The organism is Pseudomonas chlororaphis subsp. piscium, from assembly GCF_003850345.1.
In the GTDB taxonomy this organism is placed as follows: Bacteria; Pseudomonadota; Gammaproteobacteria; order Pseudomonadales; family Pseudomonadaceae; genus Aquipseudomonas; species Aquipseudomonas piscium.
In genome coordinates this window covers 228982-457784 of record NZ_CP027707.1, presented here as the reverse complement: position 1 = coordinate 457784, position 228803 = coordinate 228982, and the positions used below count along the sequence as shown (strand labels likewise).

At 61.9% G+C, this 228803-nt stretch carries 208 protein-coding genes, 2 tRNA genes and 2 pseudogenes (2 of these 212 only partly in view); 117 read left to right on the top strand and 95 right to left on the bottom strand.

The genetic code is table 11. The features are described from left to right. Window positions 1-196, bottom strand: the start of a protein-coding gene (gene hutC / locus C4K38_RS02080) for a histidine utilization transcriptional repressor HutC (RefSeq protein WP_231103210.1). It extends 473 nt beyond the left edge of the window; 196 of the gene's 669 nt are visible here — the first part of the coding sequence; its start codon is at window positions 194-196; its stop codon lies beyond the left edge, outside the window. A 188-nt stretch (window positions 197-384) separates the two neighbouring features. Here hutC and C4K38_RS02075 point away from each other — a divergent pair, with 188 nt between their 5' ends. Next, window positions 385-1749 (top strand): formimidoylglutamate deiminase, encoded by a 1365-nt coding sequence (locus C4K38_RS02075; RefSeq protein WP_053277081.1) that lies wholly within the window; start codon window positions 385-387, stop codon window positions 1747-1749. 43 nt (window positions 1750-1792) lie between these two features. Here the strand turns inward: C4K38_RS02075 and C4K38_RS02070 are convergent, their stop codons facing one another. Both C4K38_RS02070 and C4K38_RS02065 read right to left on the bottom strand, forming a co-directional pair. Beyond that, complete coding sequence (locus C4K38_RS02070; protein ID WP_053277080.1) at window positions 1793-2362, bottom strand: lipocalin family protein; 570 nt, start codon at window positions 2360-2362, stop codon at window positions 1793-1795. A 35-nt stretch (window positions 2363-2397) separates the two neighbouring features. Beyond that, entirely contained in the window at window positions 2398-2652 is a 255-nt protein-coding gene (locus C4K38_RS02065) for a hypothetical protein (protein ID WP_007925924.1), read from the bottom strand. On the opposite strand from C4K38_RS02065, the gene C4K38_RS02060 reads away from it, so the two are divergent. The 5 genes and pseudogenes from C4K38_RS02060 to C4K38_RS02045 all read left to right on the top strand — a co-directional run bounded on the left by C4K38_RS02060 (window position 2651) and on the right by C4K38_RS02045 (window position 5520). After that, on the top strand, window positions 2651-2896 hold the full coding sequence (locus tag C4K38_RS02060) for a hypothetical protein (RefSeq protein WP_124345255.1): 246 nt from the start codon (window positions 2651-2653) through the stop codon (window positions 2894-2896). The two genes, C4K38_RS02065 and C4K38_RS02060, sit on opposite strands and share 2 nt — an antisense overlap. Before the next feature lie 39 nt (window positions 2897-2935). After that, window positions 2936-3922: pseudogene (locus tag C4K38_RS32795) on the top strand (cache domain-containing protein); the annotation flags it as partial. Between the two features lie 141 nt (window positions 3923-4063). After that, window positions 4064-4828: a methyl-accepting chemotaxis protein gene (locus C4K38_RS32790; protein ID WP_371356867.1), complete on the top strand. Its 765-nt coding sequence runs from the start codon at window positions 4064-4066 to the stop codon at window positions 4826-4828. 90 nt (window positions 4829-4918) lie between these two features. Then, entirely contained in the window at window positions 4919-5191 is a 273-nt protein-coding gene (locus C4K38_RS02050) for a type II toxin-antitoxin system Phd/YefM family antitoxin (RefSeq protein WP_009046555.1), read from the top strand. After that, on the top strand, window positions 5188-5520 hold the full coding sequence (locus tag C4K38_RS02045) for a type II toxin-antitoxin system RelE/ParE family toxin (protein WP_053277078.1): 333 nt from the start codon (window positions 5188-5190) through the stop codon (window positions 5518-5520). The genes C4K38_RS02050 and C4K38_RS02045 overlap by 4 nt, the downstream gene beginning before the upstream one ends. Window positions 5521-5659: 139 nt before the next feature. Here the strand turns inward: C4K38_RS02045 and C4K38_RS02040 are convergent, their stop codons facing one another. The 3 genes from C4K38_RS02040 to C4K38_RS02030 all read right to left on the bottom strand — a co-directional run bounded on the left by C4K38_RS02040 (window position 5660) and on the right by C4K38_RS02030 (window position 9935). Continuing rightward, window positions 5660-6262: a DUF924 family protein gene (locus tag C4K38_RS02040; protein WP_053277077.1), complete on the bottom strand. Its 603-nt coding sequence runs from the start codon at window positions 6260-6262 to the stop codon at window positions 5660-5662. A 3-nt stretch (window positions 6263-6265) separates the two neighbouring features. Then, complete coding sequence (locus C4K38_RS02035) at window positions 6266-7276, bottom strand: class 1 fructose-bisphosphatase (RefSeq protein ID WP_053277076.1); 1011 nt, start codon at window positions 7274-7276, stop codon at window positions 6266-6268. 208 nt (window positions 7277-7484) lie between these two features. Continuing rightward, window positions 7485-9935: a glycogen/starch/alpha-glucan phosphorylase gene (locus C4K38_RS02030; RefSeq protein WP_053277075.1), complete on the bottom strand. Its 2451-nt coding sequence runs from the start codon at window positions 9933-9935 to the stop codon at window positions 7485-7487. Window positions 9936-10199: 264 nt separating this feature from the next. Between C4K38_RS02030 and C4K38_RS02025 the strand changes: the two genes are divergently transcribed. Then, the gene (locus C4K38_RS02025) at window positions 10200-10643 is read left to right on the top strand and encodes a YkgJ family cysteine cluster protein (protein ID WP_023970087.1); all 444 of its coding nucleotides are present in this window, start codon (window positions 10200-10202) and stop codon (window positions 10641-10643) included. A gap of 130 nt (window positions 10644-10773) precedes the next feature. Here the strand turns inward: C4K38_RS02025 and typA are convergent, their stop codons facing one another. Beyond that, window positions 10774-12594 (bottom strand): translational GTPase TypA, encoded by a 1821-nt coding sequence (gene typA, locus C4K38_RS02020; protein WP_025808250.1) that lies wholly within the window; start codon window positions 12592-12594, stop codon window positions 10774-10776. A gap of 139 nt (window positions 12595-12733) precedes the next feature. Continuing rightward, entirely contained in the window at window positions 12734-14188 is a 1455-nt protein-coding gene (gene thiI / locus C4K38_RS02015; RefSeq protein WP_053277074.1) for a tRNA uracil 4-sulfurtransferase ThiI, read from the bottom strand. A gap of 330 nt (window positions 14189-14518) precedes the next feature. Here thiI and glnA point away from each other — a divergent pair, with 330 nt between their 5' ends. The 4 genes from glnA (at window position 14519) to C4K38_RS01990 (ending at window position 19354) form a co-directional block, all read left to right on the top strand. Further along, on the top strand, window positions 14519-15925 hold the full coding sequence (glnA, locus tag C4K38_RS02005) for a type I glutamate--ammonia ligase (RefSeq protein WP_025808253.1): 1407 nt from the start codon (window positions 14519-14521) through the stop codon (window positions 15923-15925). Between the two features lie 162 nt (window positions 15926-16087). Next, window positions 16088-18121, top strand: coding sequence for a toxin-antitoxin system YwqK family antitoxin (locus tag C4K38_RS02000; protein ID WP_053277073.1), 2034 nt, complete (start codon window positions 16088-16090; stop codon window positions 18119-18121). 86 nt (window positions 18122-18207) lie between these two features. Continuing rightward, window positions 18208-18750: a chorismate mutase gene (locus C4K38_RS01995; protein WP_053277072.1), complete on the top strand. Its 543-nt coding sequence runs from the start codon at window positions 18208-18210 to the stop codon at window positions 18748-18750. Between the two features lie 88 nt (window positions 18751-18838). Further along, entirely contained in the window at window positions 18839-19354 is a 516-nt protein-coding gene (locus C4K38_RS01990; RefSeq protein ID WP_053277071.1) for a DUF4124 domain-containing protein, read from the top strand. Here C4K38_RS01990 and C4K38_RS01985 read toward each other — a convergent pair. The 6 genes from C4K38_RS01985 to C4K38_RS01960 all read right to left on the bottom strand — a co-directional run bounded on the left by C4K38_RS01985 (window position 19326) and on the right by C4K38_RS01960 (window position 27152). Next, window positions 19326-20441, bottom strand: a complete 1116-nt coding sequence (locus C4K38_RS01985; protein ID WP_053277070.1) for a bifunctional transcriptional activator/DNA repair enzyme AdaA — start codon at window positions 20439-20441, stop codon at window positions 19326-19328. The genes C4K38_RS01990 and C4K38_RS01985 overlap by 29 nt on opposite strands. Before the next feature lie 144 nt (window positions 20442-20585). Further along, window positions 20586-21788 (bottom strand): 3-oxoadipyl-CoA thiolase, encoded by a 1203-nt coding sequence (locus tag C4K38_RS01980; protein ID WP_053277069.1) that lies wholly within the window; start codon window positions 21786-21788, stop codon window positions 20586-20588. Between the two features lie 35 nt (window positions 21789-21823). Further along, the gene (locus C4K38_RS01975) at window positions 21824-23350 is read right to left on the bottom strand and encodes a 3-hydroxyacyl-CoA dehydrogenase (protein WP_053277068.1); all 1527 of its coding nucleotides are present in this window, start codon (window positions 23348-23350) and stop codon (window positions 21824-21826) included. Continuing rightward, entirely contained in the window at window positions 23347-24141 is a 795-nt protein-coding gene (locus C4K38_RS01970) for an enoyl-CoA hydratase (RefSeq protein WP_053277067.1), read from the bottom strand. Before C4K38_RS01970 ends, C4K38_RS01975 begins: the two co-directional genes overlap by 4 nt. 71 nt (window positions 24142-24212) lie before the next feature. Beyond that, a complete protein-coding gene (locus tag C4K38_RS01965; RefSeq protein WP_053277066.1) occupies window positions 24213-25400 on the bottom strand; it encodes a CaiB/BaiF CoA transferase family protein in 1188 nt (395 codons plus the stop codon). Between the two features lie 30 nt (window positions 25401-25430). Further along, complete coding sequence (locus C4K38_RS01960; protein WP_053277065.1) at window positions 25431-27152, bottom strand: acyl-CoA dehydrogenase family protein; 1722 nt, start codon at window positions 27150-27152, stop codon at window positions 25431-25433. A 112-nt stretch (window positions 27153-27264) separates the two neighbouring features. Between C4K38_RS01960 and C4K38_RS01955 the strand changes: the two genes are divergently transcribed. From C4K38_RS01955 to ntrC, 4 genes are all read left to right on the top strand, one after another. Further along, the gene (locus C4K38_RS01955) at window positions 27265-28164 is read left to right on the top strand and encodes a LysR family transcriptional regulator (RefSeq protein ID WP_053277064.1); all 900 of its coding nucleotides are present in this window, start codon (window positions 27265-27267) and stop codon (window positions 28162-28164) included. Window positions 28165-28358: 194 nt separating this feature from the next. Then, window positions 28359-29771, top strand: coding sequence for an MFS transporter (locus C4K38_RS01950; RefSeq protein ID WP_053277063.1), 1413 nt, complete (start codon window positions 28359-28361; stop codon window positions 29769-29771). Between the two features lie 320 nt (window positions 29772-30091). Beyond that, window positions 30092-31177, top strand: coding sequence for a nitrogen regulation protein NR(II) (gene glnL, locus C4K38_RS01945; protein WP_025808271.1), 1086 nt, complete (start codon window positions 30092-30094; stop codon window positions 31175-31177). Continuing rightward, the gene (gene ntrC / locus C4K38_RS01940; protein WP_007929941.1) at window positions 31174-32610 is read left to right on the top strand and encodes a nitrogen regulation protein NR(I); all 1437 of its coding nucleotides are present in this window, start codon (window positions 31174-31176) and stop codon (window positions 32608-32610) included. Before glnL ends, ntrC begins: the two co-directional genes overlap by 4 nt. Window positions 32611-33419: 809 nt before the next feature. Here the strand turns inward: ntrC and C4K38_RS01930 are convergent. Further along, on the bottom strand, window positions 33420-33860 hold the full coding sequence (locus C4K38_RS01930; protein WP_053277062.1) for a hypothetical protein: 441 nt from the start codon (window positions 33858-33860) through the stop codon (window positions 33420-33422). Between C4K38_RS01930 and trmL the strand changes: the two genes are divergently transcribed. Further along, complete coding sequence (gene trmL / locus C4K38_RS01925) at window positions 33859-34314, top strand: tRNA (uridine(34)/cytosine(34)/5-carboxymethylaminomethyluridine(34)-2'-O)-methyltransferase TrmL (protein WP_053277061.1); 456 nt, start codon at window positions 33859-33861, stop codon at window positions 34312-34314. The two genes, C4K38_RS01930 and trmL, sit on opposite strands and share 2 nt — an antisense overlap. Before the next feature lie 162 nt (window positions 34315-34476). Here the strand turns inward: trmL and secB are convergent, their stop codons facing one another. From secB to C4K38_RS01910, 3 genes are read right to left on the bottom strand one after another with little or no spacing between them, the layout of a single operon-like run. Then, window positions 34477-34959 (bottom strand): protein-export chaperone SecB, encoded by a 483-nt coding sequence (gene secB, locus C4K38_RS01920; RefSeq protein WP_023970073.1) that lies wholly within the window; start codon window positions 34957-34959, stop codon window positions 34477-34479. A 55-nt stretch (window positions 34960-35014) separates the two neighbouring features. Further along, complete coding sequence (gene grxC / locus C4K38_RS01915; protein WP_007930824.1) at window positions 35015-35269, bottom strand: glutaredoxin 3; 255 nt, start codon at window positions 35267-35269, stop codon at window positions 35015-35017. 1 nt (window position 35270) lies between these two features. Next, complete coding sequence (locus tag C4K38_RS01910; protein WP_009046532.1) at window positions 35271-35684, bottom strand: rhodanese-like domain-containing protein; 414 nt, start codon at window positions 35682-35684, stop codon at window positions 35271-35273. Window positions 35685-35834: 150 nt separating this feature from the next. Here C4K38_RS01910 and gpmI point away from each other — a divergent pair, with 150 nt between their 5' ends. The 4 genes from gpmI (at window position 35835) to C4K38_RS01890 (ending at window position 41054) form a co-directional block, all read left to right on the top strand. Further along, window positions 35835-37364 carry a 2,3-bisphosphoglycerate-independent phosphoglycerate mutase gene (gpmI, locus tag C4K38_RS01905; RefSeq protein ID WP_053277060.1) on the top strand — a complete coding sequence of 510 codons (1530 nt, stop codon included), beginning with the start codon at window positions 35835-35837 and terminating at the stop codon, window positions 37362-37364. A 136-nt stretch (window positions 37365-37500) separates the two neighbouring features. Beyond that, entirely contained in the window at window positions 37501-38787 is a 1287-nt protein-coding gene (locus C4K38_RS01900) for a murein hydrolase activator EnvC family protein (protein WP_053277059.1), read from the top strand. A 31-nt stretch (window positions 38788-38818) separates the two neighbouring features. Further along, on the top strand, window positions 38819-40129 hold the full coding sequence (locus C4K38_RS01895; protein ID WP_053277058.1) for a S41 family peptidase: 1311 nt from the start codon (window positions 38819-38821) through the stop codon (window positions 40127-40129). Between the two features lie 166 nt (window positions 40130-40295). Then, the gene (locus C4K38_RS01890; protein ID WP_053277057.1) at window positions 40296-41054 is read left to right on the top strand and encodes a divergent polysaccharide deacetylase family protein; all 759 of its coding nucleotides are present in this window, start codon (window positions 40296-40298) and stop codon (window positions 41052-41054) included. 131 nt (window positions 41055-41185) lie between these two features. Here the strand turns inward: C4K38_RS01890 and C4K38_RS01885 are convergent, their stop codons facing one another. The 7 genes from C4K38_RS01885 to C4K38_RS01855 all read right to left on the bottom strand — a co-directional run bounded on the left by C4K38_RS01885 (window position 41186) and on the right by C4K38_RS01855 (window position 46994). Then, window positions 41186-41941 (bottom strand): substrate-binding periplasmic protein, encoded by a 756-nt coding sequence (locus C4K38_RS01885; protein ID WP_053277056.1) that lies wholly within the window; start codon window positions 41939-41941, stop codon window positions 41186-41188. 63 nt (window positions 41942-42004) lie between these two features. Continuing rightward, window positions 42005-42775 carry an imidazole glycerol phosphate synthase subunit HisF gene (gene hisF / locus C4K38_RS01880; protein ID WP_007921812.1) on the bottom strand — a complete coding sequence of 257 codons (771 nt, stop codon included), beginning with the start codon at window positions 42773-42775 and terminating at the stop codon, window positions 42005-42007. A 9-nt stretch (window positions 42776-42784) separates the two neighbouring features. Beyond that, on the bottom strand, window positions 42785-43522 hold the full coding sequence (gene hisA / locus C4K38_RS01875; RefSeq protein WP_053277055.1) for a 1-(5-phosphoribosyl)-5-[(5-phosphoribosylamino)methylideneamino]imidazole-4-carboxamide isomerase: 738 nt from the start codon (window positions 43520-43522) through the stop codon (window positions 42785-42787). Window positions 43523-43564: 42 nt separating this feature from the next. Next, window positions 43565-43825, bottom strand: coding sequence for a DUF2164 domain-containing protein (locus C4K38_RS01870; RefSeq protein WP_053277054.1), 261 nt, complete (start codon window positions 43823-43825; stop codon window positions 43565-43567). Continuing rightward, complete coding sequence (gene hisH, locus C4K38_RS01865; protein ID WP_025808284.1) at window positions 43826-44464, bottom strand: imidazole glycerol phosphate synthase subunit HisH; 639 nt, start codon at window positions 44462-44464, stop codon at window positions 43826-43828. It abuts the gene before it with no gap. Beyond that, window positions 44464-45057: an imidazoleglycerol-phosphate dehydratase HisB gene (hisB, locus tag C4K38_RS01860; RefSeq protein WP_007921806.1), complete on the bottom strand. Its 594-nt coding sequence runs from the start codon at window positions 45055-45057 to the stop codon at window positions 44464-44466. Before hisB ends, hisH begins: the two co-directional genes overlap by 1 nt. 275 nt (window positions 45058-45332) lie before the next feature. Beyond that, window positions 45333-46994 (bottom strand): OFA family MFS transporter, encoded by a 1662-nt coding sequence (locus tag C4K38_RS01855; RefSeq protein ID WP_053277053.1) that lies wholly within the window; start codon window positions 46992-46994, stop codon window positions 45333-45335. A gap of 401 nt (window positions 46995-47395) precedes the next feature. Here C4K38_RS01855 and C4K38_RS01850 point away from each other — a divergent pair, with 401 nt between their 5' ends. The 10 genes from C4K38_RS01850 to C4K38_RS01800 all read left to right on the top strand — a co-directional run bounded on the left by C4K38_RS01850 (window position 47396) and on the right by C4K38_RS01800 (window position 58310). Further along, window positions 47396-47806, top strand: coding sequence for an acetyl-CoA sensor PanZ family protein (locus C4K38_RS01850; protein WP_053277052.1), 411 nt, complete (start codon window positions 47396-47398; stop codon window positions 47804-47806). 68 nt (window positions 47807-47874) lie between these two features. Next, window positions 47875-50103, top strand: coding sequence for an AsmA family protein (locus C4K38_RS01845; RefSeq protein WP_053277051.1), 2229 nt, complete (start codon window positions 47875-47877; stop codon window positions 50101-50103). Further along, window positions 50100-51167 carry an A/G-specific adenine glycosylase gene (gene mutY, locus C4K38_RS01840; protein WP_053277050.1) on the top strand — a complete coding sequence of 356 codons (1068 nt, stop codon included), beginning with the start codon at window positions 50100-50102 and terminating at the stop codon, window positions 51165-51167. The genes C4K38_RS01845 and mutY overlap by 4 nt, the downstream gene beginning before the upstream one ends. Beyond that, window positions 51164-51436, top strand: a complete 273-nt coding sequence (locus C4K38_RS01835) for an oxidative damage protection protein (protein ID WP_007921798.1) — start codon at window positions 51164-51166, stop codon at window positions 51434-51436. Before mutY ends, C4K38_RS01835 begins: the two co-directional genes overlap by 4 nt. 103 nt (window positions 51437-51539) lie before the next feature. Then, a tRNA-Phe gene (locus tag C4K38_RS01830) sits at window positions 51540-51615 on the top strand. 911 nt (window positions 51616-52526) lie between these two features. Further along, entirely contained in the window at window positions 52527-54611 is a 2085-nt protein-coding gene (locus tag C4K38_RS01820) for a type VI secretion system Vgr family protein (protein ID WP_053277049.1), read from the top strand. Then, a complete protein-coding gene (locus C4K38_RS01815; RefSeq protein WP_081001415.1) occupies window positions 54608-55447 on the top strand; it encodes a DUF4123 domain-containing protein in 840 nt (279 codons plus the stop codon). The genes C4K38_RS01820 and C4K38_RS01815 overlap by 4 nt, the downstream gene beginning before the upstream one ends. Beyond that, complete coding sequence (locus C4K38_RS01810; RefSeq protein ID WP_081001414.1) at window positions 55372-55986, top strand: DUF3304 domain-containing protein; 615 nt, start codon at window positions 55372-55374, stop codon at window positions 55984-55986. Before C4K38_RS01815 ends, C4K38_RS01810 begins: the two co-directional genes overlap by 76 nt. Before the next feature lie 66 nt (window positions 55987-56052). Then, the gene (locus C4K38_RS01805) at window positions 56053-56511 is read left to right on the top strand and encodes a DUF3304 domain-containing protein (RefSeq protein ID WP_081001413.1); all 459 of its coding nucleotides are present in this window, start codon (window positions 56053-56055) and stop codon (window positions 56509-56511) included. 11 nt (window positions 56512-56522) lie between these two features. Continuing rightward, complete coding sequence (locus C4K38_RS01800) at window positions 56523-58310, top strand: phospholipase effector Tle1 domain-containing protein (protein WP_081001412.1); 1788 nt, start codon at window positions 56523-56525, stop codon at window positions 58308-58310. Between the two features lie 189 nt (window positions 58311-58499). On the opposite strand, the gene C4K38_RS01795 is transcribed toward C4K38_RS01800, so the two are convergent. After that, window positions 58500-58958, bottom strand: coding sequence for a hypothetical protein (locus C4K38_RS01795; protein ID WP_053277046.1), 459 nt, complete (start codon window positions 58956-58958; stop codon window positions 58500-58502). A gap of 363 nt (window positions 58959-59321) precedes the next feature. Here C4K38_RS01795 and C4K38_RS01790 point away from each other — a divergent pair, with 363 nt between their 5' ends. After that, the gene (locus tag C4K38_RS01790; RefSeq protein WP_053277045.1) at window positions 59322-60290 is read left to right on the top strand and encodes an alpha/beta hydrolase family protein; all 969 of its coding nucleotides are present in this window, start codon (window positions 59322-59324) and stop codon (window positions 60288-60290) included. A gap of 104 nt (window positions 60291-60394) precedes the next feature. Beyond that, window positions 60395-60793 carry a hypothetical protein gene (locus tag C4K38_RS01785; protein ID WP_009046516.1) on the top strand — a complete coding sequence of 133 codons (399 nt, stop codon included), beginning with the start codon at window positions 60395-60397 and terminating at the stop codon, window positions 60791-60793. A gap of 295 nt (window positions 60794-61088) precedes the next feature. Here the strand turns inward: C4K38_RS01785 and gabP are convergent, their stop codons facing one another. Continuing rightward, window positions 61089-62486 (bottom strand): GABA permease, encoded by a 1398-nt coding sequence (gene gabP / locus C4K38_RS01780; protein ID WP_053277044.1) that lies wholly within the window; start codon window positions 62484-62486, stop codon window positions 61089-61091. A 565-nt stretch (window positions 62487-63051) separates the two neighbouring features. Between gabP and C4K38_RS01775 the strand changes: the two genes are divergently transcribed. The 13 genes from C4K38_RS01775 to wrbA all read left to right on the top strand — a co-directional run bounded on the left by C4K38_RS01775 (window position 63052) and on the right by wrbA (window position 75060). Next, window positions 63052-63825 carry an ABC transporter ATP-binding protein gene (locus C4K38_RS01775; protein WP_053277043.1) on the top strand — a complete coding sequence of 258 codons (774 nt, stop codon included), beginning with the start codon at window positions 63052-63054 and terminating at the stop codon, window positions 63823-63825. Between the two features lie 13 nt (window positions 63826-63838). Next, the gene (locus C4K38_RS01770) at window positions 63839-64594 is read left to right on the top strand and encodes an ABC transporter substrate-binding protein (RefSeq protein WP_053277042.1); all 756 of its coding nucleotides are present in this window, start codon (window positions 63839-63841) and stop codon (window positions 64592-64594) included. Window positions 64595-64671: 77 nt separating this feature from the next. Beyond that, window positions 64672-65367, top strand: coding sequence for an ABC transporter permease (locus C4K38_RS01765; RefSeq protein ID WP_025808295.1), 696 nt, complete (start codon window positions 64672-64674; stop codon window positions 65365-65367). After that, on the top strand, window positions 65364-66053 hold the full coding sequence (locus C4K38_RS01760) for an ABC transporter permease (protein ID WP_007922607.1): 690 nt from the start codon (window positions 65364-65366) through the stop codon (window positions 66051-66053). Before C4K38_RS01765 ends, C4K38_RS01760 begins: the two co-directional genes overlap by 4 nt. Before the next feature lie 125 nt (window positions 66054-66178). Continuing rightward, window positions 66179-67390, top strand: coding sequence for a methyltransferase (locus C4K38_RS01755; protein ID WP_053277041.1), 1212 nt, complete (start codon window positions 66179-66181; stop codon window positions 67388-67390). A gap of 354 nt (window positions 67391-67744) precedes the next feature. Further along, entirely contained in the window at window positions 67745-68566 is an 822-nt protein-coding gene (locus C4K38_RS01750) for an FkbM family methyltransferase (protein ID WP_053277040.1), read from the top strand. A gap of 79 nt (window positions 68567-68645) precedes the next feature. Further along, window positions 68646-68721 (top strand) — tRNA-Thr (locus C4K38_RS01745). Window positions 68722-69013: 292 nt separating this feature from the next. Next, entirely contained in the window at window positions 69014-69997 is a 984-nt protein-coding gene (locus tag C4K38_RS01740; protein ID WP_053277039.1) for an AraC family transcriptional regulator, read from the top strand. A gap of 338 nt (window positions 69998-70335) precedes the next feature. Next, window positions 70336-71370, top strand: a complete 1035-nt coding sequence (locus C4K38_RS01735; RefSeq protein WP_053277038.1) for a DUF1254 domain-containing protein — start codon at window positions 70336-70338, stop codon at window positions 71368-71370. A gap of 146 nt (window positions 71371-71516) precedes the next feature. After that, window positions 71517-72368: a MipA/OmpV family protein gene (locus tag C4K38_RS01730; RefSeq protein WP_053277037.1), complete on the top strand. Its 852-nt coding sequence runs from the start codon at window positions 71517-71519 to the stop codon at window positions 72366-72368. Between the two features lie 53 nt (window positions 72369-72421). Next, on the top strand, window positions 72422-73249 hold the full coding sequence (locus C4K38_RS01725; RefSeq protein ID WP_053277036.1) for an acid phosphatase: 828 nt from the start codon (window positions 72422-72424) through the stop codon (window positions 73247-73249). Between the two features lie 13 nt (window positions 73250-73262). After that, complete coding sequence (locus C4K38_RS01720) at window positions 73263-74057, top strand: hypothetical protein (protein ID WP_053277035.1); 795 nt, start codon at window positions 73263-73265, stop codon at window positions 74055-74057. A gap of 403 nt (window positions 74058-74460) precedes the next feature. Further along, window positions 74461-75060: an NAD(P)H:quinone oxidoreductase gene (wrbA, locus tag C4K38_RS01715; RefSeq protein ID WP_025808374.1), complete on the top strand. Its 600-nt coding sequence runs from the start codon at window positions 74461-74463 to the stop codon at window positions 75058-75060. Window positions 75061-75419: 359 nt separating this feature from the next. Here wrbA and C4K38_RS01710 read toward each other — a convergent pair whose 3' ends face one another. After that, a complete protein-coding gene (locus C4K38_RS01710) occupies window positions 75420-75848 on the bottom strand; it encodes a hypothetical protein (RefSeq protein WP_081364170.1) in 429 nt (142 codons plus the stop codon). Window positions 75849-76285: 437 nt separating this feature from the next. Here C4K38_RS01710 and C4K38_RS01705 point away from each other — a divergent pair, with 437 nt between their 5' ends. Further along, window positions 76286-76840, top strand: a complete 555-nt coding sequence (locus C4K38_RS01705) for a hypothetical protein (RefSeq protein ID WP_053277034.1) — start codon at window positions 76286-76288, stop codon at window positions 76838-76840. Window positions 76841-76890: 50 nt separating this feature from the next. Here C4K38_RS01705 and C4K38_RS01700 read toward each other — a convergent pair whose 3' ends face one another. The 9 genes from C4K38_RS01700 to C4K38_RS01660 form a co-directional block, all read right to left on the bottom strand. After that, window positions 76891-77208, bottom strand: coding sequence for a cytochrome C oxidase subunit IV family protein (locus C4K38_RS01700; RefSeq protein ID WP_053277033.1), 318 nt, complete (start codon window positions 77206-77208; stop codon window positions 76891-76893). A 21-nt stretch (window positions 77209-77229) separates the two neighbouring features. Continuing rightward, window positions 77230-77940 (bottom strand): heme-copper oxidase subunit III family protein, encoded by a 711-nt coding sequence (locus C4K38_RS01695; protein ID WP_053277032.1) that lies wholly within the window; start codon window positions 77938-77940, stop codon window positions 77230-77232. Window positions 77941-77944: 4 nt separating this feature from the next. Beyond that, window positions 77945-78622 carry a cytochrome c oxidase subunit 3 gene (locus tag C4K38_RS01690; protein WP_053277031.1) on the bottom strand — a complete coding sequence of 226 codons (678 nt, stop codon included), beginning with the start codon at window positions 78620-78622 and terminating at the stop codon, window positions 77945-77947. Beyond that, the gene (locus C4K38_RS01685; RefSeq protein WP_053277030.1) at window positions 78619-80394 is read right to left on the bottom strand and encodes a cytochrome c oxidase subunit I; all 1776 of its coding nucleotides are present in this window, start codon (window positions 80392-80394) and stop codon (window positions 78619-78621) included. The genes C4K38_RS01690 and C4K38_RS01685 overlap by 4 nt, the downstream gene beginning before the upstream one ends. Window positions 80395-80434: 40 nt before the next feature. Beyond that, window positions 80435-81901, bottom strand: coding sequence for a c-type cytochrome (locus C4K38_RS01680; protein WP_053277029.1), 1467 nt, complete (start codon window positions 81899-81901; stop codon window positions 80435-80437). A gap of 359 nt (window positions 81902-82260) precedes the next feature. Then, on the bottom strand, window positions 82261-82638 hold the full coding sequence (locus tag C4K38_RS01675; RefSeq protein ID WP_025808383.1) for a hypothetical protein: 378 nt from the start codon (window positions 82636-82638) through the stop codon (window positions 82261-82263). Between the two features lie 10 nt (window positions 82639-82648). Beyond that, window positions 82649-83035: a hypothetical protein gene (locus C4K38_RS01670; RefSeq protein ID WP_053277028.1), complete on the bottom strand. Its 387-nt coding sequence runs from the start codon at window positions 83033-83035 to the stop codon at window positions 82649-82651. Between the two features lie 2 nt (window positions 83036-83037). Continuing rightward, on the bottom strand, window positions 83038-83277 hold the full coding sequence (locus tag C4K38_RS01665; protein WP_053277206.1) for a pyocin S6 family toxin immunity protein: 240 nt from the start codon (window positions 83275-83277) through the stop codon (window positions 83038-83040). 8 nt (window positions 83278-83285) lie between these two features. Then, complete coding sequence (locus C4K38_RS01660; RefSeq protein WP_231998579.1) at window positions 83286-84440, bottom strand: colicin E3/pyocin S6 family cytotoxin; 1155 nt, start codon at window positions 84438-84440, stop codon at window positions 83286-83288. A gap of 180 nt (window positions 84441-84620) precedes the next feature. Here C4K38_RS01660 and C4K38_RS01655 point away from each other — a divergent pair, with 180 nt between their 5' ends. Then, on the top strand, window positions 84621-85016 hold the full coding sequence (locus C4K38_RS01655) for a c-type cytochrome (RefSeq protein WP_053277027.1): 396 nt from the start codon (window positions 84621-84623) through the stop codon (window positions 85014-85016). A 431-nt stretch (window positions 85017-85447) separates the two neighbouring features. Next, window positions 85448-85705, top strand: coding sequence for a DUF3077 domain-containing protein (locus C4K38_RS01650; protein ID WP_053277026.1), 258 nt, complete (start codon window positions 85448-85450; stop codon window positions 85703-85705). A 201-nt stretch (window positions 85706-85906) separates the two neighbouring features. On the opposite strand, the gene C4K38_RS01645 is transcribed toward C4K38_RS01650, so the two are convergent. The 3 genes from C4K38_RS01645 to C4K38_RS01635 all read right to left on the bottom strand — a co-directional run bounded on the left by C4K38_RS01645 (window position 85907) and on the right by C4K38_RS01635 (window position 88566). After that, the gene (locus C4K38_RS01645; protein WP_053277025.1) at window positions 85907-87211 is read right to left on the bottom strand and encodes an OprD family porin; all 1305 of its coding nucleotides are present in this window, start codon (window positions 87209-87211) and stop codon (window positions 85907-85909) included. A gap of 236 nt (window positions 87212-87447) precedes the next feature. Then, a complete protein-coding gene (locus C4K38_RS01640) occupies window positions 87448-87843 on the bottom strand; it encodes a nuclear transport factor 2 family protein (RefSeq protein ID WP_007922537.1) in 396 nt (131 codons plus the stop codon). Between the two features lie 27 nt (window positions 87844-87870). Continuing rightward, window positions 87871-88566: a DsbA family protein gene (locus C4K38_RS01635; protein WP_053277024.1), complete on the bottom strand. Its 696-nt coding sequence runs from the start codon at window positions 88564-88566 to the stop codon at window positions 87871-87873. A 254-nt stretch (window positions 88567-88820) separates the two neighbouring features. On the opposite strand from C4K38_RS01635, the gene C4K38_RS01630 reads away from it, so the two are divergent. Next, window positions 88821-90914, top strand: a complete 2094-nt coding sequence (locus C4K38_RS01630) for a TonB-dependent receptor (protein WP_053277023.1) — start codon at window positions 88821-88823, stop codon at window positions 90912-90914. A gap of 239 nt (window positions 90915-91153) precedes the next feature. Here C4K38_RS01630 and C4K38_RS01625 read toward each other — a convergent pair whose 3' ends face one another. The 4 genes from C4K38_RS01625 to C4K38_RS01610 form a co-directional block, all read right to left on the bottom strand. Further along, complete coding sequence (locus C4K38_RS01625) at window positions 91154-91354, bottom strand: hypothetical protein (protein WP_025808394.1); 201 nt, start codon at window positions 91352-91354, stop codon at window positions 91154-91156. Window positions 91355-91600: 246 nt separating this feature from the next. Next, window positions 91601-92707 (bottom strand): agmatine deiminase, encoded by a 1107-nt coding sequence (gene aguA / locus C4K38_RS01620; protein ID WP_053277022.1) that lies wholly within the window; start codon window positions 92705-92707, stop codon window positions 91601-91603. 5 nt (window positions 92708-92712) lie between these two features. Then, window positions 92713-93591, bottom strand: a complete 879-nt coding sequence (aguB, locus tag C4K38_RS01615; RefSeq protein WP_053277021.1) for an N-carbamoylputrescine amidase — start codon at window positions 93589-93591, stop codon at window positions 92713-92715. 287 nt (window positions 93592-93878) lie between these two features. Further along, window positions 93879-96791, bottom strand: a complete 2913-nt coding sequence (locus C4K38_RS01610) for an aminotransferase (RefSeq protein WP_053277020.1) — start codon at window positions 96789-96791, stop codon at window positions 93879-93881. 222 nt (window positions 96792-97013) lie between these two features. Here C4K38_RS01610 and rfbB point away from each other — a divergent pair, with 222 nt between their 5' ends. The 5 genes from rfbB to C4K38_RS01585 all read left to right on the top strand — a co-directional run bounded on the left by rfbB (window position 97014) and on the right by C4K38_RS01585 (window position 102552). Beyond that, the gene (gene rfbB / locus C4K38_RS01605) at window positions 97014-98096 is read left to right on the top strand and encodes a dTDP-glucose 4,6-dehydratase (protein ID WP_053277019.1); all 1083 of its coding nucleotides are present in this window, start codon (window positions 97014-97016) and stop codon (window positions 98094-98096) included. Between the two features lie 65 nt (window positions 98097-98161). Further along, window positions 98162-98707, top strand: a complete 546-nt coding sequence (gene rfbC / locus C4K38_RS01600) for a dTDP-4-dehydrorhamnose 3,5-epimerase (protein ID WP_053277018.1) — start codon at window positions 98162-98164, stop codon at window positions 98705-98707. A 129-nt stretch (window positions 98708-98836) separates the two neighbouring features. Further along, complete coding sequence (locus tag C4K38_RS01595) at window positions 98837-100645, top strand: sensor histidine kinase (RefSeq protein WP_023970035.1); 1809 nt, start codon at window positions 98837-98839, stop codon at window positions 100643-100645. Then, on the top strand, window positions 100642-102045 hold the full coding sequence (locus C4K38_RS01590) for a sigma-54-dependent transcriptional regulator (RefSeq protein ID WP_053277017.1): 1404 nt from the start codon (window positions 100642-100644) through the stop codon (window positions 102043-102045). The genes C4K38_RS01595 and C4K38_RS01590 overlap by 4 nt, the downstream gene beginning before the upstream one ends. A 51-nt stretch (window positions 102046-102096) precedes the next feature. Next, entirely contained in the window at window positions 102097-102552 is a 456-nt protein-coding gene (locus C4K38_RS01585) for a YiiD C-terminal domain-containing protein (protein ID WP_053277016.1), read from the top strand. Between the two features lie 139 nt (window positions 102553-102691). Here the strand turns inward: C4K38_RS01585 and cysQ are convergent, their stop codons facing one another. Together cysQ and nudE are read right to left on the bottom strand one after the other, a co-directional pair. Then, a complete protein-coding gene (gene cysQ / locus C4K38_RS01580) occupies window positions 102692-103519 on the bottom strand; it encodes a 3'(2'),5'-bisphosphate nucleotidase CysQ (RefSeq protein WP_053277015.1) in 828 nt (275 codons plus the stop codon). 11 nt (window positions 103520-103530) lie between these two features. Next, window positions 103531-104097, bottom strand: coding sequence for an ADP compounds hydrolase NudE (gene nudE / locus C4K38_RS01575; RefSeq protein WP_053277014.1), 567 nt, complete (start codon window positions 104095-104097; stop codon window positions 103531-103533). A 90-nt stretch (window positions 104098-104187) separates the two neighbouring features. Here nudE and yrfG point away from each other — a divergent pair, with 90 nt between their 5' ends. Further along, window positions 104188-104850 carry a GMP/IMP nucleotidase gene (yrfG, locus tag C4K38_RS01570; RefSeq protein WP_016702576.1) on the top strand — a complete coding sequence of 221 codons (663 nt, stop codon included), beginning with the start codon at window positions 104188-104190 and terminating at the stop codon, window positions 104848-104850. Between the two features lie 62 nt (window positions 104851-104912). Here yrfG and lysM read toward each other — a convergent pair whose 3' ends face one another. Beyond that, window positions 104913-105353, bottom strand: coding sequence for a peptidoglycan-binding protein LysM (gene lysM / locus C4K38_RS01565; RefSeq protein ID WP_009041716.1), 441 nt, complete (start codon window positions 105351-105353; stop codon window positions 104913-104915). A gap of 138 nt (window positions 105354-105491) precedes the next feature. Between lysM and C4K38_RS01560 the strand changes: the two genes are divergently transcribed. The 4 genes from C4K38_RS01560 (at window position 105492) to C4K38_RS01545 (ending at window position 110351) form a co-directional block, all read left to right on the top strand. Next, window positions 105492-106379 (top strand): LysR family transcriptional regulator, encoded by an 888-nt coding sequence (locus tag C4K38_RS01560; protein WP_053277013.1) that lies wholly within the window; start codon window positions 105492-105494, stop codon window positions 106377-106379. A gap of 94 nt (window positions 106380-106473) precedes the next feature. After that, entirely contained in the window at window positions 106474-107313 is an 840-nt protein-coding gene (fdhD, locus tag C4K38_RS01555) for a formate dehydrogenase accessory sulfurtransferase FdhD (RefSeq protein ID WP_053277012.1), read from the top strand. Then, a complete protein-coding gene (locus tag C4K38_RS01550) occupies window positions 107310-109658 on the top strand; it encodes an FdhF/YdeP family oxidoreductase (RefSeq protein WP_053277011.1) in 2349 nt (782 codons plus the stop codon). Before fdhD ends, C4K38_RS01550 begins: the two co-directional genes overlap by 4 nt. A 207-nt stretch (window positions 109659-109865) precedes the next feature. After that, a complete protein-coding gene (locus C4K38_RS01545; RefSeq protein WP_053277010.1) occupies window positions 109866-110351 on the top strand; it encodes a glycine zipper domain-containing protein in 486 nt (161 codons plus the stop codon). A gap of 128 nt (window positions 110352-110479) precedes the next feature. Here C4K38_RS01545 and C4K38_RS01540 read toward each other — a convergent pair whose 3' ends face one another. From C4K38_RS01540 to C4K38_RS01505, 8 genes are all read right to left on the bottom strand, one after another. After that, complete coding sequence (locus tag C4K38_RS01540) at window positions 110480-110911, bottom strand: acyl-CoA thioesterase (protein WP_053277009.1); 432 nt, start codon at window positions 110909-110911, stop codon at window positions 110480-110482. Between the two features lie 67 nt (window positions 110912-110978). Continuing rightward, the gene (locus tag C4K38_RS01535; protein WP_053277008.1) at window positions 110979-112211 is read right to left on the bottom strand and encodes a 3-hydroxyacyl-CoA dehydrogenase; all 1233 of its coding nucleotides are present in this window, start codon (window positions 112209-112211) and stop codon (window positions 110979-110981) included. A 116-nt stretch (window positions 112212-112327) separates the two neighbouring features. Then, window positions 112328-114262 carry a RecQ family ATP-dependent DNA helicase gene (locus C4K38_RS01530; RefSeq protein WP_053277007.1) on the bottom strand — a complete coding sequence of 645 codons (1935 nt, stop codon included), beginning with the start codon at window positions 114260-114262 and terminating at the stop codon, window positions 112328-112330. Between the two features lie 188 nt (window positions 114263-114450). Beyond that, a complete protein-coding gene (locus tag C4K38_RS01525; protein ID WP_053277006.1) occupies window positions 114451-115575 on the bottom strand; it encodes a polysaccharide deacetylase family protein in 1125 nt (374 codons plus the stop codon). A 69-nt stretch (window positions 115576-115644) separates the two neighbouring features. After that, complete coding sequence (locus tag C4K38_RS01520; protein WP_009046468.1) at window positions 115645-116820, bottom strand: tetratricopeptide repeat protein; 1176 nt, start codon at window positions 116818-116820, stop codon at window positions 115645-115647. 319 nt (window positions 116821-117139) lie between these two features. Further along, on the bottom strand, window positions 117140-117412 hold the full coding sequence (locus tag C4K38_RS01515) for a hypothetical protein (protein WP_231998580.1): 273 nt from the start codon (window positions 117410-117412) through the stop codon (window positions 117140-117142). Window positions 117413-117442: 30 nt separating this feature from the next. Beyond that, window positions 117443-117673 (bottom strand): DUF7683 domain-containing protein, encoded by a 231-nt coding sequence (locus tag C4K38_RS01510; RefSeq protein WP_053277005.1) that lies wholly within the window; start codon window positions 117671-117673, stop codon window positions 117443-117445. Next, on the bottom strand, window positions 117670-118875 hold the full coding sequence (locus C4K38_RS01505; protein ID WP_053277004.1) for an S-type pyocin domain-containing protein: 1206 nt from the start codon (window positions 118873-118875) through the stop codon (window positions 117670-117672). The genes C4K38_RS01510 and C4K38_RS01505 overlap by 4 nt, the downstream gene beginning before the upstream one ends. A 192-nt stretch (window positions 118876-119067) precedes the next feature. Between C4K38_RS01505 and C4K38_RS01500 the strand changes: the two genes are divergently transcribed. The 4 genes from C4K38_RS01500 to C4K38_RS01485 all read left to right on the top strand — a co-directional run bounded on the left by C4K38_RS01500 (window position 119068) and on the right by C4K38_RS01485 (window position 122823). Next, entirely contained in the window at window positions 119068-119421 is a 354-nt protein-coding gene (locus C4K38_RS01500) for a DUF1493 family protein (RefSeq protein WP_053277003.1), read from the top strand. A 404-nt stretch (window positions 119422-119825) separates the two neighbouring features. After that, a complete protein-coding gene (locus tag C4K38_RS01495) occupies window positions 119826-120080 on the top strand; it encodes a hypothetical protein (RefSeq protein WP_053277002.1) in 255 nt (84 codons plus the stop codon). Window positions 120081-120418: 338 nt separating this feature from the next. After that, window positions 120419-121549, top strand: coding sequence for a nucleoid-associated protein (locus C4K38_RS01490; RefSeq protein WP_081001410.1), 1131 nt, complete (start codon window positions 120419-120421; stop codon window positions 121547-121549). Beyond that, on the top strand, window positions 121546-122823 hold the full coding sequence (locus tag C4K38_RS01485; protein WP_124345254.1) for a hypothetical protein: 1278 nt from the start codon (window positions 121546-121548) through the stop codon (window positions 122821-122823). The genes C4K38_RS01490 and C4K38_RS01485 overlap by 4 nt, the downstream gene beginning before the upstream one ends. 50 nt (window positions 122824-122873) lie before the next feature. On the opposite strand, the gene C4K38_RS01480 is transcribed toward C4K38_RS01485, so the two are convergent. Next, on the bottom strand, window positions 122874-124415 hold the full coding sequence (locus tag C4K38_RS01480; protein WP_053276999.1) for a phosphoenolpyruvate carboxykinase: 1542 nt from the start codon (window positions 124413-124415) through the stop codon (window positions 122874-122876). A 179-nt stretch (window positions 124416-124594) separates the two neighbouring features. Further along, window positions 124595-125497 (bottom strand): Hsp33 family molecular chaperone HslO, encoded by a 903-nt coding sequence (gene hslO, locus C4K38_RS01475; RefSeq protein WP_053276998.1) that lies wholly within the window; start codon window positions 125495-125497, stop codon window positions 124595-124597. Between the two features lie 101 nt (window positions 125498-125598). Between hslO and C4K38_RS01470 the strand changes: the two genes are divergently transcribed. Further along, window positions 125599-126402, top strand: coding sequence for a phosphatase PAP2 family protein (locus C4K38_RS01470; RefSeq protein WP_053276997.1), 804 nt, complete (start codon window positions 125599-125601; stop codon window positions 126400-126402). Between the two features lie 116 nt (window positions 126403-126518). Here C4K38_RS01470 and C4K38_RS01465 read toward each other — a convergent pair whose 3' ends face one another. Further along, window positions 126519-126917, bottom strand: a complete 399-nt coding sequence (locus C4K38_RS01465; protein WP_053276996.1) for an RNA-binding S4 domain-containing protein — start codon at window positions 126915-126917, stop codon at window positions 126519-126521. Between the two features lie 219 nt (window positions 126918-127136). On the opposite strand from C4K38_RS01465, the gene rimB reads away from it, so the two are divergent. Beyond that, entirely contained in the window at window positions 127137-127619 is a 483-nt protein-coding gene (rimB, locus tag C4K38_RS01460; RefSeq protein WP_007931742.1) for a retropepsin-like aspartic endopeptidase RimB, read from the top strand. Continuing rightward, window positions 127616-128521: a 30S ribosomal protein S6--L-glutamate ligase gene (gene rimK / locus C4K38_RS01455; RefSeq protein ID WP_007931744.1), complete on the top strand. Its 906-nt coding sequence runs from the start codon at window positions 127616-127618 to the stop codon at window positions 128519-128521. Before rimB ends, rimK begins: the two co-directional genes overlap by 4 nt. A gap of 91 nt (window positions 128522-128612) precedes the next feature. Here rimK and C4K38_RS01450 read toward each other — a convergent pair whose 3' ends face one another. Together C4K38_RS01450 and ompR are read right to left on the bottom strand one after the other, a co-directional pair. Beyond that, complete coding sequence (locus tag C4K38_RS01450) at window positions 128613-129926, bottom strand: ATP-binding protein (protein WP_053276995.1); 1314 nt, start codon at window positions 129924-129926, stop codon at window positions 128613-128615. A gap of 107 nt (window positions 129927-130033) precedes the next feature. Beyond that, entirely contained in the window at window positions 130034-130774 is a 741-nt protein-coding gene (gene ompR, locus C4K38_RS01445; RefSeq protein WP_007925257.1) for an osmolarity response regulator transcription factor OmpR, read from the bottom strand. Between the two features lie 361 nt (window positions 130775-131135). On the opposite strand from ompR, the gene C4K38_RS01440 reads away from it, so the two are divergent. The 8 genes from C4K38_RS01440 (at window position 131136) to C4K38_RS01405 (ending at window position 139910) form a co-directional block, all read left to right on the top strand. Further along, complete coding sequence (locus C4K38_RS01440) at window positions 131136-133460, top strand: Tex family protein (protein WP_053276994.1); 2325 nt, start codon at window positions 131136-131138, stop codon at window positions 133458-133460. Further along, window positions 133460-133843, top strand: coding sequence for a PaaI family thioesterase (locus C4K38_RS01435; protein ID WP_025808433.1), 384 nt, complete (start codon window positions 133460-133462; stop codon window positions 133841-133843). The genes C4K38_RS01440 and C4K38_RS01435 overlap by 1 nt, the downstream gene beginning before the upstream one ends. A 293-nt stretch (window positions 133844-134136) precedes the next feature. Next, complete coding sequence (gshA, locus tag C4K38_RS01430) at window positions 134137-135720, top strand: glutamate--cysteine ligase (protein WP_053276993.1); 1584 nt, start codon at window positions 134137-134139, stop codon at window positions 135718-135720. Between the two features lie 224 nt (window positions 135721-135944). After that, a complete protein-coding gene (gene tauA, locus C4K38_RS01425; RefSeq protein ID WP_053276992.1) occupies window positions 135945-136922 on the top strand; it encodes a taurine ABC transporter substrate-binding protein in 978 nt (325 codons plus the stop codon). A gap of 109 nt (window positions 136923-137031) precedes the next feature. Further along, the gene (tauB, locus tag C4K38_RS01420; RefSeq protein ID WP_053276991.1) at window positions 137032-137826 is read left to right on the top strand and encodes a taurine ABC transporter ATP-binding subunit; all 795 of its coding nucleotides are present in this window, start codon (window positions 137032-137034) and stop codon (window positions 137824-137826) included. Further along, window positions 137823-138662 (top strand): taurine ABC transporter permease TauC, encoded by an 840-nt coding sequence (gene tauC, locus C4K38_RS01415; RefSeq protein ID WP_053276990.1) that lies wholly within the window; start codon window positions 137823-137825, stop codon window positions 138660-138662. Before tauB ends, tauC begins: the two co-directional genes overlap by 4 nt. Window positions 138663-138746: 84 nt before the next feature. After that, complete coding sequence (gene tauD, locus C4K38_RS01410; protein ID WP_053276989.1) at window positions 138747-139586, top strand: taurine dioxygenase; 840 nt, start codon at window positions 138747-138749, stop codon at window positions 139584-139586. Between the two features lie 96 nt (window positions 139587-139682). After that, the gene (locus C4K38_RS01405; protein WP_081001409.1) at window positions 139683-139910 is read left to right on the top strand and encodes a FitA-like ribbon-helix-helix domain-containing protein; all 228 of its coding nucleotides are present in this window, start codon (window positions 139683-139685) and stop codon (window positions 139908-139910) included. A gap of 179 nt (window positions 139911-140089) precedes the next feature. On the opposite strand, the gene mgrA is transcribed toward C4K38_RS01405, so the two are convergent. Next, a complete protein-coding gene (gene mgrA / locus C4K38_RS01400) occupies window positions 140090-141127 on the bottom strand; it encodes an L-glyceraldehyde 3-phosphate reductase (protein ID WP_053276987.1) in 1038 nt (345 codons plus the stop codon). A gap of 148 nt (window positions 141128-141275) precedes the next feature. Between mgrA and C4K38_RS01395 the strand changes: the two genes are divergently transcribed. Beyond that, window positions 141276-141692: a hypothetical protein gene (locus C4K38_RS01395; RefSeq protein ID WP_124345253.1), complete on the top strand. Its 417-nt coding sequence runs from the start codon at window positions 141276-141278 to the stop codon at window positions 141690-141692. A 22-nt stretch (window positions 141693-141714) separates the two neighbouring features. Here the strand turns inward: C4K38_RS01395 and C4K38_RS01390 are convergent, their stop codons facing one another. The 3 genes from C4K38_RS01390 to C4K38_RS01380 form a co-directional block, all read right to left on the bottom strand. Beyond that, on the bottom strand, window positions 141715-142116 hold the full coding sequence (locus C4K38_RS01390; protein ID WP_053277001.1) for a type II toxin-antitoxin system HicB family antitoxin: 402 nt from the start codon (window positions 142114-142116) through the stop codon (window positions 141715-141717). A gap of 29 nt (window positions 142117-142145) precedes the next feature. Further along, a complete protein-coding gene (locus C4K38_RS01385) occupies window positions 142146-142328 on the bottom strand; it encodes a type II toxin-antitoxin system HicA family toxin (protein ID WP_009041685.1) in 183 nt (60 codons plus the stop codon). A gap of 124 nt (window positions 142329-142452) precedes the next feature. Continuing rightward, entirely contained in the window at window positions 142453-143343 is an 891-nt protein-coding gene (locus tag C4K38_RS01380; protein WP_053276986.1) for a LysR family transcriptional regulator, read from the bottom strand. A 137-nt stretch (window positions 143344-143480) separates the two neighbouring features. Here C4K38_RS01380 and C4K38_RS01375 point away from each other — a divergent pair, with 137 nt between their 5' ends. Both C4K38_RS01375 and C4K38_RS01370 read left to right on the top strand, forming a co-directional pair. Beyond that, the gene (locus tag C4K38_RS01375) at window positions 143481-144221 is read left to right on the top strand and encodes an SDR family oxidoreductase (RefSeq protein ID WP_053276985.1); all 741 of its coding nucleotides are present in this window, start codon (window positions 143481-143483) and stop codon (window positions 144219-144221) included. A 179-nt stretch (window positions 144222-144400) separates the two neighbouring features. Next, window positions 144401-144658 (top strand): hypothetical protein, encoded by a 258-nt coding sequence (locus C4K38_RS01370; RefSeq protein WP_053276984.1) that lies wholly within the window; start codon window positions 144401-144403, stop codon window positions 144656-144658. A 108-nt stretch (window positions 144659-144766) separates the two neighbouring features. Here C4K38_RS01370 and betT read toward each other — a convergent pair whose 3' ends face one another. Further along, window positions 144767-146731, bottom strand: coding sequence for a choline transporter BetT (gene betT / locus C4K38_RS01365; protein ID WP_164487030.1), 1965 nt, complete (start codon window positions 146729-146731; stop codon window positions 144767-144769). Window positions 146732-147121: 390 nt separating this feature from the next. Then, entirely contained in the window at window positions 147122-148048 is a 927-nt protein-coding gene (gene epsC / locus C4K38_RS01360) for a serine O-acetyltransferase EpsC (RefSeq protein WP_053276982.1), read from the bottom strand. A 191-nt stretch (window positions 148049-148239) separates the two neighbouring features. Here epsC and C4K38_RS01355 point away from each other — a divergent pair, with 191 nt between their 5' ends. From C4K38_RS01355 to C4K38_RS01300, 11 genes are all read left to right on the top strand, one after another. Beyond that, the gene (locus C4K38_RS01355) at window positions 148240-149235 is read left to right on the top strand and encodes a D-cysteine desulfhydrase (RefSeq protein ID WP_053276981.1); all 996 of its coding nucleotides are present in this window, start codon (window positions 148240-148242) and stop codon (window positions 149233-149235) included. A gap of 363 nt (window positions 149236-149598) precedes the next feature. Then, window positions 149599-150396, top strand: coding sequence for a cystine ABC transporter substrate-binding protein (gene tcyJ, locus C4K38_RS01350; protein ID WP_053276980.1), 798 nt, complete (start codon window positions 149599-149601; stop codon window positions 150394-150396). Window positions 150397-150446: 50 nt separating this feature from the next. Further along, window positions 150447-151112: a cystine ABC transporter permease gene (gene tcyL / locus C4K38_RS01345; RefSeq protein WP_053277000.1), complete on the top strand. Its 666-nt coding sequence runs from the start codon at window positions 150447-150449 to the stop codon at window positions 151110-151112. A 4-nt stretch (window positions 151113-151116) separates the two neighbouring features. Next, window positions 151117-151878 carry an L-cystine ABC transporter ATP-binding protein TcyN gene (tcyN, locus tag C4K38_RS01340; protein WP_007925310.1) on the top strand — a complete coding sequence of 254 codons (762 nt, stop codon included), beginning with the start codon at window positions 151117-151119 and terminating at the stop codon, window positions 151876-151878. A gap of 503 nt (window positions 151879-152381) precedes the next feature. Continuing rightward, the gene (locus C4K38_RS01330) at window positions 152382-153623 is read left to right on the top strand and encodes an SfnB family sulfur acquisition oxidoreductase (RefSeq protein ID WP_053276979.1); all 1242 of its coding nucleotides are present in this window, start codon (window positions 152382-152384) and stop codon (window positions 153621-153623) included. A gap of 23 nt (window positions 153624-153646) precedes the next feature. After that, window positions 153647-154852, top strand: a complete 1206-nt coding sequence (locus tag C4K38_RS01325; RefSeq protein ID WP_053276978.1) for an SfnB family sulfur acquisition oxidoreductase — start codon at window positions 153647-153649, stop codon at window positions 154850-154852. Continuing rightward, window positions 154852-156219, top strand: a complete 1368-nt coding sequence (locus tag C4K38_RS01320) for an LLM class flavin-dependent oxidoreductase (protein ID WP_053276977.1) — start codon at window positions 154852-154854, stop codon at window positions 156217-156219. Before C4K38_RS01325 ends, C4K38_RS01320 begins: the two co-directional genes overlap by 1 nt. A 123-nt stretch (window positions 156220-156342) precedes the next feature. Beyond that, the gene (locus C4K38_RS01315) at window positions 156343-157152 is read left to right on the top strand and encodes a MetQ/NlpA family ABC transporter substrate-binding protein (protein WP_025808460.1); all 810 of its coding nucleotides are present in this window, start codon (window positions 156343-156345) and stop codon (window positions 157150-157152) included. 1 nt (window position 157153) lies between these two features. Beyond that, window positions 157154-158302, top strand: coding sequence for a methionine ABC transporter ATP-binding protein (locus C4K38_RS01310; protein ID WP_053276976.1), 1149 nt, complete (start codon window positions 157154-157156; stop codon window positions 158300-158302). Beyond that, entirely contained in the window at window positions 158292-158936 is a 645-nt protein-coding gene (locus C4K38_RS01305) for a methionine ABC transporter permease (protein ID WP_007925318.1), read from the top strand. The genes C4K38_RS01310 and C4K38_RS01305 overlap by 11 nt, the downstream gene beginning before the upstream one ends. A gap of 174 nt (window positions 158937-159110) precedes the next feature. Next, window positions 159111-159737, top strand: a complete 627-nt coding sequence (locus C4K38_RS01300; RefSeq protein ID WP_053276975.1) for a class I SAM-dependent methyltransferase — start codon at window positions 159111-159113, stop codon at window positions 159735-159737. A 24-nt stretch (window positions 159738-159761) separates the two neighbouring features. Here the strand turns inward: C4K38_RS01300 and C4K38_RS01295 are convergent, their stop codons facing one another. From C4K38_RS01295 to C4K38_RS01280, 4 genes are all read right to left on the bottom strand, one after another. Then, a complete protein-coding gene (locus tag C4K38_RS01295; protein ID WP_053276974.1) occupies window positions 159762-162017 on the bottom strand; it encodes a glycoside hydrolase in 2256 nt (751 codons plus the stop codon). A gap of 93 nt (window positions 162018-162110) precedes the next feature. Beyond that, window positions 162111-165176: an efflux RND transporter permease subunit gene (locus C4K38_RS01290; RefSeq protein ID WP_053276973.1), complete on the bottom strand. Its 3066-nt coding sequence runs from the start codon at window positions 165174-165176 to the stop codon at window positions 162111-162113. Beyond that, window positions 165173-166243 carry an efflux RND transporter periplasmic adaptor subunit gene (locus C4K38_RS01285; RefSeq protein WP_053276972.1) on the bottom strand — a complete coding sequence of 357 codons (1071 nt, stop codon included), beginning with the start codon at window positions 166241-166243 and terminating at the stop codon, window positions 165173-165175. Before C4K38_RS01285 ends, C4K38_RS01290 begins: the two co-directional genes overlap by 4 nt. Next, a complete protein-coding gene (locus tag C4K38_RS01280) occupies window positions 166240-167334 on the bottom strand; it encodes an efflux RND transporter periplasmic adaptor subunit (protein WP_053276971.1) in 1095 nt (364 codons plus the stop codon). Before C4K38_RS01280 ends, C4K38_RS01285 begins: the two co-directional genes overlap by 4 nt. Window positions 167335-167573: 239 nt before the next feature. On the opposite strand from C4K38_RS01280, the gene C4K38_RS01275 reads away from it, so the two are divergent. Then, window positions 167574-168770 carry an AAA family ATPase gene (locus C4K38_RS01275; RefSeq protein WP_053276970.1) on the top strand — a complete coding sequence of 399 codons (1197 nt, stop codon included), beginning with the start codon at window positions 167574-167576 and terminating at the stop codon, window positions 168768-168770. Between the two features lie 114 nt (window positions 168771-168884). Here the strand turns inward: C4K38_RS01275 and C4K38_RS01270 are convergent, their stop codons facing one another. The 11 genes from C4K38_RS01270 to C4K38_RS01220 form a co-directional block, all read right to left on the bottom strand. After that, on the bottom strand, window positions 168885-169766 hold the full coding sequence (locus C4K38_RS01270) for a transporter substrate-binding domain-containing protein (RefSeq protein WP_053276969.1): 882 nt from the start codon (window positions 169764-169766) through the stop codon (window positions 168885-168887). Continuing rightward, window positions 169763-170545 carry an amino acid ABC transporter ATP-binding protein gene (locus C4K38_RS01265; RefSeq protein ID WP_053276968.1) on the bottom strand — a complete coding sequence of 261 codons (783 nt, stop codon included), beginning with the start codon at window positions 170543-170545 and terminating at the stop codon, window positions 169763-169765. The genes C4K38_RS01270 and C4K38_RS01265 overlap by 4 nt, the downstream gene beginning before the upstream one ends. Continuing rightward, the gene (locus C4K38_RS01260; protein ID WP_053276967.1) at window positions 170542-171201 is read right to left on the bottom strand and encodes an amino acid ABC transporter permease; all 660 of its coding nucleotides are present in this window, start codon (window positions 171199-171201) and stop codon (window positions 170542-170544) included. The genes C4K38_RS01265 and C4K38_RS01260 overlap by 4 nt, the downstream gene beginning before the upstream one ends. Next, window positions 171182-171847, bottom strand: a complete 666-nt coding sequence (locus C4K38_RS01255) for an amino acid ABC transporter permease (RefSeq protein ID WP_007925334.1) — start codon at window positions 171845-171847, stop codon at window positions 171182-171184. The genes C4K38_RS01260 and C4K38_RS01255 overlap by 20 nt, the downstream gene beginning before the upstream one ends. A gap of 536 nt (window positions 171848-172383) precedes the next feature. Next, entirely contained in the window at window positions 172384-173166 is a 783-nt protein-coding gene (locus C4K38_RS01250; protein ID WP_053276966.1) for a MetQ/NlpA family ABC transporter substrate-binding protein, read from the bottom strand. A 364-nt stretch (window positions 173167-173530) separates the two neighbouring features. Continuing rightward, entirely contained in the window at window positions 173531-174463 is a 933-nt protein-coding gene (locus C4K38_RS01245; RefSeq protein ID WP_053276965.1) for a sigma 54-interacting transcriptional regulator, read from the bottom strand. 56 nt (window positions 174464-174519) lie between these two features. Then, window positions 174520-175101 carry an alpha/beta hydrolase gene (locus C4K38_RS01240; RefSeq protein WP_025808481.1) on the bottom strand — a complete coding sequence of 194 codons (582 nt, stop codon included), beginning with the start codon at window positions 175099-175101 and terminating at the stop codon, window positions 174520-174522. Window positions 175102-175468: 367 nt separating this feature from the next. Next, entirely contained in the window at window positions 175469-175870 is a 402-nt protein-coding gene (locus tag C4K38_RS01235; protein ID WP_009041659.1) for an ExbD/TolR family protein, read from the bottom strand. 1 nt (window position 175871) lies between these two features. Beyond that, entirely contained in the window at window positions 175872-176597 is a 726-nt protein-coding gene (locus tag C4K38_RS01230) for a MotA/TolQ/ExbB proton channel family protein (protein ID WP_053276964.1), read from the bottom strand. Window positions 176598-176660: 63 nt separating this feature from the next. Then, the gene (locus C4K38_RS01225; protein WP_053276963.1) at window positions 176661-177470 is read right to left on the bottom strand and encodes an energy transducer TonB; all 810 of its coding nucleotides are present in this window, start codon (window positions 177468-177470) and stop codon (window positions 176661-176663) included. A 375-nt stretch (window positions 177471-177845) separates the two neighbouring features. Continuing rightward, window positions 177846-178703, bottom strand: a complete 858-nt coding sequence (locus C4K38_RS01220) for a LysR family transcriptional regulator (RefSeq protein ID WP_053276962.1) — start codon at window positions 178701-178703, stop codon at window positions 177846-177848. Window positions 178704-178812: 109 nt separating this feature from the next. Between C4K38_RS01220 and C4K38_RS01215 the strand changes: the two genes are divergently transcribed. The 18 genes and pseudogenes from C4K38_RS01215 to C4K38_RS01125 all read left to right on the top strand — a co-directional run bounded on the left by C4K38_RS01215 (window position 178813) and on the right by C4K38_RS01125 (window position 198419). Further along, complete coding sequence (locus tag C4K38_RS01215) at window positions 178813-179472, top strand: ankyrin repeat domain-containing protein (RefSeq protein WP_053276961.1); 660 nt, start codon at window positions 178813-178815, stop codon at window positions 179470-179472. A 21-nt stretch (window positions 179473-179493) separates the two neighbouring features. Then, window positions 179494-179955 carry a nucleoside deaminase gene (locus C4K38_RS01210; protein ID WP_053276960.1) on the top strand — a complete coding sequence of 154 codons (462 nt, stop codon included), beginning with the start codon at window positions 179494-179496 and terminating at the stop codon, window positions 179953-179955. Beyond that, complete coding sequence (locus tag C4K38_RS01205) at window positions 179942-181171, top strand: CynX/NimT family MFS transporter (RefSeq protein WP_053276959.1); 1230 nt, start codon at window positions 179942-179944, stop codon at window positions 181169-181171. Before C4K38_RS01210 ends, C4K38_RS01205 begins: the two co-directional genes overlap by 14 nt. A gap of 312 nt (window positions 181172-181483) precedes the next feature. Then, window positions 181484-182002: an Hcp family type VI secretion system effector gene (locus C4K38_RS01200; protein WP_007925756.1), complete on the top strand. Its 519-nt coding sequence runs from the start codon at window positions 181484-181486 to the stop codon at window positions 182000-182002. Window positions 182003-182136: 134 nt separating this feature from the next. Next, a complete protein-coding gene (locus C4K38_RS01195; RefSeq protein WP_081364173.1) occupies window positions 182137-184179 on the top strand; it encodes a type VI secretion system Vgr family protein in 2043 nt (680 codons plus the stop codon). Then, window positions 184169-184909, top strand: coding sequence for a DUF4123 domain-containing protein (locus C4K38_RS01190; protein ID WP_053276958.1), 741 nt, complete (start codon window positions 184169-184171; stop codon window positions 184907-184909). The genes C4K38_RS01195 and C4K38_RS01190 overlap by 11 nt, the downstream gene beginning before the upstream one ends. Continuing rightward, the gene (locus C4K38_RS01185) at window positions 184906-189759 is read left to right on the top strand and encodes an RHS repeat-associated core domain-containing protein (protein ID WP_124345251.1); all 4854 of its coding nucleotides are present in this window, start codon (window positions 184906-184908) and stop codon (window positions 189757-189759) included. Before C4K38_RS01190 ends, C4K38_RS01185 begins: the two co-directional genes overlap by 4 nt. 2 nt (window positions 189760-189761) lie before the next feature. After that, the gene (locus tag C4K38_RS01180) at window positions 189762-190280 is read left to right on the top strand and encodes an SMI1/KNR4 family protein (RefSeq protein ID WP_081364176.1); all 519 of its coding nucleotides are present in this window, start codon (window positions 189762-189764) and stop codon (window positions 190278-190280) included. 471 nt (window positions 190281-190751) lie between these two features. Beyond that, complete coding sequence (locus C4K38_RS01175) at window positions 190752-191027, top strand: hypothetical protein (RefSeq protein WP_053276956.1); 276 nt, start codon at window positions 190752-190754, stop codon at window positions 191025-191027. A 96-nt stretch (window positions 191028-191123) separates the two neighbouring features. Beyond that, window positions 191124-192335, top strand: a pseudogene (locus C4K38_RS01170) (RHS repeat domain-containing protein); the annotation flags it as partial. A gap of 410 nt (window positions 192336-192745) precedes the next feature. Beyond that, the gene (locus C4K38_RS01165; protein WP_053276955.1) at window positions 192746-193375 is read left to right on the top strand and encodes a hypothetical protein; all 630 of its coding nucleotides are present in this window, start codon (window positions 192746-192748) and stop codon (window positions 193373-193375) included. A 517-nt stretch (window positions 193376-193892) separates the two neighbouring features. Continuing rightward, complete coding sequence (locus tag C4K38_RS01160) at window positions 193893-194168, top strand: hypothetical protein (RefSeq protein ID WP_053276954.1); 276 nt, start codon at window positions 193893-193895, stop codon at window positions 194166-194168. A 287-nt stretch (window positions 194169-194455) separates the two neighbouring features. Then, window positions 194456-194782 (top strand): hypothetical protein, encoded by a 327-nt coding sequence (locus tag C4K38_RS01150; RefSeq protein ID WP_124345250.1) that lies wholly within the window; start codon window positions 194456-194458, stop codon window positions 194780-194782. Between the two features lie 404 nt (window positions 194783-195186). Beyond that, on the top strand, window positions 195187-195531 hold the full coding sequence (locus C4K38_RS01145) for a hypothetical protein (RefSeq protein WP_124345249.1): 345 nt from the start codon (window positions 195187-195189) through the stop codon (window positions 195529-195531). Window positions 195532-195830: 299 nt separating this feature from the next. Beyond that, entirely contained in the window at window positions 195831-196181 is a 351-nt protein-coding gene (locus C4K38_RS01140; protein WP_124345248.1) for a hypothetical protein, read from the top strand. Between the two features lie 207 nt (window positions 196182-196388). Next, window positions 196389-196820 carry a hypothetical protein gene (locus C4K38_RS01135; RefSeq protein WP_081364178.1) on the top strand — a complete coding sequence of 144 codons (432 nt, stop codon included), beginning with the start codon at window positions 196389-196391 and terminating at the stop codon, window positions 196818-196820. A 295-nt stretch (window positions 196821-197115) separates the two neighbouring features. Continuing rightward, on the top strand, window positions 197116-197532 hold the full coding sequence (locus tag C4K38_RS01130) for a hypothetical protein (RefSeq protein ID WP_081001408.1): 417 nt from the start codon (window positions 197116-197118) through the stop codon (window positions 197530-197532). 218 nt (window positions 197533-197750) lie between these two features. Further along, on the top strand, window positions 197751-198419 hold the full coding sequence (locus tag C4K38_RS01125) for a hypothetical protein (protein ID WP_053276952.1): 669 nt from the start codon (window positions 197751-197753) through the stop codon (window positions 198417-198419). Window positions 198420-198525: 106 nt separating this feature from the next. On the opposite strand, the gene C4K38_RS01120 is transcribed toward C4K38_RS01125, so the two are convergent. Further along, entirely contained in the window at window positions 198526-200895 is a 2370-nt protein-coding gene (locus tag C4K38_RS01120; RefSeq protein WP_053276951.1) for a TonB-dependent receptor, read from the bottom strand. A 154-nt stretch (window positions 200896-201049) separates the two neighbouring features. Between C4K38_RS01120 and C4K38_RS01115 the strand changes: the two genes are divergently transcribed. Both C4K38_RS01115 and C4K38_RS01110 read left to right on the top strand, forming a co-directional pair. Continuing rightward, complete coding sequence (locus C4K38_RS01115; RefSeq protein WP_053276947.1) at window positions 201050-201994, top strand: LysR family transcriptional regulator; 945 nt, start codon at window positions 201050-201052, stop codon at window positions 201992-201994. Between the two features lie 191 nt (window positions 201995-202185). Further along, the gene (locus C4K38_RS01110; RefSeq protein ID WP_053276946.1) at window positions 202186-203802 is read left to right on the top strand and encodes an alkaline phosphatase family protein; all 1617 of its coding nucleotides are present in this window, start codon (window positions 202186-202188) and stop codon (window positions 203800-203802) included. A 145-nt stretch (window positions 203803-203947) separates the two neighbouring features. Here the strand turns inward: C4K38_RS01110 and C4K38_RS01105 are convergent, their stop codons facing one another. Then, the gene (locus C4K38_RS01105; RefSeq protein WP_053276945.1) at window positions 203948-204853 is read right to left on the bottom strand and encodes a TauD/TfdA dioxygenase family protein; all 906 of its coding nucleotides are present in this window, start codon (window positions 204851-204853) and stop codon (window positions 203948-203950) included. 183 nt (window positions 204854-205036) lie between these two features. Between C4K38_RS01105 and C4K38_RS01100 the strand changes: the two genes are divergently transcribed. Continuing rightward, window positions 205037-205957 carry a LysR family transcriptional regulator gene (locus C4K38_RS01100; RefSeq protein WP_053276944.1) on the top strand — a complete coding sequence of 307 codons (921 nt, stop codon included), beginning with the start codon at window positions 205037-205039 and terminating at the stop codon, window positions 205955-205957. A 119-nt stretch (window positions 205958-206076) separates the two neighbouring features. Here the strand turns inward: C4K38_RS01100 and C4K38_RS01095 are convergent, their stop codons facing one another. Further along, window positions 206077-207099 (bottom strand): ABC transporter substrate-binding protein, encoded by a 1023-nt coding sequence (locus C4K38_RS01095; protein WP_025808506.1) that lies wholly within the window; start codon window positions 207097-207099, stop codon window positions 206077-206079. A 411-nt stretch (window positions 207100-207510) separates the two neighbouring features. On the opposite strand from C4K38_RS01095, the gene C4K38_RS01090 reads away from it, so the two are divergent. Genes C4K38_RS01090 through C4K38_RS01080 form a run of 3 tightly spaced genes read left to right on the top strand, consistent with a single transcriptional unit; the run spans window position 207511 to window position 211555 of the window. Next, window positions 207511-209106 carry an ABC transporter permease gene (locus tag C4K38_RS01090; RefSeq protein WP_053276943.1) on the top strand — a complete coding sequence of 532 codons (1596 nt, stop codon included), beginning with the start codon at window positions 207511-207513 and terminating at the stop codon, window positions 209104-209106. Next, window positions 209103-209930, top strand: coding sequence for an ABC transporter ATP-binding protein (locus C4K38_RS01085; protein ID WP_053276942.1), 828 nt, complete (start codon window positions 209103-209105; stop codon window positions 209928-209930). The genes C4K38_RS01090 and C4K38_RS01085 overlap by 4 nt, the downstream gene beginning before the upstream one ends. A 14-nt stretch (window positions 209931-209944) precedes the next feature. After that, window positions 209945-211555 carry an arylsulfatase gene (locus tag C4K38_RS01080; protein WP_053276941.1) on the top strand — a complete coding sequence of 537 codons (1611 nt, stop codon included), beginning with the start codon at window positions 209945-209947 and terminating at the stop codon, window positions 211553-211555. A 235-nt stretch (window positions 211556-211790) separates the two neighbouring features. Here C4K38_RS01080 and C4K38_RS01075 read toward each other — a convergent pair whose 3' ends face one another. Further along, window positions 211791-212864: a fatty acid desaturase gene (locus tag C4K38_RS01075; RefSeq protein ID WP_053276940.1), complete on the bottom strand. Its 1074-nt coding sequence runs from the start codon at window positions 212862-212864 to the stop codon at window positions 211791-211793. A gap of 100 nt (window positions 212865-212964) precedes the next feature. Here C4K38_RS01075 and C4K38_RS01070 point away from each other — a divergent pair, with 100 nt between their 5' ends. Next, window positions 212965-213969, top strand: a complete 1005-nt coding sequence (locus C4K38_RS01070; protein WP_053276939.1) for an AraC family transcriptional regulator — start codon at window positions 212965-212967, stop codon at window positions 213967-213969. A 111-nt stretch (window positions 213970-214080) separates the two neighbouring features. Here C4K38_RS01070 and C4K38_RS01065 read toward each other — a convergent pair whose 3' ends face one another. Further along, window positions 214081-214767 carry a Crp/Fnr family transcriptional regulator gene (locus C4K38_RS01065; protein ID WP_053276938.1) on the bottom strand — a complete coding sequence of 229 codons (687 nt, stop codon included), beginning with the start codon at window positions 214765-214767 and terminating at the stop codon, window positions 214081-214083. Between the two features lie 102 nt (window positions 214768-214869). Between C4K38_RS01065 and C4K38_RS01060 the strand changes: the two genes are divergently transcribed. After that, window positions 214870-215394 (top strand): Mpo1 family 2-hydroxy fatty acid dioxygenase, encoded by a 525-nt coding sequence (locus C4K38_RS01060; protein WP_053276937.1) that lies wholly within the window; start codon window positions 214870-214872, stop codon window positions 215392-215394. A gap of 106 nt (window positions 215395-215500) precedes the next feature. On the opposite strand, the gene C4K38_RS01055 is transcribed toward C4K38_RS01060, so the two are convergent. The 6 genes from C4K38_RS01055 to dibA form a co-directional block, all read right to left on the bottom strand. After that, the gene (locus C4K38_RS01055) at window positions 215501-216490 is read right to left on the bottom strand and encodes a sulfate/molybdate ABC transporter ATP-binding protein (protein ID WP_053276936.1); all 990 of its coding nucleotides are present in this window, start codon (window positions 216488-216490) and stop codon (window positions 215501-215503) included. Between the two features lie 3 nt (window positions 216491-216493). Then, window positions 216494-217366, bottom strand: coding sequence for a sulfate ABC transporter permease subunit CysW (cysW, locus tag C4K38_RS01050; protein ID WP_025808515.1), 873 nt, complete (start codon window positions 217364-217366; stop codon window positions 216494-216496). A gap of 13 nt (window positions 217367-217379) precedes the next feature. Then, on the bottom strand, window positions 217380-218198 hold the full coding sequence (gene cysT / locus C4K38_RS01045) for a sulfate ABC transporter permease subunit CysT (RefSeq protein WP_007921521.1): 819 nt from the start codon (window positions 218196-218198) through the stop codon (window positions 217380-217382). Between the two features lie 106 nt (window positions 218199-218304). Beyond that, window positions 218305-219315, bottom strand: coding sequence for a sulfate ABC transporter substrate-binding protein (locus C4K38_RS01040; RefSeq protein ID WP_009046389.1), 1011 nt, complete (start codon window positions 219313-219315; stop codon window positions 218305-218307). A 155-nt stretch (window positions 219316-219470) separates the two neighbouring features. Then, window positions 219471-219653: a sulfur starvation response protein OscA gene (gene oscA / locus C4K38_RS01035; protein ID WP_009041629.1), complete on the bottom strand. Its 183-nt coding sequence runs from the start codon at window positions 219651-219653 to the stop codon at window positions 219471-219473. A 329-nt stretch (window positions 219654-219982) separates the two neighbouring features. Further along, on the bottom strand, window positions 219983-221902 hold the full coding sequence (gene dibA, locus C4K38_RS01030) for a phosphodiesterase DibA (protein WP_053276935.1): 1920 nt from the start codon (window positions 221900-221902) through the stop codon (window positions 219983-219985). A gap of 146 nt (window positions 221903-222048) precedes the next feature. On the opposite strand from dibA, the gene desA reads away from it, so the two are divergent. After that, entirely contained in the window at window positions 222049-223233 is a 1185-nt protein-coding gene (desA, locus tag C4K38_RS01025) for a delta-9 fatty acid desaturase DesA (protein WP_025808517.1), read from the top strand. A 248-nt stretch (window positions 223234-223481) separates the two neighbouring features. Beyond that, the gene (locus tag C4K38_RS01020; protein ID WP_053276934.1) at window positions 223482-224474 is read left to right on the top strand and encodes a GGDEF domain-containing protein; all 993 of its coding nucleotides are present in this window, start codon (window positions 223482-223484) and stop codon (window positions 224472-224474) included. Window positions 224475-224645: 171 nt separating this feature from the next. Here the strand turns inward: C4K38_RS01020 and C4K38_RS01015 are convergent, their stop codons facing one another. From C4K38_RS01015 to gabD, 3 genes are all read right to left on the bottom strand, one after another. Then, window positions 224646-225860, bottom strand: a complete 1215-nt coding sequence (locus tag C4K38_RS01015) for a response regulator (RefSeq protein WP_053276933.1) — start codon at window positions 225858-225860, stop codon at window positions 224646-224648. A 139-nt stretch (window positions 225861-225999) separates the two neighbouring features. After that, entirely contained in the window at window positions 226000-227277 is a 1278-nt protein-coding gene (gene gabT, locus C4K38_RS01010) for a 4-aminobutyrate--2-oxoglutarate transaminase (protein ID WP_009041624.1), read from the bottom strand. A 186-nt stretch (window positions 227278-227463) separates the two neighbouring features. Next, a protein-coding gene (gene gabD / locus C4K38_RS01005; protein ID WP_053276932.1) for an NADP-dependent succinate-semialdehyde dehydrogenase crosses the window boundary here: on the bottom strand, window positions 227464-228803 show its 3' portion. Its footprint extends 103 nt past the window's final position; 1340 of the gene's 1443 nt are visible here — the last part of the coding sequence; the start codon falls outside the window, past its right edge; its stop codon occupies window positions 227464-227466.

The window sequence follows — 228803 nt, the reverse complement described above, 5'->3', positions numbered from 1 at the left end:
AGGCCGACTGGCTCTTGGGTTCGGCGACGAAAGTCCCCACGCCCTGCATGCGCACCAGCATGCCTTCGGCGGTCATCTCGCGCAGGGCGCGGTTGATGGTCATGCGGCTGAAGCCCAGCTGGCTGACCAGCTCGCTTTCCGAGGGCACACGGTAGTGCGGCGGCCAGTTTCCGCTCTCGATCTGCTGAGTGATCATCTGCTTGACGCGGGCGTACAGGGGCGCCGGACTATCGCCCAGATGGGCGGCCAGCGGGGAGTTGGCGGGCGGAGTCGGCACGGGAAATCCTTGTTTGTCGAAGAAGGTGACTAGCTTGCCGGAGTTTACCGAGCAGGCAAACGTCTGTATATGTATATACAAATAACACACGACGGGGTGCTTGAACCATGTCCGCCTTCTTTGCCGAACGCGCACTGCTGCCTAATGGATGGGCCAACAACGTACGTCTCGAGGTCAGCGCCGACGGCCTGCTGACCCACATCCAGGCCGATGCCAGCGCAGAAGGCGCCGAACGGCTACAGGGCCCGCTGTTGCCGGGCATGCCCAACCTGCACTCCCACGCTTTCCAGCGGGCGATGGCCGGGCTGGCGGAAGTGGCCGGCAACCCCAACGACAGCTTCTGGACCTGGCGTGACCTGATGTATCGCCTGGTGGGCAAGATCAGCCCGGACCAGTTGGGCATCATCGCCCGTCAGCTGTACATCGAAATGCTCAAGGCCGGTTACACCTCGGTCGCCGAATTCCATTACGTGCATCACGACACCAGCGGCCAACCCTACGCCGACCCGGCCGAGCTGTCGCTGCGTATCAGCCAGGCCGCCAGCGCCGCCGGCATCGGCCTGACCCTGCTGCCGGTGCTGTACAGCCACTCAGGCTTCGGCGGCCAGGCGCCCAATGAAGGCCAGCGCCGCTTCATCAACAGCACGGAAAACTACCTCAAGCTGCAAAGCCGCCTGCAACCGCTGCTGGCTCGGCAACCGGCCCAGCAGCTGGGGCTGTGCTTTCACTCGCTGCGCGCGGTCACCCCGCAGCAGATCAGCGAGGTGCTGGCCGCCAGCGACAAGCAGTGCCCGGTGCATATCCACATCGCCGAGCAACAGAAGGAAGTCGACGACTGCCTGACCTGGAGCGGGCGTCGGCCGCTGCAATGGCTGTATGAAAACACCGAGGTCGATCAGCGCTGGTGCCTGGTCCACGCCACCCACGCCAATGCCGAAGAAGTCAGCCTCATGGCGCAAAGCCGGGCGATCGCCGGCCTGTGCCTGACCACCGAAGCCAACCTCGGCGACGGGATTTTCCCGGCGGTAGATTTCCTCGCCCAGGGCGGCCGCATAGGCATCGGTTCCGACAGCCATGTGTCGTTGAGCGTGGTGGAAGAATTGCGCTGGGCGGAATATGGCCAGCGTCTGCGCGATCAACGCCGCAACCGCCTGTATCGCAACGACCAGCCGATGGTTGGCCGGACCCTGTACGACGCCGCGCTGGACGGCGGTGCCCAGGCCCTGGGGCAGCCGATCGGCGCCCTGGAAGTGGGCAAGCGCGCCGACTGGCTGGTGCTCGACGGCAACGATCCTTACCTGGCCACCGCCGAGGGCGACGGCATCCTCAACCGCTGGCTGTTCGCTGGCGGCGATCGTCAGGTGCGCGATGTGCTGGTCAACGGACAGTGGGTCGTGCGCGACGGACGTCACGCAGGCGAGGAAGAAAGCAATCGGGCCTTTACCCAGGTGCTGCGCGACTTGCTCGGCTAAAGCCCGTCACTGTGGGAGCCAGCGTGCTGGCTCCCCCATGGATTCACTTCGAGGTCTTGGCCATCGCCTTGTCCGACACGCGCCAGATCAGACGGGTGGTGTCATATCCTTGCTGACGCGCCCTGCTCAGCAGGTCCTCGCGAACCGCCTCGCTGACATTCGGCCGACGCGACAACAGCCACAGGTATCGACGATCCGGGTTGCCGACAATGGCGGTCTTGTAGTCGTCGCTCACGTACAGCACCCAGTAGTCGCCCTTGGCCAGGCCCGGTATCAACCGGGAAAACCAGGTATCGAACTCGACCCACAGCTTGTCGGTTTTATCCGGCGCCTGCGGCGTTGCCGTGCCCCGCACTTCTTCCCATTGCCAGTTGGCGGTCAGGCAGCGGTTGAGTACCGCCATATTGCCTTCGGGCAGCAGGGTGTAGCGGGCTTCGGATTGCGCGCAATTGCGCTGGAAATACATCGGCAAACGCGCCAACTCGTACCAGGTCCCTTGGTAACGCTTGAGATCGACGTGATTAACGGTCTTGGGCGCCAGTGAATCGTCCCGGGAAGTGGCGCAGCCGGCCAACAACAGGCCGGCCAGAAGAGTGACTACCAAACGCATCATTATTTTTCTCCCGTGGGCACGTGGCCCCGGTTTTTTTACTTCAGGCCTTGCCCGGAAAACATCAGCACTTTGTCACCGGCGTACTGCACGCTGATAAAGCTGTTCTTGTCGCCCCAGGTGCAGCTGGACATGCCCAGCGCGCCGGAACAGTCGGTCGGTTTGCCCAGCAGTTTTTCAACTTCGGCCTTGGGCATGCCGGCCGACAGCTTGGAATAGTTTTCCTGATTGATCTTGCCGCACGCAGCCAACAGCACGCAGAACGACAACAGAGCGAGAGAACGCAGGGACATGGTGAAACTCCTGGGCGGACGGGAGGATGGCATGCTGCCAACCAGAAGCTTAGAAGAGAAAAGCCCCATCTGGTTCCCCATCCAGATGGCTATTTATTGTGACGCAGCGCCCAGCATTTCCTCCCGAATCAACCACTTTGCAGCGGCCAAGGACATTTCGTCGGACAGGCTTCAGCGCCCCTCATCTTTACTGATGGCCAGTCGACATAAAAGCAGCGCAAAAGCTGCCGTTATGGCAAATTGACGCCCCCTCGCTGACCACCCTCTCGCGGTAGTTCACTTAATGACCAGAAACATGAAATTCAGCCATAAGATCCTGCTTGCCGCCGCTCTTGTGGTCGCCGTTGCGTTCGCCTGTTTTATCCTGTTCAACGACTATCGACAGCGCGAGGCCCTGCGCAGCAGCAACGAATCCTCCATGCAGGAACTCGGCAGCCTGACCAGCAGCAACATCCAGACCTGGCTGGAAAGCCGCATCCAGTTGCTGCACACCCTGGCCCAGCAGATCGCCGTGGACGGCAACGGCGCCGACGGCCTGAAACGCAGCGTCGGCCTCCCCGCCTACGCCAGCAACTTCCAGCTCAGCTACTTCGGCGGCCAGGACGGCGCGATGTTCTCGGTTCCGGCGGGCAACCGCGCGCCCGACTACGACCCGCGCGCCCGCGGCTGGTACAAGGCGGCCAACTCGGCCCAGCAGACCATCGTCACCGAACCCTACATCGCCGCCTCTTCTGGCAAGCTGGTGATCACCGTCGCCACCCCGGTCCAGCATCAGGGCAGCTTCATCGGCGTCGCCGGGGCCGACATCGACCTGTCCAACGTCAGCGCCATCATCAACTCGCTGAACTTCGGCGGCCATGGCCAGGCGTTCATCGTCAGCGCCGCCGGCAAGATCCTGATCCACCCGGACAGCAAGCTGGTGCTCAAGAACCTCAGCGACGCCTACCCCAATGGCGCCCCGCAGGTCAGCCCGGGCCTGAAGGAAGTCGAGCTGGACGGCAAGACCCAGTTCATCTCCTTCACCCGCGTCAACGGCGTACCCTCGGCGGACTGGTACGTGGCGCTGGTGCTGGACAAGGACACCGCGTTCTCGATGCTCAGCGAATTCCGCACCTCGGCGTTCATCGCCATGCTGATCGCCGTGGTGATCATCATCAGCCTGCTGGGCATGCTGATCCGCGTGCTGATGCAACCGCTGCACCTGATGGGCCGCGCCATGCACGACATCGCCGAGGGCGAAGGCGACCTGACCAAGCGCCTGACCATCCATGGCCACGACGAATTCGGCACCCTGGGCGCGTCGTTCAACCGCTTCGTCGAACGGGTTCACGGTTCGATCCGCGAAGTCGCTTCGGCCACCGGCCAGGTCAACGAGGTTGCCCTGCGGGTGGTCAGTGCCTCGAACTCATCGATGTTCAACTCCGACCAGCAGGCCTCGCGCACCAGCAGCGTCGCCGCGGCGATCAACCAGCTCGGCGCCGCCGCCCAGGAAATCGCCCAGAACGCCGCCCTGGCGTCGCAGCACTCCAGCGATGCGCGCAACCTGGCCAGCGAAGGCCAGGCCGTGGTAGACCAGACCATCGCCGCCATGCAGCAGCTGTCGGCGAAGATCAGCGACTCCTGCGGCAATATCGAAACCCTGAACAGCAACACGGTGAATATCGGGCAGATCCTCGAAGTCATCACCAGCATCTCCCAACAGACCAACCTGCTGGCCCTCAACGCCGCCATCGAAGCCGCCCGCGCCGGTGAGGCCGGCCGTGGTTTCGCGGTGGTCGCCGATGAGGTGCGCAACCTCGCCCACCGCACCCAGGACTCGGCGCAGCAAGTGCAGAAGATGATCGAGGAACTGCAGGTCGGCGCCCGCCAGGCGGTGAACACCATGACCGAAAGCCAGCGCGAGAGCGAAAGCAGCGTCGGCATCGCCAACCAGGCCGGTCAGCGCCTGGGCAGCGTGACCCAGCGCATCGGCGAGATCGACGGCATGAACCAGTCCGTGGCCACCGCCACCGAGGAACAGACCGCCGTGGTCGAGTCGATCAACGTCGACATCACCGAGATCAACACCCTCAACCAGGAAGGCGTGGAAAACCTGCAGGCGACCCTGCGCGCCTGCGCCGACCTGGAGCAGCAAGCGGCGCGGTTGACGCATCTGGTGGGCAGTTTCCGGATTTAACGATCGGCAACACTCAACTCGTCTGGGACGACGCACACAGGACTGAATAAAGACTAAACTCAGTCCTGCTTCCCCAGACGAGATGCTCCCATGAAGCTTTCTTCTCAGATCAAACCGATCAGTTACCTGAAAAGCCACACCGCCGAGATCGTCAAGACCATCACCGAAAGCCGCGAGCCCATGGTCATTACCCAGAATGGCGAGGCGAAACTGGTGGTCATGGATGTGAAAAGCTTCGAGCAGCAGGAAGAAACCATGGCGCTGCTGAAGATCCTCGCCCTCGGTAATCGCGAGATCGATGAAGGCCAATTCCGCGATGCGGAGGATGTGTTCGCCGACCTGGACCAGGCCGACCAGCCGTGACGTTCAAGGTAGTGCTTCTGCATTCGGCGGAAACCGACCTCATCGAGTTGCGTACCTACCTCACCCAGCGGTTCTCCACCGCCACCTGGCAAAGCAGCTACAGCAGCCTGAAACAGGCCATTCGCCAACTGGCCACCCTGCCCTACGCCGGGGTGATTCCCGAAGAACTCGAACAACTGCATATCGGCCACTACCGCCAGATACTCTCGGGGATGAATCGAATCATCTATGAAGTGCGGGACGCTACCGTCTACATCCATGTCATCGCCGACACCCGCCGGGACCTGCAAAGCTTGCTGATGAAGCGGTTGCTGCGCGCCAGGCGCTGAGTATTCATGGGTCTTGAAGCCCTATCGCGGGCAATCGAGCGTCGACCGGCCGCTCCTACAGAAGAACCTAAGCGTCTGTAGGAGCGAGCGGGCGGCGATCCGACTTGCCCGCGATAGCTTTTGATGCCGCTCAGCAGATTTAGAAGCTGGAACCCGGCTCGCGCAGGAATGCCAGTTCCTCCGGCGTCGACTCACGCCCGAGAATCCGGTTGCGATGGGGGAAGCGCCCGAAGCGGGCGATGATTTTCTGATGCCGTTCGGCGTAATCCAGCTGGTCGGCGAACACCGGTCGATCTTCCGGCGGCTGTTCGTCCTGCAACGCGGCGAACCTGGAGATCGCTTCGTTCTGCACTGCCAGATTCTCGCAATGCTCGAACACCAGATAGATGAAGCTGCGCTGCATCGCGGGCAGTTGCCGGTCGAAATCCGCGGCGATGCCCTGGGCCACCAATGCTTGGGCACGCAAGTCGCCGGCAAAGCTCTTGGGGGTTTCGCGATACAACATGCGTGGCAGTTGGTCGAGCAGCAGCACCAGGGCCAGCCAACCCTGCGGGCGTTGCGCCCACTCGGTCAATCCGCCGGCCAAGGCCTGTTCCACCAGATCCCCGAAACGCTCGCGCGCTTCGAGGTCCTGGCTGTCGCGCTTGCCAAACCACAGCCCGCCCTTTTCAGCTTTGATGTCCGCAGGTTTCTCGGCAGAGCCGAACCACCAGTCGAGCAGGGGCTGCCAGGGCGCGGCCATGATTTATTCCTTGTGGTAGGAGGTGACGCGGGCGACTTCTTCCTTCGAGCCGAGGAACACCGCTACGCGCTGGTGCAGGCCTTCAGGCTGGATGTCGAGAATGCGCTGGTGACCGTTGGTGGCTGCGCCGCCCGCCTGCTCCACCAGGAACGACATCGGGTTGGCTTCGTACATCAGGCGCAGCTTGCCTGGTTTCTCCGGCTCGCGGCTGTCGCGCGGGTACATGAACAGACCGCCACGGGTCAGGATGCGGTGTACGTCGGCGACCATCGCGGCCACCCAGCGCATGTTGAAGTTCTTCTTCAGCGGGCCTTCCTCGCCTGCCATCAACTCGCTCACGTAGCGCTTGACCGGTTCTTCCCAGTGGCGCTGGTTGGACATGTTGATGGCGAATTCCTGGGTGGACGCAGGAATGGAAATGTCTTCATGGGTCAGCACGAAACTGCCCATTTCACGGTCCAGGGTAAAGCCCTTGACGCCGTCGCCCAGGGTCAGCACCAGCATGGTCTGCGGGCCGTAGATGGCATAACCGGCGGCTACCTGCTGGGTGCCTGGTTGCAGGAAGGCCTTTTCGTTCAGGGCTTCGTTCTGGCTCAGGTATTCGTTCGGGCAACGCAGCACGGAGAAGATGGTACCGACCGGCGCGTTGATATCGATGTTCGACGAACCGTCCAGTGGGTCGAACACCAGCAGGTAGGCGCCTTTCGGGTATTTGCCCGGGATCTGGTAGGCATTGTCCATTTCCTCGGACGCCATGCCGGCCAGGTGGCCGCCCCATTCGTTGGCTTCGAGCAGGATCTCGTTGGAGAGCACGTCGAGCTTCTTCTGCACTTCGCCTTGGACGTTTTCAGTGCCCATGCTACCCAGAACACCGCCCAGGGCGCCTTTGGACACGGCGTGGCTGATCTCCTTGCAGGCACGCGCCACCACTTCGATCAGGAAGCGCAGATCGGCAGGAGTGTTGTTGCTGCGGGTCTGCTCAATCAAATAGCGACTCAGGGTAACGCGGGACATGGAAGGCTCCGGAGGAATGGGGGGCTAAAAAACCCGCGCAGTTTAGCGCGAGTCGGGGTGCATTTCCTCCTATGAGACGAGATCCGCCATAGAGAGTTCATGCGTGGGGTTGAGCGTAGCCCGAAATCCGACCCGTAGCCGCTGGCGCAGGCTGCGCTAGCCTGCGCCCTTTCGACCGCCCTTTCGACACTAGGGGCCGGCGAACGGCCTATTCCAGAGCCTTCCAGATCTGCGTGGCGTACTCGCGAATGGTCCGATCCGAAGAGAACCAGCCCATGCGCGCGCTGTTGAGCACCGCCGAGCGCCACCATTGATTGCTGTCGCGCCAGCGCTCTTCGACATGCAGCTGGGCATTCCAGTAGGAGTCAAAGTCGGCGCACACGTGGAAGCGGTCATAGTCGATCAACGAATCGATCAGACCGGTGTAGCGGGCCGGATCGTCCGGCGAAAACACCCCGCCACGAATCGCCTGCAGCACATCGTTGAGGCGATGGGAGGCGGCAATGTCCGGCACCGCGCTGAACTCGCCATTGCGCTTGCGCGCCTCCACCTGCTGGGCGCTGAGGCCGAAGATGAACATGTGCTCGGAGCCGACCCGTTCGCACATCTCGACGTTGGCGCCGTCCAGGGTACCGATGGTCAGGGCGCCGTTGAGCCCGAACTTCATGTTGCTGGTGCCCGAGGCCTCGAAGCCGGCGGTGGAGATCTGCTCCGACAGGTCGGCCGCCGGGATGATGCTTTCGGCCAGGCTGACGTTGTAGTTGGGCAGGAACACCACCTTGAGCAGGCCACGCACGGTCGGGTCGTTATTCACGGTGCGGGCGATGTCGTTGCTCAGTTTGATGATCAGCTTGGCCTGGTGATAACTGGCCGCAGCCTTGCCGGCGAAGATCTTCACCCGTGGCACCCAGTCGATCTCCGGCTCGGCGCGGATCGCCTGGTACAGCGCCACGGTGTGCAACAGGTTGAGCAACTGGCGCTTGTACTCGTGGATCCGTTTGACCTGCACGTCGAACAGCGCCGCCGGATTGACCGCGATGCCCAGGCGCTCATGGATGATCGCCGCCAGCGCGCGCTTACTGTGCAGGCGTTGCTCGGCGAACTGCTTGCGAAAGGACGACTTCTCGGCGAAGGGTTCGAGCTTGAGCAACAGCTCCTCGGGGTTGTCTAGCAGCTCCGGGCCGACGGCCTCGACCAGCATCGCCGTCAGCTTGGGGTTGGCCTGGTACAGCCAGCGGCGGAAGGTGATGCCGTTGGTCTTGTTGTTGATCCGCTCCGGATACAGCTTGTGCAACTCGGAGAACACCGTGCTGCGCATCAGCTGGGTGTGCAGGCCCGACACGCCGTTGACGCTGTGGGAACCGAGAAACGCCAGGTTGCCCATGCGCACCCGGCGCCCGTTGTCTTCTTCGATCAGCGACACCGCGCGCAGCACGTCGAAGTCGTGGATGCCCTTGGCCCGCAGCGAATCGATGTGCTGGGCGTTGATCAGGTAAATGATCTGCATGTGCCGCGGCAACATGCGTTCCATCAGGCCCACCGGCCAGGTTTCCAGGGCTTCGGGCAGCAGCGTGTGGTTGGTGTAGGCCAGGGTCTCGACGGTGATCTGCCAGGCCGCTTCCCAGGCGATGCCGTGCAGGTCCACCAGCTGGCGCATCAGTTCGGCCACGGCGATCGACGGGTGGGTGTCGTTAAGCTGGATCGCCGCATGCTCGCCGAGGCTGAGCACCGAATCGTGCATGTTCTTGTGCCGGCGCAGCAGGTCCTGCAAGGACGCGGAGACGAAGAAGTATTCCTGGCGCAGGCGCAGTTCCTGCCCGGCTTCGGTGCTGTCCGCCGGGTAGAGCACCCGCGAGATGCTCTCGGCGCGGGCCACCTCGGCCACCGCGCCCAGGTGGTCGCCGGCGTTGAAGCGTTCCAGGTGCAGGTCTTCCATGGCCCGCGCCCGCCACAGGCGCAGGGTGTTGACGCTGGCGCCGCGCCAGCCGACCACCGGCGTGTCGTAGGCCACCGCACGCACGGTTTCCGCCGGCCACCAGACCTGCCGTGCATGGCCAGCCTCGTCGGTGACAGTCTCGACGCTGCCACCGAAGCCGATCGAATAGATCACTTCAGGGCGCTCGAACTCCCAGGGGTTGCCGAAGTCCAGCCAGTGCTCGGTCTGCTCCTGCTGCCAGCCATCGACTATGGCCTGGCGGAACAGGCCGTGTTCATAACGGATGCCATAGCCATGGCCGGCAATACCCAGGGTCGACATGCTTTCCATGAAGCACGCCGCCAGGCGGCCAAGACCACCGTTGCCCAGCGCCGCGTCCGGCTCCAGCAGGCGGATGCGCTCCAGGTCGACGCCCAGATCGTTCAGGGCATCGCGCGCCACGTCCAGCAGCCCGAGGTTGCTCAGGCTGTCGTAGAGCAAGCGGCCGATGAGGAACTCCAGGGAAAGGTAATAAACGCGCTTCTGGCCTTTGCGGTAGATCTGCCGCGTATGGTCCATCCAGTGCTCGACCATGTGATCGCGCGCCGCCAGGGCGATGGCTTCGAACCAGTCATGGTCGAAGGCGTGGTCCGGGTCTTTGCCCACCGCGTAGGTGAGTTTGGTCAGGACGGCATCGCGAAAAGCGGCCACCTCAGCGTCACGAACTTGCAGTTCCTGAGTCATGAATACGACCTCGAGCGAGATAGACAGTGAGCATGGAATTGTCTGAGCCTAGTCGGTCTGACAGGAGCCAAAGTCTCTGGTTCGGTGCGTCTTGCAATTGCCCGAACAGAAGCGGCGTCTCCCGCGGCAGCTGGTAAAAATGATGCAGATGCCGTGCCGACCCTGCAATCCCCTTGGACAGGCGTAAATTCCGTTAAATGGTTGTTCAAAAATCCACCAGTACCGGTATGATCGCGCGCCCTGATACACACGCTGGAAACAAGCCTGATGAAGTCCAACCTGATCGCCGCCGCGGAAATCGACCGACTCGATACCTGGGCCAAGTATTCCGCGCCCATGTGCGGTTCCTGCATGTCCAGCTGCTGCACCCTGCCGGTGGAGGTCAAGATCAAGGATCTGATCCGCATCGGTATCGTCGACGAATTCGAGCGCGGCGAGCCGGCGAAGAACATCGCCAAGCGCCTGCAGAAGGAAGGCATTGTCGAGCGCTACAACCAGAAGTCCGAGATCTTCACCCTGCAGCGCATGAGCAACAACGACTGCCTGTATCTGGATCGTAAGAGCCGCCTGTGCACCATTTATGACAAGCGCCCGGACACCTGCCGCAACCACCCGAAGATCGGCCCGCGTCCAGGTTATTGCGCGTACAAGCCCAAGCCGGTCGAGCGCCCGACCAACACCAGCAGCCGGACCCTGGAACGCTTCTGAGCCCCGGCCGGTAGCCCTGTAGCCGCTGCCGAGCCCCAGCGGCTACAGAACCCAAGCTTTTTCGCAGATCAAAAAAAAACGCCCCCGGCCTTTCGACCGGGGGCGTTTTTATTCAGTCTGAACTAAAAGATCAGTTCTTGGCTTTCTTGGCAGCACGGGTACGCTCGCCTTCGTCCAGGATCTTCTTACGAAGACGGATGGACTTAGGAGTCACTTCACACAGCTCGTCGTCCTGGATGAATTCCAGAGCCTGTTCCAGGGTGAAACGAACCGGCGGAACCAGGGCGATGGTTTCGTCCTTGCCCGAAGCACGCATGTTGTCGAGCTTCTTGCCTTTGGTTGGGTTCACGCCCAGGTCGTTGTCACGGCTGTTCAGACCAACGATCTGACCGTTGTAGATTTCCTGGCCGTGCTCGACGAACAGCTTGCCGCGCGCCTGCAGGGTTTCCAGGGAGTAGGTCAGTGCCTTGCCGGTTTCAACCGAAACCAGTACGCCGTTCTGACGACCGGACATGTGGCCGGACTTCATCGGAGCGTAGCGATCGAAGATCGAGGTCAGGATGCCTGCACCGTTGGTCAGGGTCAGGAACTGGTTACGGAAACCGATCAGACCACGGGCTGGAATGTTGTATTCCAGGCGTACACGGCCCTTGCCATCCGGAACCATGTTGCTCAGGTCGCCTTTACGCAGACCCATTTCTTCCATGACCTTGCCCTGGGATTCTTCAGGGATGTCGATGGTGACGTTTTCGAACGGTTCCTGCTTCACGCCGTCGACTTCACGGATGATCACTTCAGGACGGCCAACGCCCATTTCGAAACCTTCGCGACGCATGGTTTCGATCAGTACCGACAGGTGCAGCTCACCACGGCCGGAAACCTTGAACTTGTCGGCCGAGTCGCCTTCTTCAACGCGCAGTGCAACGTTGTACAGCAGCTCTTTGTCCAGACGTTCCTTGATGTTACGGCTGGTCACGAACTTGCCTTCTTTACCGCAGAATGGCGAGTCGTTGACCTGGAAGGTCATGGAAACGGTCGGCTCGTCGACGGTCAGCGGCTTCATCGCTTCGACAGCGGTCGGATCGCACAGGGTGTCGGAGATGAACAGCTCGTCGAAACCGCTGATGCAGACGATGTCGCCGGCAGCTGCTTCTTCAACGTCCACACGGTGCAGACCGTGGTGACCCATCAGCTTCAGGATACGGCCGTTGCGCTTCTTGCCATCGACGTCGATAGCCACAACCGGAGTGTTCGGCTTGACGCGACCGCGAGCGATACGGCCAACGCCGATCACACCCAGGAAGCTGTTGTAGTCCAGAGCGGAGATCTGCATCTGGAACGAACCGTCACGGTCAACGGCTGGAGCCGGAACGTTGTCGACGATCGACTGGTACAGCGGGGTCATGTCTTCAGCCATGTCGGTGTGGTCCAGACCGGCAATACCGTTCAGGGCCGAGGCGTAGACGACTTTGAAGTCCAGCTGTTCTTCGGTGGCACCCAGGTTGTCGAACAGATCGAAGATCTGGTCCAGAACCCAGTCAGGACGCGCGCCTGGACGGTCGACCTTGTTGATCACCACGATCGGACGCAGGCCGGCTTCGAAAGCCTTCTTGGTCACGAAACGGGTTTGCGGCATAGGGCCGTCTTGGGCGTCGACCAGCAGCAGAACGGAGTCGACCATCGACATTACACGTTCAACTTCGCCGCCGAAGTCGGCGTGGCCCGGGGTGTCCACGATGTTGATGTGGTAGCCGTTCCAGTTGATGGCGGTGTTTTTGGCCAGGATGGTAATACCGCGCTCTTTTTCCTGGTCGTTGGAGTCCATCACGCGCTCGTCGTTGAGCTCGTTGCGCTCCAGGGTGCCGGATTGACGCAGGAGTTTGTCTACCAGGGTGGTTTTACCGTGGTCAACGTGAGCAATGATGGCGATGTTGCGTAGATTTTCGATCACTTGTGTATCTCGATCAGAGGATTCGGTGTGCTGACAACTGCTGGCAGCGATTAACAATAGAGTCCGGCAAGGCCGTTACAGCTTGACGGTGGCGTCGGGGGGCCGGTGACGCAAGCCACAGGCAAACAGCCCCGGGCACTTAGCTCGGTCTATAAACGCGCACATTGGCATGTCCCTCACTGAGCAGATGGTGAGCATGCAGGCGACTCATGACGCCTTTGTCGCAATACAGCAGGTACTGGCGAGTAGGGTCCAGTTCCTTGAAGCGTGCGTTCAATGCATAGAACGGCAGCGCTTTTATCTCGATGCCAGCCAACTCCAGCGGGTCGTCTTCCTGAGCATCCGGATGCCGGATGTCGATCACGATCTGGCCCGCCAGCGCCTCGCTGACTTCTTCGATCTGCAAATCCTGGCCCAGTTCATCGATCACCCGATCGATCGGCACCAGTTTGGCCCGCTCGATCGCACGCTCGAGCACCGCCATGTCGAATTCTTTCTCTTCATGCTCCACGCGATGGCGCTTGGCGTGGGTCTTGGGGTTCACCGAGATGACCCCGCAGTACTCCGGCATGTGCTTGGCGAAGTCGGCGGTGCCGATTTCGTTGGCCAGGTCGATGATGTCCTGCTTGTGGCTGGCGATCAGCGGGCGCAGCACCAGCTTGTCGGTTACGCAGTCGATGACCGAGAGGTTCGGCAGGGTCTGGCTCGACACCTGGGAAATCGCCTCGCCGGTGACCAGCGCGTCGATGTGCAGGCGGTCGGCGATGCTCGACGCGGCACGCAACATCATACGCTTCAAAATGACGCCCATATGACTGTTGTCGACTTTACCGAGGATTTCGCCGAGCACTTCCTCGAACGGCACGCTGACGAACAGCACGCGCTGGGAGCTGCCATACTTCTTCCAGATATAGTGCGCGACTTCCATCACGCCCAATTCGTGGGCACGCCCGCCCAGGTTGAAGAAGCAGAAGTGGCTCATCAGGCCGCGACGCATGATCTGGTAGGCCGCCACCGTGGAATCGAAACCGCCGGACATCAAAACCAGGGTCTGTTCCAGGGCGCCCAGCGGATAACCGCCGATGCTGTTGTGCTGGCTGTGGATCACGAACAACCGTTGGTCGCGAATTTCCATCCGCACTTCGATTTCCGGCTCTTTGAGGGAAATTCCGGCGGCGCCGCACTGCCGACGCAGCTGGCTGCCGACGTATTTCTCCACGTCCATGGAGCTGAATTCATGCTTGCCGGCGCGCTTGCAACGCACGGCGAAAACTTTCCCCGCCAGGGCCTCGCCAAAGTGCTGCTTGCACTTGGCGACTATGTCGTCGAAGTCGCCCAGCGGGTATTCATCGACCTGCAGGAAATGCGCGATGCCCGGCATGCAGCTCAGGCGCTCGGTCATCTCCCTCAAGGCTTTCGGCTCGCTGACGGCGGTTTCCAGCTCGAGGTTGTCCCACACACCATTGACCACCACAGCCGGGTCCAGATCGCGGAGCACGGCACGGATGTTCTTGGCCAGCTGACGGATGAAACGCGTCCGTACCGGGCGGCTCTTGATGGTGATTTCCGGGAAAACTTTAACGATTAGTTTCATGAAAACAGCGCGCGCTGGGCCAGCCGAAAAAGGGGGGCGCGGATTATAGCGGAAATTGCTCAAGGTTTAACCAATTAATGTGCACTCGGTTTTTCGTGCACCAAAAAGGGTCACATCCAGATAAAAACGCAACATTGCGGTGCGCCGGTTTGCCAATCTGGCCCAAATACCTCCCGGAATGCGTGAGTTTGGGGCATAAAACCCAACTCAGGGCACTGGCATGCAATTTGCTCCCTTGTGAGGCAGGTTGCCATGGCCGAGTATCTGCGCCGGCATCACCCACATTCTAAGGGCACACCAACACCCGCCCGAAGCCACCCGGAGGACACTATGTCGAAGTCGGTTCAACTCATCAAAGATCATGACGTCAAATGGATTGATCTGCGCTTCACTGACACCAAAGGCACTCAGCACCACGTGACCATGCCGGCCCGTGATGCGCTGGATGACGACTTCTTCGAAGTCGGCAAGATGTTCGACGGTTCCTCCATCGCTGGCTGGAAAGGCATCGAAGCCTCCGACATGATCCTGATGCCAGACGACGAAACCGCCGTGCTGGATCCGTTCACCGAAGAGCCGACCCTGATCCTGGTGTGCGACATCATCGAGCCTTCGAGCATGCAAGGCTACGACCGCGACCCTCGCGCGATCGCCAAGCGCGCCGAAGAGCACCTGAAAGCCACCGGTATCGGCGACACCGTATTCGCCGGCCCAGAGCCTGAGTTCTTCATCTTCGACGAAGTGAAGTTCAAGTCCGATATCTCCGGCTCGATGTTCAAGATCTACTCCGAGCAAGGTTCATGGATGTCCGACCAGGACATCGAAGGCGGTAACAAGGGCCACCGTCCAGGCGTCAAAGGCGGCTACTTCCCGGTTCCACCGTTCGACCACGACCACGAAATCCGTACCTCCATGTGCAACGCACTGGAAGAAATGGGCCTGACCGTCGAAGTCCACCACCACGAAGTGGCGACTGCCGGCCAGAACGAAATCGGCGTCAAGTTCAACACCCTGGTGAAGAAGGCCGACGAAACCCAGACCCTGAAATACGTTGTACACAACGTTGCCGACGCCTACGGCCGTACCGCTACCTTCATGCCTAAGCCTCTGTACGGCGATAACGGCTCGGGCATGCACGTACACATGTCGATCTGGAAAGACGGCAAGAACACCTTCGCTGGCGAAGGTTATGCCGGCCTGTCCGATACCGCCCTGTACTTCATCGGCGGCATCATCAAGCACGGTAAGGCCCTGAACGGCTTCACCAACCCGGCCACCAACTCCTACAAGCGTCTGGTTCCAGGCTTCGAAGCTCCAGTGATGCTGGCCTACTCGGCTCGCAACCGTTCCGCTTCGATCCGTATCCCTTACGTGTCGAGCCCTAAAGCCCGCCGTATCGAAGCGCGCTTCCCGGATCCGGCTGCCAACCCATACCTGGCCTTCGCTGCCCTGCTGATGGCCGGCCTGGACGGTATCCAGAACAAGATCCACCCTGGCGACGCCGCTGACAAAAACCTGTACGACCTGCCGCCTGAAGAGGCGAAAGAGATCCCACAAGTTTGCGGCAGCCTGAAAGAAGCCCTGGAAGAGCTGGACAAAGGTCGTGCGTTCCTGACCAAAGGCGGCGTTTTCAGCGACGACTTCATCGACGCTTACATCGCCCTGAAAAGCGAAGAAGAAATCAAGGTTCGTACCTTCGTACACCCACTGGAATACGAGCTGTACTACAGCTGCTGATCCAGTAGCGCCGCCCCACGCGGCGTGACAAGAAAAAGGCCTCCCTCGGGAGGCCTTTTTTATTACCCGCCCATCGCCCCGGAGCATTCCCCCGGGCTATTCATCCATGGATAATCCGCGCCTCTCGCGCCCTCTGTCTGGCGCCTCGACGAAGGGATTCGTATGCAGTGGACTCGTTCTCTCGGCCTGATCGCCTGCCTGGCGTTCGGCAGCACCCAGGCGGCTCCTTTCTATGCAGGTAAATCCCTGGCCCACCCGCTGATCACCGGCCTGGCGGAAAGCTCGGCGACCCTGGCCTTTATCAAGCAGGGCGGCAGCGTCAAAGGTTATTACTCGGTCGACCCGGACGAGAGCCAGCCGCAACTGCTGGATGACTTCGGCAATGCCACCATCGAGTCGGTGTTCAACATTGCCCTGGACAGCGAGTCCCCGACCCGCCTGGTGCTGTTCAAGCAGAGCGGCCAGTATCGCGTGCATGCCTACCGTTATGACGAAAACGACCACCTCTACCGGCGCCTGGAGAAACTGCAGCCCGCCCTGGAGCGCATCGCCAAAGACCGCAAGAAACTCGATGCCCTGACGGTGAAACAGGCCCTGCGCCAGCTGACACCGCTGAACTACAGCTACTTCTACGAAGACTCGGGTATCGACGAATTCGACCAGCTCGACCATTCGGCCGGCACCCTGGTGGGTTATTTCGACGCTAACGGGCAGCCCATCACCGCCAATCCGCCCGGAGCCGACCAGTACCGCTACAAAAAGACCTTTGCCGAAAAGAACGGACGCTTTCTCACCGCCACCTACTGGCGCGGTGACGAGCCCGCACTGGAAGGCGAGCCCCTGCTGTACAACTACCGGGCCAGCCACATCACCTGGGAAACCGAGCCGCAGCGCTTCACTGGCAGCGAGGACGGGGCCTACGTGGAGTACTCGAGTTTCGGCGGAGCCGTCATCGCCCAGGGTGCCTATGCCCACGGCCAACGCACCGGCGAATGGAGTTTTTCCAACCCGGACGATGGCTGGACCCACGGCCGTTTTGTCGATGGCAAACGCCAAGGCCAGTGGACTGAGTCCAATGGCTGGCAAACCGCTACCGGCGAATACCGGGACGATCTGCGCGAGGGACGCTGGGTGCTGTCCTACGACGAAGGAGGCGAATCCGCTATCACCGGCTTCCAGACCTATGTCCAGGGTGTGCTCGACGGTCCGAGCGAAGAACAGGTGGACGGTTTCACAGAAAGCGGCAGCTATCGCAACGACAAACGCGAAGGGCCATGGGTGACCCAGGCAGGTCGCGGCAACTTCGAGAACGGCCTGAAAAGCGGCCCGTGGATACTCAAGACAGACAAGGGCCATAGCCAGAGCCTGAACTTCGTCGCCGATAAAAAAGAGGGCGAGTTGCGCGAAGCCGATGCCAACGGCGTGCTGGTCCTGATCGAGCATTACAAGGCAGATGTGCTGTCCGGTACCCGCGAAGGCTACAGCCCCAGCGGCAACCTGCAGTACTCGCAGCAATATGAGAATGGCAAACGGGAAGGCCGCTCACTGGGTTACAGCGAAGACGGCAAGCTGATCAGCGATATTTCCTGGCACAACGATAGGTACGAAGGCCCTCACCTGACCTTCCTGCGCGACGGTACGCCGGCCACGGTCGGACGCTTCGAGGGAGGGCGCTTTGTCGGCCTGATGAAACAATACGATCAGGACGAAGTGCTTTATGAGGAAGCCAACTGGTGCCGCTTCGACAAGCGCGGCTCAACCGTCGAGCGCTGTGGAAAACAACGGCGGTTCACCCACGGAAAGCTGTCCTGGGAAACGGACTTTCTCTTTGGCAGCCCCCAAGGCTCCGTCGAGTACAACTATGAGACAGGCCAAAAGATCCGCGAGAAGATCATCGGCGACAATGACCAGATCACTCAGCGCACCTACTACGACAATGGGCAGGTCGAGTGCCAGAAAAACTCGGTGGGTTTCACCTGGATGACCGTCAACCAACGACAGGTGAAAAGTCATGAATCCGACGGCCAACTGACTGGCGAACAGCTGTGCTATCACCGCAACGGCGCGATCAAGAGCCGCGAGCTGATCGACAACGGCTTGAGCGCCTGCCGGATCGTCTATGACGAAAGCGGCAAGCGACTGTCTTCCAGCCCGACCAATTGCGGGGCGCCCGCGACTGCCGCGGCCGGCCAATGACCTACCGAGTGCCCGGCGCTTGCCAGGCACTGCGGTTTTGCGTGCATCATGGCCGCCAAATTGTCCCCAAGAAGCCGAGACCCTCCATGACTTCGCGATTCTGCCTTGCCCTGTTGACCCTGTTGCTGGCCGGCAATGCCTGCGCCGCCCCCGCCACCCTCAGCCCTTTGTTGGCCAGCATCGAAGAACGCCTGGCCATCGCCGACCAGGTGGCCCTGAGCAAATGGGACAGCCACAAACCGGTGGAAGACCGCCCGCGCGAGCGTGAGGTGATTGCCGGCGCGGTGGCCCAGGCACCGGCCTACAAACTCGACGGCGCGGCGGTGGAACAGTTCTTCTCCGCACAGATCGAGGCCAACAAGCTGGTGCAGTACGCCCATCTGTCCGAATGGACCCTGCAAGGCCAGGCACCGGACGCACCGCGCCCGGACCTGGTGGGGCAGATCCGCCCACAACTCGACCTGTTACAAAAACGCCTGCTGCAGCAACTGGCGGATTTCAGCCCCTACCGCAACGACCCGCAGTGCCTACAGTGGCTGGCCCAGGCCACCCACGGCGGCGACCGCCCAGCGCTGCGCCAGCTGGCGCTGATCCGCGCCACCGCCGAGCTTTGTGTGTTCAAAGGTTGAAGCGGCGAACCTGGGCCCGGTCCGCGGCTCTATGCTGGAGGCAGTTTCGTCTTTGAAGCCGCCGACCCAAGCTCCCAGGAAAGCCGCCATGCGTGTGCACTGTCTCTACCTGCTGTTGCTGACCGCCCTGCCGGCCGCCGCGCAGATCTACCGCTACACCGACGCCCACGGCAACACCGCCTACAGCGACCAGCCGCCGGCCGGCGTGCCCGGCCAGGCCGTCGAGCTGGCGCCGCTGAACCGCATCGAGGCGCCCAGGCCGCTCACACCGCCCGGCATCGATCCAGTACAAACGCCACCCACCCGCGCACCGGTCTACACCATCCTGGAGCTGAGTGGCGTGCCGGATGGCGGTGTGATGCGGGCCAATAACGGCAGCTTCAAGGTCGAGGTCCGCCTGCAACCGCCCCTGCACAACGAGCATCGCCTGCGCCTGCTACTGGACGACCAAGCCTATGGCCAACCCGGCAACGTGCCGAGCCTGCAACTGGTGAACATCGATCGCGGCGAGCATCGCCTGGCGGTGCAGGTACTCGATGGCGAGCAAGTGGTGCAGCAAAGCCCGGCGTTGACCTTCACCCTGCAACGGGTTCATCGGCCCTGAGGTTGTGTCGCGCCTGAACCTGCGCGTACAGGCGCCGCTCATGCTCGAGCAACCAGCGTTTGCGCCAGAGCCCGCCGCCATAACCGGTGAGCGAACCGTCGGAACCTATCACCCGGTGGCAGGCAATCACGATGGCGATCTGGTTGGCGCCATTGGCCCGAGCCACGGCCCGCACGGCGGAGGCCGAACCTATGCTGCTCGCCACCTCGGCGTAACTGCGGGTAACGCCTGGAGGTATCGCCCTGAGGGCCTGCCACACCGTACGGGTAAAGGCCGAAGCATTCAGCGCCAGCGGCGTGGCAAAACTTGCCGACTCCCCGGCGAAAAATCGCCGTAACTCGCTCTCGATCTGGTCGATGGGGGCAAAACGTCCGAAGCCGATGGTCGAGCCGGTGTTCTCTTGCAGGCGCTTCAGCTCAGTGGCCAGGGCCGGACGGTCGAAGAACTCCAGCAGATGCAGGGCCTGCGCATCGGCCACCGCCAGCATCACGCCGATCGGGGTTTGCAGCCAATCGGCCTTGAGCAGCTCGCAACCACGCAGGTTCGACGGCGGCTGGCCGAGCAGCCGGGTGAAGGCACTGCGAAAGCCGCTGTCGGAATCGAAACTGGCGCTGATCTGCGCATCGATCACGCTGGCGCCGCCCGCCAGTTGCTGCATGCCCTCGCCGATCCGCCGCAGCCGGGCCATTTCCAGGAAGGTCACGCCGAAGTGGCGCTTGAAGGCCCGGCGCACCGTGGAAGGGTCGAAGCCGAGTTCGATCAGGTCGCCTTCATACCAGCGCTTGTCAGCATTGTTTTCCAGCAAGGCCAGCAGCTGTTTGACCAGGGGCTCCTGGGCACCTGTCTGCTCCAGCGGGCGGCAGCGCAGGCAGGCGCGAAAACCCGCCTCGACACAGGCCTTGATCGAACTGAAGAACACCGTGTTCTCGCGCTTGGGCTTGCGCGCCGCGCAGGTCAGCCGACAGAACACTCCCGTGCTCTTGACCCCGACGAAAGCGAACCCGTCATAGGCCGGGTCGCGTTCGAGCAAGGCGCGGTACAGGGTGTCGTCGTCGGGCAGTTGGAACAGCAAGGGGGCGTTGTCCATGGCCGTCTCCAGCACCAGAGGGGAATGTCTGTGCACTGTAGAGCAGCGCCGCAGCGGATGCCGCCGCAAATCAGGCGTTGATTCGCCAACGGTGCCCCACCAGCCAGCGCCCGGCGCGAAATAGCGCCGAGCGGTAGATCAGCCTCAGGCGCGCTCGATCACCATGGCCACGCCCTGGCCAACGCCCACGCACAGGCTGACCACGGCGTAACGCTGGTTGTTGCGTTGCAGGGTGCGGCAGGCGCTCAGCACCAGCCGGGCCCCGGACGCGCCCAGCGGGTGGCCGATGGCGATGGCACCGCCATTGGGGTTGACCCGCGGATCGTCGAAATCCAGGTTCAGGGCCTTGAGACAGGCCAGCACCTGCGGCGCGAACGCCTCGTTGATCTCGATCAGGTCGAGCTGCTCCAGGCCGATGCGGGCCCGCTGCAGCGCCAGCAGAATCGCCCTGTGCGGGCCGATGCCCATGAACTGCGGCTCCACGCCGACCGACGCCGACGAGAGGATCCGCGCCATGGGCGCGACCCCATGTTCCATGCCGATCTCACTGCTGCCGAGCAGCAGCACCGCCGCGCCATCGTTGATCCCCGAAGCATTGCCGGCGGTCACCACGCCCTCGGCAAACAGCGTCGGCAATCGCGACAGGGCCGCCAGGTCGGAGCGGGGCCGCGGATGCTCGTCATCACACACGGTCAAGGACTGGCCCTTGCGCCCGACCGGCACCTCGACGGCCATGATTTCGTCGTCCAGTACCCCGGCCAGCAAGGCTTCCTGATAACGCGCCTGAGACGCGGCGGCAAAGCGGTCGGCGTCCTCGCGGCTAATGGCAAACCGGCGGGCCAGGTTGTCGCCGGTCTCGGGCATGCTGTGGTTGCCGTAGCGCTCCACCAGCCGCGGGTTGGCGAAGCGCGCGCCAATGGTGCTGTCGGCCACCTCCAGGGTCCGGCTGTAGGCACTCTCGGCCTTGGCCATGATGAAGGGCGCGCGGGACATGCTTTCGACGCCGCCGGCCAGGTACAGCCGGCCCTCGCCGCAAGTGATCGCCCGGGCCGCATCGATCACCGCCGACAGGCCGCTGGCGCACAGGCGGTTGACTGTCTGCCCGGGCACGCGCCAAGGCAGCCCGGCGCTGAGCAAGGCATTGCGCGCCAGGTTGCGGCTGTCCTCGCCGGTCTGGTTGGTACAACCGAGGATCACCTCTTCCAGCGCCTCGGCTGGTAGCCCCGAGGTTTCCAGCAAACGCACCAGCAAAGGCCCCACCAGATCGTCCGGGCGCACGCTGGCGAGGCTGCCGCCATGGCGGCCGAAGGGGGTTCGCAAGCCGCTGTAGATATAGGCATCAAGCATGAAAAGACTCTCGCAGAGGTAGGGATCGGCAGGCCTCAGGCCGGCATCGGGTTTTCCGGCTGGCGCAGGGACAGGCCCAGCAGGGCCCGCCGGCGCAACCAGCCGCTGGGGCGATAACGCGGGTCGCCAGTAAGCACATGCAGGCGCTCGAGGATCTGCAGCAGGCGCTCGGGGCCCAATTGGTCGCCCCACTCCAGCGGCCCCAGCGGGTAGCCAAGACCGAGGCGTACCGCCGCGTCGATATCGGCCACCGAGGCGATGCCCTGCTGGGCGATATCGCAGGCCAGGTTGACGATCGACGCCAGGGTGCGCTGGACGATGAAGCCGCAACTGTCGCGGATCAGCGTCACCGTGCCGCCGTCGGCGCTGAACAGCGCGTGGGCGGCGTGCTGCATGTCTTCGCGGGTCGCCGGGTTGAGCATCAGGCAGCGCTGGCTGTCGAGCGTGGTCAGGGTATCGATCGCCACCGTGCGCGACGGGTCTGTGGCATGACGCAAGGCCGCTTCGCTGGCGTCATCGCCCAGCGGCGCCACCAGGCACAAGGCCGAGGAGGAAGGTCGCAGGCCGTTCTCGACCTTGGCCCCCAGGCGTTCGAGCAGATCCAGCAGGCGCAGCCGGCCGACCTCGTCGTCGGCGGCGATCCACACCGGCGGCAGCGCCGCGCAATGGGGCACGGCCTGTGGCGGGCGCCGCGTATCGCCTGGCTCGTCGTAGAGGTAGAAGCCCTGCCCACTCTTGCGCCCCAGGCGCCCACCCGCCTGCATCAGCCGCAGCACGGGGTGCGGCCGATAGCGCGGCTCCTCGTAGAACTGCCGGTAGACCGACTCCATCACCGGCACGCTGACATCCAGGCCGATCAGGTCGAGCAGCTCGAACGGCCCCATGGCGAAACCGGCGCTGTCGCGCAGCAGCGCATCGATCCGCCACGCCGGGGCCACGCCCTCGCTGAGGATACGCAGCGCCTCGGTGCCAAAGGCCCGCCCGGCATGGTTGACGATAAAACCGGGAGAATCCTTGGCCCGCGCCGGGTAGTAGCCGATCGCGCGGACCAACTCCTGCAAGCGGGCGCCGACGCTGGTGGCGAGGCCGTCGATCACCTCGACAATACGCATCCGCGGCACCGGATTGAAGAAATGCAGCCCGGCGACGCGCTCCGGATGGCGGCACACCGAGGCAATCGCGGTGATCGACAGCGACGAGGTATTGCTGGCCAGGATCGCGCTCGGCGCCAGCACCTCCTCCAGTTGCCGAAACAGCTGCTGCTTGGCCTCCAGGTCCTCGACTATCGCCTCGATCACCAGCTGGCAGTCATGCAGCGCTTGCAGGCTGTCGACCACTTCCAGGTTGAGCATGGCCGCCGCGGCGTCCTGCGGGGTGATGCGGGCCTTCTCGATCTGCTGGGCGAAGATCGTCGCCAGCTGTTCCCGGGCCGTGGCCGCGGCACCCGGGCGCGCATCGAACAAAAACACCTTGAGCCCGGCCATGGCCATGACCTGGGCGATGCCCCGACCCATGGCGCCGGTGCCGACCAGACCGATGCGTTGCAATGGTTGTGTGGTCATTTCCCCTGGTACTCCGGTTTGCGTTTCTCAAGAAAGGCCTGCATGCCCTCGCGCTGGTCATGGGAGCCGAACAGCAGCTGGAACGCCTTGCGCTCCAGCACCAGTGCTTGCTCCAGCGGCAGGTCCATGCCGGCCAGCACCACCTCCTTGATCTGCGCCACGGCCAGCGGCGGCATGCCGGCGATGCTGGCGGCCAGGGCCAGGGCCCGCGGCAGGGTCTCGCTGTCCGCCACCACCTCGCTGACCAGGCCCAGGCGCAAAGCCTCGTCGGCCGGCACCTGGCAACCGGTGAGCAACAGGCGCAGCGCCTGGAACTTGCCGACCGCGCGCAGCAGGCGCTGGGTGCCGCCCGCCCCCGGCATCACCCCGACCTTGATTTCCGGCTGGGCAAAACGCGCCGAGTGGCCGGCGACTATCAGGTCGCAATGCATCGCCAGCTCGCAGCCACCGCCCAGGGCGTAGCCGTTGACCGCGGCGATGACCGGCTTGCGGCACGCCGAGATGGCTTGCCAGTGGCGCTCGGCATGCCGGGCATAGAGTTGCAGCGCGCTGGCGCTCACCAGCTCACTGAGGTCGGCGCCGGCGGCAAACACCGTATCGCCACCAGTGAGCACCACCACCCGGGTCTGGGGGCAGGCATCCAGGCGGCGAAAGTGCTCGGCCAGCTCCTCGCGCAGCGCCATGTTCAGCGCGTTGAGGGCCTGCGGGCGGTTCAGCCGCAGCAACGCCACGCCCGGCGCGGGTTGTTTCAGCAGGACCAGGGGTTGAGGACTAACGGACTCGGGACTCATGGAATCTCCTGATGCAGATAGGGACCTGAGAGGTGCGCCAGAGCCCCATCCGAGGCTCTGGACGCAGCCCTTCACTCGCGGACGATGCCGTGCTCGAACAGGTTTTCGATCGTCTGGTCGTCGAGGCCCAGGCCCTCGAGGACCTCGCGGGTATTGGCCCCCAGTGCCGGCGGGGCACTGCGATAACTGGCCGGGGTCCGCGACAGCTTCACCGGCGAACCGACGCCGCGGTAGTCGCCGATCTCCACCAGCAGGCCGCGATGCCGGGTGTGCGGGTGTTCGACCACCTTGTCGATCGAGGCAATCGAGCCGCAGGGCACGCCCAGGCGGATCAGGCGCTGCGCCAGGAGCGTGCCGTCGTGCTCGGCGAGCCGCGCCTCCAGCGCCTGTTTCAGCGCCTCGCGGTTGACCGAGCGGCAGCCGTTGTCGGCAAAGCGCGGGTCGTCCAGCAAGGCTCCAGCGTCCAGCTGCTCGCACAATTTGGCGAACTGCCGGTCGTTGCCGACCGCCAGGAAGATCGGCTCGGTGCCGGTGCGGTAACTGTCATAGGGGGCGATATTCGGATGGGCGTTGCCGGTGCGCAGTGGAGTCTTGCCGGCGGCGAAATAGTTGGCCAGATGCGGGTGCAGCAGGGACACGCCGCAGTCGTACAGGGTGATGTCGAGGGACTGCCCGAGGCCGCTGCGATGGCGCTCGTTGAGCGCCAGGAGAATCCCCGCCAGGGCATTCAACCCGGTGACCATATCGACGATCGGCAGGCCGATGCGCAACGGGCCGCTGTCGGCTTCGCCGTTCACGCTCATCAGCCCGGCCATCGCCTGGATCACCGCGTCGTAACCCGGCAAGCCGCCCAACGGGCCGTCGCTGCCAAAACCGGAAACCGCGCAGTGGATCAGTGTCGGGAAACGCTGGCTCAGCACCTCGGCATAACCGATGCCCCAACGCTCCAGGGTGCCGGGCTTGAAGTTCTCGATCAGCACGTCGGCGTCTTCCAGCAGGCGCATCAGCAGCGTGATGCCCGCGGGCCGGGACAGGTCCACGGCGATCCCCTGCTTGTTGCGGTTCACGCCCCTGAAGTACGACGCGTCGGCGCCCTCGAAAGGCGGGCCCCAGCCGCGGGTCTCGTCGCCGCTCAAGGGTTCCAGCTTGATCACTTCGGCGCCGTGGTCGGCCAGGGCCTGGGAGCAGTAGGGCCCGCCCAGCACGCGGCTGAGGTCGATGACTTTCAGGCCGGCCAGGGCCCCTTTTGAATGATTCATGGCAGTTCTCTGAAAAATGGGCAGGGCCGTTCAGGCCGGCAACAGCTGCATCGCGTCGGCTTTCGACAACGGACCTTCATTGGCCAGGAGCGCCAGCAGCTCAGGTTCGAGCGCTGGCTCCGGACGCAGCGGGTCACGGGGCAGCAGCTTGTGCTGGAGCAGCAGATGGGCCAGGGCCAGGCGCCGGTAATCGGGGGCCTGGCGGCTCGCCTCCCAAGCCATGAAGATCGCAGTGGCGGTGTGATAGAGGGCGCTGCCGGCCAGCCGCACTTGGTCGTCACGACGCTCTTGCGCAACCTTTTCGATGGCCGCGACCGCCCGTTGCAGGACTGTCTCGAACAGGCGTTGGCTGGCCGCCGGCAGGTCGGCCTCGGCGAGCAGCCCGGCGAGGTAATGCCGCAGCGGTTCCAGGGCCTGCTCGCGGGTCACGGCGCGGGCGATATCCAGCGCGACGATGTTGCTGGTGCCCTCCCAGATCGAGCCCAGGTGGGCATCGCGCACCAGCCGCGCATCGCTCCATTCCTCGATGTAGCCAACCCCGCCGCGTACCTCCATGGCGTCCCCGGTGACCCGCCGCGCATCGCGGCAGGCGCGGAACTTGATCAATGGGGTGAGGATGCGCACGCACTTGCGCGCCGCCTCATCGCCGGCATCGGCCTTGGGCAGCAGCGTGGCGATCTGCATGAACATCGACCGGGCCTGCTCGGCGGGCAGCATCATTTTCAGCAGCTGGCGCTGCATCAACGGCATCTCGATCAGATGGCGGCCGAAGGCCCGGCGATGGCGGGCGACATAGAGCGCCTCGTTGACTCCGCGGCGCATCAGCCCGGCGGCCCGCACCCCGTTGGACAGGCGCGACATGTTGATCATGTCGGCCATCTGCTGGAAGCCGCGGCCGATCTCACCGATCAGGTAGGCGGTGGCGCCGTCCAGGCTGATTTCGCCGCTGGCCATGGAGCGGCTGCCCAGCTTGTCCTTCAGCCGCAGAATCCGATAGGCGTTGCGCGAGCCATCGGGGCGGAGCTTGGGCAGCAGGAACAGGCTGACCCCCTTCATACCCTCCGGGGCGTCTTCCGGACGGGCCAGGACCATGGCCAGGTCGGCGTCCGGGTTGGAGCAGAACCACTTGTCGCCGAACAGCCGCCACTCGCCGCTCTCCAGGCGCGCGCGGGTTTCGGTGCGCGACACGTCGGAGCCGGCCGCCTGTTCGGTCATGAACATCGCGCCCTGGAACAACCGGTCGAAATCCCGCGAAGCCAGGGACGGCAGGTAGCGCGCCACCAACTCCGGCGAACCGTACTTGCGCAGGGTGCGGGTCAGCGAGTCGGTCATGCTCACCGGGCAGCACAGGCCGAACTCGGCCTGCACGAAAAGGAAGGTCAGGGCGTACTTGACCAGCGGCAGCGCGGGCTCCGCGCAATGGCTCATGGAGGCCAGGCCCAGCTCGGCATACGCGGCGCGCTCCAGGGCGATGAAATCCGGGTGTTTGTGGATGCTTTGCAGGTCTTCGCCACGACGGGTGCGCGGCAGCAGCTGCGGCGGGTTCTTGTCCGCCGAGAGCGCCAGCACATCCAGCTCGCCACCGGCCCGCCCACCGAGCTGGCGCAAGGTCGGCAACCACTGGGCGTACAGCTGCGCTGGCAGGTAGACCTTGAGCAGGGCCGCCAGCCCGGCATCGCAGTCGAACAGGTTCAGGCCCCGGCTATCGGGGATATTCAGGGTGTCTTGGGCGGGTTCAGGCAAGGCAGTCATGGCGTCTCTCCAGGCTCTTTTGCCCCGAGACTAGAGTCGCCATCGATAAGTATCTAATACAAAATCAATCAACTACGATAAGAAAACCAGATCGTAAAGCGAGGACGCCAGCATGGATCTCAAACAGCTTCGTTACTTCGTCGCGGTCGCCGAAGAGCTGCATTTCGGCCGGGCTGCCGCTCGCCTGTTCATCTCCCAACCGGCCCTGAGCTTCGATATCAAGAAGCTCGAAAGCCAGCTGGACGTGCAGTTGCTGACCCGCAACAACAAGTCGGTAAGCCTGACCAACGCCGGCCAGGTGCTGCTCGACGAAGCCCGTTACCTGCTGCTGCGGGCCGAGCAGGCCCGACGCCTGACCCTGCGCTCGGCCCAGGGTTTCGTCGGCCGGCTGAGCATCGGTTTCGTCAACTCGATCCTGCATCGCGGCCTGCCGCAGGCGGTGCGGACCTTCGAGCAGGATCACCCGGACACCGAGATCGTGCTGATGGAGATGAACAGCGCCGAACAGGCCCAGGCACTGCAACGCGGGCAGATCGATATCGGCTTCGTGCACTGGAGCCACTTCCCCGAGAGCATCCGCGGCGAGCCGGTCCTCGCCGAGCCCTTCCTCTGCTGCCTGCCCCAGGGCCACCGGCTGGCGGGCGAGGCGCGCATCGACCTGGCGCAGCTGGCCAACGACGACTTCATCCTGTTCCCGCGCAATGTCTCGCCGCACTATCACGACCTGATCATCGCGCGCTGCGTGGCGGCCGGCTTCAGCCCGCGCATCCGCCACGAAACCCGGCTCTGGCAAACGGTGGTGGCGATGGTCGCGTATGAAATGGGCGTGGCCCTGGTGCCGCAGACCCTGGCCGGCACCTGGAAGGAGGGTGTGCACTACTGCGAAATCAGCGGCGACGGGGCGTTATCCGAGGTCCACGCCATCCGCCATGCCGACAAACCATCGGCCGCCGCGGAGAGTTTCCTGACCGTGCTCAAGGCCCTGCAAAAGCCCGTGGCGCCGGGACTTTGAGGGCCATCGACCATACGAAATCCCGTATCACACAATAAGATTTAATCATTATTTTTTTCATTCCTGCCTGTATAGGCTCCGTGCCGTCGGACCTTGCAAATGCGTGATGCGCCTGTTCGTGCAACGAGTATCCGGAGCGGTCGCCAGACGACCTCCCGCGGCGCAAATAACAATAACAACTGCAGGAATTGAATATGAATGCCGCCCAGCACGCTGCCGCGCACAAGAAAGCCCGCAAGGCGGGAATCGCCTCGTTCATCGGCACCACCATCGAATGGTATGACTTCTACGCCTACGGAATCGCCGCCGCGCTGGTCTTCGGCAAGGTGTTCTTCCCCGCCGACCTGCCCCCGGGCACCGCCACCCTGCTGTCGTTCCTGACCCTCTGGGCCGGCTTCATCGCCCGCCCCATCGGCGGCATCATCTTCGGCCACCTGGGCGACAAGATCGGGCGCAAGACCACCCTGGTGATCACCCTGATCATGATGGGCGTGGCCACCACCTGCATCGGCCTGCTGCCCAGCTACCTGCAGATCGGTATCTGGGCGCCGATTGCCCTGGTGGTGCTGCGCATCATCCAGGGCATCGCGGTGGGCGGCGAATGGGGCGGCGCCATTCTCATCGCCAGCGAAAGCGCGCCCAAGGGCAAAGGCATCCTCTACGCGGCGTTCGCCCAACAGGGCTCGCCGGCCGGCAACCTGCTGGCGACCCTGGTGTTCTTCGGCCTCAGCGCCCTGCCCGCGCCGGACTTCCTGCTGTGGGGCTGGCGCATTCCGTTCCTGCTCTCGGCGGCACTGGTCCTGGTGGGCATGGTGATTCGCCTCAAGCTCGAAGAGTCAGACGACATGAAACGCCTGATCCAGCAGAAAAAGACCGTCAAGCTGCCGATCCTGGAGGTCCTGCGCAACCACTGGCAGATCGTGCTGCTGGGGGCCGGCGTGCTGCCGATCATCCATGTCACCTACTTCAAGAGCACCTTTGCCCTGTCCTGGGCCACCAAGGAGCTGGGCTACAGCCAGAGCAGCTTTCTCAGCGTGATCGTCATCGCCCTGGTGGTGCAGTTCATCACCCAGCCCCTGGGCGCGCTGCTGGTTTCCCGGATGGATATGCGCAAGGCGGTGGTGCTGATGGTGCTGCCGGAATTTTTCCTGATGCCGGCGATGTTCTTCGCCGTGGAAACCGGCGTCTACTGGATCGCCGTGCTCGGCATGTGCCTGGCCACCGTGCCGCACTCGATGTTCTATGGCGCCGTCGGCGGCATCCTGGCCCGCGCCTTCCCGACCAAGGTGCGCTACAGCGGCCTGTCGATTTCCTACCAGCTCTGCTCCCTGCTGGTGGGCGGCGCCACGCCGGTCCTGGCCCAGGGCATTCTCAATAACACCGGAAGCATTGTCGGCGTGGCCATCGCCTCGGCCTGCTATGCCCTGGTGTCCCTGGTGTGCATGCTCCTGCTGCTCAAGCGCATCGGCCACAACGCCGCCGACCTGTCTACCGCCGAGCAGGCGGACGCCGACGAACTGGCCCGGGAACCCCGCGCCACGCTGCTGAACGATGAGCCGATCACCACGCAGCCGGCTATCGACAAGGACCCACATCCCGCCCACTGATACGCCATCCGTCGCATTCTTCCAGGCCCGCCAGCAAGCGGGCCTTTTTTGCGTTGGCTCTGCACCTTTGGCCCTGGCCATTCTTTAGCGCACCGCCAAAGAAATCGCACTATATTGGTGCATCAAGCTGCACCTTCATTCATCCGCAGCCCATTTTGGTTCGAAAGTACCCAGCCAAGCCGGCAAAACGCTGCGAAAGAGCACTTCAAACGGCTGTTTCAGGGCGCGGGCGCTTCTTTTCGGAGCCTTGGTTTGGTTTTTGCATTTTCCCGATGACAGCGCTCTGTCCACGCGCGCGCCATGCTCCAAAAGAGGTCCTAATGACCATCAGCGATCAATTGCACCGCTTGCTACTCGACAACCTGACCACCGCGACCATCCTGCTCAACGCCGACCTGCGCCTTGAGTACATGAACCCGGCGGCGGAGATGTTGCTGGCTATCAGTGGCCAGCGCAGCCATGGGCAATTCATCAGCGAACTGTTCACCGAATCGGCCGAAGCCCTGAGCTCCCTGCGCCAGGCGGTGCAACAGGCGCACCCGTTCACCAAGCGCGAGGCCATGCTCACCGCGCTGACCGGCCAGACCCTGACCGTGGACTACGCCGTGACGCCGATCCTGAGCAATGGCGACACCCTGCTGTTGCTGGAAGTCCACCCCCGCGACCGCCTGCTGCGGATCACCAAGGAAGAGGCCCAGCTGTCCAAGCAGGAAACCAGCAAGATGCTGGTGCGCGGCCTGGCCCACGAGATCAAGAACCCCCTCGGCGGGATTCGCGGCGCCGCCCAGCTGCTGGCCCGCGAACTGCCGGACGAGAACCTCAAGGACTACACCAACGTCATCATCGAAGAGGCCGACCGCCTGCGTAACCTGGTGGACCGCATGCTCGGCTCCAACAAGCTGCCGTCGCTGGCCCTGTGCAACGTGCACGAAGTGCTGGAGCGCGTGAGCAGCCTGGTGGAAGCCGAAAGCCAGGGCTGCATCACCCTGGTGCGCGACTACGACCCAAGCATTCCCGATGTATTGATCGACCGCGAACAGATGATCCAGGCGGTGCTCAACATCGTGCGCAACGCGATGCAGGCCATCAGCAGCCAGAACGAGCTGCGCCTGGGCCGTATCTGCCTGCGTACCCGCACCATGCGCCAGTTCACCATCGGCCATGTGCGCCACCGCCTGGTGACCAAGATCGAGATCATCGACAACGGCCCGGGGATCCCCGCGGAACTCCAGGAAACCATCTTCTTCCCCATGGTCAGCGGTCGTCCGGACGGTACCGGGCTGGGCCTGGCCATTACCCAGAACATCATCAGCCAGCACCAGGGCCTGATCGAGTGTGACAGCCATCCCGGCCACACCACGTTCTCGATCTTTCTGCCACTGGAACAAGGAGCCCCATCGACATGAGCCGTAGTGAAACCGTGTGGATCGTCGATGACGACCGTTCTATCCGTTGGGTTCTGGAGAAAGCCTTGCAACAGGAAGGCATGACCACCCAGAGCTTCGATAGCGCCGATGGTGTGATGAGTCGCCTGGCCCGCCAGCAGCCGGACGTGATCATCTCCGATATTCGTATGCCCGGCGCCAGTGGCCTGGACCTGCTGGCGCGGATCCGCGAGCAGCACCCGCGCCTGCCGGTGATCATCATGACCGCGCACTCCGACCTGGACAGCGCTGTCGCTTCCTACCAGGGCGGCGCCTTCGAGTACCTGCCCAAGCCGTTCGATGTCGACGAAGCGGTGTCCCTGGTCAAGCGCGCCAACCAGCACGCCCAGGAGCAGCAGGGCCTGGAGGTGATCCCCGCGCTGGCCCGCACCCCAGAAATCATCGGTGAAGCGCCGGCGATGCAGGAGGTGTTTCGCGCCATCGGTCGCCTCAGCCACTCCAACATTACCGTGCTGATCAACGGTGAGTCCGGTACCGGTAAAGAGCTGGTGGCCCACGCGCTGCACCGTCACAGCCCACGGGCGGCTTCGCCGTTCATCGCCCTGAACATGGCGGCGATCCCCAAGGACCTAATGGAATCCGAGCTGTTCGGCCATGAAAAAGGCGCCTTCACCGGCGCGGCCAACCTGCGGCGCGGGCGCTTCGAGCAGGCCGACGGCGGCACCCTGTTCCTCGACGAGATCGGCGACATGCCGGCCGACACCCAGACCCGCCTGCTGCGGGTGCTGGCCGACGGCGAGTTCTACCGGGTCGGCGGGCATACGCCGGTCAAGGTCGACGTGCGCATCATCGCCGCGACCCACCAGAACCTGGAAACCCTGGTGCACGCCGGCAAGTTCCGTGAGGACCTGTTCCACCGCCTGAACGTGATCCGCATCCATATCCCGCGCCTGTCGGACCGTCGCGAAGACATCCCGACCCTGGCCAAGCACTTCCTCAGCCGCGCCGCCCAGGAGCTGGCCGTCGAGCCCAAGCTGCTGAAAAGCGAGACCGAGGAATACCTGAAGAACCTGCCGTGGCCCGGCAACGTGCGCCAGCTGGAGAACACCTGCCGCTGGATCACCGTGATGGCTTCGGGTCGCGAGGTGCATATCAGCGACCTGCCGCCGGAGCTGCTGAGCCTGCCGCAGGATTCGGCGCCGGTGACCAACTGGGAACAGGCCCTGCGCCAGTGGGCCGACCAGGCCCTGGCACGCGGCCAGTCGAGCCTGCTGGACAGCGCGGTGCCGAGTTTCGAGCGGATCATGATCGAAACCGCCCTCAAGCACACCGCCGGCCGCCGTCGCGACGCCGCCGTGCTGCTGGGCTGGGGTCGCAACACCCTGACGCGCAAGATCAAGGAGTTGGGGATGAAGGTCGATGGCGGGGATGACGACGACAGCGACGAGGGCTGAGCCGCTGTAAGCCTGTAGCCGCTGCCGCAGGCTGCGATAAGGCCGAAGGCCTTCAGCGATCTTGAGATCCTGCGCGCCCTTCGGTCGCGATCGCAGCCTGCGGCAGTGGCTACAGTGCAAGGCATTCGTGCTGTGTCGAGTGACAGAGCCAATCGCGGGCAAGCCTCGCTCCTGCAGATGAAGGTGTTCTGTAGGAGCGAGGCTTGCCCGCGATGCTTTTTGTGCACCGCAATGGTGAGCCTGCACTGCCGAAATGCGTGGCCGGGCATGGGATTTCAGCTCAGACGCCGTCGACATTACCGGCAAGAACAAATCCATAGAACGACAAAAGCCCCGTAAACCGGGGCTTTCAGCATTTCTTGAAAATTCGCTTAACCGTTTAAGCCAGAATTGGCACGCCCCCTGCAAAGACAAGATCACGAGTGCAGTCACTCACCCGTTTTGGGGACCTTGGTACAGGCAGGCCGAGAATCCCCTTCTTTACACCCGGAACCCATACCGCTCGCAGCGACGGGTTCCACCCGGTTTGGGGAACCCTGGTACAGGCAGGCCAGGGATTCCCTCTTTAACACCCGGGCTCATCACGCTCACAGCGACGAGCCCCACCCGTTTCGGGAACCTTGGTACAGGCAGGCCGGGGATTCCCTCTTTACACCGGGCCCAGCGCAATCAGCGCTGCCCCCACGCTTTTGGGAACCTTGGTACAGGCAGGCCGGGGCTTCCCCTCTTTACACCGGGCCCGGCGCAATCAGCGCCCCGCCCTCACGCTTTTGGGGACCTTGGTACAGGCAGGCCGGGAATCCCCTCTTTTATTCCTCGCGCAGCTGGACTTCCAGGCGCCAGCGCCCGTCGACCTCGCTGCCCGACCACTCGGCGTGCAGCGCCCGCGCCGCGACCACGTTCAGCAGCAACCCTTCCTTAGCCGCCCGCACCCGCCAGTTGGCATCCTTGTCGTTGATCTTCAACTGGCCCTTCTGCGCTCGCCCCTCGGCTTCGAACAGCAGCGCCACGGCCCCGTCGACGTGCTCGCCATGGACTTTGGGCTCGTTGTTGAACCACACCACCAGGGCATTGGGCTGGACCTGCACGTCCTGCAGCTCGGTGGGGTCCGGGGTCGTCAGGCGACCGATCATCAGCCCGACCATCACGCCAAAGATCGCCAGCGAGCCGAACACCCGCAGCATTAGCTTCGGCCTGGAGTCCGCTTCAGGCGTAGAATGCGGCCTGTCTTTTTCTTCGGAGCCGTGCATGTTTCACGTCATCCTTTTTCAACCAGAAATTCCGCCGAATACCGGCAACGTAATCAGGCTGTGCGCCAATAGCGGCTGCCACCTGCATTTGATCGAGCCACTGGGTTTCGAAATGGACGACAAGCGCCTGCGCCGGGCCGGCCTCGACTACCACGAATATGCCACCCTGCAACGCCATGCCGACCTCGCCAGCTGTCTTGAAAGCCTAGGCCATCCGCGCCTGTTCGCCTTCACCACCAAGGGCTCGCGACCTTTCCACGACGCCAGCTTCGCCGAAGGCGATGCCTTCCTGTTCGGCCCGGAAAGCCGCGGCCTGCCCGCCGAAGTGCTGGAGGCCCTGCCCGCCGAACAACGCCTGCGCCTGCCCATGCGCGAAGGCTGCCGCAGCCTGAACCTGTCCAACACCGTGGCGGTGGCCGTCTACGAAGCCTGGCGCCAGCTGGGGTTCAAATAAGCCTCTGTAGAAGCGAAGCTTGCTCGCGATGAAGGATAACGCGGTGCTTCAGACGTTTCGCGCCGGCCCCATCGCGGGCAAGCCTCGCTCCTACCCGAATGTTTCGCCCGAGCATGAAAAAAGCGCCTTTAACGGCGCTTTTTTCATGCTCGGGCGAAGCTCTTATTGAACGGTGTTTTCACCGGCCGCCTGCAGGCGTTGCAGCTCTTGCGCGTACAGCGCGTCGAAGTTCACCGGAGCCAGCATCAGGGCCGGGAACGAACCGCGGGTCACCAGGCTGTCCAGCGCTTCGCGAGCGTACGGGAACAGGATGTTCGGGCAGAACGCGCCCAGGGTGTGGCTCATCGAAGCGTCGTCCAGGTTCTTGATCAGGAAGATACCGGCCTGTTGCACTTCGGCGATGAACGCCACTTCGTCACCGTTCTTCACGGTGACCGACAGGGTCAGCACGACTTCGTGGAAACCTTCTTCCAGCGCCTTCTGACGGGTGTTCAGGTCCAGGCCGACGCTCGGCTCCCACTGCTGGCGGAAGATCGCCGGGCTTTTCGGAGCTTCGAAAGACAGGTCACGCACATAGATGCGCTGCAGCGAGAATTGCGGTGCGGATTCGTCTTCGGTCGCAGCGGTGTTCTGTTGGTCAGTCATCTCAGATCCTTCTTGATCTCGGGTCATGTAGGGTTTGCTGATCTTGGGTGGTCAGTCAGGCCGCGAGCAGCGCGTCGAGCTTGCCGGCGCGCTCCAGGGCGAACAAATCGTCACAACCGCCCACATGCGTGCTGCCGATCCAGATCTGCGGCACGGACGTGCGCCCGGCCTTCTGGGCCATTTCGGCGCGAACCTGCGGCTTGCCGTCGACCTTGATCTCTTCGAAGGCTACGCCTTTGTTCTCGAGCAGGTACTTGGCCCGCGAGCAGTAGGGGCAGTAATCGCTGGAATAGACGACGACGGCAGCCATATCACTTCACCAGCGGCAGGTTGTCGGCTTTCCAGCTGCCAACGCCGCCGGACAGCTTGGCGGCGGTGAAGCCGGACTTCATCAGCTCGCGAGCATGGGTGCCGGCGTGCTGACCCAGGGCGTCGACCAGAATGATGGTCTTGGCCTTGTGCTTTTCCAGCTCGCCCACGCGGGCGGCCAGTTTGTCTTGAGGGATGTTCAACGCGCCGACGATATGGCCCGCGGCGAAGTCCTTGGACGGACGGATATCGATCACCACGCCCTGCTCGCTGTTGACCAGCGCGGTCAGTTCGCGGGTGCTGAGGCTGCGGCCACCGCGGCTCAACTCGTGAGCGATCAACAGAGCCAGCAAGATGACGAAGGCGCCGACGAGCAAGTAGTGTTCAGTGGCGAATTGAATCAGGTGAGCAACCATCAAGGAGGTTCCAGGGCGTTAAAATGTCGGCCAGTATACACAGCCCTCCGGGTCGGCCAAACCCCGCCCGGCGGTGACGCCGATGGAACTTGGCTTTAAACTGCCACTCCCTTTTTCCAACATCTCCCAATCCAGCCACGAGTGGAATCTATGACTACCACGCCTAAACCTTTGGTCCTGATGATTCTGGATGGCTTCGGTCACAGCGAGAGCCACGAATCCAACGCTATCTATGCGGCCAAGAAGCCGGTCCTCGACCGCCTGTGCGCCAGCGTACCGAACGGCCTGATCTCGGGTTCGGGCATGGATGTCGGCCTGCCGGACGGCCAGATGGGCAACTCCGAAGTCGGCCACATGAACCTCGGCGCCGGCCGCGTGGTGTACCAGGATTTCACCCGTGTCACCAAAGCCATCCGCGATGGCGAGTTCTTCGAGAATCCGACCATTTGCGCCGCCGTGGATAAAGCCGTGGCCGCCGGCAAGGCCGTGCACATCCTCGGCCTGCTGTCCGATGGCGGCGTGCACAGCCACCAGGACCACCTGGTGGCCATGGCCGAACTGGCCTTCAAGCGTGGCGCCGAGAAGATCTACCTGCACGCCTTCCTCGACGGCCGCGACACCCCGCCGAAAAGCGCCGCCTCGTCGATCGAACTGCTGGATGAAACCTTCAAGACCCTGGGCAAGGGCCGCATCGCCAGCCTGATCGGCCGTTACTTCGCCATGGACCGCGACAACCGCTGGGATCGCGTGGCCCAGGCCTACAACCTGATCGTCGACGGCAAAGGCGAATTCAACGCCGCCACCGCTCAGGAAGGCCTGCAGGCCGCCTACGAGCGTGGCGAGAGCGACGAATTCGTCAAGGCCACCACCCTTGGCGAGCCGGTGAAGGTCGAAGACGGCGACGCCGTGGTGTTCATGAACTTCCGCGCCGACCGCGCCCGCGAGCTGAGCCGGGTGTTCGTCGAGGACGGTTTCAAGGAATTCGAGCGCGCCAGCCAGCCAAAACTGGCCGGTTTCGTCATGCTGACCCAATACGCGGCGAGCATTCCGGCCCCTTCGGCCTTTGCCCCGGGCAGCCTGGAAAACGTGCTGGGCGATTACCTGGCGAAAAACGGCAAGACCCAGCTGCGCATCGCCGAAACCGAAAAATACGCCCACGTGACCTTTTTCTTCTCCGGCGGCCGCGAAGAGCCGTTCCCGGGCGAAGAACGCATCCTGATCCCGTCGCCAAAAGTCGCCACCTACGACCTGCAGCCGGAGATGAGCGCGCCGGAAGTCACCGACCGGATCGTCGAGGCCATCGAAAACCAGCGCTACGACGTAATCGTGGTCAACTACGCCAACGGCGACATGGTCGGCCACAGCGGCGTGTTCGACGCGGCGGTCAAGGCCGTTGAATGCCTGGACCTGTGCGTCGGCCGGATCGTCGAGGCCCTGGAAAAGGTCGGCGGCGAAGCCCTGATCACCGCCGACCACGGCAACGTCGAGCAGATGTCCGACGCCTCCACCGGTCAGGCCCACACCGCCCACACCAGCGAGCCGGTACCCTTCATCTATGTTGGCAAGCGCAACCTGAAGGTCCGCGAAGGCGGAGTCCTGGCTGACGTGGCGCCGACCATGCTCAAGTTGCTGGGCCTGCCGCAGCCTGCGGAAATGACTGGCACTTCGATACTGGTCTGATATCAAAAACGCCGAATAATGGGCCGGAAACGGCTTTTTATGACGAACGCCTCAAAGCAGTTGGCTTTGAGGCGTTTTTTTTGCAGCGAGGGGCGGGCATACTAGGCTGTCCCTTTCCCTGGTGTCGCCCGCCTCTATGCTTCGCGCCCTGATTACCCTTGCTCTGATCTGCCTGCTCCAACCGGCCTTCGCCGACGAGCGCGCGCAAACCCAACAGCAGTTGGACGCCACGCGTCAGGATATTGCCGAGCTGAAAAAGCTGCTGGGCAAGCTGCAGGAAGAAAAATCCGGCGTGCAGAAAGACCTGCGCGGCACCGAAACCGAGATGGGCAAGCTGGAAAAGCAGGTCGATGCCCTGCAGAAAGAGCTGAAGAAAAGCGAATCCGAGCTGCAGCGTCTCGATGAGGAGAAAAAAAAACTCCAGAGCGCGCGCATTGAACAGCAACGACTGATCGCCATCCAGGCCCGCGCGGCCTACCAGAACGGCCGTCAGGAGTACCTCAAGCTGCTGCTCAACCAGCAGAACCCGGAAAAATTCGCCCGCACCCTGACCTATTACGACTACCTGAGCCAGGCCCGCCTGGAGCAGCTGAAGAACTTCAACGAGACCCTGCGCCAGCTGGCCAATGTCGAAAAGGAAATCTCCCTGCAGCAAGCCCAGCTGCTGGTGCAGAAAAGCAGCCTCGACACCCAGCGTGAAGAACTCGACAAGGTCCGCAAGGAACGCCAGGTGGCCCTGGCCAAGCTCAATGACGACGTGAAGGCCCGTGGCGACAAGCTCAAGGTCCGCGAACAGGACCAGGCCGATCTGGGCAAGGTACTGAAAACCATCGAGGAAACCCTGGCCCGCCAGGCCCGAGAGGCAGAGGAAGCGCGACAGAAAGCGCTGATCGCCCAGCAGGAAGCCGAAAAAAAGCGTTTGCGTGAGGCCCAGGCCAGTGCCGACGACAGCCCGAGCAAGCCGCCCCGAGCGACGCCCGGCCCCTTGGTTTCCAGCGCAGGCGCCTCCTATGGAGGCCCTTTTGCTTCATCCCGGGGAAAACTTCCATGGCCGGTTGATGGTCGACTGCTGGCGCGCTTTGGCGAAAGCCGCGGCGACGATGCCCGGACCAAGTGGGACGGGGTGATGATCAGCGCCTCGGCCGGCAGCCAGGTGCATGCCGTCCACGGCGGCCGCGTCGTGTTCGCCGACTGGTTGCGCGGCGCCGGCCTGCTGGTGATCCTCGACCATGGCAACGGCTACTTGAGCCTCTACGGACACAACCAGACGCTGCTTAAAGAAGCGGGCGATGTGGTCAAGGCCGGCGAGTCCATCTCCACTGTGGGTAGCAGTGGCGGACAGGGCGCGCCTGCACTGTACTTCGCTATTCGCCAGCAGGGTCGCCCAAGCGACCCGGCACAATGGTGCCGCGCGCAAGGATAAGCGCGCCATCTCATTCAGGAGTTCGTTCGACATGCTGCATTTGTCCCGCCTCACCTCGCTGGCCCTGACGATCGCTCTGGTGATCGGTGCGCCCCTGGCGTTTGCCGCCGAAACCGCTCAGTCGGCAGCCGCCACGACCACCAAGGCGCCATTACCGCTCGAAGAGCTGCGTACCTTCGCCGAGGTCATGGACCGGATCAAGGCCGCCTATGTCGAACCCGTCGACGACAAGACCCTGCTGGAAAACGCCATCAAGGGCATGCTCAGCAACCTCGACCCGCATTCGGCCTACCTGGGCCCTGAAGACTTCGCCGAGCTGCAGGAAAGCACCAGCGGCGAGTTCGGCGGCCTGGGCATCGAAGTCGGCTCCGAAGACGGCATCATCAAGGTGGTGTCGCCGATCGACGACACCCCGGCGTCCAAGGCCGGCATCCAGGCCGGCGACCTGATCGTCAAGATCAACGGCCAGCCGACCCGCGGCCAGAGCATGACCGAAGCCGTGGACAAGATGCGCGGCAAGATCGGCCAGAAAATCACCCTGACCCTGGTCCGTGACGGCGGTGCGCCGTTCGACGTGACCCTGGCCCGCGCCACCATCCAGGTGAAGAGCGTGAAGAGCCAACTGCTGGAGTCGGGCTACGGCTACATCCGCATCACCCAGTTCCAGGTCAAGACCGGCGAGGAAGTGTCCAAGGCCCTGGCCAAGCTGCGCAAGGACAACGGCAAGAAGCTCAACGGCATCATCCTCGACCTGCGCAACAACCCGGGCGGCGTGCTGCAATCGGCGGTGGAAGTGGTCGACCACTTCATCACCAAGGGCCTGATCGTCTACACCAAGGGCCGCATCGCCAACTCCGAGCTGCGCTTCTCCGCCACCGGCAAGGACGAAAGCGAAGCGGTACCTATGGTGGTGCTGATCAACGGTGGCAGCGCTTCGGCTTCGGAGATCGTCGCCGGCGCCCTGCAGGACCAGAAACGCGCGGTGCTGATGGGCACCACCAGCTTCGGCAAGGGCTCGGTGCAAACCGTGCTGCCGCTGAACAACGAGCGTGCTCTGAAGATCACCACCGCGCTGTACTTCACGCCGAACGGCCGCTCGATCCAGGCCCAGGGCATCGTGCCGGACATCGAGGTGCGCCGCGCCAAGATCACCAACGAAGCGCAGGACACCGAGTACTTCAAGGAAGCCGACCTGCAAGGCCACCTGGGCAATGGCAACGGCGGCGCCGACAAGCCGACCGCTTCCGGCAGCAAGCCCAAGCCGATGCCGCAGGACGATGACTACCAGCTGGCCCAGGCCCTCAGCCTGCTCAAGGGCTTGAGCATCACCCGCAGCAAGTGATGGAACCCGTCGCGAGCAAGCCTGCCGCCTCCCCCGTAGGAGCGAAGCTTGCTCGCGATGGCGTCCTGATGACCGCCACACCCCGCCAAGGCTTTACCCGAACCTTATGCTGCAAATCCCCATGACCAACCAACGCCAACCCCACCCACGGTTGTCGTGGAGGCTCATGATCGGGCTTCTGTGCCTTTTCGCCTTCACCTCGCCCCAGGCCGCCGAGCCCGCTCCACGCAAGGCCTACCTGAGCCTGATCATCGACGACCTCGGGCAGAACCTGCCCCGCGATCGCCGCGTGCTCGCCCTGCCCGGCCCGGTGACCACGGCGATCATGCCCGACACGCCCCACGCCGCCGAGTTCGCCCGCGAAGCCCATCGCGCCGGCAAGATCGTCATCCTGCACATGCCCATGGACCCGGCCACCGGCCCTTTCGCCTGGCACCCCGAGCTGCCCATCGAAGAGCTGGAAAGACGCCTCAACGCCGCCTTCAAGGCCGTGCCCTACACCAGCGGCATCAACAACCACATGGGCAGCCGCATGACCTCCCAGCCCCAGGCCATGGCCTGGCTGATGGCCGAGCTGCAGCGCCGCCACAAGTTCTTTGTCGACAGCCGCACCAGCGCCAAGACCGTGGCCGCCGCCGAAGCGCAGAAGATCGGCCTGGCCAGCGTGTCCCGCGATGTGTTCCTCGACGACGAACGCACCGAAGACGCCATCAGCCACCAACTGCAGACCGCGATCAACCTGGCGCGCAAGCAGGGGTCGGCGGTGGTGATCGGCCATCCCTACCCGCAGACCCTGGCCGTACTCGAACGCGAACTGCCCAGGCTCAAGGCCCAGGGCATCGACTGGATCGATATCGAGTTGATGATTAGCGTGCGTAGCAACAAGGCTATGTCCGGGCACGGCAAGGATGGGGTTTACCGCTGAGGATTGGCGGCGGACGTTCGAATGCATCGCGGGCAAACCTCGCTCCTACAGAAGCGGTGTCTGGCTCGATTGCCGCAAACGATCTGAATCCGTAGGAGCGAGGCTTGCCCGCGATATTCAGTTGCGTCTGCCTACAGATAGCGCCCCATGATCTCTTCCACCACGCCTTCCTCGCGCAGTTGGTCCAGCGCCGCCTGCAGCCGGGCGACGGTCTCGTCCGGCACTTCCTTGTTCAGCGCCAGGTACAGCTGGGCGCTGTGGAAGCGCAGCACGGTCTTGAGCCCGGTCACGCCTTCCTGCCTGGCCAGGTAACGCCCCGCGGGGTCGCCGGTGGCCCATAGATCGATCTGGCCGCCGACCAGCTTCCTGGCGTTGTCCTGGTCCTTCAGCACTACTTGCGGCTTGAGCCCTTGCTTGGCCAGGGTCTCGGCGATGGCGTCGCCTTTGTAGGCGCCGATCCGGTACTTGCGCGCCTGCTCCAGGGATTGCAGGGTGATCTTGCTGTCGTCCCGGGCCAGCATGATCCAGTCATCCGGGCCGATGGGGCCGACCCATTTGAACAGCGGCTCCCGGTCCGGCAGCCGCGCCGTGACAAACACGCCATACCCCGGCTGCTCCAGGGCGAGCTTGTAGATGCGCTCCCAGGGAAAGCGCAGGGTCAGGCTGTAGTTGATTCCGGCACGCTTGAACATTTCGCGGACGATATCCACGGCGATGCCGTTGATATTCTCGCCCTGGGCGAAGTTCTTGCCGTTCTTGGCCATGTTGTAGGGGGGGAAGTTTTCCGTCAGCAACACCAGGGAGGTGTCCGGCGTTTGCGCTGCGCGAGCGCTTGCGGCGAAGAGAACCGAAGCGCTGGCAAGAACAAGAAGAAGACGTTTGAACATGACGGGCTACCGGAATCCATGGCGTGCTCAAGAGTGCCGCGAGCCCGCCATGCTGTCCAGTGGCTATCTGACGACGATACCGCGGTGCGCCATGTAGGCCTTGGCCTCGGGCACGGTGTACTCGCCGAAGTGGAAGATGCTCGCCGCCAGCACTGCGCTGGCGTGGCCTTCGAGGATGCCGTCGGCCAGGTGCTGCAGGTTGCCGACACCGCCCGAGGCGATCACCGGAATGCCCAGGGCGTCGCTGATGGCGCGGGTTACACCCAGGTCGAAGCCGTTCTTCATGCCGTCCTGGTCCATGCTGGTCAGCAGGATCTCGCCGGCGCCCAGGCCTTCCATCTTCTTCGCCCACTCCACCGCGTCCAGCCCGGTAGGCTTGCGCCCGCCATGGGTGAAGATCTCCCAGCGCGGGGTCTCGCCCGGCCCGGACACCTTCTTCGCATCGATGGCGACGACGATGCACTGCGAGCCGAAATGCTGCGCCGCTTCGCCGACGAACTCGGGGTTGAACACCGCCGCGGTGTTGATCGAGACCTTGTCCGCACCGGCGTTGAGCAGGTTGCGGATGTCCTGCACGGTACGCACGCCGCCGCCCACGGTCAGCGGGATGAACACTTGGCTGGCCATGCGCTCGACGGTATGCAGGGTGGTATCGCGGCCATCGACGCTGGCGGTGATGTCGAGAAAGGTAATCTCGTCCGCTCCCTGCTCGTCGTAGCGACGGGCGATTTCCACCGGGTCGCCGGCGTCACGGATGTTCTCGAACTTGACGCCCTTGACCACCCGGCCGTTGTCCACGTCCAGGCAAGGGATGATGCGTTTAGCCAGCGCCATGGTGAGTCCTCAGCCTTGGTACGAGTCGCAGAAGGCTTGCGCCTCGGCGACGTCGAGGGTGCCTTCGTAGATCGCACGGCCGGTGATGGCGCCGATGATCCCCGGAGCCTTGGCGTCCAGTAGGGCCTTGATGTCGCCCAGGTTGTGGATACCGCCGGAAGCGATCACCGGGATCCTGGTGGCAGCAGCCAGGGCAGCGGTGAAGAGCACGTTGCAGCCCTGCATCATGCCGTCTTTGGCGATGTCGGTATAAACGATGGCGGACACGCCGTCGGCTTCGAAGCGCTTGGCCAGGTCGATGACCTGCACGCTGCTGACCTCGGCCCAGCCGTCGGTGGCGACGAAGCCGTCCTTGGCGTCCAGGCCGACGATCACCTTGCCCGGGAAGGCGCGGCAAGCTTCGGCGACGAATTCCGGCTCTTTCACCGCCTTGGTGCCGATGATCACGTAGCTCACGCCGGCCTTGACGTAGTGCTCGATGGTTTCCAGCGAGCGGATGCCGCCACCGATCTGGATCGGCAGGTTCGGGTAGCGCTTGGCGATGGCGGTGACCACTTCACCGTTGACCGGCTGGCCTTCGAAAGCGCCGTTCAGGTCGACCAGATGCAGACGGCGGCAGCCGCCCTCCACCCACTTGGCAGCCATGCTCACCGGGTCATCGGAGAACACCGTGGAATCTTCCATACGGCCCTGGCGCAGACGTACACAGGCACCGTCTTTGAGATCGATAGCGGGGATAATCAGCATCTGGCAAACCTTCAAATTCGATTGTTCAGCTTCACTCGGAAATCAGTTTTTCTCGAGCGCCCACAGGTCGCTTTCAATGCTTTCAAACCGCTCTTTGAGCTGGGCCTGCACATCGAAAATCGCCCTGTTGTAATAGTGCGGAGCAATTTCGCGGGTAAAGAGTTCAAGAATCTCGGCCGCCTCGAACGAGCCCAGGTCGAGCTCGAAGCGATCTTCCATGAAGCGCTGGATCTTGCGATTGGCCTCACTCTCCTGCTCGGGCGTGAGGGTCAGGATCGGCGCCTTGGTCTTCTTGACCGCCATTTACCAGCGACCGTCCCACGCCGCGAAGTTCTGCAGCAATTGCAGGCCATGGGTATGGCTTTTCTCCGGGTGGAACTGCACGGCGAAACGCGAGCCTTCGGCCAGCGCCGCGGCGAAATCGACGCCGTAGTGACCGCTACCGACCACCTGCCGCGCGTTGCCGGCGGCGATGTAGTAGCTGTGCACGAAGTAGAAGCGCGCCAGGTCCGGGATGTTGTGCCACAGCGGGTGGCTCACCGCCTGTTTCACTTCGTTCCAGCCCATGTGCGGGACTTTCAGGTGCTCGCCGTCTTCATGCAGGCCCTTGCCGAAGAACTTCACCTGGCCGGGGAACAGGCCGATGCAGTCGACGCCGTCGTTCTCTTCGCTGTGGTCGAGCAAGGCTTGCATGCCCACGCAGATGCCGAGGAACGGACGGTCCTGGCTGACTTCACGCACCAGCGCGTCGAAGCCCAGGCGACGGATCTCCGCCATGCAGTCGCGAATCGCGCCGACGCCGGGGAATACCACCCGGTCAGCTTCGCGAATCACATTGGCATCGCTGGTGATCAGCACCTTGCCGGCGCCGACGTGCTCGAGGGCCTTGGCCACCGAGTGCAGGTTGCCCATGCCGTAATCGATAACCGCGACCGTCTGCATTACAGCACGCCCTTGGTCGAAGGCATCTGCCCGGCCATGCGGTCATCCAGCTCCACGGCCATGCGCAGCGCGCGGCCGAAAGCCTTGAACACGGTTTCGATCTGGTGGTGGGTGTTGTGCCCACGCAGGTTGTCGATGTGCAGGGTGACGTTGGCGTGGTTGACGAATCCCTGGAAGAACTCCTGGAACAGGTCGACATCGAAGCCGCCCACGGTGGCGCGGGTATAAGGCACGTGCATCTGCAGGCCAGGGCGGCCGGAGAAGTCGATCACCACGCGCGACAGCGCTTCATCGAGCGGCACGTAGGCGTGGCCGTAGCGACGGATGCCCTTCTTGTCGCCGATGGCTTTGGTGAAGGCCTGGCCCAGGGTGATACCGACGTCTTCCACAGTGTGGTGGTCGTCGATATGCAGGTCGCCTTTGCTTTCGATATCCAGGTCGATCAGCCCGTGACGGGCGATCTGGTCCAGCATGTGCTCAAGGAAGGGAACCCCGATATCGAATCGGGCCTTTCCGGTGCCATCCAGGTTGATCGAGGCTTTGATCTGGGTTTCCAGAGTGTCGCGCTCGACGGACGCCTTACGTTCGGCCATCACCAGCTCCGCAAAATCATTGGGCGAAAAAGGCGATCATTATAGGCCGGACGGCGGCTAAACAGGAACACGCAGGACAAGATCCTGACGGGCTGAACCCAATAAAGCCGGGGACATACCTGTCATGACATGTAGGAGCGGCCGGTCGACGCTCGATTGCCCGCGATGAACCTTGACCGGGCATGTCTGGCACACCGCGTGTGCCCTATCGCGGGCAAGCCTCGCTCCTACAGGAAAGACTGTGCGCCTGGCGGCAGTGCCAGGCGCAAAAGTGCTTAGTGGAACAACACCGCGGTCTTCTGCAGGGTGACCCACACGCCCCACGCCAGCGGAATGCCCACCACCAGCCAGGCAGCGACCGCCAGCGGCACGCTGCCGGACGAGGCTTTCCACTCCAGCACGGTGCTGCTGTCCGCGCCCTTGTCATGGCCCAGCGCCTGTTCGGCGGCCAGTTCGGCGTCGCTCATAAAGTACTTGTCGGCTACCGGACGTACCAGCAGGTTGCACAGGAAACCCAGCACCAGCAGGCCGGCGAGGATGTACAGGGTGATGTCGTAGGCCGCGGCGCGCTCGACGCCGATGCTCAACTGATACTCACGCAGGTAGTTCACCAGCACCGGGCCAAGCACACCCGCCGCCGCCCAGGCGGTCAGCAGGCGACCGTGGATCGCGCCCACCATCTGGGTGCCGAACAGGTCCGCCAGGTAGGCCGGAACCGTGGCGAAACCGCCGCCGTACATCGACAGGATGATGCAGAACGCCGCCACGAACAGCGCGACGTTGCCCAGGTGCCCGAGATTCGGGATCAGCGCGTACAGGGCAAAACCCAGGGCGAAGAACACGAAGTAGGTGTTCTTGCGGCCCAGGTAGTCGGAGAACGAGGCCCAGAAGAAGCGGCCACCGATGTTGAATAGGCTCAGCAGGCCAGTGAAGCCGGCGGCGATCGCGGCGATCGACGCCAGTTGCGAGGCATCCAGCTGACCGAAGGCCAGTTCGTTGCCCAGCAGCTTGCCGGCGAAGACTTCCTGCAACAGTGGCGAAGCCATGCCGAGGATGCCGATACCGGCGGAAACGTTCAGGCATAGCACCAGCCACACCAGACGGAACTGCGGGGTTTTCCAGGCCACGTTCACATGCACGTGACGGTGGGTGATCATCGCGTTCGCGACTTTTTTCGCCGGTGGGGTCCAGCCCTCAGGCTTCCAGCCAGTCGGCGGCACGCGGTACGACAGCGCGCCACCGATCATGAACACGAAATAGATCGCCGCCATCACCAGGAAGCTCTGCCAGACGCCAACGCCGGTTGGCGAAGCGAAGTGGCTCATCAGTGCCGCCGCCAGCGGCGCACCGACCATCGCGCCACCACCGAAGCCCATGATCGCCATGCCGGTGGCCATGCCGCGCTTGTCCGGGAACCACTTGATCAGGGTCGACACCGGCGAGATGTAGCCCAGGCCCAGGCCGATACCGCCGATCACGCCGGAGCCGAGCCACATCAGCCAGATCTGGTGGGTATAGATACCCAGCGCCGAAATCAGCAGGCCGCCGCACCAGCACAGCGCCGACACCACACCGGCCTTGCGCGGGCCAGCGTGTTCCAGCCAGCCGCCCCAGATCGCCGCGGAGCAGCCGAGGAAGATGAAGAACAGGGTGTAGATCCAGCCGAGCATCGAGATCGGCCAGTCGCACTGGGACGAAAAGACCTGAGCGATAAAGCTCATGTCCGGGGCACAGGCCACTGGAGCGGTCACGCCCAGGGCCTTGGACAGCGGCAACCAGAACACCGAGAAGCCGTAGGCCATGCCGATGCACAGGTGGATGGCCAGAGCGGCCGGTGGAACCAGCCAACGGTTGAAACCGGGCTTGGCGATGATGCGTTCTTTGGACAAGAACGCCGGCTGGGCGGCAATGGCGCCCGCCTCGGTGCTAGTGCTCATGAGTGTTTCCCCCAATTATTGGAATTATTCGCCGGCCACTCTTCACTCACGACCTTTGCACGCAGACGTGGCCGTTTTATTGAGTGAAGCTCTATAGAGTGCGACTTTTGGTCGCAGAAGGGCAGATGAACTGCGAGAGATTACCATTTGCTCGTGACAGAAAGAGCAAACTGCCATCACCTTTTCCGCGTCATCTGCTCCGCAAGACGGCAATAACGCCTCTGTAGAAGCCAGGCTTGCCGGCGATGGGCGTTATGCGGTGTGTCAGGCAGAACGCTTCGCGGGCAAGCCTCGCTCCTACAAAAGCCGGCGCGGCTCCATCGACGATGCCAGCCCCTCGCCAGCCCGCGCGCGGCTGCCGATAATGGCCAGCCATTCCTTCGCTCTGCACAGGATTCCCCATGCCCATCGTTGTCGAGTCGCTGAAACAAGCCAGCTATCAGGATCAGCAGGACCTGCAGAAGATCTACCGCGATGCCCCGCCCTGGCTGTTCGCGCCGCAGCGCGATGACCAGGAGCTGATCGAGATCGCCCTGGGCGACGGCAGCCTGATCGCCGGGCGCTTCAACGACCGCCTGCTGGGCGCCGCCCGCCTGCAACGGCACCAAGGCGTCTGGCACCTGTCCCAATTGTGTGTGCGCAAGATCACCCGGCGCCGTGGCGTGGCCGAGCGACTGGTGAGCGAAGCACAGAAAATGGCCGCCCGGCATGACGCCACCTTGCGCCTGCTGGCCCCCGCCGGGCACCTCGAAGCCCAGGCGCTGGCGGCCAAGCTGCAGATACCGCTGGATGTGCTCCAAAGCGATCAGTGACCAGTGGCCAGGCCCGGGGCGTTATACTCCCCGGCTAAATTCGAATTCGACACTACAAGGACTCGCCCATGAAAGCGTTCGGCAAAATCCTGGGTCTGGTACTTCTCGGGCTGTTGCTGATCATCGTGGCTCTCGGCTTCGCCCTGACTCACCTGTTTGATCCCAACGACTACAAAGAAGAAATTCGCCAGATAGCCCGCGACAAGGCCCACATCGAGCTGACGCTCAATGGCGATATCGGCTGGAGCCTGTTCCCCTGGCTCGGCCTCGAACTGCATGAAGCCGGCGTCGCCACCCTGGCCAACCCGACCCAGCCGTTCGCCGACCTGCAAATGCTCGGCCTGTCGGTCCGCGTGCTGCCGCTGCTGCGCCGCGAAGTGCAGATGAGCGATGTGCGTGTCGAAGGCCTGAACCTGCGCCTGACCCGCAACAAGGACGGGCACGGCAACTGGGAAGACATCGGCAAGGTCGCCCCTGCGGACAAACAGGCCGCGACCCCGGCCACCAGTACCGGCGAAACCACCGCCACCACCCCGGCCACCACGGAAAAACCGGCGCAGCCGATCCGCCTGGATATCGACAGCCTGACCGTGAACAACGCCCGGGTGGAATACAACGACGAACAGAGCGGCAAGCAGTTCACCGCCGAAAGCATCCAACTGAGCACCGGGCCGATCCACGAAGCGACCAATACCCCGGTCAAGCTCACCGCCTTCCTCGCCAGCACCCAGCCGGCCGTGCGCGTGCGCACCGAGTTGAAGGGCGAGCTGCGCTTCGACCGCGTGCTCAAGCGCTACCAGTTCGAAGACATGAAGCTGTCCGGCGAAGCCGCTGGCGATCCGCTGCAAGGCAAGACCCTGACCTTCGCCGCCCAGGGCCAGTTGCTGCTGGACAAAGCCGCCAACGTTGCCGAATGGACTGGTTTGAAGCTCTCGCTCAACCAACTGCGCGCCCTCGGCGAGCTCAAGGTCCACGACCTGGACAAGACCCCGCAGCTCAACGGCGGCATCTCTATCGCCCAGTTCGACCTGGCCAAGTTCGTCGACAGCATCGGCCAGACCCTGCCGGCCATGGCCGAAGGCAGCCTGAGCAAGGTCGAGCTGGTCAGTCGCCTGTCCGCCACGCCGAACAGCATCGCCCTTGAAAACATCAACCTGAAACTCGACGACAGCAGCTTCAGTGGCCGTCTGGCAGTCGAAGACCTGGCCAAGCAATCCCTGCGTGCCCAGCTCAAGGCCGACACCTTCAACGTCGACCGCTACCTGCCGCCGAAGTCCGCCGAAGCCAACAGCGCCGCGGTGGCGCGCAAGGCCGAAGTGCAGAGCAGCGAAGCCAGCGCCGTCGCCGGGCCCGCCAACTCGCCGCTGCCGGACGCGCCGACCAAGGGCGCCTGGAGCACCGAGCGCCTGCTGCCGGTGGAACGCCTGAGCAAGCTGGATGTGGACGCCGACCTGAGTTTCGGACAGCTGACCCTGGACAAACTGCCGATCCAGAACGCCACGCTCAAGGCCAACGGCCAGGGCGGCCTGCTGAAACTCGAAGGCCTGCGCGGCGAGCTGTACAACGGCAGCTTCGAAGCCAACGGCAACCTCGACGTGCGTCAGCCGACGCCACAGCTGAGCCTGCAGACCAAGATCAACCGGGTGCCGGTGGAGCGCATCCTGGAAAGCCAGGGGCAGAACCCGCCGGTCAAGGGCCTGGTGACCCTCGACAGTAACCTGACCAGCAGCGGCAACAGCCAGAAAGCGCTGATCGACAGCCTCAACGGCAACGCCAGCTTCGTCGTCAACAACGGCGTGCTGCTCAATGCCAACCTCGAACAGCAGGTGTGCCAGGGCATCGCCACGCTGAACCGCAAGACCCTGAGCAGCGAGCCACGGGGCAAGGACACTCCCTTCCAGGAACTCAAGGGCAACCTGACCCTGCGCAACGGCGTGGCCAGCAACCCGGACCTGAAAGTGCGCATCCCGGGCATGAGCGTCAAAGGCAATGGCGACATCGACCTGCGTGTGCTGGGCATGGATTACCGCGTCGGCATCGTCGTCGAAGGCGACAAGAGCGACATGCCGGACCCGGCCTGCCAGGTCGGCGAACGTTTTGTCGGCATCGAACTGCCGCTGCGCTGCCGCGGCCCGCTGGAACTGGGCGCCAAGGCTTGCCGCCTGGACCGCGACGGCCTGGGCCAGGTCGCGGCCAAGCTGGCCGGCGATCGCCTCAGTGAAAAGCTCGATGAAAAACTCGGCGACAAGGTCAGCCCGGAACTGAAAAACGCACTCAAAGGGCTGTTCAAACGATGAGGGCCGAGCAGTTCGCACCGGCGGTACTGGACTGGTACGACCGCCATGGCCGCCATGACCTGCCCTGGCAGCAAGAGATCAACCCGTACCGGGTATGGGTCTCGGAAATCATGTTGCAGCAGACCCAGGTCAGCACCGTGCTCAACTACTTCGACCGGTTCATGGCCTCGCTGCCGACGGTCCAGGCCCTGGCCGCCGCGCCGGAAGACGAAGTGCTGCACCTGTGGACCGGCCTGGGTTACTACACCCGCGCGCGCAACCTGCAAAAGACCGCGAAGATCGTGGTCGCCGAGTACGGCGGCGAGTTTCCCCACGACGTGGAAAAACTCACCGAGCTGCCGGGCATCGGCCTGTCCACCGCCGGCGCCATCGCCAGCATCAGCATGGGCCTGCGCGCGCCGATCCTCGACGGCAACGTCAAGCGGGTGTTGGCGCGCTTTACCGCGCAAGAGGGTTACCCGGGCGAGCCCAAAGTGGCCAAGCAGCTGTGGGCCGCGGCCGAGCGCTTCACTCCGCAGACCCGGGTGAACAACTACACCCAGGCGATGATGGACCTGGGCGCCACCCTCTGCACCCGGAGCAAGCCCAGCTGCCTGCTGTGCCCCCTGGAAAGAGGCTGCGAAGCGCACATGCTGGGCCTGGAAACCCGCTACCCGATCCCCAAGCCACGCAAGGCCGTCCCGCAGAAACGCACGCTGATGCCGATGCTGGCCAACCACGAAGGCGCCATCCTGCTGTACCGTCGGCCCTCCAGTGGCCTGTGGGGCGGTCTGTGGAGCCTGCCGGAGCTGGACGACCTGGCGGACCTGGAACACCTGGCTGCGCAGCACTCGCTGGAGCTGGGCAAGCAACAGGCAATGCCCGGCCTGGTGCACACCTTCAGTCACTTCCAGCTGGCCATCGAGCCCTGGCTAGTGCAGGTCCAGGCAGCCGCCCATCACGTGGCCGAGGCCGACTGGCTCTGGTATAACCTCGCCACCCCGCCGCGCCTGGGCCTTGCCGCCCCGGTGAAAAAACTGCTCAAACGCGCGGCCGACGTATTGAACGCAGGAGAGTTGCAATGACCCGCACCGTAATGTGCCGCAAGTACAAAGAACAATTGCCGGGCCTGGAGCGTCCTCCGTACCCGGGCGCCAAGGGCCAGGAGATTTTCGAGCATGTGTCCGCCAAGGCCTGGGCCGACTGGCAGAAACACCAGACCCTGCTGATCAACGAAAAACGCCTGAACATGATGAACGCCGAAGACCGCAAATACCTGCAGGGCGAGATGGATAAGTTCTTCTCCGGCGAGGAATACGCCAAGGCCGACGGCTACGTGCCGCCGTCCGAGTAATTGCCCGCAAATCGGGGTGGGAACGTAAGCGGCGGTAATAATTAAACTTTTTTTCAAAACTTGCTTGACGCCCCCCCGAAAAACCAGTTTAATGCGCCCCGTTGCCCAGATAGCTCAGTCGGTAGAGCAGGGGATTGAAAATCCCCGTGTCGGCGGTTCGATTCCGTCTCTGGGCACCACTAATACCGAAACCCCTGAATCGAAAGATTCAGGGGTTTTTTATTGCCTGCGATTTGGTGTCGCTTATTTTCAATCCTCAGAGATCGCCTTCATGCTGCCGCCCAGGCTGTTTGAGCGAGTCATCGGCCAACTCCAGGCGAAAGAGCTGCCAAGCAACGTTACAGCTCCCATGAGGCTCCTGGAGACGATTTAGCCGCCAACATCCCCTTGCATCGCCTTACCCTGCGCAACGTCCAACAACGCCACGCGATCGCTCAGCAGCAGCGAGGCGATATCCGCTATTTGGAATAAATCACTTTCGTTAGCCCGTACGAGCGGTCATGCGACCCGAACGCGCTAGTCAGCGCAGACCAATAAATCCACCAGTGAGACGCTGGAGTCGATAAGCAGGACGGGATGATCAGCGGGAGTGCTGTGAAGCGAGACGTATCCGTTCATTGATGTAGCTCCGTGCGTAAAATTGAGCTACCACCAGCCCCTCCTAAAAGGTGGGTGGCAGCTGTACGCAGGGTAGGAACCGGCTACACGATCCGGTCACGCCAAAGCGTGCCTACGTACAGCCGCCATAACAGACAGGCGGCGAAAAGCGGCCGATTCTACTCGGAAGCTGTACGTATCGTAAGGCGGGTTCCTACACCCGGCCGCTGATTTGGCAGCGACCGACACAGGGTAAGCAGGCCTCCCCATTCAGCACAATCCTCAGTCAGTGACCGGACGTAACAGCGATCAGGGCGCTGACAGTACTTATCCACAAGGCGTTATCGACCCCAGTAAGACGGACCGGAAAAGACCTGTAGGAACCATCTGATTTATTCGCCCATAGCGAATTCAAGCCCTCTGCTGACTTGAGCCTGCTAGTTGATTGCGACACCATCCGCCCCCTGCTTATTCAATGGATGGATTTCACGGCATGCTGGATGCTAACGCTACCCATATTTCCCTGACGATCGAAGGCGCCTCGGTCGACCTTCAAGTACTCAGTTTCGTCGGCCGCGAAGCCCTCAACCAACCCTTCTGCTTTGATATCGAACTGGTCAGCGCGCGTCCCGACCTCAAGCTCGAAGAGCTGCTGCACCGACCGGCCTGCCTGACCTTTGGCGGTTTAGGCAAGAGCTCGGGCAAAGGCCTGATCCATGGCCTGGTGTACCGCATCGCCCAGGGCGACTCCGGGCGCAAGCTGACCCGCTACAGCATCAGCCTGACCCCGCAGCTCAACTACCTGCGCCACAGCTTCAACCAGAAGATCTACCAGCACCTGAGCGTGCCGAAGATCATCGCCCAGGTCCTCGAGGCCCGCGGCATCCTGGCCGACGCCTACAGTTTCCAGCTCGGCGCCACCTACCCGGAGCGGGTCTACTGCACCCAGTACGACGAATCCGACCTGCACTTCATCCAGCGCCTGTGCGAAGAAGAAGGCATCCACTTCCACTTCCAGCACTCGGCCAGCGGCCACAAACTGGTATTCGGCGACGACCAGACGGTGTTCCGCAAACTGGCGGCGGTGAACTACCAGCAGGACTCCGGCATGGCCGCCGAACAGCCGGTGATCAAGCGCTTCAACCTGCGCCTGGAAACCCGCACCAGCCGCGTCAGCCGCCGCGACTACGACTTCGAGAAACCGCGCCTGCTGCCCGAGGGCGCGGCCAAGTCCGGGGTCATGCCGGACCTGGAAGACTACGACTACCCCGGCCTGTTCACCCAGCAGGCCCGCGGCAAGCAACTGGCAACCCGCGCCCTGGAACGCCACCGCAGCGACTACCGGCTGGCCGAAGGCAAAGGCGACGAGCCGAGCCTGGTCAGCGGCCACTTCCTGACCCTGGCCGCCCACCCGCGCAGCGAATGGAACGACCTGTGGCTGCTGCTGGAAGTGATCCACGAGGGCAAGCAGCCGCAAGTGCTGGGCGAGAACATCACCAGCGACGTCACCAGCAACAAGGACGATTTCCATCAGGGCTACCGCAACCGCTTCCTCGCCACGCCTTGGGACGCACACTATCGCCCGCCGCTGGAACACCCGAAACCCAAGTCCCTGGGCAGCCAGACCGCCGTGGTCACCGGGCCCAAGGGTGAAGAAATCCATTGCGACCAGTACGGCCGGATCAAGGTGCAGTTCCACTGGGACCGCGACGGCCAGGCCGATGACAACACCTCCTGCTGGGTTCGCGTCGCCAGCGGCTGGGCCGGCAAGGCCTACGGCGGCATCGCCATCCCGCGGATCGGCATGGAAGTGCTGGTGACCTTCCTCGAAGGCGACCCCGACCAGCCCCTGGTCACCGGCTGCCTGTACCACAAGGAAAACGTGGTCCCCTACGACCTGCCGGCGAACAAGACCCGCAGCACCTTCAAGACCCTCAGCTCGCCGGGCGGCAAGGGCTATAACGAACTGCGTATCGAAGACAAGAAAGGCGCCGAGCAGATCTACCTGCACGCCCAGCGCGACTGGGACGAAAACGTCGAACACGACCAGCGGATCCGCGTCGGCAATGAACGCCACGACACAGTCGAAGCCAACACCCTGACCGAGCTCAAGGCCGAAGAACACCGCATCACCCACCTCGACCGCAAGAGCGAAATCCGCGCCAACGACCACCTCACCGTGGCCGTCACCCAGCACGCCAACATCGGCACCGCGCAATTCGTCGAAGCCGGTCAGGAGATTCACTACAAGGCCGGGAGCAAAGCCGTGCTGGAAGCCGGCGCCGAACTGACGGCCAAGGCCGGTGGCAGCTTCGTCAAGCTCGATGCCGGTGGCGTGATCATCAGCGGGGCCGATGTGAAGATCAATTCCGGGGGCGCGCCGGGGGTGGGAACCGGCATTGCCGCACTGCTTCCGGGGTTGCTGAAGCTTGCCGACGCCGACAAGGCCGGCGGCCTGCTGCTGGGTCGCTTGAACGCGCCAATACCGCGCCTGGCGCCGCCCAAGGGTATTTGCGTGGAGTGCTGGAAAAAAGCATTACGCCAAAAGCTTGCATTACAAACAGGGGAGCCTGCATGACCTCTCTAACTGCCTCTCAAGCCTGGACCAGCGCGCAATCAAACGCACAACCGCGCTATGCCATTGTCGAAGCAGGTTTACTTCCTGATGAGGCTCGCACGCGTTTCCTGAAATCGGACTTTTCGCGGCGCTCCATCATGCGTCAGAACGAGTTCGCTGAATTACGCGAATACGGTCCCTGGCTGGTCGACGTCAGCCACCTTACGTTCGATGAGTTTTCTACCCACGAATTGTTTTCGGTTCGCCAGGCGCTCATGGGCTGGATCAGCTCCGATTGTCCAGGCGACCAGTTGAACGAGCATTTGAGTGATGCGCTGCTGGCAAAGAATGAAGTCGAAGAAGTCTTTTTGATTCGCAGCTATGCCCCCGAAGTATTGCCCCTGCTTCACAATCGCCCAGACCTGCCTTGGCATCCCTGGCTATTTGGCCCGTTGAAAGAGTGGTGGTTGCCAACCGATGACAACGACTGGCAATGCTTCGAGGGCGGCTGCAACAAACAGCTGTCGGAGTATCACCCCATCACGCTCGACGCCAAGCTTTGGCAGGCTTTGGAGCTGGACCCACTGGCCTACAACCTGGTGACCGAACTAGAACGTTCGGCGCCGGAAGTATTCACCAGTTCTTGTCATGGCGACCGTCTGACACAAGTAGAAAAAGCCATCGACACTGGCCGCAAGGAAGGTCTTGAAACGCCGGAAGACGTCAGCCTCTTCGCCACCTTGAACCTCTTTGATCGGGAGTTTCCGGGTAACTGGTCCAAATGGTCACAAGCAAAAACTTTGGTCCAAGAGAAGAAACTACCGCTTGGACACGCCATGAGACGGCTATCCGAGTGAAGACAACTCAGGGTTTACTGCCCCAACTACGTTGGCGCCGACGAACGCTGCCACTTGTGATAATGGCGTGGCTCGTACCAGCCATAGGGTTCTATGGGCACGCTAAATTAAACATGCCTGCAGCGATGCTGACCTCAGAAAATTATACGGACAGACCAATATATAGTTTCTGGATCAATGGTCTCTGGGGCGGTAACCTCTCAGCAATGGGTGGGGGTGGAATCATGTGCTGTAGCAATTTTGAGGGTTCTACCGAAAAGATTACATGGGTCTTGGATATGACCAGAAAACAACAACTACAAGGTGCAGTTGAAGAGCGTCATGAGTTGGAACTTGCGATACCCAAGCGTGCTAAGGGAGAACGCTACTTGCATGTTCGCTTTGATCCAGGAAACAAGGTTCGTCTAGGATGGAGCCCCGACCTATTTAGCCCTTTCGAATCCCGCCAACCGGCGACAGCCAAAACATCCTCACAAGCGACATCTACATCTAGCCACCGCATAACAAACAAGGAACAACACAGTGAACATAAGGAGTAAAAAAGAGCAGCGCAACGCTGAGTTCCACAATCAGTCGCCACATGTATTCCCGGGGACGAACATCAAATGAAAAACCATTTTAACAATCATGACCAGCGCTACCAAAGACGCAAAAAACTGGCCATTATTTTTTTAATGTTAGCGTTGCCTTTTCTAGGCTTTTATTTATATACGCTCCAGCGTATGCCCGCAGCTATGCTGACTTCCGAAAACTATATGGATCGCCCCCTCTTTAGCTATTGGGTCAACGACCACTGGGGGGGGAATGGTGGTATCACCTGTTGTTGGCGCTTTGAAGGTGATACTGCCAAGGTAGTGTGGGTGCTTGATATGACAAGAGAACAGCAACAGCAAGGAGCAAAAGATGAGCGCCATGAAGTTGTAATACCCATGCCAAAACAAAATAAAAACGACCGTTACCTGCATGTCCGCTTTGACCAAGGAAACAAAGTGCGTCTCGGCTGGAGCCCTGACCTATTTAGTCCATTTTCACCCCGCCCCGAGACACTAGAGCGTAGCGAATAAAGAGTTCAAGAATGAGCGCGCCAAGGAATTTTGAACAGGCACAGGCTATTAGTGTTCGTAGCGGCAGTAAAACCACGGAACAAAAAACTGCAATATTGCCCTGTGAAGCAGCGTTTAAAATAGGATTCTTCTTTGATGGATTTGGACGAAACCTAGAGGAAGATCTGGCAAGTGAGCAACTAAGCAATATAGCCAGGTTATTTCTAGCACACCCTTACGACAGAACAACCCCACCAGCCGATCCGTTAAATCAATTTGAGAAGTTTTATATTTCTGGAATAGGCGCACCTTTTTATGCTTCTTCAGGAGGAGGTGCAGGACCGATGGGAGCAGGGCTTATGGGAGCCCTGAATAAGGCCAAGGACAACGTGACCGACGTCCCCAAAGGCAGTGCCACAGATGCCGCAGTAGATGCCGGCAAGGACATTCTGACAGGTAAAAATTGGTGGAAAAACCTGCTTAACAATCTCAAGCCGGGAAATATCATATCAACCGTAATCAAAGCCGCAGCCCCTGCCGCCATCGAAATCTTCCCTGCCATCCGCGATAACGAAACAGTCGCTGACTTATTCAAGACTGGGGTAGCGACACGTCTTGAGGCTGCATCTAAAGCCTTTGAAGATGCAATCACCAAGGCGGAGGCACAAAGCAAGGCCCCTATCAAACGCGTTGCTGTTTCTGTATTCGGTTTTGATTTTGGAGCCACACTGGCCAGAGCTTTTGCCCACAAACTCTTTGAAGACTGCGATCCGGGGACAACTCGCTTCAAGGGTAAGAATCTTGAGATCGTCTTCGCAGGCTTGTTCGACGCTGTAGACCGAAGCAGTGAAAGCTCGATCATTGGGGATTTCATTTCCCCGTTGACCAGTAAGGTGGACGACGGTGAATGCCTTCCAGGCCCAGTCAAAGCAGCCCTGCATTTGGTCGCAGCTCACGAATGTCGTAGTACCCGCCGCTCTCGTCTCATCGGCACAGGCTCTCTCACTCCGCGATGGGAAGAGCGACTGGTGCCAGGCACGAGTTACGACGTCGGAGGAGGCCTAAAAAAAGCAGATGTTCCTTACAGCCTGGAGTTGCACAAAGCGACCCTGCAAGACATGTATCGAGCCGCGTATCGAGCAGGAGTGCCCTTCCCTGAGTTTGAGAAGTTGCCGGACATGGGGGTGAAAATCTCACAACTCTTTGAACTCAGTGATCATGTCAATGGCATCAGCGCAATCGAATCCTCCAAACGTTATATGGCCAAGGTAGGACACAATCAGGTTTCCGCCGAGTCCTTCCTGGCACACCGCTGCATGTATATCCGTCGTCTTCGCAGCTTGTGGCAACTCTATAGTGGACAATATCGCGCCTACAGTGACGAGGAAGATCGCTTGGAACGGCCGATCTTTGGCGAGAATGGTTCATTGAAAAAAATGCTGGGGCTGGGTAGCGAAAGTGAAGCTCAGGCGAAAAAACGTGACCATGCACTGAAACAGGTTCGCAGCCACAAGACTGCGCTTCGTAATGAGTTGGGATGGCTGGAGGCGGTCGATGCGGAAGCCAGAAGAATAAAAAACGGACTGTCCACGGAAGCTGAAAAAGCTCTGCTGAGCGAATGGTTCAATCCAAACCCACCAGCCTTGAATCCCGACGTCGAAGACTTGCTGGAGCTTTACCTCAACGATAGTTACATGATTGGCCAGATGCCCAAGGAGCCGATGTACCTCAAATACTTCCTTGTACGCGGCCTCGACAGGCCTGACCTGACGAAAACCAAAGGAATGGCACCTGATTATTTACAACAATACATGAGCTGATCGGCAACCTGCCTCAATAGCTAGAAGCAACATTAGTGTGGTAACGCGGGCTTCCCATTCCGTAAGTAACAACTAATTGTTCGATTCCGTCTCTGGGCACCACTAATACCGAAACCCCTGAATCGCAAGATTCAGGGGTTTTTTATTGCCTGCGATTAACTGGCACTTGTCTGCGCCCTTCCTCCTCGCTCAATAACCTTCATTCCAATGCAGGTTGAGGTCGCGAATGCCCGCTACCTTCATATCCACCGTGTTGCGCTCGGTACGCCCGCCACGGGTGGCGACAACCTGGTACTTGCCGGCCGGCAGTTGCACAAAGACAATCGGGCCCACCTGATTCAGGGTCAGGACCGATTGCCCTTGAGGGTTCTGGATCGCCACGTCGACATCCGAGGTGTACAGGTTTCCCGGGCCGACGGAAAAGGTCATGTGCAGGTTGTACCCCTTGGTCTGCATAAGGGCCCGCGATTCGTCCAGGCCAATACCGCCTGCGACGTAGGCGATGCCGTTTTGCTGTTGCGGCTGCAGTTGCACGCCCGCCGGATCGATGGGCTCGCTGCTGGGGGTGGCGGACTGCACGCTGAACGGCGCGAGCGACAGGAATGCCGCGAGAACGCCTGTTACGACACACGAAAAAAAGGACTTCATGATGAGCACTCCCGGGTTCGTCTCGAACCACTGAATGGGACGCCACCTTCAAGTCTCCAGCCCCAGCGCGGCAGCGTCCGGGCCTCCCCTTTCCTCTCGAATGACCAAGCCACGCCTCAGGCAAGCGATGCTCGAATGAACAGCCCGTGAGCGTCATGCATCCGTGATCGCTCCCAGGCCCTGATATTCAGTGTACGCCCCGATGCCAGGCCGTTTAGATCGATTCGGTGTGATGCTTTTAACCAAAAGTACCTAGCCACAGCGCCTATCCCGACGGTTGCCACGGCGCGGACAAGGCGGTTATTAATGCTTGCACCCAAAAAGAGCCGACACGCCTTTTCGCCCGCAAAGGAATACGCGCCGATGACCGTGCAATCCCCGCCCTCGCCCCTGCACCCGGCCAGCACCGCAACCAGCAGCCCCGGCACGGCTTTCCGCGAGCCCGCCGCCGACGGCTTCATGCTGGGCGGCTTCACCTGGCGTCATGCCGAACCGGACCCCGCGCGCCCAGTGGTGATCATCAATGCCGCCACTTCGGTGCGCTGCCGGCACTATTTGCGGTTCGCCGACTACCTGTTCGGCCATGGCTTCGACGTCATCACCTACGACTACCGTGGCATCGGCGAGTCGCGACCGGCCTCGATGCGCAAGCTGAAAGCGTCCTGGTCGGACTGGGGCACACTGGACTTCGAAGCCATGCTGCAACGCGCGCAGCGGGAATTCCCCGGCCAACCCATCGATGTGGTCGGGCACAGCTTCGGCGGCTGCGCAGCGGGGCTGGGCGCATCCGGGCAGTTGATCCGTCGCGTGGTGACCGTGGGCGCGCAGTTCGCCTACTGGCGCGACTACGCCCCGGCGAGCCGCTGGCGCATGCTGGGCAAATGGCATGTGGTGATGCCGCTGCTGACGGCGATTTACGGCTACTTCCCCGGCAAGCGCCTGGGCTGGCTGGAGGACACCCCCGCCGGCGTGGTGCGCGACTGGGCCACGCCCACCGCGCACTATCAACGGCGGCCCAGCGGGCGCCACCTGGCGCGCCGGGATCCGGCGCTGCCCTTCGCCCGGGTCAAGGCGCAGCTGCTGGCCATCAGCATCAGCGACGACCCTTACGGCACCGTGCCGGCCATCGAGCGCCTGCTGGGCTACTTCACCTCCAGCCAGCGCAGCCATTGGCGCATCGAGCCCGGGGACATCGGCGAGCAGCAAGTCGGGCACTTCGCGTTTTTCCGCAGCCATTACCAGGACCGCCTGTGGCCGATCGCCCTGGCCTGGCTGCAACACGCGACGCTGCCCACGGATGCGCCGGGGCGCCTGATCAGCGGTAGCCATTGAGCGTGCCAGACAGCGCATTTACTGGCATCCTCTGCCGCCTTAAAGCCAGGCCGGACGCGGTATCGATGCCTGGCCCTCCTATTTGCGCAAAAGGTACGACGCCCATGGCATCTGCGAACAAGCAACACAAAAGAGCCCAGCGGGCGAAAACCAAGGCCAAGCAGAACCGCACCCAGCGCAACGCCGCGCCGGTGGAACTGGACCCGAACGACGACCGCATCGACTTCGAATCGGTGGACCTGACCGAACTGTTCAAGAAAATGATCGACGCCGAGAAGACCAGCCAGCAGGCAATGTGCGCTGCATTCCTGGAAGACCCGCTGCTGGAGATCGTCTACGAGCAGGAAGGCGAGGAAGGCGCCATGGACTTCATCCTCGCCGCCCTGATCGAGTACCGCCAGTGGTCCACCGAAACCGACGAGGCCGGCGCCCTGGCCTGGATCGAAAGCCCCGAGTTCCAGGCCGCTTACCTGGCCGCTTCGGAAGCGCTGATGCAGAAATAAGGCTCAACACTATCTGTAGCCGCTGGCGCAGCCTGCGATCGGCTTGGGCACCGGCTGCAACCCCGGCAAACCGGTACTGCAGACGGCCGCTTCGCAGCCTTCGGCAGCAGCTACAGCACGTCATGCATGGCTCTCACTGCTGTGTTGAATATTCAATCGTCATCGCGGGCAAGCCTCGCTCCTACAGATGAAGGTGGTCCGTAGGAGCGAGGCTTGCCCGCGAAAGCGTCGGTACAGACCACAAAAAAGACCGCTGTCATCGCTGACAGCGGCCTTTTTGCTTAGCGGGAAAGATTCAGGCGCGGCTCAATACACCGGCCGCCTGCTTCTCCAGCTTGCGCCGACGGGCCACCAGCAGGCCCGCCGCGATCACAGTGATGCTCAGCAGGCCGGTGGCGATGATCTCCATGCGGTGCCCTTCCTGGAACAGCATGATGGTCAGCACCCCGACGATGAACACAATCACCGCGTAGGTCAGGCCCGGGAACAGCCACATGCGGAAGGCGATCTTCTCGCCGGCTGCGGTGCGCTTCTGGCGCATGCGCAACTGCGACACCGCGATCACCAGGTACACCAGCAAGGCGATGGCGCCGGAGCTGGCCAGCAGGAACTCGAACACCGCGGCTGGCGCCACGTAGTTGGCGAATACCGCGAGGAAGGCGGCTGCGGTGGACAGGATCACCGCCCAGTAAGGCGTGCCGCTGCTGTTGGTGCGCTTGGCCGCGGCCGGGGCGTCGCCACGCTTGCCCAGGGAGAACAGCATGCGCGAGGCAGTGTAGAGCGCCGAGTTCAGGCAGCTGGTCACCGCCACCAGCACCACCAGGTCGACGATCAGCTTGGCGTTGGGGATGCCCATGCGGTCGAGCACGGTCTGGTAGGAACCAACCTGGGCCAGGCTCGGGTCATTCCATGGCACCAGCGACACGACAATAAAAATCGACACCAGGTAGAACAGGCCGATCCGCCAGATCACCGAGTTGGTGGCCTTGCTGATCTGCTGGCCCGGGTTCTTCGATTCGGCGGCGGCGATGGTGACGATCTCGGTGCCCATGAACGAGAACATGGTGGTCAGCATGGCGGCGAGTACCGCGCCCATGCCGTTGGGCAAAAAGCCCTGGGTATCGAACAGGTGCGACACACCGCTGACATTGCTGGTCGGCAGCAGGCCGAAGATCGCCAGCAGGCCGAGCACCACGAAGCCGATGATCGCTACGACCTTGATCAGGGCGAACCAGAACTCGAACTCACCGTAGTTCTTCACGCTGAACAGGTTGGTCGCGGTCAGCAGCAAGGTGATCACCAGGGTGAACGCCCAGATCGCGATGTCGGGGAACCAGGCATGCAGGATGGTCGCGGCGGCGTTGGCCTCCAGCGGAATCACCAGCACCCAGAACCACCAGTACAGCCAGCCGATGGTGAAACCGGCCCAGTGGCCGATGGCGCGGTCGGCATAGGTCGAGAAAGAACCCGTGTCCGGCGAGGCGACGGCCATTTCGGCCAGCATGCGCATCACCAGCACCACCAGGGTGCCCGCGGCCGCATAAGCCAGCAGCACCGCAGGGCCGGCTTCGGCGATGGCGTGGCCGGAACCGACGAACAGCCCGGCGCCGATTACCCCGGCGATCGACAGCATGGTGACATGCCGCGGTTTGAGCCCCTGTTCGAGGTCATTGGAGGTCTGCGTACTGCTCATTGAAACTACCTTTGCGAAGAAAGCGAAAGCGTCCACCCGGTCTGGCTTTTCCTTTCACACGGGCAGTCGTAAAAAGAATCCAACAGGGCGTTCTTTATTTCTTACGCAAGATTTGCGCCAAAATGTTACAGGCTCCCAGCCGGCGCGGCCTGCGAAGGCGACCGACGGATGATCGCAAGTCCTTGAGATTAATGGCCTTGCGCCAGAACGTTACCGCACCACCCATTTGTAGAACGAACCAGCGCACCAGAAACACACACAAAAAGTGTGCGACGCACAAATAGAGGGCGGATACGCAACCTTTGGCCGTTTTACCCTTCCAACACCCGGCCAAAGCTGGCACCATCGCGCCTTTTTTTACGCGACACCCGCTGGGAACAGGGTTCAAACGGGCGTTCGGTTGTTGATGGGGCGACAGTCTGCTGTGTCGATGCGACAACCTGTCACACGCCGTCTGCTTACACCCTGAAGCGCTGTTGGCTGTCATTCGAACGCTATGCTAGGTTGGCGCCTCGCCAGGAAAGCCGCTACCAGCAGGAGCGTAATGAACTCATGAGGACCGCACATGGCTGAGGCCACGCCCGCGCTTGAAATCCGCAACTTGCACAAACGCTACGGCTCGCTGGAGGTACTCAAGGGTGTCTCGCTGACCGCACGCGACGGCGATGTGATCTCGATCCTGGGTTCCTCCGGTTCCGGCAAGTCCACCTTCCTGCGTTGCATCAACCTCCTGGAAAATCCGCACCAGGGCCAGATCCTGGTGGCCGGCGAAGAACTCAAGCTCAAGTCCGCCAAGAACGGTGAACTGGTCGCCGCCGACGGCAAGCAGATCAACCGCCTGCGCAGCGAAATCGGCTTCGTGTTCCAGAACTTCAACCTCTGGCCGCACATGAGCGTGCTCGACAACATCATCGAGGCCCCGCGCCGGGTGCTCGGCCAGAGCAAGGCCGAAGCCATCGAAGTGGCCGAAGCGCTGCTGGCCAAGGTCGGCATCGCCGACAAGCGCCACGCCTACCCGGCCCAGCTCTCCGGCGGCCAGCAGCAACGCGCCGCCATCGCCCGCACCCTGGCGATGCAGCCCAAAGTCATCCTGTTCGACGAGCCGACCTCGGCACTGGACCCGGAAATGGTCCAGGAAGTGCTCAACGTGATCCGCGCCCTGGCCGAAGAAGGCCGGACCATGCTGCTGGTCACCCACGAAATGAGCTTTGCCCGTCAGGTCTCCAGCGAAGTGGTGTTCCTGCACCAGGGCCTGGTGGAAGAGCAAGGATCGCCACAGCAGGTGTTCGAGAACCCGCTTTCGGCACGCTGCAAACAATTCATGTCCAGCAACCGCTAACGGAGCAACACGCATGCAGAGCTATAAGAAATTCCTCCTGGCCGCTGCCGCCACTCTGGTGTTCTCGGCCAATGCGATGGCCGCCGACAAACTGAAGATGGGCATCGAAGCGGCCTACCCGCCGTTCAACAACAAGGATGCCAGCGGCCAGGTCGTCGGCTTCGACAAAGACATCGGCGACGCCCTGTGCGCCAAGATGAAAGTCGAGTGCGACGTGGTCACTTCCGACTGGGACGGCATCATCCCGGCCCTGAACGCCAAGAAGTTCGACTTCCTGATCTCCTCGATGTCGATCACCGACGAGCGCAAGCAGGCGGTGGACTTCACCGACCCGTACTACTCCAACAAGCTGCAGTTCATCGCCCCTAAAGACAAGGCCGATTTCAAGACCGACAAGGCTTCCCTGAAGGGCAAGATCATCGGTGCGCAGCGCGCCACCCTGGCCGGTACCTGGCTGGAAGACAACCTGGGCGACGACATCACCATCAAGCTCTACGACACCCAGGAAAACGCCTTCCTCGACCTGACTTCCGGCCGCCTGGACGCGATCTTGGCCGACAAGTACGTCAACTACGAGTGGCTGAAAAGCGAAGCGGGCAAGCCTTACGAGTTCAAGGGCGACCCGGTTGAAGAAAGCGACAAGATCGGCATCGCTGTGCGCAAGAACGATCCGATCCGCGAGAAGCTCAACGCCGCCCTGAAAGAAATCGTGGCTGACGGCACCTACAAGAAGATCAACGACAAGTACTTCCCGTTCAGCATCTACTGATACTGACTGGCCTGCCCGGCGCCCTCCCCGAGGGCGCCGGTCCTTAGCAAAGCCTGCCGCGACTTGAATAACCATCCATGAATATCGATCTCTACGGATTCGGCCCGGCGCTCGCCGCTGGCGCGCTGATGACCGTCAAGCTGGCTCTTTCCGCGCTGAGCCTGGGGCTGGTGCTCGGCCTGCTCGGCGCCTTGGCCAAGACTTCCCCGTACAAGCCGCTGCAATGGCTTGGCGGCACCTATTCGACCCTGGTGCGCGGCGTTCCCGAGCTGCTCTGGGTGCTGCTGATCTACTTCGGCACCGTCAACCTGATGCGCGCCCTGGGTGAGTTCTTCGGCAACCCGGAGCTGGAACTCAACGCCTTCGCCGCCGGGGTCATCGCCCTCGGCCTGTGCTTCGGCGCCTACGCCACCGAAGTGTTCCGTGGCGCGATCCTCGCCATCCCCAAGGGCCATCGTGAGGCCGGCGTGGCCCTGGGCCTGTCGAAATGGCGGATCTTCACCAAGCTGATCATGCCGCAGATGTGGCGCATCGCCCTGCCGGGCCTGGGCAACCTGTTCATGATCCTGATGAAGGACACCGCGCTGGTATCGGTGATCGGCCTGGAAGAAATCATGCGGCACTCGCAGATCGCCGTGACCGTGTCCAAGCAACCCTTCACCTTCTATATGGTGGCGGCCTTCATGTACCTGGGCCTGACCGTGCTGGCCATGACCGGCATGCACTTCCTGGAAAAACGCGCCGCACGCGGCTTCGCGAGGAGCGCCCAATGAACTGGGAAGTGATCATCAAGTGGCTGCCCAAGCTGGCCCAGGGCGCCACGCTGACCCTGGAGCTGGTGGCCATCGCGGTCATCGCCGGCCTGCTGCTGGCCATTCCGCTGGGCATCGCCCGCTCGTCGCGCCTGTGGTACGTGCGCGCCCTGCCCTATGCCTACATTTTCTTCTTCCGCGGCACGCCGCTGCTGGTGCAGCTGTTCCTGGTCTACTACGGCCTGGCGCAGTTCGACGCGGTGCGCAACAGCGCGATGTGGCCGTACCTGCGCGATCCGTTCTGGTGCGCCACCGCCACCATGACCCTGCACACCGCGGCCTATATCGCCGAGATCCTGCGCGGGGCGATCCAGGCCATCCCGCCGGGCGAGATCGAAGCGGCGCGGGCGCTGGGCATGTCCAAGCCCAAGGCGCTGTTCTACATCATCCTGCCCCGGGCGGCGCGCATCGGCCTGCCGGCCTACAGCAACGAAGTGATCCTGATGCTCAAGGCCAGCGCCCTGGCCAGTACCGTGACCCTGCTGGAACTGACCGGCATGGCCCGCACCATCATCGCCCGCACCTACCTGCCGGTGGAGATCTTCTTCGCCGCCGGGGTGTTCTACCTGCTGATGTCCTATGTGCTGGTGCAAGGCTTCAAGCTGCTGGAGCGCTGGCTGCGCGTCGAGCAGTGCCAAGGCCGCTGAACGCACCGCTTCTGTAGGAGCGAGGCTTGCCCGCGATAAACGATAACGCGGTGTACCAGACAACCCGCGACGCTCTCATCGCGGGCAAGCCTCGCTCCTACCGACCACACTCTGAGCCGCCCGCCATGCCCTCCATCCTCCAAGGCCCCGAACTCCTCACCCGCTTCCAGGCCCTGGACCGCTTCCTGCTCGACCATCAACAGCTCTGGCGCCCACGCCCCTTCACCGAGCTGCAGCTGCCCTGGGAAGCCCAGCACCGCGAACTCGCCCAATGGCTGCGCCAGCGCAGCCTGGACGACGCCGAGACCAGCCATAACCACCCCGAGCTGCTCGATGCTCCCGCGCCCTTCCCCGATCTGGCGCGGACCGCCGCTGCGCTAGGCGCCGTGGCCGAGCTGCCGACGCACGAGGTGCCAGCCGCCCGCCAGCGCCTCAACGTCGATGTGCCCGGGCGTAAATGGCAGCAAATCGAAGCCTTCTCCGCCTGCCTGGAGTTCACCCAGAAACCCGGCCACTGGCTGGACTGGTGTTCGGGCAAGGGCCACCTCGGCCGCCGCCTGCTGCAACCCGGGCAACAGCTGACCTGCCTGGAATACGACCCGGCCCTGGTCGCCAGCGGCCGGCAACTGAGCGAACGCCATCGGCTACCGGTCAGCCACCTGCAGCAGGACGTACTCGCCGCCGACGCCGCTGACCGCCTGAACGCCGAACACACCCCGGTGGCCCTGCACGCCTGTGGCGACCTGCATGTACGCCTGATGCAACTGGCCAGCGCGCGCGGCTGTCGCCAACTGGCCATAGCGCCCTGCTGCTACAACCGCATCAGCCATGTCCAGTACCACCCGCTGTCTGGTCCTGCCAAGGGCTCGGCGCTGCAACTGTCCCTCGACGACCTCGGCCTGCCCCTGAGCGAGACCGTCACCGCCGGCGCCCGGGTGCGCCGCCAACGCGACAGCTCCATGGCCCGGCGCCTGGCCTTCGACCTGCTGCAACGCCAACTGCGCGGCGTCGATGACTACCTGCCCACCCCATCGCTGCCCGCCAGCTGGCTGGACAAATCCTTCGCCGACTACTGCCGCGACCTGGCCGCCCTCAAGCACTTATCCACAGTCGGTGCGCAGGACTGGCCAGCGCTGGAAGCCGCCGGCTGGCAGCGCCTGGCCCAGGTGCGCAACCTGGAGCTGCTGCGAGGCCTGTTCCGCCGCCCCTTGGAGCTGTGGCTGGTGCTCGATCGCGGGCTGTTTTTGCAGGAGCAGGGTTACCGCGTGCAACTGGGCCTGTTCTGCCCGGCACCGCTCACTCCACGCAACCTGATGCTGCTGGCGGAACGTGGATAACTTGGATCCACCACCCCACCCAGCCTGTGGATAACTCTGTTGATGAATTCCTGCCAAAGCCACTGAAAGTGCCTGTTACAGGCCTAATCCATAGCTGGTCATTTTTTGTTCATAAAAATAAATCAACGAAAAAACAGCCAGTTGCGGCGAATTGAGAACGGATCCACAAAATCGGCCGTAATCGCCGTGCAACCGCTATCGATTGTGCATAAGCGTTAATACCAAAGGACATAACCGCCGAAAACCGGCACCTGGCAGGCAGCAAATTGCGCCGGTTGGCGGCGCTTGTTATACAGACGCAGGCGCTCGCGGGCGCGTCCGAGCCAGAACCTTTGTGACTGACGGGAAAAGACAGTGACGTTCATTTCTTATGCACAGAATTTCGAAGACATCCGCCTGTGGCGCGCGCTCAAACATGTCGAAAAAGGCTTCTACATCGACGTCGGCGCCAACCACCCCACCGCCGACTCCGTGACCCGCGCCTTCTACGACCGTGGCTGGAGCGGGATCAACGTCGAACCGGTGCCGAGCTATTACGACGCCCTGTGCCAGGAGCGCCCCCGGGACAGCAACCTGCAATGCGCGGCCGGCGACAACGCCGACGCCCTGACCTTCTACGGCATCGCCGACACCGGCCTGTCCACCCTCGACCCCGCCATCGCCCAGCAGCACAAGGACGCCGGCATGCCGGTGCAGACCCAGATCGTCAGTTCGCGCACCCTGAGCGATATCTGCGAGGCCCATGTCGACGGCCCCATCCACTTCCTCAAGATCGACGTCGAAGGCCACGAAGAAACCGTGCTGCGCAGCATGGACTTCAACCGCTGGAGGCCGTGGATCCTGCTGATCGAGACTCCGTGGAACCGCGACCAGACCTGGGAAACCCTGGTCACCGGCGCCGGCTACCACCCGGTGGTGTTCGATGGCATCAACACTTTCTACCTGGCCGAAGAACACCTGAACCTCAAGGGCGCCTTCGACATCCCGCCATGCAACCTCGACGAATTCCAGTTCAACCCCGGCCACCGCTTCGTCGCCCCCGCCACCGACCTGGAACAGGCCCTGATCGCCGAACGCCAACGTGCCGACCGCGCCGAAGCCGAACTCCACGCCCTGCGCAACAGCCGCTCGTGGCGCGCCATCGAAAAACTCAAGAAAGTGCTGGTCCGCGGCTAGAGCCCGGCACAAAGCAAAAATAGTCAGATTTCAGGGGTTTACAGAACCTTGCCAATCGCTATAATCGTCGCCCTGACACGCCGGTATAGCTCAGTTGGTAGAGCAACTGACTTGTAATCAGTAGGTCCCGGGTTCGACTCCTGGTGCCGGCACCATACAAGGTTCCAGAGAAGGCTTTCAAAATCTCTGGAACCCCCGAAAAACCCGCCTTCTGGCGGGTTTTTTCGTTTTAGGGCTAAGGCAATTCGATACAAGGGGAGTCCCCTTATGTCGCGCCTCACTGCTCCACTCTCCAATTCGGCTTGCCGCTCAGCCAAGCCCACCAACTGCGCCTACAAGCTTTCGACGGCGACGACCTCTACCTTGGCAAAAGTTTTGCGCTAGTGTTTCCCTGCGGGCTAAGACGGTCTTCACGTGCATTGCCTTTAAAAACAGGTGCAAACGCTTATGACGAATGCTACGCCGTCCATCAAACTCAGCACTCTTCGGCACATTGCCCCCTATCTGAGCATGCGAGGGGTGTCGCCGCTGGAGTTCTTTCGGCGTTATGGCATTTCCCCTCATGTTTTTCAAAACCCTGATGCCTGGGTACCGCGAGCGGCCTGCTTTCATATAGCCAATGAAATGGCAGCTATCGCACAGGACCCCTTCGGCGGCGCATGTGTGGGACACCTGATCGAAGTCCGTTCACTCGGTGCCTGGGGCGAGTTGATATTGGACTCAACCAACCTCGCTCAGGCTTGTTCGGTGGCGTCGGTCTATACGGACTTACTGCATCAAGGAGGAGAAGTAAAAATCGTCACCGAAGGCCGTACGACGAAACTGATCCACCAATTTACCGGGCAGCACGGGGCTGATCCGAAGCAAGTCATTCTCGGCACTCTTGCGCTGCTTAGAAAAGTCCCTCTCATGTCCGGTGAGCCTGGCGCCATACGCGTGCATCTGCAAAACCCAAGGGAAAGAGGAGACGAGGCGCTTGAAGAATACCTGGGGCCGAATCTCGAAATGAACGCGCAGTACAACATGATCGAATTCGACCGTGAGCTGCTAGGCACGCCCCTGCAACCTGTTCGGGATGACGCCTGGAAAGTCACCGAAGCCTTGAGGTCGACAGCGGAAGCGGCAGGCGTGCTTATCGAGCAGATATCGGACCAGGATCAATCCAAACTTACTGCTATTTCCAGAAACATCGGACTGTCTTCTCGAACGCTACAGCGTCGTCTCAAATATTGCGGCATCGACTTCGAAGATTTACGCGACGAGACGCGTCGCAGCGAAGCCCTTCAGCTCATTGCCAGCGGTAAATACACCGCGACCGAAATTGCCTACATGGTGGGTTACAGCGATCAAGCGCACTTTACTCGAGCCTTCAAACGCTGGACTGGGAGTTTACCGTCGCGCTACCGCTCGGCCTTGAAACATGATTATTAAAATTCAAGACAGCGTCTTCGCCTAACCACTTCCCCCCTCCCTCCGGACCATCTGGCCCACTCCGGGCTATGCCTTCCAATAGAGACCCGCGAAGCCTGGAACTACCGGGATATGGCTTGTCGTCCTGATCTCGGCAGCCATTTCTGTGCGAGCTCCGCCAACGGCGCTACGCAATGGCTTCGCCTTTTGGCACCAAATGGCAAGTTTCCATCAAGACGTTCTTATAGAGTCTGAAAAGGTAATGCCAACACCAGCGAGCGGTGCAGCAAGCAATCCAGGCACAAGAAAAGCCTGAAGCTGGTGAATGGAATCACTTCTTATAAGATCAAGAGGTTTAAATGTCCTACTCATCCACGGCCTGTATCGTCGCCCTGACGCTGGCAACTTTTGCGAGCGCAAACGCTCAGCCATCCTCTGATACGGCGACGCGGGTGGGTGTCGATAATTTTGTCCGTGCCGAGTCCGACCTCTACATGGGCAAAAGGGTGAGCAGTGGAGGCTTTGGTCGGTTTGTCCATAGCCGCGAACCGGTTCCCATCGACGCTCAGGATGTCATCCGAATGAATCGGGACACGCTTTACTCGTCAGCGGTGTTCGATCTCGATGCCGGTCCAGTCACGATCACATTGCCTGAGGCCGGCGAGAGGTTCCTGTCGATGCAAGTGGTCAACGAAGATCACTACGTAACCGCCGTCGTTTACGGTGCCGGACGCCATACGCTGACGAAAGAGGATATCGGCACACGCTATATATTTGTCGCTGTCCGCATGTTCTTCGATCCCACAGATCGGGAAGACCTTGAGCAGGTACATGTGCTGCAGGACGCAATCAAGGTCAGCCAGGCCAAGCCAGGGGAATTTGCAGTACCGAAGTGGGATCAGGCGAGCCAGAAAAAGATGCGTGATGCCCTGGCGGTTCTTGGTTCGACGATTCCCAGCTACAACCAGTCCTTTGGCCCTAAAGGCAAGGTCGATCCGATCCACCACCTGATCGGAACGGCGACGGGGTGGGGCGGAAACCCGAGCAAGGACGCAATCTATCTCGGCGGTGTGATACCGCAGAACGATGGGAAAACCGTTTACCGTCTCAAAGTTGGACATGTCCCGGTCAACAGTTTCTGGTCTGTAAGTGTTTACAACGCCGACGGGTACTTTCAGAAAAACCCATATGACGCCTATTCGTTGAATAACCTCACGGCCAAAAAAAGTGATGATGGTTCGATTGTCATTCAATTCGGTGGTTGCGACGGAAAGATCGCCAATTGCCTGCCTATTACGCCCGACTGGAACTATACGGTCAGGCTTTATCAGCCAAGTAACGAAATACTGAATGGCCAATGGAGTTTTCCACAGCCGCAGCCCGTCGCTCTATAAGTTCAATCACTCGAATAGTCGCTGGTTCGTCAGATTAATAGGCTGGCACCTCAGTAGAGTTAAACGCAAAGGTCAGCAAGTTTGATATGGCTTATTAAGCCAGGGATGGCTCTGAACTACAGAGTTCACACCAAAGGAAATAAACAATGACAACCGAAGATAATCCACATTCTTTCAGACATCCGGTGATGTTCATCATAGGTGCAGCCCTCGCATTAACGCTGGCGTTGCCTGCACACGCAGCCATTGACGATTCAAACGGCACGCCATCCGTGATGGTAGGTGGCGGAGTTGCCGTTGGCCCTTTGTATGAAGGCTCTTCACATTACGCCGCGTTCCCTTCGCTGAAACTGAAAGCGATCTTGCCTACCGAAGACTGGGGCACCTTTACCGCGGCCTTCCCGGATGGGCTGCGTTGGGACTTGCCGGGGCTGGCGCCTTTCGGGGTGGCCCTGCTGATCGGTTATGACCAGGGGCGCAAGGAAAGAATTCATACCCTGGACGGTCGTGATGACTACTTGAAGGGAATGGGCAACCTGGACAGCACTGCCCTGGTCGGGGCGGAAGTGTACTGGATCCTGCCGGCCGGCCGCCTGTTCGTTCGCGGCCTGCAATCGAGCCAGAACCGTAACTACGGTGGCGAAAGCCTGGGGCGTACGGCGTACCTGGAAGCCGGGGTCGCCACTGCATACCCACTGTCTTCGACATTGACCCTGGACTCGACGCTGTACGGCACCTGGAGCAATGAGAACGACATGATGGCCCGCTTCGGCGTCACGGCCCAGCAAGCCGCGCGCACCCGGTTCGAGGAATACCACCCCGGTGGCGGGATGCGGGACGTGACCTTGAAGCTGGGCCTCACCTGGCAATGGCAGCCACAGCTGGCACTGGAAGGCGGCATCAAGACCTACGCCCTGGTCTCCGACGCCCGCAACAGCCCGCTGACAGGTGAGAAGGTCGGTGCAGGTGCCTATCTGAACGCCTTGTACCGGTTTTGATAAACCGCTGGTACCGGCGCCGTCCGATACATGGATAGACAAGGAAGCAATCGATGAAAACAGCATATGAACAGTTGGGGCTGACGCTATCCCTGGCCGGCGTGCTTTGGTCGGGGTTGGTGCTTGCCGACGATGCCGCCACGAAAGTCACGGACCCTCACTTCAAGCTGGCGCCAGGCTATCTTGACCCGGCCGACTTGCCAGTGCGCCTGGCGCTGCTCGGTGCCCCGCCAAAACCAGACTCCGCGGCGCTGGCGCGGGATGAAGAAGCACGGCGTGCGGCGCTGGCGCTGCGTGGCTCGAGCCGGGAGAAACTCGCGGCAGTGGATGCGGAGCTGTCATTCCCGGGCCCGGCGAAAACATTCTCCTGCGCGCTGGGCACGCAGATCACCGAGAAAAATACACCGCATCTTTATACCTTGATGCAGCGCACCCTGACGGATGCGGGCGGTTCCACCTACGCCGGGAAAAATGCCTACAACCGTACCCGCCCATTCGTGGCGCATAACGAAGGAACGTGCCGCAAGGACATGGAGCCACTGCTGCGCACGGATGGTTCCTGGCCGTCCGGCCACTCCGCCGCGGGCTGGGCCTGGGGCCTGGTCCTGGCTGAGATCAACCCTGCACGCGCCACCGAATTGATGACCCGTGGCCTGTCATACGGCCAGAGCCGGGTCATCTGCGATGCACACTGGCAGAGCGACGTGGATGCTGGCCGCATCATGGGGGCCGCCACTGTGGCGAGCCTGCATGGCAATCCGGCGTTCCTGGCGGACCTCGCGGCGGCGAAGGAAGAGGTCAAGGCTGCTCAAAAGGCAGGCCTGAAGCCTGCAGAAGACTGTGCGGCCGAGGGCGTGGCTCTCTCACTGACCCAGCACTGACCGGAGAAGCACCATGATGCACAGTGACAACCCTCGCTCGCCGTTGTGGCGTCAGCACGCCCGCCTGGCTCTGCTGTTCGGCGCCTTTACGACCGCCGGATCCAGCCTGCCGATGGTGGCCATGGCGGCAGACGATGATGGCTGGCAGTTCAACGGCGGCCCTTACCTGTGGGGCGCCGGGATTCGTGGGCACGTGGGCCACCGTAGCACCGGGACCCAGTTTATAAAGTCCGACTTCTCGGACATCGCGCGCACTGTCGATATGTCGGTGATGCTGATGGGCGAGGCGCGGCGTGGGCCATACAGCGTACTCACCGACCTGATGTACATCGACACCGACACCCGCAACCGCCTGCCAGAGGGCGCCCCGGCGTCCAAGCTTGAGGTGGAAAGCAAGACGGCTTCCGGATTCCTGGGGGGAGGCTACACCCTGCTGGGGGATGACAATCATCGGCTGGACGTCGCTGGCGGCGTGCGCGTCTGGTACAGCAGCACCACCATCACCCTGCATGGTGGACCTGCTGGCGGCCTGTCCGGGTCCGACCAGGCTACCTGGGCGGACGCCATGGTGGGGCTGCGTGGGCACTATGCCGTGAATGAGCGATTCTGGCTGTCATCCTGGGGAATGGTGGGCGCCGGGCAGTCCCGGGAAGACTGGGACCTGGCCGCGCTGGCGGGCTGGGAGTTCTTGCCCGGCTTTTCCGCGGTGGCCGGTTACCGGGCCATGGGGGTGAATTATCGCCATGACGGTTTTGTCTACGACATTGTCCAGAAGGGGCCACTGTTGGGTATCAGTGGGCGATTCTGAGGTTTTCATAGAGCCTTGTCCGACATCCCTCCTCGCTTTCAAATCCCCTTCAGCACTACGCCGCGCTCCAAGCCCCCATCAAGGGTGCTATCAATTATTTAATCCAAATATATTTCTTATACTTTTCAATTAATTAAAAACGTATTCCTGCCGCAAAAAGTAAAAGCATTCATGACCTGCCCCTAAAAGAACAGTCATCCTCATCAGTTATCGTTGTTTTACAACGATCAATTTTCTCGAACATCCCGTTCGATATTTTCTCATATTCACAGAAGCCAATTAGATCGATCATGCGCCACGACTCACGCAGATGCAGGGTGAAACGGTGGGATGGATAACTAATCTGATCGCCTATTTAACAGGCAGTCAGTCAGCTCAAAACACACCTCAAGAGGAAGTACGCATGGCTAAGGTATTGGTTCTTTATCATTCGATGTACGGTCATATCGAAACAATGGCCCAGAGCGTGTCGGAAGGTGCCCGGAGCGTTCCCGGGGTCGAGGTCACTATCAAACGCGTACCCGAAACCATGGACCCGGAAGCCTTCAAGGCTGCCCATGGGAAAGTGGATCAGAGCGCTCCGGTGGCCACACCAGGCGAGCTGGGCGACTACGACGCAATCATCCTGGGTACTCCGACCCGCTTCGGCAACATGTCGGGCCAGATGCGCAACTTCCTCGACCAGACCGGCGGGCTGTGGGCCAAGGGCGGGCTGGTTGGCAAGCTCGCCAGTGTATTCACCTCGACGGGTACGGGTGGTGGCCAGGAGATGACCATTACCTCCACGTGGACCACCTTGGCTCACCACGGCATGATCATTGTGCCCATCGGTTATAGCTCGCCAGCCTTGTTCGACACTTCCAGTGTCGGCGGTGGCACGCCTTATGGCGCATCCACCATTGCCGGTGGTGACGGCTCTCGCCAGCCTGATGCCCGTGAATTGGACATCGCTCGTCACCAGGGCCAGTACGTGGCACAACTGGCGGTCAAACTGAGCAAGTAACAAATCGCCAGGTGAGCGCTGAGGCAGACACTGCATAAGCAGTGTCTGGATTCGACTCCCGGTGCGGCACCTACAAAACAAAGCCCTCGCAACGATGCGAGGGCTTTGTTGTTTCTACCAGACGTACATTGTTCTAGCGGCTCTTGAGTTATCCACACCTGCCGCTCATACAAAACATAATCGTGGCTCCGTCGCACATCGGTCCGACTATCCGGGAGCGGGCAACTGATCTTGCAATACGAGTAAGCCGGCATCCATTTTGATCCACGTGCCCAAATGAGGCATCGCGCTCTACCGCCAAAGCTCAATTCAAAAGAGTTACAGGGGCCGCCAGTTTTAGCTACTCCCAAACTTGCTGATCATTGCTTTGGTGGCGGGCAGTCAGCCTGTAGGAAAACCATCGAATAAGTGAAATGCCTATCGAAAGACAGGGGCGGAGTACCGGGGGCGGTCCACTCCGCATAGTTGCCTGTCATGGCGGTAGGGCTGTCCAGCTTACCCATCGCCATGCTCGCAATAGTACCGATCTGGGAGATGGGAATACTTCCATACCAATGGACATCTTTTTCGTTCTTGAACCAGTTGCCGTTCCAATTGGGTTCGCTTGTGGAATACCAGGTGTTATCGGCTTTTAAGCAAACCGTCTGAACAGTCGCCGCAGCTCCGCCTGGAATGGTGAACGTCGACATCCGCCATAAGCCAACAGGCGAACTATCAGCATGAGCTGCGCCAACAGCCCCAGCAGCAAGGCCAAGCGAAAGCACAAGACGGATAAAGCTTCCCTTCATAAATTCTCTCCATGGAAAAATGTTGCATTGAGTTGAACTGGATAGAATTCCAGTCAAAATAACTGTACATACATACAGTATTTCGACGCAACCCCATGCCGATGAAATTTCTCCGGAAGGCCAATCATTTGCCCCCTGCAAGGCATGCACAAAAGCTCGGCAGGCTTTAAGCGCAAGGGCTGCCAGATCTCCTGCGGGCAACAAACCGCTAATACCCACTTCACCAGGCCAATTCGAACAGAAGGATTCCCCCCTCGGATTGCCCTATGTGCCCGCAGCCCCCGGCTGGCAAGGCGTTGCCAAGGTGGGTGCTATACTTTTTTAGCTAGCAACAAGCGTGCGGTGTTATCCAGAGCGACAGGAAAACGGTCTGGAATTTCATATAACAACTGCAGAAAAAATGGGGGCCTCTGCGACGATGAAGTAGGAGGTGACTCATGAACCGACACTTTTACATCAGCGATAATCTCGACGATCTGGAAACCGTTGAAAGCGAACTGGAAGCCAGCGGTATCAGTACCGAGCAGATTCACGTGCTCAGCGACCGGGATGCGGATGTGGAACAGCATCACCTGCATGATGTGAACTCACTCATGAAGCAGGATGTCGTCCACTCTGGCGAGATTGGCGCGGTCATTGGCATACCGCTCGCGGCATTGGTACTGATCGGTGCCTATCTGGCAGGTTGGACCGAGTCCGCGGCAGGCTGGGTGCCGTTCATCTTTCTGGCGATCGTGATCCTGGGATTCTGTATCTGGGAAGGCGGCTTCTTCGGTATCCAGGTACCCAATGCCCACTTCAGCAATTTGAAAAAGACGCTAAGGGACGGCGAGCACATCTTCTTCGTGGATGTAGAACCCGCTCAGGAAACAGTCCTGGATCGGGTCATCAGCCATCACCCACAGCTACAGGTCGCCGGAACCGGCGCAGCAGCCCCTCACTGGGTAGTGGCCTGGCTGCAGAAATGGCATCAGTTCAAGCGAACGATATAGAACGCCATTGAAGAAGGACGCAGCGCTTGAGCGCCGGAGGCGGAAGCCGGTCATGGCCCGAGGAAGATCCCCCGGGTGGAAAACACGTAGTCCGCCTCGGCTGCCATCAGGCCAACCAGCACCAGCAGGCACAATGGCGGGACGAGTATGGCGTAGACCATCGCCAGGCGTTCCCACGCCATGTGCATGAAGATGGAAACGATCAGGCCAGCCTTCAACAACATGAGGACCAGGATCAGCGACCACCTGAAGTAGCCCTGGAAGTGAAAGTAGTCGACCAGGTAGGACAGGGTACTGAGTACGAACAACAGCCCCCAGATCTTCAGGTACAAGCTCACTGGATGCTGTTGACCTTGTGCATGTGCCATCGCCGGTACTCCTCTGCAGGCTCACCATAAGTAGAAGAAAGCGAAGATAAATACCCACACCAGGTCCACGAAGTGCCAGTACAGCCCGGCTATCTCGACGATCTGATAGTTGCCGGAGCGCTCGTAGTCACCGCGCAATACCTTGAAGGCGACGATGCTCAGGTAAATGACTCCGACCGATACATGCAGCCCGTGGAAACCGGTAATCATGAAAAAGCTGGCACCGAATTGTGCGGCGCCCATGGGGTTCGACCAGGGGCGTACGCCTTCGGCGATGAGCTTGCTCCACTCGAACGCCTGCATGCTGACAAAGGTCGCCCCGAAGGCTGCGGTAGCCAGCATCAAGGCCGCGCATTTGCCGCGTACACGGCGATAGGCGAAGTTCACGGCCATGGCCATGGTGCCGCTGCTGCTGATCAGCACGAAGGTCATGATCGCGATCAGAATCAACGGAATTTTAACGCCACCGATGGTCAGGGCGAACACTTCGCTGGGGTTCGGCCAGGGGGCGGTGGCACTCATGCGCACCGACATGTAGCCGGTCAGGAAGCAGGTGAAGATGAAGGTGTCGCTGAGCAGGAAGATCCACATCATCGCCTTGCCCCAGGGCACTCGCTTGAACGCATCCTGATCCGAGGCCCAATCGGTGGCGATGCCCTTCCATCCCGCTACCAGCGTATCGGGTGGGGTCGGGACGGGCTCTTGCGGAGGGGTTGCTGAGGGCAATGCCATGGCGTCACCTCAGGCCGCAGAATGCGGCGATGGCTTGATAGGTTTCCGGCGTGCTGGTCAGCAGGGCGAAGAGGACGATCCAGAGTCCCAGCAGGTAGTGCCAGTAGATGGCGCAGAGCTCCACGCTGGGCTGCAGTTGCGATAGCGGAACCCGTCGCAGGAACCTGGCGCCGACTCGGCCCCAGGCCACCAGGCCTCCCAGCAGGTGCAGCCCGTGTACGCCGGTCAGCAGATAGAAAAAGCTGTTGGCCGGATTAGCGGAGACGAAGTAACCCCAGTCGACAAACTGCTTCCAGACCCAGAGTTGCCCCCCCAGAAAGGCAATCGCAAAGACGCCGCCCAGGGTGAAGCCGAGGGTGGCCCCGTTCAATGCGCCCCGCCGGGCGGCCAGCCGCGCCCACTGCAGGCTGATACTGCCCAGCACCAGTAGGAGCGTGTTCAACCAGAGTTGCCGAGTACTGGCCAGCGGCGCCAGGGGCTCGGTCAGCGGCTGCCAGTCGGCCATTTGCGAACGTGCGATGAAGGCCAGCAGGAACAGCAGGAACAGCGAGGTCACCACCCCCAGGAATACGCGCAGGCCCACTTTCGCGGCTTTCACCCTATCGAGACCTTCCGCTGGGGGCTGGCTCCAACTGCCTCCGGCGCCGGCGCTTTCGGTGTTTTTCAATAGCGGCCTGTTCATGGTCTTTCGCCCGCGATCCTGGCTTCTGCGTCGCGCTGCCTCATCTGCTCCAGCTCCTGGGCAGAAACCGTCTGTGGCACGAAGTCCTGCTCTATCCCGGGCACGCTGTAGTCATAGGCCCAACGATGCACCACCGGCAGCTCCGCGCCCCAGTTGCCATGCACTGGCGGGGTGTCCGGTGTCTGCCATTCCAGGCTGACGGCCCCCCATGGGTTCGGGCCCGCCGGCTTGCCTTTGAAGGCACTCCAGGCCAGGTTGAAGAGGAACAGCAGCTGGCATACCCCGACCGTCAGCGCGACAACGGTGATGAACGCATTCAGTTGCTGCGCCGATTGTGGGATGAAGTCGTAGTTCTGCCAGGCGTAATAGCGGCGTGGCATGCCCAGCAGCCCCAGGTAGTGCATGGGGAAGTAGATGCAGTAGGTACCCAGGAAGGTTATCCAGAAATGCAGCTTGCCCAGGGTGTCGTTCAGCAGGCGCCCGGTGACCTTCGGAAACCAGTGATAGATGGAGCCAAAGACCACCAGGATCGGCGCGACCCCCATGACCATATGGAAGTGGGCCACCACGAAGTAAGTGTCCGACAGCGGGATATCCACAATCACGTTGCCGAGAAACAACCCGGTGAGCCCACCGACCAGGAAGGTGACGATAAAGGCCAGGGCGAACAGCATCGGCACCGTCAGGTGAATGTCGCCATGCCACAGGGTCAGCACCCAGTTGTAGACTTTCAGCGCGGTCGGCACGGCGATGATCAGGGTGGTGGCGGCGAAAAAGAAACCGAAGTACGGGTTCATTCCGCTGACGTACATGTGGTGCGCCCAGACCACGAAGCTCAACACGCCGATGGCGATAATGGCCCAGACCATCATGCGATAACCGAAGATGTTCTTGCGCGCATGGGTGCTGATCAGATCGGAGACCAGGCCGAACGCCGGGAGGGCGACGATGTAGACCTCCGGATGGCCGAAGAACCAGAACAGGTGCTGGAACAGTATCGGGCTGCCGCCCTGATGCGCGAGCTGCTGCCCCATGGAGATCACCGCCGGCATGAAGAAGCTCGTGCCCAGCAGCTTGTCGAACAGCATCATCACGGCGCTGACGAACAAGGCCGGAAAGGCCAGCAGGGCCAGGATCGAGGCCATGAAGATGCCCCAGACGGACAGCGGCATGCGAAACAGCGTCATGCCGCGAGTGCGGGCCTGCAGCACCGTGGTCACGTAGTTCAGCCCGCCCATGGTGGCAGCGACGATGAAGATCGCCAGCGACACCAGCATCAACACGATGCCCCATTCGGTACCCGGGGTGCCCCGTGTGATGGATTGCGGCGGATAGAGTGTCCAGCCCGCCCCGGTGGGCCCGCCCGGGACGAAGAAGCTGGAAAGCAGCACCAGGACCGAGAGCAGGTAGAACCAGAAACTCAGCATGTTGACGTAGGGGAAGACCATGTCCCGGGCGCCGACCATCAGCGGAATCAGATAGTTGCCAAAGCCGCCCAGGAACAGCGCCGTCAGCAGGTAGATGACCATGATCATCCCGTGCATGGTCATCGCCTGGTAATAGGTGCTGGCATCCATGAACCCGAGGCTGCCGGGAAAGCCGATCTGCATGCGCATCAGGCCGGACAGCACCAGGGCGACGAGCCCCACGGATATAGCCGTCAAGGAATATTGGATGGCGATGACCTTGTGGTCCTGGCTCCAGATATAGCGCGTAAAGAAGCTCTTCGGTTCGTGCAAAACTTCTGTTTCTGCGTGCTCGACATAAGCCATCAGGTCATCCTCCGGTAAGTTTCGGAGCATTTCCGGCTATTTACGGCGACTTGCCCGATTCCACCTTGCCGGCATCAGCGTCGACAGCAGCTTTCGACTTGATGAAGGCGATCAGAGCGTCCAGTTCCTTGTCATTGGGGGTAAGGGTCGGCATCACTGCGGCATAACCCTTGACGATCGCAGCGCCAGGTTGGCGCACGGAATCCTTCAGGTAGCCCTCATCGACCTTGATCTGAGAACCATCGGCCAGGGTTTCCGTCTTGCCGTACAAACCCTGCCAGCTCGGGCCGATACCCTGGCTGCCATCGACGCTGTGGCAGGCCAGGCAACCCAGCGATTCGGCCAGCCGTTGTCCCTGCGCCGCCAGCTCATCCTGTGCGCCCGCAGGGCCTTGCTCGTTCTGCTCCGCGGCACTCAGCGACTTTATGAAGGCCACCACGGCGGCCAGGTCATCCTCGGTGAAAGTATAGGCCACCATGACTGGCGGATAGCCTTGGACCAGCCTGGCCTGCGGCTTGAGAATCGACTCCTTGAGGTAGGCCTCGTCGACCTGGACGCGGGTGCCATCGGCCAGCGGTTCCGAGCGGCCGTACAGGTCCTTCCAGCCCGGGCCCAGGCTGGCGCTGCCATCCAGGCTATGGCAGGCGCGGCAGCCATGGCTTTCCACCAGTTGGCGGCCTTTTTCCAGCAGGCTGTCCCAGCTCGGCGTGGCGACGCTGGTCAGCGTCTGGGCAAAGGTCGGCTGGCTGGCGAACCATTGGTCGAAAGCGCCCTGCTCCTCGACGACCAGATGGCCGCGCATGTTGAAATGCCCCACGCCACAGTACTCGGCGCACAGCACTTCAAACTTTCCGAGCCTGGTCGGGGTGAACCAGAAGTGGGACACCATGCCCGGCACCATATCCATCTTCGCGCGCATCTGCGGAATATAGAAATCGTGCAGTACGTCCTTTGCGCGCAGCAGGACTTTTACCGGCCGGTCGATGGGCAGGCGCACTTCATTGTTCATGATCAGCACATCGTCCTGCCCCGCAGGGTCGTTGCGGTCAAGACCGAAGGGGTTGCCGGGATCGATCCATTTGACATCCGCCTTGCCGAGTTTTCCGTCCTGTCCGGGAAAGCGAAAGGCCCACTGCCACTGCTGGGCAACCACTTCGAGCTGAGTAGCCTCTTGCGGCACCTGGACGAAATCGTTGTAGACCACCAGGCCGGGCGCCAGCATGCCGATGATGCCCAGCGAGGTGAGGATGACCAGCCACCCTTCCAGCTTCTTGCTTTCCGGCTGGTAGTGCGCCCGGGAACCTTCCCGGTGACGGAACCGAATCACGGCAATGGCCATGAATACCGTGATGGCGATGAAAAAGATGCCGGTGATGACCAGGGTGATCAGCAGCGTGGTGTCTATCGACCCCCAGTTGGAGGCAGCCGGCGTCATGTGCCAAGGAGCAAACAGGTGAAACAGCACTGAAGCGACAACGACTAGAACCAAGATGATTGCTATCGCCATTTTCTCGTCATCCTGTGCCGGTTGTTCTGTGGCCATGCAAACGCAACGTCGCCCAACCGCAGCGTCACACCGATGTCTAACCCTCCTCCCAAGCCTGCTGGAACATTGCCTCTATCCCCGGGGCAAATCTTCTGAAAAGTATAGTGCGCCCCAACGGACGTGCGGCGGCGCCCCATATACAGGACGGGCGGTCAGGGGCTGTTTTCGACTCACAAAAAAGCCCTCGGGGCGATGCGAGGGCTTCGTTGTTTCCGGGCCACACTCTGTCCTGCTTTGGACCCTTACCGCATGCGTTTCAGTACTTCTCCCGTACCCATGCCGAACTGATGCCTGATTGGATAGCAGCACATGTCGGCAAGTTACTTGAGCCATCCCATGTACTTTCCGACTCCCCAAAGCGCAAACATCGAAGTCCCGGCAAGCACCAAAAGCCCGTATTGAATAGCTATCACCCTCTTCAGGTGCTTCGGGAATTTGGCGATGTCGTCCGGATCAGCGCCCCCATCCTTCAGATATAACTTTGGAGTCAGCAGCACCCCGGCAATGGTCCCCATCATGAACAAACGTCCAAACGGATCTTTGCCCATCAGGGGCTTCCTGATCTGAATGGCACGACAATTCGAGAGATGCTTCAGCATCTCGTCCATTCTTGTATAGGAGGTGTAAAGCCACAGGGCTAACGAGAGCAGTATCAATACAAACACCGATATCCAGCTCAGGGCATAGCTATCAAGCATGGTTAGTTGCTCACTTTATCCAGCCCATGTACTTGCCAATCCCCCAGAGAACAAACAGCAGCACTCCCCCAAAAAGTGCAGCCACGTACGAGAGCTTTATCATTCGACGCAGCGGGCCTGGAAAGCTTTTGTAGTCCTCGGCATCCAGATCACCACCTTTCAGCGAACGCTTGTAGAAGGTCAGCATGCCGCCCACGCTGATCAGCATGAAGAAGCGAGTAAAGGGATCTTTCCCCATGACAGAGCGTCGCAACTGGATACCACGTGAGTTGCTCAAGCTGCTGAGTATTTCGTTCATCCGGAAATAGGCGAAGTACAGTTGCGTTCCAATGAATAAAAACGCCAATGCAAAACTCGCGATCACCAAGATGAAAAAAATATCTTCAGCTTCAAACACGCCTACTCCTCTACCCCAATCAGCATCTCCAAGTCGCTTGGCAGTGCTTGACCAATCAGTTCGGATATTTGCGCAACTTGCTCGTTGGTCAGAGGCCATAGCCCCTCAGCCATTGCCTCAAGGCTTTCATGACCAAGAAGCTGCACAATCTGATCGTTAAAAGCAGCGTTTACATCAAGCTCATATTTGAGCGAGTCGTCTTCTGCGTTATTGGGTAAAAATCCGGTAATACACAAGTACATGAACACCTCTATTTTTCGACTTTTCTTCCTGGATCAGCGGGCTTGGTTTGCTCGCCAGTGATGGGGTCAAACTCACCTAAGTGCTTACCCTGTTTGTCGTAAACTTCAACTGCCCCATGCTGGCTGTCCCACTCGTAAATTCGACCTTTCCGATCCTTCCAACGACTACGCAGGCTACCACCGCCCTGAACCCTGCTTTTTGAATTGACTTTGGTGGCGTCAGGAAAGGCCGCCAACCCTTTAGGTGCAAGATGGTAGCGATGGTTACCCGATACACTCAGTGAAATGTAGATAGGCTGAATATCGGTGTTAGGGAACCAGATAATTGCGTCTTGATAGTCTGGAGGATGTACGGGATTAATCAGGATACGGTCGGCTTGTTCGGTCGGCGGATAGATCCACGCTGCTGGTTGCATCGCAGCCCCCTCCAAGGCAGGAATGCCCAACACCGCGCTGGGATCGGCTGCTGGAGTCCAGATGACTTCAATCCCGTTCCCCATGTCCGCCACTAGCTGTTCACCTTGAACCCGAGCAGTGATTACCGGCACACGTTGCCACTCACTCTTCGTCCCTGTGTAAAACCCGTAAATACTGACCGATCCGTTTGGCAGGTGTTTAACATTCACCCGGACCCGTGTGTTGCCTTGGCTCAACTGTGCGTACTGCTCAGACGTGTAAAACGCACTGTCAGCTGACGTGATGTCTGGCATCAGCAACGCAACCGTCCCCACCAGAAGAGGTGCACCTACGCAGCCCTCGACGACGCCCAATGCCAAGGTTCCTCCCAGGCGGCTTGCTAGGGTTGCAGCGTTACTGGAACCACCAATCCATTGCAGAGCGGTACCGGTAATGGATATTGCACTACCAGTACCCAGCACTGCATAGGCGCCGTACTGTTTCAACGATTCGACCGGTACAAATCCGCCAGGATTGCTGTGATTTATAACCCCATCCGGCAATGTGCAGGACTTGGCAAAAACACAGCCCCTGAGCACGGGGGAGGGATTTTTTTCTGGAGGAGATGGGGGATCGGCAGGAAGCGGTGGCGCCTTGACGAGTTGCCTGCGTTCATCGCGCAAAAGTGCATCGAACCGCTTCTTTTCCTTCATTGCTTGTTCATAACAGACTTTGCAGTGGTGTCCTGCGAAAGGGTCGCCAGCCATAAGAGAATCATCCTGATGAGCTAGCGGAACACTCTATTAAGTAGCACCCAACCTTGGCTTTAAGGGCTTTCTGATTCAGCAACTCAAACAACAGGCCGAACAGCATCCCCAACGCCGTGCCCGCCATGCTCAAATAGCCCCCCACTTTTGTTACCAGCCACACCCGATCCGGAGCCGAACATGAAAAGAACCGCCGCCCTGACCTTGGCCCTGATGCTCAGCCTGCTATCGCTCCACGCCCAGGCAGAAGCAGTGGGCGATGCCGAGGCCGGTGGCAAGCTGTTCAAGCGCATTTGCGGCGGCTGCCACAATATCGGGCCTTCGGTGCGCAGTTCCTTTGGGCCGCAGCTCAATGGGGTTTTCGGGCGCACGGCAGGCAGCGTGGCGGACTATCAGTACTCCGAGGCGATGAAGTCGTCCGGCATTGTCTGGACCCGCGACAAGCTGGTGGCCTATCTGGAAGATCCGAAGGCGGTGGTGCCTGGCACGCGGATGATTTTCTGGGGGTTGAGCGATCAGGAGAAGATCGACAATCTGCTGGCTTATCTGCAGAGCTTTCAGGCGCAACAACCCTGAGTGACCTGATAAATCAAAGTCGCCAACAAACCTCCTAGACCCCGAATTGTCACTTTGCTTTGCCCGCTGTTGCAGCCCACCGAGCACCACGCTAACCTCTCGCCCGTCGTTGCAAATTCAACGACCGGGCTTGGTAACCCGATGAGTAAACGGCGCTACAGCGCCCCCCGTGACGAGTGCAGGCGCTTTTTTTGCGCCTGCCATTTTGTCATGGCGGCTGTGCGCGGGAGACCTTCGGGTCTGCCGGGCTCGTTTACCCCGGTTTACCAACCTGCGTACAGCTGCCACCCCTTCGCTTGGTAACGAACGTGGTAGCTCCCTCTCAGTAAACGGAGCGACATCATGGACGCCATCAATCCGCTTGAAACCTGCATCACCAATCTGTGCCCCAGTCCCACCCTTGACGTGCTTTCCAGCGTCGGAGGTGCACAGTGACTCATCTTCAAGACCTAAAAACCCCCGGCCTCACCCCCTGCCCTTTCCACGCAGGCGAACCCCTGTTCCACGTCAGCAGCGGCATTCCGATCCGTGAGGCCCTGTCCCACGCCTCGGACCTGCTGCATATCGCCAAGCGGCTGGCCGAAGACGCGGCCATGGAGCGCAGCACCGACCGGCATGCCTGGGCGTCGCATTACTTGCAGGCGATGAGTAAGGCGCTGATCGATGATGTGGTGAAGGTGCTGGAGTAACAGCGGCGTGTGGCGATATGGGCTGCGGGGGTTACGCAGCCCTTTGGAGCGCGGGCGCTTCGCGCCCGATCGCAGCCTGGCGGCAGCGGCTACAGGGAGCTACGGGGCTATTCAGGACGGGACAACGCCCACAAAAAAGCCCCGAACCAGTCGGGGCTTTTTCTATTGCCGGCCTTGCATCAGGCCGCGATCAGGCGTTCATCAGAACACGTTGATCGGGTAGTCGACGAACACACGCAGTTCGTTACCGCTGTCGTTGTAGCCGCTGGATTTCTGCGATACGCGCAGGATCGAGCTACGCACCTTGACGCTCAGGTCCTTGGCCGGGCCGCTCTGGACTACGTACTTGAACTGGTTGAAGATTTCACGCTCGGTGCCGCCAGTGGTGGTCTGGCCATCGCTGTTGGTGGAGGTGATGTTGTCGCCACGCACGTAAGCCAGGTTGTAGGTCAGGCCCGGTACGCCGAAGGCACCGAAGTCCAGACCGTAGCCCAGCTGCCAGCTGCGTTCGTCTTCAGCGTTGAAGTCGGACCAGTAGGAGTTGGCCAGGTAGATGGTGTTGCCACCGTCGCCCACGCGATTCTGACCACGCTGGTAACCGCCGTAGGCGTAGCCCAGGTTGCTGTCGCCGGTGCTGCGCTGGTGCGCCAGGGTGAACGAGTGCGGGCCGGTGGCGTAAGTGGCCGCCAGGCTCCAGATCTTGTTGTCCTGGCCGCCTGCGTTGACGTCTTCTGCGTAGGACTTGTCCAGCTTGGTGCGGTAGCCGTTGAAGTCGAAGGTCAGGGACTGATCGGTGGCCAGCGGGAACACGTAGTTCAGGTTCACGTACTGCTTCTTCAGCACGTCTTCGACGTCGGAAGCGTACAGCGAGCCCTTGAACTGTTCGGTGAACTGGTAGCTACCGCCCAATACGTTGATCGACTTCAGGCCACCGCTGTCACGGCCTTCGGCGCTTTTACGCGACTCGGCGGTGAAACGACCGGCGTTCAGCTCCAGGCCCTTGATCTCTTTGGAGGTGATCAGGGTACCGGTGTAGCTTTCCGGCAGCAGACGGCCATTGTCGTAGCTCAGCACCGGCAGGGCCGGCATCTGGTCGCCGTAGGTCAGGACGGTGTTGGACAGGCGGAACTTGACCGCGGCGCCGGCCTTGGCCAGGTCGCCTGCCGGGCTCTTGTTGCCGCCTTCGCTTGGCTTGAAGAAGTCGATGCCCTGGCCGCCGCTGTGGCTGCCTTTATCCAGGCGCAGGCCGTACAGGCCGAAGGCGTCGACGCCCACGCCCACGGTGCCTTGGGTGAAGCCCGACGAGAAGGTACCGATGGCCGCTTGACCCCACTCGCGCTGGTCGTCGTTACCGTTTTTCTTGTCGCGATTGATGTAGGCGTTGCGCAGCAGGATTTTCAGGCTGCTGTCTTCGACAAAACCCTTGGACTCAGCCTGGTCGTTAGCCATAACTTGAGTACTGCTCAGAATCCCCAGTGCGATCAGACCGATCCGCTTGTTCAACATTTTATTTTCCTTATTACGGGTTGATGACGCGCTGTGGTGCTCCTTGGAAACGGCGCTTAAGCGCTCTTTTTTCAGGCCAGAACAAAAAGACCCGCCCACGAAGAATCGCGGCGGGCCTTTTATTATTTGAATGTCATGGCCGTTGGCCACAGGCGTTGGCGCGAATCCTAGCCGCGCCCCGAACAGTGTGTCAATTTCAAGAATCGTCTGAAAATAGGCAAAAATCGTCTAAGAACTTAACGATCCTTGATGGCCAGTTGCACGGTATGGCTGTCGACGAACTGTTCGAAGTGCGTGACCTTGCCATCCTTGAGGGTCCATAAATGGGCCACGCGGGCATTCAGCGGTTTGCCCGTGGCTTTATAGACGCCGCTGTAATTGCCGTAGGCGAACACCTTGTCGCCCTGGGCCACATAGTTCTCGACGGTGAAGGCAAACCCTTCCCATTCGGTGGCCAGGCGCTTGAAGACATTCTCCACCACGGCATCGAAACCGACGTAGGTGCCGGCGTAGGGAAAGCCTGCCGCCTCGGTCCAGCGCGCATCGGCGGCCAGGGCGGCGGCGGTGTTTTTCGCGTTCTCCTGGGAGTTGGCCCCTTCGTAGGTGCTTTTGATCAGTGCCAGGTTATCCATGGGTGACTCCGTCAATAAGTGGATGGTTCAAAGGGCGCAACCGTCCAGGCCACAGGCCTGCAGGCTGGGTGAAAGCTCGACCTCGGACGTGCCGAAGGCCTCGCTCAGCCACTCGGCGAATGCCTGCGGCTTGCCCAACCAGGGGCTGATATCGATCAGCCTGAACTGACCGTCCTGCTCCAGTACCAGGGTAGGGAAACCCTGGCCACCTACCCGGGCCAACAAGGCGCGGCTGGCCTTGATGTGCTCGTTCAGGCTGTTCGCCGCGGCGTACTCGAAAGCTTCCTCGAACTCGCCACGCTCAAAGCCCAGGCCTTCGGCGAGTTCCAACAGTACGCCGACATCGGCGATGCGTCGCCCTTCGACGTAATGCGCCGTCTGCAAGCGTCCGAGCAATTCCAGGCCGCGCCCGGCGAGCGCCTGCGCCGCCAGTACCGCGGCAATCGGCGGGGCCGAATCGAAGAGAGCCGAATAGTCGCGCAGCAAGCCTTCGAAGTAGGCCTCGCCGAACGGCTGCCCGGTGTATTCGGCAATGCGCCGGTCATGGGGCATGACGTAGTCGCGCAGTTGCGGCGAAACCTGCTGGCAGTTGCGCCCGGTCATCATGCCGCCGCCATGGGTCACCACCGGCAGCACCGCCTGGGCCGCCTGCACCAGCGGCTTGGCGCCGTAGCACCAGCCGCACAAAGGATCGTAGATGTAATGAAGGGTCGCTGCTGACATGCAAGGCTCCGGGACAAGGCCGATAAATTCGATGGCGGCAGACTATGCCTGTGGCCCTGGATGAAAAACGCCGGAATGGCTTTTAGTTTGTTTCGCGAATCGGTCGAATCAATGATGTATCCACCACATTTCAATCCAGACACAAATTGAAACAATCCGTCCAGGGAACTTTTCAAGAATAATTAACGAAAGTAAATAGCAAGCATTACCATTCGCGCCCACTGTTTCCTTCACCCTTCTGGATGCGTTTTTCCATGCCTGCCCCCTTCCGCCTGACTCCCCTCACCCTTGGCTTTTGCGCCTCGCTGACGGCCGGTTTCACCTGCGCCGCCCCGACCACCCTGCCGGCTACCGCCATCAGCGCAGAAGTCGATGCCGACGACCCACGAGTCAAGGAAGTCAGCACCGCGACCCGCACCGCCACGCCGGTGCGCTACGTGCCGCAAGCCATCGACTCGGTGAAGACCAGCAACGTGCTGGACTACGGCATCAACGATCTGGGCACGGCCCTGAGCGGTATTCCCAACGTCAGCAGTGGTGCCGACACCCGCTTCGACAGCCTGCGCATTCGCGGTTTCGACGCCAGCAACGACTTCTACCTCGACGGCGTCCGTGACGACAGCCAGTACGTGCGCGACCTGCACAACATCGAGCGCATCGAGGTGCTCAAGGGCCCGGCGGCGGTGCTCTACGGCCGTGGCAGCCAGGGCGGGATCGTCAACCGGGTGAGCAAGTTGCCGCAGTTCGGCCGCCACTCCAGCGTCGAAGTCAAAGGCGGCAGCGAAGACCTGCGCAGCCTGTATGCCGACCTCAGCGCCGACCCCAGCGAGAACATCAGCCTGCGCCTGAACATGGGCAACCAGGACAACAACAGCTTCCGCGACGGCGTCAGTGGCAGTCGCCAGCTGTTCGCGCCATCCATGAGCTGGCAGCTGACGCCAGACCTGAACTGGCTGGTGCAGTACGAATACAGCCGCTACAACCGCACGCCGGACCGCGGCATCCCGGGGATCGACGGGCGCCCGGCGGACGTGAGTCGCGACACCACTTACGGCGACAAGCGCGACTACATCGACGACAAGTCCCAGTCCCTGCGCTCCAAGCTCAGCTACGAGTTGAACGACAACTGGCAACTGCGCCATACCCTGAGCCTGTTCAAGCTCAACAGCGATTTCGACAACACCTACCAGACCGGCTACGACAGCCGCACCAAGCGGGTGAACCGCCAGCGCTGGCAGCAGGACCTGAACACCCGCAACCTCTACAACAACCTCGAAGTGGAAGGCACCTTCGATACCTTCGGCCTCGAGCACCGGGTGCTGACAGGTGTCGAGCTGGGCAGCCAGCGACGCGATCCGAAGCTCTACACCGCAGCGGCGGTCAGCGCCGGTGGCCAGGCCGTGCCGTCCCTGGACCCGTTCAACCCGGATAAAAACCTGCGCCACACCGGGAAAATGGTGGCGTCCAGTTACAACCACAGCGAGGTGGAAAGCCGCGCCGTCTATATCCAGGACCAGCTACGCCTGAACGATCAGTGGCAAGTGCTCGCCGGCCTGCGCTACGACAACTTCAACGTCGAGACCCACAACAAGCTCCTGGATCGCAAGGACGACCGCGACAGTCACAGCACCAGCCCCCGCCTGGGCGTGGTCTGGACTCCGCTGGAGAACCACTCCTTCTACGCCTCCTGGAGCAAGAGCTTCTCCCCCGTCGGCGGCGGCCTGATCGGCATCACCCCGAACGCCAACGGCAACACCAACGACCTGAGCCCCGAGCGTACCCGGCAGAAGGAAATCGGGGTCAAGAGCGACTGGCTCGACGACCGCTTCAGCACCACCCTGGCGGTCTATGAGCTGGAGCTCTACAACCGTCGCAGCCGCAGCGTGGAAGACCCGAACGTGATCCTGCTGACCGGCCTGCAGCGCTCACGCGGCGTGGAACTGACCGCGGCCGGCAAGATCGTCGGCAACTGGTCGATACGCGGTGGCATCGGCCTGCAGGACGCTACCGTGGTCAAGAGCAATAACGGTGACGAAGGTAACCGGGTGAACAACGTGGCCAAGCGCAACGGCAGCCTGTTCGTGACCTGGAAACCGGAAATGGGCTGGTACGCCGAGACCGGCCTGACCCTGGTGGGTGATCGTTATGCCGACAACGCCAATACCGTGATGCTTCCGGGCTATGGCCGCTGGGACGCCCTGGCCGGCTTCCGGCAGAAGGACTGGGACCTGCGGGCCGCGCTGAACAACATCAGCGACCGCACTTACTACTCCTCGGCCACCAGCGCCGGGCAGATCCAGTTCGGCGATCCACGCAGCCTGGTGGTCACTGGTACCTACAGCTTTTAAGCGGATACGCGGTGTATCGGCCAGACCGCGTTGTGCTTATCGCGGGCAAGCCTCGCTCCTACAAAAGCCCCGATCCTGTAGGAGCGAAGCTTGCTCGCGATGAACGATAACGCGGTGCATCAGACAAACCGCGATGTTCCCATCACCGGCAAGCGAGGATCGGCCGATCGCCTCCGCCAAAACCCGCGCAAAAAAAAGCGCTGCCATCCGGGCAGCGCCTTTACCAATCCGTTGTTTGCTTATCCTTCCAGCACATCCCACAACGCTTCGAGTTCCGCCTCGCTGAACAAACCAGCTGGGTAACGATCGAGGATCATCCGGCGCGGGTCGGTTTCCCGGACCTGTCGCGTTCCATTGGACTTCAACCATCGCGCCAGAACCTGAAGCGATTCGCTATTCATTGCCAAGGGATGTGAAGTCCGCTCGCTGACCATATTCATCTCCAGCGCTCTCTCCCGGTTTGTGAGCGGCTAACTTATCCAAGGTTTATGACAGAACATCGCAGTTCCACCGGCCTCAGAGTGACCTCGCGAGAGATACAAGAGCTATGCCAAAGTCCCGCGATTACTAACTTTCGGATATAAAAAAACCCGCAGTCCATCAGGGCTGCGGGCTTGCCGGACGACGCCGGATTGGATCCATGTAACAGTCCGTCAATCAGGCGTCACAGGCTGTTACAACAACACTCAAACCTTGTGTGGCGCCGGTTGCTGTTGGGTAAGGCAATGGATATTTCCGCCCCCCAGTAACAACTCGCGGCCGGGCACCATCACCACTTCATGTTGCGGGAACAGGTTCTGCAGAATTTCCTTGGCCTGGGCATCCAGGGGGTCGTCGAAACTCGGGGCGATGATGCCGCCGTTGACGATCAGGAAGTTCACATAGGAACCGGCCAGGCGCACCGACGGATTACGCTCCTGAGTGCCATCCACCGGGTCGACGCCCGCGCACTCTTCTTCAGTCGCGTACAACGGCCCCGGAATCGGCATCTTGTGCACGGTGAACGGGCGACCCTTGGCATCGGTGCTGTCTTGCAGCACTTTCAGCGCCGCCTGGCAGCGCGGGTAGTTAGGGTCCTGCGGGTCGTCGGTCCAGGCCAGCAGCACTTCGCCCGGACGCACGTAGCAGCAGAAGTTATCCACATGGCCGTCGGTTTCGTCGTTGTACAAGCCATCCGGCAGCCAGATGACCTTATCCACAGCCAGGTTGGCGCTGAGCACCGCTTCGATCTCGGCACGGTTCATGTGCGGGTTGCGATTGCGGTTGAGCAGGCACTCTTCGGTGGTGATCACCGTGCCTTCGCCGTCGACGTGAATCGAGCCGCCTTCGAGCACGAAGCCCTCGGTGCGGTAACGCGGGCTGCGCTCGATCTCGAGGATCTTGCCACCCACCTGCGAGTCACGGTTCCACGGCGAATACAGGCCGCCGTCGAAACCGCCCCAGGCGTTGAAGTCCCAGTTCACGCCACGGACTTCGCCCTTGTCGTTGATGACGAAGGTCGGGCCGGTATCCCGGACCCAGGCGTCGTCGCTGGACATCTCCACCAGGCGGATATTCGGCACGTCCAGGCGGGCCCGGGCGTTTTCATACTGGCCCGCGGACACTGCCACGGTCACCGGTTCGAAGCGGGCGATGGCCTTGGCCACCGCTACGTGCGCGGCTTGCGCCGGCTTGCCGCCCAGGCGCCAGTTGTCCGGGCGCTCGGGCCAGATCATCCAGGTCTGGGTCTGCGTCGCCCACTCGGCTGGCATGTAGAAGCCGTCGGCGCGAGGGGTGCTTTTCAATGTGGTCATGTCGATCAGGACTCCAGGGAACCGTCGAGGGTTTTCAACGCGCCGTACAGGTTCGGACGACGGTCACGGAACGAGCCCCACGCGCTGCGGATGTGCTCCAGCTCGTCGAGGTCGAAAGAATGCACAAGAATACCTTCTTCGGTTTTGTTCAGCTCCTGCACTTTTTCGCCGAACTGGTTGGCGATGAATGACGACCCGTAGAAGGTGATGTCATAGCCGTCCTGCTCCTCGTTGCCGATGCGGTTGCTGGCGATCAGCGGCATCAGGTTGGCGCCGGCATGGCCTTGCTGCACGCGCTGCCAGTGATCGCGGGACGAGATGCTCTTGTCGTGGGGCTCGCTGCCGATGGCGGTCGGGTAGAACAGTATCTCCGCGCCTTGCAGCGCCATGCTGCGGGCGCACTCGGGGAACCACTGGTCCCAGCAGATGCCCACGCCGATTTTCGCGTAGCGGGTGTTCCACACCTTGAAGCCGGTGTCGCCCGGGTTGAAGTAGTACTTTTCGTGATAACCAGGGCCGTCCGGGATGTGGCTTTTACGATAAATCCCGAGGTTGCTGCCGTCGGCGTCGATGATCGCGATGCTGTTGAAACGCGCACGCCCGGCCAGCTCGAAGAAGCTGATCGGCAACACCACTTGCAGCTCCCGGGCGACCTTCTGGAAGTGGGCGATGGCCGCGTTGCCTTCCACCGGGGTGGCCAGCTGCAGGTAGTCCGGGTTCGGCTTCTGGCAGAAGTACGGGGTCTCGAACAGTTCCTGGATCAGGATGATCTGCGCGCCTTTTGCGGCGGCCTCGCGGACCAGCTTTTCCGCGGTCTCGATATTGGCTTCGAGGTCCCAGGAACAGGCCATCTGGGTTACGGCGACGGTAACGATACGGCTCATGAATCATCTCCTGGGCAGCAGCAAAGGACCGATGGTGGCATCGGCCGATGACAGAAAAGGGCAAGGCCGGACGCGGCTTGGCCGGGTCCCGACAGGGATGACTTTATATCCGATAAAAATCGACTTTAAAAGCGTAAAAATCTACGGATAAAAAATAAACCTCGATAAATACCGATTGTTATCGGTATTTATCGAGGTTCTGAGGATGTCTGTAGGGGCACTATCGCAGGCAAGGACTGGGCGTCCCCCCTGCTCCTGCAGAAGCACCGATCCTGTAGCTTTTGGCTTCAGAGCCCCTCGTCCAGCACCTTCGCCAACATGTCGACAAAGAAGTCGACGCTCTGGCGCGTGGTGACCATCGGCGGCTTGATCTTGAGGATGTTCAGGTAGTCGCCGGTGGGCTGCATGAAGATTCCCAGCTCGCGCAGGCGATCGCACAGCAGGGCAGTCTCCTCCGTGGCCGGCTCCAGGGTCTGGCGATTGCGGATCAGCTCCAGGCCCAGGTAGAACCCCGAGCCATGCACCGCGCCCACCAGCGGATAACGCTCGATCAGGGCTTCGAGGCGCTGCTTGAAGTGGCCACCGACCAGTTGGGCGTTTTCCCAGAGTTTTTCTTCCTCCATCACGTCCAGCACCGCCATGCCGATCCGGCAACTCACCGGGCTGCCGCCGGCCGAGGAGAAGAAATAACCTTCGGCCTCCAGCGCTTCGGCGATCTCCCGGCGGGTGATCACCGCCCCCAGCGGCTGGCCGTTACCCATGCCCTTGGCCATGGTGATGATGTCCGGCACCACGCCCTGCTCTTCGAAGCCCCAGAAGAATTTGCCCATGCGCCCGTAACCGACCTGCACCTCGTCGGCGATGCACACCCCACCCTGGGCGCGGACCAGCGCATAGACCTGCTGCAGGTAACCCGGCGGCAGGGCGATGCCGCCGGCGTTGCCATACACCGGCTCGCAGATGAAGCCGGCCAGCTGGCGATTCTGCTCCGCCAGCTTGGCCAGGTTGTGTTCGACGCTGCGCACGTAGTCCGGGGTGCTGTCCTGGCCACGGAACTCACCGCGATAGGTATTGGGCGCGGTCACCGGGTGCACCCAGTCCGGGCGGCTGCTCAGGGCCTGGGGGTTGTCGGCGATCGAGGTAGACACCGCGTCCGCGCCCACCGTCCAGCCGTGGTAGGCCTCCAGCACGCTGAGCATGTCGCGCCCGCCGCTGTAGGCCCAGGCCAGGCGGATCGCCAGGTCGTTGGCCTCGCTGCCGCTGTTGACCAGGAACACCCGGTCCATGGAATCCGGCGCCAGCGCCAGCAGGCGCTCGGAGAACTCGGCAATCGCCGCGTAGTGGAAGCGCGAGTTGGTGTTGAGCAGCGACCACTGGCGCGCGGCCTCGGCAGCCATGCGCGGGTGGCCGTGACCGAGCACCGCGACGTTGTTGAGCATGTCCAGGTAGGAACGGCCCTGCATGTCGATCAAGTGGTTGCGCCAGCCGCGCTCGATACGTGGCGGGTCGAGGTAATAGTGCTTCTGCGAGCGGGCGAAACTGGCATCGCGCCGCGCCAGCAAGGCTTGCGGATCGAGCTCCGGCTCGGCGTCGCAGGCCAGGCCCAGCAGCGCCGCCGGCGACGGGCACAGCGCCTGCCACGCCACGGCTCGCGATGGAGTACAGAACAGCGGCGGATCGAGCTGCGCACCACGGCACAGCTGGACCTTGAGCCCACCGTCCACCACTCCCAACACCTGACCTTTGACCAGCGCCGCGCCGGCATGCACCGAGGGCGTGACGCCCCACAGCCGCACACTCAATTGCGGGCCGTCGAGGCGCAACGAACCGTCGGCGGCGCGGTGCAGCACCCCGGCAAAAGGCGCTTCGACCGCCGTGCCCGACGGCACCTGCAACTGCACATGCAAGGGGAAGGTATCCGGCTCGACGGCACTGTCCGGGCAGGTCCGGGACAGGCGGTACTGCCCGTAGCGACTGGCCGCCAGCCCATGGGCCGCGGCGGCCTGCTGCAACAGCCGGGTATCGATTTCCGGCTGCTCCCAGTTGCCAGCCTCGAAGTGCGGGCTGAGCACGCCCAGGTCGATCAGGGCGAACTCGCGCCCCACCAGGCCCGGCAACAAGGGCGCGAAACCTTCGCTGGCGATGGCCGGCAGCGTCTGGCCCACCGCTCCGAGGATGGCTGCTTCCATCAACTCGAACGGCACCGAGGTGGCGACGCGGAAGATCTCCCATTCATGGCTCAGGTTGTCGCGACTGTACTGGTTGCCCGGGTCGATGCTCACCTGCTGTTCGCCACTGAGCACCAGCACCGCGGCGCGGGCCACGATCAGCGGCCACAGCGCCAGCAGCTCGGCCTGCTGCAAAGGATTGACCGCGTGGTAGGCGCGGACCGCCGGCAGGATGCACAACGGATCGCCCTCGGCATGGTGCAGCAGCGCCGCGCAGGTCACCGATAGGTCGGTGATGCGCCAGGTCCGGATCAAGTCGCCAAAGTCGATCACCCCCTGCACCTGCCAGTGGCGCTGGGCATCGCGCTGCCAGACCACGTTGTCGTCGGTGATGTCCAGGTGGATCGCCTGCACCGGCAACTGCTCGGCCAGGCGCTGCACACGGCGCTCGGCCTGCTCGGCCACTTCGGCGATCAGGCTGCGCTGTTGTTCGTCGGCGATCACCGGCAACAGGTGCTTGATCAGGCTATGGGCGTGACGCGCGTCCCATTGCAGGGTCCGCGTAAGTCCTGGGTGCTGGAAGTCCGCCAGGGCCAGGTCCATCTGCCCGCACAACCGACCGAAGCCGGCCGCCAGCTCGGGGCCCAGGTGCTTGAGGTGGGTCAGCGGCTGGCCTTCGATGTAGTCGAGCAGCCGCACATGCAGCGCCTGGCCATCGACTTCCAGGGACAGCAGGTCGGCGCCGTTCTTCGCCGGGATCACCCGGGGTACGTGCAGTTCGGGGTGGGTGCCAAGGTGCTTGAGCGCCGCATGCTGGGCCTGTAGTTCCAGGGCCGCGTAGTCGCCACGGCAGATCTTCAGGACAAAACGTCCCTGGGGGCTGTCGAGCCGGTAGTTGAGATCCTGCTGGCTGCCCAACGATTGCAGCGTGCCGCCAAGGCCGTAATGCACCTCGAGCAGATCCAGCGCCTGCTGTGGGGTGACCTGCGGACCGGGCAGACTGGCGCGGTGAATCAACGTGGCGAGCAACATGGAACGACCCCTGGAATTATTGTCAGATGCGTATATCGCCACTGCGCCAGGCGTTACGCAACCCCCCGGCCCGGGCAGTCGACAAGGGCTCACCGCCACCGGGAAGGTAAACAGGATGCGAATACCCGGGCCAGACGTCGGCGCCCCTTGCAGCGGCCGCTGGCTGCCGACAAGCTATGCTCCATTTTCGACTCCACGTCTTAGGGAAGAAGGCCTACCCATATGCGCATTCTCGTTACCGGCGGTGCCGGTTTTATTGGATCGGCGCTGATTCGCCACCTGATCCGCAACACCGAACACGAAGTGCTCAACCTCGACAAGCTGACCTACGCCGGTAACCTGGAGTCGCTGTCGAGCATCGCCAGCGACACCCGCTACGAGTTCGTCCAGGCCGATATCGTCGACCAGGCCACCGTCAGCGCCCTGCTCGAACGTTTCCAGCCCCAGGCGATCATGCACCTGGCCGCCGAGTCCCATGTCGACCGTTCCATCGACGGTCCGTCAGACTTCATCCAGACCAACATCGTCGGCACCTACAGCCTGCTGGAAGCCACCCGCGCCTACTGGCAGGCCCTGCCGGCGGCAGAGAAAAGCGCCTTCCGCTTCCACCATATTTCCACCGACGAGGTGTACGGCGACCTGCACGGCGTCGACGACCTGTTCACCGAAACCACGCCCTACGCCCCCAGCTCGCCCTACTCCGCCAGCAAGGCCGCGTCCGACCACCTGGTCCGCGCCTGGCAGCGCACCTATGGTCTGCCGGTACTGGTCACCAACTGTTCGAACAACTACGGGCCGTTCCACTTCCCGGAAAAACTCACCCCGCTGGTGATCCTCAACGCCCTGGCCGGAAAACCGCTGCCGGTGTACGGCAACGGCCTGCAAGTGCGCGACTGGCTGTTCGTCGAAGACCACGCCCGCGCCCTGCTCAAAGTGGTGACCGAAGGCGTGGTCGGCGAGACCTACAACATCGGCGGCCACAACGAACAGAAGAACATCGACGTGGTGCGCGGCATCTGCCAACTGCTGGAAGAATTGGCGCCACGCAAACCCGAAGGCGTGCAGCACTACGCCGACCTGATCACCTTCGTCCAGGACCGCCCCGGCCACGACCTGCGCTACGCCATCGACGCAGGCAAGATCGAGCGCGAACTGGGCTGGGTGCCGGAAGAAACCTTCGCCAGTGGCCTGCGCAAGACCGTGCAGTGGTACCTGGATAACCTGGAATGGTGCCAGCACGTGCAGGACGGCAGCTATCAAGGGCAACGGCTGGGTTTCAGCGACACCCGCGACCTGATTGCCTAAGCAGTATTCGTATTGAACAATACCCGGCCACGGCCGCAACAAATTCACTTTGCTGGAGAGACCCCATGAATGTAGTCACCACCGACCTGCCCGGTGTTCTGATCATTGAGCCCAAGGTATTTGGTGACGAGCGAGGCTTTTTCTATGAAAGCTTCAATGCCAAGGCTTTTGCAGAGGCAACCGGCCTGAACACCCAGTTCGTTCAGGACAATCATTCCCGCTCGCAAAAAGGTGTACTGCGCGGCCTGCACTATCAGTTGGAAAACACCCAAGGCAAACTGGTGCGAGTCATCGCCGGTGAAGTCCTCGATGTGGCAGTGGATATCCGTCGCAGCTCGCCGCACTTCGGCAAGTGGGTGGCGGTACGCCTGTCGGCTGAGAACAACCGTCAACTCTGGGTGCCGGAAGGTTTCGCCCACGGTTTCGTGGTACTGAGCGAGTTTGCCGAGTTCCTCTACAAGACCACCGACTACTACACCCCGTCGGCCGAGCGCTGTATTCGCTGGGACGATCCAACACTGGCCATCGACTGGCAACTCGACGAAGCGCCAAAACTCTCGGCCAAGGACCAGGCGGGCAAACTGCTGACAGAAGCGGATGTGTTCCCCTAACCCCGTCACCACCAGTCAAGCCCGCCGATGCGCCTGACTTTGGCCATCGGCGGCAAGCGTCAGCGATGCTTGTGTCTTGCCGGTCAGGCCTAGGCATAATGCGCCTGTACCCACAGGCGCATCGCTCCCATGACTCCACCCCTTCCCCGACGCCCCCGCTGGCGTAGCCTGGCTTTGCTGGCCCTGTGCCTGGCGCCGCTGCTGTGGCCGCTGGAGCATCTGGCCGAGCGTTATTACCGCAGCGAACTGGCGGGGCAGAACCGCCAGACCCTCGACCTCTACGTCGCCAACCTGCTGGGCACCCTGCACCGCTATGAAGTGCTGCCGCAGATTCTCGGCGAGCTGCCGGCACTGCGCGCGGTCCTCGGTGCGCCGGACGACGGCGTGACCCAGGGCAACGCCAACCGCCTGCTGAAAAACATCAGTGCCCAGACCGGGGCCGAAGTGATGTACCTGATGGACACCTCCGGCAACACCCTGGCGGCGTCCAACTGGGACAAGCACGACAGTTTTGTCGGCCGCAATTTCTCCTTCCGCCCGTATTTCAGCGAGGCCATGGCCGGGCGCCTGGGGCGTTTCTTCGGCCTGGGCACCACCTCGGCCAAGCGCGGTTATTTCTTCGCCGCCGCCGTGCGCAAGGGCGAGAAAATCATCGGCGTGCTGGTGGTCAAGGTCGACCTGGACCACACCGAAAGCCTCTGGGGCAAGACCCCCGAGCAACTGGTGGTCACCGACCACAATGGCGTGGTGATTCTCACCTCGCGGGCGGAATGGCGTTTCCGCTCGACCCGCCCGCTGAGCGAAGACGAAAGCAAGGCCATAGTCGCCATCCAGCCCTACCCGACCCGCGATCCACGGCCGTTGAACCTCGACTCCAGCGCCTGGCTGACCCAGACCCGGCAGATCGACGAAACCGGCTGGAGCGTGAGCATCCTTGCCCCGCGCACTCTGATCGACCGCCCGGTGCGCACGGTGGTGGCGGTGGGCGGCGCCACGCTGCTGGTGCTGATGCTGCTGCTCGGGCTGATGATGCAGCGCCGTCGCCACTACCTGGAGCGCATCGCCTTCGAAGCCAAGGCCCGGCGCGAGCTGGAAATGCGCGTGGCCGAACGTACCAGCGACCTGGAAGGCCTCAACCGCCGCCTCAGGCAGGAAGTGCTGGAGCGCGAGCACGCCCAGCAGGAACTGGTGCGCGCCCAGGACGACCTGGTGCAGGCCGGCAAGCTCTCGGCCCTGGGCACCATGTCGGCGAGCATCAGCCATGAACTCAACCAGCCGCTGGCGGCGATCCGCAGCTACGCGGAAAACGCCGAGGTGCTGCTGGACCACCAGCGCACCGAGGATGCCCGCGGCAACCTCAAGCTGATCAGCGAACTGACTGGGCGCATGGCCTCGATCATCGCCCACCTGCGCGCCTTTGCCCGCCGCGACCGCCACGCGCCGGAAAGCGTTGCCCTGCAACCGGCGCTAGACGATGCCCTGGCGTTGCTGGCCAAGCGCCGACGGGCGATGGAAGTGGAGCTGATCCGCGACCTGCCAGCGGCCACCCTGTGGGTCGAGGCCGGGGAGACGCGCCTGCGCCAGGTACTCGGCAACCTGCTGGCCAACGCCCTGGATGCCCTGACCGAAAAAGGCCCGCCGCGCAAACTCTGGCTGAGTGCCGAATCCACCGCCACGGGCGTCAATCTGTACATTCGCGACAACGGTCCGGGCTTCTGCATGGAGGCCCTGGGCCGCGCCGGCGAGCCTTTCTACACCACCAAGACCCGTACCCAGGGCCTTGGCCTGGGCCTGGCGATCTGCGACACCCTGATGCGCGCCTTTGGCGGTGAACTGTCGTTCTCCAACCACCGCGAAGGCGGCGCCCTGATTACCCTGCGGCTGCGCGCCGGCGCGCCGGGAGTGAGCCTGCAACCGTCCGAGGACCGCAGCGTATGAGTACACCGATCACCAGTGACGTGCAGGTGGTGTTGATCGACGACGATCCGCACCTGCGCCAGGCCCTGAGCCAGACCCTGGACCTGGCGGGGCTGAAGATCCTGCCATTGGGCGAAGCCCAGGGCCTGGCCGCGCGCCTGGAACGCGACTGGCCGGGCGTAGTGGTCAGCGACATCCGCATGCCCGGCATGGACGGCCTCGAACTGCTCAGCGAACTGCACGGCCAGGACCCTGAGCTGCCGGTGCTGCTGATCACCGGCCACGGCGATGTGCCGCTGGCGGTGCAGGCGATGCGCGCCGGGGCCTATGACTTCCTGGAGAAACCCTTCGCCAGCGATGCCCTGCTCGACAGTGTGCGCCGGGCCCTGGCCCTGCGCCGCCTGGTCCTGGACAACCGCAGCCTGCGCCTGGCCCTGAGCGACCGCCAGGAGCTCAGCGCGCGGCTGGTCGGGCTGTCCGCGCCGATGCTGCGTCTGCGCGAGCAGATCGGCGCCCTGGCGGCGACCAAGGCCGACGTGCTGATCCTCGGCGAGACCGGCGCCGGCAAGGAAGTGGTGGCACGGGCGCTGCACGACCTGTCGAGCCGACGCAACGGTCCGTTCGTGGCGATCAACGCCGGCGCCCTGGCCGAATCGGTGGTCGAAAGCGAACTCTTCGGCCACGAGCCGGGGGCCTTTACCGGCGCGCAGAAGCGCCGCATCGGCAAGTTCGAATTCGCCAACGGCGGCACGCTGTTCCTCGATGAAATCGAAAGCATGAGCCTGGACGTGCAGGTCAAGCTGCTGCGCATGCTGCAGGAGCGGGTGGTGGAGCGCCTGGGCGGCAATCAGTTGATCCCGCTGGACATCCGCATCATCGCCGCGACCAAGGAAGACCTGCGCCAGGCGGCCGACCAGGGACGCTTCCGCGCCGACCTGTACTACCGCCTGAATGTCGCGCCGCTGCGTATTCCACCTTTGCGCGAACGCGGCGAAGACGCCCTGTTGCTGTTCCAGCATTTCGCCGACGAGGCCAGCGCCCGCCACGGCCTGCCGCCCCACGAACTGCAACCGGGACAGCGCGCCCTGCTGCTGCGCCACAGCTGGCCGGGCAACGTGCGCGAACTGCAGAACGCCGCCGAACGCTTCGCCCTCGGCCTGGAACTGGCCCTGGACAACAGCGCGGCGGATGGCGGCTCCTCGCAGCCGGCGCCGACGGTGGTCGAGGGCGGCCTGAGCGAGCAGGTGGAAAACTTCGAAAAGAGCCTGATCGCCGCCGAGTTGGCCCGCTCCCACAACTCGCTGCGCAGCCTCGCCGAAGCCCTGGGTATTCCACGCAAGACCCTGCATGACAAACTGCGCAAACACGGCCTGAGCTTCGGCGACAGCGGCGCCAGTTCTAGCGGCGACGATATCGATTGAGCGATGCCGACTAATCTTGTTAAAGCACCACCTTCACAACCGAGGCCCTGCATGAACCGCGACAGTCGTCACCTGGAATCCATCCTCCATCACGACATTCCCCTGACGCGGGACATGGGCCTGAAAGTGCTCGACTGGCGCGAACATGAGCTGCGCCTGCAACTGCCGCTGGAAGCCAACGTCAACCACAAGAGCACCATGTTCGGCGGCAGCCTGTATTGCGGCGCGGTACTGGCCGGCTGGGGCTGGCTGCACCTGAGGTTGAAAGAAGCGGGGATCGACGACGGGCACATCGTGATTCAGGAAGGGCAGATCAGCTACCCGCTGCCGGTGACCAGCGACGCCACGGCCATCTGCGCCGCGCCGAGCGAAGAGGTGTGGCACAGGTTCGTGACTATGTATGAGCGCTACGGTCGCGCGCGGCTGATCCTGCACACCCGGGTGGTGAATGCCGGCAGCGATGACGATGCGGTGCGCTTTACCGGGCAATACGTGTTGCACCGGTGAACCTGTAGTCGCTGGCACAGCCTGCGATCGGGCGTAAAGCGGCCGTAAATCGATTGACGATGTTCCGTCTGACACACCGCGCTGACAGTTTTACGACTGCTGCGCAGCCGATCGCAGGCTGCGCCAGCGGCTACAAAGATCAGCCCCGCACCAGCTCCAGCAAGCGTCCACGCCATGCGGCCTTGGCCGGCAGCGCCAGGAAGAAGCCATTGAGCAGCGACTCCCGCGCCGGGTAGCAGAACGGCGCGCCACTCAGATCCAGCACCTCGCCTCCAGCACCCTCCAGCACCCCCTGGGCCGCCGCGGTGTCCCACTGCGAAGTCGGCGCCAATCGCGGATAACAATCCGCCGCGCCTTCGGCCAGCAGGCAGAACTTCAACGAGCTGCCGATGTTCGCCAGTTGCAACTCGCCCAGGGTCGCGCTCAGCCCGGCCAGCAAACGTTCCTGCTCGGGGCTGGTATGCCGACGGCTGGCGACCACGGTGAAGGCTTCACCCGCCGTCAGGCTGTCACGCACGCGAATCGCCACCGGCGCCTCGCCCTTGTCCGCGCGCCAGGCACCGAGGCCGGCGCCGCCGAAATAGCAGCGACCGCTGGTCGGCATCGACACCACGCCAAACACCACCCGCCCCTGTTCGATCAGGGCGATATTGACGGTGAACTCTTCGCTGCCGGAGATGAATTCCTTGGTGCCGTCCAGCGGGTCCACCAGCCACCAGCGCTGCCAGCCGGCACGCACGTCTTGAGGGATATCGGCGTCTTCTTCGGAAAGCACCGGGATGCTCGGGTCCAGCGCGGTCAGGCCTTGCACGATCAGATGGTGGGCCGCCAGGTCGGCCGCGGTCACCGGCGACTCATCAGCCTTGCTGGTGACGGCGACATTGGCGCGCCAGAACGGCAGGATCGCCTCGCCGGCCTTCAAGGCCAGGTCGATCACCGGCGCCAGCAACGGGTGGGGAAAATTCATCGATTGTTCGCTCATGCTTGAAAGGCGCCGCGCTGGGTCAGCAGGTCGCGGGCCAGGTACAACGCGGCCAGGGCGCGGCCCTCGGTGAATTGCGGGTTCTGCGCCAGGCTCGACAGCTCGCGCAGGTTGATCTTGTCCACGCGCATCGGCTCGGGCTCGTCGCCCTCCAGCTGCTCTTCGTAGAGGTCGGTGGCCAGCACCACCTGGATCTTCTGGCTCATGTAGCCGGGGGACAACGACAGCTCGGTCAGGTGTTCCAGCTGCCGCGCGCCAAAACCGGCCTCCTCCTTGAGCTCGCGCTCGGCCGCCGCCAGCACATCCTCGCCGGGCTCGATCAGGCCTTTGGGCAGGGACAGCTCATAGGCGTCGGTACCGCCGCAATATTCCTCGACCAGCACCGCATGATCGGCATCGAGCATCGCCACGATCATCACCGCGCCGTAGCCCGCGCCCTTGCCCACCAGGCGCTCGTAGGTGCGCTCCACACCATTGGAAAAGCGCAACTGCACCGCTTCGACGCAAAACAGACGGCTGGTGGCGACGATCTCGCGGGCGAGTACGGTGGGTTTCTGGCGCATACAAAGGCTCCTTGGCGTGAACGCGCTACTATAACGCGGCTTTCCCGATTGTTTGTGTCGGATATCTTTCTACCGTTCGAGACGTTCTCCATGCCTTCACTGCCCTGGCGCGACATCGATACCGTTCTGCTGGATATGGACGGTACCCTGCTGGACCTGCACTACGACAACCACTTCTGGATGGAGCACCTGCCCCAGCGCTATGCCGAGCTGCATGGCGTCAGCCGCGCCATGGCGGAAATGGAACTGCAACCGCTGTTCGAGCGTAACGCCGGACAATTGCAGTGGTATTGCCTGGACTTCTGGAGCGCCGAACTGAAGTTGCCGGTGCGCGAACTGAAGCTGGAGACCGCCCACCTGATCTCCCTGCGCCCGGACGCCGATACCTTTCTCGCGGCGATCAAGCAGGCCGGCAAACGCGTGGTGCTGATCACCAATGCGCACCGCGACTCGTTGTCATTGAAGTTGGAAAAAGTCGAGCTGGCGCCCTATTTCGAACGTTTGATCAGTTCCCACGATTACGGCTTCGCCAAGGAGAACCCGCAGTTCTGGGACGCGCTGCAAGCGGATATCGACTTCGATCCGGCACGCAGCCTGTTTATCGATGACACCCTGCCAATCCTGCGCAGCGCGCGGAATTTCGGTGTGGCCCATCTGTTGGCGGTGAGTGAACCGGACAGCCGCAAGGGGCCGAAAGACACGGCGGAATTTGCCGCGCTGGGGGATTATCGAGAGTTGATCGAGGGGCTATGAATGCATCGCGGGCAAGCTCGCTCCCATGGGAGCGAGGCTTGCCCGCGAAGGGTGTTACGCAATCATTCTGGAATGCGCAGTACCTGGCCCGGATAGATCTTGTCCGGGTGCGACAGCAGCGGCTTGTTGGCCTCGAAGATCTTGTTGTACTTGTTGGCGTCGCCGTACACAGCCTTGGAAATGGCGCTGAGGGTGTCGCCTTTTTTCACGGTGACAAAACGCGCGGCAGCCGCCACAGGACCGGTGACGGTGATCTGGTCGTCGACGCTGCCGACACCTTCGATGTTGCCCACGGCCAGCAGAATCTTTTCCTTCTCTTCCTGACTGGCCACTTCGCCGGTCACGATGACCTTGTCGCCTTCCACGGTAGCCTGGACGTTGGGGTTACCCAGGCCGACCTTGGCGATGTGCTCCTTCAGCTGTTCGCCCGCATTGGCATTACCCGGCGTCAACAAATCGATAAGCTTTTCGCCCGCTTCTTTCACAAAGCTAAAAATACTCATGGTGCACACTCCTTGGGTTTAATAGGTCCAGACGCGAAAGACTAGACCAGCCCTGAGAGGCGAGGTTCAAAATCGACCAATGACTCTCTGCACGGCAAGCACGCTAGAATCGCCTCCCCCCGCGCCCAGGAAGCGAAGATGGACATCAAACAGCTGAAATTCCTCATCGCTCTCGACGAAACCCGCCACTTCGGCCAGGCCGCCGCGCGCTGCCACATCACCCAGCCGACCCTGTCCATGCGCCTGCGCAACCTCGAGGAGGAACTCGAGCTGCCGCTGGTCAACCGCGGCCAGCGTTTCGAGGGCTTCACCGCCCCGGGGGAACGGGTGCTGGCCTGGGCCCGCAGCGTGCTGGCCGCCTACGATGGACTGCAGGCCGAGGCCGCCGCCTGTCGCGGCAATCTGGTCGGCACCCTGCGCCTGGGAGTGGTACCGCTGTCGAGCTTCGACCCGCTGCCACTGATGCAGCGCCTGCACCAGGCGCACCCGAACCTGCGCTTCGAGTTGTCGGCGCTGAGTTCCGAGCAGATCCTCGAACAGCTGGCGAGCAATCGCCTGGATATCGGCGTTTCCTATCTGGAGCGCCTGGACAGCGAACGCTTCGAATCCCTGGCCCTCGGCGAAACCCGCATGGGCCTGCTCTACGACCAACGCTTCTTCAGCTTCGGCGAGCAGCCCCTGAGCTGGGAGGCCGTGATCGAACTGCCGCTGGGCATGCTGACCAGCGGCATGCATTTTCGCCAGTCCATCGACCATAACTTCCACAGTCGCGGCCTCACCCCTCAACCGCTGCTGCAGACCGATGCCGTGCATCAACTGCTGCAAGCCGTACATGGCGGCCTGTGCTGCGCGATCATGCCGCTGGACGGCGGCCTGGAAGCCCTCACCGAACACCTGCGCCTGCAGCCCATAGCAGACGCCAACACCCTGGCGCACCTGGGCCTGATCATGCGCCGCAGCGCACCGCGCTCGGCCCTGGCCGAGGCATGCTTCGCCCTACAGCAAAAATCACCGAGCGAGTCTTGATCGACGGCATCTATCGGCACATCAGTACTAGCAATTAGACGCGACACATTGACGCGCTTAGTCTTAGGGCTGGATATTCCGCCGGTGATGCCCCATGAAACCCCAGCGCCCGGCTTGCGCGACGCCCACTGCGAAAACGCCCGCGCCCGCCGCCAGTCAGAACTACCGCTACAGCAACCTCGACCACACGGAATCGGCCAGCACCGCGCTCGCCGAGGAAGTCGCGCTGGCGATCGCCTATAACGGCATCAGCCAGGCCGTGATGCTGGTCACCCCCAGCGACCTGGAAGACTTCATCGTCGGCTTCAGTCTCGGCAGCGGCATCATCGGCGACGCCTCGGACATCTACGACCTGCAACTGAGCGGCAGCGGTTCGGCCCAGTACGCACAGGTACAGATCTCCAGCCGCGCCTTCTGGAACCTCAAGCAGCAACGCCGGCAACTGGCCGGTACCAGCGGTTGCGGCCTGTGTGGCGTGGAAGCCGTGGAGCAGGCCCTGCCGGACCTCAAGGTGCTGCCCGGCGCGCCGTTGCCGCCGGCCGAATGGCTCGATGGCCTGCGCCAGCGCATCAGCGCCTTCCAGCCCCTGGGCCAGCATTCCGGCGCGGTGCATGCCGCGGTGTTCATGAACGCCCAGGGCGAGCTGCTGCTGGGCCGTGAAGATATCGGCCGGCACAACGCCCTGGACAAGCTGATCGGCGCGTTGATCCGCCAGAACATAACCACTGCCGGCGGCGTGGCCATCGTCACCAGCCGCTGCAGCCTGGAACTGATCCAGAAAGTCCTGCGCGCCGGCATCCAGACCCTGGTCAGCCTGTCGGCGCCCACCGGCCTGGCCCTGCAATGGGCGCGCCGGCACAACCTCAACCTCATTCACCTGCCGCAAAAAAGTGCGCCACGGGTCTATAGCCCTGCGATGGAGAAACAAGCGTGACCACTCATCACCAAGCCGACCAGACACCCACCCCGCGCTACAAGCCCTACAAGGGCCCGGCCGGCGGCTGGGGCGCGCTCATCAGCGTCGCCCAGGCCTGGCTGACGAGTGACAACGCACTGAAAAACCTCCGCATGATGCTCAAGACCAACCAGAACGGCGGTTTCGACTGTCCGGGCTGCGCCTGGGGCGACTCTCCGGAAAGCGGCATGGTCAAGTTCTGCGAGAACGGCGCCAAGGCGGTGAACTGGGAAGCCACCAAACGCCGCGTGGATGGCAAGTTCTTCGCCAAGCACAGTGTCAGCTCGCTGCTGGAGCAGAGCGACTACTGGCTCGAATACCAGGGCCGCCTGACCGAGCCCCTGAGCTACGACGCCGAGACCGATCGCTATAAGCCCATCAGCTGGGAAGCGGCCTTCGCCCTGATCGGCAAGCACCTGCAAGCGCTGCCCAGCCCGGACATGGCCGAGTTCTACACCTCGGGCCGTGCCAGCAACGAAGCGGCGTACCTGTACCAGCTGTTCGTGCGCGCCTACGGCACCAACAATTTCCCCGACTGCTCGAACATGTGCCACGAGGCCAGCGGCGTGGCCCTCGCGCAGAGCGTCGGCGTCGGCAAAGGCACTGTGACCTTTGACGACTTCGAGCATGCCGATGCGATTTTCGTCTGGGGCCAGAACCCCGGTACCAACCACCCACGAATGCTCGAGCCGCTGCGCGAAGCAGTGAAACGCGGAGCCCAGGTGGTGTGCATCAACCCGCTGAAAGAACGCGGCCTTGAACGCTTCCAGCATCCGCAGCACCCGATTGAAATGCTCACCAACGGCAACAAGCCGACCAACACCGCCTACTTCCGCCCGGCCCTGGGCGGCGACATGGCGGTGGTGCGCGGCATGGCCAAGTTCCTCCTGCAATGGGAACGCGACGCCCAGAAGACTGGCGCGCCGTCGGTGTTCGATCACGACTTCCTCAACGAACACACCGCCGCCGTGCTGGATTACCTGAGCGTCATCGACGACACCCCATGGGACGAGATCGTCGAGCAGTCCGGCCTGACCCTGGTGGAGATCGAGCGCGCGGCGCGCATGTACGCCAAGGGCAAGAACGTGATCATGTGCTGGGCCATGGGCATCACCCAGCATCGCCACTCGGTGCCGACCATCCAGGAAATCGCCAACCTGATGCTGCTGCGCGGCAATATCGGCCGTCCGGGCGCCGGCCTGTGCCCGGTGCGCGGCCACAGCAACGTGCAGGGCGACCGCACCATGGGCATCAACGAACAGCCGCCGGTGGCCTTCCTCGACGCCCTGGAGCGACGCTTCCAGTTCAAGGTGCCGCGCGAGAACGGCCATAACGTGGTCGAGGCGATCCACGCCATGCTCGAAGGCCGCTCGAAAGTCTTCATCGGCCTGGGCGGCAACTTCGCTCAGGCCACCCCGGACAGCCCGCGGACCTTCCAGGCCCTGCGCAACTGCGACCTGACCGTGCAGATCAGCACCAAGCTCAACCGCAGCCACCTGGCCCACGGCAAGGAGGCACTAATCCTGCCGTGCCTGGGCCGCACCGACATCGACCTGCAGAGCGAAGGCGCGCAGGCGGTGACCGTGGAAGACTCCTTCAGCATGGTCCACGCGTCCAATGGCCAATTGCAACCGCTGTCGCCGCAGATGCGTTCGGAGCCGTCGATCCTCGCCGGTATCGCCGCCGCCACCCTGGGCAGCCACCCGGTGGACTGGAACTGGCTGGTGGCCGACTACAGCCGCATTCGCGACCTGATCGCCGACACCATTCCCGGCTTCAAGGACTTCAACGAGCGAGTGAAAAACCCTGGCGGCTTCTACCTCGGCAACTCGGCCGGCGCGCGGCGCTGGAACACCCCGTCGGGCCGCGCCAATTTCCGCCCGAACCTGTTGCCCAAGGATCTGGTGCACGAGCGCACCCGCGCCACCGGGCAGTTGCCGGACCTGATCATGCAGTCGATGCGTTCCCACGATCAGTACAACACCACCATCTACGGCCTGGACGACCGCTATCGTGGCGTGAAGGGCCAGCGCGACGTGCTGTTCGTCAACGAAGCCGACATCATCCGCCTGGGCTTCAAGCCGGGGCAGAAAGCCGACATCGTTTCGTTGTGGGATGACGGCCGCGAACGTCGGGTCAAGGGTTTCACCCTGTTGGCCTTCGATATTCCGGCCGGACAGGCCGCGGCTTACTACCCGGAAGTAAACCCGCTGGTGCCGCTGGAAAGCATCGGGGACGGCAGCTACACCCCAACCTCGAAGTTCGTCGCGATCCGCCTGGAAGCGGCCAGCGACAGCGGCTTGATCATGGCCCGGTCGGCCTGACCGACGAAATCGCAGGCACAAAAAAGGCCGCTTTCATCCAAAAGCAGCCTTTTCCAAGTAGCTACAGACTCGCAAAAACGAGATAAGTTCCCTACTAAAAACAACAAGTTACGAGATTGTGTACAACTCGTGCTATTCGTCGGATTTTGATTGTAAGCGCCTCAACACAGCCTCAGGATCGCGCCGTCATCCCTTTGAGGCTCCTCTATGAAGTTCTCCTCGATTCTCTTGTTGTCCCTTGGCCTGGTCAGCGGCATCGCCTCTGCCGGCGGCACCACTGAAGCAGGTGTGGGCGGCGCATTGGGCGGGGTTCTAGGCTCGGTCGTCGGCCAATCGATTGGTGGTAACACCGGTTCCACCATCGGTGCCGCACTGGGCGGCGCGGGCGGCAGTGCCGTGGGTGCCGACAGACGCAGCCGTGGCGAAGCCGCTATCGGTGGTGCGCTGGGCGCAGCCGGCGGTAACGTGGTCGGTCGCAGCGTGGGGGGCACCACTGGCAGCCTGATCGGCGCAGCAGCGGGCGGTGGCGTCGGCGGCGCACTGGGTAACCACATGGGCAACTCCAGCGATCGTGACGATCGCCGTTACCGCGATCGCGACTACGACGACGACCGCCGCTACTACCGCGACGGCCACCCGGGTCGTGGCCATGCCTACGGGCATCGCAAGCACAAACGTCACTGGCGCGACTAAGACCTGAAACGGTCGCAGCCTACTGACACGAAAGACCGCAGCCTGACGGCAGCTCCTGCCAGGCAGGGTTCATCACCCCCGGGATGAACTCCAAGGAGCCGCCTGAAGGCTGCGGTCTTTTTTGTGCTTCACATCAGCAAGCGTTCCAGCGCCGCACGCAGACTGTCAGGAATCCCTACCGGCTGGTTCGATGCCCGATCGACGAACACATGCACGAAGCGCCCCGCCGCGCAGGCATCGGTTTCTCCCGCCTTGAACACCGCCAGCTCGTACTGCACCGAACTGTTGCCCAGCTTGCCGACGCGCAGGCCGATCTCGATGCGCTCGGGAAAAGCGATCGAGGCAAAGTAATCGCAGGCCGAACTCACCACGAAACCCACCACCTCGCCGTCATGGATATCCAGGCCACCCTCTTTGATCAGGTAGGTGTTCACCGCCGTGTCGAAGAAGCTGTAGTAGGTGACGTTATTCACATGACCGTACACATCGTTGTCGTGCCAGCGCGTGATGATGGGCTGGAAGTGGCGGTAGTCGGTGCGTTGCGGCATGCGGTCGGTCATTGGCTAGATCTCGGAGGCAAGGTGTCTGGAAGGCGACCATGGTGTGGTCGATCAGGCGATGCCTATTTCAACCGATGGCCCGGTGATCGGCAAACCCTTTGCCAGCCTGCACCAGCTCGTCAATCAACCGCGCCGGCTTCCAGTGCGCGCCCGACTCGGCTTGCAGCCGCAGCAACCCTTGCTGAATGGACACCAGCCCCTGCCGGTCCGCCCAGCTCATCGGCCCGCCCTTGTCTGCCGGGAAGCCATAACCGTTGAGGTACACCAGGTCGATATCCTGTGCAGAACCGGCGATGCCTTCCTCTAGTATCTTCGCGCCTTCGTTGACCAGCGCCAGCAGGCAGCGTTCGAGGATTTCCTCGGGACCAATGTCGCGACGACGGTAGCCCAGGCCTTCGCTGACCTCCTGAACCAGGGCATCGACCTGCACATCATGCTCGGCCTGGCGACTGCCGGGCTCGTAATGGTAATAACCCTTGCCACTCTTCTGGCCGAACCGACCCGCCTCGCACAGGCGATTATCCACCTGCACTTCGTGCGCCTCCTGGCCCTTGCCGGCCAGCTGTCGGGCGCGCCACTCCAAATCGATGCCGACCACGTCGTACATGCGGAACGGGCCCATGGCAAAACCGAAGCCCTGCAATGCGGCATCCACCTGATAAGGGAAAGCCCCTTCCAGCAGCATCTTGCGCGCCTCCAGCACATAGGTACGCAACATGCGGTTGCCGATGAAGCCAGGGCAGTTACCGGACACCACACTGACCTTGCCCATTCGTTCGCCCAGCGCCAGCGAGGCCTCGAGCACCTGCGGCGCAGTCGCAGCGCCCCGCACGATTTCCAGCAGCTTCATGATGTGGGCCGGGCTGAAGAAATGCAGGCCCAGCACCTGCCGCGGACGCCGGGTGACTGCGGCGATGGCGTCGATATCCAGCGCCGAGGTGTTACTTGCCAGGATCGCCCGAGGTTGGAGCAGGCCATCGAGTTCGCGGAAGATTTTCTGCTTCAGCTCGAGGTTTTCGTAGACCGCCTCGATCACCAGGTCCACATCGCGAATCGCCGGATAATCCGCTGCTGCGCTTACCCGGGCCCGGCGCGCGTCGGCCTCCACCTGATCGATCCGACCCTGACGCACGTTGTGTGCATAAGTCTCGGTCACCGCTGTCAGCGCCTGTTCGAGCATCTGCGGATTGTTGTCCACCCACTGCACCGCGACCCCGGCATTGGCCAGGCACATCACAATCCCGCGGCCCATGGTCCCGGCACCGATCACCGCGGCGCGCTGAATCTCGATCTGGCTCATAGTGGCTCCCTTGTAGGTGGCTCGAAGACGCAAACCACCATAATCAGGCCCAGGGTATTTTTGAAATTTATTCCTGTGATGAGCGGCATTCAGCGGATGGATCGGGCAAGCACGTATCAGGCTTTGAGGTGATGTTCGGCCCAATCGCGCACTTCGGCGTAGGGGTAATCCTCGAGCACTGCAAAACCCTGGATCGACCGCGCCTTGAGCTTGGTGAACAGCGGCACGCTGATCCCGCACAGGAAACGCGTCAGCCGTTCCGCTCCCGGAGTCGCACCGCTGTGTTGTTGGTGCCTGTGGATAAATTCACCGCACAGCGCGTCGAAGTTTTTATCCACAAGCGCGGGCAAGGCTGGCGGCTCCGGCAGGCGGGCCACCTGGCCGTGGCACACCGAACAATGCCCGCACCGCTGCGGCGCCTGGTCATCGCCGAAATACTGCGCCAGGCGATGCCCCAGGCACTGCTCGGTGGCGAACAGTTCGAGCATCGCGTGGATCCGCGCGATCTCGCTGCTTTCGTGCTGCTTGAAATAGGCGTGCAATTGCTGGCTCAGGGTCGCGGCATCGAAGCCCGTCTCCAGCAGGTTGTAGACCTCGGTCATCTGCTTGCTTTCCAGCTCGACCCAACCCTTTTCCTGGAAGTAGTCCAGGGCCTTCACCACTCGGTTACGCTCGGCCTGATGCTGCTGATAAAGCGCGTCGAAATTCACCGTGGCCCAGGTTCGGGCACGGCTGGAGGTCTCGATGATCGCCGCCACGAACTCTCGGCGCTCACCTTCGAAACGTGCCAGCAGCACTTCCGGCTCCTCGAGGAATTTGAAGCGGTATTCGGCGAAGTAGGCGTAACGCGGCGCGATCAGGCCACGCAGTTCCAGCTGCACCAGCAAGGTCTTGAGCGGCAGCTGACGAATGTTGCTCTGGTCCGCCAGCGGCCCCAGCAGGAACTCCCACTGCCCGTCGGGCGCCGCGCCCTGCAGCTCGTCCAGCACACAACGAATGCCTTCCAGCTCCGGCGTGTCGCCGTAGACGAAGTTTTCCAGCACGTTGAGGCTGTCGCGGTTGGCCAGCACCAGGCAGTCGGAAGGTTGACCATCACGCCCGGCGCGGCCGATTTCCTGGCTGTAGTTTTCGATGGATTTGGGCAGGTCGAAATGCACCACATTGCGGATGTCGCTCTTGTCGATACCCATGCCGAAAGCGATGGTGGCGACAATGCAATTGGACTGGCCTGCCATGAACTGACGCTGGATGGCCTCGCGCTGCTCATGGGGCAGCCCGGCGTGATAGGCCTGGGCCTGGATGCCGTTGCGACTCAGATGCTCGGCGATATGCTCGGCGGTTTTCTGCAAGGTGACATAGACGATGCTCGGCTGCCCGGGACGCTCGCTCATCCACTGCACCAGGCGCCGGCGCTTGTCCTGGCCACGCACCGGTTCCACCAGCAGGTTGAGGTTGGGCCGGTAGAAACCGGTGGTCACTACATCCTGTTCGGCTATAGCGAATTTCGCCTGCATGTCGGCGATCACCTTGGGCGTGGCGGTAGCGGTCAGCAGCAGGGCCTGGGGAATGTTGAACTGGCGCTGGTAGTCCGGCAGCTTGAGGTAGTCGGGGCGAAAGTTATGGCCCCATTCGGAGATGCAGTGCGCCTCGTCCACCACCAGCAGGGAAATCCGCACCTGCTGCAGGAAGTTGCGAAAGCGCTCGTTCTTCAGACGCTCCACCGAGATCATCAGGATCTTCAGTTCACCGGAGCGCGCCCGCGCCATGACCTCGTTGGCGTCGTCGCGGCTCTGCGCCGAATCGATGCTCGCCGCGGCGATGCCGTGCCGCTGCAGAAACGCCAGTTGGTCCTGCATCAGCGCCAGCAACGGTGAGACCACCAGGGTCAGGTGTGGCAGCAGCAAGGCCGGCAGCTGGTAGCACAGGGACTTGCCGGAGCCCGTGGGAAAGATCGCCGCCGCCGAGCGCCCGGCCAATACCGCGCTGACCGCCGCCTCCTGGCCGGGACGAAACTGTGGATAACCGAAGACCTGTTCGAGGGTGTCGTGCATAAGCTGTCACTCCTTTGACCGCTGACGTGCCTTGCAGACTGGCACAGGGTCGGGAAAAGGTCGGGGAAGAAAGGCTACGGGATGATACAGGGAGGCGGAGAATGCTGTCCGGCTGGGGTTATGCAGAGTTTTTCAGGGTGTATCACGAACCACCAGGCACCCGATGGTTCGCGATAAAAATCGTGTTATTACCGCGTTGCGCGGCAATCCACCCACTTCACGCCATTGCTCTTATTGGCGGCGATCAGCGTCGGCACTGCGGCAGGCGCCTTGTTGTGAATGTCGTGAAACAAAATGATCCCCCGGCGCCACAGCAACATTAGGGTTTGCACCCGCTGGCTCGCCGCGCTGGCGCTGATGCTCTTGCTCCAGTCCTGGGAGTCGATGCCCCAGAGCATCACCTTGATACCCTGGGCCTTGAAGAACGCCGCACTGTCACTCTGGCGCTGGCCATAAGGCGGGCGGAACAGCGGCTGGTAGTCATCCGGCAACGTGCCGCGCACCAGGGTCGCGGAACGGGTGATGGACTGCTGCCATTCGCTCCAGGCGCTGTGGGATTTATGTTCCCAGCCATGCAGGGCAACGCACTGGCCGCTGTACAACTCGCGCATTTGCGCCGGCGACGACTTGCGCAGACGCGCCTGGAACGGCTCGCCCAGCACGAAGAACAGGCCATGCAGATCGTTGGCCCGCAGCACATTGGCCAGCGTATCGGTATGGCCGCCCGCGGCCGTCGGGCCGTCGTCGAAGGTCAGCAGAAACTGCCGGTCCGCCAGCTCGTCGCCCATCAGCTCGGCGCTGTCGAAACGTTCGATCTCACTGCTGATCTTCGGGAACAACGCCGCCAGGCGCAGCTGTTCGTTCAGGTACTGCTCATGAAACTGGCGGCTCACCTGGGCCCAGGCGTCATAGGCCGGGCTGACCGTTCCGGTGAAACCCTGGGCCAGTTGCCGCAAGTCATCCAGGTTACGCACCAGCGGGCAGAAGGCGGCGCCTTCACAGTCCTGGCTGGCGCTGTGGTAACTGCTGAGTAGGCGTATCCAGAAACGCTCGCGCACTTGCTCGACCGAATGATGGTCCAGCGCCTTGACGCCCAGGCGCTGCTTGAGGCTGGCATCGTCCAGCGCCTCGCTGGCCAGCAGGGCCTTGCCGAACATCAGGATTTCCGCGCGCGAGGCGGTATCGAAGCCCGCTTGCGTGGCCAATGAACCCGGCCAGCTACTGCGATCGATGGTGGCGAACACCATCGGGCCGGCAGCCTGGGCAACGGCCGTCCACAGGGACAACATCAACGCAACAACCAGAACCCGCATAACAACCTCCATAAATGCATAACGCGCCGTGGGACGGCGCGTTATGGGGGTCAGATCAACACCCGTGAATCAGCGGTTTTGCACACGCTCGATGGCTTTGTCATACACCGGGTTGGCCTTCTGCTGCTTGGCCAACTGATAGTGACGCAGGGCATCGGCGAACTGGCCGGCCGCTTCGTAGATACGCGCGATGTTGTAGTAGGAACTGGCGCGCACGGTGGCCGCCGAACTGCCGCTGGCGAGGGCAATGGCCTTGCGGTTGGCCCAGATCGATTCGGCGGTGTTGCCGGCTTTCTGATAGGCCAGGCCAAGGTTGCTGTAGGCCTGACCGTAGCCGTTGTTCAGCTCGATGGCCTGACGGTAGAAGTCGATGGCTTGCTGCAGGTTACCGGCGTGGTAAGCCTCTTCGCCCTTGCGGTTCAGGGTTTTCGCATCGGCTTGTGCGCTGCTGCTGACGGCAACGGCGGCAACTTCCACTTTGTCATCGAGCAACGGCGACACTTCGTTCAACACGTCCTGCGCATCGACGGTCACGCCGCTGAGGGTGTTGATGTCCTGGAAGTCGCCATTGCCGGTCATGCGGAACACGGTCCACAGGTTACCGCTGCGATCCTGTGGCACGTAGTAGGTGCGCACCAGCGACTGGCCCATGTACACGAACACCTTGGCCTGGCTGGCGGCAAGCTGACGGGACTCCGGGCGAGTCTGGTTGCTGTAGTCATGCACCGCGTACACATAGCTTTCGCCGTAGTGTTTCTTTTCCAGGGTGATGGTTTCCGGGCCGTAGCCGTCGATATCGTCGACGTCCAGGTGGGCATCTTCGCCTTGCTGGTTGCGGAAGTAGATGTTGTTGCCCGGGAAGATCATGTGCGAATCGAGATCGCTAGGGGTAGCGCCCCAAGTCAGCACCACGCGCAGACCGTCGAGGTTCTGCATCACCGGGCTGATGGCGTAGGTCATGCCGCTGCACGGGCACTTGACCACCAGGTTGGAGTAGCCGGGTTTCTTGATGATCAGCAGGTTGCTGGGGTCATCGGCGAAGTCGGTGGTCAGGGTCACCTGGCCTTGAGCATTGGTACGACCGACAACGCTCTGGGCACCATTGCGCTGCACCAGCACTTCGGCATCGGCGATCTTCTGGTCCTTGACCACCGCACTCAGCACCTCGACCGGCAGCTGCTGCGCCGTCACCGAAAACGCCAATGCCCACAACGAAAAAATCGAAGTCACGCGAAACAAGCGCATACCTAATTCCCTTTAAGTGTATGAAGTCGGCACCCAAGGGTACCCGGCAGATTTGGCGCGCACCATACACAGTTTTTTTGGGGTTTGCTCGCTAATCCATCGGGAAAAGTGGGGGGCTGCGGGAATCCCTGAAGCTACCTGAGGGTGGGCAATAGAATATGAAGCACTCCAGAGGAAAAACCTTATGTCTGTGCCGCTCAATTGCGCTGACTCGACATCAGCTCCATCTATGCAGGAGCGCTGTAGTTGAGGATGTATTTAAGCGAATCAATGCACCACTCTTGGTGCAATCCTCCGATGCTTCCTCACCAATATCGGTTCAGCCTGACGAAGCTAGATAAAGGTCCAAACCTCTAGGTAAATCAACAAAACACAACTGTTCTATTTCAACTATCTGACTGACCGTGAGCAGAAAATCGGCACCGATATGTTCATTGTCATTGGTCCAGTTCATCACCGGGCTCAGATCGGTGCTCGATAAACTCATGCTTAGCTCAAAAGCCAATTTATCCTCGCCAGGGCGAAAGCCCATTATGGAAAAAGATTTGCTACCGAAAGCTTCAAACCGATATCCCATGACACTCTGCTCCATGCCGTTTCAAGACAAGTAATACAGATCTCACTACACACTGCACGACAGGAAAAACAGGTAATCCGGACTGTGAAAGTGGCGGCCTATCAGCTTCTCTAAAGCCGCTATTTGTTCGTCTGATAGCTCGTACTCATAGATAGGATCATCAGGCTCTTGCCATCCCATCAGAGCAGTGAGCTGCTCCAGGTTCTCCCCAGGCAGATCAATGCTGAATGCCACTCGCTCGGTATCTCGATCAAACGCAACCACCTCATGTTTCATTTGGCTGTTCTCCGTCCAGGTTTTGCATCCTCAAGCCGCTGGCCAGTCTCGGCATCAAACTCACCTAAATGCCTACCCTGCTTATCGTATTGTTCCACCGTACCGTGCATGTAGTCCCATTCATAAATCCGCCCTTTAGAATCCAACCAGCGTTTACGCCTGGCACCTCCACCCCTCACAGAGTTTTTAGAAGGGACCAAATAAGTATCAGGAAAAGCTGCTAGTTCCTTGGGTGGAGGATAGTGGCCCAGTTTTCCTGGAACACTTAACACCACATAAAGTGGCTTAACACCCGCCCCCACCGGAAACACCAGAATAAAATCCCGATACTCCGGCGGATAAATCGGACTGACGATGATCCGCTCCGCCGCCTCAGTCGGCGGGAAAATCCAGATCGGTGGAGTCTGTGGAGCCGCTTCCAGCGGTGGTATCCCTATGGTGCTCGAAGGGTCCACCGCCGGGGTCCAGGTGAGGGTGATGCCATCGCCCAGGTCGGCCACTTGCTGCTCGCCACGGGCCTCGAACTGAGCCACCGGAATCATTTCCCACTCGCGGCGCCCCTGGGTGTTGAAGCCGTAGCCCTTGAGGCTGCCATCGGCCTGCTGTTCAACTCGCAGGCGTAGCCGGGTGCGAGCTTGCTTGAGATTGCGTAGTTGTTCTTCGCTGTACAGCGCGCCGTCACCCAGGCTCGATGGAGCGAGCAAGGCCACCAGCCCCAGCAATGCACCGGCCGCTACGCCCGAGGAGATCAGCCCCAGGCCACTGCCGGTGGCGCCAGAACCCACGGAGACCCCACCCAGGGTCAAGGCACCGAGATTGGCAGGCAGCGCACCGCTGATACGCTTGAGGGGCACTCGCCCACCCGCCTCGAACTCACGACCGCCCAGCAGCGTCAACGCGCCGTAATTCCCTACCGCATCAGTTGGTATGAAGCCTGTCGGGGTGACGTAGTCGATGACTGCGTTCGGCAGCTTGCAAGACTTGGTGAACACGCAACCAACGGGCGCTGGTTGCGATTCCACCCGTGTAGTCGGCAACCGCTCTTCATAGGCCTGCTGGCGAGCGAGCATCTGCTCATAACCCCGCTGCGCCTCATCACGCTCAGCCAATTCGCTCGCGGTCATATCGCGCAGGCGGCGATAACCGCCACCGTCAGCGTCGTAGTGCTGCCATACCTGGGGCACGTCCTTGTTGCGGGCCATAGTCCTTTGCTCGGTTGCCTGGGAAATCCCCGGTCTTCAACCGGGGCTCTCACGTTACCCAGCGCGAGGAGGTCCTGGCTGTCAGGCAAATCCGAGCTGGTCGAGCGACTTTTCTTTTTCGTTCAGGTCCAACGATTGGCCCTAAACTGGAGGCCGATTGGCACCACCGACAGACCTTGCGGACGACCCACCATGCACCTCGCCCCCGGCTTCCCCGACGACCCGACCATGCGCCAGCTCATGCAATTGCTGCACGAAGAAATCGGCCTGCCCGAACGCAAAGGCATCAGCCTCAAGACCGCCATCAACCTCGACCTGGGCTGCGACGGCGCGGACGCCGAACAGCTGATACAGGAACTGGAAGAACTGTTCGCCATCGACTTTATCGACTACGACGCCTACCGCTACTTCCAGCCCGAAGGCTACGACGTGTTCTTCAAACGCAGGGCCAAGGGGCGCGGCGACAAGATCCCGCTGACCATCGGCATGCTGTACCAGGCGATCAAGGCCAAGCGCTGGGATACGCGGGAGCTGGAGGGGATTTAAACGCGGCCGCTAGCGGTCTCTGCGAAAAGGAATTGCCTTACAAACCACGTCGAATTCAGCTTATTGAGCGGTCCCTGCAGGCAGCCTAGAGTTCGGACTGTCGCTGAAAAAATCAGCGAGCGGGTTTGGTCACCCGACAACAGCTCACATAAATGTCATCATGCGCACCGCCATCTTCATGGCTGTGTAGCGCATTGCTATGGCGGCTGTGTGTGGGACGCCTTTGGGCGTGCCGGTTGCTGTTCCGGTTGACCAACCCGCGCACAGTCCGCCTCCCATCGTTTGGTCACGATGGCGGCGGTTACTTAACAGCAAAGTGAGTAATCGATATGCCTCTAGAGAGTCAGCCTCAACACGCCAATATCATCTCCCTCTTTCACCTTCGCTATCCTAGGAGATGAATAATGGATCGCTATCTTGCTCTCAAAAGCAATTTTACTGACGGGCCCGTCCTTTTCATCGACAGCCAAGCCAATCAGCAAGACATTTACATCTGTGCCCAACAACGCTTGCGGGCCGCAGCAGATCTGCTTGAGACCCTGACTTGCCTTAGCTTTCATCAGGCCGACACCAAAGATACAGCCCATATCATTAACGCCCTTTACCTGTTGGTGCAGGACGGCTGTGACTTGTTGGAGACTGCCCAATTTAGGGTGTAAAACACCTCAAAACAGAGTAGGAATGAAGTTGTGACCCTGCGACCTCATTCCTACCCCCCCCTCCTCCAGTAACAGACCTGATGACCTATAGTCATCAGGCAGTAGCAAATTGACTCTATTCCGGTTTAATCTCCTAAAACCTATAGAAAGGAAGCAGAAAAACCATAGGATTAGCCAAGGATGAGTCACAAAACCACTGATAAATCTCACCCAAAAACCTTCCCTTTCTCGAAGCTGCAATCTTTTTTCCTATCAAAAAATCGCCGTCTACAAAGAGTATTAACTGTAAATTTTATCCTAGACTGCGCAACTCTAAATACGCAATTCAAGGGATATATATGAGCGATATAAAAATAAATTTCGCCGTCATACACGAACTTGTAAAAACACAACACAAGGCCATTCAACCATCCATCATTAGAAAACTACCACTTGACCCCAATAACACGACTGTAAACAAAGTAGTCAATGAAGTCACTAGCGTTTATGGTCGAAAACAGAATAGTGCTCACTATGGTGTCTTCAGTAACAGCAAAGATCGCGGCCTATTCCCTGAGAGCTTTCATAAGTACGCAGTTCTCCAAAGCCCAACCAGCAATGACTTTATGACTATAAGTCGAGCGGTCATGGAAAACCTTTTTGAGAAAGCAGAGAAAATCACTCCAGCATCTGGTGGGTATCTCTTATTTTCCGACTATGAAGTATCCGGTAATCGTTTCTTCATGATCGCAATGATTAAAAGTAGAGAAGGCTTCAGGTTGAGCGCAAACCTTGAACCCGAAGAGTTACTTGAACTTGATCTCACCAAGCTTAATCAAGCCGCTAGAATAAATATAAAAAAATACCATTCACATAGAACTGTTCCCCTTCCAGAAAGGCAAGAAATAAATTACTTAAGTTTCGTGAGTCCTAGCAGCACACAATCCGCTGCTGGATATTTCGTCACAGCTTTAGGTTGTGCAAAAGGAACCGCTTCGGCACTCGCCACCAAAACCCTCATAAAAGAAAGCTCTGTCTTCTTTGCTAACACGCCACAGATATCCAAATTTAAAAGTCAGTTCCGAGAAGACTTAGTCGAATACCTAAACAAAAAGAAACCAGGTGACTCAATACGCCTTTCAGAAATTGAAAACCTAGCGCGAAAATATATACCATCAGAAATAAAAGACCAAGCAGACAAGATCGCGGAGGAGTTTATTGAATATCTTAACGGGGATGAACATGCAATACCCGTTGAGTTCCCCATTAGTCACTCCACACTTCAGAAGTTCACACATGTAAGCTACAAGGATGAAAGCCTTCAAATAAAGTTTGAGAAGTTATCTTTTAGCGACGACCCTAACGCATCAATCTACTTTGATAAAAAAAGCAAAAAACTCACATTCAACAAACTACCTCAAGCCCTTGAGGAGCTGCTAGAGAGCGAGTTAGCACAGCAAAAATCTGAAAAATCTGCGATCAAAAAATGACTAACACTCAATCACTTGAAAATGTAGTTTCTCTATACAGAGCCGCTGGAAGACCGGTGGTCGAGGGAGGGAAGTTCAAAGGAGAGGTAACTTATTCATCATGCACACTTTTGAGTGAACTTCATAACGCACCACAAAACCATGGGCGTTTTTCAGAGCTCATCATTGATAAAACCGAAATACTTCCTGAGGAGCCCATTCCATCAAAATGGGTCTCAGCAGAGTTCACTTGGATTTTAGCTTCAAATACAAATAGTAAATTTTATGACAACCTTGACGAGCTAATACAGTTCACAGGTAAAGGAGAGATTCCAAGCACCTACTACATAATATCAAATAACTATTCTAGCTTTGAGACCCCAACAGCAGAAATCCAACAAATAACAAATATCTGCAAACTGATAAAAAACCTATCAATAATTGCAGACTATCATGATGAAAAAAATGACTCAAACTCCTTCAATCTAATTTTCACTCAACATGAGGGCGATACAAAAAGTAAAACAACCGCAGTAAAAACTAGAATCACCAGAAACTCGCTTAGACCAGTAAATACTACCTTGCTTGATAGTCTCGCATCAGAAGATGAATCTATTGACTCCCATCATCAAGCCAAAACCTATACATTCAAGAGTTCGATTGTAGAATTTTGCGACCATATACCTCCTGAAAACAGGTTTGAAAACCTCATTCTGGAGTGGGACTCATTCTTAAAACTATACAACAACAACCTCAGTACCTACTTAAGTGGCTTCTCCTTCCATAAGGCTAAAAAAGAGGTTGCTACTGCACAAATGTCTGTAGCGGAGCAATTATCAAAAATCACTAGTGAAACAACAGGAAAAGTCCTAAGCATTCCCATATCGTTTGCAGCAGTTATTGCCATTGTAAAATTAAACTCATTAATTGAGTCTGTACTTGCCGCACTAGGCTTACTAATTCTCTCATTAATTACAACAGCATCGATTACAAACCAGAAAAATCAATTGAGCCGCCTAATATCATCTAGAACAATAACCTTTACAGCATTTCAGGGCAAAGCCAATTCTTATCCCGACGAACTTAACAAAGACATCTCTAATGCCAGCAAGGCCTTAATAGCCAACGAAAAATACCTAGATAAAACTTTAAGCTGGTATCAAGTTGCATGTTGGCTCCCAACTATTTTTGCAACTGCGATTATTATCTATTACTTCGGACCTAATCAAGAAACGTATAAAGAACTAGCCATTTCGACTCTTGAATTCTTTTCAGCGAAAATTATAAATAACTGAAAATAAAAAGCCGCCCCGAAGGGCGGCTTCTTGAACCACTTACCCGATGCTTACAGCTTCGGACCAGCAGCCTTGATGGCGTCGCTCACGTCGAACTTCTTGAAGTTCTCGATGAACAGGCCAGCCAGGGCCTTGGCGGCTTCGTCGTAGGCGGCTTTGTCAGCCCAGGTGTTGCGTGGGTTGAGCAGGCCGGTTTCGACGCCTGGAACGGCCAGTGGCACGTCCAGGTTGATGGTGTCCAGGTGCTCGGTCTCGGCACCGACCAGAGCGCCGCTCTGGATGGCCGCGATCACGCCACGGGTGGTCGGGATGTTGAAGCGCTTGCCCACGCCGTAGCCACCGCCGGTCCAGCCGGTGTTGACCAGGTAGACCCTGGAGCCGAAGCCGCGGATGCGCTTGATCAGCAGCTCTGCGTATTCGCCGGCCGGACGCGGGAAGAAGGGTGCGCCGAAGCAGGTGGAGAATGTGGACTTGATGCCTGCGCCCGAACCCATTTCGGTCGAGCCCACCAGAGCGGTGTAGCCGGACAGGAAGTGGTAGGCGGCTTGTTCTTCGCTGAGGATCGACACGGGCGGCAGTACGCCGGTCAGGTCGCAGGTCAGGAAGATCACGGCGTTCGGCTCGCCACCGAGGTTTTTCTCGGAACGCTTCTCGACGTGCTCCAGCGGGTAGGCGGCGCGGCTGTTCTGGGTCAGGCTGCCGTCGGCGTAGTCGGCCTTCTTGGCGTCGTCCAGCACAACGTTTTCCAGCACTGCACCGTGCTTGATGGCTTTCCAGATGACCGGCTCGTTCTTCTCGGACAGGTCGATGCACTTGGCATAGCAACCGCCTTCGATGTTGAACACCACGCCCTCGCCCCAGCCGTGCTCGTCGTCACCGATCAGGTAACGGCTTTCATCGGCGGACAGGGTGGTCTTGCCGGTACCGGACAGACCGAAGAACAGGGTCACATCGCCCTCTTCGCCGATGTTGGCGGCGCAGTGCATCGGCAGCACGTCGGCGGCCGGCAGCAGGAAGTTCTGTACCGAGAACATGGCTTTTTTCATTTCACCGGCGTAGCGCATGCCGGCGATCAGCACTTTCTTCTGAGCGAAGTTGAGGATCACGCAACCGTCGGAGTTGGTGCCGTCACGCTCTGGAACGCATTCGAAGTTGGCAACGTTGAGCACCTGCCACTCATCACGGCCAGCCGGGTTGTACTGGGCCGGGTTGATGAACAGGCAACGACCGAACAGGTTCTGCCAGGCAGTCTGGGTGGTCATCTTCACGGCCAGGTAGTGCTCGTCGGAAGCACCTACATGCACATGGGAAACGAAGTGCTCTTGCGCGTTGTTGAACGCCTCGACGCGAGCCCACAGGGCATCGAACTTGTCGGCCGGGAACTTGCGGTTGATCGGGCCCCAGGCGATAGCGTCCTGGGTGCTCGGCTCTTCAACGATGAAACGATCGACTGGCGAACGGCCGGTACGGTGACCGGTACGAACAACCAGCGCGCCGGTATCGGCAAGCTCGCCTTCACCGCGGTTCAGGGCTTCTTTGACCAGATCATCAACACTCAGATCGGTGTACACGGCGTTATTGGCTTGCGTCATGAGGTTCCCCGTCGGCCAGTGGCCGAGTGCTCCAAACGTTTTGTAGTAGAAAGTCGTGCACTACTACCGCGAAAAAAGTGCGCCGGATTATGCCAGAAAAGCCCAAAAAGAGTAGGGCCCTCCCGTCAGAACGGCGTTAATCCGGCGCTTGCCAGGTGATTTACCTGCGCTGAACCGTTTTAGTGACGAGTATCTGACGGCGACTCGACACCCGCTCCGGCGAACAATTGGCTGATATCGGCCGCATCGAACAGGTAGCGCTCGTTGCAGAACTGGCAATCGATCTCGATGCTGCCGCCGTGTTCGACCACCAGCTTCTGCGCATCTTCCAGACCCAGACTGACCAGCGCATTGCCCGAGCGTTCCCGCGAGCAGCTGCAACGGAAGCGTAGCGGCTGCACATCGAACAGGCGCACGGCTTCTTCATGGTAGAGGCGATGGAGCACGGTTTCGTTGTCCAGGCTCAGCAGTTCATCGGCAGTCAGGGTGCTGCCCAGCGCGGTGATGTGCTGCCAGCTGGCGGCGCGGTCTTCTTCATCCTTGAGGCGGTCGGCCGGCAGTTGCTGCAGCAGCAGGCCACGGGCGCGACGACCGTCGGCGTGCAACCAGAAACGGGTGCCGACCTGCTGGGACATGACGAAATAGTTGGTGAAGCATTCCGACAGGGTGGCGCCGTCCAGGTCGACGATGCCCTGGTAGCGCTGGCCGTGGGTCGGGTCGACGGTCAGGGCCAGCATGCCATTGGGCATCAGGTCGGCCAGGGTCGCGTCCGGGGCAATCTGCTCCGCGTCGTAGCGCGCCAGGCCACGGATCTCGCGCTCGCTGGAGCACTCGATCATCAGCAACGGCACCGGGCCTTCGGAACGAGCCTGGAGGATCAGCAAGCCATCGAACTTCAGCGTGCCGACCAGCAGCGCGGCCGCCGCCATCAGCTCGCCGAGCAGTTGCGCGACTGGCTCCGGGTAAGCGTGTTTGGCGAGGACTTCGGCATAGCTGCGCTCCAACGCCACCAGCTCGCCGCGGGCGTCGCTGTCATCGAAGATGAAGCGTTGGGTGAAGTCGGTATCCGGCAAATGAGTCATAGGTCTGGGTATCTGAAGTGATGACAAAATGGTTACAAGACATGAAAATTGCGATTTTCGCACTATTACGGTGCACGATTTTCTGCCGTTGGAGGCATTTTATGAACAATCCGGGTTTGTTCCAAGCAAGGTGGAACCTCGGCAAGCTGGTGCTGTGCAACTTGCTCCCTCTGGCGCTGTTGGGTTTCTGGTTATGGCCAAGCGGGCACATGCTTTGCGTGATGTTCGACGAATGGCTGTTCCGCCTGCTGAATGCTCCCCTTGCGAGCAACTCCACCTGGCTGCATATCTGGGCCGTGGCCAGCCTCAGGCCTTTCGACGCGATAGTCGGGCTGATCCTGCTGACCCTGTTGATTCGCGGGGACTGGGTGTTCAAAGCCCTGGACGTGCGCCGGGCCTTTTTCGGTTTCCTGTCGATCCTGGTCTTGATGCTGATTATCCGCCTGTTGTTCTCCAAGCTCGCCGACACTATGGGCTGGCAGCACGACAGCCCGTCGATGATGCTCCAGGATGCCGTGCACATGAGCGACTACTTCCCGCACTGGGAAAAAACCTGGGAGCTCAAGGACCGTTCCAGCCAGAGCTTCCCCGGCGACCACGCTTCGGTCTTGCTGATCTGGGCGCTGTTCATGGGCGTGTTCAGCCGCGGTGTCGGCCAGTTCCTGGTGATCTGGGGCCTGACCCTGCTGTTCATGATGCCGCGCCTGGTGGCCGGTGCGCACTGGGGCCAGGACGACTATATCGGCGGTGTGCTGCTGGCGGTCTGGGCACTTGGCTGGGGCTATTACACCCCATACGCGGCCAAGGCCTCGAACTTCCTGCTGCGGGTGACCAACCCGCTGTTCAACCTGCTGGGCAAGCTGCCGTTGTTGTCGCGCCTGAGCGTGGTGCGGGCTACAGCCTGAGCAGGAGCCGGCTTGCCGGCGATTGAATACAGAAGATGCGCCCTCCAGAGAATCGTTAGAGGGCTGCAACCGCTGCTTCGCAGCTGATCGCGGGCACGCCTCGCTCCTACAGGGGCTTATTCGTGGCTGTGGAACTTGAACAGGTCGCGCCGCTGTTTCTTGGTCGGCTTGCCGTCGGTGCTCACACCCAGGGCGCCGGCCTTGCGCAGGGCCGCGGCGTTTTCCCGCTTGGCGATGCTGGCTTCGGTTTCCGTATAGAGAGCCTGCGCCTCCGGCGCCCCACGGCGCACGATCGACAGGGCCTGGACCACCACGGTGCGCTCGTCGAAACCAGTACGTATCTCATACTCGTCGCCGACCCTCGGCTCCTTGCCCGGTTTGCAGCGCTCGCCACGGTGATGCACCTTGCCGCTTTCGATGGCGGCCTTGGCCAGCGCACGAGTCTTGTAGAAGCGCGCCGCCCACAGCCATTTGTCCAGACGGACCTTGTCGTCGTCTTCGGCTTTTTGTGCCATGGCATTTCCTCATTCTGAAATATTTTCGAACTGTACTACCGTTTCTCTCGTGCCATGAATTGCGATGGCTCGGTTTAGAATGCGAGGCTCTGCGGCAACCCGTCCGGGAGCTGTGGATCCGGGCTTAGATATCTGTCGCCTTTTACCCATTATTCTGCGTGAATACCGCGAATTCGGCCGCTTGACGGTACGAGCGGGTTCCTCAGCGGTTGAGCACATTTGAAGACATTTGACCATTTGACCGTCGTGGGTCTGCGCGAGTGGGTGGCGCTTCCGGATTTGGGAGTCGCCGGCCTGCGCGCCAAGATCGATACCGGCGCCAGCACCTCCAGCCTGCATGCCACCGAGATCGAGCCGTTCGAGCGCGACGGTGAGCAGTGGGTGCGCTTCAACGCGCACCTGGGCAGCGTGGTGCAGTTGCGTCACCGGCGTTGCGAAGCGCCGCTGGTGGCGATGAAAACCATTAAAAGCTCCAACGGCCAGGCGCAGGTGCGCTACGTGATCAGCACCACCCTGGCGCTCGGCGATCGGGTCTGGCGGGTGGAGTTCACCCTCGCCTGCCGCAAGGCCATGCGCTATCGCCTGCTGCTCGGCTCCAAAGCCCTGATCGATGGCCAGTTGGTGGTCAATCCAGGGATCAAATACGTTCAAGACAAACCGGTGTTCCCGGTGTCCACTACCTCTGCCACAGGTGTTGCATGAAGATCGCTGTGCTGTCGCGTAACCCGCGTCTGTATTCCACTCGCCGCCTGGTCGAAGCCGGCACCGAGCGTGGCCATGAAATGGTGGTGGTCGACACCCTGCGCGCCTATATGAACATCGCCAGCCACAAGCCGCAGATCCACTACCGCGGCAAGCCGCTGGAAGGTTTCGATGCGGTGATTCCACGGATCGGCGCGTCGGTGACCTTCTATGGCTGCGCGGTGCTGCGCCAGTTTGAAATGATGGGCGTGTTCCCGCTCAACGAGTCGGTGGCCATCGCCCGCTCGCGGGACAAGCTGCGCTCCCTGCAATTGCTGTCCCGTCGTGGCATCGGCCTGCCGGTGACCGGCTTCGCCCACTCGCCGGACGACATTCCCGACCTGATCGAAATGGTCAACGGCGCGCCGCTGGTGATCAAGGTGCTGGAAGGCACCCAGGGCATAGGCGTGGTGCTGTGCGAAACCGCCACGGCGGCCGAGTCGGTGATCGAGGCTTTCATGGGCCTGAAGCAGAACATCATGGTCCAGGAGTACATCAAGGAAGCCGGCGGCGCCGACATTCGCTGCTTCGTGGTCGGCGACAAGGTGATTGCCGCGATGAAGCGCCAGGCCAAGCCCGGCGAGTTCCGCTCCAACCTGCACCGTGGCGGCAGCGCCAGCCTGATCAAGATCACCCCGGAAGAACGCATGACCGCCCTGCGCGCGGCCAAGGTCATGGGCCTGAGCGTGGCGGGCGTGGATATCCTGCGCTCGAACCACGGGCCGCTGGTGATGGAGGTGAACTCCTCGCCGGGCCTGGAAGGCATCGAGACCACCACCGGCAAGAACGTGGCGGGGATCATCATCGAGCACATCGAGAAAAACGGTGGCCCGAACATGACCCGGACCAAGGGCAAGGGATAAAAGCAGCCGACGCTGGAGCTGCATTCCACTAGGCAGAACACATATGCAGGGCCAGGGGCGCTACGCGCCCCATCGCGGGCAAGCCTCGCTCCTACACTGCATCCCTGGGCAACAACAACCCCAACGGCAAGCGCACCCGCGCTTCCAGGCCGCCATCGGTGCGGTTGCGCAATTCGACATTGCCGCCGTGCATCGAGGCGATCCGCTTGACGATGGCCAGGCCCAGGCCGGTGCCCTTGCCGCCCCGGGCACGGTCGCCGCGGGTGAAGGGGTTGAAGATCGCCTCCAGCTCCGACGGGTCGATGCCCGCGCCACGGTCCATCACACTCAGCACCACATAAGGCGCGCTGGTGTCGCCCGATACATAGGCCGCCACTTCGACTTCGGTACCGGCGTGGTTCAACGCGTTGCCGATCAGGTTGTTCAACAGGCGCTTCATCGACACCCGGCGCAACGGGAACGGCGGAATTGGTTCCAGGCGCAGGCGCACCTTTTCATCGTTCTGGTTGTAGGGCGCCGCCACTTCACGCACCAGGTCGCTGAGATCGACCTCCTCCACCGACTCGTCGCGGCCGTCGCGGATAAAGGCCAGGAACTGATCGAGAATCGCGTCCATGTCTTCGATGTCACGAACCATGTCGTCGGTCAGGTCGTTATGGCTACCCATCAATTCCAGCGACAGGCGCAGGCGGGTCAGCGGCGTGCGCAGGTCGTGGGACACCCCCGCCAGCATCAGCTCGCGCTCGCGTCCGGCCTGCTCCACATCCTCGGCCATCTGGTTGAAGGCGCGGTACACCTCGGTCATCTCGCTCGGCGTATCGCTGATCGGCAGCCGCACGCTGCGCCCCTGGCCCAGTTGCCGGGCGGCATAGACCAGGCGCTTGAGGGGCTGGTTGAGCTGGCTGACGAAGATCCACGCCGAAGCCGTGGACAACAGGCCGATCGCCAGGAACCAGCCAAGCACGCTCCAGATCTTCTGCCCCCGCAGCGGGTGCGGATACAGCGGCACTTTCAGCCAGCCGTCGCCCAGGCTCGGCGCGCGCACCCAGAGCGCCGGCGGGGCGTGCATGCGCAGGCGCACTTCAGTGTCGGCGCCCAGTTCGGCCTGCATCTGCCGCTGGTAGATCTCGCTGTAGGGCCAATGCTGCTCGCCCGCCGGCACACCGCTGCCGACCACCTTGATCAGCCCGGCGGCCTCGGCGATCTGGTCGCGGTTGGATTCGTCGGCGGCCCAATAGGCGCGCAGGGTCAGGGCCACGCCGTGGCTGTACTGACGGTCCACCAGCACGTCCTCGTTCATCAACAGATAAACCAGGGTCAGCGCCTTGGAGAACAGCACCACGATCAGCACCAGCCAGAGGGTGCGAGAGAAGAAGCTTTGCGGGAACCACAGCGGGGTTTTCATAAACAGCCATTACACGCTTTGCAGGAGCGAGTCGCGCTCGCAGAGTTGCGGAATGCGAGCGCCCGGGTCGTTTGCCGGCCCGGGCGCTCGCTCCTACAAATCATCGGTCACTTGGTGGTGGTGCCATCCGGCACGAACACATAACCCACGCCCCAGACCGTCTGGATATAACGCGGCTTGGACGGATCGGGTTCGATCATCCGGCGCAGGCGGGAGATCTGCACGTCGATGGAACGCTCCAGGGCATCCCACTCGCGGCCACGGGCCAGGTTCATCAATTTGTCGCGGGTCAGCGGCTGGCGAGCGTTCATCACCAGGGCCTTGAGCACCGCGAACTCACCGGTGGTGAGCATGTGCACTTCGGCGCCGCGCTTGAGTTCGCGGGTGGCCAGGGACAGCTCGTAGTCGCCGAAGGTGACGTTTTCGTCTTCGCTGCCCGGCGCGCCCGGCACCGGAGCCGACTGGCGACGCAGCACGGCCTTGACCCGCGCCATCAGTTCGTCGGGGTTGAACGGCTTGGCCAGGTAATCGTCGGCGCCCAGCTCCAGGCCCTTGATCCGGCTCAGCTCGTCGCCCTTGGCGGTGAGCATGATGATCGGGATCTGGTTGTTCGCACTGCGCAGGCGGCGGCACGCGGTCAGGCCGTCTTCGCCAGGCAGCATCAGGTCGAGGACGACCAGGTTGAATACTTCGCGACCCAGCAGACGGTCCATCTGCTCGGTGTTGGGAACCGCGCGGGCACGGTAGCCCTTGCTGACGAAGAAACGCTCCAGCAGGCTGCTCAGCCCCGGGTCGTCGTCAACAATAAGAATTTTTTCGCCTTCGGCAGTTTGTGCAGTGCTGCTCATCAGATGCTCCTTTTATCTCGGTGCGCATTATGGCGTAGCTGCCGTTATACGCACCGTGTGCATTGTTAGCAGATTTTTCCTCAACCGCCAGAAAACCCGCCGTCGGCCGCCAGTGGGCCGATACCCCCGAAGACTGGAACGCTGGTTATAATGCGCCGCCTTTTGTGTCAGGCAACCTCTGATCGTTATCGCCCGTGGCCACTTTTTATTTTTCCCGGCCAGGCAGTAATTGTTCGATTTCACGGGTCAACAGGCAGCCCTTTGATCCAGGCAGCGGCGCACGCCAGGCCGCTCAACCAGACTCGCCGAGCCCAGTTTTCCGTGCCGGCGGGCCTGCTTTCACAATTTGTCAGGTGGTTTTATGGACAGCATCAACAGCCGCATTGCCGAGGAACTCGGTGTACGCCCACAACAGGTCGAAGCGGCCGTCGCTCTATTGGATGAAGGCTCCACCGTGCCCTTCATCGCCCGCTACCGGAAGGAAGTGACCGGCAGCCTCGATGACACCCAACTGCGTCATCTGGAAGAGCGCCTGCGCTACCTGCGAGAACTCGACGAACGGCGCATCAGCATCCTCGCCAGCATCGAGGAGCAAGGCAAGCTGACCCCGGAACTGGCCCGCGACATCAAGCTCGCCGACACCAAGACCCGCCTCGAGGACCTCTACCTGCCGTACAAGCAGAAGCGCCGCACCAAGGGCCAGATCGCCCTGGAAGCCGGCCTCGGCGAACTGGCGGACGGCCTGTTCAACGACCCGAGCCTGACCCCGGAAAGCGAAGCCGCGCGCTTCGTCGACGCGGAAAAAGGCGTGGCCGACGTGAAGGCCGCCCTGGAAGGCGCCAAGTACATCCTCATGGAGCGCTTCGCCGAAGACGCCAGCCTGCTGGACAAGCTGCGCAACTACCTCAAGCAGGAAGCCACCCTCAGTGCCCGCGTGATCGCTGGCAAGGAAGAGGAAGGCGCCAAGTTCCGCGATTACTTCGAACACGACGAACCGCTGAAGAGCATGCCGTCGCACCGCGCCCTGGCGATTTTCCGTGGCCGCAACGAAGGCATCCTCAGCTCCGCGCTGAAAGTCGGTGAAGAACTGCCGGGCACCATGCACCCGTGCGAAGGCATGATCGGCCAGCAGGTCGGCATCCAGAACCAGAACCGCCCGGCGGACAAATGGCTCGGCGAAGTGGTGCGCTGGACCTGGAAGGTCAAGCTCTACACCCACCTGGAAACCGACCTGCTGGGCGAGCTGCGCGACAGCGCGGAAACCGAGGCGATCAACGTCTTCGCCCACAACCTGCACGACCTGCTGCTGGCCGCTCCGGCCGGCCCGCGCGCGACCCTGGGCCTCGACCCGGGCCTGCGCACCGGCTGCAAGGTGGCGGTGGTGGATGCCACCGGCAAGCTGCTGGACCACGCCACCGTTTACCCGCACGTACCGCACAACAAGTGGGACCAGACCATCGCCGTGCTGGCCGCGCTGTGCGCCAAGCACTCGGTGGACCTGGTCGCCATCGGCAACGGCACCGCCAGCCGTGAAACCGACAAGCTGGCCGCCGAGCTGATCAAGAAATACCCAGCCATGCGCATGACCAAGGTCATGGTCTCCGAGGCAGGTGCTTCGGTGTACTCGGCGTCGGAACTGGCCGCCAAGGAATTCCCCGATCTCGACGTATCGATCCGTGGCGCGGTGTCCATCGCCCGCCGCCTGCAGGACCCACTGGCCGAGCTGGTGAAGATCGATCCGAAATCCATCGGCGTCGGCCAGTACCAGCACGACGTGTCGCAGCTGAAACTGGCCCGCGGCCTGGATGCGGTGGTCGAGGACTGCGTGAACGCCGTCGGCGTGGACGTCAACACCGCCTCGGTAGCCCTGCTGGCGCGGATCTCCGGCCTCAACACCACCCTGGCGCAGAACATCGTCAGCCACCGTGATGAAAACGGTGCGTTCAAGACCCGCGCCGCGCTGAAGAAGGTCGCCCGCCTGGGTGAAAAGACCTTCGAACAGGCCGCTGGCTTCCTGCGCGTGATGAACGGCGACAACCCGCTGGACGCGTCCGCGGTGCACCCGGAAGCCTACCCGCTGGTGCAACGCATCGCCGCCGAGACCGACCGCGACATCCGCTCGCTGATCGGCGACAGCGGCTTCCTCAAGCGCCTGGATCCGAAGAAGTTCACCGACGAGACCTTCGGCCTGCCGACCGTCACCGACATCCTCCAGGAACTGGACAAGCCCGGCCGCGATCCACGCCCCGAGTTCAAGACCGCCGAGTTCCAGGAAGGCGTCGAGGACCTCAAGGACCTGCAACTGGGGATGATCCTCGAAGGCGTGGTGACCAACGTCACCAACTTCGGTGCCTTCGTCGACATCGGCGTGCACCAGGACGGTCTGGTGCACATCTCGGCGCTGTCGGAGAAGTTCATCAAGGACCCGCGTGAAGCGGTGAAGGCCGGCGACGTGGTCAAGGTCAAGGTCATGGAAGTCGACATCCCGCGCAAACGCGTCGGCCTGTCGATGCGCATGAGCGACACCCCGGGCGAGAAGATCGACGGCGCCCGCGGTTCGCGTCCAGGCTCGGCGCCACGCGCGTCGGGCAACAGCGCCCCGCGCAAGGAAACCGTGGCCGCGGCCCCGACCAACAACGCCATGGCTTCGCTGTTCGCCAACGCCAAGCAGTTGAAGAAACGCTGATGGAGATCCCGGCCGGCTTGACCGAAAGCGCATTCAGCCAACTGCTCGGCTGCCGGTTGCAGCGTCTGGAGGTCGGTGAAGCCGACGTCGCCCTGACGCTGACGCCGCAGCTGCGCAATCGCGGTCAGAAGCTGCACGGCGGGGCGATCTTCAGCCTGGTCGACATCGCCATGGGGCTGGCCTGTTCCAGCTCCCACGGCTTCGACCAGCAGAGCGCGACCATCGAGTGCAAGATCAACTACATCCGCGCGGTCGCCGAGGGCGACGTGGTCTGCCACGCCCGGGTGATCCACCCGGGCCGCCGCACCCTGGTGGTCGAGGCCGATGTGATGCAAGGCGACAAACTGATCGCCAAGGCACAAGGCACGTTCGCGGTCCTCTGAGGGCCCCTTTGGTGGCAGCCGCGACGCCAATTCGTCCGCTAGCGACGCGGCCCGCGTTCGAACATCGACAAACCTAGCTCCCTGTCATCGATTTGAGTTAATTTCGGCGCTGCGAAAGCGGCGCCGGAGTTTTCTGCCTGCGCTAAAGCCAGATTCAGGGATGAAGCGTGGTGCTTGCAAAATCGGGCCAGGCCGGCTCAACGACCAGGCGAAAACGCCAGTTTCAACTTCACCCTTGTAGACCGTCCTGCCCACCCCCATATTGGGGCGACTGACGCGTGAAGGAATCCAACTTGAGCGAACTTCTCAACCGCCGCCTGGCTCTGCTCGGCGAGCGCGCTAACCTCTCTCTGCTCGAGCAGTGCCTGCACGGTATCGAGCGCGAATGCCTGCGCGTGACCGGCGAAGCGCGCCTGGCACAGACCCCGCACCCGGAAGAACTGGGTTCCGCGCTGACCAACGAACAGATCACCACCGATTATTCCGAGTCGCTGCTGGAGTTCATTACCCCGGCCCTGTCCGATCCGGCGGACACCCTGGCCAGCCTCGACAAGATTCACCGTTTCGCCTACAGCAAGCTCGGCAACGAGTACCTGTGGAGTCCATCGATGCCGTGCCCGTTGCCGGCCGAGGAAGACATCCCGATCGCCTATTACGGCACCTCCAACATCGGCCAGCTCAAGTACGTGTACCGCAAGGGCCTGGCCCTGCGTTACGGCAAGACCATGCAGTGCATCGCCGGGATCCACTACAACTTCTCCCTGCCGGAGCAGCTCTGGCCGCTGCTCAAGCAGGCCGAAGGCTTCGTCGGCAGCGACCGCGACTATCAGTCGTCGGCGTACATCGCGCTGATCCGCAACTTCCGCCGCTACAGCTGGCTGCTGATGTACCTGTTCGGCGCCTCGCCGGCGTTGGACGCGGGCTTCTTGCGCGGGCGCTCGCACCAGCTGGAACAGCTGGACGCCGAGACCCTGTACCTGCCGTACGCCACCAGCCTGCGCATGAGCGACCTGGGCTACCAGAGCAACGCCCAGGCCGGCCTGACCCCTTGCTACAACGACCTGAACAGTTACACCGACAGCCTGCGCAAGGCCGTCGCCACGCCGTACGCGCCTTATGTGGAGATCGGCACCCACCAGGACGGTGAGTGGGTCCAGCTCAACACCAACATCCTGCAGATCGAAAACGAGTACTACTCCAACATCCGCCCGAAACGCGTGACCTACACCGGCGAGCGGCCGATCCAGGCGTTGATGGCCCGCGGCATCCAGTACGTCGAAGTGCGCTGCCTGGACATCAACCCGTTCCTGCCGATGGGCATCGACGTGCAGGAAGCCCGCTTCCTCGATGCCTTCCTGCTGTATTGCGCGCTCAACGAAAGCCCGCTGCTGGAGAACAACGAGTGCGGCAACGCCACCTCGAACTTCCTCAAAGTGGTCAAGGAAGGTCGCCGTCCGGGCCTGCACCTGCTGCGCCAGGGACAGCTGGTGGAGCTCAAGGAATGGGCCGGCGAACTGCTGGAAAAGATCGCGCCGCTGGCTGCCCTGCTCGACCGCAGCCACGGCAGCGATGCCCACAGCAAGGCGCTGGACGCCCAACTGGCCAAGGTCAAGGATGCGTCCCTGACGCCTTCGGCCCAGGTCCTGGCCGCCATGCAGGAGCACAAGGAAAGCTTCAGCCAGTTCTCCCTGCGCCAGAGCCTGGCCCACGCCGAGTTCTTCCGCAGCGAGTCCCTGAGCAAGGAAGACCAGGCCCGTTTCGAAGAAGCCGCGCGCAGCTCCCTGCAGCAACAGGCCGAGCTGGAACAGAACGAAGTCGGTGATTTCGACGTGTTTGTCGGCTCGTATCAGGCCAGTATCCTGGCGATCAGCAACTAAGCGCCTATGGCGCTTATCGCGGGCAAGCCTCGCTCCTACACGGCGCTGTCCTGTAGGAGCGAGGCTTGCCCGCGATGGAGCGCAAAGCGCTCCCCTTCAAAAAAGTGCTCTCTTTAGAAGATTCCTCTTTTAAGCTAATTCTAAAAAGTTATTTATTTTTAGATTATTAGATCATTTAGTCTCCTCCCACGTCCACACTTGGCCGCCTGTCGAGGAGCTTCATGATGAAACTGCACCTTCCCCTTCGCCTCCTGGCGGCCGTATCCCTGGCCACCGCGAGCTTCTTCGCCCAGGCAGCCGACGTCACCGTCGCCTACCAGACCACCGTCGATCCGGCGAAGGTCGCCCAGGCCGACGGCACCTACGAAAAGGTCACCCAGGCCAAGATCGACTGGCGCAAGTTCGACAACGGCGCCGACATCATCGCCGCCATCGCTTCGGGCGATGTGCAGATCGGCTACCTCGGCTCCAGCCCGCTGACCGCCGCGATCACCCGCAAGGTGCCGGTGGAAACCTTCCTTATCGCCACCCAGATCGGCGCCGCCGAAGCCCTGGTGGCCCGCGACGGATCCGGGATCAAGACACCCCAGGACCTGGTCGGCAAGAAAGTCGCCGTGCCCTTCGTTTCCACCGGCCACTACAGCCTGCTGGCCGCGCTCAAGCACTGGAAAATCGACCCGTCGAAAGTACAGATTCTCAACCTCGCGCCACCGGCGATCATCGCCGCCTGGAAACGCGGCGACATCGACGCCACCTACGTCTGGGACCCGGCGCTGGGCGTGGCCAAGGAAAACGGCAAGGTGCTGATCACCTCCGGCGAACTGGCCCAGTTCGGCGCGCCGACCTTCGACGCCTGGATCGTGCGCAAGGACTTCGCCGAGAAGCACCCGGAAATCGTCACCGCCTTCGCCAAGGTGACCCTGGACGCCTACGCCGATTACCGCAAGGACCCAAAAGCCTGGCTGGCCGAGCAGAGCAACGTCGACAAGCTGGTGAAACTCTCCGGCGCCAAGGCCAGCGACATTCCGCTGCTGTTGCAGGGCAACGTCTACCCACTGGCGGCCGACCAGGTCATCAGCCTTGGCGCGCCGACCACCAAGGCCATTACCGACACCGCGGTGTTCCTCAAGGAGCAGGGCAAGGTCGAGGCGGTTCTGCCGGACTACGCGCCGTACGTCAGCGCCAAGTACATCACCAACTGAAGGTTCGCCGCAGAGGTCGCCGGGCCCAGGCCCGGCGTTCTCGTAGCACGTCTTGCACCTGCAAAAGCGGCATCTGAAAAGGGCTGCATCTAATAAGGAGAGCGCCGTCATGGCCTTGCTACAACTGGAGCGCATCAGCGCACAGTACCCCGGCGCCGCCGAACCGGTGCTGGCGGATATTTCCCTGACGCTCGGGCCCCAGCAGCTGCTGGTCGCCCTCGGCCCTTCCGGCAGTGGCAAGACTTCGTTGTTGAACCTGATCGCCGGTTTCGTCGAACCCAGCGCCGGGCGCATCACTCTGGATGGCGTGCCGGTTTCCGGCCCGAGCGCCGAACGCGGCGTGGTGTTCCAGGATGACGCCCTGCTGCCCTGGCAGGACGTACTGGCCAACGTCGGCTTCGGCCTCGAGCTGGCCGGCATCGCCCGCGACCAACGTGAAGCCCGCGCCCGGGAAATGCTCGCCCTGGTGGACCTGGCCGGCTTCGACAAGCGGCGCATCTGGCAGCTCTCCGGCGGACAACGCCAGCGTGTGGGCCTGGCCCGCGCCCTGGCCGCCGACCCGCGGGTGCTGCTGATGGACGAGCCCTTCGGCGCCCTCGATGCCTTCACCCGCGAACAGATGCAGGAGCTGTTGCTGCAAGTCTGGCAACGCACCGCCAAGCCAGTGTTCCTGATTACCCACGACATCGAGGAAGCGGTATTCCTCGCCACCGACCTGGTCCTCCTGGCGCCCAACCCGGGGCAGATCGTCGAGCGCTTGAGCCTGGACTTCGGCCGGCGTTACGCGGCCGGCGAATCGGCCCGGGCAATCAAGTCCGACCCGCGCTTTATCGAAACCCGCGAACACGTGCTGGCCCGGGTGTTCTCCCAACGCAGTGCCGTCTTGCGGCAGGAGCGCGCATGAACAGCTACGACCTCCCGGCCACCACGACCAAAGCCGCCACCCCACGCACCGCGGCGCCCCTGCGCCGTAGCCTGAGCACCCGCTGGATCAGCGTGCTGACCCTGGTGGTCCTGCTCGCCTCGTGGTGGGCGGTGACGGCCAGCGGCCTGATCGAACCGCTGTTCCTGCCGCCACCTTCCGCCGTGCTGCAAAAGGGCTGGCTGCTGGTCACCAGCGGCTATATGGATTCCACCCTGTGGCAGCACCTGGGCGCGAGCCTCGGACGCATCGGCCTGGCCCTGGGTTTTGCCGTGCTGACCGCGATTCCGGTGGGCATCGCCATCGGCCACAACCGCATCGCCCGTGGCGTGCTGGACCCGCTGATCGAGTTCTACCGGCCGATTCCACCCCTGGCCTACCTGCCGCTGATCGTCATCTGGTGCGGCATCGGCGAGCTGTCCAAGGTGCTGCTGATCTACCTGGCGATCTTCGCCCCGATCGCCATCGCCACCGCCACCGGCGTGCGCACCGTGGACCCGACTCGGCTGCGCGCCGCGCAGTCCCTGGGCGCGACCCGGGCCCAGCTGATTCGCCATGTGATCCTGCCCAGCGCCCTGCCGGACATCCTCACCGGCGTGCGCATCGGCCTCGGGGTGGGCTGGTCGACCCTGGTCGCCGCCGAACTGATCGCCGCCACCAGCGGCCTGGGGTTCATGGTGCAGTCCGCCGCGCAGTTCCTGGTCACCGATGTGGTGGTGCTAGGGATCCTGGTCATCGCCCTGATCGCCTTCGCCATGGAAATGGGCCTGCGTGCCCTGCAGCGCAAGCTGGTGCCCTGGCATGGCCAGGCCCATTGAAACCCCGGTAACCCTGTAGCGGGCAAGACTTCTTACAGACAGAACTGACCACGCCGGCAATTCGGCGCTCCATTCGAGAACGACATGAGCCTGACCATCACCCCTTTAAGCTCCGCCCTGGGCGCCCAGATCGGTGGCGTCGACCTCAGCCAGCCACTGGCCAGCGAGCAGCGCGATGCCATCGAGCAGGCGCTGCTCCAGCATCAGGTGCTGTTCTTCCGCGACCAGCCGATCGACCCGCAGCAACAGGCGCGCTTCGCGGCGAACTTTGGCGACCTGCATATCCATCCGATCTACCCCAACGTGCCGGAACAGCCGGAGGTGCTGATCCTCGACACCGCGGAAACCGACGTGCGCGACAACGCCATCTGGCACACCGACGTGACCTTCCTGCCGACCCCGGCCCTGGGCGCCGTGCTCAGTGCCAAGCTGTTGCCGGCCTACGGCGGCGACACTCTGTGGGCGAGCGGCATCGCGGCCTATGAGGCACTCTCGGAGCCGATGAAGAAGCTGCTGCAAGGCCTGACCGCGACTCACGAGTTCATCAAGTCCTTCCCCCTGGAACGCTTCGGCAATACCCCGGAGGACCTGGCGCGCTGGGAAGAGGCCAAGCGGAAAAACCCGCCGCTGTCGCACCCGGTGATCCGCACCCACCCGGTCAGCGGGCGCAAGTCGCTGTTCGTCAACGAAGGCTTCACGACCAGGATCAACGAGCTGTCGGACAGCGAAAGCGAAGTCATCCTGAAACTGCTGTTCGCCCACGCCACCCGCCCGGAATTCACCATCCGCTGGCGCTGGCAGACCCACGACGTGGCCTTCTGGGACAACCGCGTGACCCAGCACTACGCGGTCGACGACTACCGCCCGCAACGCCGCGTGATGCACCGCGCGACGATTCTTGGGGATGTGCCGTTTTTTCGTTGAGTCTACTTGGGAGAAATCTGAATAAGACCGAGGGCGACCCATAACCGGGGCGCCGATGTTAGCTTCTCAATTCTTGTGAGTTGAGAGGTGTTTCTCATGACCATTGCCCTATACAAGCTCATCGGCCCGATCATGTCGCCTCTGCAAAAACAGGCAGCATCCCACGGATATTCGATAGAAGAGGAAGTACGCCAGATACTGCTCAAGGTCTTCCCTCAAGAAACCGACATCCGGAATCTTGGCAGCCGAATCCGTACCCGCTTTGGCGAATGCAACGGGGTTGAACTTGAATTGCCAAGTCGCAACCCAACCCCTGACAAATAGAATTTGCCGGCGTCCCATGAAGAAGGCGCATCCCTTCATTACTACCGAATTCCCCCTACCCCAGGTAGGAGCGAAGCTTGCTCGCGATAGCGGTATGCCTGACACCACACACCGCCCCGATCGCCGGCAAGCCTGGCTCCTACAGAAGCTGCGGCAGCCTTACAGCATGACGGCAAGCTCTATTCGGCGGTTGAAGGCTTCTCCCACAGATTGATCCCGCCTTCCCGGGCGAAACGATCGATCTCCGCCAGTTCTTCCGCACTGAAGTTCAGGTTCCGCAATGCGCCGACGTTCTCGACGATCTGCTCCGGCCGGCTGGCGCCGATCAGTGCCGAGGTCACTCGTGGGTCACGCAAGGTCCAGGCCAGGGCCAGTTGCGCCAGGCTCTGGCCGCGACGCTTGGCGATTTCGTTGAGGGCGCGCACATGGGCGAGGTTGGCTTCGGACAGGTGCGAGGTTTGCAGCGAACCACCGCCCGGGCGATTGACCCGCGCGTCCTCGGGAATGCCATTGAGGTACTTGTCGGTCAGCAGGCCCTGGGCCAACGGCGTGAAGGCGATCACCCCGGCGCCGAGTTCGTCGGTGGTGTCCAGCAGGTCTTTTTCCACCCAGCGGTTGAGCAGGTTATAGGCCGGCTGGTGGATCAGCAGCGGCACTTTCCACTCCTTGAGCAAGGCCGCGATCTCGCGGGTTTTCACCCCGGAATAGGACGAGATACCGATGTACAGCGCCTTGCCCTGCTGCACCGCGGTGGCCAGGGCGCTAGCGGTTTCTTCCAGCGGGGTGTCCGGGTCGAAGCGGTGGGAATAGAAGATATCCACATAGTCGAGCCCCAGGCGCTGCAGGCTCTGGTCGAGGCTGGCCAGCACGTATTTGCGCGAGCCCCCGCCCTGGCCGTAGGGACCGGGCCACATATCCCAGCCGGCCTTGCTGGAGATGATCAGCTCGTCGCGATACTGCTTGAAGTCCTCCCGCAGCAGGCGACCGAAGTTGATCTCGGCGCTGCCGTAGGGCGGGCCGTAGTTGTTGGCCAGGTCGAAGTGGTTGATGCCCAGGTCGAAGGCGGTGCGCAGCAACGAACGCTGGGTGTCGATCGGCGTGCTGTCGCCGAAGTTGTGCCACAGGCCCAGGGACAGCGCCGGCAGCACCAGGCCGCTGCGTCCGACGCGGCGGTAGGGAATGGAGTCGTAGCGGTTTTCGGCAGCAAGGTAAGTCATCGAACCCTCTCTATTTATCCTGAACACCCAGGTTTAAGCCCATGCGCATTGGTGCAGGGCAAGCGCCCTCGCAACATCTGAATCAGCGGAGCCTGAAAGTTGCCCAGCATACGCCCAGGCGAGATCGCAGCCACTTCAAGAGCGGTAAATGACTGAAACCATCCGGCACCTGCTGGCGGAACGCCCGGACACGGCATTGGCACAGCGCTGCTGCCGAAATGAAATGACCAGAAAACAGAAGAAAAATATGACGATGGAAATATTTTATTACGTACCACGTAATACAGTACGAAATCGTCGCTCAGAGGCAGCCCCAATCGAAGTAATATCCCGGTTAATAGCAACGCTGGCTGGGAGCAGGAATAGGGGGGGAAAACACCGGAAACACAGGGCCCTGTCGGTGCCGGCGCTGCCTGGAAAAGCCAGGAAGACGGCATCGAACAAGGCGCTGCATCAGTTGTTTATAGACGGTAAAACACCGCCCTGCCGGGCCGAACCGAAGGTTCCCAAGCCTGGGCGGTACAGGAAAATTGCCGAGGGACAGAGGCCAGGCATGCCCCCATGAGGACCATGGGGACGGGCAATGCCTAGGCGGAGAGCTCGCGCAGTGCCGCTGCCGCGAGAAAACCCGAGCGCGAACGGTAACGCTGGTCGCGCTTCACTGTCTGGTCGATGCGCTCCAACAGTTGCTCCGGCAACGTCGCATTAAAACGCACCGCCTTGCCGAAGTACGGTGTGATATCGAACTCGACCACCCCCCATACGCCGCCGGCGTAGTCGGGATTGTCGATATGCACGTCGACCTCATGCACCTGGGGCAGCGGCTCACCATCGGCAACCAGGCCTTCGTAGTGCAGCGACAGGGCTTCTTTCACATTCTCGAAGGCTTGCGCAGCGGTATGACCGGCGGAAAAACAGCCCGGCACATCGGGGACGATCACTCCATATCCGGAGTCGGCATCCTTGTGCAGCACGACCGGGAATTTCATCTCGTTGACCTCTTCGTTCAAGGCCGGCCTCATTTCAGGCCCGCCTGTTTCAAGATGCTGTGGATCGTGCCCCTGGGCAGATCCGCATCCGGGTGAGGGATAGTGACCCGCCCCGGCTTGTGCAGATGCTTGTACTGGTGATGACTGCCTTTGACCGCGATCAGATACCACCCGTCCTCCTCGATCATCCTGATCAGTTCCCGACTGCGCATTGCCGTGTCCTTTCGATACGTCCCGAAAAACCACAATACCCAGCCGAAGGCGAACAATACACACTATACACATTCAGATAATCAATACAGAAAGCAGCGATGACCGGCGCCGCCCAGGCACTACTCAAACCGCCCTGGCGAAAACCTCCGCCAGCCAGTCGACGAACACCCGCACCCGTGGCGACATCTGGCGGTTGTGCGGGTACAGCACGGAAACCGGCATGGGTGGTGGTGGCGTATCAGTGAGGATTTCCTGCACCAGCCCCTGGGACATCTGCTGCGCCATGCGGTAGCGCGGGCACTGGATGATGCCCAGCCCAGCCACGGCTGAGGCGGCGTAGATCTCGGCGCCGAACACCGACAGCGCGCCATCGATGGCGACTTCCCGCAGTTCGCCATCGACCATGAATTCGAAAGGAAACAGCTTGGCGGTGGTGCGCGAGACATAGTTCACCGCACGGTGCCGCGACAGCTCGTCGAGGCTCTTCGGCTCGCCGTATTTGCGCAGGTACGCCGGGCTGGCGCAGGTGATCTGCTGCAGGCTGGCCACGCGCCGGCCGATCAGCGACGAGTCCCCCAGGGTGCCGGCGCGCAGCACGCAGTCCACCCCTTCGGCGATCAAGTCGACAAAACGATCGGCCTCGCTGATGGACAGCTCGATCTCCGGGTAGCGCGCCATGAATTCGGGCAAGGCCGGAATCACAAAGTACTTGGCCAGGGTGCCGTGCAGGTCGACCCGCAAGCGCCCTTTCGGCGCCACCGTGCGAAACGCCAGTTCGGCCTCTTCCAACTCCGCCAGCAACTGTACGCAGCGCAGGTAATAGGCCTCGCCATCGAGGGTCGGGCGCACGCGGCGGGTGCTGCGCTCCAGCAGGCGGGTGCCGAGCCAGGCTTCGAACTGGTTGAGGGTATGGGTCAGGGTGGCGCGCGGCAGGTTCAGGTCATCGGCGGCCAGGGTGAAGCTGCTGCGCTCGTAGATCCGCACGAACACCTTCATCGCTTTGACTTGATCCACGACGGGCTCCCGGACGATTGATTGTTGGAGAATATTGAACAGTCAAGCCAACTCTGGCGCATTTATCACCCTGGGTAAACATGTGAGTCTGCCTCCACACCGCAGCAAATCACTCGTTACCCAGAAGGAAATTCGCCATGACTACCCAGACTTCGAAAGTTGCCATCGTGACCGGCGCCTCCCGCGGCATCGGCGCGGTCATCGCCAAGCAACTGGCCAGCGAAGGTTTCGCCGTCGCCATCAACTACGCCAGCAGCGCCACCGAAGCCTCGGCCCTGGTGGTGGAACTGCGCCAGGCCGGCCACCGGGCCATAGCGGTCAAGGCCGACGTGGCCAACGCCAATGACGTGCGCCGCTTGTTCGACGAGACCGAAACCCAACTGGGCAAGGTCGACGTGCTGGTCAACAACGCCGGCATCCTCAAGGTCCTGCCGCTGGCGCAACACAGTGACGAACTGTTCGAGCAGACCTTCGCCATCAACACCCGCGGTACCTTCAACACCCTGCGCGAGGCCGCCAGCCGCCTGAACGCCGGCGGACGCATCGTCAACTTTTCCAGCAGCACCGTCGGCCTCAACCTGCCGGGCTACGCGGTGTACATCGCCAGCAAGGCGGCGGTGGAGTCCCTGACCCAGGTGTTCGCCAAGGAACTGCGCGGGCGCAACATCACCGTCAACGCTGTCGCCCCCGGCCCGGTGGCCACCGAACTGTTCCTGCACGGCAAGAGCGAAGAACAGATCCAGAGCTTCGCCAAGATGCCGCCCCTGGAGCGCCTCGGCCAGCCGGAAGACATCGCCAACGTCATCGCCTTCCTGGTCAGCCCGGCGGCCGCCTGGGTCAACGGGCAGATCCTGCGCGCCAACGGCGGCCTCGTCTGAGCCCTGGCCTTTTCGCTGTCGGGAGCGACGAGCCAGGGGACACTCCTAAAGTCGATTTACCCGGCAGGTCGCGCGCCCCTCGACCACACTTCAGCTCATCAGGTTGGAGAAACATCGCGAGCCTGCCCGCGATAGCCACATCGAGGCCAACCCCGAATCCCGCCCGCGAGGACTTCATCATGCACACCGCGATCATCACCTCCTTCGGCCTGGTCCTCCTGGCGCTGATGCTGTTTATCGGCGAAAAAATCGGCCTCGGCCGCCAGACCCTGGCCTACAGTTTCGTTGTGCTGTGGCTGGCGCTGACGGTGATCAACGGTGCGGTGGGCATGGTCCACGCCGGACAGCCCCTGAGCACGGAGCTGGCGGTCGGCAGTGTGGTATTCGGCGTGCCGGTGGCGGCGCTGGTGCTGTTCACGGTATTGAGCCCGGCCTGAGGGCCCTGATCGCGGGCAAGCCTCGCTCCTACAGAAGCACGCACAATCTTCTTCTGTAGGAGCGAGGCTTGCCCGCGATGGCAGTAGCACAAACGCCACCGACCCCAATCAACGCACCAGATGCAAGAACTGCATATGCCGTTCGTACTGGTCGAGGATGTCGTTGATGATCTGCTCCTTGGTGTAGCCCATCAGGTCGTAGTCCTGGCTACCCTCGGCCAGGTGCACCTCGGCCCGGTAGTAACGCCGGTTGCGCATCTCCTTGGGCCCCATGCCGCCACGGGCGAAGGACGGGGTGAAGTAGCCGCGCATCTGCACCTGATAGATGAACGGATGCTGGTCGCCATGGCCGATTTCCAGGCTGACATTGTCGTTGGCCGGGTCCGGCTGGGTGATCACGTTCAAGCCTTTCTCGACGAACACCGCGGTCACTTCTTCGATGGCCGGACGCACCGTCTGGTCGAGGAAGCGATACACCTCGTCGCGCGACGGAAAATGCACCGCCTGGCTCAGACGCTGACGCCAGCCACCCTTGCCGCGACGCGAGGACGACGACACCGGCGCCAGCGAATGCAGCTGGGCGATCTGCTTTTGCGACTCGAGGTAGAAAGCCTTGTGCAGCCCCCACATCATCAGTAGCAGGATCATCGAGAACGGCAGCGAGGTCAGCACCACCGCCGACTTCAGCGAGTCGATGCTGCCGGCGAACAGCAGCGCGCTGGTGACCAGCGCGGTCATCGCGCCCCAGAACACCCGCAGCCATTTCGGCCCGTCTTCGTCGGCGTTGCCGCCACGGGCCGACAGGGTCGAGAGCACCACGGTGCCGGAGTCGGCCGAGGTGACGAAGAACACGAAGCTGATGAACACCGTCACGGCGATGACGGTCTTGCTCCAGGGGTAGGTTTCCAGCAGCAGGTAGAGGGTCATCGAGGGGTTCTCGATGGCCGACAGGCCCAGCGCGCTCATGCCGTGGTTGAGCACCTGGTCGATGGCGCTGTTACCGAAGATCGACATCCAGGCCAGGGTGAAGCCCAGGGGAATCAGCAGCACGCCGAACACGAATTCGCGGATGGTCCGGCCACGGGAAATCCGCGCGATGAACAGGCCCACGAACGGCGACCATGCGATCCACCAGGCCCAGTAGAAGACGGTCCAGCCACCCAGCCAATCGCTGGGTTCGTCATAGGCGTAGAGGTCGAAGCTCTTGGTCGGCAAGGCGCCAAGGTAATCGCCGAGGTTCTGGATCAGGGTATTGAGCAGGTGCTGGGTGGGGCCGGCGAACAACACGAACAGCAGCAGCGCACAGGCCAGCAGCATGTTGATGTCGGACATTACCCGCACGCCCTTGTCGACGCCGGACACCGCGACAATGATCGCCGCGCCCATCATCAGGGTGATCAGGCCCACCTGGACCCACTGGGTGTGGTCGATGCCGAACAGGTAGTCTAGGCCGGAGTTGAGGTGCAGCACACCAAAGCCCATGTCGGCGCCAAGGCCGAACACCGTGGCGATGATGCCGAAGCCATCCACCGCGTAGCCGATGGGGCCGTTGATGCGCTTGCCGATCAGCGGGTACAGCGCCGAACGCAGGGCCAGCGGCAGGTTATGCCGGTAGGCGAAATACGCCAGGGCCATGCCGACGAAGGCGAACACGCCCCAGCCATGCAGGCCCCAGTGCAGGAAGAGAATCTGCATGGCCTGGCGCGCCGCGTCCGCGGTCCCGGCCTCGCCCTGGGGCGGTTGCAGCATATGGGTCAGAGGTTCCGAGACGCAGAAGAAAAACAGCGTGATGCTGATCCCCGCGGCGAACAGCATGCCGGCCCAGGACAGGTAACTGAATTCGGGTTCGTCGTGGTCGGCACCGAGCTTGATCTTGCCGTAGCCGGACAAGGCGGTGACCACCACGAAGACCAGGTACAGGGTCATGGCCAGCATGTAGTACCAGCCGACCGTATTGGCCGCCCAGTTTTGCGCGGCCAGCAACCAGGCGCCGGCTTGTTCCGGCAGGGCGATGACCACCAGGCCGAAGGCCAGGATAAAGCTCGCGGCGAAGTAGAACACCGGCGGATTCATGCGGATCAGGCCGCTGGCGGGAATGGACGATGCACTCATGAACGGTGCACCTCGAGGGGGTAAAACGCGGCTGAAAAGATCGGACTCAGCAAAGGTAAGCCTCCTGTTGTGAGCGGGCAGCGAGCTGCCGGTTTAACTTGAACAAGCGTTCAAGTTAAACACGGTTAGGCGCGCAAGGACTAATCGCCGGGCTCGGCGGTCGCCTGATTTCACAGGTTTTAGGAAAGGTCTGATGTGTCGCGGAGGGAATCGTTCAGCGCTAAATAAGCGAATGGCCATCAGGCATGCGAGCCGCTGAAAAGCATCGCGGGCAAGCCTCGCTCCTACGAGTACGTGCAACCAGTAGGAGCGAGGCTTGCCCGCGAAAAATCGAACAGGCGCAGAAGACTCTTACTTCTGCGACCCATCGTCATGTTGCAGGTTGGCCTGGGTCAGGTTGCACCCGGCCGGCACGCTGCGGGTCAGCCAGACGTTGCCGCCGATGGTCGAACCCTTGCCGATGGTGATGCGCCCGAGGATGGTCGCGCCGGCGTAGATCACCACGTCGTCCTCGACGATCGGGTGGCGCGGATGGCCCTTCTGCAACTGGCCGTCCTCGTCCGCCGGGAAGCGTTTGGCGCCCAGGGTCACGGCCTGGTAGATGCGCACCCGCTCGCCGATGATCGCGGTTTCGCCGATCACCACACCGGTGCCGTGGTCGATGAAGAAACTGCGGCCGATCTGTGCCCCCGGGTGAATGTCGATGCCGGTGGCCGAGTGGGCGATTTCCGCGCTGATCCGCGCCAGCAGCGGCAGGCCGGCGCGGTACAGGTGGTGGGCCAGGCGATGGTGGATCACCGCCAGGATGCCCGGGTAGCACAGCAGCACTTCATCGACGCTGCGCGCCGCCGGGTCGCCGTGGTAGGCGGCCAGCACGTCGGTATCGAGCAGCACCCGCAGGCCCGGCAAGGCCAGGGCGAAGTCCTGGATGATACGAATGGCCCTGGCGTTGACATCTTCGTCCGCCTCGCCGCTCTGGCGCGCGGCGTAACGCAGCTCCAGGCGAGCCTGGGCGAGCAACGAATTGAGGGCCGCGTCCAGGGTATGGCCGACGTAGAAATCTTCGCTTTCCTCGCGCAAGTCCACCGGCCCGAGGCGCATCGGGAACAGGGCGCCGCACAGCGCTTCGAGAATCTCGGCCATGGCCGCGCGCGACGGCAGTTCCCGACCGCCCTGCTCACCGCTGACCCGCCCGTTGCGGGTACGCCACTGGTCGCGGGCATCACGCAGTTGACCGACTATGGTCTGCAATTGCCAATGGCTGGAACGCTCGCTCACGATAGGACTCCTCACTCAGGCGGCCGGACTGTCTGGCCGAATAAACGACGCCACTTTACGGTATGCGCCCCAGGCCAAATTAAGAACTAATTGTGCTGGCCTAAGCACCTTTTGGCATAAGCGATTGACGGTTGCCCCGGCAAATATCGCTGCCTATAGTCCCTGACACCTCTGACAACCCGTGCGGCCTCATGATCAAACGACAGCTCGACCGTTTTAACCGTCTCGACCTGCTGGGCGGTGCCACCGCCCTGGAAAAACTCGAACGCCTGTCCACCTGGCTGGGCCGCGATGTCTACGTCAAGCGTGACGACACCACGCCACTGGCCATGGGCGGCAACAAGCTGCGCAAACTCGAATACCTGGCCGCCGATGCGCTGGCCCAAGGCGCGGACACGCTGATTACCGCGGGCGCCATCCAGTCCAACCACGTGCGCCAGACCGCGGCCCTGGCCGCCAAGCTGGGCCTGGGCTGCGTCGCCCTGCTGGAAAACCCCATCGGCACCGATGACCGCAATTACCTGGGCAACGGCAACCGCCTGCTGCTCGACCTGTTCGACGCCAAGGTCGAGCTGGTGGACAACCTGGACAACGCCGACGAGCAGTTGCAGGCCCTGGCCGAACGCCTGCGCAGCAGCGGCAAACAGCCGTACCTGGTGCCGATTGGCGGCTCCAACGCCCTCGGCGCGCTGGGTTACGTGCGCGCCGGCCTGGAGCTGGCGGAGCAGATCAACAACACCGGGCTCGACTTCGCCGCCGTGGTCCTGGCCTCGGGCAGCGCCGGCACCCACAGCGGCCTGGCCCTGGCCTTGAGCGAAGCGCTGCCGCAGTTGCCGGTGATCGGCGTCACCGTGTCGCGCACCGACGAAGCGCAGCGGCCGAAGGTCCAGGGCCTGGCCGAACGCACCGCCGAACTGCTCGGGGTGGCGCTGCCGGACAGTTTCAAGGTGGAGTTGTGGGACGAGTATTTCGCCCCGCGTTATGGCGAGCCGAATGCCGGTACCCTGGCCGCGGTGAAGCTGCTGGCGAGCCAGGAAGGCCTGCTGCTGGACCCGGTCTACACCGGCAAGGCCATGGCCGGCCTGCTCGACGGCATTGGCCGCCAGCGCTTCGACGACGGCCCGATCATCTTCCTGCACACCGGCGGCGCGCCGGCGTTGTTCGCTTATGCCGGATCCTTTGCATGACAAATGCCTGTAGCCGCTGGCGCAGCCTGCGCTCGGCGGCGCAGCCGTCGTAAACCTGCATATGCGGCGTATCGGAAGAGACGCGTTCGCCGGATTTGCGCCTGCTACGTCGGAATGCCGCCCAAAACGATCGCAGCCTGCGGCAACGGCTACAGGGACCGAAAACGTATATTTATAAAAAGAATAACAATGTGAATTTATATTATTTTTACATCTATAAGCAGCCACTTATAGTCGCGCCGCAGGCGAATTTGCCAAGAGACGCATACGCTGCATTTAGTGCAGGATAAGGCGCTCGTTCCCGCTCACCGATTGACCTGCACTTCCCAACTGCATCTTCATAAGAAAACACAGGGGCTTGTCATGATTTTTTCCGCACTACGTCGAAATATCCTCGTTGGCTCGCTGGGTCTGGCACTGGGTGTCGGGTTGCTGGGGCAAGCGGTTGCCGGTGAGCAACTGCAGAAGATCAAGGACGCCGGCACCATCAACGTCGGCCTGGAAGGCACTTACCCACCGTTCAGCTACGTCGACGAAAGCGGCAAGCTGGCCGGCTTCGAGGTGGAGTTCTCCGAAGCCCTGGCGCAGAAGCTGGGCGTGAAGGTCAAACTGCAGCCGACCAAATGGGATGGCATCCTCGCCGCCCTGGAGTCCAAGCGCCTGGACGCGGTGATCAACCAGGTGACCATCTCGGATGAGCGCAAGAAGAAATACGACTTCTCCACCCCCTACACCGTTTCCGGCATCCAGGCCCTGACCCAGAAGAAGGACGAAGGCAAGTTCAAGAACGCCGCCGACCTGGCCGGGCACAAGGTCGGTGTCGGCCTGGGCACCAACTACGAACAATGGCTCAAGGACAACGTACCGAAAGCCATCATCAAGACCTACGACGATGATCCGACCAAGTACCAGGACCTGCGCGTAGGCCGTATCGACGCGATCCTGGTGGACCGCCTGGCCGCCTTCGAACTGATCAAGAAAACCAACAACACCCTGGCCGTTTCCGGCGAACCCTTCTCCCGCCAGGAAGCCGGCGTGGCCCTGCGCAAAGGTGAACCCGAACTGCTGGCCGCGGTGAACAAGGCGATCGAGGAACTGCGCGCTGATGGCACGCTGAAAAAGCTCTCGGAAAAATACTTCAACGCTGACGTCACTCAATAATGGAAGCAGGTTTTCAGTTCGAACTGTATTTTCCGCAGTTGAGCCAGCAAATCGCCGAAACCACGCAGCTGTTGCTGAATTCCGCGCCCTTCCTGCTCCAGGGCGCGTATTTCACGGTGATCCTCAGCCTCGGCGGCATGTTCTTCGGATTGGCGCTGGGGTTCGCCCTGGCGCTGATGCGCCTGTCGCGCTTCAAGCTGCTGAGCTGGATCGCCCGCGTCTATGTGTCGTTCTTTCGCGGCACGCCGTTGCTGGTGCAACTGTTCGTGATCTATTACGGCCTGCCGCAGCTGGGTATCGAGCTTGACCCGCTGCCGGCGGCGCTGATCGGCTTCTCGTTGAACATGGCGGCCTATGCCTGCGAGATCCTGCGCGCGGCCATCGGCTCCATCGAGCGCGGGCAGTGGGAAGCGGCGGCCAGCATCGGCATGACCCGGGCCCAGACCCTGCGCCGGGCGATCCTGCCGCAAGCCATGCGCACGGCGCTGCCGCCCCTGGGCAACAGCTTTATCTCACTGGTCAAGGACACCGCCCTGGCCGCCACCATCCAGGTCCCGGAACTGTTCCGCCAGGCGCAACTGATCACCGCCCGGACCTTCGAAGTCTTCACCATGTATCTTGCCGCCGCGCTGATCTACTGGGTTCTGGCCAGCGTGCTGGCGCACCTGCAGAACCGACTGGAAGAGCGGGTCAATCGGCACGACCAGGAGTCCTGAACCCATGATTGTGGTTGAAAAACTGACGAAGCAGTTCAAGGGTCAGACCGTCCTCAATGGCATCGACCTGACGGTGGCGGAAGGCGAAGTGGTCGCCATCATCGGCCCCAGCGGCTCGGGCAAGACCACCTTTTTGCGCTGCCTGAATTTCCTCGAAGAGCCTACCAGCGGCCGGATCAAGGTCGGCAATATCGAAATCGATGGCAGCCGGCCGCTGACCCAGCAGCAGGGCCTGGTGCGGCAACTGCGCCAGCAGGTGGGTTTCGTGTTCCAGAACTTCAACCTGTTCCCCCATCGCACCGCGCTGGAAAACGTTATCGAAGGCCCCCTGGTGGTGAAGAAGACGCCCCGCGAGCAGGCGCTGGCCCTGGGCCGCGGACTGTTGGCCAAGGTCGGCCTGGCGGGCAAGGAAGACGCCTACCCGCGGCGCCTTTCCGGCGGGCAGCAACAGCGCGTGGCGATTGCCCGGGCGCTGGCGATGGAGCCGGAGGTGATCCTGTTCGACGAACCGACCTCGGCCCTCGACCCGGAGCTGGTGGGCGAAGTGCTGGCGACCATCCGCGGCCTGGCCGAGGAGAAGCGCACCATGGTCATCGTCACCCACGAAATGGGCTTCGCCCGCGACGTGGCCAACCGGGTGATTTTCTTCGACAAGGGCGTGATCGTCGAACAGGGCGAAGCCAAGGCGCTGTTCGCCAACCCCAGGGAAGAACGCACCCGGCAATTCCTCAGCAAGTTCCTCACCTCGGGCCATCCCCAGGCCTGACCTGTGCCTCGCTGCCGAGCCCAGGATGGGCTGTGCAGCGAACGCTGACCCGCCACCTGACACATCCTGGTTTTACGACGGCTGCGCCGCCGAGCGCAGGCTACGCCAGCGGCTACAAACCGTGTTCCTGTAGCCGCTGCCGAGCAACGCGAGGCTGCGACAAGGCCCGCAGGGCCTTCCGCCGGAACCACAAACACACCCTCTTCGAAGCCGTTCGCAGCCTGCGGCAGCGGCGAAAAAATCCCCCTGATCCAAGCCCTGTTGCCCCTGATCCCACCGTGCCTGCCGTATACGTAAACCCCTTCTATACATATTCCTAAAAGTTAGTTTATTTAATTTTTATACGCGCATAGGGTATATGCACCGGACCACCGGACATTCTTGAACCCGATTTCGCCGCTCATGACGCGGCACTTCCAAAGATGTGAGGTAGGTATGGTCCGGAACACAATCACCCCAGTGCAAATCGCCAGGGCATTGCGTGCAGCCAAGGAGTGGCACTGATGTCCAATCTGGCCGATGCAAATGTCCAGAGCGATCTGGATATCGCCCCCCTGTTGTTGCCCGCACGGGTTCTGCTGAACGACGCAGAAGCCCTTCAAGCCGCCCATGAACTGGCCACCGTCGCCCGCCAGCAGGCGGCCCGGCGCGACCAGCAGCGCAAGCTGCCGTGGGCGGAAATCGAACACTTCACCCGCAGTGGCCTGGGCAGTATTGCCATCCCCCGTGAATTCGGTGGCCCGCAGGTTTCCTTCGTGACCCTGGCCGAAGTCTTCGCGATCATTTCCGCGGCCGACCCGGCCCTGGGACAGATCCCGCAGAACCAGTTCGGCATTCTCCACCTGATTCTCGGCAGCGCCACCGAACGGCAGAAAAAGCAGCTGTTCCAAAGCGTGCTGGAAGGCTGGCGCATCGGTAACGCCGGCCCGGAACGCGGGACCAAAAACACCCTGGAACTCAAGGCGCGGATCACCGCCGACGGCGACGGTTATCTGCTCAATGGCCAGAAGTTCTATTCCACCGGCGCCCTGTTCGCCCACTGGGTGGCGGTCAAGGCGCTGAATGACGACGGCAAGCAGGTATTGGCCTTCGTCCGGCGCGGCACCCCGGGGCTGCGCATCGTCGACGACTGGTCGGGCTTCGGCCAGCGCACCACCGCCAGCGGCACCATTCTGCTCAACAACGTGCGGGTCGATGCCGACCTGGTGGTGGACAGCTGGCGCATCAACGAATCGCCGAATATCCAGGGCGCGATCTCGCAGCTGATCCAGGCAGCGATCGACGCCGGCATCGCCCGCGCGGCCATCGACGACGCCATCAGCTTCGTGCGGGAACGTTCGCGGCCGTGGGTCGACGCCAACGTCGAACGGGCCAGCGACGACCTCTATGTAATCGCCGATATCGGCAAGCTGAAAATCGAACTGCACGCCGCCGAGGCCCTGCTGCGCAAGGCCGGCCAGGTGCTGGACCAGGTCAGCGTCGCGCCGATCAGCGCCGAATCCGCCGCCCGCGCCTCGATCGCCGTGGCCGAAGCCAAGGTGCTGACCACCGAGATCTCGCTGCAGGCCAGCGAAAAACTCTTCGAGCTGGCCGGCAGCCGCGCCACCCTCGCCGAGTTCAACCTCGACCGGCACTGGCGCAACGCCCGGGTCCACACCCTGCACGATCCGGTGCGCTGGAAATACCACGCCGTCGGCACCTACCACCTGAACGGCACGTTGCCGGCTCGCCATTCCTGGATTTAACGACCAGACCTCTGGAGAAACACATGACTCTTTCTCAACACGTCGCGGTCATAACCAGCGATGAGCAAGCCCTGATCGTCGCCAGCGACCTGGCCGAAGATTTCAAGCGCGACAGCGCCCTGCGCGACCGCGAACGCCGCCTGCCCCACCCCGAACTCGAAGCTTTTTCCCGCTCAGGCCTGTGGGGCATCAGCGTGCCCAGGGAATACGGCGGCGCCGGCGTGTCCAACGTCACCCTGGCCAAGGTCATCGCCCTGATCGCCCAGGCCGACGCCTCCCTCGGGCAAATCCCACAGAACCATTTCTACGCCCTCGAAGTGCTGCGGGTGAACGGCAGCGCGGCGCAGAAAAAACGCCTGTACGCCGAGGTCCTGGCCGGCCAGCGCTTCGGCAATGCCCTGGCCGAGCTGGGCACCAAGACCGCCCACGACCGCACCACTCGCCTGACCCGTGACGTACAGCAAGGACGCGACGGCTATCGCATCAACGGCCGCAAGTTCTACTCCACCGGCGCTATCTACGCCCAGCGCATCCCCACCTCGGTGGTGGATGAACACGGCGTGCAGCAACTGGCCTTCGTCCCGGCGGACAGCCAGGGCCTGAACGTGATCGACGACTGGAGCGGCTTCGGCCAGCGCACCACCGGCAGCGGCTCGGTGATGTTCGAGGATGTGTTCGTCGCCGCCGAGGACGTGATTCCCTTTCAAAACGCCTTCGAGCGCCCGACCACCGTCGGCCCGCTGGCGCAGATTCTCCACGCCGCCATCGACACCGGTATCGCCCGCGCCGCCTATGAAGACGCCCTGCATTTCGTGCGCACCAAGACCCGACCGTGGATCGACTCCGGCAACGACAAGGCCACCGAAGATCCGCTGACCCTCAAGAGCTTCGGCCACCTGAGCATTCGCCTGCACGCCACCGAGGCGCTGCTGGAGCGTTCCGGGGAGTTCCTCGACGCGGCCCAGGCCGAACCCAACGCCGAGACCGTGGCCGCCGCCTCCATCGCAGTCGCCGAGGCCCGCGCCATCAGCACCGAAATCTCCCTGGCCGCCGGCAGCACCCTGTTCGAGCTGGCCGGCAGCCAGGCGACCCTGGCCGAACACGGCCTCGACCGGCACTGGCGCAACGCCCGGGTGCACACCCTGCACGACCCGGTGCGCTGGAAGTACCACGCGGTGGGCAACTACTACCTCAACCAGACGAACCCGCCACTGCGGGGGACCATCTGATGAGTGCTCTTGAGAAAGGCAAAAAAAAGATCCTGCTCAATGCCTTCAACATGAACTGCATCGGGCACATCAACCACGGCCTGTGGACCCATCCCCGGGACAATTCGACCCAGTACAAGACCCTCGAATACTGGACCGAGCTGGCGCAGCTGCTGGAGCGCGGGCTGTTCGACGGATTGTTCATCGCCGACATCGTCGGGGTCTACGACGTCTACCAGAACTCGGTGGACGTGACGCTCAAGGAGTCGATCCAGCTGCCGGTCAACGACCCGCTGCTGCTGGTCTCGGCCATGGCCGCGGTGACCCGCAACCTCGGTTTCGGCCTCACCGCCAACCTCACCTACGAGCCGCCGTATCTGTTCGCCCGGCGCATGTCCACCCTGGACCACCTGAGCCGTGGCCGGGTCGGCTGGAACATCGTCACCGGCTACCTCGACAGCGCCGCCAAGGCCATGGGCCTGAGCGAACAGGCTGAGCATGACCGGCGCTACGACCAGGCCGACGAATACCTGGAAGTGCTCTACAAGCTCTGGGAAGGCAGCTGGGAAAACGACGCGGTGATCAACGACCGCGAACAGCGGATCTACGCCCGGCCGGAGAAGGTGCACAAGGTCGAGCACAAGGGCGAGTTCTATCAGGTCGAGGGCTATCACCTGTGCGAGCCCTCGCCACAACGCACGCCGGTGCTGTTCCAGGCCGGCAGCTCGGATCGCGGCCTGCTGTTCGCCGGGCGCCACGCCGAATGCGTGTTCATCAGCGGGCAGAACAAGCCCTCGACCAAGGCCCAGGTGGACAAGGTCCGCGCCAGCGCCGTGGCGGCCGGGCGCAACCCCGAGGACATCAAGGTGTTCATGGGGCTCAACGTGATAGTCGCCGAGACCGAGGAACTGGCCTGGAAGAAACACGCCGAGTACCGCAGCCATGCCAGCGCCGAGGCCGGGGTGGCGCATTTCTCGGCGTCCACCGCCATCGACTTTTCCCAGTACGAGATCGACGAACCTATCCAGTACGTGAAGAGCAACGCCATCCAGTCGGCCACCCGGAACCTGCAGAACAACGACTGGACCCGGCGCAAGCTGCTCGACCAGCACGCCCTCGGCGGGCGCTACATCACTGTGGTCGGCTCGCCGCAACAGGTGGCCGACGACCTCGAATCCTGGATCGCCGAAACCGGCCTCGACGGCTTCAACCTGACCCGCATCGTCACCCCGGAGAGTTATGTCGACTTCATCGACCTGGTGATCCCCGAGCTGCAACGTCGCGGCTCGTACAAGACCGCCTATGACAACGGCACCCTGCGCGAAAAGCTGTTCCAGCACGAAGCGCAATTGCCGGAGCAACACACTGGCGCGGACTACCGCCGCTAAAGCATCGCGGGCAAGCCTCGCTCCTACAGACTCATGCATTCCGCTTCTGTAGGAGCGAGGCTTGCCCGCGATGAGGCCGGCACAAACACCCCAACACTTCATGCACTGACTGGAACCAACACCATGAAAAGCAAACGCCTCAGCCACCCAGTCAAAGCACTGGCCCTCGCCCTCGGACTGTTCGGCAGCGCGGTATTCGCCGCCGACGCGCCGCTGAAAGTCGGCACCACCGCCGCCTTCGCCATTCCCCTGGAGGCCGCCGTCGAAGAGGCCGGCAAACAGGGCCTGAAAGTCGAACTGGTGGAGTTCAGCGACTGGATCGCGCCGAACGTCAGCCTGGCCGCCGGCGATATCGACGTGAACTACTTCCAGCACATCCCGTTCCTGGAAAACGCCAAGGCCGCCGCCGGTTTCGACCTGGTGCCGTTCGCCCCGGGGATCATCAACAACGTCGGCCTGTACTCGAAAAAATACAAAAGCTTCGACGAGCTGCCCGAAGGCGCCACCGTGGCCATCGCCAACGACCCGATCAACAGCGGCCGCGGCTTGCAGCTGCTGGCCAAGGCCGGCCTGATCAGCCTCAAGCCGGGCGTCGGCTACAAGGCCACCGAGGACGACATAGTCGCCAACCCGAAGAAACTGAAGATCCTCCAGGTCGAGGCCGTGCAACTGGTACGCGCCTATGACGACGCCGACCTGGTGCAGGGCTACCCGGCCTATATCCGCCTGGCCAAGACCTTCGATGCCGGTTCGGCGCTGCTGTTCGACGGCCTCGACCACAAGGAATACGTGATCCAGTTCGTGATCCAGCCCAAGAGCAAGACCGACCCGCGGCTGATCAAGTTCGTCGACATCTACCAGCATTCGCCGGCTGTGCGCGCCGCCCTGGATAAAGCCCACGGCAAGCTCTACCAAGCCGGCTGGGAAGGTTGAGATGAGCGTCGCCTATCTCCCGCACAAGGCCTCCAAGCAGCCACCCGAACAGCCGCAAAACGCACAGCAGGCCGAACTGCACCCGGAATTGAACCGGGCCCATGTGCGCTTCATCGGCCTGACCAAGACCTACCAGGGCCAGCAAGGCCCGGTACAGGCCCTGCACGGTATCGACCTGGCGATCCAGCGCGGTGAAGTGTTCGGCATCATCGGCCGCAGCGGCGCCGGCAAGTCGTCGCTGATCCGCACCATCAACCGCCTGGAACAGCCTTCGGGCGGCCGGGTGCTGATCGATCAGGTGGACATCGGCGACTTCGACGAGGACCGCCTGGTGGAGCTGCGCCGGCGCATCGGCATGATCTTCCAGCACTTCAACCTGATGTCGGCCAAGACCGTGTGGCAGAACGTCGAGCTGCCGCTGAAAGTGGCCGGCGTGCCCAAGGAACAACGCGAGCGCAAGGTGCGCGAACTGCTGGAGCTGGTGGGCCTGAAGGACAAGCACAAGGCCTACCCGGCGCAGCTCTCGGGCGGGCAGAAACAGCGGGTGGGCATCGCCCGGGCGCTGGTGCACGACCCGGCGATCCTGCTGTGCGACGAGGCCACCTCGGCGCTGGACCCGGAGACCACCCAGTCGATCCTCGGCCTGCTCAAACAGATCAACCAGCGCCTGGGCCTGACCATCATCCTGATCACCCACGAGATGGCGGTGATCCGCGATATCTGCGACCACGTGGTGGTGCTGGAGCACGGGCATATCGTCGAGCAGGGGCCGGTCTGGGAAGTGTTCGGCAACCCGCAGCACGAGGTCAGCAAGACCCTGCTGGCGCCCTTGCAGCACGGTTTGCCGGAGGAGCTGCAAAACCGCCTGCAAAGCCAGCCGAAGTCTTCGGACGCGGCGGTGGTATTGCGCGTGCAGTTCACCGGCAGGACCAGCGACGAACCGGACCTGGCCGCGCTGTTCAGCACTCTGGGCGGGCGCGTGCGGCTGCTGCACGGCGGCGTGGAACGGATTCAGGGGCATGCCCTGGGGCAACTGCTGCTGGCGGTCAGCGGCTCGTCCCTGGGCGCCGAGGAACAACGCCTGCGCGCGCAGCACTTTTTGCAGAAGCAATGGACACAACAGGTAGAGGTGCTGGGTTATGTGGTTTGATCGCTTGCTCCAGGGCGTTATCGATACCTTCCTGATGGTCGGCGTGTCGTCGCTGATCGCCTTGCTGGCGGGGATTCCGCTGGCGGTGATCCTGGTCACCAGCGGCAAGGGCGGGATCTATGAAGCACCCAGGCTGAACAGCGTGCTGGGGGCCTTCGTCAACCTGTTCCGCTCGATCCCGTTCCTGATCCTGATGGTGGCGCTGATCCCCTTCACCCGGCTGATCGTCGGCACCACCTACGGCGTCTGGGCAGCGGTGGTGCCACTGACCATCGCCGCCACGCCGTTCTTCGCGCGGATCGCCGAGGTCAGCCTGCGCGAGGTCGACCACGGCCTGATCGAAGCGGCCCAGGCCATGGGCTGCCGGCGCTGGCACATCGTCTGGCATGTGCTGTTGCCGGAAGCGCTGCCAGGCATCGTCGGCGGTTTCACCATCACCCTGGTGACCATGATCAACTCCTCGGCCATGGCCGGGGCCATCGGCGCCGGTGGGTTGGGGGACATTGCCTATCGCTATGGCTACCAGCGTTTCGACAGCCAGATCATGCTCACGGTGATCGTGCTGCTGGTGATCCTCGTCGCGGCGATCCAACTGGGCGGCGACCGCCTGGCGCGGGTGCTCAACAAACGTTGAGGACTCCCCCCTGTAGCCGCTGCCGCAGGCTGCGATAAGGCCCGAAGGGCCTTCGACGCTCTCAAGAGCACGGCCGCTTCGCAGCCGATCGCAGCCTTCGGCAGCGGCTACAGAGGGCCGGGGTGACCGGCATGGGGTATATTCGGCACACCACCCCAGCCAACGCAGCCCGCCATGAAACTCGCTCCCGCCGACCTCGACCAGATCACCTCCACCACCCTGGGCCACTACAACCAGGTGGCCGAAGACTTCCGCGAAGGCACCCGCGACCACGATGTCAGCCAGAACATCGACGCGCTGCTGCGGCATATCCAGGGCGCGGCGCCCTTCACCCTGCTGGACTTCGGCTGCGGCCCCGGGCGCGACCTGCAGACCTTCACCCGCCTCGGTCATATCGCCATCGGCCTCGACGGCTCCGAGCGTTTTGCCCAGATGGCCCGCGACGACAGCGGTTGCGAGGTCTGGCAGCAGGACTTCCTCAAGCTCGGCCTGCCCGCCGAACGCTTCGACGGCATCTTCGCCAACGCCGTGCTGTTTCATATCCCTTCGCAGGAGTTACCGCGGGTGCTGCGCCAGCTGCACGCCACGCTGAAACCCGGCGGCGTGCTGTTCAGCTCCAACCCGCGCGGCGACAACCGCGAAGGCTGGAACGGCCCGCGTTATGGCGCCTACCACGACCTGGCGGCGTGGCAGCACTTGCTGACAGCGGCGGGGTTTGTCGAGCTGGAGCATTACTACCGGCCCGCCGGGCTGCCGCGCGAGCAGCAGCCGTGGCTGGCGAGTGTGTGGCGCAAGGCCTGAGGCCACAGCCTGCCGCCAGGCGGTTCAGGGCTGGCGCGCGACCTGATACTCACGCACCTCGCCATCCGCCAGTACGGCCCTGATGCTCTGCGCCGCCAGCATCGCGCCTTCCACCTCGCGGGGCCGGGCATCAAAATTCGCCAGCAGCCGCGAGCCGTCGGCAAAGGTGGTCTGCTGCACCTGGCGGTCCGCCGTCAACCAGCGAAAATCCGTGAGGGCCTGGGTGCCGAGGCGCTGGTGCAGAGGCCGGAAAAATGCATCCTGGCGGGCTATCAGCGGCAGGCGCCCGCGCAAGGTGGCGGCACTCAGGTGATACAGCGGCGGCACGTTGTAGAGCAGTTGGGCCAGTTCATTTTCGACCCGCACATTGCTCAATTTGAGGCTGTCGAACAGCCAGTGGTGGCTGGTCACCAGCGAGCCGTGGAACACCGTCTGGTACAGCGGCAAGCGTGTCGCCGGCGCGAAATACACCGTGCGGTAAGGCTCCTTGAGCGGCACACTCTTGAAGAACATCGCCGGCTGCTCCGGCGGGTACCAGTTGCCCAGGTAATAGGGCGACTTCGGCTCCTTGCTCATCTGCGCATCGCCCCAGCCCATGACCGGGGTCTGCATACCATGGGCGAACAACACGCCGCCGGCCGTCACCCCATTGCCGTCTTCGGAACCGCTGACCAGTTGCTGCTGCTCGGCAATCCAGCGCGAGGCGGCGACATTGCCCTCGGCGTTCTGCGCCTGGGTCATCGGCCTTTCGGCGCGGTAGCTGTCGAACAGCATGCCGGTGGCGTAGGCATCGAGGAACCAACTGTTGAACCCGACCCGGGCCTGCACGGCCTTCACCCGGGCCTCCAGTAATGGCCGGACGCAACGAGGATCGGTGTAGTGCCCGGACTGCTGGAAACCGCTTTTCAACTGGCCGTTCTCCAACACGATCGCGCACTCGCGGTTGGCCCGCGAACCCAGGTGGGCGGTGCTCCAATCGGGGTTCTCGTCGCTGCGCAGCGCAGTCTCGTAGGAGTCGTAGGGCGCCACCAGATAACCGGCGGCGACGGCGGCCCGCACTGCCTCGGGGTGCCACAGCCCGCCTTCCCAACCCTCGCCGAGGCCCAGCCACAGACGTTCCAGACCGGCTGCCCGCAAGCGCTCCATGGTCGCCAGCGACAGGCTGCTGCCCCAACTCGCCGGATCGGCGCTCAGGGCCAGGGCAAAGACCTTGGCCAGTTGCGCCCGCAGCTCGCCGTAGCCCTGGGCCAGGGCCTGCATGTCCGGCTCTTGCGCGCCCTGCCAGCCCAGGCGCGCCTGCTGATTCAGCGCGCTGTTGAGGCTGCGCAGCAGGGTGGTGCGCTGATAGGCATCCAGCTTGGCCGCGGGCACCTCGAGGATCTTCGCGCTTTCCTTGTCTAGGCCGGCCCGCAGCTTCACCGCCAGCGGCTCGTTGCCCCGCAGCCCCCGCAGCAGCTGCGGCCAGCTGCGCACATCGTCCGCCCCCAGCAGGTCGTTGCCCCACAGGTAGACATGGCTGGCGCCGAGCAACTTGCTGCCTTGCGGCGTGCGCGCCAGCTTGGCCTCCAGGGTCTCGTAGCGCCCGTTGTCCAGCAGCCACTGGCGATAGCGCTTGGCCCCCGCGAGCAAGTCGGCGTCCCCCAGGTACAAGGTCATGGTCAGCGGCGCGTCGGGTTCCAGGCGGGTGAACTGATGCTGCGCCGTCAGCGCCATGGCCGGCCCTGCGGCGCTCAGGCTCAGGCGATTGTTGTAGGGGCGGGTCAGCAGCCAGCTCAGGGTGAAGGCGCCGTGATCCAGGGTCCACAGCGGCAGGCTCAGGTCCTGGGTTGTGTTGACCTCGCCCTGGTCCAGCAGGAACCGCTGCCAGCGCAGGTCCCCCGTCGGAACGTAATGTCCCTCGGCCAAAGGCCAGACCAGCCCCTTGCCCATGGCACCGGCAGGCTGACGCAGAAACGTCAGCGCCCCCGGCTCCCGGGCCTGGATGGAGAGCACCAGGTCGCGCTGTCGCAGGGTGGCGCTGAGGCTCCAGGCGCCCTCGTCCCATTGCCAGCTAAGCCGTTGCGGCGTCTGTTGCAGGGCGCTGACCCGATGGCTGTCCACGCCCGCCGAGGCTTGCACGGCCGGCTGGCCAGCGGGGGTCACGCGAATCGCCAGGGTCGCCGGGTCGATCTCGACCTGCCACAGCGGGTTTTCCAGCGACGGCTGGGCCAGGGCCCAGGGCGACAGCAGGCAGATGACGGCAAGCAGCAGGCCACGTAGAGGCCGGGCAATGCAGGACATGAGCAATCCCTTCTCGAATGAAGGGCGAGAGTGTAAAGCAAAGCACCGCCGGCCTGCGCCAAGCCCCCCGCGCCAGACGCAAGGGGCCCGGCCTCAACCGGCTTCCTTGCGCGGCTCCTTGATCTTGTACCAGGCCACATACAGTGCCGGCAGGAACAGCAGCGTCAGCAGGGTGGCGACGATGATGCCGCCGATCATGGCGTAGGCCATCGGCCCCCAGAACACTTCCCGGGCGATGGGGATCATGCCCAGGCTGGCGGCCGCGGCGGTCAGCAGGATCGGCCGGCGACGGTGCTCGGTGGCTTGCACCACCGCATCCCAGGATGAATGACCGGCGCGCTCGAATTCGTCGATCTGGGTCACCAGGATCACCGAGTTGCGGATGATGATGCCGATCAGCGCGAGGATCCCGAGGATCGCCACAAAGCCCATGGGCGTGCCCGTCGGCACCAGGGCCAGGACCACGCCGATCAGCCCCAGGGGCGCGACGCTGGCCACCAGGAACAGCTTCTGCACGCTGTGCAGCTGGATCATCAGGAAGGTCGCCATGAGGAACAGCATCAACGGCACCACCTTGGCGATCGGCCCCTGGGCCTTGCCGCTCTCCTCCACCGTACCGCCGGTGGCCACCGAATAACCGGCCGGCAAGCCGGCGGCGAACTTGTCGATATCCGGCTTGAGCAGCCTGACCAGGTCGGTCGGCTGGATTTCGTCACGCACCGAGGCCTTGATGGTAATGGTCGGCTTGCGGTCGCGCCGCCAGACCAGCGGCTGCTCCAGTTCGTAACGCACGGTGGCGAAGGCCAGCAGCGGAATCGAGGTGCCGTTGGGGTTGACGATCTGCAGGTTCTGCAGGGTTTCCGGGGAGCCGCGCTCGCTGTCGTCGGCCCGGCCGACCACGTTGATCAGGTAGATGTCGTCATGCACCTGGGTCACGGTGGAGCCGCTGACGATACTGTTCATCAACTGCGCCACGTCCTCCGAAGACAGCCCCAACTGGCGGGCCTTGTCCTGGGCGATGTCGATGCGCAGCACTTTGCCCGGCTCGTTCCAGTCGTAGATGATCTCGCCGATGTGCGAGTTCTTGTCCAGTTCGGTGGCCAGCTCGATGGCGTGCTTGCGCACCTGGTCGATGTCCTTGCCGCTGACCCGGTACTGGATCGGCCGCCCCACCGGCGGGCCCATTTCCAGGGCCTGGACGTAGCTGCCGATGCCGACGAAGTCGTCGCGCAGGCGTTTTTTCAGGCGCTCGGTCAACGCGGTGCGCGACTCCAGGCCCTTGCTGACGATCACCAGCTGCGCGTAGTAGGGGTTCTGCAGTTGCTGGTCCAGCGGCAGGTAGAAACGGATCGCGCCTTCGCCGATATAGGTGCTCCAGCGCAGGATGTCCGGGTCGTCCTTGAGGGTGGCCTCCAGGCGATCCACCGCCATGCGGGTCTCGGCGATCGAGGCGTTCTGCGGCAGGTTGAGGTCGACGAGAATCTCCGGCCGGTCCGAGGACGGGAAGAACTGGTTCTGCACGAAGCGCATGCCGAGCACCGACAGCATGAACACCAGGACGGTGATGCCGATGGCCCACCAGCGGTTGCGCATGGCCCACAGCAGGCCGCCGTTGAAGGCGCGGCCGATGCGGCCCGGTTCCTCGGAGTGGGGTTTGACGTTGGTGCTGAGGATATGCACGCCGATCACCGGGGCGAACAGCACGGCGACTATCCACGACACCAGCATGGCCACGGCGATCACCGCGAACAGGGTGAAGGTGTACTCGCCGGCGGAACTGGCGTTGAGGCCGATGGGCACGAAGCCGGCGACCGTCACCAGGGTCCCGGTGAGCATGGGGAAGGCCGTGGAGGTGTAGGCGAAGGTCGCCGCCTGCTCCTTGGTCTCGCCCATCTCCAGGCGCGTGACCATCATCTCCACGGTGATCATCGCGTCGTCCACCAACAGGCCCAGGGCGATGATCAATGCGCCGAGGGAAATCCGCTGCATGGTGATGCCGCTGTACTCCATGAAGACGAAGACCATCGCCAGCACCAGCGGGATCGAGCACGCCACCACCAGCCCGGCGCGCACGCCCAGGCTGACGAAACTCACCACCAGTACGATCACCACCGCCTCGAACAGCGCGCTGGTAAAGCCGCCGACGGCTTTTTCCACCACCTCGGCCTGGTCCGACACCGTGTGTACGCCTACGCCCACCGGCAGGTTGGCGGTGAGCTGGTCCATCTTGGCGTGCAGGGCCTTGCCGAAGTCCTGGATGTTGCCGCCCTTCTTCATGGCGATCGCCAGGCCGATGGCCGGCTGGCCGTTATAGCGAAACTGCGGCGTCGAAGGGTCGACGTAGCCGCGGCTGATCTCGGCGATATCCGCCAGGCGATAGAAGCGTTCGTTGAGCCGCAGGTTGACCGTGGCCAGGTCTTTCTCCGAGGCGAACTGCCCCGAGGTACGCACGGAAATCCGCTCCGGCCCGGCCTCGATCACCCCCGCCGGGGTCACCGCATTCTGCGCTTGCAGGCTTTGCAGGACCTGGCGCTGGTCGATGCCCAGCGCCGCCAGCTTGCGGGTGGAGAAGTTCAGGTAGATGACTTCATCCTGCTCGCCGACCATTTCCACTTTGCCCAGGTTCGGCACTTCACGGATCTCGGCGCGCACCTGCTCCACGTAGTCGCGCAGCTGGCGCATGTTCAGGCCGTCGGCGGTAAAGGCGTAGACCGAACCGAACACATCGCCGAACTCGTCGTTGAACCCCGGCCCTTGCAGGCCCTGGGGGAAGTCGCCGCGAATGTCGTTGATCTTCTTGCGCACCTGGTACCAGATCTCGGGGATGTCCTTGGCGCTGGTGGTGTCCCGCAGGTTGACGAAGACCGTCGATTCGCCGGGACGGGTGTAGCTTTTCACGTAGTCGAGGGAGTCCAGCTCTTCGAGTTTTTTCTCGATGCGGTCGGTGACCTGCTTGAGGGTTTCCTCCTGGGTCGCGCCTGGCCAGCGGGTCTGGATGACCATGGTCTTGATGGTGAAGGACGGGTCTTCCTCGCGCCCCAGGTTCATGTAGGAGAACACGCCCATCAGCAGGGCGACGAACATCAGGTACCAGACGAACGACTGATGCTTGATGGCCCACTCGGATAAATTGAAGCTCCCTTTCGTGGCCGGCGTCATCGTGGGCTGTCCTCGTCGATTTTGACTTTCTGCCCCGGTTTGAGGCTGTTCACACCGGCGCTCACCACCCGCTCGCCGATCTTGATCCCGCTGCTGATCAACGCCGAATCATGGTCGCGGCTGAGCACCGTGACCTCTCGCGGCGCCACGGTCCGCGCCTGTGGGTCGACGATCCAGACCCGCGTCTGGCCGTCCACCTCCTGCAGGGCCGACAGCGGCACTTCAGTGCGCGGGACGATGGCGGAGCTGAGGGTCACGCTGATGGCCGTGCCGAGGCGGAAGGTGGGTGGGGTTTCCGTCAGGGTCAGGCGCGAACGCCGGGTCCGGGTGGCGCTCTGCGCCTGGGGCTCGATCTCGCGTACCACGGCGGTGGTGTTGACGCTCGGGTCCAGCTGCAAGGCGACCTTGAACACCACGTCGGCCGGCAACTGGTCCACCAGGCTCGCCGGCAGGTCGATCACCGCCTCCTTGATATCCGGGCGGGCCAGGGTCACCACCTGCTGGCCGGCGCTGACCACCTGGCCGGCCTCGGCCATCCAGGCGGTGACCACGCCGCCGTGATCGGTGCGCAGTTCGCTGTAGGCCAGCTGGTCGCGGGCCTGGTTGACCGCGGCCCTGGCCTGTTCCAGGGAGGCGCGGGTGGTCTTCAGGTCGGTCTGGGCGATGTCCAGCTGCGCCTGGGCGCCCACGCCGCGATCGAACAATTGCTGCTGACGCCGGGCGTTGGCCTGGGCATTGATCCATTGCGCCTCGACCCGGGCCAGGTCGCCCTGGGCGGAGCGCAACTGGTTCTGCTGGTCGGTGGGGTCGAGGGTGGCGAGCAAGGCACCCTTGCCCACCTCGGCACCGACATCGACGTTGCGATTGGCGATGCGCCCCGGCACCCGGAAACCGAGGTTGGTTTCATAACGGGCCTGGATGCTGCCGGCGAACCGCCCAAGGCTTTCCTCGGACTCGGCGCGCACCTCGAACGACAGCACCGGGCGCACCGGCTCGGGCGCCGGCTCTTCCTTGGAACAGGCGCCCAGCGTCAGGCCGGCGCATAACAGCAGGGACAGGCGCTTCATGGCTTGGCTCCTTGGGCGCCGGTCTCGGAAACGATCTCGACGAGCATCCCCGGGTGCAGCAACTGGCCGCCGGCGATCACCACTTTTTCGCCGCCCTCGAGGCCGTCGCTGATGATCACCTTGCCGGTCTGGTAGCGCCCCACGGTGACCTTGTGCAGGCTGGTCTTGCCGTCCTCGCCCACCAGCCACACGGCCGGTTCGTTGAGGTTCTTGGTCAGCGCCGCCCAGGGCAGCTCGACACTGGCCTTGCCGGGCACATGGGCACTGGCGCCGACCACCGAGCCCAGGTCCATGCCCGCCGGCAAGCCGTCGAGGGCCACCTTGACCTGCACCGTGCCGCTTTGCGCCGACACCACCGGGGTGACTTCCCGCACCCTGCCGGTGGTCTTGATATTCGGGTTGTCCAGCAGGCTGACGTTGATCACGCCATCCTCCGGCGGGGCCACCAGCAACGCCTCGTAGACGTTGAACACGGCGTCACGCTCACCGTCGCGGGCCAGGCTGTAAATCGGCACCGTGGCCTGCACCACCTGGCCGACCTCGGCCTGGCGCGCGGTAATCACCCCCGGGGCATCGGCGATCAGCGCGGTGTAGCTCAGTTGCTCGCGGGCGTTGGCCAACTGCGCCTGGGCCGCGCTCAGGGCGCTCTGGCTGCTGCGCAGCGCCGCCTGGGCGGCATCGTATTCGCTCTGGCTGGTGTAGCCCTTGGGCAGGAGTTTCTGCTGGCGGACGAAGGCCGCGCTGGTCTGCTTGACCCGTGCCTGCTCGGCGAACACCGAGGCGGCGGCGGAATCGACATTGGTCTGCAGGTCTTTCGGGTCGAGCCGGGCCAGTACCTGTTTGGCCGTGACCCGGTCGCCGACATCCACCAGGCGCTGGATGATCTTGCCGCCGACGCGGAACGACAACTCGGTCTGCACCCGCGCCTGCACATCGCCGGTCAGGGTCACCTGCGCGGCGAAATCGCGAGTCTGCACTTGCTGCACGCGCACCCGCGACCGGTCCTTTTCGGTGGGCTTTTCCGCGCCACAACCGCTCAGTAGCGCAGCCAGCATCAAACCCACGATCCACTTCGATTCGAGACCAGCCATGCAGGCTCCTTGGCGCCGATGCCATCGTACAGGTGACGATACGACTGTGAGCTTAGAACAGGGTTCCAGCGCTGCACGCCGCGGTGCTCACAAACCCTGTAGCCGCTGCCGCAGGCTGCGATCGAGCGCAACGCGGGCGCTGTTCCAGCGAACGCAGGAAGCCCTGGGAAGCTGTCGCGGCGGCTACAAAATCGGCACCGATCAGGCACACTGCGCCTTCATGCACAAGGAGCCCCGGGATGCTCAAGACCCTGGCAGTGGCCAATTACCGCTCGATCAACAAACTGGTGATTCCGCTGGAGCGGCTGAACCTGATCACCGGCCCCAACGGCAGCGGCAAGTCCAACCTGTACAAGGCCCTGCGCCTGCTGGCGGAAACCGCCCAGGGCGGGGTGGTCAACGCGCTGGCCAGCGAAGGCGGCCTGGAGTCGACCTTCTGGGCCGGACCGGAACAGATCAGCCGGCGCATGAGCCGTGGCGAGGTGGCGATCCAGGGTGGGCCACGGAAAACCGTCAAGCGCCTGCAACTGGGCTTTGCCGGCGAGGACTTCGGTTACTCGATCGGCCTGGGGCTGCCGGACTCGAGCGGCCATTTCATGCTGCCCGGGCACAGCACGCCGATTCCGTCGCGCTTCACCCTCGACCCGCGGATCAAGCGCGAGAGCATCTGGAGCGGGCCGGTGTATCGCCCGGCCAGCGTGCTGGTGGATCGCCAGGGGCCGATGGTGCGGGCCCGCGAGGGGCGGCAGTGGGAGGTGCTGGCGCAGCACACCTCCAGCGGCGACAGCCTGTTCGACCAGGTCGGCAACCTGCGTTCGTCGCCCGAGGTCCTGCATTTGCGCGAGCAGATCCGTGGCTGGCGTTTTTACGATCACTTCCGCACCGACAGCCAGGCCCCCGCGCGCCGGCCGCAGCTGGGCACCCGCACGCCGGTACTGCACCACGACGGCCGGGACCTGGCGGCGGCGTTACAGACCATCATCGAGGTGGGCGATCAGCAGGCGCTGCGCGAGACCATCAGCGACGCCTTTCCGGGGTCGCGGCTGGAGATCGATGCGGTGCCGGGCGGGCTGTTCGGCGTGCAGTTCCATCAGGACGGTTTGCTGCGGCCGCTGTCGGCGGCGGAGCTGTCGGACGGTACCCTGCGTTACCTGCTGCTGGTCGCCGCCCTGCTGACGCCACGGCCACCGACCCTGATGGTGCTCAACGAACCGGAAACCAGCCTGCACCCGGACCTGCTGCCGGCCTTGGCGCGCCTGATCATCCGGGCTTCGCAGCAGTGCCAGGTGTGGGTGGTGTCCCATGCCAGCCGGCTGATCGCGGCGTTGCAGCAGGACCCGCAATGCAACGCCATCGTGCTGGAGAAGAATTTCGGCCAGACCGAAATCGTCGGCCAGGGGATGCTCGACGAACCGGCGTGGTATTGGCCGGATTGAGCAGCCTCAAAGCATCGCGGGCAAGCCTCGCTCCTACAGCATACGCATGTGTCTGTAGGAGCGAGGCTTGCCCGCGATGACGTACTCAAGAGCGCCTCAATCGTTCAGGCTAAATCACCCCTGCCACTTGCCCCCTTCGACAATCACGCTTTCCGGCTTGGTGTCGTCGCTCAGTTCCTTGCGCACGTACTGGTCGTAGAGCTTGAGCAGGTACTTGTCTTCGCCCAGCTTGGCCAGCTCGGCGTTGACCCAGTCACGCAACTCGATATTGCCCTTCTTCACCGCCGGCGCGATCGGCGCTTGCTCCCCCAGGGTCTGCGGCAGTACGCGGTAGCCCGGGTTCTGCTTGGACCAGCTGAACAGGATCAGGTTGTCCTGGGCATAGGCATCGCCACGACCATTGGCCAGGGCTTGCAGGGACTCGGAGTTCTTCTCGAACTTCAGCAGTTTCCAGTCCGGGTGGTTCTTGGTCAGCCAGATATCGGCGGTGGTGCCGGTGGTAACGATGGTGGTGCGGCTCGCCAGGTCATCCAGGTTCTTCACTTCGCTGCCGTTAGGCACCAAAGCCTGCACCGCGACCTTGAGGTTGGGGTTGGTGAACTCCACCGCTTCCTTGCGCTCCGGGGTGACGGTCATGTTGGCCAGGATCAGGTCGACCTTGTCGCTCTGCAGGAACGGAATGCGGCTGGCAGGCTCCACCGCGACGAACTCCACCTTGTTCTCGTCGCCCAGCAGGTCCTTGGCGAATTGCCGCCCGATATCGGTATCGAAGCCCACGTAACGGCCGGTCTCGTCGACGAAACCGAACGGCGGCTTGTCGGTGAACACGCCGACGATCAGCTTGTCGCGGGCCTTGATTTTGTCCAGGTAGCCGGCCGCCGGCGCGGCGCTGGCTGTGGCCGCGGGCTTGGGCGCCTCGGCGGATTTATCGCAGCCGGCCAGCAGCGCGAGGCCGAACAGCGGGAGTAGCAGTAGCGAAGACTTGGCAGTTTTCATAAGAGCTCCAGTTCCTTTGTAGGTGCTTTTTTGGGCAATGCTTCAACGAAGGAGAATTTCTCCAGGAACTGCTGCGCTCGTGCGGTCCGCGGGTTCGTAAAGAAGGTCTCGGGAGGGTGCTGTTCGAGGATGCGCCCGGCATCCATGAACACGATGCGGTCGGCCACCGCGCGGGCGAAGGCCATTTCGTGGGTGACGATCAGCAGGGTCATGCCGTCCCGGGCCAGGCCCTGGATCACTTGCAGCACTTCCTTGACCATCTCCGGGTCCAGCGCCGCGGTGACCTCGTCGAACAGCATCACCTGCGGGTTCATGCACAGCGAACGGACGATGGCGATGCGTTGCTGCTGGCCGCCGGAGAGCTGACGCGGGAAGGCATCGCGCTTGTCCAGAAGGCCCACCCGCTCCAGCAACGCCTCGGCCTGGGCGCGGGCTTCGCGACGGTCGCGCTTCTGCACCTTGAGCGGGCCGAGCAGGATGTTGTCGAGCACGCTCATGTGCGGGAACAGGTGGTAACTCTGGAACACCATGCCGATGTCCTGACGCACCTGGCGCCAGTCGGTGGCCTTGTCCAGCAGCTCGCGGCCGGCGAATCTCAGGTGGCCGCTGTGGGCTTTTTCCAGGCCGTTGAGGCAGCGCAGCAAGGTGGACTTGCCGCAGCCGCTGGGGCCAAGAATCACCACCACTTCGCCCTGGGCGACCTTGAGGTCGACGTCCTTGAGCACCTGCTGCTCGCCGAAAAACTTGTTGAAACCCTGGAACTCGATCAGTGCGCTCATGCTTGCGTCCAGCGCCGCTCCAGCACGCGCGAGGCGGCCGACAGCGGGTAGCAGATAAAGAAGAAAAACAGGAACAGGGCGCCGTAGATCAGCACCGACTCGTAGGTGCGCTCGATGATCTGCTGGCCGACCTTGATCACGTCCACCACGCCGATCAGCACCGCCAGCGAGCTGGTCTTGACGATCCGCGTGTAGACGTTGATGGTCGGCGGCGTCATGCGCTTCAGCGCCTGGGGCAGCAGCACGTAGCCGTACAGCTGCGGGTCGGACAGGCCGATCGACAGCCCCGCCTCGCGCTGGCCACGGGGCAGCGAATGCAGGGCGCCACGCACCACCTCGCCGACTTCGCTGGCGCCCCACAGCGACAGCACCAGCACCGCGCAGGTGAAGCTCGGGATGCTGATGCCGAAGAAAATCGGAAAACCGAAAAACAGCAGGTACAGCCAGACCAGCACCGGGATCGCCCGGAACAGCTCCAGGTAGAGGCGCAGCACGGCGTTCAGCCATTTGCTGTCCAGGGTCCGCAGCACGCCGTAGAGCACGCCGCCGACGGTGCTGAAGGCGATGCTCAGCAGGGAGATCGACAACGTCTGCGCGGCGCCCTTGCCCAGTTGCGGCAAGGACACCCAGAGCAGCTCAAGACCCGAACTGGCCATGCTGCAACCTCCTTTCCAGACGGCTGAGCAACAGCGACAGCGGCAAGAACAGCAGCACGCAGATCAGCGTGAGCACGGCGAGCATTTCGTAGGTCTTGTAGTAGAGGGCGATGTAGCTCTTGGTGGTGTAGAGAATCTCCGGCACCGCCACCGCCGAGACCACGGTGGTTTCCTTGAGCAGGAAGATGAAATTGGCGAACAGCGACGGCAGGCTGAGGATCCCCGCCTGCGGCAGGATCACGTAGCGCAGCAGCTGCCAGTGCGACAGGCCGATGGAGCGGCCCGACTCCAACTGGGCCGTCGGCACCGCTTCGACGCCGGCCCGCAGCACCTCGGTGAGGTAGGCACCGCCAAGAAAAGTCATGGTGATGATCGCCGCGGCAAACCCGGAAATCTTCAGCCCCAGCGCCGGCAGGGCGAAGTAGACGAAGAACAGCTGGATCAGCAGCGGGGTGTTGCGCGCCAGCTCCACGTACAGCCCGATCAGGCGCTGCAGGTAAGGGGTGCGGAACACCAGGATAGTGGCGTTGATCAGGGCCACCAGCAGGGAGGTGGCGATGGCGATCAGGCCGACCTGCAAGGTCACGCCCACAGCCTTGAGAAAAGCCGGCAGCGTACTGAGGATAAAGGCGTAGTCGAGGGTCATGGCAATCCTGGACGCCACTGGGGTACAGCGGCGGTGATGCAGTCCATTGGGCGGTGGGTAAACCACCCGGCAGGCGTCGACTTTAAAGCTATAAAAACAATAATTTAAATACCGTTAAAGCATATTGATATCACCCAAAAAACTAACCTGCGGGGTTTGCCATGCGCGCCTGGGCCGGCTACTTTTCTGACGCCGTCAGGGATCTTTCTGATCCTCCTCCATGGAACGGACAACCGGCACCCGACCTCAACGGGCCAGACACTTACAAGGACGATAAGAACAATGACCGACCTCGACTCCCCGCAACCCCTCGATCCGCAGGACATCGTCAAATGGCTGAAGGCGCTGTGCCGGGCCATGAAGCCTTCCTGAATATACGGCCCTGCCGATACCGCGGCGCCTGGATCGCGAGCAAGCTTCGCTCCTACAGAAGATGGGCGAATGTCGCTGTAACGCGGGCAATAAAAAACGCCGACGCTGTAGGAGCCATCGGCGTTTAAACCTTGAAGGGGTTTGTACGACTTAAGCGTAGTTCATCAGAACGCTGGCAATACCGCGCCGCTGTATTTCTTCTCGATGAATTCTTTCACTTGCGGGCTGGTCAGGGCCTTGGCCAGTTTCTGGATGGCGGCGCTGTCCTTGTTGTCCGGGCGGGCCACCAGGAAGTTCACGTAAGGCGAATCGGCGCCCTCGATCACCAGCGCATCCTTGGCCGGGTTCAGGCCGGCTTCCAGGGCGTAGTTGGTGTTGATCATGTCCAGGTCAACCTGGTCCAGCACGCGTGGCAGCAGGGCCGATTCCAGTTCCTTGAACTTGAAGTTGTGCGGGTTCTTGGCGATGTCTTTCGGGGTCGCCAGTGCGTTTTTCGGGTCCTTGAGCTCGATCAGGCCGGCCTTCTGCAACAGGATCAGGGCGCGGCCGCTGTTGCTGCCTTCGTTCGGAATAGCGATGGTCGCGCCGTCTTTCAGCTCGGCCAGACTTTTGACTTTCTTCGAGTAGCCGCCGAAGGGTTCGACGTGCACGCCGATCACGGTCACCAGGTTGGTGCCTTTGCCTTCGTTGAAGCTCTTCAGGTACGGCAGGGTCTGGAAGTAGTTGGCGTCCAGACGCTTCTGATCGACCTGCACGTTCGGCTGCACGTAGTCGGTGAAGACTTTGATTTCCAGGTCCACGCCTTCCTTGGCCAGGGTTGGCTTGATCAGCTCGAGAATCTCAGCGTGCGGCACAGGGGTGGCCGCCACTACCAGCTTCTCGCCAGCCTGGGCCAGACCGGCAGTCAGGGCAGCCGCCAGTGCGGTGAACAACAGAACCTTTTTCATGCAGTGTCCTTATGAGTCGTCAGTGACGACGGCTTTTTGTAATGAAGGTGCCAGCGAAGTGCTATCTCTGGCGTGGAGCGGACAATACCGGGATTTTTTATGCCTTAACAATATCTTTTATTCACGTTGATATTCCATTTTGTTCATACAGAATCGAACCGCTCTAGCTCGCATCTGAGGCGCTGCGCATGCCCTTGTAGCCGCTGCCGCAGGCTGCGAACGAGCGCGCAGCGCTCGCCAGGTTTCCAGGCTGCCTTCAAAGAGATTGCGGAGTCGTATGGGCGGCCGCTGCGCAGCCGATCGCAGCCTGCGGCAGCGGCTACAGAAAGCAGCCCGCTGCACGAATCAGGAATGGGAGGGGACTTCAGATCACGCCGTGCTGCTTGAGCAGGTGTTTCAGCGCCTGCAATTCGGCGGCGGAACCGTCCGCGATCAGGCCCTTCAATTGCTGGTCCACCAGCTCCAGCCGCGACAGCTGCGGCGGCAGGTTCAGGTGCTCCGGCAGAATCTCCTCGCCACTGCTCACCAGCAGGGCAAAGTGAATCACGTTCTCCAGCTCGCGGGTGTTGCCTGGCCAGCCGTGCTGCTCCAGCACCTGCTGCGCGGCCTCGCTGATCAGCGGTACCGGCAGGTCGAGGCGCTGGCTGTAGATGCCGAGGAAGTATTCGGCCAACGACAGGATGTCGCCGACTCGCTCGCGCAGCGCCGGCAGTTCCAGATGCCCCTCGCCCAGGTAGTGATACAGCCGCTCATGGAACTTGCCCGCCGCCACCGCTTGGGCCAGGTCGATGCTGGTGGCCGCCACCAGGCGCACATCCACCGGGCTCGGCTGATGGGCGCCGACCCGGGTCACCTCATGGTTTTCCAGGGCCGAGAGCAGCTTGATCTGGATCGGCAGCGGCAAGTCGCCGATCTCGTCCAGGTACAGGGTGCCGCCGTTGGCCGAGCCGAACCAGCCGGCGCGGCTGCTGGCCGAACCGCTGAAGGTGCCGGCGGCGTAGCCGAACAGTTCGGCGTCGGCGTAGGTCGGGCTGATGGCCCCGCAGTTGACCGAGACGAACAGGCCGCTGCGGTCGCTGGCGCGGTGGATATGCCGGGCCAGCAGCTCCTTGCCACTGCCGGTTTCACCGCGGATCAACACCGAGATCGAACGCGGCGCCAGCTGTTCCAGCTCCTGGCGCAACTGCCGCGAACGGGGATCGACGAACACCAGCGCCTTGGCGCGGATGCTCAACGGGCTTTTTTCAGCATCGGGAAAGGTCAGCAACGGCTGACCGAAAGACTCATGCAGACTCATGGCAGACTCCCGCCCAAATCCGCTTGCAGGCGGGGGCGTTTAACAAAAAGAAAAAATCAGGCGCGTCGCAGGGAATGCTGTTCCATGCGGTTTTGCAGGCGATAGAGATAAGCGAAACCCTGCTCCCAGCGCTGGTGACCGGACTTGACGTTGATATGCCCGGCACCGGACAGGATCCCCGCCTCGGCGCCCCAGTGGCGGGCCAGCTCCAGGGCCCGCGGCGCGCTGATGGCGCTGTCGTTGTCGGAGCTGACCACCTGGCTCGGGAACGGCAACAGGTCACTGGGGATCGGCGCGAAATTGCGCAGCGCCGGCGCGCAGGCCGGACGCTCGACATCCGCCGGCGCCACCAGCAACGCACCGCGCACCTGGCGCAAGGCACTGACCGGCGCGTGGGCGGCCCAGTGCGCGACGGTGATGCAGCCCAGGCTGTGGGCAATCAGGATCACCGGGGTGCTGTCGGCGGCAATCGCCTCGGCCAGCGCCGCGACCCAGTCTTCGCGCCGGGGCGTCAGCCAGTCGGCCTGCTCCACCCGCGCACTGTTCGGCAGGCTGTTCTGCCAGTGGCTTTGCCAATGATCTTCTGGCGATCCTTGCCAGCCCGGCACAATCAGGTAGCGAATTGATTCGTTGCGCATGGGGAGCTCTCCTGCGTGTCTGTTCCCGATCGAGTATAGGGACGAGAGTTATATTCGTTAAGGAATAAGAAGCTATTTATTAAGACCCATAAAGAATATTAAATCTCACCTGTACCCTGCCTGTACGAACATTGGGATTCAGGCCGGCAGACCGCGGCTCCGGCATCGCGGGCACGTCGGATCGCCGCCCGCTCGCTCCTACGGAAGCGGGGATGGCGTGGTGGTGGGGGCGGCAACGGACCTGTAGGAGCGCAGCTTGCGCGCGATGGCGGCCGTCCAGGCAACCGCGCCTGGCCAAATCGCAGGCAAAAAAAAGGCCGCACCCTGCCAAGGAGACGGCCTGAAAAGTCGTGGCTACAACACTGGGTCAGCGGGCGGTGATCACCGACAGCTTGGTGATACCGGCACGCTCAATGGAGGCCATGGCACGGGCCACTTCGCCGTAGTTGACCCCGTCGTCCGCCTGCAGCTGCACGCGCACTTCCGGGTCCTTGGCCTTGGCCGCCTGAAGATTGGTTTCCAAAAGGTCCGGCTGGATCTCGTCTTTGTTGATAAAGAGTTTGCCGGCGCCGTCGATGCTCACCACCAGCGGGTCCTTCTGCTCCACCGGGGCCACGGCCTCGGTCTTGGGCAGGTTGATCGGAATCGCGTTGGTCAGCAGCGGCGCGGTGACGATGAACACCACCAGCAGTACCAGCATCACGTCCACCAGCGGCGTGACGTTGATCTCGCTGAGTACCTCATCGCTGTCCTGGGTCGAGAAGGCCATATCAGGACGCCTCCTTCACTTTCTGTGCGCTGCCCTGGGCCGCGGCCTTGTGCGCGGCCGGGTGGATCAGCACGCGGAACGAACTCTTCTGCGCCAGGCTGTAGAAATCATGGGCGAAGTCATCCAGGTCGGCGGCGGTCAGCTTCAGGCGCCGCAGGAAGTAGTTGTAAACCAGCACCGCCGGTACCGCGACGGCGATCCCCACGCCGGTGGCGACCAATGCCGCACCGATCGGCCCGGCCACGGTTTCCAGGCTCGCCGAGCCCGCCGCGCTGATGCCTTTCAGGGCTTCCATGATCCCCCACACGGTGCCGAACAGGCCGATGAAGGGCGAAGTACTGCCGATACTGGCGACCACCGCCAGGCCGGTTTCCAGCGAACGCCGCTCACGGACGATCTGCTGGCGCAGGGCGCGCTCCAGGCGGTCCTGATGATTGATCGCCTGGCTCAGGTCCGCCGCATGGGGCGCCTCGCCGACCTGGATCGCCGCATAACCGGCTTGGGCCACGCGAGCGGCGGCGCCGGGCTGGGTTTCGCTGAATTCGGCCGCCGAGTCGAGGCTGGAGGCGGCCCAGAACTGTTTATGGAACTTGCGATCCTGGGCCTTGAGACGGGCGAACTGCGCGCCCTTGAGCAAGGCCAGGCCCCAGGTGGCCACGGAAAACACCACCAGCAGCCAGATCACCGCGCTTTCGATGGATTCGAGTGGAGATGCCAATAAACTCATGATGTGTCCCTCTGTATAACCCTTGTAAGAGCGAGCGTGCTCGCGATAGCGCCTGGCGCAGGCTCAATGAATCTTGAAATCGATGGGTACGCTGACCCAGCCGTCCTGGGCGACATCACCCTGCTTGGCCGGCACGAAGCTCCAACGCTTGACTGCCGATAACGCGGCGTCGTCGAGTTGCTGGCGACCGCTGCTTTTCTGAATCTGGATCTCGCCGGGCTTGCCACTGGCCAGTACATGCACCCGCAGCAGCACCGTGCCTTCCCAACCGCGACGCTGGGCCAGCGACGGATATTCCGGCGCCGGGTTCTTCAAGTACGCGGCGTTCGCCGAAGCCGGGGTCACGGGCGCCGGGGCCGGTGGCGCGGGCGGTGCCGGAGCGGCGACAGGCGCGGCCGGTTGTGGCGGCGCGGGCTGTTGCTGGACCGGTTTCGGCGCCGGCTTGGGCTCAGGCTTGGGGACCGGTTTCGGCTTGGGGATCGGCTTGGGCGGTGGCGGCTTGACCGCCAGTTCGTCCTCCACCGGCGGTGGCGGCTCCACCACCGGTTGTACCGGCTGCGGTGGCGGCGGTTCGACCACCGGCGGCGCCGGCCGGGAAAACTCGATGGTCATCGGCGGAATTTCCGGCGGCACGATCGGCAATACCGGGGTCGGCTTCTGACTGATCCAGTAGATCACCGCACCGTGCAAGACCAGGGCGATCACCCCGAGGGCGATCGCCTCGCGCCGCCGCAGCCCGGCCTTGGGTGCCTTCTGCAAACGCAACTGGCCCAACGGCAAGCGATGCGGCCGGCCGAGATCGACCAAATCGCCGCTCGGTGCCTGACGCCACAGCACCTCATGTGCACTGGCGGCGGTCTGGACATTGCCCATTGATTAACTCCCTACAGTCTTTAGCGAATAACCCGACCCGCACCTGCGAACTCCCCTGGAGCAGCGTCGAGGGCTGAATGATTGGCGCCAGACACTTATCTCCGAAAGTAATCTTTGAAGTTATGGATAGATCGAAATCGCATATTTAAAGCCGCCATCTCGCGCCAGGCCGCGCGGATCAAGGGCTGCAGGGAAGGAGTCAAAAGGCCATGCTTTGCGAGCATTGAAAATATTCGTCAAAGGCATTGCATCGCCACGGCAAAACCGGGGCGATGCGATAGCAATGGCGAAATAAAAGAGACCAACCAGACGTCGATCAAGGGACCAGGCGCACCCGGTAAAGCGCGCCTGCTCGGCGAACCCTGGACAGGGTGTTCAGAGCTTCAGTGCCTGGCTCTCGCACAGCGCCAGCAGCTGGTTTTCCAGGGCCTTGCCCGCGCGGCTCAGGCCGCTGCGGCCGTACAGCGCCAGGCGCACGCCCTGGATGTCTGGCAAACCGCTTGCGCCATCGAGCATGCGGTGCCCGGCGGCCACCACCCGCACCGGCAGCAGGCTGATGCCCAGCCCCGCCGCCACCGCCGAGCAGACACTGGCCAGGCTGGCGCTGGAGTAACCGATGCGCCAGCGCCAGCCACCGACTTCGAGATGATGGAGCATTTCATGGCGATACAGCCCGCCCACCGGGAAGGCCACCAGCGGCAATGGATCGCGGCCGAAGGCCGGGGTGGCGCGGCTGTCGACCCAGCACAGGGGCTCCGGCCAGGACGCCAGGCAGTCGTCGCTGGCGCCCATCTGCTTGACCAGCAACAAGTCGAATTCGCCACGTCGATAGAGACGGGTCAATTCCGGCCCCAGCCCGCTGGTGACCTCCAGGCGCACGCCGGGATGGTCCTGGCCGAAGCGCGACAACAACGGCATCAGCCGCTCGGCGGCGAAGTCTTCCGGCACTCCAAGGCGCAACACGCCTTCGCTCTGCTGATGCAGCAAGACATCGCTGGCCTCTTCGTTGAGGGCCAGGATGCGCCGCGCATACCCCAGCAGACGTTCACCCTCGGCGGTGGCCACCACCCGGCGCTGGTCGCGGTCGAGCAACTGGCAGTCCAGGCTCTCCTCCAGCCGACGCACCTGCTGGCTGACGGTGGACTGGGTGAGGTGCAGGCGCTCGGCGGCGCGGGTGAAGTTGGCGCAATCGACGACGGCGACAAAACTGCGCAGCAGCACAGGATCGAACATGGCAGTACCATTCTTAATGCCACTGATTGGCATGATTATATTTAATTTCAGAATACATCAGGACCTGACCATACTCGGCGTTCATTTACCGCACAGGGAGCCTGATGCCATGCGTTACCTGTCTTGCAAACACGCTGTCCTGGCGATCTGTCTGTTCGTGGTGGGGGTGGTGATGGCAAAGGATAACGAGCTGCTCGAAGCGGTCCGCGACGGGCAGTTGCCCAAGGTGCAGACGCTGCTGCGGCAAGGCGCGGACGTCAATGTGCGCGGCCTGGACGGCAGCAGCCCGTTGCTGCTGGCCACCGCCGCCAACCAGGTCGAGATCGCCCGGGCGCTGATCGAGGCCGGCGCCGACGTCAACCAGAAGAACCTGATCCACGACAGCCCCTACCTGCTGGCCGGCGCCAGCGGACGTAATGCGATCCTGCAACTGACCCTGGCCCATGGCGCCGACCTGAAAAGCACCAATCGCTACGGCGGCACCGCGCTGATCCCGGCCTGCGAGCGTGGGCATGTCGACACCGTGCGCCTGCTGATCAAGGCCGGTGTCGACCTCGACCACGTCAATCGCCTGGGCTGGACCTGCCTGATGGAAGCCATAGTGCTGGCCGATGGCGGCCCGGCGCACCAGCAGATAGTCGCTCAGTTGATCGCCGCCGGCGCCGACCTGAACCTGCCGGACAACGCTGGCCTGAGCCCTCTGCAACAGGCGGAAAAACGCGGCCAGACCGCCATCGCCAAACTGCTGCGGGACGCCGGCGCGTCCTGACTTCTGCCTCAAGGAGCCCCCATGAAAGACGATCAGGATTACCTGCAACGCGCCGTCGAACTGGCCCGGCAAAACGTCGCGGCCGGTGGCCGGCCATTCGGCGCGGTACTGGTGCACGACGGCCAGGTGCTGGCCGAAACGGTCAACCAGATCCACCTGAGCCAGGACCCCACCGCCCACGCCGAACTGCTGGCCATCCGGGTCGCCAGCCAGCAGCTCGGCCCACGCCTGGACGGCTGCGTGATCTATGCCAGCGGCCAACCCTGCCCCATGTGTTTGAGCGCCATGTATCTGTGCGGTGTGGCGCGCGCGGTGTTCGCCGCGGACAACGCCAGCGCCGCGCCCTTCGGCCTGTCCACGGCGGCGATCTACGAACAATTGGCCCAGCCCCTGACGGCCCAGCGCTTGCCGGTGCAACACCTGCCACAAGCGGCGATGAACGAGATCTACCGCGACTGGCAGGCCCGTCATGCCGCTCGCTGAGTCGCGCCTGCGCCGCCTCGGCGGCTGGGCCCTGCTGATCGCCCTGGGGCTCAATCTGCGGCCGATCATCAGTTCCATCAGCCCGTTGCTGATGGAGATTCGTGGCGCCACCGGCATGAGCTTCCAGAGCAGTGCCTGGCTCACCAGCCTGCCGGTGGTCTGCATGGGCCTGGTGGCCTTGCTCGGGGTGCGCCTGGAAGCCCGCCTGGGAGAACGGCGCGGCGTCGCCCTCGGCCTGTTGATGATCCTCTGCGCCTGCCTGGCGCGGTTGCTCTGCAACCAGGCCAGCGCCCTGCTCGCTACCGCCCTGCTTGGCGGTGCCGGCGTGGCCTTGATCCAGGCGCTGGTGCCGGCGCTGATCAAGCGCCAGTTCCAGCAGCGGGTGGCCTTGGCCATGGGCATTTATTCGGCTTCGCTGATGGGCGGTGGCGGCCTCGCGGCGCTGCTCAGCCCGCATGTGGCCACGCACTTCGCCCACTGGCAGGCGGGGCTCGGCGTGTGGTTGCTGCCAGCGCTGGCGGCGTTGCTGTTGTGGTGGCTGCTGCCTTTCGCCGGGCCGGGGCAGCGCCTCAACGCCCCTTCCATCAGCCTGTGGCGCAACCGTCGGGCCTGGTTGCTGGCGCTGTACTTCGGCCTGGTCAACTGCGGCTACATGAGCATGGTCGCCTGGCTGCCGGCCTATTACCTGCAGTTGGGCTGGAGCGCGACCCAGAGCGGCTCGCTGCTGGCGTTCATGACCATCTTCCAGGTCATCGCCGCGCTGTTGATGCCTGCCCTGGCGCAGCGCCAGAACGACCGCCGGCCATTGCTCGCCATCAGCCTGAGCGCCCAGGCCCTGGGTTTCGGCGGCCTGGTGCTGTGGCCGCTGCAGGCCCCACAGCTGTGGGTGGCGCTGATCGGCTTCGGCCTCGGCGCCTGTTTCGCCCTGAGCCTGATCCTTACCCTCGACCACCGTCGCGACCCACGGGAAGCCGGGCAACTGACGGCCTTCGTGCAAGGGGTGGGGTTCCTGATCAACGCCGTGTCGCCGTGGATGACCGGCTGGCTGCGGGAACTCACCGGCAGCTTCATCAGCGCCTGGTGGGTACTGATCCTGACCGTGCTGGCCATGCTGGTGCTGACCCGGGTATTCAGCCCCTCCAGCTACCGGGAGTCGCAGTCGACAACCGTGGCGCCACAACCGATACCCACGGGAAGCACCTCGACCTCCGCCTGACAAGGCCCATGGCCATTATGCGCAACTTCTTGCGCACTGGACTGTGGATAACTCTGTGAGCAGATGCTCAAGGGCCTTATAAACCATGCCATACAGCCGAGTGCGCAACTTCTTGCACAGCACTGCGCAAGAAGTTGCGCACTTTCAGCGGCTTTCGCCCGGGAAATCCTTTCACCGATTTCCAAAATCACCTGAAGCCCTTGATCCATAAGGCGCTTCCAGCTCCTGGCACGCTCCTTGATATCTACCTGGGCACCCAACCGGGCGATTCGTCCCACCGGGCACCTTTATTTTTTAGCAAGGAGAGCATCCATGGCTACACCAGCGTATATGTCCATCACCGGCACCAAACAAGGTCTGATCACCGCCGGTGCCTTCACCGCTGACTCCGTTGGCAACACCTATCAGGAAGGCCACGAAGACCAGGTCATGGTTCAGGGTTTCCAGCACGAAGTGATCATCCCGCGTGACCCGCAGTCCGGCCAGCCAACCGGCCAGCGCGTGCACAAACCCGTAGTCATCACCAAAGTATTCGACAAGGCTTCGCCACTGCTGCTGGCTGCCCTGACCTCCGGTGAGCGTCTGACCAAGATCGAAATCCAGTGGTACCGCACCTCCGCTGCCGGCACCCAGGAGCACTACTACACCACCACCCTGGAAGACGCGATCATCGTCGACATCAAAGACTACATGCACAACTGCCAGGACCCATCGAACTCGCACTTCACCCACCTGGAAGACGTGCACTTCACCTACCGCAAAATCACCTGGACCCACGAAGTCTCCGGTACTTCCGGTTCCGACGACTGGCGTTCCCCGGTCGCGGGCTAAGTCCGGCCGACCGTTACACCAACATCGGCCAGCTCTGCTGGTCGATGTTGTTTACGCCATAAGGGATTTCTTGCGTTCGTCGGCGCCCGGCCCCGGGCTCGACCCACGCGGCAGTACTGCACGAGGAACAAGGGATGTTCGCGCCGGCCAATCAGACCCACTTCAGCCTGACCGTCGAAGGTCTTTCCAACGACCTCCAGGTACTGTCCTTCACCGGACGGGAAGCCATCAGCCAGCCCTTTGCCTTCGAGGTCGAGCTGGTCAGCGCCCAGGCCGCCCTGGACCTGGAAAGCCTGCTGCACAAACCGGCCTTCCTGCAGTTGGCGCAGAACGGCACCGGCATCCACGGGCAGATCTACCGCGTCGCCCAGGGCGATTCCGGCAAGCGCCTGACCCGCTACTCGGTGACCGTGCGCCCGCACCTGGCCTACCTCGCGCACCGCATCAACCAACGTATCTTCCAGAACCTCACGGTGCCGAAAATCATCGGCCAGGTCCTCGAAGAACACGGCATCCAAAGCAATGCCTACCAGTTCCAGCTGGGTTCGATCTATCCCGAGCGCATCTACTGCGTGCAGTACGACGAATCGGACCTGCATTTCATCCAGCGCCTGTGCGAGGAAGAAGGTATCCACTACCACTTCCAGCACAGCGCCGACAGCCACACCATCGTCTTCGGCGATGACCAGACGGTGTTCCCGAAACTGGCGCCAGTGGCCTATCAACAAGACTCCGGCATGGTCGCCAACGACCCGGTGATCAAGCGCTTCGACCTGCGCCTGGAAGCCCGTACCAGCCGCACCACGCGCCGCGACTACGACTTCGAGAAACCGCGCCTGACCCTGGAGAGCGACGCCAAGAGCGAGCTCAAGCCGGACCTCGAGGATTACGACTACCCCGGCCGCTTCGTCGATCGCGAGCGCGGCAAGCACCTGGCCAAGCGCGCCCTGGAACGCCACCGCAGCGACTACCGCCTGGCCGAGGGCAAAAGCGACCAGCCGCTGCTGGTCAGCGGGCATTTCCTGGCCCTGAGCGAACACCCGAAAGCGCAATGGAACGACCTCTGGCTGCTCACCGAGATCATCCACGAAGGCAAGCAGCCGCAGGTGCTGGAAGAGTCGGTGACCAGCGACACCACGGCCTTGAAGGACGACTTCCACCAGGGTTACCGCAACCGCTTCCAGGCCACGCCCTGGGACGTGCCCAACCGGCCGCCTCTGCTGCATCCCAAGCCGCGCATCCTCGGCAGCCAGAGCGCGGTGGTCACCGGGCCCAAGGGCGAAGAAATCCACTGCGACCAGTACGGCCGGGTCAAGGTGCAGTTCCACTGGGACCGCGAAGGCCAGTCGGACGACAAGACCAGCTGCTGGCTGCGCGTGTCCTCGGCCTGGGCCGGGGCGCAGTACGGCGGCATCGCCATCCCGCGGATCGGCATGGAAGTACTGGTGACCTTCCTCGAGGGCGACCCCGACCAGCCGCTGATCAGCGGCTGCCTGTACCACAAGGAAAACGTCGTCCCCTACGAGCTGCCGGCAAACAAGACCCGCAGCACCTTCAAGACCCTCAGTTCCCCTGGCGGTGGCGGTTACAACGAGCTGCGCATCGAGGACAAGAAGGGCCAGGAACAGATCTTCCTGCACGCCCAGCGCGACTGGGACGAGAACGTCGAACACGACCAGAAGATCCGCGTCGGCAACGAACGCCACGACACGGTCGAGGCCAATAGCTACAGCGAGTTCAAGGCCGAGGAACACCACACCGTGCACGCCGACCGCAAGGTCGAAGCCCGCGCCAGCGACCACCTCACCGTCGGCGTAAACCAGCACATCAAGATCGGCACCGGGCAGTTCATCGAAGCCGGCCAGGAGATCCACCTCAATGCCGGGGTGAAGGTCGTGATGGAAGCCGGCAGCGAGCTGACCCTCAAGGGCGGCGGCAGCTTTATCAAGCTCGACGCTGGCGGCGTGACCATCAGCGGCCCGCAGGTCAAGGTCAACTCCGGCGGCGCGCCGGGCAGCGGCTCCGGCGCCGCAGCGCTGATGCCCGGCGTGTTGAAGCAAGCGGATGCCGACAAAGCCGGCGCCCTGCTGACCCCGGCGCAGATCAACACCCTCAAACGCAACGCGCCTTTCTGCGAAGAGTGCGAAAAGTGCAAGGACGGTGCCTGTGCCATCTGATCGCCTGACACCCCAAGCCTGGCTCGCCCAGCAGCCCCTGCAAACCGACGAACGCCTGTACCTGGTCATCAGCAACGCCAGCGACGCCGACCCGCTCAAGGACTTCTACCAGACCCAGGGCGCCAGCGGCCTGACCCCGATCTGGAGCGGCACGCCCTACGCCGACTGGCAGCCGGTCATGCCCTACCTGATCGAACTCAAGCCGAACGCGCCCTTCCTCGACTGGATCGCCAGCACCGACGCCGACGACTGGGGCTGGCTGGCCGTCTCCAACTGCGAAGCGGATGTGGTGTTCGAACACTTGCGCAGCCTGACCCAGGTGAAGATGCCGGATGGGGCGGAGGTGTTTTTCAGGTATTGGGATGGGCGGCATATCTATCCGATTCTCACCGGCCTGGGCCAAGACGCAACGCAAGTCCTGCCGGTATTCGATCGCTATCTCGTCAATGGCCAGGCTCTGAAAACCGGCCAGGGAGTGGTCAAGCCGCCCAAGGCATTTCCCTGGTGGGAGGTGCCAGAAGCACTGGTCAAGAAACTCGCCAAGGACGACCCGAGCACCGTTATCGACAACCTGATGCAGTGGCTGAGCGAAGACTGTCCCGAGCTGTATTTCGCCTTTCCTGAAAACAACCTGCGCCACAAAGTCGAACGCTTCGTCCGCAACCAACCGCCTACAGAAGATTTGGCAGAGCGCCTCGCCGCCCAGCTGACAAAGGAAGTCAACGCATGATTAGCAGCCCACTGGGAACCTTGGTCCTTCGGGTACTGGACGCCAAAGCACCTGACGTGAACCTGATCCTCAAGGACTTCAATAATTGCCTGAGTGACTACCAGAACTGGGCGGACGGTTTCTGGACGGGTTGGGCCATGGACGTCGACCAGAAATTCAAGGTCGGCAACGAGGTCAGCGTCACCCAGCGCAAGACCAAGAAAGGGGCCGTCGAGACCTTTGCCGTGTGTCCAAAGGACGGCAAGTTCACCCTGATCCATACGTTCGAAACCGCGCGTTACGTGCCCATCGGCAATACCCCGGTACGTCTCGAACAGGTCGAAAAGGCAATGATCGGTTACTCCGTGGTAGGAGCCCCGATCAATAAAAAGATCGGTCCTAGCGGCATCGAGACCATCGACAAGTGCATCCCGGGGAAACTCTATCGCATCACCTTTTTTCCGGACGTCTCGGAAAGCGATGTCAAAGCCCTTTATGGCTCTTACAAAAGCGTGATCAGCGACCTCGACGGCTGGCTGAAAAGCGAGTGGGCGAGCAAGTTCCAACCGCAATGGAGCACCTACTCCGCGGCCGATCGTTCAGGTCGCGCGAGGATTCTGCTGCAAGAGGCGCTCGATAGCTTCGAGCAGGCGCTGCTCAATTTGTGGGATGACTTGAAAGACTTTATGGAGCTGTTGGCCGACCCGATAGGCAAGGCCAAACAGCTTGGCGATTACTTATCGGACCTCGAAATCGACAAGCTCTACGCCACTTCCAAAGACGCCATCGCCTCTGCCTTATTGATACTCAACGACGAACCGCTGATGTTTATCTACATCTCGGCGATCGTGGCCTGGGTCGGCATGTTGCCGCCGCAAATGATCGTCAGTGTGATCGCGAGCATCGGCGTCGAATTCCTGATCAACGTGCTCATCGGCATCTGCCTTACCGGCGGGGCCGGCCTGGCCGTGCGCCTGGGGACCAAGGCCCTGAGCAAAATGAAGCCCGGGGGAGCGCTCAAATACCTTGAGGGGCTGGCCGAGCAACTGATGATGGCCAGCAGCAAACATAGCCTTCCAGGCCATACCGAGCTGTCCAAACCGGTAATGCTCCAGGCCAAGAACGCTCCACTGGATGCGAGCAAAAAAGCCCCTATCCTCATCGACGCGGGCGGTGGCCCCAAGCCTCTGCCTAAGCCTCTGCCCAAGACCGCCGATACCCCCACGCTGATGGAGGCGAACGCCTCGGTGTTTGCCCGGAAGAAAACAGAGCCGCAAACTCTGCTGGTCAAACAAGAACCGGTTAATGACGTACCCAAGCAATCCAAGAACCCGGCGAATCAACCGACGCAGTGCACAAAGAACACCCGCTGCGAAGGCGACCCGATCTCGATGGTTACCGGTGAGGAACTGCTGACCCTCACCGACGGTGAACTCGACGGTCTGTTGCCCCTGGAATGGACGCGGCTGTATCGCACCAGCGCGGTGGAAATCGACAACCGCCTGGGTTTCGGCTGGAGCCACTCGCTGTCCCATCGTTTGCAAATCAACGATGAAGGCGTGCTGTGGACCGATAACGAAAACCGCCAGACCCAGTTTCCGCTGCCGACCGAACAACGCCCGAACATCACCAACAGCCTGGCCGAGGCGGCGATTTTCCTGGGCGATGCGCCCGGCGAGTTGATCTTGACGCAAGCCGGTCAAGGCTCGCGCTTTTATCACTTCCGTGCCGGTCGCCTGACCACCATCAGCGACGCCTACGACAATCAACTGCACATCAGCTATGACCTGGTCGATCGGATCCAGCGCATCGACAATGGCGCCGGGCGCTCCCTGCTCGTGCGCTATGACGACAGCCATATCGCCGCGGTGGACTATCAGCAGCGCCGCCCCGAGTACGACGAACGAGGTGAACGTCAGGAGCCCTGGCTGACGGTACAGACCCTGGTCAGCTACCAATACAACGAGCGCAATCAACTGATCAGCGCCACCAATGCCGTGGGTGAAATCGAACGCTATCGCTATGACGAGCAGCATGTCATTCAGCAACGCCAACTGGCCGGTGGTGCGAGCTTTTTCTGGGAGTGGGAGCGCGAAGGCAAGGCGGCCCGCTGTATCCGCCAGTGGTCCAACCTTTCGCAAATCGATTCCCGGTATGTGTGGGACGACCAAGGCACAGTCACTGTCATCAACGTCGATGGCAGCGAGCAGGTTTACGTACATGACGAAAATGCACGACTGGTCAGCCAGACCGACCCTGACGGCGCAGAAACACAAAATGCCTACGATGAAAAAGGTCGGCTGATCGCCGAGAAAGACCCGCTCGGCGCCATCACCGAATATCAGTACAACGAAGCCGGGCGCCTGGTCGCAATCATCCCTCCCGAAGACGAACCGACCACCTACCAGCACCACAACGGTTTCGTACGGGTGGTACGTCGCGGCAAGGCCACCTGGAAATACCAGCGCAACCTCCAGGGCGACATAACCCAGCAAACCGACCCACACGGCAACGAAACCCACTACCGCTACGACCGCCAGGGTCGCCTGCTAGAAATCAGCCACCCCGACGGCAGCCGCCATCAACTGGGCTGGAACGGTCTCGGCCAACTGCTGGAGGAACGCCTGCCAGACGGTGGCCAACGTAAGTACCGCTACGACGCCCTGGGCCGGCAGATCACCCGCCAGGACGAGAGCGGCGCCATCACCCAGTACCAGTGGGACGCCGCCAACCGCCTGGCGCAGATCACCCTGCCCGGCGGCGCGACCCGGGCCTTCAGCTACAACGCCTACGGCAAAGTCACCGCCGAGCGTGACGAACTGGGCCGCATCACCCGCTACGAATACGCCGACAACCTGCACCTGGTCAGCCGCCGCATCAACCCGGACGGCAGCCAGTTGCATTATCGCTACGACAACGCACGCCTGCTGCTGACCGATATCGAAAACGAGCGCGGCGAGCAGTACCACCTGGACTACTACCCCAACGGCCTGATCCAGCAGGAAACCGGTTTCGACGGGCGCAGCACCGCCTACGCCTACGACCTCAACGGCAACCTGCTGAAGAAAACCGAATTCGGCGACGACGGCAGCGAACTGGTCACCGAATACCAGCGCGATGCCGCTGGCCGCCTGCTGGTGAAAACCCTGGCCGATGGCGAAGAAATTCACTACAGCTACGACGCCCTCGGGCGTCTGGTCAATGTCGACGACGGCCACTGGCCGCTGGCCTACGAATACGACCTGCAAGACCGCCTGGTCACCGAACACCAGGGCTGGGGCACCCTGCGCTACGAATACGACAAGCTCGGCCAGCTCAGCCATTGCCGCCTGCCCGATGGCAGCAACCTCGACTACCGCCATGCCCCTGGCGGCCAGCTCAGCAGCATCGACCTCAACGGCTCGCGCCTGACCAGCCACCAGTTCAACGCCGGCCGCGAACAGCAGCGCCAACAGGGCCTGCTGCTCAGCCAGTACCAGTACGACGATCAAGGCCGCCTGCAGGCCCACAGCGTCAGCCAGCAACAGCACGGCCAACAGCACAACCTCTACCGCCGCGCCTATGCCTACGACGCCAACGGCAACCTGGCCGGCATAGACGACAGCCGCAAGGGCAACCTGCGTTATCACTACGACCCGCTGGATCGGTTGATCAACGTACGGGGTGCCACCCCAGAAAGCTTCGCCCACGACCCAGCCGGTAACCTGCTCGGTCAAGGCGATCAACCTGCGGCCAACCTGGCCAACGTCAAAGGTAACCGCCTGCTGATGCAGGGCGACCGTCATTACGACTACGACGCTTTCGGTAATCTCAGCCGCGAACGCCGCGGCGCAGGCCAGAAGCTGGTCACCGAATACCAATACGACTGCCAGCACCGCCTGATCGGTGTCAGCCTGCCGGGTGGCAGTACCGCGACCTACAAGTATGATGCCTTCGGCCGCCGCATCGCCAAGACCGTCGATGGCCGCACCACCGAGTTCCTCTGGCAAGGCGAACGACTGATCGCTGAGAGCGCTGAAAATCGCTATCGCACCTACCTCTACGAACCCGGCACCTTCCGCCCGCTGGCCATGCTCGATGGCGAGGGCCCGGCCCAGGCCACACCGTTCTACTACCAGCTCGACCATCTGGGCACGCCACAGGAACTGACCGCCTATAGCGGCGAGATCATGTGGTCCGCCAAGTACCGGGCATACGGCAATCTGGCCGCGCTGGACATCTCCGAAATCGATAACCCGCTGCGTTTCCAGGGTCAATACTTCGACACGGAAACCGGGCTGCACTACAACCGTCATCGCTACTACAATCCAAGCTCGGGACGGTTCTTGACGCCGGACCCGATCAAGCTGGCGGGGGGGTTGAACAACTACAGATATGTGCATAACCCAACGGGTTGGGTGGATCCATTAGGTCTAGATGAGTGCCCAGGAGCAACTGGGGGCAAATCCCAAACGCTGGAGACAGGTCAGAATTCCCGTACGCGACTTCCGAGGAACCAAGGTCGCTGGGGGACAGATGGGAAGGGGAAGCCAGGAGAAAGTCCTTGGTATTCTGATATTCCTGAGGTAAACGAAGTAACCAAAGGACAGCCTATTCCTTTCATCAATGGTCGCCCCGACTTTTCACAGTGGTCAAAAGGTACTGTTAAATTCAAGCCTGGCGTACTAGATGGTACAGATCAAGATTTCAAAAAAGTTTATGAAAGACTAAAAAAAGAAAAAAATCTAAGAAGCGCCAATGCAGCTAGACTATTATTACGAAAGGCTGGGCTCACACCACACCATCTTGATAAAGAGACCATACAGCTGATCCCGTCAGGCCTACATGGAAATATCCCCCATATTGGCTCTGCCTCGGACATGAGGAATTAAATATGTCATATGACAAGGTTTTAAATGAGCTCGGTGCCGAGTCAATGTCCTTCGAGACAAAACAGTCCCGCAATAGCTTGCAGGATGGTAGCGAAATTTCAGAAGATCTGAAGAAACTTCTAAAAAAGTTCAAAACAGCCATAGTTTTCTCAAATGGTGCAAAATTCAAAACCCCTAAAAAGATGCCTATCGGCGACAGAAACGGCTTCGTATTCCTAGATATAATCTACGGACTAAACCAAGACTCAAACAACATCTACTATAAAAATGAAATGTACTCAAACCAAATAAGCGGTGATTTTTATACATTTGGAGAGTCAGGGGGAGGAGATCAATTTTGCATTAGCAAAAAAACGGAAGAAGTATATTACTGGTATCACGAAGCGAAAGATGATGCATCTTCACTTTTCCTAATTGCTCCATCCTTTACTAATTTCTTTGAACACCTCGTACCTGACAATGAAGAAAACAACTCAAAAAATGACGACGACGGAATAGTCAGCGCCGAATTCAACTTTTAAAAATTACGAAATAAAATATCCCAACTATTGGCGTGCCTTCTACGCGACAAGAAATTGATAATTTTGGGGGAGAGGGGTGATTTATAAAGCCCCTCAAATGCACAGTAGCAAAACCAAAACAGCACTTGTCTATTAGCCAAACGCAAGATAATTTTCTGTTAGTATTTTTAGAGAATTTTCCTACAGATCACATCGACTTCCGCCAGCTTGTAGCCCACCCTTTACCCAGATAGGATCTTCAGATCGCTGCAAAAATCAGCGATAAGGGTGTGGAAGCCCTTTGAGATCCAAGTCAAAGAACCTCCATTGAGCATGCTTTTTACATGCTTTTAAATTATGGCGGTTGTACACGGGGCACTTTCGGGTGCGCCGGGTTCTTGGATCCTCGGTCTTCCACACCCGTGTACAACTGCCACCCCTCATGTGGAAGTGATGCAGGCAGTTTCTGAAACTGACCCAGGAAGATCATCTATGTCTCGCTACATGCCCATCACAGGAATCGACAACAACTTTCCTTCGCTGCTGATCGACACACAGGCCCCCATCGATGTGCTGCATGACACCGCCGCATACCGCATCCGATGTGTAACCCAGCTACTTGAAACGATTTCTCTAACAGAAAACATCAGCAGAGACCCGCTACTGCTACAAGATTTGTCGCGAGTGATCGTCATCCCACTCCGCGACGGCTGCGACCTGATGGATGTCATCGGCCGTAGATTGCAGGATCAGGTTCTGAACGCTTAAATCCGTTCTTTAAAAAATCAGCAATGCCTTATCAGCGCAGAGTGGCGAACTGCGCTGATCTTCCGACGGCGGCCAACGAAAAATCCGCTACGACGGCCGCTGGCCTACGAATACGACCTGCAAGACCGCCTGATTACCGAACACCAGGGCTGGGGCACCCTGCGCTACGAATACGACAAGCTCGGCCAGCTCAGCCATTGCCGCCTGCCCGATGGCAGCAACCTCGACTACCGCCATGCCCCTGGCGGCCAGCTCAGCAGCATCGACCTCAACGGCTCGCGCCTGACCAGCCACCAGTTCAACGCCGGCCGCGAACAGCAGCGCCAACAGGGCCTGCTGCTCAGCCAGTACCAGTACGACGATCAAGGCCGCCTGCAGGCCCACAGCGTCAGCCAGCAACAGCACGGCCAGCAGCACAACCTCTACCGCCGCGCCTATGCCTACGACGCCAACGGCAACCTCGCCGGCATCGACGACAGCCGCAAGGGCAACCTGCGTTATCACTACGACCCGCTGGATCGCCTGATCAACGTACGGGGTGCCACACCAGAGAGCTTCGCCCACGACCCGGCCGGCAACCTGCTCGGCCAGGGTGACCAGCCCGCCGCCAACCTGGCCAACGTCAAAGGTAACCGCCTGCTGATGCAAGGCGACCGTCACTACGACTACGACGCCTTCGGCAACCTCAGCCGCGAACGCCGCGGCGCCGGTCAGAAACTGGTCACCGAATACCAATACGACTGCCAGCACCGCCTGATCGGCGTCAGCTTGCCGGGCGGAAGCACTGCCACCTACAAGTACGACGCCTTCGGCCGCCGCATTGCCAAAACTGTCGATGGCCGTACTACCGAGTTCCTGTGGCAAGGCGAACGGCTGATCGCCGAGAGCGCTGAAAATCGCTATCGCACTTACATCTACGAACCCGGCACCTTTCGTCCCCTGGCCATGCTCGATGGCGAAGGCCCGGCCCAGGCTACGCCGTTCTACTACCAGCTCGACCACCTTGGCACGCCGCAGGAATTGACCGCCTACAGCGGCGAGATCATGTGGTCGGCCAAGTACCGGGCGTATGGCAATCTAGCAGCGCTGGACGTGTCCGAAATCGACAACCCGCTGCGCTTTCAGGGGCAGTATTTCGATACGGAAACCGGGCTGCACTACAACCGTCATCGCTACTACAATCCGAACTCTGGACGGTTTTTGACCCCGGACCCAGTCAAGCTGGCGGGTGGGTTGAATAACTACCAGTATGTGCCTAATCCTACGGGGTGGGTGGATCCGTTGGGGTTGACTGGGGAGTGTCCTAAGCCAGCAGATGCAAATGGCTCGTTAAATATTGGAGCAGGTACAAATCCTTTAGAGGGTTATTATAACCTGGACATTGATCCAAAGGTCCCTGGTGTACATGCTGGTGATGCAACCAATTTGTCGGGAATCAAAGATGGTTCCCAAAGCCGGATCAATATTGATAACCCCTATGGCTATGATCCATTAAACCCGGAAATATTGAGAGTCCTATCGAAAGATGGCCAAATAACTTTAACAGGCAGCGCCAACGCAAATGGTTATTTAAAAAAGGCGATCAAGAGAATTGAATCACTTGGATTGAAAATTGTTTCCCATGAAAAAATATCAACTCAAGGATTTAAGACTGTTGACGGGCGAGACATTCAATCCAGGCAGCTTGATCAATTTGTCATTAAGAGAGCAGATTAACAATGAAAATAACACTTAACATAGAGGAAGCATTTGGCGCTATAGACTATGACAATGCTGGAGGGCTTATAAGCTATCTAGATGTGGCATTAACTGAAAAATTCTACGAGACACCAAAAATAAAAATAACAAACTTCATCCTCAACACAATTGACGACCCAATAATAGAACAATTAACGAATCAAGCTTCTTCAGCAATCCCTGAAAACATTATAAGTGACGGCTTCATCCTGGTGAAAAGCGCGCTTATTGAATTTGAAGGGTTAGACAGGCTGGAGTCGGAGATCTCAATACAAACCGGAGACAGCAAGCATACAACGCAAAGTAGCTGGGGGAGAGAACTTCAAAACAACGACAAAATTTATGACATAGGAGGAAGACTCTTATTCAATCCAGATATCAGCATAAAACTATGCCTTATAACCTCCAAAAAGATAAAATTAACTTACTCTACCAACGACTCAATAATTATAGACTCCTACACAGACCTTACCCACGAAATAGAAAAAGCCAATCAAGAAATAAAAAACAAAACATCATCAACACCTGCAACGCTTTTTGATATAGAGGTGATAAAGAACCATACTAAATCCGAATTAGACAAAGGCTACAACATTTACCTAAAATCATAATCCATAAAAACAATTCTTCTTGTGGCTGCCACTACATAGAAATCAAAGTTTAACGACTATCAGTACGGGCCTAGTTCTACGGGTGGGCGAGTCCATTGGGGTTGGGCCTTAGTATCCTGAGTCGCTACTCAGTACATCCTTGATTTCTCCACATCTTTATGAGCAACTATTTCATTATTATTCATTAGAATTCCCCTACAACTTATACAGAATCCCCCTACAGGGATATCGACTTCCGTCAACTTGTACCATAGCGTCCGTCTAGATAGCATCTTCAAATCGCTGCGAAATCAGCGATCGGATGTGGAAGTCCGCTCTATAGCTAAAGGCGCTAAAGCGTCCCAAAACAAATGTAGGCATTCTTCTGTTCCTACATTATTGTGTTGCGGCCGCTGTGCGCGGGGCACCTTCGGGTGCGCCGGGTTCCTTTAGCCCCGGTCTTCCACACCCGCGCACAGCTGCCACCCTCATGTGGAAGTGAGAAGGCAGTTCATCGAATTGCTAAAGGAGCTCCATCATGAATCGATACATGCCTATCACCGGCATCGACAACAATTTTCCCTCGCTACTGATTGATACTCAGGCACCTGTGGACGTGCTGCATGACACCGCCGCATATCGCATTCGATGCGTCACCCAACTACTTGAAACAATTTCTCTAACCGAAAACTTCAACAACGACCCGCTACTGCTACAAGATTTGTCGCGGGTGATCGTTATCCCACTCCGTGATGGTTGCGACCTGATGGACGTCATCGGCCGCAGATTGCAGGATCAAGTCCTGAACGCTTAAACCCGTTCTTTAAAAAATCAGCAATGCCCTATTAGCGCAGCGTGACGAACTGCGCTGATCTTTCAACGGCAACCAATGCAAATACCGCTACGACGCCTTCGGCAACCTCAGCCGCGACGCCGCGGCGCCGGGCAAAAGCTGGTCACTGAATACCAGTACGACTGCCAGCATCGACTGACCGGGGGTAAGCCAAAAGACAGGAACAGATCTCAAAGGCGAAGCCAGATAACTATCAACCCGGACATGGAGCAGGTTTCATACCGGGAGAAAAACACCCAGGAACATAGATGATGAACTCTTTTTCTGCAGCAGATGGAACCATCCAAAAAATAACAAGCACTCCAGGGGTACTAGTAGTTAACTTTACTGACTGGAAAGAGCAAAGCTGGACTATCATATTTGAAAACCTGATAGCATTCCAAAGTATAGGGGCTGAAGGAGAGGAAATATCAGAAATAATAGAAAGTGAAAAAATACTCCTTAAAAACATCAATATTGAAGACATTGATGGCACCATAAAAAGCTACAGTTTCATTTCAGCATGGAGTTCAAACCCGGCATTAATAATAGTCGCTAAAGGTTATGAAGCAAAAAAGCATAACCAAAATTCATGAAAAGTTAATTATCTGCGACCATACCCTCCCAATTCAACGCCCTTGATACTGTTCACGTCACAATAAGGACTCAACTTTGAAAACCGACGTCTAGGCCGACATTTTTACAAACTCATAGAAGACTCTAAAAGCTCAAACTATGTCGCTATAGAAGTTCACCATTCCGAAAAAAGCACTCGAAACACAAGACAGCAGTGACAGCTCCGACGTGGTCATAACAAAGCTAAAAACACTAGAATCTGAAGGTGAGATCAACCATTTTATTCAAGAAGACCATTTTACCCCTGAGCTATTTACTCCTCCTTGGGGATGTGATTACCCACTGAACTCAAAACAGGAAGACCAGTAATCCATAGCTTCCCTGAGCCTCCAGAACAAGTGCAAAAACATATGGGAACGGTAAGATGAGAGAAAAACTAGAATATAACCTTCAAGCCATTCGAGTACCAAGCGGATGGACAATAACTATAAATAACCTTTTCGAAGTCGAGTTAACAGAGAACACATCTGACTGGTACAGTAGTTCAGTACTAATTGGCGGCGTACGAAGAAGTACAGGTCATTGTTTCGATGCAAGACTAGAACCAGAAGGAGACCCATCCGGAGAGTTCGTAGTTGACTTCCTCACCATAAAATATGACAACCATGGAAAGCCTATAAAAAAATCTGAAGATTATATAGGTGAATTCAGAACAAAAAATAAAGTGGAGCTAATAACCAAGGTCGAGAGCTACATGTTAGAGGCATGAACTAGCAACGTTAAAAATCTCTCCCAATTCGGACTCTTATAAGCTTAGGCCTGTCCTGTATGCAATATTTCCGCCACTAGTAGGCAGGGTGCTTTTATCTTTGGCGAATTTTAGGAGTGGCTCTCGTATTAGTGAAGCTTCAAAAACCCAAAAGCAAATTGAAAACAAGTTGAGACAGTGTTCAGAGTTCTCCGGACTTAGAAATTAGCGATTTACCTTCCGTATATTTACACAGAAGAAAATTGAAAAGCTCCAAGCGAAAGCCGACTCTCAATTTTTTATTAAACCAGGAAAGTAGCATGAGCACCCAAGCCTATAGAGCGTTCGCAGATATCGGTTTAACCCCAATCGGTTCATTGGAAAATACGGCCACTGTTCTCGGAGATATTATTGGCATTACCTTCAAGGAAGATAATGAAGGCACGTATGACGAATACCCTGCCTTTCTAGCAAGCACGCCAACCCTTAAATATGCACTTCTAGGGACTCCACTCCCCGAAGATGATTTGCGCGAAGAACCATCTAACGAGTTCAATCTACTAGTTAGTTCTATAGACGACAGCTCAGACCTTCCAGAAATTGACATATCAGAAAAATTAATCAGTCAACTGATGAAAAGTGGTGCCGTACAATGCTGGAGAATTAATTAAACCTACAAACAGTCATCTGAACACCAGTTAAATGATCACAAGTATCGACCTACAATGCCGAAATTATTATCTCTGAACCCAATCGAGCTGACGGAGCAGGGTTTAAAAACCACTACTACACATCTAACACTCCCGTCTAACACTCCCGGCAGGTGGAAATCTTTCATAGAAGAGTACAAAATATTAATACCACTAGGAGAAAAATAAATGCTTTTTAAGTCAGAAGGAAAATTAGTTGATGCGACTATCGTACACTACAGACCTTTTGAGTTTGGCAGAGACATAGACCTGAACAATAAAAAATTTGAGCTAAAGTTTACTTTAGACGAATTAAAACCAGACTTCATCATATTAGCCGACTCCTTTATAGATCAGTGCAGAATTGATGATCTTGAGCAAGGCTTCATTGACATTCCCGACTTAGAGGAACTGAAATATCCAGACTTTTTCAGCCTGCTCAACGACACCCCTAAACTGGCCACCTACCTTATGACTGATTATTTATTTGCCGACCTATTTGACCACCTATTCAAAACAACAAAAGAAGCCAAAATAATAATAAACAAAATACATACTCTAGACTATAAAAACTCTGAATTTATAATGACAGGAGAAACATTTCAGCATGAAACCTTTTAACCCACCCGCACCCAAGCGCGTCATTAGCCAACCTCAACTATGAGCGGGATCTAAACGCTCTCTAACCAATATCAGAAACCATAACAAATCCGGTATTAAAACACCCTTCGCACCTTATAAATTTTCACTACACGCCACATCGTCCCCAACAACTACCACACAGCCTCGCCAATAACAATCACTCTCTAAACATGAAAAAAGAAGCTTCATAGCTTCCAGTCTACCTTTTATATTACTGGCGACACTGCCACTATAATCCAGGTACCAATGGCGCCAAAAATAGAGAACCAACCAAATGCTAATAGATGAAAAATCCGAAACTCCATACCGTCCAACACCGGCATACTTTTTAGGTGGATTTGATATTTATGACAGAGAGGAAACATTAGGTATTGAGCTTGAACAATACAACCCAGAAGACCCGAAAGATCGTACAACACTAATCGAAAACTACTGCCTGAACAGGTATGAAAAACTTTCTTACAGACATAAATTCGCTCTTCTAAAATCACTAGAAGCCGCCCTGCTTGATAGCAAATATGATTTTGGCTTGCTACTCAAAGACGATCCAGAACAGTATTCCTCACTGCCACCTGGCTGGGATGAGATGAAAAGCCTAAGGGGTTTCTTTGAAGAGATCTTCAGGCTAGCAAACAAACACTGGAAAGAAGAACTAGTCCAGGCAAGTCTTGAGAATTCAGCAGACTGGTAACTACAATAGGAGCCAGATACACGAAAGCAACACCATGTCAGGCCGAGGAAATACTCGATTAGACATCCAAAGAAAAGCTTTCAAAACAGGATTAATAAGCGACGAAGAAGCCGAATGTAAAGCCAGCGGTCTCGCTGCTCTCCCCGCCCCGCATTTGTTTATCCCAGCCTTCATCCGTCTAATCCCTATCCCATCCACCGCTGCACAACGAAGATCCCATGACTCGATACATGCTTTACCCGCTGTTCCTGCTTTCCATTCTGCTGACTGGCTGCGCCACCAAGCTCGACGTGGCGCTCAATGGCACGCCGGATCCGGACTATCAATTTGATCGGCAGGCGTTGGTGCTGGTGACTGTTACCCAGGGCAATGACGAGCATGCGCTCAATGCCCGGTATTACCTGCGTGACATGGTCAACGCGATGAAGGACCAAGGGTTTCGGGAGGTGTTTACCGAGGCGACGCTGCCGAAGAAGCATGCACCGATCAAGATGACGGTGACGCTGGATATCGGCAGCAAGCGGGTGACTTATCGCTATACCGCCACTGAGTATGGGCAGGTGCAGAACAGCACCTCCACGGTGTGCAAGGATGGCAAGAAAAAGGACAAGCTGGTCTGCACCAGTACGCCCAACACCAGTTATGGCCCGGTGGGCACTTCGGAGCGGACCGGTTACGCCAGGCTGACCACCTTTACCGTGACGGCCAGGGACGAGGCCAGCAAGCGTGCGGTCTATCTGCTACGGGTGTCGTCGCAGAACGACGATTGCCAGGACGCCAAGGTCGAGGCCTTTGTGGTTGAACAGGGTTTGCAGAACCTGGATTTCCGCGACCGTGTACAGCGCAATTACACGGTGACCATGCCGGATGGTTACAGCTGCAAATAACCCTCTTCTGTAGGAGCTCGATTGCTCGCGATGCGGGCGCTGTGGTGTGCCAGGGCGGGCGCTATCGCGGGCAAGCCTCGCTCCTACAGAAGCACAGGTTATCCGGTCAGAAGTCGTAGCGGCCGGTCACGCCAAGGGTCCGCGGGGTGCCGAGCAAACCTTCGTAGCCGCCATTCCCCCCCGACCACAGCGTGGTGTAGTAGGTCTTGTCGAAGGCGTTTTTCAGCCATAGCGACACGTCCCACTGTCCCTGCTCATAGTTGCCACGTAGCCCGGTGGAGAGGTTGACCACTGCATAGCTGGGGATCTGGCCGTAGTCGGAGTCCTCGACGGTGCCGACGGCCTTGGAGCGGAAGGCGTAGCTGCCGGTGACGTAAGGTTCGAGGCCGTTGTCCAGGTTCCATTTGTATTCGCCGTTGGCGTTACCAATCCATTTCGAGGCGCCGACCACCTGGTGGCCGCTGAGGTCGCAAGAGGCCGGGGCGCCCGGGCGCAGGCTGACTTCGGGCGGGCATGGCGCATCCTTGTAGGACAGGTAGCGCACGTCGTTGTAGGAACCGTTGAAGTTCAGGGTCAGGCCACGAAGGGGGATCAGGGTGCTTTCGAATTCCACGCCCCGTGAGCGCACCGAACCGGCGTTGGTCAGGTATTGCACGCGGTTGTTGGCGTCGTAGGCGTTGGTCTGGTAGCCGTTGACCTGGGTCCAGAACAGGTTGGCGTTGAGTTGCAGGCGCTTGTCCCACAGGGTGCTCTTGAAACCCAGTTCGGCGTTGTTGGCGCGCTCGGTGCCGATCAGCAGCGAGTCGGCGCCGGCGGTGGGCGCCGAGCCGACCGCGAGGTTGACCCCGCCGGATTTCTCACCGTGGGACAGGGTGGCGTAGCCCAGCAAATCATCGGTGAAGCGGTAGCTGAGGTTGAGCAGGCCCGAGGGGCTGGTGCTGTACTGGTTGAGGTCGCCGGAGTCGTAGGCCCCGGCCCGCCCGCGCCGCGCAGTGGCCGCGGCACCGGTCACCGCGGCGCCTCCCACCGGCGCGTTACGGGTCACCCAGGCGCTTTTCTCTTCATAGGTACCGCGCAGGCCGGCGGTGAAATCCAGGCGCTCGGTGAGGTGCCAGGTGCCCTGGCCGAACAGCGCGAAGCTGTCGGTACGGATATGCCCGTTGCCGATGCTGGTGACGTTGTTCAGGGCGCCGGTGGGCGTGCCGTTCCAGATGTCCGCCTTGGGTCCGTAATAGCTGAAGGACTTGTTGTCCAGGTCGGAGCCGAAGTAATAGGCACCGAGCACGTAGTCGAAGAAACCGCCGGTGGGCGAGGCCAGGCGGAACTCCTGGGACCACTGTTTATCTTCCACCGAGACCCCGGCGTTATAGCTGGCCGGCACGTTGAGGCCGTCGTCGTTGCGCGGGGTGAAATCCCACCAGCGGTAGGAACTGACCGAGGTCAGGGTGAAGTCGCTGGGCAGGGTCCAGTTGGCCTCCAGCGAGGTGCCGCCCTGGAACACCGTGACGTGCTGATCGTTGTCCAGGTTGACCTTGCGGTGCGTGCCGTCGACCAGGGTGGCGCCGGCCGCAGTGGCCCGCGACTGGTACTGGTTGACGCCATTGATGGTCGGCCCGGTGCTGTACAGCACCCGGGTGCCGGCGCTGGAATCCTCTTCGTTGTAGTCGCCGATCCAGCGCAGGTTGAAGTTCTCGTTGGGCTTGAACAGCAGCTGGCCACGGAAGCCCTGGCGCGAGCCGCCGTTGAGGTCATGGCCGTCGTGTTCGTTCTTGATATCGCCGTCGCTGCGGGTGCGATAGGCCGAAAAACGCCCGGCCAGTTCGTCGTTCAGTGGCCCGGAAATAGTGCCCTTGGTCTGGAAGTAGCCGTCCTCGCCCACCGAGGTCTCGATGCTGCGCTCGGGGGTGAAGCTCGGCGCGCGGGTGCTGATGTTGATCACCCCGGCGGTGGTGTTCTTGCCGAACAGCGTGCCCTGGGGACCGCGCAGCACCTCCAGTTGCTCGATGTCCATCAGGTCGAACACCGCCATGCCCGGCCGCCCCAGGTAGACGTTGTCGATGTACAGCCCGACGCTGCCTTCCAGGCCGTCGCTGGCCGGGTTGTTGCCCAGGCCGCGGATCGACACGCTGGACTGGCGCGCGTGCATGTAGGCGACGTTGACGCTCGGCACCAGCTGCTGCAGATCCTGGATGCGATAGATCCGCTGGCTCTCCAGGGCCTGGCCACCGATCACGCTCATCGGCGTCGGTACGTCCTGGGCGCTCTCCTCGCGACGCCGCGCGGTCACGGTCACGGTTTCCAACTGGCCGCTGGCGGCGGGCCGGACGGCATTGGCCTTGGCCGGGGCCTCGGCGGGCGTTTCGGCTTCAGCGGCATAGCCATGGGACCAGCCAGCGCTACCGGCCAGCAGCAGGGCCAGCGGCAGGCGCTTGAGCCGTCGGGGCGAAGTGGGGGACGCAAGGTTCAACGGGCTCATGGGCGGCTCCTGGGCAAAAAACAGACTGATCCGTATATTCTTTTAAGTTATTTATTTATGTTTTTAATAAGATTTACGGAATAAGAGATTGCCTTTATAAAGAGTCGACCTAATGCATAGCCAATGCATTTCCCCGATATTTTCAATGTGAAAAATGCATATCGATCTGCGCCAGCTCCGTCACTTCATCGCCCTCGCCGAACAGCGCAGCTTTGTCGCGGCCGCCTTGGCGGTGAACCTGTCGCAATCGGCCTTCAGCCGCAGCATCCAGGCCCTGGAGCACAGCGTCGGCTGCCAACTGGTGGATCGCGGGCGCAAGGACCTGGCGCCGACCAAACAGGGGCTGGTGCTGCTCGAACATGCGCGGCGGCTGGTCAGCGGCGCGCAGCAACTGGCCAACGAGATCAGCCAGTTCAATGGCCTGGAGGCGGGCGAGCTGCGCTTCGGTTGCGGGCCGGCGCCGGCAGCGGGCTTGATCCCCCGGGCCATCGGCAGCTTTATCGGGCGTTACCCCAAGGCCCGGGTGCAATTCCAGGTGGATGACTGGCAAACCCTGAGCAAGCGCCTGCTCAGCGAGGAGTTCGAATTTTTCGTCGCCGACACCCGGCAGTTCGAAGCCAACCCGGATTACCTGACCCAGCGCCTGCGCCCGCGCAAATGGCATTTCTGCTGCCGTGCCGGGCACCCGCTGGCCCGGCAGGAAAGCGTCAGCGCCGCCGAGCTGATGAGCTACCCACTGGCCGCGACCATCCGCCCGCCGAACCTGCGCAAGGTCGTGGTCGATCTCAGCGGCCGGCCGGACTTCATCCCGAATGTGGAATGCGAGAACAGCTACAGCCTGCTCGGCGTGGTGATGCGCTCGGATGCGATCGGCATCATCGGCGCCTACAGCGATGCGCTGCACAACGCCCGGGGCGAGCTGGTGTGCCTGAAGATCGAAGGCCTGGCCGACGACCTGGAGGAGCTGTACACCCGCTACGGAATTGTCAGCCGCGCCGGGTATCGGCTGTCACCGCTGGCCGAGGCGATGATCGAGGAGATCAAGCGCACCGATGCGCTGGATGAGGATGTGTGTTCGCTGGAGAATTTCGCAGTCTGATCCAGCCCAATCGCGGGCAAGCCTCGCTCCTACAGAAGAAGATTGCGCGTGCTTTTGTAGGAGCGAGGCTTGCCCGCGATGAGGCCCTCAAGCCCCATGCACAACCCGCATAAAAACCATGCGCCAAATGCGCTTGTCGTAACGTCCCGCGACAGCGAAAACCCTCACCTGTCTTTCGATCGGTGAAACCCATGTCCACCCCCCTCCAACCCGTGCGCAACGTGCTGTACATCATGTGCGACCAGCTGCGTCGCGATTACCTGTCGTGCTACGGCCACCCCCATCTGCACACGCCGAACATCGACCGCCTGGCCGCCGCCGGCGTGCGTTTCAGCCGCGCCTACACCCAGGGCACCATCTGCGGGCCGTCGCGGATGTCGGCCTACACCGGGCGTTATGTCAGCAGCCACCAGGTGGCGTGGAACGCCGTGCCGCTGCCCCTGGAAGAGCTGACCATCGGCGACTACCTGAGCCCCCACGGCATCCGCACCGCGCTGGTGGGCAAGACCCACGCCACGCCCAACCTCGATGCCCTGCAACGCCTGGCGATCGACCCCGAGAGCCAGCAGGCCGAAGCCCTCAACGAGGTCGGTTTCGAACCCTACCTGCGCCACGACGGGATCTTCCCCGACAGCCCGCTGTTCGACGACAAACGCGAGTCGGCGCCCTACACCCATTACCTGCGCGAACAGGGCTACGAAGGGCGCAACCCCTGGCACGACTGGGCCAACGCGGCCGAAGGTGAACGGGGTGAAATCCTCAGCGGCTGGAAAATGCGCAACGCCCACCTGCCGGCCCGCGTCCCCGAGCAGCATTCGGAAACCGTCTACACCACCGACCGCGCCCTCGACTTCATCAAGGAGCAGGGCGAGCAGCCCTGGTGCCTGCACCTGTCCTATATCAAACCGCACTGGCCCTATATCGCGCCGGCGCCCTACCACGCGCTGTACACGGCCGAGCAGGTTATCGCCCCGGTGCGCGGCGCCGCCGACGAGGCCAGCGACCACCCGGTGTATGCCGCCTTTCGCCAGCATCAGGAGAGCCAGAATTTCTCTCGCGATGAGGTGCGCCTGAACGTGGTGCCGACCTACATGGGCCTGATCAAGCAGGTGGACGATCAGCTCGGGCGCCTGTTCGATGTCCTGCAGAGCAGCGGGCGTTGGGACGACACCTTGATTGTGTTCACCAGCGACCACGGCGACTTTCTCGGCGATCACTGGCTGGGGGAAAAGGAGTTTTTATTGGAACCGGCAGTGGGCGTGCCGCTGATCGTGCGCGACCCACGGGCGGCGGCGGATATCAGCCGCGGCACGGTGGACGAGCGCCTGGTGGAAACCATCGACGCCCTGCCGACCTTTCTCGACGCCCTGGGGCTGCCCGGCGCCGAACACCGGCTGGAAGGCCGCTCGCTGATCCCGCTGCTGCACGGCACGGCAGGCGACTGGCGCCACTACGCCATCAGCGAATACGACTACGCGTTCCAGGCCCCGGCCCGCGAGCGTCTGGCTCAGCCCATCGACCGCTGCCGCATGACCATGGTGCGCAGCGAACGCTGGAAATACCTGGCCTACGACGGCTTCCGCCCGCAGCTGTTCGACCTGCTCAATGACCCACAGGAACTCCACGACCTCGGCGCCGACCCGGCTTATGCGGCGGTGCGCGAGGAGCATCTGGGGTATCTGTTCGACTGGCTGCGCGGGCTGAAGCGACGGACCACCATCAGCCACCAAGAGATCGATCTGCGTGGACAACGGTTTCGGTATGGCGAACCGGAGGCGGAGAAGGTGGTGCAGATCGGGGTGTGGTGAGGCGGCGGTTTCAAGGGCCTCATCGCGGGCAAGCCTCGCTCCTACAGAAGCACGCGCATTCTTCTGTAGGAGCGAGGCTTGCCCGCGATAGCGATTTTGCTAGCGACCACAAGATCATCTCCATGCGATCTCACGGCTACGCCTGTCACACCCCCTTGATGGTCTGGCTACGCTGCCCGTGCACACCCACCGGCACGTCGCCCTTGAGGGTCACGCGGCGCACGATGCGGTCCTGGGTGCCGTAGTCGTCGACCGCGTAATGCTGGGTCGAACGGTTGTCCCAGATCGCCACGTCACCGGCAGTCCAGCGCCAACGCACGGTGTTCTCCAGGCGGGTGACATGGCTTTGCAGCAGGTTGAACAGGTGCGCCGAATCGGCCTGGGTATAACCCTTGATGCGTTTGACGAAATGCCCCAGCACCAGGCTCTTCTCGCCGCTCACCGGGTGCACGCGCACCAGCGGGTGCTCGGTCTCGTAGACGGTGGAGGTGAACACCTTGCGATAACGCTCCAGCTTCTCCGCCGATACGTCCGGCTTGGCCCCGGCGTAATCGTATTCGTTGCTGTGTACCGCCCAGAGCTTGTCCGCCAGCTCGCGCAGCTCCGCCGGCAGTTCGTTGTAGGCGGTGGCGGTGTTGGCCCAGACCGTGTCGCCACCGGAGGCCGGGGCCACCACCGAACGCAGGATCGAGGCCTTCGGGTAGGCATCGACGAAGGTTACGTCGGTGTGCCAGGAGTTGGCGCGCTGGCCCTCGGCGCCGTCCAGTTCGAGCAGGTAACGAGTGCCGTCGCGCACCGGCACGGTGGGGTGCGCCACCGGCTCGCCGAGCAGGTGGGAGAAGGCTTCCTGGCTCTGGTCGTCGAGGTGGGCCTGGCCACGGAAGAAGATCACCTTGTAGTCCACCAGCGCCTGCTGGATGGCTTCGACCGTGGCGGCGTCCAGCTCGCCGGAGAGTTGCACGCCACGGATCTCGGCGCCGATGCGGCCGGCCACCGGGTGGATCTCAAGCGCATGAACAGCGGGTTTAACGGCTAGTGCGGCATTGCTCATCGGGTAGACCCTCGTCTGACTGCTTAGGGTTGAGCGGCAGCGAAACAACGCTCTATCTATATTCACTTTAGATCTAATATATATACACATGCTTCGTTGACGGAATAAGAGCTTGCATTTAAAACCTCATTCCTCACTCGTCGCAAATGCCTTCGGGCTATTTTTCGGATGCCGGGAAAGCATATGGATCTTCGCCAGTTGCGTTACTTCATCGCCCTCAACGAACACCGCAGTTTTGTCCGCGCGGCCGATGCCATGGGCATCACCCAGCCGGCCTTCAGCCGCAGTATCCAGGGGCTGGAGCAGGAGTTCGGCTGCGTGCTGGTGGACCGTGGCAACAAGGACCTGCGCCCCACCCCGGAAGGCCAGGTGGTGCTGCAGCACGCCCTGAGCCTGGTGCAGGGCGCGGCCCTTTTGAGCAGCGAAGTGACGCAGATGACCAAGCTCGATGCCGGCGAGTTGCGCTTCGGTTGCGGCCCGGCGCCGGCGGTGAAACTGGTGCCCGACGCGGTGGCGCAATTCACCGGCACCCACCCCAAGGTGCGCGTCTGCCTGGAGGTGGATAACTGGGAAAAACTCAGCCGCAGCCTGAGCCGCGAAGAGATCGAATTCTTCATCGCCGATATCCGCCATTTCGAGGCCGACCCGAACTTCCAGACCCAACCCCTGACGCCCAAGCGCGGGGTGTTCTTCTGCCGCCCGGGGCACCCGCTGCTGGCCAAGGAAAGCCTGTCGACCAACGACATGTTCGACTACCCGCTGGCCACTACTCTGATCCCGCCGGGAATCCGCAAGCTGCTGGCCAATCTCAGCGGGCGCATCGACTTTTCCCCGACCATCCAGACCGAGCACTTCCCGGCGCTGGTGAAGATCGTGCGCCAGTCCAATGCGATTGGTGTGGGCACCGAAGAGGCCTTCATCGAGGACATTGAGCAGGGTTCGCTGGCGCTGCTGCACTGGCGCAACCTGCCGCAGAACATCGAAAGCATGAACGCCCGCTGCGGCATCGTCAGCCGCACGGGATTTCGCCTCTCGCCGGCAGCCCGCAAGATGATCGAAGTGCTGGTGGCGGTGGATCGGCAGCAGGTCAGCATTGCGTCCTAGTGGGCGCAGCGGTGGATTCAAGGGCCTCATCGCGGGCAAGCCTCGCTCCTACAGAAGCTCACGGTCTTCTTCTGTAGGAGCGAGGCTTGCCCGCGAAAAAACGCCCGACCAACGCCGTGTTACAGCCCTGCGGCAGCCAACTGCGGCGCCACCCATTCGCTGACCTTGAACGGCTTGCGGATCAGCCGCTGCTGCGCGGCCAGGTCCACCGCGTCCTGCAGTTTGCCGAGGAACACCGGGTCCAGGGTCGAGGGGAAGATTTCGCTGAAGCGCTGATCCTTGAGGTCCTGCTTCAGCACCACCGGCGGGTAGCTGGCCAGCCCCGACACCAGCTCGATATAGGCGTCCTTGTTGCTGTCCTGGGTCAGCCACTGCACGGCCTGCTGCTGGGCCTTGAGCAGCTTCTCCACCACCTCGGGATGGGCGTCGACGAACGCGCCGCTGCCCACCAGCACCGCCTGCACGCTACCCGCGCCGCCCAGGTCCTTGGTGTTCAGCGGCACCTCGGCCAGGCCCTTGGCCTGCAAGGCATTCAAGTTGGAACCGCCCCAGGTAGCATCGATCTGCTTCGCCGCCAGCGCCGCGACCGCCGCGTTGAAATCCAGGTTGATGATCTTCAGGTCCTTCTCGCTCAGGCCCTGGCTGGCCAGCGCGGCATCCAGCGACAACTGCGTGGCCGTGCCGCGGAACACCGCGACCCGCTTGCCCTTGAGATCCTGCAAGGTCTTGATCCCCGACCCCGGCACCACTCCCAGGTACTGCTTGACCCCACGGGCGGTGGCGCTGAGCAGGCGAGTGTCCAGGCCGTTGGACTTGCCGATGATCGCCGCCAGGTCCCCCAGGTAGGCCAGGTCCACCTGACCGTTGGCGAAGGCCTCGTTGATCACCGGGCCGGCGCCCTTGAAGTAGTTCCACTGGATGCTGATGCCCTGGTCGGCGAAGGCCTTTTCGAAGATCTGCTGCTGGCGCAACACGTCCGTCACCCCGCCGCCGCTGTGCTGGGTACCGGCGCTGAGGTCCGGCACGGCAATGCGGATCTGCTTGAGCTCATCCGCCTGGGCCAGCAGTGGCAGGCAGCCCAGAAGTCCCGCCAGGGCCGGCGCGGCGAACAGACTGAAGACGCGTTTGAAGGGAAGGTTCATAAGGTGTGGCTCCTGGCTGCGACGGGCATTGAGGAGCAGAAGGTAGGCCCAAGGCGGTCCAAGCTTTAAATACTATAAGTTCACATTTTAATAACCAATATGAATAAACCAGCCAGGACGCGGCTCTGCGCGGCATATGCATGGACAGCATCGAAAATATTCTCCAAATGCATTGGATGCAGCGTGCCTGGAGGCCTTAAATGGCCTCTCTTATCTCCCAATAGCATCGATATAACTTTTTATATAACCAAAAACAATTCTGTAGGAGCGAGGCTTGCCCGCGATAGGCCGCAGGCCGGTGGTGGCCCTGTTGCGACCTTGAGGTCGCCATCGCGGGCAAGCCTCGCTCCTACAGAAGAAGAAAGAACAGAAGAAAAAAGATGCAGCACAACCCGACAACGGAGATCGTCCATGGCCCGTGTTTCCCTTCTCAGCTTGCCGTTGGCCGCGCCCTCCGCTAAGCCGCTGTCCTGGCCGCGAGTCCACCGGCAGCTGTTGCCCTGGCTGCTGCCCCTGAGCCTGTTTGCCCTGTGGTGGCTGGCCAGCCGTTATGCCTGGATGAGCGAGCAGATCCTGCCGGCGCCAAAGCTGGTCTGGAGCAGCGCGCTCGAGCTGGCCGGCGGCGAGTTGTGGAGCCATCTGGCGATCAGCCTGCAACGGCTGGCCTGGGGCCTGCTGGCGGGCATCGGCGCCGGCGCCGTGCTGGGCGCGGCACTGGGTTCCAGCCGGCGCCTGGAACGCCTGGTGTTTCCGACCTTCGCCGCCCTGGCCCAGGTCCCGACCCTGGCCTGGATCCCGCTGTTCATGGTGTTTTTCGGCATCGGCGAACTGCTCAAGCTGGTGGTCCTGGTCAAGGCCATCATCGTGCCGGTGACCCTGCACACCCTGGTCGGCGTGCGCGACGCCCAGCCCAGATTGCGCGAAGCCGCCGCCGTGCTGCGCCTGCCGCCGCACCTGTTGATCCGCCGGCTGATACTGCCCGCCGCCCTGCCCGCCTTCATGGCCGGCGTGCGCCTGGCCCTGGCCGCCGGCTGGACCTCGTTGCTGGCGGTGGAACTGCTGGCCTCCAGCGAAGGCATCGGCTACCTGATGGTCTGGGCGCGCCAGCTGTTCATGCTGGATATCGTCTTCGTCTGCATCCTGGTGATCGGGGTGATCGGCGTGGCCATGGACCGCGGCATCGGCCTGCTGGACAAGGCGCTGGTGCACTGGCCGCACCCGGCCATCGCGCAGATCCGCCGTGGCCCGCGCTACCAGGGCTGGCAACGCCTGCAACCCTGGCTGCTACCGCTGTTCCTGCTGGCGCTGTGGCAAGTGGCGAACCAGTTGGAATGGGTCGATGCCAACATTCTGGTGAGCCCGCTGGCGGTGCTGCAAACCACCTGGAACGGCCTGCTCGACGGCAGCCTGTCCGGCGGCCTGGGCCTGAGCCTGCGGCGCACCCTCGGGGGCCTGCTGCTGGGTGGCGGCCTGGGGTTTGCCCTGGGCCTGCTGCTGGGTCTGTCGCACCTGAGCGAACGTATTCTGGGACCGACCCTGGCGGCGCTCCGGCAGATCGCCATTTTCGCCTGGGTGCCGCTGCTCACCGCCTGGTTCGGCCTCGGGGAGCTGGCGAAATGGGTATTTGTCGCGCTGGCTGCGTTCTTCCCGCTGTTTATCGCCACCCAACGCAGCGTCGCCAACCTGTCGCCGCAACTGACCGAGGCGGCGCAAGTGCTGCGCCTGAACCTCTGGCAACGCCTGCACCGCCTGGTGCTGCCGGGCGCCGCGCCGGGGATCTTCGCCGGGCTGCGCCTGAGCCTGATCTACGCCTGGCTGGGAACCATCGGCGCGGAATATTTCATGCCGTCCAACAGCGGCATCGGCAGCCAGATGATCGGCGCCCAGCAGCTGCTGCGCATGGACCTGATCCTGGCCGGCATGCTCCTGGTGGGCCTCACCGGCGCCCTGCTCAACCTTATCGGCCAACAGCTCGAAACCCGCGCCACACGCTGGAGACACGCATGAATGCACTCGTACCTTCCCCCATCGTCAGCTTCAACCAGGTGGGCAAGACCTTCGAGGTCGCCGGCGGCGAACTGGAGGCGATCCGCGAATTCAACCTGGAGATCGCCGAAGGCGAATTCGTCGCTATCGTCGGCTCCAGCGGCTGCGGCAAATCCACCCTGCTGCGCCTGCTGATCGGCCTGGACACGCAGTTTCGCGGCGAGATCCGCGTCGACGGCAAGGCCGTCAACGGCATCGGCGGCGAACGCGGCATTGTGTTTCAGGAGCACCGCCTGTTCCCCTGGCTGACGGTCGAGGAAAACATCGGCCTGGGCCTGGTCAACGAAGCCTTGAGCACCACTGAACGGCAAACCCGCATCGCCGATTTCATCGAACTGGTGGGCCTCACCGATTTCACCCGCGCCTACCCGCACCAGCTGTCCGGCGGCATGGCGCAACGGGTGGCCATCGCCCGCGGCCTGGTGGCCAGCCCGCGCATCCTGCTGCTGGACGAACCCTTCGGCGCCCTCGACGCGCTGACCCGGCAGCAGATGCAGGACGAGCTGCTGGCGATCCGCGAACGGGCCAGGATCACCACGGTGCTGGTCACCCATGACGTCGAGGAAGCGATCTTCCTCGCCGACCGCGTGGTGGTGATGGAGCCGCGCCCCGGCCGGATCAAGCGGGTGGTGGACATCGCCCTGCCCCATCCGCGCCAGCGCAGCAGTTTCGACTTCCACCAGCTACGCGAAGAACTGCTCCACGAACTGACCAGCGACGATCACTACCAGGTGCCTTTGCCCGCCCAGATCCGTGACCTGCCACTGGCCTTTATTGCTTGCTGATGAGGAGTGAATAGATGCCGCAACGTCCCAACTTCCTGGTGATCCTGGCCGACGACCTGGGCTTTTCCGATCTTGGTGCCTTCGGCGGCGAAATCGCCACGCCGAACCTCGATGCCCTGGCCTTCAATGGCCTGCGCCTGACCGACTTCCACACCGCGCCGACCTGCTCGCCGACCCGCTCCATGCTGCTCACCGGCACCGATCACCATATCGCCGGCATCGGCACCATGGCCGAGGCCCTGACCCCGGAACTGATCGGCAAGCCGGGCTACGAGGGCCACCTCAACGACCGCGTGGTGGCCCTGCCCGAGCTGTTGCGCGACGCCGGCTACCAGACCCTGATGAGCGGCAAATGGCACCTGGGCCTGACCGCCGAACTGGCGCCCCACGCCCGTGGTTTCGAGCGTTCGTTCTCGCTGCTGCCCGGCGCCGCCAACCACTACGGTTTCGAGCCGACCTACGACGAAATCACCCCGGGCCTGCTCAAATCCACCCCGGCGCTGTACATCGAGGACGACCGCTTTATCGACGAATTGCCCAAGGACTTCTATTCCTCCGACGCCTTCGGCGACAAGCTGCTGCAGTACCTCAAGGAGCGCGACCAGACCCGGCCGTTCTTCGCCTACCTGCCGTTCTCCGCGCCGCACTGGCCGTTGCAGGCCCCCGAGGAAGTAGTCGCCAAGTACCGTGGCCGCTATGACGCCGGCCCCGAGGTGCTGCGCCTGGAGCGCCTGGAAAAGCTCAAGCAACTGGGGCTGATCGAGGCCGATGTGGAACCGCACCCGCTGCTGGGCCTGAGCGCCGAATGGGCGGCCCTGAGCGAGCAGCAGCGCCAGGTTTCCGCGCGGGCCATGGAGGTCTACGCGGCGATGGTCGAGCGCATGGACTGGAACATCGGCCGGGTGGTGGACTACCTGCGCAAACAGGGCCAGCTGGACAACACCTTTATCCTGTTCATGTCCGACAACGGCGCCGAAGGCGCGCTGCTGGAAGCCTTCCCCAAGTTCGGCCCGCAGCTTTTGACCTACCTCAACCAGCACTACGACAACAGCCTGGACAACATCGGCCGCGCCAACTCCTACGTCTGGTACGGCCCGGCCTGGGCGCAGACCGCCACCGCCCCGTCGCGCCTGTTCAAGGCCTTCACCACCGAGGGAGGGATCCGCGTGCCGGCGCTGGTGCATTACCCACAGCTGTCGCTTAAAGGCCGGATCAGCCATGGCTTCGGCACGGTGATGGACATCACCCCGACCATTCTCGACCTGGCCGGGGTGCGCCATCCGGGCAAGCGCTGGCGTGGCCGGGAGGTGGCGTCGTTGCGGGGCAAGTCGTGGCTGGGCTTCCTGTCCGGCGAGACCGCGCAGGTGCATGACGAACACACGGTCACCGGCTGGGAACTGTTCGGCCGCCGGGCGATTCGCCAGGGCCAGTGGAAAGCGGTGTACATCCCCGGCCCGGTGGGCCCGGCAACCTGGCAGCTGTACGACCTGAGCCAGGACCCGGGGGAAATCCACGACCTGGCGCAGAGCGAACCGGACAAGCTCAATGCGCTGATTGGCCATTGGCAGCAGTACGTGGACGAAACCGGAGTGATCCTCAGCGCCTCGCCGTTCCAGCCGGATTGATCCCGTAGCCGCTGCCGAGGCTGAGATCGGCTGGGACGGCCGTGGCGATATTGAAATCGCCAGAGGTCCTGCGGACCTATCGCAGCCTGCGGCAGCGGCTACAGGTGGGGGAAAACGCCGAAGGTTGCGGCGTCTGCGGAATCGTTATCGCGGGCAAGCCTCGCTCCTACAGAAGAAGACCGTGAGCTTCTGTAGGAGCGAGGCTTGCCCGCGATTGGCCCTCAACGCCGATACATCACGCCCCGACACCCCGCACCACCTGCGCCGCCACCCGCTCCTTGCGGATAAACCGGTTGGCCCGGCCGAAGGTGCCGAAATCGTTGAAGCGCACGCCCATCTCGGCCATCACCTTATGCGCCACCGGCGCGGTCAGCTGGCGGATGTAGAAGGGTTCCTTGACCACGAAATGGTGGATGCCGTGGGTGCTGCCGAAGTTGAAGCAGAATGCCTGCAACGGCCACAGCCACCAGGGGTTGAGCACCTGGGTCTGCTGGATCACGTTGCCCGCTTCAATGTCGCCGTAGTAGTGCATGTTCGAGCTGACGAAGTGCAGGCAGAAGGTGCGCAGCACATTGGGGCCGATGATCACCACCACAGCGATATCAATCACCTGCATCACCGCCAGGGTGCTGGCCGACCAGTCGATGGGCGCACCCAGCAGCGCGGCGACGCCATTGGCGGCGTGGAAGCCGAGAAACACATACCAGGCCCCCCAGTGCAGCAACGCCAGCGGCGCATACACCTTCAGGGTGCGCTTGAGGATGTTGAGCTTGTGCGCCCAGGTCCTGGCGCGCAGGGTGCGGATCAATGACGACATGACATTGTCGCCAACCATCAGCAGCCGGGCGATGCCCCAGGGCTCGCCGTTGGTGATGGCACGTTCCTCCATGTCGGCCTCGGTGCCGGACACCTTGTGGTGATTGAGGTGCAAATGGCGGCGGATCCAGGGATTGATGGTGCTCGGCCGCGCCAGCCAGACCAGCGCCAGCATCAGGTTGTGGGGGATGCGCTGCTTGCGGAAATACATGCTGTGGATCAGGTCGTGTTCCAGCTCGTGGGTCAAGGAGGCGAAAAACCCATTGAGCAGCAGGCAGGCCCACCAGGCCAGGTAGCCGCCGATGTAGAGCGCCGCCGAGCCCACCATCCCGGCCAGGGCCAAGGCCAGGATGCCCGCGCCCAACGCGTCCTGATGCTTGAGCAGCGGGTAGCGCTCGCGCAGCTCGACGCCCCTGGCCAGCACCACCTCACGAATATGCGCCGATCGTTGCTGAGCATTCAGCCGGTCGGGACTTGCAGAAGTACCGTGCATGCTTCCATCCTCTGGTTATTGATGTTCGCATCCTGCCCTGCGCCCGCGCACCGGGCGCTAGCCGCGGACGCCAACCTGTTGACCGGACGCGCCAACCGCCATGACCGAACCCACTTCCCTCGCCAGCTGGACCCGCGCCTTGCGCAAGCAGCTCGATGCCCTGGGCCTCGACAGCACCGCCCTGTGCCACCAGGCCGGCCTCGACCCGCAACTGATGGACGACCCCAACGCGCGCTACCCACTGTCGGCCACCACCCGCCTGTGGCAGCTGGCGGTGCAGGCCAGCGGCGACCCGGCCATAGGTCTGCGGGTTTCGCGTTTCGTCAGCCCGACCACCTTCCACGCCCTGGGTTATGCGCTGGTGGCCAGCGGCAGCCTGCGGGAAGTGTTCGAGCGCATCGTGCGTTATCACCAGGTGGTCAGCGATGCCCTGGAGCTGGAGCTGACCCGCACCGAGGACCGCTATCGCTTTCGCCTGAAGGTCCCACAAGGCAACCCGGAGCCGGCGTTCGAGGCCATCGACGCCTTTGTCGCGATCTACGTGCGCACCTGCCGCAACCGCCTGGGCCGCGACTACGCGCCGCTGGCGGTGTACCTGCGGCGCCCAGAGCCGGCGGACCCCAAGCAATGGCACACGGTGTTTCGCGCGCCGGTGTTTTTCAGCGCCGACGAGGATCGCCTGGAATTCGGCCTGCACGACTTCGACAGCCACCTGGACGACGCCAACCCGGAGCTGGCCGAGCACAACGAGGCGGTGCTCAAGCGCACCCTGATGCAACTGCAACCTTTGACCTGGGAGCGCAAGGTGCGCGGGGTCATCGAGTCCCAGCTGCCGGAAGGCGAACCTTCGGCGGAACGGGTCGCCCAGGCCCTGCACCTGAGCCTGCGCAGCCTGCAACGTCACTTGGCGGACGAGGGCTGTCGCTTCGATACCCTGCTCAACGAATGCCGGGAGAACCTGGCCCTGCTGCACCTGCGCGACCCGCTGTGCTCCCTGAACGAGATCAGTTACCTGCTGGGGTTCGCCGATGCCAGCAGCTTCAGCCGCGCGTTCAAGCGCTGGACCGGGATGACGCCGGGGCAGTTTCGCGATGGCTTGCGCTGAAGGACCTGTGGCGGGCTCAAGGGCCTTATCGCGGGCAAGCCTCGCTCCTACAGAAGAAGAGTACGCATGCTTCTGTAGGAGCGAGGCTTGCCCGCGAAAGCGGTCTGAAGGTCAAACGCCAGCGAGCGCCCGCAACCGCGCTTCGTCGAGGATCTCGATCTCGCCATAACCCAGCTTGAGAATGCCTTGCCCCTGCAAGTCCTTGAGGATCTGGTTGGTGGTCTGACGCGACAGCGACAGCAGCAGCGCCAGCTGCTCCTGGGGCAGGTGCAGGACCCGGCGCGGAGTGTTGGTCTCGCCGTAGCCGCGGGCGATCATCAACAGGCGGTTGGCCATCCGCGCCGGGGCCGGCATCAGGCTCAGCTGTTCGAGGTTGATAAAGGTCAGGCGCAGCTTGTGGCTCATCAACAACGCCAGCTGCCGCCAGTATTGCGGGTGTTCGTCCAGCAGCTCGAGCAGCGCCGCCTGGGGCACATTGAGCAGGCTGCACGGGCCCACGGCATAGGCGTCATGGGTGCGCGGCTGGCCGTCGAACAGGCTGATCTCGCCGAACCAGTGCGGCGCCTCCACCAGGCTCAGCAGCGCCTCCTTGCCTTGCTCGCTGACCGCGCCGATGCGCACCGTGCCTTCCAGCACCGCGTACAGGCCGCAGGGCGGATCGCCGCGCTGGAACAGGCGCTGGCCCGGCGCCAGCGAGCGCAAACGGGCATTGGCCAACAAACTATTCTGTAATTGAGCGGGCAAGCGGCTGAACCACTGGCCGCTCATCAGGCGCTCGCGCCAGACCTGCATCTTCATCGATAGCGTTATCCACACGGGCAGCGAGCCGATTGTCGCCTAGCTGACAGAGCCGGCAACCGGCGCAGGGCATGATTCGATCACCCTACAGGAGGAACAACAATGAAAAGCCTCGTCGACCATCTCAGTCAATACGCCGCCTACCACCGTGATCCGCGCAACATCGCCAGCCACTTTATCGGCATTCCGCTGATTGTGCTGGCCGTCGCGGTCCTGCTGTCGCGCCCCGCCTGGCCGGTCGCCGGGCTGTGGCTGTCACCGGCACTGTTGTTGGCGCTGGCGTCGTGCTGGTTCTACCTGCGCCTGGAACTGCGCCTGGGCCTGCTGATGACGGTGCTGATGGGGCTGTCGGTGTGGGCTGGCCATGCACTAGCGCAGCAAAGCACCCTGGTCTGGCTGGCCAGCGGGGTGGGCATGTTCGTGATCGGCTGGGTGATCCAGTTCGTCGGCCATTATTACGAAGGGCGCAAGCCGGCCTTTGTCGACGACGTCTCGGGGCTGATCGTCGGGCCGTTGTTCGTGGTGGCGGAGCTGGCGTTTCTGCTGGGGCTGCGCCAGGCGCTCAAGCATGAGATCGAGGCGCGGGCGGGGGGTGTGCGGGTCAATCCGAAACGCGCGGCCATTTAGATCGTTATCGCGGGCAAGCCTCGCTCCTACAGGTTCGTGTCGTTCGCGACATTTACGAACGACGCCGATCTGTAGGAGCGGAGCTTGCCCGCGATGCTTTTGACGTTTAGATATTGGCAACCTTCTGCCAGACCTTGGGCTTGAAGAACAGCGTCTCGCCCTTGGCCAGCCCGACCAGGCTGTCATGGTCTTTCACCACTTCGGCCTCGATCAGTTCGCTCTGCCCTTCGACCTTCAAGGTCACCCGGGTGGTGGCGCCCAGCGGACGGATATCGCGCACTTCGGCGGCGTGGTGGTCGGCCAGTTCGGAGCGCGACAGCGACACTTCGTGCGGGCGGAACAGCACATGTTTGTCCTCCCCCAGGTGCAGGCGGTTGGAGTCGCCGAGGAAGTGGTAGACGAAGTCGCTGGCCGGGTTCTCGTACACCTCGCCCGGCGAGCCGATCTGCTCGATCACGCCCTTGTTCATCACCACGATACGGTCCGCCACTTCCATGGCTTCTTCCTGGTCGTGGGTGACGAATACCGAGGTCAGGTTGATGTCTTCGTGCAGCCGCGCCAGCCAGCGCCGCAGCTCCTTGCGCACCTTGGCGTCCAGGGCGCCGAAGGGTTCGTCCAGCAGCAGCACCTTGGGCTCCACCGCCAGGGCGCGGGCCAGGGCGATCCGCTGGCGCTGGCCGCCGGACAGCTGTTCCGGGTAACGGTCGGCGAGCCAGTCCAGCTGCACCATGTTCAACAGCTCATGGACCTTCTCGGCGATCTTGCTTTCGCTCGGGCGCTGGTTCTTCGGCTTCATGCGCAGGCCGAAGGCGACGTTGTCGAACACGCTCATGTGGCGGAACAGCGCGTAGTGCTGGAACACGAAACCGACGTTGCGGTCGCGCACGTCGTGGCCGGAGACGTCCTCGCCGTGGAACACGATACTGCCGGCGTCCGGGGTTTCCAGGCCGGCGATGATCCGCAGCAGGGTGGTCTTGCCACAGCCGGACGGGCCCAGCAGCGCCACCAGCTCGCCGCTCTGGATGTCCAGGTTGATGCTGTTCAGGGCCTTGAAGGCATTGAAGTTCTTGCTGACGTTACGGACTTCGATCGACATGATTCATTCCTCCGCGGCGCTGGCGCGCAGGCGGTTGATACGGTTTTCGCTCCACTGCTTGAGCAGCAGGATGAAGAGCGCCAGGATCAGCAACAGGCTCGCGACGGCGAACGCGGCGACGTGGTTGTATTCGTTGTAGAGGATCTCGACGTGCAGCGGCAGGGTGTTGGTCACCCCGCGAATGTGCCCGGAAACCACCGACACCGCACCGAACTCACCCATGGCCCGCGCGGTACAGAGCACCACGCCGTAGATCAGGCCCCACTTGATGTTCGGCACGGTCACATGCCAGAACATCTGCCAGCCGTTGGCCCCCAGCAGCCGCGCGGCCTCCTCTTCCTGGGTGCCCTGCTCCTGCATCAGCGGGATCAGTTCACGGGCGACGAAGGGCACGGTGACGAAGATGGTCGCCAGGACGATGCCCGGCAGGGCGAACACGATCTGGATATCGTGATCCTGCAGCCACGGCCCGAACAGGCCCTGGGCGCCGAACATCAGCACGTAGACCAGGCCGGCGATCACCGGCGACACCGAGAACGGCAGGTCGATCAGGGTCACCAGGATGCTCTTGCCGCGAAAGTTGTATTTGCTCACGCACCAGGCGGCGCTGACGCCGAACACCAGGTTCAGCGGCACCGAGATCAGCACGGCGATCACCGTCAGCTTCAGGGCCGACAATGCGTCCGGCTCGAAGATCGCGGCGAAGAACGCGCCGAGGCCGAGCTTGAGCCCCTGGGACACCACGATAAACAGCGGCAGCAACAGGAACAGGGCGAAGATCAGCCAGCCGAGGCCGATCAGGATGCGCCGCGAGGTGGCGCTGCCACGACGGTCGGCGTTGGCCGAGGAAGCGGCGCTAATGGACGATTGGGACATGGTTCGCGCCTCCTTAAGGTCGTTCGATGCGCCGCTGCAGCAGGTTGATCAGCAGCAACAGGACAAAGGAAACCACCAGCATCAACACGCCGATGGAGGTCGCGCCGGTGTAATCGTACTGGTCGAGCTTGACCATGATCAGCAGCGGCAGGATTTCGGTTTTCATCGGCATGTTGCCGGCGATGAAGATCACCGAGCCGTACTCGCCGACACCCCGGGCAAAGGCCAGGGCGAAGCCGGTCAGCCAGGCCGGCAGCAGCGCCGGTACCAGGATGTGGCGGAACACCTGCCAGGGTTTGGCGCCGAGGCAGGCGGCGGCTTCTTCGACTTCCCGGGGGATGTCGGCCAGCACCGGCTGTACGGTGCGCACCACGAACGGCAGCGTGACGAAGGTCAGCGCCAGGGTGATACCCAGCGGCGTGTAGGCGATCTTGAACCCCAGGTCGGTGGCGAACTGGCCGACCAGGCCAGTCGGCGCGTACAGCGCGGTCAGCGCAATACCGGCCACGGCGGTGGGCAGGGCGAACGGCAGGTCGATCATCGCGTCGATGATCTTGCGTCCGGGAAAGCTGTAGCGCACCAGCACCCAGGCCAGCAGCGTGCCGATCACGCCGTTGATGATCGCCGCGTACAGCGCCGTGCCGAAGCTCAGCTTGAGCGCGGCGAGTACCCGCGGTGCCGAGACAATGGCCCAGAACTGATCCCAGGTAAGTTGGGCGGCATGCACGAACATCGCCGCCAGGGGTATGAGCACAATCAGGCTGAGGTACACCAAGGTGTAGCCCAGCGTCAGCCCGAAGCCGGGTATGACGGGGGAGATACGACGCGACATAAAAGTCCTTGGTTGACACGCAAAGCCCGGAATCGAATCCGGGCCTATTGCTCTGGCGGTTCGACGAACCCCGGATGCCTTGCAGCCCGGGGCTCGCCACTGAAGATTACTGCGCCTGGTAGATCTGGTCGAACACCCCGCCATCATTGAAGAATTTCGGTTGGGCAGTTTTCCAGCCGCCGAAGTCCTTGTCGATGGTCACCAGGTCCAGTTTCGGGAACTGCTGAGCGTATTTGGCCGCCACATCCTTGTCCCGCGGACGATAGAAGTTCTTCGCCGCGATTTCCTGGCCGGCCGGGCTGTACAGGTGCTTGAGGTAGGCCTCGGCGATCTCGGTGTTGCCCTTTTTCTCGGCGTTCTTGTCCACCACCGCCACCGGCGGCTCGGCGAGGATCGACAGCGAAGGCACGACGATGTCGAACTTGTCGGCGCCGCCGTCTTCTTTCAGCGCCAGGAAGGCTTCGTTTTCCCAAGCCAGCAACACGTCGCCCTGACCGTTGTTGACGAAGGTGATGGTCGAACCGCGAGCGCCGGTATCCAGTACCGGTACGTGCTTGAACAGCTCCTTCACGTATTCCTGGGCCTTGGCTTCGCTGCCACCGGCTTTCAGGCCATAGGCCCAGGCGGCGAGGAAGTTCCAGCGGGCGCCGCCGGAGGTTTTCGGGTTCGGGGTGATGACCGACACGTCTTTCTTGATCAGGTCGCCCCAGTCCTTGATGCCCTTGGGGTTGCCCTTGCGCACCAGGAACACGATGGTCGAGGTGTAGGGCGTGCTCGCATCCGGCAGGCGTTTTTGCCAGTCGGCCGGCAGGGTCTTGCCGAGCTTGGCGATTTCATCGATGTCGCCGGCCAACGCCAGGGTCACCACGTCGGCGCGCAGGCCGTCGATCACCGCGCGGCCCTGTTTGCCCGAGCCTCCGTGGGATTGCTGGATCTTGACGTTGTCGCCCGGGTGTTCCTTTTTCCAGAAGCTCGTGAATTCGGTGTTGTAGTCCTGGTACAGCTCGCGGGTCGGGTCGTACGACACGTTGAGCAACTCGTAATCCTTGGCAACGGCGGAACCGGCAAAAACGGCGCTGGCGAGGGCGGCCAGGGCATAACGGCGAATCGACGACATGATGGAGCTCCCGAAATTTTTTAATGTGCTGGCATTTTTCTTATGGCGAATCAGGCCCGCATTCGTGGGCGAACGCTGGGGTTCAGGCTGGGGGTCATGGATGACGCCCTCCGGTTGTCCAGTCGGGCCTCTCGGTGCGAGAGGTAGTGCGGAATTCAGCTTGGTTTATTGCCAGGGTTTTGCAGGCGGAATTTTTCCTTGCGTTCGATCTGCACGACCTGGGCGTTGTGCACGGTGATTTCCACCGCGCCGAAACGCAGGTCGCGCAATGCGCTTTGAATCTCGCGCAAGATGGTTTGTTCGTCCTGGCCGTCAACGCTACGAAGAGATGCGCTCATGGTGTTGCTCCTGAATGAGATGTGCCTGGCAGTGGCGGCACTGCTTGCGGCGTGAGGGCAATAGTAGATAGGCGCAGATATTCTTAAAAATACTATTTAAGAATGTTTATATAACCAGAAGAAATTATTTGAATTGACGCGGGGTTGCGTGGGAATCGGCGCTGATTGCAGCGCCAACCCGCCTCTTGCAGGAGCGAGGCTTGCCCGCGATGGCGGCCTGCCTGATACACCGCGGCACCTCGATCGCGAGCAAGCTTCGCTCCTACAGAAGCAGTGTCTGGCAGGTTTCTGCGGATCTGTAGGAGCCGATGCCTCGACAGGGGCGCCGATCAGTGGATCTGCGGCGCCCGGCCCCATTCCAGTTGCGCCGCCGGCACCGGGCGGCCGAACCAGTAGCCCTGGCCCAGGTCGCAACCCTGGTCGAGGAGGAACCGCGCCTGTTCCACCTGTTCGATGCCTTCGGCGTGCACCTGCATGCCCATGCTCTGGGCCAGGGCGATGATTACCCGGGAGATCGCCGCGTCGTCTTCGTCCCACGGCAGGCCGGCGACAAAACCCTGGTCGATCTTCAGCTTCTGCACCGGCAGGCGCTTGAGCCGCAGCAGCGAGGAATAACCGGTACCGAAGTCGTCGATGGCCAGGCGCAGCCCCAGTTCGCGCAGGCGATGCATCTGCTCCAGGGCCACTTCCGGGTCTTCCATCACCGCGCTTTCGGTGACTTCCAATTCCAGGTAGGCGGGGTCGAGGCCGGTGTCGTGCAGCACCTGGGCCACCTGCTGGTACAGCTCGCGGCGGGCGAACAGTCGGCTGGAGACATTCACCGCGACGAAGGACAACTCCATGCCCTGCGCCTGCCATTGGCACATCTGTCGACAGGCCTGCTGCATGACCCAGGCATCGATCTCGGCGATCAACCCGGTGCGCTCGGCAATCGGAATGAACTCGCCAGGCGGCACCAGGCCACGTTGCGGATGTTCCCAGCGCACCAGCGCCTCGACCCCGACCAGGCGGCTGCTGGCGAGGTCGTGCACCGGTTGGTAGAACACCCGCAGCTCCTGCTGCTCCAGGGCGCGGCGCAATTCGAAGGCGATCTCCACCCGTTGCTGGGCGTGGGCGGTCAGTTCCTCGGTGTACAGCGCGTAACTGTCCCGCCCGGCGCTCTTGGCCTTGAACAGCGCCGTGTCGGCATTGCGCAACAGTTGCTCGGCGCTCAGGGCATCGCTGGGGAACAGGCTGATGCCGATGCTGGCATTGATGAACAGCTGATTCTCGTCCATCAGGAACGGCTGCTTCACCCCGTCGATGATGCGCTGCGCCAGCACCGCGGCCTGCCCCGGTTGCCCGCAGCTCTCGACCAGCACGGCGAACTCGTCGCCGCCCAGCCGCGCCAGGGTGATGCCCGGGCCGAACATGCCTTGCAGGCGCTGGGCCACGGCCTTGAGCAGGCGGTCGCCGACATTGTGGCCAAGGCTGTCGTTGATCATCTTGAAGTGATCCAGGTCGACCATCAGCAGCGCGCAGCCACGCTTGTGGATCTGCGCCGACGCCAGGGCCTGCTCGGCGCGGTCGGTGAACAGCAGGCGATTGGGCAGGTCGGTCAGCGGGTCGTGGTGCGCCAGGTGGGCCAGTTCGTGCTCGGAATCCTTGATCGCGCTGATGTCGGAAAACACCGCGACATAGTGGCTGAGCTGGCCGTCGTCATCGCGGATGGCGCGGATGGTCTGCCACTGCGGGTAGATCTCGCCGCATTTGCGCCGGTTCCAGATCTCGCCGCTCCACTCGCCCGTGGTGTTCAGCGAATCGAACATGGCCTGGTAGAAATCCGCCGTGTGGTGCCCGGACTTGAACATGCTCGGCTGGCGGCCCAGTACCTCCTCGCGCTGATAGCCGGTGATCTCGATGAACGCCCGGTTCACATGGACGATCTGGCCCCGGCGGTCGCTGACCAGCACCCCTTCGCGGGTGCAATCGAACACGGCGGCGGCCTGGCGCAGACGCTCGCGGTCCTCGCGCTGGTGAAGCAACCAGGCGTCGGCGCCCAGCAAACGCAACAGACGACCCCGCGCGATGAAGATCAGGGCGGCGCTGAGCAGCGCCCAGACATACCCGTTGATCAGTTGCCAGTGCGCCAGATCGTTCGACTCATCGAAGAAACTGCTCAATAAATGACCACTGAACTGCAACCACACCACAGACAGCAAGAGGTAGAGCAGGGCTGCGCGCAGAGCGTCGCGAGAAGAAACCGACATAAGGTCGTCAATGTCCTTACGGAAAGCTTGGGATTATAGAGGAAGAAACATCCCGCCACTCTTATCTGAAAGGGCGACTGGTTTTCTCTGTGGGCTTGGTGATAATGCGACTGCTGTTTTTTCTTTAATCGAGGGCCCTACAGCCTATGTGGTACGAAGGTTTTCTAGGCTTGTCGGCCTGGCAACTGGTAGCAGTCACCCTGTTAATGACTCACGTGACCATCGTTGGGGTCACGGTTTACCTGCATCGCTATTCAGCCCACCGCTCCCTGGAGCTCAACGCCGGCCTGAAACATTTCTTCCGCTTCTGGCTGTGGCTGACCACGGCGCAGAACACCCGCGAGTGGACCGCCATCCACCGCAAGCACCACGCCAAATGCGAAACCGCGGACGACCCCCACAGCCCGGTGATCAAGGGCCTGTCCACGGTGCTGCGCAAAGGCGCCGAGCTGTACCGCGAAGAGGCGAAAAACCCGGAAACCCTGCGCATCTACGGCAAGAACTGCCCGGACGACTGGATCGAACGCAACCTCTACTCGCGCTACAAGCTGGGCGGCGTGGCGCTGATGGCGGTGATCGACCTGCTGCTGTTCGGCACCATCGGCATCACCATCTGGGCGATCCAGATGATGTGGATCCCGTTCTGGGCCGCCGGGGTGATCAACGGCCTGGGCCACGCGGTCGGCTATCGCAACTTCGAATGCCGCGACGCGGCGACCAACCTGGTGCCCTGGGGCATCCTGGTCGGCGGCGAAGAGCTGCACAACAACCATCACACCTACCCCAACTCGGCCAAGCTGTCGGTGAAGAAGTGGGAGTTCGACCTGGGCTGGGCCTGGATCAAGGTGTTCAGCTTCCTGCGCCTGGCCAAGGTGCAGCGTGTGGCGCCGATCGCCCACCGGGTCGAAGGCAAGGGCCACCTGGACATGGACACGGCGATGGCGATCCTCAACAACCGCTTCCAGATCATGGCCCAGTACCGCAAGTTGGTGATCGCGCCGCTGGTCAAGCAGGAGCTGGACAAGGTCGATCACTCGGTGCGCCACCAGTTCCATCGCGCCAAGCGCCTGCTGTCGCGGGAGACCAGCCTGCTGGAAGAGCGCCACCATGCGCGCATCCAGAACATGCTGGAACACAGCCAGGCCCTGAAAGTGATCTACGAAAAACGCCTGGCGCTGCAACAGATCTGGGCCAAGACCAGCTCCAACGGCCACGACATGCTGGCGGCGATCAAGGACTGGGTCCACGAAGCCGAGGCCAGCGGGATCCAATCGCTGCGCGACTTCGCCAGCCAGTTGAAAACCTACTCGCTGCGCCCCGCCAGCGCCTGACGCTGGCCCGTTCACCGGCCACGGCAAGCTCATCTGCCGTGGCCGGTGGGCTTCGCTACCCTCCCCGCCCCATGAGTTCCAGCCCGTCATCCGCGGCATCGTGACCGCCCAGCGGGTGCCGGCTTCCAGACCACGGAAACCGGGAACTTCGTCGCCAATCCCCTATCTCAAGCAACACTTCGCCATCCAGGCGGGCTTTCTGTGGCCGCTTCGTTTCCCGAGCGGCGTGCGCTTTGAGATCGGTGCCGATGGTCAACAAGAACCCACAACTCCCATCCGCTTTGCCCCAGTGGCCCGAGGCCGCGCAAACCCTGATGGCGCTGATGCATGCCCAGGGCGAGGTCGCCCGGCTGACGGAGCGCGAACAGCTGTTCAGCTCGTTGCTGGTCAGCGTCAATGCCGTGCTCTGGGCCTTCGACTGGGAAGCCCGCCAGGTGCTTTACGTCAGCCCGGCGTATGAGCGCATCTTCGGCCGCTCCGCCGGCCTGCTGCTGGCCGACGCCAACGAATGGCGCGACAGCGTCTACCCCGACGACCTCGAATACGCCGAGCGGACCCTGGCCCAGGTGCTGGAAAAAGGCGCGGTGGAAGACCGTGAATACCGCATCATCGACGCCCAGGGCCAGGTCCGCTGGCTCAGCGACAAGTGCTTTATCAATCGCAATGCCGCCCCCGGGGACCGGGTGATCATCGTCGGCCTCGCCGAGGACATCACCGAGAAAAAGCACCTGGAGACCGAGCTGCAACGCCTGGCCACCACCGACGTGCTGACCCAGAGCAGCAACCGCCGACACTTCTTCGAATGCGCCAACCGCGAATTCGAGCAGGCGCGCCAGCAAGGCACGCCGCTGGCCTTCCTGTTGCTGGATATCGATGACTTCAAGGTGGTCAACGACACCTACGGCCACCCCGAGGGCGACAACGTTCTGCAACGCATCGCCGAGACCGGCCGCGCCACCCTGCGCCGTGGCGACCTGTTCGGGCGTATCGGCGGCGAGGAATTCGCCGCCCTCTTCCCCGGCTGCGCCCCGGACATGGCGCGCCAGGTTGCCGAACGCCTGCAACGGGAAATCCAGCGCCTGACCTTCAGCCATGACGAGGCGCAGTTCAGCATCACCGTCAGCCAGGGCCTGACCAGCCTCACCGCCGAGGACGAAAACCTCGACAGCCTCTTCGCCCGCGCCGACGCGGCGATGTACGAAGCCAAGCGCCAGGGCAAGAACCGGATCGTTTCGGGGTAGAAGGCCTCTGTAGCCGCTGCCGAGCCCTGCGAGGCTGCGCTCGAGGACGAAGTCCTCGCAAAACCTGAGTACGCGTTTTGTCAGGAAGAACTTTACGGCTGCTTCGCAGCCGATCGCAGCCTCGCGGGCTCGGCAGCGGCTACAGACGCAGCGCGCCACCCGGTCGAGGTATCAGCCTTTGCGCAGGCGGCTCAGCTCCGGCAGGCCGATCTTGAGCAGGCGCGCGGTCTTGCTGCTGGCCAGCTCTTCGAGGCCCTCGGACGGTTGCAGGCGGGCGAGCTGGGCGGAAAGGTTCATCACCAGCGCCTCACGGGAGTAAACCCCGCCACCGAGCTGGTAGACCGAGGCAATCAGCTCGCGCAGTTCCAGCGGCAGGCGCCAGCGGGTGCGCAGGGCCGAACCGTAGGCCGCGCCGAACTGGGCCAGGGCATCGCCGACCTCTTCCATGTCGTCCAGCGCGCCACCGGCCTGTTTCCACTCTTGCAGGCAGCTCAGCAACGCCAGATCCCCCAGGCGATGCAGCAGGCCGGCGCAGTAGCAACGCTCCTGGTCCAGGTCCAGCAAGCGGGCCAGGGTCCGGCCGTATTCCGCGGTGTGCAGCGACAGCTCCCAGTAACGCTCGGCGTAATCGCCCAGGGTCGGGTCGCTCAGGCGCGCGCTGCGCTTGAGCGCCAGGCCGAGAATCAGGTTCATACTCTGCCCGGAGCCCAGCCGCTGCAGGGCCTGGGCCAGAGTCTGCACAGCGCTGCCATGGTGCTGGGCGGCGCTGTTGGCCGCGGCGATCAACACCGCGGTGATCTGCGGGTCGGTACGCACCTCGTCTTCCAGCAGCTTGAGATCGAGACCGTTGGGGTTGAGGCTGCGCTTCACCGCCAGCTGCACATCAGCGAGCAACGGCGCCCCCTCGGCCAGCTCGCGACGGCGCTCGAGAAAGGTCCACAGGGTCATTCCCGGCGCCAGGGCCGGGATCTCGCACGACACTTCCTGGCCGGCATCCAGCAGCAGGTCCTGCAGGCGCTGGGTCAGGCCTTCCATGTTGAGCGGCTTGGTCAGGTAGGCCGTCGGCGCCAGCGGCAGGGCTTCGCGCACGCTGGCGCTGTCGCTGCGATTGCTGATGAGGATGAAAGGCAGCACCGGGTTGCGCTTGCGCTGGCGCACGCTGCGCAGCAGGCCCAGGCCGTCGACGCCGGGCAACTCCCAGTCGGCGATCACCAGGTCATAGGGTTTTTCGGCCAGCAGTTGCAGGGCTTCCTGACCGTCGGCGCACACATCCAGCCGCGCGTCGCAACGTACATTCAGCAACACCTGCTTGAGCAAATCGCGCGACCAAGGGTCCGCCTCGGCAATCAACACTCGCGGTACAGCGGGTAAATCCACAGCAGTCATGCAGCACGCTCCCTGGGCAATCCTTTGCACCTTAGTCAATGCCGAGGCTTCCATACAGCGCAAATGCACTGCGCATCCTCGATCGGCACAAAAAAACCCGCCGAGGCGGGTCTTTTTGTCAATCAGGTCACAGGCGGGATCAGAGTTCGGAGAAGCACTCTTCGATGATCGCCAGGCCCTTGTCCAGCTGCTCGTCCGGCGAGGTCAGCGGAACCAGCACGCGCAGGACGTTGCCGTAGGTGCCGCAGGACAGCAGGATCAGGCCCTTGTCGCGCGCCTTGGCAACAACCTGTGCCACGGCAGCGGCGTTCGGCTTGTGGCTGTCGCCGTTCTCGAACAGCTCGACCGCGATCATCGCGCCCAGGGCACGCACGTCGCCGATCACCGGATACTTGGCCTGGATGGCCTTGAGGCCGGTCACCAGACGCTCGCCGACCGCCTTGCAACGGTCCAGCAGGTGCTCTTCCTCGAACACTTCCATCACGGCCAGGGCCGCGGCGCAAGCGATCGGGCTACCGGCGTAGGTGCCGCCCAGGCCGCCTGGCGCGATGGCGTCCATGTATTCGGCCTTGCCGCAGACACCGGCCAGCGGGAAGCCGCCAGCGATGGACTTGGCGAAGGTGGTCAGGTCGGCGGCAACGCCCATCTGCTCCATGGCGAAGAAGGTGCCGGTACGGCCAGCGCCAGTCTGCACTTCGTCGGCGATCAGCAGGATGCCGTGCTGGTCGCACAGGGCACGCAGACGCTTCATGAACTCTTTAGGCGCGACGTAGAAACCGCCTTCACCCTGTACCGGCTCGATGATGATCGCGGCGATGTCACGTGGCTCGGCATCGTTCTTGAAGATGCGCTCGATGCTGGCGATCGAATCGTCGATGCTCACACCGTGCAGCTCGTTCGGGTACAGCGCGCGGAAGATGCCGCCTGGCATCAGGCCCATGCCGGCCGAGTAAGGCACGACCTTGCCGGTCAGGCCCAGGGTCATCATGGTGCGGCCGTGGTAGGCGCCGGTGAAGGCGATCACGCCGGCGCGGCCAGTGGCGGCACGGGCGATCTTCACCGAGTTTTCCACGGCTTCGGAACCGGTGGTCACCAGCAGGGTTTTCTTGGCGAAATCGCCAGGCACCTTGGCGTTCACTTTTTCGCACAGTTCCACGTAAGGCTCGTAGGCCAGGACCTGGAAGCAAGTGTGGGTCAGCTTGTTCAGCTGCTCGGTCACCGCAGCGACGACTTTCGGGTGCAGGTGGCCGGTGTTGAGCACGGCGATACCGCCGGCGAAGTCGATGAACTCGCGACCTTCAACGTCGGTTACCGTGGCGTTCTTCGCGGAATCGGCGAAGATCGGGTGAATCTGGCCAACACCGCGCGGTACGGCGGCTTCACGGCGTTTCATCAGGGATGCGTTGGTCTTGCTCATAGTGTCCTCATTCGCCGCTCATCGGTCGGCGTGGTTCAAGGATGACGTGGCGGGGAGGCAACCGCGGCAGCATGCGATGATCGACTGCCCCGGCTATCCCGGCCACTACTGAAATATCGTTTACAACACGCCAGGGGACAGCGCTCTCGTGCCCCTGGCGTTTAAAACCATGCCTTGGCGCGGGTATCAGATGCCCAGGCAGAGGTATTTGATTTCCAGGTAATCCTCGATGCCGTACTTGGAGCCTTCACGGCCCAGGCCCGAAGCCTTGATGCCGCCGAACGGCGCGACCTCGTTGGAGATCAACCCGGTGTTGACGCCGACCATGCCGTATTCCAGGGCTTCGGCCACACGGAACACACGACCCAGGTCGCGAGCGTAGAAGTACGAGGCCAGGCCGAACTCGGTGTCGTTGGACATGGCGATCACTTCGGCTTCGTCCTTGAAACGGAACAGCGGCGCCAGCGGACCGAAGGTTTCTTCCTTGGCCACGGCCGCGTCTTTCGACACGTTGACCAGGATGGTCGGCTCGAAGAAGTTGCCTTCCATCGGCTTGCCGCCGGCCAGCAGGGTCGCGCCTTTGCCCAGGGCGTCGGCGATGTGTTCCTGGACCTTGGCCACGGCTTTTTCGTCGATCAGCGGGCCGGTGGTGGTGCCTTCGTCCAGACCGTTGCCGATCTTCAGCTTGGCCACCGCGGCCTTGAGCTTCTCGGCGAAGGCGTCGTAGACCGAATCCTGGATGTACAGGCGGTTGGCGCAGACGCAGGTCTGACCGTTGTTGCGGTACTTGGAGATGATCGCGCCTTCGACGGCCTTATCCAGGTCCGCGTCGTCGAACACGATAAACGGAGCGTTACCGCCCAGCTCCAGGGAAACCTTCTTGATGTCCTTGGCGCATTCGGCCATCAGCTGGCGACCGATTTCGGTCGAGCCGGTGAAGGACAGCTTGCGCACGATCGGGTTGCTGGTCAGCTCGCCACCGATGTCGCCAGCGCTGCCGGTCACCACGCTCAGCACGCCTTTCGGGATGCCGGCACGGTGTGCCAGCTCGACCAGGGCCAGGGCCGAGAACGGGGTCTGCGAAGCTGGCTTGATCACCATGGTGCAGCCAGCGGCCAGGGCCGGGCCGGCTTTACGGGTGATCATCGCCGCCGGGAAGTTCCACGGGGTGATGGCCGCGGTCACGCCGATCGGCTGCTTGATCACGATCAGGCGCTTGTCCGGCTGGTGGCCGGGAATCACGTCGCCGTAGATGCGCTTGGCTTCTTCGGCGAACCATTCGATGAAGGAGGCGGCGTAGGCGATTTCGCCCTTGGCTTCGGCCAGTGGCTTGCCCTGCTCCAGGGTCATCAGGCGACCGAGGTCGTCCTGGTTTTCGATCAGCAGCTCATACCAGCGACGCAGCTTGGTCGCCCGCTCCTTGGCGGTCAGCGCGCGCCAGGCCGGCAGGGCCTTGTCGGCGGCTTCGATGGCGCGGCGAGTTTCAGCCGCGCCCATCTTCGGCACGGTGCCGAGGATTTCGCCCG

Excerpts from the sequence above, each read along its gene's own strand:
- C4K38_RS01985 (WP_053277070.1), bottom strand. The coding sequence starts at position 20,441 with ATGGACAACGCCCCCTTGCTGTTCCAACTGCCCGACGACGACACCCTG.
- cysQ (WP_053277015.1), bottom strand. The coding sequence starts at position 103,519 with ATGAATTTTCCCCACCCGTTGCTGGCGCCGGTGATCGACCTGGCCTTG.
- C4K38_RS01435 (WP_025808433.1), top strand. The coding sequence starts at position 133,460 with ATGGAGATCCCGGCCGGCTTGACCGAAAGCGCATTCAGCCAACTGCTC.
- hisH (WP_025808284.1), bottom strand. The coding sequence starts at position 44,464 with ATGCAGACGGTCGCGGTTATCGATTACGGCATGGGCAACCTGCACTCG.
- C4K38_RS01960 (WP_053277065.1), bottom strand. The coding sequence starts at position 27,152 with ATGACTGCCTTGCCTGAACCCGCCCAAGACACCCTGAATATCCCCGAT.
- secB (WP_023970073.1), bottom strand. The coding sequence starts at position 34,959 with ATGACTGACCAACAGAACACCGCTGCGACCGAAGACGAATCCGCACCG.
- C4K38_RS01240 (WP_025808481.1), bottom strand. The coding sequence starts at position 175,101 with ATGCGCAACGAATCAATTCGCTACCTGATTGTGCCGGGCTGGCAAGGA.
- aguB (WP_053277021.1), bottom strand. The coding sequence starts at position 93,591 with ATGAGCCGTATCGTTACCGTCGCCGTAACCCAGATGGCCTGTTCCTGG.
- C4K38_RS01815 (WP_081001415.1), top strand. The coding sequence starts at position 54,608 with ATGACCTCTCTAACTGCCTCTCAAGCCTGGACCAGCGCGCAATCAAAC.
- grxC (WP_007930824.1), bottom strand. The coding sequence starts at position 35,269 with ATGGCTGCCGTCGTCGTCTATTCCAGCGATTACTGCCCCTACTGCTCG.
- C4K38_RS01225 (WP_053276963.1), bottom strand. The coding sequence starts at position 177,470 with ATGGGCAATGTCCAGACCGCCGCCAGTGCACATGAGGTGCTGTGGCGT.
- C4K38_RS01520 (WP_009046468.1), bottom strand. The coding sequence starts at position 116,820 with ATGCGCTTGTTTCGCGTGACTTCGATTTTTTCGTTGTGGGCATTGGCG.
- lysM (WP_009041716.1), bottom strand. The coding sequence starts at position 105,353 with ATGAGTATTTTTAGCTTTGTGAAAGAAGCGGGCGAAAAGCTTATCGAT.
- C4K38_RS01490 (WP_081001410.1), top strand. The coding sequence starts at position 120,419 with ATGAGCGATATAAAAATAAATTTCGCCGTCATACACGAACTTGTAAAA.
- C4K38_RS01220 (WP_053276962.1), bottom strand. The coding sequence starts at position 178,703 with ATGTTCGATCCTGTGCTGCTGCGCAGTTTTGTCGCCGTCGTCGATTGC.
- C4K38_RS01855 (WP_053277053.1), bottom strand. The coding sequence starts at position 46,994 with ATGAGCACTAGCACCGAGGCGGGCGCCATTGCCGCCCAGCCGGCGTTC.
- trmL (WP_053277061.1), top strand. The coding sequence starts at position 33,859 with ATGTTTCACGTCATCCTTTTTCAACCAGAAATTCCGCCGAATACCGGC.
- hisF (WP_007921812.1), bottom strand. The coding sequence starts at position 42,775 with ATGGCGCTGGCTAAACGCATCATCCCTTGCCTGGACGTGGACAACGGC.
- C4K38_RS01090 (WP_053276943.1), top strand. The coding sequence starts at position 207,511 with ATGGCCCGTGTTTCCCTTCTCAGCTTGCCGTTGGCCGCGCCCTCCGCT.
- gpmI (WP_053277060.1), top strand. The coding sequence starts at position 35,835 with ATGACTACCACGCCTAAACCTTTGGTCCTGATGATTCTGGATGGCTTC.
- hisA (WP_053277055.1), bottom strand. The coding sequence starts at position 43,522 with ATGCTGATTATCCCCGCTATCGATCTCAAAGACGGTGCCTGTGTACGT.
- C4K38_RS02000 (WP_053277073.1), top strand. The coding sequence starts at position 16,088 with ATGCAGTGGACTCGTTCTCTCGGCCTGATCGCCTGCCTGGCGTTCGGC.
- C4K38_RS01130 (WP_081001408.1), top strand. The coding sequence starts at position 197,116 with ATGCTAATAGATGAAAAATCCGAAACTCCATACCGTCCAACACCGGCA.
- C4K38_RS01110 (WP_053276946.1), top strand. The coding sequence starts at position 202,186 with ATGTCCACCCCCCTCCAACCCGTGCGCAACGTGCTGTACATCATGTGC.
- ntrC (WP_007929941.1), top strand. The coding sequence starts at position 31,174 with ATGAGCCGTAGTGAAACCGTGTGGATCGTCGATGACGACCGTTCTATC.
- C4K38_RS01720 (WP_053277035.1), top strand. The coding sequence starts at position 73,263 with ATGATGCACAGTGACAACCCTCGCTCGCCGTTGTGGCGTCAGCACGCC.
- C4K38_RS01385 (WP_009041685.1), bottom strand. The coding sequence starts at position 142,328 with ATGCGCAGTCGGGAACTGATCAGGATGATCGAGGAGGACGGGTGGTAT.
- C4K38_RS01280 (WP_053276971.1), bottom strand. The coding sequence starts at position 167,334 with ATGGCTGGTCTCGAATCGAAGTGGATCGTGGGTTTGATGCTGGCTGCG.
- C4K38_RS01990 (WP_053277071.1), top strand. The coding sequence starts at position 18,839 with ATGCGTGTGCACTGTCTCTACCTGCTGTTGCTGACCGCCCTGCCGGCC.
- C4K38_RS01785 (WP_009046516.1), top strand. The coding sequence starts at position 60,395 with ATGGCATCTGCGAACAAGCAACACAAAAGAGCCCAGCGGGCGAAAACC.
- cysW (WP_025808515.1), bottom strand. The coding sequence starts at position 217,366 with ATGTCCCAATCGTCCATTAGCGCCGCTTCCTCGGCCAACGCCGACCGT.
- C4K38_RS01250 (WP_053276966.1), bottom strand. The coding sequence starts at position 173,166 with ATGAAAAAGGTTCTGTTGTTCACCGCACTGGCGGCTGCCCTGACTGCC.
- C4K38_RS01355 (WP_053276981.1), top strand. The coding sequence starts at position 148,240 with ATGATCAAACGACAGCTCGACCGTTTTAACCGTCTCGACCTGCTGGGC.
- C4K38_RS01995 (WP_053277072.1), top strand. The coding sequence starts at position 18,208 with ATGACTTCGCGATTCTGCCTTGCCCTGTTGACCCTGTTGCTGGCCGGC.
- C4K38_RS01735 (WP_053277038.1), top strand. The coding sequence starts at position 70,336 with ATGTCCTACTCATCCACGGCCTGTATCGTCGCCCTGACGCTGGCAACT.
- C4K38_RS01300 (WP_053276975.1), top strand. The coding sequence starts at position 159,111 with ATGAAACTCGCTCCCGCCGACCTCGACCAGATCACCTCCACCACCCTG.
- tauB (WP_053276991.1), top strand. The coding sequence starts at position 137,032 with ATGGCCTTGCTACAACTGGAGCGCATCAGCGCACAGTACCCCGGCGCC.
- C4K38_RS01245 (WP_053276965.1), bottom strand. The coding sequence starts at position 174,463 with ATGAGTCTGCATGAGTCTTTCGGTCAGCCGTTGCTGACCTTTCCCGAT.
- C4K38_RS01265 (WP_053276968.1), bottom strand. The coding sequence starts at position 170,545 with ATGAGCGCACTGATCGAGTTCCAGGGTTTCAACAAGTTTTTCGGCGAG.
- C4K38_RS01405 (WP_081001409.1), top strand. The coding sequence starts at position 139,683 with ATGACCATTGCCCTATACAAGCTCATCGGCCCGATCATGTCGCCTCTG.
- C4K38_RS01535 (WP_053277008.1), bottom strand. The coding sequence starts at position 112,211 with ATGAGCCAGATCGAGATTCAGCGCGCCGCGGTGATCGGTGCCGGGACC.
- C4K38_RS01515 (WP_231998580.1), bottom strand. The coding sequence starts at position 117,412 with ATGGAGCAGAGTGTCATGGGATATCGGTTTGAAGCTTTCGGTAGCAAA.
- C4K38_RS01230 (WP_053276964.1), bottom strand. The coding sequence starts at position 176,597 with ATGAGTTTATTGGCATCTCCACTCGAATCCATCGAAAGCGCGGTGATC.
- C4K38_RS01140 (WP_124345248.1), top strand. The coding sequence starts at position 195,831 with ATGAGCACCCAAGCCTATAGAGCGTTCGCAGATATCGGTTTAACCCCA.
- C4K38_RS02035 (WP_053277076.1), bottom strand. The coding sequence starts at position 7,276 with ATGTCCCGCGTTACCCTGAGTCGCTATTTGATTGAGCAGACCCGCAGC.
- C4K38_RS01740 (WP_053277039.1), top strand. The coding sequence starts at position 69,014 with ATGACGAATGCTACGCCGTCCATCAAACTCAGCACTCTTCGGCACATT.
- C4K38_RS01950 (WP_053277063.1), top strand. The coding sequence starts at position 28,359 with ATGAATGCCGCCCAGCACGCTGCCGCGCACAAGAAAGCCCGCAAGGCG.
- gabP (WP_053277044.1), bottom strand. The coding sequence starts at position 62,486 with ATGAGCAGTACGCAGACCTCCAATGACCTCGAACAGGGGCTCAAACCG.
- C4K38_RS01760 (WP_007922607.1), top strand. The coding sequence starts at position 65,364 with ATGAACTGGGAAGTGATCATCAAGTGGCTGCCCAAGCTGGCCCAGGGC.
- C4K38_RS01480 (WP_053276999.1), bottom strand. The coding sequence starts at position 124,415 with ATGACGCAAGCCAATAACGCCGTGTACACCGATCTGAGTGTTGATGAT.
- C4K38_RS01775 (WP_053277043.1), top strand. The coding sequence starts at position 63,052 with ATGGCTGAGGCCACGCCCGCGCTTGAAATCCGCAACTTGCACAAACGC.
- C4K38_RS01065 (WP_053276938.1), bottom strand. The coding sequence starts at position 214,767 with ATGAAGATGCAGGTCTGGCGCGAGCGCCTGATGAGCGGCCAGTGGTTC.
- C4K38_RS01125 (WP_053276952.1), top strand. The coding sequence starts at position 197,751 with ATGACTCGATACATGCTTTACCCGCTGTTCCTGCTTTCCATTCTGCTG.
- fdhD (WP_053277012.1), top strand. The coding sequence starts at position 106,474 with ATGAAACCCCAGCGCCCGGCTTGCGCGACGCCCACTGCGAAAACGCCC.
- aguA (WP_053277022.1), bottom strand. The coding sequence starts at position 92,707 with ATGACCACATTGAAAAGCACCCCTCGCGCCGACGGCTTCTACATGCCA.
- C4K38_RS01105 (WP_053276945.1), bottom strand. The coding sequence starts at position 204,853 with ATGAGCAATGCCGCACTAGCCGTTAAACCCGCTGTTCATGCGCTTGAG.
- C4K38_RS01440 (WP_053276994.1), top strand. The coding sequence starts at position 131,136 with ATGGACAGCATCAACAGCCGCATTGCCGAGGAACTCGGTGTACGCCCA.
- C4K38_RS01980 (WP_053277069.1), bottom strand. The coding sequence starts at position 21,788 with ATGCTTGATGCCTATATCTACAGCGGCTTGCGAACCCCCTTCGGCCGC.
- nudE (WP_053277014.1), bottom strand. The coding sequence starts at position 104,097 with ATGCGCCAGAAACCCACCGTACTCGCCCGCGAGATCGTCGCCACCAGC.
- glnA (WP_025808253.1), top strand. The coding sequence starts at position 14,519 with ATGTCGAAGTCGGTTCAACTCATCAAAGATCATGACGTCAAATGGATT.
- C4K38_RS01195 (WP_081364173.1), top strand. The coding sequence starts at position 182,137 with ATGTTCGCGCCGGCCAATCAGACCCACTTCAGCCTGACCGTCGAAGGT.
- tcyJ (WP_053276980.1), top strand. The coding sequence starts at position 149,599 with ATGATTTTTTCCGCACTACGTCGAAATATCCTCGTTGGCTCGCTGGGT.
- C4K38_RS01975 (WP_053277068.1), bottom strand. The coding sequence starts at position 23,350 with ATGACCACACAACCATTGCAACGCATCGGTCTGGTCGGCACCGGCGCC.
- C4K38_RS01020 (WP_053276934.1), top strand. The coding sequence starts at position 223,482 with ATGGTCAACAAGAACCCACAACTCCCATCCGCTTTGCCCCAGTGGCCC.
- C4K38_RS01260 (WP_053276967.1), bottom strand. The coding sequence starts at position 171,201 with ATGGCCAGTTCGGGTCTTGAGCTGCTCTGGGTGTCCTTGCCGCAACTG.
- C4K38_RS01450 (WP_053276995.1), bottom strand. The coding sequence starts at position 129,926 with ATGAAAACCCCGCTGTGGTTCCCGCAAAGCTTCTTCTCTCGCACCCTC.
- C4K38_RS01095 (WP_025808506.1), bottom strand. The coding sequence starts at position 207,099 with ATGAACCTTCCCTTCAAACGCGTCTTCAGTCTGTTCGCCGCGCCGGCC.
- C4K38_RS01710 (WP_081364170.1), bottom strand. The coding sequence starts at position 75,848 with ATGAAGGGAAGCTTTATCCGTCTTGTGCTTTCGCTTGGCCTTGCTGCT.
- C4K38_RS01375 (WP_053276985.1), top strand. The coding sequence starts at position 143,481 with ATGACTACCCAGACTTCGAAAGTTGCCATCGTGACCGGCGCCTCCCGC.
- C4K38_RS01295 (WP_053276974.1), bottom strand. The coding sequence starts at position 162,017 with ATGTCCTGCATTGCCCGGCCTCTACGTGGCCTGCTGCTTGCCGTCATC.
- C4K38_RS01665 (WP_053277206.1), bottom strand. The coding sequence starts at position 83,277 with ATGTACTTGTGTATTACCGGATTTTTACCCAATAACGCAGAAGACGAC.
- C4K38_RS01675 (WP_025808383.1), bottom strand. The coding sequence starts at position 82,638 with ATGCTTGATAGCTATGCCCTGAGCTGGATATCGGTGTTTGTATTGATA.
- C4K38_RS01970 (WP_053277067.1), bottom strand. The coding sequence starts at position 24,141 with ATGAGTCCCGAGTCCGTTAGTCCTCAACCCCTGGTCCTGCTGAAACAA.
- ompR (WP_007925257.1), bottom strand. The coding sequence starts at position 130,774 with ATGAGCAGCACTGCACAAACTGCCGAAGGCGAAAAAATTCTTATTGTT.
- C4K38_RS01805 (WP_081001413.1), top strand. The coding sequence starts at position 56,053 with ATGAAAAACCATTTTAACAATCATGACCAGCGCTACCAAAGACGCAAA.
- C4K38_RS01060 (WP_053276937.1), top strand. The coding sequence starts at position 214,870 with ATGAAAAGCCTCGTCGACCATCTCAGTCAATACGCCGCCTACCACCGT.
- C4K38_RS01755 (WP_053277041.1), top strand. The coding sequence starts at position 66,179 with ATGCCCTCCATCCTCCAAGGCCCCGAACTCCTCACCCGCTTCCAGGCC.
- C4K38_RS01275 (WP_053276970.1), top strand. The coding sequence starts at position 167,574 with ATGCTCAAGACCCTGGCAGTGGCCAATTACCGCTCGATCAACAAACTG.
- C4K38_RS01505 (WP_053277004.1), bottom strand. The coding sequence starts at position 118,875 with ATGGCCCGCAACAAGGACGTGCCCCAGGTATGGCAGCACTACGACGCT.
- C4K38_RS01655 (WP_053277027.1), top strand. The coding sequence starts at position 84,621 with ATGAAAAGAACCGCCGCCCTGACCTTGGCCCTGATGCTCAGCCTGCTA.
- C4K38_RS02070 (WP_053277080.1), bottom strand. The coding sequence starts at position 2,362 with ATGATGCGTTTGGTAGTCACTCTTCTGGCCGGCCTGTTGTTGGCCGGC.
- C4K38_RS01320 (WP_053276977.1), top strand. The coding sequence starts at position 154,852 with ATGAGTGCTCTTGAGAAAGGCAAAAAAAAGATCCTGCTCAATGCCTTC.
- C4K38_RS01770 (WP_053277042.1), top strand. The coding sequence starts at position 63,839 with ATGCAGAGCTATAAGAAATTCCTCCTGGCCGCTGCCGCCACTCTGGTG.
- C4K38_RS01465 (WP_053276996.1), bottom strand. The coding sequence starts at position 126,917 with ATGGCACAAAAAGCCGAAGACGACGACAAGGTCCGTCTGGACAAATGG.
- C4K38_RS01870 (WP_053277054.1), bottom strand. The coding sequence starts at position 43,825 with ATGGCGGTCAAGAAGACCAAGGCGCCGATCCTGACCCTCACGCCCGAG.
- C4K38_RS01115 (WP_053276947.1), top strand. The coding sequence starts at position 201,050 with ATGCATATCGATCTGCGCCAGCTCCGTCACTTCATCGCCCTCGCCGAA.
- C4K38_RS01485 (WP_124345254.1), top strand. The coding sequence starts at position 121,546 with ATGACTAACACTCAATCACTTGAAAATGTAGTTTCTCTATACAGAGCC.
- C4K38_RS01370 (WP_053276984.1), top strand. The coding sequence starts at position 144,401 with ATGCACACCGCGATCATCACCTCCTTCGGCCTGGTCCTCCTGGCGCTG.
- C4K38_RS01470 (WP_053276997.1), top strand. The coding sequence starts at position 125,599 with ATGAACAATCCGGGTTTGTTCCAAGCAAGGTGGAACCTCGGCAAGCTG.
- C4K38_RS01085 (WP_053276942.1), top strand. The coding sequence starts at position 209,103 with ATGAATGCACTCGTACCTTCCCCCATCGTCAGCTTCAACCAGGTGGGC.
- C4K38_RS01800 (WP_081001412.1), top strand. The coding sequence starts at position 56,523 with ATGAGCGCGCCAAGGAATTTTGAACAGGCACAGGCTATTAGTGTTCGT.
- C4K38_RS01630 (WP_053277023.1), top strand. The coding sequence starts at position 88,821 with ATGCCTGCCCCCTTCCGCCTGACTCCCCTCACCCTTGGCTTTTGCGCC.
- C4K38_RS01305 (WP_007925318.1), top strand. The coding sequence starts at position 158,292 with ATGTGGTTTGATCGCTTGCTCCAGGGCGTTATCGATACCTTCCTGATG.
- tcyN (WP_007925310.1), top strand. The coding sequence starts at position 151,117 with ATGATTGTGGTTGAAAAACTGACGAAGCAGTTCAAGGGTCAGACCGTC.
- C4K38_RS01270 (WP_053276969.1), bottom strand. The coding sequence starts at position 169,766 with ATGAAAACTGCCAAGTCTTCGCTACTGCTACTCCCGCTGTTCGGCCTC.
- C4K38_RS01820 (WP_053277049.1), top strand. The coding sequence starts at position 52,527 with ATGCTGGATGCTAACGCTACCCATATTTCCCTGACGATCGAAGGCGCC.
- C4K38_RS01100 (WP_053276944.1), top strand. The coding sequence starts at position 205,037 with ATGGATCTTCGCCAGTTGCGTTACTTCATCGCCCTCAACGAACACCGC.
- C4K38_RS01235 (WP_009041659.1), bottom strand. The coding sequence starts at position 175,870 with ATGGCCTTCTCGACCCAGGACAGCGATGAGGTACTCAGCGAGATCAAC.
- hisB (WP_007921806.1), bottom strand. The coding sequence starts at position 45,057 with ATGGCCGAACGTAAGGCGTCCGTCGAGCGCGACACTCTGGAAACCCAG.
- mutY (WP_053277050.1), top strand. The coding sequence starts at position 50,100 with ATGAGGGCCGAGCAGTTCGCACCGGCGGTACTGGACTGGTACGACCGC.
- C4K38_RS02030 (WP_053277075.1), bottom strand. The coding sequence starts at position 9,935 with ATGACTCAGGAACTGCAAGTTCGTGACGCTGAGGTGGCCGCTTTTCGC.
- C4K38_RS01395 (WP_124345253.1), top strand. The coding sequence starts at position 141,276 with ATGACTGAAACCATCCGGCACCTGCTGGCGGAACGCCCGGACACGGCA.
- C4K38_RS01285 (WP_053276972.1), bottom strand. The coding sequence starts at position 166,243 with ATGAAGCGCCTGTCCCTGCTGTTATGCGCCGGCCTGACGCTGGGCGCC.
- C4K38_RS01595 (WP_023970035.1), top strand. The coding sequence starts at position 98,837 with ATGACTCCACCCCTTCCCCGACGCCCCCGCTGGCGTAGCCTGGCTTTG.
- C4K38_RS01135 (WP_081364178.1), top strand. The coding sequence starts at position 196,389 with ATGCTTTTTAAGTCAGAAGGAAAATTAGTTGATGCGACTATCGTACAC.
- C4K38_RS02040 (WP_053277077.1), bottom strand. The coding sequence starts at position 6,262 with ATGGCCGCGCCCTGGCAGCCCCTGCTCGACTGGTGGTTCGGCTCTGCC.
- C4K38_RS01215 (WP_053276961.1), top strand. The coding sequence starts at position 178,813 with ATGCGTTACCTGTCTTGCAAACACGCTGTCCTGGCGATCTGTCTGTTC.
- C4K38_RS02075 (WP_053277081.1), top strand. The coding sequence starts at position 385 with ATGTCCGCCTTCTTTGCCGAACGCGCACTGCTGCCTAATGGATGGGCC.
- C4K38_RS01495 (WP_053277002.1), top strand. The coding sequence starts at position 119,826 with ATGGATCGCTATCTTGCTCTCAAAAGCAATTTTACTGACGGGCCCGTC.
- wrbA (WP_025808374.1), top strand. The coding sequence starts at position 74,461 with ATGGCTAAGGTATTGGTTCTTTATCATTCGATGTACGGTCATATCGAA.
- C4K38_RS01290 (WP_053276973.1), bottom strand. The coding sequence starts at position 165,176 with ATGACGCCGGCCACGAAAGGGAGCTTCAATTTATCCGAGTGGGCCATC.
- C4K38_RS01210 (WP_053276960.1), top strand. The coding sequence starts at position 179,494 with ATGAAAGACGATCAGGATTACCTGCAACGCGCCGTCGAACTGGCCCGG.
- hslO (WP_053276998.1), bottom strand. The coding sequence starts at position 125,497 with ATGACTCATTTGCCGGATACCGACTTCACCCAACGCTTCATCTTCGAT.
- C4K38_RS01310 (WP_053276976.1), top strand. The coding sequence starts at position 157,154 with ATGAGCGTCGCCTATCTCCCGCACAAGGCCTCCAAGCAGCCACCCGAA.
- C4K38_RS01500 (WP_053277003.1), top strand. The coding sequence starts at position 119,068 with ATGCACCTCGCCCCCGGCTTCCCCGACGACCCGACCATGCGCCAGCTC.
- C4K38_RS01890 (WP_053277057.1), top strand. The coding sequence starts at position 40,296 with ATGATCGGGCTTCTGTGCCTTTTCGCCTTCACCTCGCCCCAGGCCGCC.
- C4K38_RS01160 (WP_053276954.1), top strand. The coding sequence starts at position 193,893 with ATGAATCGATACATGCCTATCACCGGCATCGACAACAATTTTCCCTCG.
- C4K38_RS01910 (WP_009046532.1), bottom strand. The coding sequence starts at position 35,684 with ATGGTTGCTCACCTGATTCAATTCGCCACTGAACACTACTTGCTCGTC.
- C4K38_RS01080 (WP_053276941.1), top strand. The coding sequence starts at position 209,945 with ATGCCGCAACGTCCCAACTTCCTGGTGATCCTGGCCGACGACCTGGGC.
- C4K38_RS01885 (WP_053277056.1), bottom strand. The coding sequence starts at position 41,941 with ATGTTCAAACGTCTTCTTCTTGTTCTTGCCAGCGCTTCGGTTCTCTTC.
- C4K38_RS01730 (WP_053277037.1), top strand. The coding sequence starts at position 71,517 with ATGACAACCGAAGATAATCCACATTCTTTCAGACATCCGGTGATGTTC.
- tauD (WP_053276989.1), top strand. The coding sequence starts at position 138,747 with ATGAGCCTGACCATCACCCCTTTAAGCTCCGCCCTGGGCGCCCAGATC.
- gabT (WP_009041624.1), bottom strand. The coding sequence starts at position 227,277 with ATGAGCAAGACCAACGCATCCCTGATGAAACGCCGTGAAGCCGCCGTA.
- yrfG (WP_016702576.1), top strand. The coding sequence starts at position 104,188 with ATGCCTTCACTGCCCTGGCGCGACATCGATACCGTTCTGCTGGATATG.
- C4K38_RS01635 (WP_053277024.1), bottom strand. The coding sequence starts at position 88,566 with ATGTCAGCAGCGACCCTTCATTACATCTACGATCCTTTGTGCGGCTGG.
- C4K38_RS01690 (WP_053277031.1), bottom strand. The coding sequence starts at position 78,622 with ATGAACAGGCCGCTATTGAAAAACACCGAAAGCGCCGGCGCCGGAGGC.
- C4K38_RS32790 (WP_371356867.1), top strand. The coding sequence starts at position 4,064 with ATGTTCAACTCCGACCAGCAGGCCTCGCGCACCAGCAGCGTCGCCGCG.
- tauC (WP_053276990.1), top strand. The coding sequence starts at position 137,823 with ATGAACAGCTACGACCTCCCGGCCACCACGACCAAAGCCGCCACCCCA.
- C4K38_RS01795 (WP_053277046.1), bottom strand. The coding sequence starts at position 58,958 with ATGAAGTCCTTTTTTTCGTGTGTCGTAACAGGCGTTCTCGCGGCATTC.
- C4K38_RS01530 (WP_053277007.1), bottom strand. The coding sequence starts at position 114,262 with ATGCACGACACCCTCGAACAGGTCTTCGGTTATCCACAGTTTCGTCCC.
- C4K38_RS02060 (WP_124345255.1), top strand. The coding sequence starts at position 2,651 with ATGGTGAAACTCCTGGGCGGACGGGAGGATGGCATGCTGCCAACCAGA.
- rfbB (WP_053277019.1), top strand. The coding sequence starts at position 97,014 with ATGCGCATTCTCGTTACCGGCGGTGCCGGTTTTATTGGATCGGCGCTG.
- C4K38_RS01895 (WP_053277058.1), top strand. The coding sequence starts at position 38,819 with ATGCTGCATTTGTCCCGCCTCACCTCGCTGGCCCTGACGATCGCTCTG.
- C4K38_RS01540 (WP_053277009.1), bottom strand. The coding sequence starts at position 110,911 with ATGACCGACCGCATGCCGCAACGCACCGACTACCGCCACTTCCAGCCC.
- C4K38_RS01965 (WP_053277066.1), bottom strand. The coding sequence starts at position 25,400 with ATGAATCATTCAAAAGGGGCCCTGGCCGGCCTGAAAGTCATCGACCTC.
- C4K38_RS01695 (WP_053277032.1), bottom strand. The coding sequence starts at position 77,940 with ATGGCATTGCCCTCAGCAACCCCTCCGCAAGAGCCCGTCCCGACCCCA.
- C4K38_RS02050 (WP_009046555.1), top strand. The coding sequence starts at position 4,919 with ATGAAGCTTTCTTCTCAGATCAAACCGATCAGTTACCTGAAAAGCCAC.
- C4K38_RS01120 (WP_053276951.1), bottom strand. The coding sequence starts at position 200,895 with ATGAGCCCGTTGAACCTTGCGTCCCCCACTTCGCCCCGACGGCTCAAG.
- C4K38_RS01585 (WP_053277016.1), top strand. The coding sequence starts at position 102,097 with ATGAACCGCGACAGTCGTCACCTGGAATCCATCCTCCATCACGACATT.
- C4K38_RS01640 (WP_007922537.1), bottom strand. The coding sequence starts at position 87,843 with ATGGATAACCTGGCACTGATCAAAAGCACCTACGAAGGGGCCAACTCC.
- C4K38_RS01900 (WP_053277059.1), top strand. The coding sequence starts at position 37,501 with ATGCTTCGCGCCCTGATTACCCTTGCTCTGATCTGCCTGCTCCAACCG.
- C4K38_RS01610 (WP_053277020.1), bottom strand. The coding sequence starts at position 96,791 with ATGTTGCTCGCCACGTTGATTCACCGCGCCAGTCTGCCCGGTCCGCAG.
- C4K38_RS01510 (WP_053277005.1), bottom strand. The coding sequence starts at position 117,673 with ATGAAACATGAGGTGGTTGCGTTTGATCGAGATACCGAGCGAGTGGCA.
- C4K38_RS01790 (WP_053277045.1), top strand. The coding sequence starts at position 59,322 with ATGACCGTGCAATCCCCGCCCTCGCCCCTGCACCCGGCCAGCACCGCA.
- C4K38_RS01055 (WP_053276936.1), bottom strand. The coding sequence starts at position 216,490 with ATGTCGATCGAAGTCCGTAACGTCAGCAAGAACTTCAATGCCTTCAAG.
- C4K38_RS01200 (WP_007925756.1), top strand. The coding sequence starts at position 181,484 with ATGGCTACACCAGCGTATATGTCCATCACCGGCACCAAACAAGGTCTG.
- desA (WP_025808517.1), top strand. The coding sequence starts at position 222,049 with ATGTGGTACGAAGGTTTTCTAGGCTTGTCGGCCTGGCAACTGGTAGCA.
- thiI (WP_053277074.1), bottom strand. The coding sequence starts at position 14,188 with ATGAAACTAATCGTTAAAGTTTTCCCGGAAATCACCATCAAGAGCCGC.
- rfbC (WP_053277018.1), top strand. The coding sequence starts at position 98,162 with ATGAATGTAGTCACCACCGACCTGCCCGGTGTTCTGATCATTGAGCCC.
- C4K38_RS01850 (WP_053277052.1), top strand. The coding sequence starts at position 47,396 with ATGCCCATCGTTGTCGAGTCGCTGAAACAAGCCAGCTATCAGGATCAG.
- C4K38_RS01145 (WP_124345249.1), top strand. The coding sequence starts at position 195,187 with ATGAGAGAAAAACTAGAATATAACCTTCAAGCCATTCGAGTACCAAGC.
- glnL (WP_025808271.1), top strand. The coding sequence starts at position 30,092 with ATGACCATCAGCGATCAATTGCACCGCTTGCTACTCGACAACCTGACC.
- C4K38_RS01330 (WP_053276979.1), top strand. The coding sequence starts at position 152,382 with ATGTCCAATCTGGCCGATGCAAATGTCCAGAGCGATCTGGATATCGCC.
- C4K38_RS01645 (WP_053277025.1), bottom strand. The coding sequence starts at position 87,211 with ATGTTGAACAAGCGGATCGGTCTGATCGCACTGGGGATTCTGAGCAGT.
- C4K38_RS01680 (WP_053277029.1), bottom strand. The coding sequence starts at position 81,901 with ATGGCGATAGCAATCATCTTGGTTCTAGTCGTTGTCGCTTCAGTGCTG.
- C4K38_RS01075 (WP_053276940.1), bottom strand. The coding sequence starts at position 212,864 with ATGCACGGTACTTCTGCAAGTCCCGACCGGCTGAATGCTCAGCAACGA.
- C4K38_RS01835 (WP_007921798.1), top strand. The coding sequence starts at position 51,164 with ATGACCCGCACCGTAATGTGCCGCAAGTACAAAGAACAATTGCCGGGC.
- C4K38_RS02065 (WP_007925924.1), bottom strand. The coding sequence starts at position 2,652 with ATGTCCCTGCGTTCTCTCGCTCTGTTGTCGTTCTGCGTGCTGTTGGCT.
- C4K38_RS01180 (WP_081364176.1), top strand. The coding sequence starts at position 189,762 with ATGTCATATGACAAGGTTTTAAATGAGCTCGGTGCCGAGTCAATGTCC.
- C4K38_RS01040 (WP_009046389.1), bottom strand. The coding sequence starts at position 219,315 with ATGTCGTCGATTCGCCGTTATGCCCTGGCCGCCCTCGCCAGCGCCGTT.
- C4K38_RS01070 (WP_053276939.1), top strand. The coding sequence starts at position 212,965 with ATGACCGAACCCACTTCCCTCGCCAGCTGGACCCGCGCCTTGCGCAAG.
- C4K38_RS01705 (WP_053277034.1), top strand. The coding sequence starts at position 76,286 with ATGAACCGACACTTTTACATCAGCGATAATCTCGACGATCTGGAAACC.
- C4K38_RS01525 (WP_053277006.1), bottom strand. The coding sequence starts at position 115,575 with ATGCGGGTTCTGGTTGTTGCGTTGATGTTGTCCCTGTGGACGGCCGTT.
- C4K38_RS01845 (WP_053277051.1), top strand. The coding sequence starts at position 47,875 with ATGAAAGCGTTCGGCAAAATCCTGGGTCTGGTACTTCTCGGGCTGTTG.
- C4K38_RS01150 (WP_124345250.1), top strand. The coding sequence starts at position 194,456 with ATGATGAACTCTTTTTCTGCAGCAGATGGAACCATCCAAAAAATAACA.
- C4K38_RS01660 (WP_231998579.1), bottom strand. The coding sequence starts at position 84,440 with ATGGCTGGCGACCCTTTCGCAGGACACCACTGCAAAGTCTGTTATGAA.
- C4K38_RS01185 (WP_124345251.1), top strand. The coding sequence starts at position 184,906 with ATGATTAGCAGCCCACTGGGAACCTTGGTCCTTCGGGTACTGGACGCC.
- C4K38_RS01955 (WP_053277064.1), top strand. The coding sequence starts at position 27,265 with ATGGATCTCAAACAGCTTCGTTACTTCGTCGCGGTCGCCGAAGAGCTG.
- C4K38_RS01015 (WP_053276933.1), bottom strand. The coding sequence starts at position 225,860 with ATGACTGCTGTGGATTTACCCGCTGTACCGCGAGTGTTGATTGCCGAG.
- C4K38_RS01255 (WP_007925334.1), bottom strand. The coding sequence starts at position 171,847 with ATGACCCTCGACTACGCCTTTATCCTCAGTACGCTGCCGGCTTTTCTC.
- C4K38_RS01765 (WP_025808295.1), top strand. The coding sequence starts at position 64,672 with ATGAATATCGATCTCTACGGATTCGGCCCGGCGCTCGCCGCTGGCGCG.
- C4K38_RS01930 (WP_053277062.1), bottom strand. The coding sequence starts at position 33,860 with ATGCACGGCTCCGAAGAAAAAGACAGGCCGCATTCTACGCCTGAAGCG.
- C4K38_RS01810 (WP_081001414.1), top strand. The coding sequence starts at position 55,372 with ATGGTCACAAGCAAAAACTTTGGTCCAAGAGAAGAAACTACCGCTTGG.
- C4K38_RS01700 (WP_053277033.1), bottom strand. The coding sequence starts at position 77,208 with ATGGCACATGCACAAGGTCAACAGCATCCAGTGAGCTTGTACCTGAAG.
- cysT (WP_007921521.1), bottom strand. The coding sequence starts at position 218,198 with ATGTCGCGTCGTATCTCCCCCGTCATACCCGGCTTCGGGCTGACGCTG.
- betT (WP_164487030.1), bottom strand. The coding sequence starts at position 146,731 with ATGAATCCGCCGGTGTTCTACTTCGCCGCGAGCTTTATCCTGGCCTTC.
- C4K38_RS01545 (WP_053277010.1), top strand. The coding sequence starts at position 109,866 with ATGAAGTTCTCCTCGATTCTCTTGTTGTCCCTTGGCCTGGTCAGCGGC.
- tauA (WP_053276992.1), top strand. The coding sequence starts at position 135,945 with ATGAAACTGCACCTTCCCCTTCGCCTCCTGGCGGCCGTATCCCTGGCC.
- C4K38_RS01560 (WP_053277013.1), top strand. The coding sequence starts at position 105,492 with ATGGACATCAAACAGCTGAAATTCCTCATCGCTCTCGACGAAACCCGC.
- oscA (WP_009041629.1), bottom strand. The coding sequence starts at position 219,653 with ATGAGCGCATCTCTTCGTAGCGTTGACGGCCAGGACGAACAAACCATC.
- C4K38_RS01685 (WP_053277030.1), bottom strand. The coding sequence starts at position 80,394 with ATGGCTTATGTCGAGCACGCAGAAACAGAAGTTTTGCACGAACCGAAG.
- C4K38_RS01625 (WP_025808394.1), bottom strand. The coding sequence starts at position 91,354 with ATGAATATGGTCAGCGAGCGGACTTCACATCCCTTGGCAATGAATAGC.
- C4K38_RS01165 (WP_053276955.1), top strand. The coding sequence starts at position 192,746 with ATGAAAATAACACTTAACATAGAGGAAGCATTTGGCGCTATAGACTAT.
- C4K38_RS01390 (WP_053277001.1), bottom strand. The coding sequence starts at position 142,116 with ATGAAATTCCCGGTCGTGCTGCACAAGGATGCCGACTCCGGATATGGA.
- C4K38_RS01590 (WP_053277017.1), top strand. The coding sequence starts at position 100,642 with ATGAGTACACCGATCACCAGTGACGTGCAGGTGGTGTTGATCGACGAC.
- C4K38_RS01175 (WP_053276956.1), top strand. The coding sequence starts at position 190,752 with ATGTCTCGCTACATGCCCATCACAGGAATCGACAACAACTTTCCTTCG.
- C4K38_RS01315 (WP_025808460.1), top strand. The coding sequence starts at position 156,343 with ATGAAAAGCAAACGCCTCAGCCACCCAGTCAAAGCACTGGCCCTCGCC.
- mgrA (WP_053276987.1), bottom strand. The coding sequence starts at position 141,127 with ATGACTTACCTTGCTGCCGAAAACCGCTACGACTCCATTCCCTACCGC.
- rimK (WP_007931744.1), top strand. The coding sequence starts at position 127,616 with ATGAAGATCGCTGTGCTGTCGCGTAACCCGCGTCTGTATTCCACTCGC.
- C4K38_RS01205 (WP_053276959.1), top strand. The coding sequence starts at position 179,942 with ATGCCGCTCGCTGAGTCGCGCCTGCGCCGCCTCGGCGGCTGGGCCCTG.
- dibA (WP_053276935.1), bottom strand. The coding sequence starts at position 221,902 with ATGTCGGTTTCTTCTCGCGACGCTCTGCGCGCAGCCCTGCTCTACCTC.
- C4K38_RS01725 (WP_053277036.1), top strand. The coding sequence starts at position 72,422 with ATGAAAACAGCATATGAACAGTTGGGGCTGACGCTATCCCTGGCCGGC.
- C4K38_RS01325 (WP_053276978.1), top strand. The coding sequence starts at position 153,647 with ATGACTCTTTCTCAACACGTCGCGGTCATAACCAGCGATGAGCAAGCC.